The sequence below is a fragment of the Pseudomonas sp. TZ252 genome (genome assembly GCF_056110345.1).
Window position 1 is genome coordinate 2,565,666 of the sequence record NZ_CM148566.1, and the last position, 225,697, is coordinate 2,791,362.

The 225,697-nt window shown below is 67.6% G+C and carries 201 protein-coding genes, 1 tRNA gene and 1 pseudogene (2 of these 203 only partly in view); 119 read left to right on the plus strand and 84 right to left on the minus strand.

Annotation, left to right across the window (positions count from 1 at the left end; translation table 11 throughout):
* A protein-coding gene (locus tag ACYAF3_RS11815; protein ID WP_088003201.1) for a PA0069 family radical SAM protein crosses the window boundary here: on the plus strand, window positions 1-57 show its 3' end. Its footprint begins 1,002 nt before the window's first position; 57 of the gene's 1,059 nt are visible here — the last part of the coding sequence; the start codon falls outside the window, past its left edge; its stop codon occupies window positions 55-57.
* 229 nt (window positions 58-286) lie between these two features.
* Here ACYAF3_RS11815 and tagQ read toward each other — a convergent pair whose 3' ends face one another.
* The 12 genes from tagQ to tagH all read right to left on the minus strand — a co-directional run bounded on the left by tagQ (window position 287) and on the right by tagH (window position 17,621).
* Window positions 287-1,201, minus strand: coding sequence for a type VI secretion system-associated lipoprotein TagQ (tagQ, locus tag ACYAF3_RS11820; protein ID WP_003106614.1), 915 nt, complete (start codon window positions 1,199-1,201; stop codon window positions 287-289).
* Window positions 1,202-1,262: 61 nt separating this feature from the next.
* On the minus strand, window positions 1,263-2,975 hold the full coding sequence (tagR, locus tag ACYAF3_RS11825) for a type VI secretion system-associated regulator TagR (RefSeq protein WP_003106615.1): 1,713 nt from the start codon (window positions 2,973-2,975) through the stop codon (window positions 1,263-1,265).
* Complete coding sequence (tagS, locus tag ACYAF3_RS11830) at window positions 2,968-4,167, minus strand: type IV secretion associated ABC transporter permease TagS (protein ID WP_003083634.1); 1,200 nt, start codon at window positions 4,165-4,167, stop codon at window positions 2,968-2,970. Before tagS ends, tagR begins: the two co-directional genes overlap by 8 nt.
* Window positions 4,167-4,886, minus strand: coding sequence for a type IV secretion associated ABC transporter ATP-binding protein TagT (tagT, locus tag ACYAF3_RS11835; protein ID WP_003114657.1), 720 nt, complete (start codon window positions 4,884-4,886; stop codon window positions 4,167-4,169). The genes tagS and tagT overlap by 1 nt, the downstream gene beginning before the upstream one ends.
* Window positions 4,883-7,981: a serine/threonine protein kinase PpkA gene (gene ppkA, locus ACYAF3_RS11840; RefSeq protein ID WP_016252829.1), complete on the minus strand. Its 3,099-nt coding sequence runs from the start codon at window positions 7,979-7,981 to the stop codon at window positions 4,883-4,885. Before ppkA ends, tagT begins: the two co-directional genes overlap by 4 nt.
* 7 nt (window positions 7,982-7,988) lie before the next feature.
* Window positions 7,989-8,717, minus strand: coding sequence for a serine/threonine phosphatase PppA (pppA, locus tag ACYAF3_RS11845; protein ID WP_003106965.1), 729 nt, complete (start codon window positions 8,715-8,717; stop codon window positions 7,989-7,991).
* A 9-nt stretch (window positions 8,718-8,726) separates the two neighbouring features.
* A complete protein-coding gene (gene tagF / locus ACYAF3_RS11850; RefSeq protein WP_003106966.1) occupies window positions 8,727-9,407 on the minus strand; it encodes a type VI secretion system-associated protein TagF in 681 nt (226 codons plus the stop codon).
* Window positions 9,404-12,934, minus strand: coding sequence for a type VI secretion system membrane subunit TssM (gene tssM, locus ACYAF3_RS11855; protein WP_105579359.1), 3,531 nt, complete (start codon window positions 12,932-12,934; stop codon window positions 9,404-9,406). The genes tagF and tssM overlap by 4 nt, the downstream gene beginning before the upstream one ends.
* Window positions 12,931-14,280: a DotU family type VI secretion system protein gene (locus tag ACYAF3_RS11860; RefSeq protein WP_003118500.1), complete on the minus strand. Its 1,350-nt coding sequence runs from the start codon at window positions 14,278-14,280 to the stop codon at window positions 12,931-12,933. The genes tssM and ACYAF3_RS11860 overlap by 4 nt, the downstream gene beginning before the upstream one ends.
* Window positions 14,281-14,286: 6 nt before the next feature.
* Window positions 14,287-15,621, minus strand: a complete 1,335-nt coding sequence (gene tssK / locus ACYAF3_RS11865) for a type VI secretion system baseplate subunit TssK (RefSeq protein ID WP_003115052.1) — start codon at window positions 15,619-15,621, stop codon at window positions 14,287-14,289.
* Between the two features lie 15 nt (window positions 15,622-15,636).
* The gene (gene tssJ, locus ACYAF3_RS11870) at window positions 15,637-16,101 is read right to left on the minus strand and encodes a type VI secretion system lipoprotein TssJ (protein ID WP_003083660.1); all 465 of its coding nucleotides are present in this window, start codon (window positions 16,099-16,101) and stop codon (window positions 15,637-15,639) included.
* A gap of 44 nt (window positions 16,102-16,145) precedes the next feature.
* On the minus strand, window positions 16,146-17,621 hold the full coding sequence (gene tagH / locus ACYAF3_RS11875; RefSeq protein WP_073668294.1) for a type VI secretion system-associated FHA domain protein TagH: 1,476 nt from the start codon (window positions 17,619-17,621) through the stop codon (window positions 16,146-16,148).
* Window positions 17,622-17,988: 367 nt separating this feature from the next.
* Between tagH and tssA the strand changes: the two genes are divergently transcribed.
* The 10 genes from tssA to vgrG1a all read left to right on the plus strand — a co-directional run bounded on the left by tssA (window position 17,989) and on the right by vgrG1a (window position 30,772).
* Window positions 17,989-19,023: a type VI secretion system protein TssA gene (gene tssA, locus ACYAF3_RS11880; protein WP_003104975.1), complete on the plus strand. Its 1,035-nt coding sequence runs from the start codon at window positions 17,989-17,991 to the stop codon at window positions 19,021-19,023.
* Window positions 19,024-19,111: 88 nt separating this feature from the next.
* Window positions 19,112-19,630: a type VI secretion system contractile sheath small subunit gene (gene tssB / locus ACYAF3_RS11885; RefSeq protein WP_003083666.1), complete on the plus strand. Its 519-nt coding sequence runs from the start codon at window positions 19,112-19,114 to the stop codon at window positions 19,628-19,630.
* Between the two features lie 12 nt (window positions 19,631-19,642).
* Window positions 19,643-21,139, plus strand: coding sequence for a type VI secretion system contractile sheath large subunit (tssC, locus tag ACYAF3_RS11890; protein ID WP_003104973.1), 1,497 nt, complete (start codon window positions 19,643-19,645; stop codon window positions 21,137-21,139).
* Window positions 21,140-21,214: 75 nt separating this feature from the next.
* Window positions 21,215-21,703: a type VI secretion system receptor/chaperone Hcp gene (hcp, locus tag ACYAF3_RS11895; RefSeq protein WP_003083670.1), complete on the plus strand. Its 489-nt coding sequence runs from the start codon at window positions 21,215-21,217 to the stop codon at window positions 21,701-21,703.
* Window positions 21,704-21,870: 167 nt separating this feature from the next.
* Entirely contained in the window at window positions 21,871-22,716 is an 846-nt protein-coding gene (gene tagJ / locus ACYAF3_RS11900) for a type VI secretion system accessory protein TagJ (protein WP_003119488.1), read from the plus strand.
* Window position 22,717: 1 nt separating this feature from the next.
* Window positions 22,718-23,227: a type VI secretion system baseplate subunit TssE gene (gene tssE, locus ACYAF3_RS11905; protein ID WP_003104971.1), complete on the plus strand. Its 510-nt coding sequence runs from the start codon at window positions 22,718-22,720 to the stop codon at window positions 23,225-23,227.
* Window positions 23,224-25,083, plus strand: a complete 1,860-nt coding sequence (gene tssF, locus ACYAF3_RS11910; RefSeq protein ID WP_003083676.1) for a type VI secretion system baseplate subunit TssF — start codon at window positions 23,224-23,226, stop codon at window positions 25,081-25,083. The genes tssE and tssF overlap by 4 nt, the downstream gene beginning before the upstream one ends.
* The gene (tssG, locus tag ACYAF3_RS11915; RefSeq protein ID WP_003104969.1) at window positions 25,047-26,093 is read left to right on the plus strand and encodes a type VI secretion system baseplate subunit TssG; all 1,047 of its coding nucleotides are present in this window, start codon (window positions 25,047-25,049) and stop codon (window positions 26,091-26,093) included. Before tssF ends, tssG begins: the two co-directional genes overlap by 37 nt.
* The gene (tssH, locus tag ACYAF3_RS11920; protein WP_003122585.1) at window positions 26,086-28,794 is read left to right on the plus strand and encodes a type VI secretion system ATPase TssH; all 2,709 of its coding nucleotides are present in this window, start codon (window positions 26,086-26,088) and stop codon (window positions 28,792-28,794) included. The genes tssG and tssH overlap by 8 nt, the downstream gene beginning before the upstream one ends.
* Window positions 28,795-28,840: 46 nt before the next feature.
* Window positions 28,841-30,772: a type VI secretion system spike protein VgrG1a gene (gene vgrG1a, locus ACYAF3_RS11925; protein WP_073653864.1), complete on the plus strand. Its 1,932-nt coding sequence runs from the start codon at window positions 28,841-28,843 to the stop codon at window positions 30,770-30,772.
* Window positions 30,773-30,886: 114 nt separating this feature from the next.
* Here the strand turns inward: vgrG1a and ACYAF3_RS11930 are convergent, their stop codons facing one another.
* The 3 genes from ACYAF3_RS11930 to eagT6 are packed head-to-tail and all read right to left on the minus strand — an operon-like array spanning window position 30,887 to window position 32,910.
* Window positions 30,887-31,171 carry an immunity protein Tsi6 family protein gene (locus tag ACYAF3_RS11930; protein ID WP_003104961.1) on the minus strand — a complete coding sequence of 95 codons (285 nt, stop codon included), beginning with the start codon at window positions 31,169-31,171 and terminating at the stop codon, window positions 30,887-30,889.
* Window positions 31,168-32,460, minus strand: coding sequence for an NAD(P)+ glycohydrolase Tse6 (gene tse6 / locus ACYAF3_RS11935; RefSeq protein ID WP_003104959.1), 1,293 nt, complete (start codon window positions 32,458-32,460; stop codon window positions 31,168-31,170). The genes ACYAF3_RS11930 and tse6 overlap by 4 nt, the downstream gene beginning before the upstream one ends.
* A 15-nt stretch (window positions 32,461-32,475) precedes the next feature.
* On the minus strand, window positions 32,476-32,910 hold the full coding sequence (gene eagT6 / locus ACYAF3_RS11940; protein ID WP_023089786.1) for a type VI secretion system effector EagT6: 435 nt from the start codon (window positions 32,908-32,910) through the stop codon (window positions 32,476-32,478).
* Window positions 32,911-33,163: 253 nt separating this feature from the next.
* Here eagT6 and vgrG1b point away from each other — a divergent pair, with 253 nt between their 5' ends.
* The 9 genes from vgrG1b to ACYAF3_RS11985 all read left to right on the plus strand — a co-directional run bounded on the left by vgrG1b (window position 33,164) and on the right by ACYAF3_RS11985 (window position 44,246).
* Complete coding sequence (vgrG1b, locus tag ACYAF3_RS11945) at window positions 33,164-35,389, plus strand: type VI secretion system spike protein VgrG1b (RefSeq protein ID WP_004346969.1); 2,226 nt, start codon at window positions 33,164-33,166, stop codon at window positions 35,387-35,389.
* Between the two features lie 27 nt (window positions 35,390-35,416).
* Window positions 35,417-35,866 (plus strand): DUF6484 domain-containing protein, encoded by a 450-nt coding sequence (locus ACYAF3_RS11950; protein WP_003101196.1) that lies wholly within the window; start codon window positions 35,417-35,419, stop codon window positions 35,864-35,866.
* Window positions 35,867-35,882: 16 nt separating this feature from the next.
* On the plus strand, window positions 35,883-36,995 hold the full coding sequence (locus ACYAF3_RS11955) for a DUF2169 family type VI secretion system accessory protein (protein WP_221771368.1): 1,113 nt from the start codon (window positions 35,883-35,885) through the stop codon (window positions 36,993-36,995).
* Window positions 36,992-38,029: a 3-oxoacyl-ACP synthase gene (locus ACYAF3_RS11960; RefSeq protein WP_003115088.1), complete on the plus strand. Its 1,038-nt coding sequence runs from the start codon at window positions 36,992-36,994 to the stop codon at window positions 38,027-38,029. The genes ACYAF3_RS11955 and ACYAF3_RS11960 overlap by 4 nt, the downstream gene beginning before the upstream one ends.
* Window positions 38,029-39,189, plus strand: coding sequence for a type VI secretion system effector Dnase Tse7 (tse7, locus tag ACYAF3_RS11965; RefSeq protein ID WP_003083698.1), 1,161 nt, complete (start codon window positions 38,029-38,031; stop codon window positions 39,187-39,189). The genes ACYAF3_RS11960 and tse7 overlap by 1 nt, the downstream gene beginning before the upstream one ends.
* 21 nt (window positions 39,190-39,210) lie before the next feature.
* The gene (tsi7, locus tag ACYAF3_RS11970; RefSeq protein WP_003083699.1) at window positions 39,211-40,131 is read left to right on the plus strand and encodes a type IV secretion system immunity protein Tsi7; all 921 of its coding nucleotides are present in this window, start codon (window positions 39,211-39,213) and stop codon (window positions 40,129-40,131) included.
* On the plus strand, window positions 40,113-41,360 hold the full coding sequence (locus tag ACYAF3_RS11975) for a TIGR02270 family protein (RefSeq protein ID WP_010793584.1): 1,248 nt from the start codon (window positions 40,113-40,115) through the stop codon (window positions 41,358-41,360). Before tsi7 ends, ACYAF3_RS11975 begins: the two co-directional genes overlap by 19 nt.
* 375 nt (window positions 41,361-41,735) lie before the next feature.
* On the plus strand, window positions 41,736-42,464 hold the full coding sequence (locus ACYAF3_RS11980; protein WP_003083701.1) for a carbonic anhydrase: 729 nt from the start codon (window positions 41,736-41,738) through the stop codon (window positions 42,462-42,464).
* Window positions 42,465-42,674: 210 nt separating this feature from the next.
* Complete coding sequence (locus ACYAF3_RS11985) at window positions 42,675-44,246, plus strand: SulP family inorganic anion transporter (protein ID WP_023119578.1); 1,572 nt, start codon at window positions 42,675-42,677, stop codon at window positions 44,244-44,246.
* Here the strand turns inward: ACYAF3_RS11985 and ACYAF3_RS11990 are convergent.
* Window positions 44,233-44,871, minus strand: coding sequence for a hypothetical protein (locus tag ACYAF3_RS11990; protein ID WP_016254346.1), 639 nt, complete (start codon window positions 44,869-44,871; stop codon window positions 44,233-44,235). The genes ACYAF3_RS11985 and ACYAF3_RS11990 overlap by 14 nt on opposite strands.
* A 371-nt stretch (window positions 44,872-45,242) precedes the next feature.
* Here ACYAF3_RS11990 and coxB point away from each other — a divergent pair, with 371 nt between their 5' ends.
* Genes coxB through ACYAF3_RS12010 form a run of 4 tightly spaced genes read left to right on the plus strand, consistent with a single transcriptional unit; the run spans window position 45,243 to window position 49,432 of the window.
* On the plus strand, window positions 45,243-46,367 hold the full coding sequence (gene coxB, locus ACYAF3_RS11995; RefSeq protein WP_003101203.1) for a cytochrome c oxidase subunit II: 1,125 nt from the start codon (window positions 45,243-45,245) through the stop codon (window positions 46,365-46,367).
* 9 nt (window positions 46,368-46,376) lie between these two features.
* Window positions 46,377-47,969: a cytochrome c oxidase subunit I gene (gene ctaD / locus ACYAF3_RS12000; RefSeq protein WP_003083723.1), complete on the plus strand. Its 1,593-nt coding sequence runs from the start codon at window positions 46,377-46,379 to the stop codon at window positions 47,967-47,969.
* Window positions 47,970-47,979: 10 nt separating this feature from the next.
* Entirely contained in the window at window positions 47,980-48,534 is a 555-nt protein-coding gene (locus tag ACYAF3_RS12005; RefSeq protein WP_003083725.1) for a cytochrome c oxidase assembly protein, read from the plus strand.
* A gap of 10 nt (window positions 48,535-48,544) precedes the next feature.
* Window positions 48,545-49,432 carry a cytochrome c oxidase subunit 3 gene (locus ACYAF3_RS12010; protein ID WP_003083728.1) on the plus strand — a complete coding sequence of 296 codons (888 nt, stop codon included), beginning with the start codon at window positions 48,545-48,547 and terminating at the stop codon, window positions 49,430-49,432.
* Window positions 49,433-49,447: 15 nt separating this feature from the next.
* Here the strand turns inward: ACYAF3_RS12010 and ACYAF3_RS12015 are convergent, their stop codons facing one another.
* Window positions 49,448-49,657: a twin transmembrane helix small protein gene (locus tag ACYAF3_RS12015; RefSeq protein WP_003110653.1), complete on the minus strand. Its 210-nt coding sequence runs from the start codon at window positions 49,655-49,657 to the stop codon at window positions 49,448-49,450.
* A 15-nt stretch (window positions 49,658-49,672) separates the two neighbouring features.
* Here ACYAF3_RS12015 and ACYAF3_RS12020 point away from each other — a divergent pair, with 15 nt between their 5' ends.
* The 5 genes from ACYAF3_RS12020 (at window position 49,673) to senC (ending at window position 53,759) form a co-directional block, all read left to right on the plus strand.
* Window positions 49,673-50,467, plus strand: coding sequence for an SURF1 family protein (locus tag ACYAF3_RS12020; protein WP_016852320.1), 795 nt, complete (start codon window positions 49,673-49,675; stop codon window positions 50,465-50,467).
* The gene (locus ACYAF3_RS12025; RefSeq protein WP_016852321.1) at window positions 50,442-51,020 is read left to right on the plus strand and encodes a hypothetical protein; all 579 of its coding nucleotides are present in this window, start codon (window positions 50,442-50,444) and stop codon (window positions 51,018-51,020) included. The genes ACYAF3_RS12020 and ACYAF3_RS12025 overlap by 26 nt, the downstream gene beginning before the upstream one ends.
* Before the next feature lie 64 nt (window positions 51,021-51,084).
* Window positions 51,085-52,158, plus strand: coding sequence for a COX15/CtaA family protein (locus ACYAF3_RS12030; RefSeq protein WP_003121617.1), 1,074 nt, complete (start codon window positions 51,085-51,087; stop codon window positions 52,156-52,158).
* A gap of 25 nt (window positions 52,159-52,183) precedes the next feature.
* Window positions 52,184-53,098, plus strand: coding sequence for a heme o synthase (gene cyoE / locus ACYAF3_RS12035; protein ID WP_003083746.1), 915 nt, complete (start codon window positions 52,184-52,186; stop codon window positions 53,096-53,098).
* A 25-nt stretch (window positions 53,099-53,123) separates the two neighbouring features.
* Window positions 53,124-53,759: a cytochrome c oxidase copper chaperone SenC gene (gene senC, locus ACYAF3_RS12040; RefSeq protein WP_003083748.1), complete on the plus strand. Its 636-nt coding sequence runs from the start codon at window positions 53,124-53,126 to the stop codon at window positions 53,757-53,759.
* Window positions 53,760-53,798: 39 nt separating this feature from the next.
* Here senC and ACYAF3_RS12045 read toward each other — a convergent pair whose 3' ends face one another.
* The gene (locus tag ACYAF3_RS12045) at window positions 53,799-54,251 is read right to left on the minus strand and encodes a GNAT family N-acetyltransferase (protein WP_003083750.1); all 453 of its coding nucleotides are present in this window, start codon (window positions 54,249-54,251) and stop codon (window positions 53,799-53,801) included.
* Window positions 54,252-54,382: 131 nt separating this feature from the next.
* Here ACYAF3_RS12045 and ACYAF3_RS12050 point away from each other — a divergent pair, with 131 nt between their 5' ends.
* From ACYAF3_RS12050 to ACYAF3_RS12080, 7 genes are all read left to right on the plus strand, one after another.
* On the plus strand, window positions 54,383-54,856 hold the full coding sequence (locus ACYAF3_RS12050; protein WP_003083753.1) for a winged helix-turn-helix transcriptional regulator: 474 nt from the start codon (window positions 54,383-54,385) through the stop codon (window positions 54,854-54,856).
* A 256-nt stretch (window positions 54,857-55,112) separates the two neighbouring features.
* Window positions 55,113-55,841, plus strand: a complete 729-nt coding sequence (locus ACYAF3_RS12055; RefSeq protein WP_003083755.1) for an SDR family oxidoreductase — start codon at window positions 55,113-55,115, stop codon at window positions 55,839-55,841.
* A 24-nt stretch (window positions 55,842-55,865) separates the two neighbouring features.
* Entirely contained in the window at window positions 55,866-56,453 is a 588-nt protein-coding gene (locus ACYAF3_RS12060) for a 2-hydroxychromene-2-carboxylate isomerase (protein ID WP_003119512.1), read from the plus strand.
* A 229-nt stretch (window positions 56,454-56,682) separates the two neighbouring features.
* Window positions 56,683-58,032, plus strand: a complete 1,350-nt coding sequence (locus ACYAF3_RS12065) for a C4-dicarboxylate transporter DctA (RefSeq protein WP_003142411.1) — start codon at window positions 56,683-56,685, stop codon at window positions 58,030-58,032.
* Between the two features lie 48 nt (window positions 58,033-58,080).
* On the plus strand, window positions 58,081-58,767 hold the full coding sequence (locus ACYAF3_RS12070) for a FadR/GntR family transcriptional regulator (protein ID WP_003083762.1): 687 nt from the start codon (window positions 58,081-58,083) through the stop codon (window positions 58,765-58,767).
* Window positions 58,768-58,867: 100 nt separating this feature from the next.
* Entirely contained in the window at window positions 58,868-59,602 is a 735-nt protein-coding gene (locus tag ACYAF3_RS12075) for a GntR family transcriptional regulator (RefSeq protein WP_003117208.1), read from the plus strand.
* Between the two features lie 179 nt (window positions 59,603-59,781).
* Window positions 59,782-60,192: an aegerolysin family protein gene (locus tag ACYAF3_RS12080; RefSeq protein ID WP_003101225.1), complete on the plus strand. Its 411-nt coding sequence runs from the start codon at window positions 59,782-59,784 to the stop codon at window positions 60,190-60,192.
* A gap of 31 nt (window positions 60,193-60,223) precedes the next feature.
* On the opposite strand, the gene ACYAF3_RS12085 is transcribed toward ACYAF3_RS12080, so the two are convergent.
* From ACYAF3_RS12085 to ACYAF3_RS12100, 4 genes are all read right to left on the minus strand, one after another.
* Complete coding sequence (locus ACYAF3_RS12085; RefSeq protein WP_003083769.1) at window positions 60,224-61,132, minus strand: LysR family transcriptional regulator; 909 nt, start codon at window positions 61,130-61,132, stop codon at window positions 60,224-60,226.
* 299 nt (window positions 61,133-61,431) lie between these two features.
* A complete protein-coding gene (gene parE / locus ACYAF3_RS12090; RefSeq protein WP_003083773.1) occupies window positions 61,432-61,713 on the minus strand; it encodes a type II toxin-antitoxin system toxin ParE in 282 nt (93 codons plus the stop codon).
* Window positions 61,710-61,937, minus strand: a complete 228-nt coding sequence (locus ACYAF3_RS12095; RefSeq protein WP_003083775.1) for a CopG family ribbon-helix-helix protein — start codon at window positions 61,935-61,937, stop codon at window positions 61,710-61,712. Before ACYAF3_RS12095 ends, parE begins: the two co-directional genes overlap by 4 nt.
* A gap of 175 nt (window positions 61,938-62,112) precedes the next feature.
* Window positions 62,113-62,733, minus strand: coding sequence for a hypothetical protein (locus ACYAF3_RS12100; RefSeq protein WP_023088714.1), 621 nt, complete (start codon window positions 62,731-62,733; stop codon window positions 62,113-62,115).
* 100 nt (window positions 62,734-62,833) lie between these two features.
* Between ACYAF3_RS12100 and ACYAF3_RS12105 the strand changes: the two genes are divergently transcribed.
* Window positions 62,834-63,334 (plus strand): LEA/WHy family protein, encoded by a 501-nt coding sequence (locus ACYAF3_RS12105; RefSeq protein WP_003112629.1) that lies wholly within the window; start codon window positions 62,834-62,836, stop codon window positions 63,332-63,334.
* 72 nt (window positions 63,335-63,406) lie between these two features.
* Window positions 63,407-63,748 carry a zinc ribbon domain-containing protein YjdM gene (locus ACYAF3_RS12110; protein WP_003101229.1) on the plus strand — a complete coding sequence of 114 codons (342 nt, stop codon included), beginning with the start codon at window positions 63,407-63,409 and terminating at the stop codon, window positions 63,746-63,748.
* 76 nt (window positions 63,749-63,824) lie between these two features.
* On the opposite strand, the gene gabP is transcribed toward ACYAF3_RS12110, so the two are convergent.
* The 4 genes from gabP to bauA all read right to left on the minus strand — a co-directional run bounded on the left by gabP (window position 63,825) and on the right by bauA (window position 68,631).
* Window positions 63,825-65,252 (minus strand): GABA permease, encoded by a 1,428-nt coding sequence (gene gabP / locus ACYAF3_RS12115; protein ID WP_003083784.1) that lies wholly within the window; start codon window positions 65,250-65,252, stop codon window positions 63,825-63,827.
* Between the two features lie 168 nt (window positions 65,253-65,420).
* Complete coding sequence (locus tag ACYAF3_RS12120; RefSeq protein ID WP_003083788.1) at window positions 65,421-66,914, minus strand: CoA-acylating methylmalonate-semialdehyde dehydrogenase; 1,494 nt, start codon at window positions 66,912-66,914, stop codon at window positions 65,421-65,423.
* 83 nt (window positions 66,915-66,997) lie between these two features.
* Complete coding sequence (gene bauB, locus ACYAF3_RS12125; RefSeq protein ID WP_003083790.1) at window positions 66,998-67,285, minus strand: beta-alanine degradation protein BauB; 288 nt, start codon at window positions 67,283-67,285, stop codon at window positions 66,998-67,000.
* Window positions 67,285-68,631 carry a beta-alanine--pyruvate aminotransferase gene (bauA, locus tag ACYAF3_RS12130; protein ID WP_003083801.1) on the minus strand — a complete coding sequence of 449 codons (1,347 nt, stop codon included), beginning with the start codon at window positions 68,629-68,631 and terminating at the stop codon, window positions 67,285-67,287. Before bauA ends, bauB begins: the two co-directional genes overlap by 1 nt.
* 134 nt (window positions 68,632-68,765) lie before the next feature.
* On the opposite strand from bauA, the gene bauR reads away from it, so the two are divergent.
* Complete coding sequence (gene bauR, locus ACYAF3_RS12135) at window positions 68,766-69,683, plus strand: HTH-type transcriptional activator BauR (RefSeq protein ID WP_003083805.1); 918 nt, start codon at window positions 68,766-68,768, stop codon at window positions 69,681-69,683.
* Between the two features lie 112 nt (window positions 69,684-69,795).
* On the opposite strand, the gene guaD is transcribed toward bauR, so the two are convergent.
* Window positions 69,796-71,166, minus strand: coding sequence for a guanine deaminase (gene guaD, locus ACYAF3_RS12140; RefSeq protein WP_003121623.1), 1,371 nt, complete (start codon window positions 71,164-71,166; stop codon window positions 69,796-69,798).
* 1,110 nt (window positions 71,167-72,276) lie between these two features.
* Between guaD and ACYAF3_RS12145 the strand changes: the two genes are divergently transcribed.
* The 5 genes from ACYAF3_RS12145 to ahpF all read left to right on the plus strand — a co-directional run bounded on the left by ACYAF3_RS12145 (window position 72,277) and on the right by ahpF (window position 78,331).
* Window positions 72,277-73,848, plus strand: a complete 1,572-nt coding sequence (locus ACYAF3_RS12145; RefSeq protein ID WP_017002051.1) for an ABC transporter ATP-binding protein — start codon at window positions 72,277-72,279, stop codon at window positions 73,846-73,848.
* Complete coding sequence (locus tag ACYAF3_RS12150; protein WP_003107144.1) at window positions 73,848-74,945, plus strand: ABC transporter permease; 1,098 nt, start codon at window positions 73,848-73,850, stop codon at window positions 74,943-74,945. Before ACYAF3_RS12145 ends, ACYAF3_RS12150 begins: the two co-directional genes overlap by 1 nt.
* 21 nt (window positions 74,946-74,966) lie before the next feature.
* On the plus strand, window positions 74,967-75,893 hold the full coding sequence (locus ACYAF3_RS12155; protein WP_003083821.1) for an ABC transporter permease: 927 nt from the start codon (window positions 74,967-74,969) through the stop codon (window positions 75,891-75,893).
* A 164-nt stretch (window positions 75,894-76,057) separates the two neighbouring features.
* Window positions 76,058-76,621, plus strand: a complete 564-nt coding sequence (gene ahpC, locus ACYAF3_RS12160) for an alkyl hydroperoxide reductase subunit C (protein WP_003083828.1) — start codon at window positions 76,058-76,060, stop codon at window positions 76,619-76,621.
* A gap of 144 nt (window positions 76,622-76,765) precedes the next feature.
* Window positions 76,766-78,331: an alkyl hydroperoxide reductase subunit F gene (gene ahpF, locus ACYAF3_RS12165; protein WP_003107146.1), complete on the plus strand. Its 1,566-nt coding sequence runs from the start codon at window positions 76,766-76,768 to the stop codon at window positions 78,329-78,331.
* A gap of 79 nt (window positions 78,332-78,410) precedes the next feature.
* Here ahpF and ppk2 read toward each other — a convergent pair whose 3' ends face one another.
* Entirely contained in the window at window positions 78,411-79,307 is an 897-nt protein-coding gene (gene ppk2, locus ACYAF3_RS12170) for a polyphosphate kinase 2 (protein ID WP_003121626.1), read from the minus strand.
* A 457-nt stretch (window positions 79,308-79,764) separates the two neighbouring features.
* Between ppk2 and ACYAF3_RS12175 the strand changes: the two genes are divergently transcribed.
* Both ACYAF3_RS12175 and ACYAF3_RS12180 read left to right on the plus strand, forming a co-directional pair.
* Window positions 79,765-81,114 carry an 8-oxoguanine deaminase gene (locus ACYAF3_RS12175; RefSeq protein ID WP_004352010.1) on the plus strand — a complete coding sequence of 450 codons (1,350 nt, stop codon included), beginning with the start codon at window positions 79,765-79,767 and terminating at the stop codon, window positions 81,112-81,114.
* Between the two features lie 107 nt (window positions 81,115-81,221).
* Window positions 81,222-82,274 carry a nucleoside hydrolase gene (locus tag ACYAF3_RS12180; RefSeq protein WP_003106723.1) on the plus strand — a complete coding sequence of 351 codons (1,053 nt, stop codon included), beginning with the start codon at window positions 81,222-81,224 and terminating at the stop codon, window positions 82,272-82,274.
* A gap of 27 nt (window positions 82,275-82,301) precedes the next feature.
* On the opposite strand, the gene ACYAF3_RS12185 is transcribed toward ACYAF3_RS12180, so the two are convergent.
* Together ACYAF3_RS12185 and ACYAF3_RS12190 are read right to left on the minus strand one after the other, a co-directional pair.
* Window positions 82,302-82,928, minus strand: coding sequence for a nucleoside 2-deoxyribosyltransferase (locus tag ACYAF3_RS12185; RefSeq protein WP_004346888.1), 627 nt, complete (start codon window positions 82,926-82,928; stop codon window positions 82,302-82,304).
* A 121-nt stretch (window positions 82,929-83,049) separates the two neighbouring features.
* The gene (locus tag ACYAF3_RS12190) at window positions 83,050-83,565 is read right to left on the minus strand and encodes a nucleoside 2-deoxyribosyltransferase (protein ID WP_003106720.1); all 516 of its coding nucleotides are present in this window, start codon (window positions 83,563-83,565) and stop codon (window positions 83,050-83,052) included.
* 238 nt (window positions 83,566-83,803) lie between these two features.
* Between ACYAF3_RS12190 and ACYAF3_RS12195 the strand changes: the two genes are divergently transcribed.
* The 16 genes from ACYAF3_RS12195 to ACYAF3_RS12270 all read left to right on the plus strand — a co-directional run bounded on the left by ACYAF3_RS12195 (window position 83,804) and on the right by ACYAF3_RS12270 (window position 103,754).
* Window positions 83,804-84,901, plus strand: a complete 1,098-nt coding sequence (locus tag ACYAF3_RS12195; protein WP_003118576.1) for a BMP family ABC transporter substrate-binding protein — start codon at window positions 83,804-83,806, stop codon at window positions 84,899-84,901.
* A gap of 72 nt (window positions 84,902-84,973) precedes the next feature.
* Entirely contained in the window at window positions 84,974-85,936 is a 963-nt protein-coding gene (locus tag ACYAF3_RS12200) for an isopenicillin N synthase family dioxygenase (RefSeq protein WP_003112640.1), read from the plus strand.
* Window positions 85,937-86,040: 104 nt separating this feature from the next.
* Window positions 86,041-86,991 (plus strand): adenosine deaminase, encoded by a 951-nt coding sequence (locus tag ACYAF3_RS12205; RefSeq protein WP_003112641.1) that lies wholly within the window; start codon window positions 86,041-86,043, stop codon window positions 86,989-86,991.
* Window positions 86,992-87,187: 196 nt separating this feature from the next.
* Window positions 87,188-87,733 (plus strand): RNA polymerase sigma factor, encoded by a 546-nt coding sequence (locus tag ACYAF3_RS12210; RefSeq protein ID WP_003112642.1) that lies wholly within the window; start codon window positions 87,188-87,190, stop codon window positions 87,731-87,733.
* Window positions 87,730-88,725: a FecR family protein gene (locus ACYAF3_RS12215; RefSeq protein WP_023122917.1), complete on the plus strand. Its 996-nt coding sequence runs from the start codon at window positions 87,730-87,732 to the stop codon at window positions 88,723-88,725. Before ACYAF3_RS12210 ends, ACYAF3_RS12215 begins: the two co-directional genes overlap by 4 nt.
* Window positions 88,726-88,872: 147 nt before the next feature.
* The gene (locus ACYAF3_RS12220; protein WP_003142427.1) at window positions 88,873-91,260 is read left to right on the plus strand and encodes a TonB-dependent siderophore receptor; all 2,388 of its coding nucleotides are present in this window, start codon (window positions 88,873-88,875) and stop codon (window positions 91,258-91,260) included.
* 286 nt (window positions 91,261-91,546) lie between these two features.
* On the plus strand, window positions 91,547-92,464 hold the full coding sequence (pcaQ, locus tag ACYAF3_RS12225) for a pca operon transcription factor PcaQ (protein ID WP_009314968.1): 918 nt from the start codon (window positions 91,547-91,549) through the stop codon (window positions 92,462-92,464).
* Between the two features lie 134 nt (window positions 92,465-92,598).
* Complete coding sequence (gene pcaH, locus ACYAF3_RS12230) at window positions 92,599-93,318, plus strand: protocatechuate 3,4-dioxygenase subunit beta (protein ID WP_105579278.1); 720 nt, start codon at window positions 92,599-92,601, stop codon at window positions 93,316-93,318.
* A 10-nt stretch (window positions 93,319-93,328) separates the two neighbouring features.
* Complete coding sequence (gene pcaG / locus ACYAF3_RS12235) at window positions 93,329-93,934, plus strand: protocatechuate 3,4-dioxygenase subunit alpha (RefSeq protein WP_003102189.1); 606 nt, start codon at window positions 93,329-93,331, stop codon at window positions 93,932-93,934.
* 206 nt (window positions 93,935-94,140) lie between these two features.
* A complete protein-coding gene (locus tag ACYAF3_RS12240; protein ID WP_003083866.1) occupies window positions 94,141-94,980 on the plus strand; it encodes an IclR family transcriptional regulator domain-containing protein in 840 nt (279 codons plus the stop codon).
* A gap of 152 nt (window positions 94,981-95,132) precedes the next feature.
* Entirely contained in the window at window positions 95,133-96,284 is a 1,152-nt protein-coding gene (triA, locus tag ACYAF3_RS12245; RefSeq protein ID WP_024946948.1) for a triclosan efflux RND transporter adaptor protein TriA, read from the plus strand.
* Entirely contained in the window at window positions 96,281-97,351 is a 1,071-nt protein-coding gene (gene triB, locus ACYAF3_RS12250; protein WP_003161029.1) for a triclosan efflux RND transporter adaptor protein TriB, read from the plus strand. Before triA ends, triB begins: the two co-directional genes overlap by 4 nt.
* Window positions 97,348-100,395 (plus strand): triclosan efflux RND transporter permease subunit TriC, encoded by a 3,048-nt coding sequence (gene triC / locus ACYAF3_RS12255; protein WP_003102199.1) that lies wholly within the window; start codon window positions 97,348-97,350, stop codon window positions 100,393-100,395. Before triB ends, triC begins: the two co-directional genes overlap by 4 nt.
* Window positions 100,396-100,593: 198 nt before the next feature.
* Window positions 100,594-101,532 (plus strand): LysR family transcriptional regulator, encoded by a 939-nt coding sequence (locus ACYAF3_RS12260; protein WP_003121631.1) that lies wholly within the window; start codon window positions 100,594-100,596, stop codon window positions 101,530-101,532.
* A 115-nt stretch (window positions 101,533-101,647) separates the two neighbouring features.
* Window positions 101,648-101,833: a hypothetical protein gene (locus ACYAF3_RS12265; RefSeq protein WP_003083879.1), complete on the plus strand. Its 186-nt coding sequence runs from the start codon at window positions 101,648-101,650 to the stop codon at window positions 101,831-101,833.
* 586 nt (window positions 101,834-102,419) lie between these two features.
* Window positions 102,420-103,754: an OprD family porin gene (locus ACYAF3_RS12270; protein WP_003102204.1), complete on the plus strand. Its 1,335-nt coding sequence runs from the start codon at window positions 102,420-102,422 to the stop codon at window positions 103,752-103,754.
* A 28-nt stretch (window positions 103,755-103,782) separates the two neighbouring features.
* Here the strand turns inward: ACYAF3_RS12270 and ACYAF3_RS12275 are convergent, their stop codons facing one another.
* Complete coding sequence (locus ACYAF3_RS12275; protein WP_003083886.1) at window positions 103,783-104,580, minus strand: AraC family transcriptional regulator; 798 nt, start codon at window positions 104,578-104,580, stop codon at window positions 103,783-103,785.
* A gap of 77 nt (window positions 104,581-104,657) precedes the next feature.
* Here ACYAF3_RS12275 and ACYAF3_RS12280 point away from each other — a divergent pair, with 77 nt between their 5' ends.
* The 5 genes from ACYAF3_RS12280 to ACYAF3_RS12300 all read left to right on the plus strand — a co-directional run bounded on the left by ACYAF3_RS12280 (window position 104,658) and on the right by ACYAF3_RS12300 (window position 110,784).
* Entirely contained in the window at window positions 104,658-106,274 is a 1,617-nt protein-coding gene (locus ACYAF3_RS12280) for a gamma-glutamyltransferase family protein (protein ID WP_003102206.1), read from the plus strand.
* Window positions 106,275-106,945: 671 nt separating this feature from the next.
* The gene (locus tag ACYAF3_RS12285) at window positions 106,946-107,782 is read left to right on the plus strand and encodes an outer membrane protein OmpK (protein ID WP_003102209.1); all 837 of its coding nucleotides are present in this window, start codon (window positions 106,946-106,948) and stop codon (window positions 107,780-107,782) included.
* Between the two features lie 241 nt (window positions 107,783-108,023).
* Window positions 108,024-109,430, plus strand: a complete 1,407-nt coding sequence (locus tag ACYAF3_RS12290) for a uracil-xanthine permease family protein (RefSeq protein WP_003102211.1) — start codon at window positions 108,024-108,026, stop codon at window positions 109,428-109,430.
* A gap of 92 nt (window positions 109,431-109,522) precedes the next feature.
* The gene (locus ACYAF3_RS12295) at window positions 109,523-110,188 is read left to right on the plus strand and encodes a TetR/AcrR family transcriptional regulator (RefSeq protein WP_003083903.1); all 666 of its coding nucleotides are present in this window, start codon (window positions 109,523-109,525) and stop codon (window positions 110,186-110,188) included.
* A gap of 5 nt (window positions 110,189-110,193) precedes the next feature.
* The gene (locus ACYAF3_RS12300; RefSeq protein WP_003102213.1) at window positions 110,194-110,784 is read left to right on the plus strand and encodes an IMPACT family protein; all 591 of its coding nucleotides are present in this window, start codon (window positions 110,194-110,196) and stop codon (window positions 110,782-110,784) included.
* A gap of 6 nt (window positions 110,785-110,790) precedes the next feature.
* Here ACYAF3_RS12300 and siaD read toward each other — a convergent pair whose 3' ends face one another.
* The 13 genes from siaD to ACYAF3_RS12365 form a co-directional block, all read right to left on the minus strand.
* A complete protein-coding gene (gene siaD, locus ACYAF3_RS12305) occupies window positions 110,791-111,618 on the minus strand; it encodes a biofilm formation regulator diguanylate cyclase SiaD (RefSeq protein ID WP_003083910.1) in 828 nt (275 codons plus the stop codon).
* Between the two features lie 6 nt (window positions 111,619-111,624).
* Window positions 111,625-112,005 carry a biofilm formation regulator SiaD modulator protein SiaC gene (siaC, locus tag ACYAF3_RS12310; RefSeq protein WP_003102215.1) on the minus strand — a complete coding sequence of 127 codons (381 nt, stop codon included), beginning with the start codon at window positions 112,003-112,005 and terminating at the stop codon, window positions 111,625-111,627.
* 26 nt (window positions 112,006-112,031) lie between these two features.
* A complete protein-coding gene (gene siaB / locus ACYAF3_RS12315; protein ID WP_003083916.1) occupies window positions 112,032-112,574 on the minus strand; it encodes a biofilm formation regulator kinase SiaB in 543 nt (180 codons plus the stop codon).
* Window positions 112,575-112,582: 8 nt separating this feature from the next.
* Window positions 112,583-114,574: a biofilm regulation protein phosphatase SiaA gene (siaA, locus tag ACYAF3_RS12320; RefSeq protein WP_003112649.1), complete on the minus strand. Its 1,992-nt coding sequence runs from the start codon at window positions 114,572-114,574 to the stop codon at window positions 112,583-112,585.
* A 262-nt stretch (window positions 114,575-114,836) separates the two neighbouring features.
* Window positions 114,837-115,886 (minus strand): protein-glutamate methylesterase/protein-glutamine glutaminase, encoded by a 1,050-nt coding sequence (locus ACYAF3_RS12325; RefSeq protein WP_017001811.1) that lies wholly within the window; start codon window positions 115,884-115,886, stop codon window positions 114,837-114,839.
* Between the two features lie 19 nt (window positions 115,887-115,905).
* Entirely contained in the window at window positions 115,906-116,508 is a 603-nt protein-coding gene (cheD, locus tag ACYAF3_RS12330) for a chemoreceptor glutamine deamidase CheD (protein WP_003102220.1), read from the minus strand.
* 5 nt (window positions 116,509-116,513) lie between these two features.
* Window positions 116,514-117,356: a CheR family methyltransferase gene (locus ACYAF3_RS12335; protein ID WP_003102222.1), complete on the minus strand. Its 843-nt coding sequence runs from the start codon at window positions 117,354-117,356 to the stop codon at window positions 116,514-116,516.
* 69 nt (window positions 117,357-117,425) lie between these two features.
* Window positions 117,426-119,465: an aerotaxis transducer Aer2 gene (gene aer2, locus ACYAF3_RS12340; RefSeq protein ID WP_003112650.1), complete on the minus strand. Its 2,040-nt coding sequence runs from the start codon at window positions 119,463-119,465 to the stop codon at window positions 117,426-117,428.
* 35 nt (window positions 119,466-119,500) lie between these two features.
* Window positions 119,501-119,986 (minus strand): chemotaxis protein CheW, encoded by a 486-nt coding sequence (locus tag ACYAF3_RS12345; protein ID WP_003083938.1) that lies wholly within the window; start codon window positions 119,984-119,986, stop codon window positions 119,501-119,503.
* Complete coding sequence (locus tag ACYAF3_RS12350) at window positions 119,973-121,835, minus strand: chemotaxis protein CheA (RefSeq protein WP_128669673.1); 1,863 nt, start codon at window positions 121,833-121,835, stop codon at window positions 119,973-119,975. Before ACYAF3_RS12350 ends, ACYAF3_RS12345 begins: the two co-directional genes overlap by 14 nt.
* A 27-nt stretch (window positions 121,836-121,862) precedes the next feature.
* Entirely contained in the window at window positions 121,863-122,228 is a 366-nt protein-coding gene (locus ACYAF3_RS12355; RefSeq protein ID WP_003083943.1) for a response regulator, read from the minus strand.
* Window positions 122,229-122,425: 197 nt separating this feature from the next.
* A complete protein-coding gene (gene cttP / locus ACYAF3_RS12360) occupies window positions 122,426-123,610 on the minus strand; it encodes a trichloroethylene chemotactic transducer CttP (protein ID WP_009875676.1) in 1,185 nt (394 codons plus the stop codon).
* A gap of 180 nt (window positions 123,611-123,790) precedes the next feature.
* Window positions 123,791-124,723, minus strand: a complete 933-nt coding sequence (locus ACYAF3_RS12365; RefSeq protein WP_003083951.1) for a LysR family transcriptional regulator — start codon at window positions 124,721-124,723, stop codon at window positions 123,791-123,793.
* Between the two features lie 116 nt (window positions 124,724-124,839).
* Between ACYAF3_RS12365 and ACYAF3_RS12370 the strand changes: the two genes are divergently transcribed.
* Entirely contained in the window at window positions 124,840-125,592 is a 753-nt protein-coding gene (locus ACYAF3_RS12370; protein ID WP_003106691.1) for a 3-oxoacyl-ACP reductase family protein, read from the plus strand.
* Between the two features lie 99 nt (window positions 125,593-125,691).
* Here the strand turns inward: ACYAF3_RS12370 and atsA are convergent, their stop codons facing one another.
* The 3 genes from atsA to ACYAF3_RS12385 all read right to left on the minus strand — a co-directional run bounded on the left by atsA (window position 125,692) and on the right by ACYAF3_RS12385 (window position 129,841).
* Window positions 125,692-127,302 carry an arylsulfatase AtsA gene (gene atsA / locus ACYAF3_RS12375; RefSeq protein WP_003106692.1) on the minus strand — a complete coding sequence of 537 codons (1,611 nt, stop codon included), beginning with the start codon at window positions 127,300-127,302 and terminating at the stop codon, window positions 125,692-125,694.
* A gap of 86 nt (window positions 127,303-127,388) precedes the next feature.
* Window positions 127,389-128,228, minus strand: a complete 840-nt coding sequence (locus ACYAF3_RS12380) for an ABC transporter ATP-binding protein (protein WP_003106693.1) — start codon at window positions 128,226-128,228, stop codon at window positions 127,389-127,391.
* The gene (locus tag ACYAF3_RS12385) at window positions 128,225-129,841 is read right to left on the minus strand and encodes an ABC transporter permease (RefSeq protein ID WP_003106694.1); all 1,617 of its coding nucleotides are present in this window, start codon (window positions 129,839-129,841) and stop codon (window positions 128,225-128,227) included. The genes ACYAF3_RS12380 and ACYAF3_RS12385 overlap by 4 nt, the downstream gene beginning before the upstream one ends.
* A gap of 266 nt (window positions 129,842-130,107) precedes the next feature.
* Between ACYAF3_RS12385 and ACYAF3_RS12390 the strand changes: the two genes are divergently transcribed.
* The 3 genes from ACYAF3_RS12390 (at window position 130,108) to ACYAF3_RS12400 (ending at window position 133,280) form a co-directional block, all read left to right on the plus strand.
* Window positions 130,108-131,169: an ABC transporter substrate-binding protein gene (locus ACYAF3_RS12390; protein WP_003107197.1), complete on the plus strand. Its 1,062-nt coding sequence runs from the start codon at window positions 130,108-130,110 to the stop codon at window positions 131,167-131,169.
* Window positions 131,170-131,586: 417 nt separating this feature from the next.
* Window positions 131,587-132,402 (plus strand): TauD/TfdA family dioxygenase, encoded by an 816-nt coding sequence (locus tag ACYAF3_RS12395; protein ID WP_003107194.1) that lies wholly within the window; start codon window positions 131,587-131,589, stop codon window positions 132,400-132,402.
* Window positions 132,399-133,280, plus strand: a complete 882-nt coding sequence (locus ACYAF3_RS12400; RefSeq protein WP_003107192.1) for an AEC family transporter — start codon at window positions 132,399-132,401, stop codon at window positions 133,278-133,280. Before ACYAF3_RS12395 ends, ACYAF3_RS12400 begins: the two co-directional genes overlap by 4 nt.
* Before the next feature lie 37 nt (window positions 133,281-133,317).
* Here ACYAF3_RS12400 and ACYAF3_RS12405 read toward each other — a convergent pair whose 3' ends face one another.
* On the minus strand, window positions 133,318-134,676 hold the full coding sequence (locus ACYAF3_RS12405; RefSeq protein ID WP_003118595.1) for an OprD family porin: 1,359 nt from the start codon (window positions 134,674-134,676) through the stop codon (window positions 133,318-133,320).
* A gap of 247 nt (window positions 134,677-134,923) precedes the next feature.
* Here ACYAF3_RS12405 and ACYAF3_RS12410 point away from each other — a divergent pair, with 247 nt between their 5' ends.
* Window positions 134,924-135,649 (plus strand): acid phosphatase, encoded by a 726-nt coding sequence (locus tag ACYAF3_RS12410; RefSeq protein ID WP_003083962.1) that lies wholly within the window; start codon window positions 134,924-134,926, stop codon window positions 135,647-135,649.
* A 23-nt stretch (window positions 135,650-135,672) separates the two neighbouring features.
* Here the strand turns inward: ACYAF3_RS12410 and ACYAF3_RS12415 are convergent, their stop codons facing one another.
* Entirely contained in the window at window positions 135,673-136,590 is a 918-nt protein-coding gene (locus ACYAF3_RS12415) for a LysR family transcriptional regulator (RefSeq protein WP_003083964.1), read from the minus strand.
* Between the two features lie 349 nt (window positions 136,591-136,939).
* On the opposite strand from ACYAF3_RS12415, the gene ACYAF3_RS12420 reads away from it, so the two are divergent.
* From ACYAF3_RS12420 to ACYAF3_RS12460, 9 genes are all read left to right on the plus strand, one after another.
* The gene (locus ACYAF3_RS12420; protein WP_003158508.1) at window positions 136,940-139,312 is read left to right on the plus strand and encodes a TonB-dependent receptor; all 2,373 of its coding nucleotides are present in this window, start codon (window positions 136,940-136,942) and stop codon (window positions 139,310-139,312) included.
* A 40-nt stretch (window positions 139,313-139,352) separates the two neighbouring features.
* A complete protein-coding gene (locus ACYAF3_RS12425) occupies window positions 139,353-140,255 on the plus strand; it encodes a TauD/TfdA dioxygenase family protein (RefSeq protein ID WP_003112660.1) in 903 nt (300 codons plus the stop codon).
* Between the two features lie 67 nt (window positions 140,256-140,322).
* Window positions 140,323-141,222 carry a TauD/TfdA dioxygenase family protein gene (locus tag ACYAF3_RS12430; protein WP_128669670.1) on the plus strand — a complete coding sequence of 300 codons (900 nt, stop codon included), beginning with the start codon at window positions 140,323-140,325 and terminating at the stop codon, window positions 141,220-141,222.
* 646 nt (window positions 141,223-141,868) lie between these two features.
* Complete coding sequence (locus tag ACYAF3_RS12435; protein WP_003112662.1) at window positions 141,869-142,987, plus strand: Re/Si-specific NAD(P)(+) transhydrogenase subunit alpha; 1,119 nt, start codon at window positions 141,869-141,871, stop codon at window positions 142,985-142,987.
* A 75-nt stretch (window positions 142,988-143,062) separates the two neighbouring features.
* Entirely contained in the window at window positions 143,063-143,371 is a 309-nt protein-coding gene (locus tag ACYAF3_RS12440) for an NAD(P) transhydrogenase subunit alpha part 2 (protein ID WP_003083974.1), read from the plus strand.
* Window positions 143,371-144,807 carry an NAD(P)(+) transhydrogenase (Re/Si-specific) subunit beta gene (locus tag ACYAF3_RS12445; protein ID WP_124138720.1) on the plus strand — a complete coding sequence of 479 codons (1,437 nt, stop codon included), beginning with the start codon at window positions 143,371-143,373 and terminating at the stop codon, window positions 144,805-144,807. Before ACYAF3_RS12440 ends, ACYAF3_RS12445 begins: the two co-directional genes overlap by 1 nt.
* Before the next feature lie 342 nt (window positions 144,808-145,149).
* The gene (locus ACYAF3_RS12450; protein ID WP_003117234.1) at window positions 145,150-145,962 is read left to right on the plus strand and encodes an energy transducer TonB; all 813 of its coding nucleotides are present in this window, start codon (window positions 145,150-145,152) and stop codon (window positions 145,960-145,962) included.
* Window positions 145,963-145,990: 28 nt separating this feature from the next.
* Window positions 145,991-146,710, plus strand: a complete 720-nt coding sequence (locus tag ACYAF3_RS12455) for a MotA/TolQ/ExbB proton channel family protein (RefSeq protein ID WP_003123822.1) — start codon at window positions 145,991-145,993, stop codon at window positions 146,708-146,710.
* A 1-nt stretch (window position 146,711) separates the two neighbouring features.
* The gene (locus tag ACYAF3_RS12460) at window positions 146,712-147,113 is read left to right on the plus strand and encodes an ExbD/TolR family protein (RefSeq protein WP_003106175.1); all 402 of its coding nucleotides are present in this window, start codon (window positions 146,712-146,714) and stop codon (window positions 147,111-147,113) included.
* Between the two features lie 182 nt (window positions 147,114-147,295).
* On the opposite strand, the gene ACYAF3_RS12465 is transcribed toward ACYAF3_RS12460, so the two are convergent.
* On the minus strand, window positions 147,296-147,508 hold the full coding sequence (locus ACYAF3_RS12465; RefSeq protein ID WP_003111981.1) for a DUF3079 domain-containing protein: 213 nt from the start codon (window positions 147,506-147,508) through the stop codon (window positions 147,296-147,298).
* 215 nt (window positions 147,509-147,723) lie between these two features.
* On the opposite strand from ACYAF3_RS12465, the gene ACYAF3_RS12470 reads away from it, so the two are divergent.
* Window positions 147,724-148,305 carry an alpha/beta hydrolase gene (locus ACYAF3_RS12470; RefSeq protein WP_003106176.1) on the plus strand — a complete coding sequence of 194 codons (582 nt, stop codon included), beginning with the start codon at window positions 147,724-147,726 and terminating at the stop codon, window positions 148,303-148,305.
* A 7-nt stretch (window positions 148,306-148,312) separates the two neighbouring features.
* Here ACYAF3_RS12470 and ACYAF3_RS12475 read toward each other — a convergent pair whose 3' ends face one another.
* The 5 genes from ACYAF3_RS12475 to ACYAF3_RS12495 form a co-directional block, all read right to left on the minus strand.
* Window positions 148,313-149,767: an amidase gene (locus tag ACYAF3_RS12475; protein ID WP_128669668.1), complete on the minus strand. Its 1,455-nt coding sequence runs from the start codon at window positions 149,765-149,767 to the stop codon at window positions 148,313-148,315.
* A 65-nt stretch (window positions 149,768-149,832) separates the two neighbouring features.
* Complete coding sequence (locus tag ACYAF3_RS12480) at window positions 149,833-150,867, minus strand: ABC transporter substrate-binding protein (protein WP_003106178.1); 1,035 nt, start codon at window positions 150,865-150,867, stop codon at window positions 149,833-149,835.
* Window positions 150,868-150,889: 22 nt separating this feature from the next.
* A complete protein-coding gene (locus ACYAF3_RS12485) occupies window positions 150,890-151,699 on the minus strand; it encodes an ABC transporter permease (protein WP_003106179.1) in 810 nt (269 codons plus the stop codon).
* Window positions 151,696-152,616 carry an ABC transporter permease gene (locus tag ACYAF3_RS12490; RefSeq protein WP_003106180.1) on the minus strand — a complete coding sequence of 307 codons (921 nt, stop codon included), beginning with the start codon at window positions 152,614-152,616 and terminating at the stop codon, window positions 151,696-151,698. Before ACYAF3_RS12490 ends, ACYAF3_RS12485 begins: the two co-directional genes overlap by 4 nt.
* 25 nt (window positions 152,617-152,641) lie before the next feature.
* Entirely contained in the window at window positions 152,642-153,754 is a 1,113-nt protein-coding gene (locus ACYAF3_RS12495) for an ABC transporter ATP-binding protein (RefSeq protein WP_003106181.1), read from the minus strand.
* Between the two features lie 230 nt (window positions 153,755-153,984).
* Here ACYAF3_RS12495 and ACYAF3_RS12500 point away from each other — a divergent pair, with 230 nt between their 5' ends.
* The 10 genes from ACYAF3_RS12500 to madM all read left to right on the plus strand — a co-directional run bounded on the left by ACYAF3_RS12500 (window position 153,985) and on the right by madM (window position 162,372).
* Window positions 153,985-154,878 (plus strand): LysR substrate-binding domain-containing protein, encoded by an 894-nt coding sequence (locus tag ACYAF3_RS12500; RefSeq protein WP_128669666.1) that lies wholly within the window; start codon window positions 153,985-153,987, stop codon window positions 154,876-154,878.
* Between the two features lie 120 nt (window positions 154,879-154,998).
* A complete protein-coding gene (gene mdcA / locus ACYAF3_RS12505) occupies window positions 154,999-156,663 on the plus strand; it encodes a malonate decarboxylase subunit alpha (RefSeq protein ID WP_128669664.1) in 1,665 nt (554 codons plus the stop codon).
* Window positions 156,663-157,544 (plus strand): triphosphoribosyl-dephospho-CoA synthase, encoded by an 882-nt coding sequence (locus tag ACYAF3_RS12510; RefSeq protein WP_003145068.1) that lies wholly within the window; start codon window positions 156,663-156,665, stop codon window positions 157,542-157,544. Before mdcA ends, ACYAF3_RS12510 begins: the two co-directional genes overlap by 1 nt.
* Window position 157,545: 1 nt before the next feature.
* Entirely contained in the window at window positions 157,546-157,845 is a 300-nt protein-coding gene (locus tag ACYAF3_RS12515; protein ID WP_003084001.1) for a malonate decarboxylase subunit delta, read from the plus strand.
* Window positions 157,838-158,701 (plus strand): biotin-independent malonate decarboxylase subunit beta, encoded by an 864-nt coding sequence (locus ACYAF3_RS12520; RefSeq protein ID WP_057387336.1) that lies wholly within the window; start codon window positions 157,838-157,840, stop codon window positions 158,699-158,701. Before ACYAF3_RS12515 ends, ACYAF3_RS12520 begins: the two co-directional genes overlap by 8 nt.
* Window positions 158,698-159,504: a biotin-independent malonate decarboxylase subunit gamma gene (gene mdcE / locus ACYAF3_RS12525; protein WP_003112668.1), complete on the plus strand. Its 807-nt coding sequence runs from the start codon at window positions 158,698-158,700 to the stop codon at window positions 159,502-159,504. The genes ACYAF3_RS12520 and mdcE overlap by 4 nt, the downstream gene beginning before the upstream one ends.
* A gap of 15 nt (window positions 159,505-159,519) precedes the next feature.
* Window positions 159,520-160,212 (plus strand): malonate decarboxylase holo-ACP synthase, encoded by a 693-nt coding sequence (locus ACYAF3_RS12530; RefSeq protein WP_003118606.1) that lies wholly within the window; start codon window positions 159,520-159,522, stop codon window positions 160,210-160,212.
* A complete protein-coding gene (gene mdcH, locus ACYAF3_RS12535) occupies window positions 160,209-161,141 on the plus strand; it encodes a malonate decarboxylase subunit epsilon (RefSeq protein WP_003161013.1) in 933 nt (310 codons plus the stop codon). The genes ACYAF3_RS12530 and mdcH overlap by 4 nt, the downstream gene beginning before the upstream one ends.
* A gap of 56 nt (window positions 161,142-161,197) precedes the next feature.
* Window positions 161,198-161,602 carry a malonate transporter subunit MadL gene (gene madL, locus ACYAF3_RS12540; protein WP_003161012.1) on the plus strand — a complete coding sequence of 135 codons (405 nt, stop codon included), beginning with the start codon at window positions 161,198-161,200 and terminating at the stop codon, window positions 161,600-161,602.
* Between the two features lie 5 nt (window positions 161,603-161,607).
* Entirely contained in the window at window positions 161,608-162,372 is a 765-nt protein-coding gene (madM, locus tag ACYAF3_RS12545; protein WP_009314997.1) for a malonate transporter subunit MadM, read from the plus strand.
* A gap of 84 nt (window positions 162,373-162,456) precedes the next feature.
* Here the strand turns inward: madM and ACYAF3_RS12550 are convergent, their stop codons facing one another.
* Both ACYAF3_RS12550 and ACYAF3_RS12555 read right to left on the minus strand, forming a co-directional pair.
* Window positions 162,457-163,386, minus strand: a complete 930-nt coding sequence (locus ACYAF3_RS12550) for a LysR family transcriptional regulator (RefSeq protein ID WP_003084019.1) — start codon at window positions 163,384-163,386, stop codon at window positions 162,457-162,459.
* A gap of 346 nt (window positions 163,387-163,732) precedes the next feature.
* Window positions 163,733-164,653, minus strand: coding sequence for a LysR substrate-binding domain-containing protein (locus tag ACYAF3_RS12555; RefSeq protein ID WP_003084035.1), 921 nt, complete (start codon window positions 164,651-164,653; stop codon window positions 163,733-163,735).
* Window positions 164,654-165,003: 350 nt separating this feature from the next.
* Here ACYAF3_RS12555 and ACYAF3_RS12560 point away from each other — a divergent pair, with 350 nt between their 5' ends.
* The 4 genes from ACYAF3_RS12560 to ACYAF3_RS12575 all read left to right on the plus strand — a co-directional run bounded on the left by ACYAF3_RS12560 (window position 165,004) and on the right by ACYAF3_RS12575 (window position 170,620).
* Window positions 165,004-166,494 carry an aldehyde dehydrogenase gene (locus ACYAF3_RS12560; RefSeq protein ID WP_034012181.1) on the plus strand — a complete coding sequence of 497 codons (1,491 nt, stop codon included), beginning with the start codon at window positions 165,004-165,006 and terminating at the stop codon, window positions 166,492-166,494.
* Window positions 166,495-166,551: 57 nt separating this feature from the next.
* Entirely contained in the window at window positions 166,552-167,985 is a 1,434-nt protein-coding gene (locus ACYAF3_RS12565) for an APC family permease (protein ID WP_003084045.1), read from the plus strand.
* A gap of 30 nt (window positions 167,986-168,015) precedes the next feature.
* Window positions 168,016-169,398, plus strand: coding sequence for an aspartate aminotransferase family protein (locus ACYAF3_RS12570; RefSeq protein ID WP_003101901.1), 1,383 nt, complete (start codon window positions 168,016-168,018; stop codon window positions 169,396-169,398).
* Window positions 169,399-169,561: 163 nt separating this feature from the next.
* Window positions 169,562-170,620, plus strand: a complete 1,059-nt coding sequence (locus ACYAF3_RS12575) for an ABC transporter substrate-binding protein (RefSeq protein WP_003101898.1) — start codon at window positions 169,562-169,564, stop codon at window positions 170,618-170,620.
* Window positions 170,621-170,696: 76 nt separating this feature from the next.
* On the opposite strand, the gene ACYAF3_RS12580 is transcribed toward ACYAF3_RS12575, so the two are convergent.
* Both ACYAF3_RS12580 and ACYAF3_RS12585 read right to left on the minus strand, forming a co-directional pair.
* The gene (locus ACYAF3_RS12580) at window positions 170,697-171,578 is read right to left on the minus strand and encodes a dihydrodipicolinate synthase family protein (RefSeq protein WP_003101895.1); all 882 of its coding nucleotides are present in this window, start codon (window positions 171,576-171,578) and stop codon (window positions 170,697-170,699) included.
* 59 nt (window positions 171,579-171,637) lie between these two features.
* Window positions 171,638-172,420: an aldolase gene (locus tag ACYAF3_RS12585; protein WP_003084054.1), complete on the minus strand. Its 783-nt coding sequence runs from the start codon at window positions 172,418-172,420 to the stop codon at window positions 171,638-171,640.
* Window positions 172,421-172,574: 154 nt separating this feature from the next.
* Between ACYAF3_RS12585 and ACYAF3_RS12590 the strand changes: the two genes are divergently transcribed.
* The 10 genes from ACYAF3_RS12590 to ACYAF3_RS12635 all read left to right on the plus strand — a co-directional run bounded on the left by ACYAF3_RS12590 (window position 172,575) and on the right by ACYAF3_RS12635 (window position 182,305).
* Window positions 172,575-173,114 carry a helix-turn-helix domain-containing protein gene (locus tag ACYAF3_RS12590; protein WP_003112674.1) on the plus strand — a complete coding sequence of 180 codons (540 nt, stop codon included), beginning with the start codon at window positions 172,575-172,577 and terminating at the stop codon, window positions 173,112-173,114.
* A gap of 150 nt (window positions 173,115-173,264) precedes the next feature.
* Window positions 173,265-174,116 carry a CoA transferase subunit A gene (locus ACYAF3_RS12595; protein WP_003084060.1) on the plus strand — a complete coding sequence of 284 codons (852 nt, stop codon included), beginning with the start codon at window positions 173,265-173,267 and terminating at the stop codon, window positions 174,114-174,116.
* Window positions 174,113-174,895 (plus strand): CoA-transferase subunit beta, encoded by a 783-nt coding sequence (locus ACYAF3_RS12600; RefSeq protein ID WP_003084062.1) that lies wholly within the window; start codon window positions 174,113-174,115, stop codon window positions 174,893-174,895. Before ACYAF3_RS12595 ends, ACYAF3_RS12600 begins: the two co-directional genes overlap by 4 nt.
* On the plus strand, window positions 174,892-176,097 hold the full coding sequence (pcaF, locus tag ACYAF3_RS12605) for a 3-oxoadipyl-CoA thiolase (RefSeq protein WP_003101891.1): 1,206 nt from the start codon (window positions 174,892-174,894) through the stop codon (window positions 176,095-176,097). The genes ACYAF3_RS12600 and pcaF overlap by 4 nt, the downstream gene beginning before the upstream one ends.
* Before the next feature lie 149 nt (window positions 176,098-176,246).
* Window positions 176,247-177,545, plus strand: coding sequence for an MFS family transporter (locus tag ACYAF3_RS12610; RefSeq protein ID WP_003101889.1), 1,299 nt, complete (start codon window positions 176,247-176,249; stop codon window positions 177,543-177,545).
* Between the two features lie 22 nt (window positions 177,546-177,567).
* Complete coding sequence (locus ACYAF3_RS12615) at window positions 177,568-178,947, plus strand: 3-carboxy-cis,cis-muconate cycloisomerase (protein ID WP_003145060.1); 1,380 nt, start codon at window positions 177,568-177,570, stop codon at window positions 178,945-178,947.
* 14 nt (window positions 178,948-178,961) lie between these two features.
* Entirely contained in the window at window positions 178,962-179,753 is a 792-nt protein-coding gene (pcaD, locus tag ACYAF3_RS12620) for a 3-oxoadipate enol-lactonase (protein WP_003084070.1), read from the plus strand.
* A gap of 10 nt (window positions 179,754-179,763) precedes the next feature.
* Window positions 179,764-180,165, plus strand: coding sequence for a 4-carboxymuconolactone decarboxylase (pcaC, locus tag ACYAF3_RS12625; RefSeq protein WP_003084072.1), 402 nt, complete (start codon window positions 179,764-179,766; stop codon window positions 180,163-180,165).
* Window positions 180,166-180,339: 174 nt separating this feature from the next.
* On the plus strand, window positions 180,340-181,281 hold the full coding sequence (locus ACYAF3_RS12630) for a LysR family transcriptional regulator (protein WP_003084073.1): 942 nt from the start codon (window positions 180,340-180,342) through the stop codon (window positions 181,279-181,281).
* Between the two features lie 190 nt (window positions 181,282-181,471).
* Window positions 181,472-182,305, plus strand: a complete 834-nt coding sequence (locus ACYAF3_RS12635; RefSeq protein ID WP_003101885.1) for a hypothetical protein — start codon at window positions 181,472-181,474, stop codon at window positions 182,303-182,305.
* A 239-nt stretch (window positions 182,306-182,544) separates the two neighbouring features.
* Here the strand turns inward: ACYAF3_RS12635 and pcaK are convergent, their stop codons facing one another.
* Window positions 182,545-183,891, minus strand: coding sequence for a 4-hydroxybenzoate transporter PcaK (gene pcaK / locus ACYAF3_RS12640; RefSeq protein ID WP_003101875.1), 1,347 nt, complete (start codon window positions 183,889-183,891; stop codon window positions 182,545-182,547).
* Window positions 183,892-184,196: 305 nt separating this feature from the next.
* Between pcaK and ACYAF3_RS12645 the strand changes: the two genes are divergently transcribed.
* The 4 genes from ACYAF3_RS12645 (at window position 184,197) to ACYAF3_RS12660 (ending at window position 188,128) form a co-directional block, all read left to right on the plus strand.
* Window positions 184,197-184,976 carry an IclR family transcriptional regulator gene (locus ACYAF3_RS12645; RefSeq protein ID WP_003101874.1) on the plus strand — a complete coding sequence of 260 codons (780 nt, stop codon included), beginning with the start codon at window positions 184,197-184,199 and terminating at the stop codon, window positions 184,974-184,976.
* A gap of 242 nt (window positions 184,977-185,218) precedes the next feature.
* Window positions 185,219-186,262, plus strand: a complete 1,044-nt coding sequence (locus ACYAF3_RS12650; protein WP_003101871.1) for a Gfo/Idh/MocA family protein — start codon at window positions 185,219-185,221, stop codon at window positions 186,260-186,262.
* A 22-nt stretch (window positions 186,263-186,284) separates the two neighbouring features.
* Window positions 186,285-187,100: a sugar phosphate isomerase/epimerase family protein gene (locus tag ACYAF3_RS12655; RefSeq protein WP_003084082.1), complete on the plus strand. Its 816-nt coding sequence runs from the start codon at window positions 186,285-186,287 to the stop codon at window positions 187,098-187,100.
* 149 nt (window positions 187,101-187,249) lie between these two features.
* Entirely contained in the window at window positions 187,250-188,128 is an 879-nt protein-coding gene (locus ACYAF3_RS12660) for a DMT family transporter (RefSeq protein ID WP_003101866.1), read from the plus strand.
* 25 nt (window positions 188,129-188,153) lie between these two features.
* Here ACYAF3_RS12660 and ACYAF3_RS12665 read toward each other — a convergent pair whose 3' ends face one another.
* The gene (locus tag ACYAF3_RS12665) at window positions 188,154-189,419 is read right to left on the minus strand and encodes an OprD family porin (RefSeq protein WP_003101864.1); all 1,266 of its coding nucleotides are present in this window, start codon (window positions 189,417-189,419) and stop codon (window positions 188,154-188,156) included.
* 65 nt (window positions 189,420-189,484) lie between these two features.
* Window positions 189,485-190,810 carry an MFS transporter gene (locus ACYAF3_RS12670; RefSeq protein WP_003101861.1) on the minus strand — a complete coding sequence of 442 codons (1,326 nt, stop codon included), beginning with the start codon at window positions 190,808-190,810 and terminating at the stop codon, window positions 189,485-189,487.
* A 545-nt stretch (window positions 190,811-191,355) separates the two neighbouring features.
* Between ACYAF3_RS12670 and quiC the strand changes: the two genes are divergently transcribed.
* Window positions 191,356-193,260, plus strand: a complete 1,905-nt coding sequence (gene quiC / locus ACYAF3_RS12675; RefSeq protein ID WP_031653071.1) for a 3-dehydroshikimate dehydratase QuiC — start codon at window positions 191,356-191,358, stop codon at window positions 193,258-193,260.
* Between the two features lie 92 nt (window positions 193,261-193,352).
* On the plus strand, window positions 193,353-194,021 hold the full coding sequence (locus ACYAF3_RS12680; protein WP_003101858.1) for a TetR/AcrR family transcriptional regulator: 669 nt from the start codon (window positions 193,353-193,355) through the stop codon (window positions 194,019-194,021).
* Between the two features lie 39 nt (window positions 194,022-194,060).
* Here ACYAF3_RS12680 and ACYAF3_RS12685 read toward each other — a convergent pair whose 3' ends face one another.
* The 4 genes from ACYAF3_RS12685 to pobA all read right to left on the minus strand — a co-directional run bounded on the left by ACYAF3_RS12685 (window position 194,061) and on the right by pobA (window position 198,339).
* Window positions 194,061-194,915: a shikimate dehydrogenase gene (locus ACYAF3_RS12685; RefSeq protein ID WP_004346798.1), complete on the minus strand. Its 855-nt coding sequence runs from the start codon at window positions 194,913-194,915 to the stop codon at window positions 194,061-194,063.
* Window positions 194,912-195,358: a type II 3-dehydroquinate dehydratase gene (gene aroQ / locus ACYAF3_RS12690; protein ID WP_003106162.1), complete on the minus strand. Its 447-nt coding sequence runs from the start codon at window positions 195,356-195,358 to the stop codon at window positions 194,912-194,914. The genes ACYAF3_RS12685 and aroQ overlap by 4 nt, the downstream gene beginning before the upstream one ends.
* 116 nt (window positions 195,359-195,474) lie before the next feature.
* On the minus strand, window positions 195,475-196,980 hold the full coding sequence (locus ACYAF3_RS12695; protein ID WP_003123834.1) for an MDR family MFS transporter: 1,506 nt from the start codon (window positions 196,978-196,980) through the stop codon (window positions 195,475-195,477).
* A gap of 174 nt (window positions 196,981-197,154) precedes the next feature.
* A complete protein-coding gene (gene pobA, locus ACYAF3_RS12700; protein WP_003121662.1) occupies window positions 197,155-198,339 on the minus strand; it encodes a 4-hydroxybenzoate 3-monooxygenase in 1,185 nt (394 codons plus the stop codon).
* A 177-nt stretch (window positions 198,340-198,516) separates the two neighbouring features.
* Here pobA and ACYAF3_RS12705 point away from each other — a divergent pair, with 177 nt between their 5' ends.
* A complete protein-coding gene (locus ACYAF3_RS12705; protein ID WP_003123837.1) occupies window positions 198,517-199,383 on the plus strand; it encodes a helix-turn-helix domain-containing protein in 867 nt (288 codons plus the stop codon).
* Here ACYAF3_RS12705 and ACYAF3_RS12710 read toward each other — a convergent pair.
* From ACYAF3_RS12710 to ACYAF3_RS12780, 15 genes and pseudogenes are all read right to left on the minus strand, one after another.
* Complete coding sequence (locus ACYAF3_RS12710; RefSeq protein WP_016852339.1) at window positions 199,380-199,826, minus strand: GNAT family N-acetyltransferase; 447 nt, start codon at window positions 199,824-199,826, stop codon at window positions 199,380-199,382. The two genes, ACYAF3_RS12705 and ACYAF3_RS12710, sit on opposite strands and share 4 nt — an antisense overlap.
* A 77-nt stretch (window positions 199,827-199,903) precedes the next feature.
* Complete coding sequence (locus tag ACYAF3_RS12715) at window positions 199,904-200,338, minus strand: CBS domain-containing protein (RefSeq protein ID WP_003112686.1); 435 nt, start codon at window positions 200,336-200,338, stop codon at window positions 199,904-199,906.
* Between the two features lie 153 nt (window positions 200,339-200,491).
* Complete coding sequence (locus ACYAF3_RS12720; protein WP_003118118.1) at window positions 200,492-201,133, minus strand: suppressor of fused domain protein; 642 nt, start codon at window positions 201,131-201,133, stop codon at window positions 200,492-200,494.
* A gap of 264 nt (window positions 201,134-201,397) precedes the next feature.
* Window positions 201,398-201,685 carry a hypothetical protein gene (locus ACYAF3_RS12725; protein ID WP_003121664.1) on the minus strand — a complete coding sequence of 96 codons (288 nt, stop codon included), beginning with the start codon at window positions 201,683-201,685 and terminating at the stop codon, window positions 201,398-201,400.
* Between the two features lie 91 nt (window positions 201,686-201,776).
* Window positions 201,777-202,253 carry a MarR family winged helix-turn-helix transcriptional regulator gene (locus tag ACYAF3_RS12730; RefSeq protein WP_016561493.1) on the minus strand — a complete coding sequence of 159 codons (477 nt, stop codon included), beginning with the start codon at window positions 202,251-202,253 and terminating at the stop codon, window positions 201,777-201,779.
* 40 nt (window positions 202,254-202,293) lie between these two features.
* Window positions 202,294-203,784, minus strand: coding sequence for a UbiD family decarboxylase HudA (gene hudA / locus ACYAF3_RS12735; protein ID WP_033999120.1), 1,491 nt, complete (start codon window positions 203,782-203,784; stop codon window positions 202,294-202,296).
* 133 nt (window positions 203,785-203,917) lie between these two features.
* Window positions 203,918-204,604: a YoaK family protein gene (locus tag ACYAF3_RS12740; protein ID WP_003106170.1), complete on the minus strand. Its 687-nt coding sequence runs from the start codon at window positions 204,602-204,604 to the stop codon at window positions 203,918-203,920.
* A gap of 163 nt (window positions 204,605-204,767) precedes the next feature.
* Window positions 204,768-205,700: a hypothetical protein gene (locus ACYAF3_RS12745; protein WP_031755301.1), complete on the minus strand. Its 933-nt coding sequence runs from the start codon at window positions 205,698-205,700 to the stop codon at window positions 204,768-204,770.
* Between the two features lie 262 nt (window positions 205,701-205,962).
* Window positions 205,963-207,107 (minus strand): annotated as a pseudogene (locus ACYAF3_RS12750) (IS3 family transposase); the annotation flags it as partial.
* 41 nt (window positions 207,108-207,148) lie between these two features.
* Entirely contained in the window at window positions 207,149-208,741 is a 1,593-nt protein-coding gene (tla3, locus tag ACYAF3_RS12755) for a type VI lipase adapter protein Tla3 (protein ID WP_277600513.1), read from the minus strand.
* Window positions 208,741-210,891: a type VI lipase effector Tle3 gene (gene tle3, locus ACYAF3_RS12760; RefSeq protein ID WP_023091465.1), complete on the minus strand. Its 2,151-nt coding sequence runs from the start codon at window positions 210,889-210,891 to the stop codon at window positions 208,741-208,743. The genes tla3 and tle3 overlap by 1 nt, the downstream gene beginning before the upstream one ends.
* Complete coding sequence (gene tli3, locus ACYAF3_RS12765) at window positions 210,888-211,385, minus strand: type VI lipase immunity protein Tli3 (RefSeq protein ID WP_023091464.1); 498 nt, start codon at window positions 211,383-211,385, stop codon at window positions 210,888-210,890. The genes tle3 and tli3 overlap by 4 nt, the downstream gene beginning before the upstream one ends.
* A 3-nt stretch (window positions 211,386-211,388) precedes the next feature.
* Window positions 211,389-214,448: a type VI secretion system spike protein VgrG2b gene (gene vgrG2b / locus ACYAF3_RS12770; RefSeq protein ID WP_023104695.1), complete on the minus strand. Its 3,060-nt coding sequence runs from the start codon at window positions 214,446-214,448 to the stop codon at window positions 211,389-211,391.
* A gap of 181 nt (window positions 214,449-214,629) precedes the next feature.
* Complete coding sequence (locus tag ACYAF3_RS12775) at window positions 214,630-215,148, minus strand: Hcp family type VI secretion system effector (protein ID WP_003083317.1); 519 nt, start codon at window positions 215,146-215,148, stop codon at window positions 214,630-214,632.
* Between the two features lie 1,249 nt (window positions 215,149-216,397).
* A tRNA-Arg gene (locus ACYAF3_RS12780) sits at window positions 216,398-216,474 on the minus strand.
* Between the two features lie 629 nt (window positions 216,475-217,103).
* Here ACYAF3_RS12780 and gabD point away from each other — a divergent pair.
* The 3 genes from gabD (at window position 217,104) to ACYAF3_RS12795 (ending at window position 221,605) form a co-directional block, all read left to right on the plus strand.
* The gene (gene gabD / locus ACYAF3_RS12785) at window positions 217,104-218,555 is read left to right on the plus strand and encodes an NADP-dependent succinate-semialdehyde dehydrogenase (protein ID WP_003106269.1); all 1,452 of its coding nucleotides are present in this window, start codon (window positions 217,104-217,106) and stop codon (window positions 218,553-218,555) included.
* Between the two features lie 244 nt (window positions 218,556-218,799).
* A complete protein-coding gene (gene gabT / locus ACYAF3_RS12790; RefSeq protein WP_003106268.1) occupies window positions 218,800-220,080 on the plus strand; it encodes a 4-aminobutyrate--2-oxoglutarate transaminase in 1,281 nt (426 codons plus the stop codon).
* 325 nt (window positions 220,081-220,405) lie between these two features.
* Window positions 220,406-221,605 carry an HDOD domain-containing protein gene (locus tag ACYAF3_RS12795; protein WP_003084206.1) on the plus strand — a complete coding sequence of 400 codons (1,200 nt, stop codon included), beginning with the start codon at window positions 220,406-220,408 and terminating at the stop codon, window positions 221,603-221,605.
* Between the two features lie 153 nt (window positions 221,606-221,758).
* Here ACYAF3_RS12795 and pdxR read toward each other — a convergent pair whose 3' ends face one another.
* Complete coding sequence (gene pdxR / locus ACYAF3_RS12800) at window positions 221,759-223,180, minus strand: MocR-like pyridoxine biosynthesis transcription factor PdxR (RefSeq protein ID WP_003106262.1); 1,422 nt, start codon at window positions 223,178-223,180, stop codon at window positions 221,759-221,761.
* Window positions 223,181-223,306: 126 nt separating this feature from the next.
* Between pdxR and ACYAF3_RS12805 the strand changes: the two genes are divergently transcribed.
* Genes ACYAF3_RS12805 through ACYAF3_RS12815 form a run of 3 tightly spaced genes read left to right on the plus strand, consistent with a single transcriptional unit; the run spans window position 223,307 to window position 224,481 of the window.
* On the plus strand, window positions 223,307-223,744 hold the full coding sequence (locus ACYAF3_RS12805; RefSeq protein ID WP_023121859.1) for a carboxymuconolactone decarboxylase family protein: 438 nt from the start codon (window positions 223,307-223,309) through the stop codon (window positions 223,742-223,744).
* Window positions 223,745-223,755: 11 nt separating this feature from the next.
* Entirely contained in the window at window positions 223,756-224,163 is a 408-nt protein-coding gene (locus ACYAF3_RS12810; protein WP_029610079.1) for a cupin domain-containing protein, read from the plus strand.
* 33 nt (window positions 224,164-224,196) lie between these two features.
* Window positions 224,197-224,481, plus strand: a complete 285-nt coding sequence (locus ACYAF3_RS12815; protein ID WP_003106257.1) for an antibiotic biosynthesis monooxygenase family protein — start codon at window positions 224,197-224,199, stop codon at window positions 224,479-224,481.
* Here the strand turns inward: ACYAF3_RS12815 and ACYAF3_RS12820 are convergent.
* Window positions 224,478-225,410 (minus strand): LysR family transcriptional regulator, encoded by a 933-nt coding sequence (locus ACYAF3_RS12820; RefSeq protein WP_003106255.1) that lies wholly within the window; start codon window positions 225,408-225,410, stop codon window positions 224,478-224,480. The two genes, ACYAF3_RS12815 and ACYAF3_RS12820, sit on opposite strands and share 4 nt — an antisense overlap.
* A gap of 49 nt (window positions 225,411-225,459) precedes the next feature.
* Window positions 225,460-225,697, minus strand: partial view of a CynX/NimT family MFS transporter gene (locus tag ACYAF3_RS12825; protein ID WP_474727909.1) — the end only. The gene runs 977 nt beyond the window's last position; 238 of the gene's 1,215 nt are visible here — the last part of the coding sequence; its start codon lies off the right edge, out of view; its stop codon occupies window positions 225,460-225,462.

The following is a 225,697-nucleotide window of genomic DNA, read 5'->3' on the forward strand; positions in this document are numbered from 1 at the left end:
TTCGGGCTGGATTGCAGCCGGTTCGCCGTTCCGGGGGCGCAGATGGCGTTGTTCTAGCGTTTTCCCCGCGGTGCAGCATTTCGTATAGGGCGGAGTAGCGGCGGAGCGTGCCGGTGGCGATATCCGCCCTGCGGGAAGAACCGCTGCCGCCGGGAAGCCGGAAACGTCGGAAGCAGCCGTCCCGGCGAACGCTCGACCTTCAGGCCGGTCGGGTCAGCGCGCCAGCCCCCTCAACGAAACGGCGACCCGAAGGTCGCCGTCGCGTTCGTGCCGGTAACGAGGCCGATCAGGCCTTGGCGCAGCTCGGCGGCGCCCAGTCGCCCATGTCCGGGCTGTTGCAGACTTCCCGGATCATGCCCTGGCCCTGGGAGGCCACCTTGTTGCCTTCGCTTTGCGCGTCCTGGGCCTTGCGGATGGTCTGCTCGGTGGCGACCGCTTCCTTCGGCACCTTGGGATTGCTGCCGGTCTTGGGCTTGCTGCCGCCTTTCGTAGTGCTGGCGCGGTTCTCGGCCTCGGCGACCTTGGTCACCTCGGCGCGCGGTACGCCGACCTGCTGCAGGTCTTTCTCGTAGGCCTGGGTGTAGTTGCTGATGTTCTCGCCGGCACGGCCGTTGGCGGCGACCAGCAAGGCGTTGGTCTCCTGCAGGCCGCTGACGATCTCGGCCAGGCGCTTGCGCCCTTCGGCTTCGTTGATCGACTTGTTCTTGCGACCGTCGAGCAGAGCCTTGAACTGGCTCTGGTAGCAGCTTTGCGCCGACTTGGCGTAGGCCACGCTACGGTTGATCTCGACGGTGCTGCGGTCGACGTCGGTACCGTAGGAGCCGATGCGCGCGCGGTCATCGCTGATCTGCTTCTGCTTCTCCATGTAGTAGCCCGCCGCGCCGCCGGCCAGGGCGCCGCCTGCGGCAGCGAGGGCGGCATTGCGGCCGCGGTTCTCGTCGCTGGCCAGGCCGCCGGCCAGGCCGCCCAGGAGGCCGCCGGTAATGGCGCCGGTGATGGCCGAATTGCGCACTGCGTTATCGGTGCTGCGCAGGTGCGACACCGGCTCGTAGCAGGACGGGTAGTATTCCGCGCGGGTGGTCTGGGCGACCGAGCCGACGCCGCTGCTGGCGCAGCCGCTGAGCAGCACGCCGCTGGCGGTCAACAGGCAGAGCGCGTAGCGCGCCGAGGTGATCAAACGGTTTTCGCTGGGTTGGCTCATTGCATCTCACTCCTGGTTTGATGAACCGCCCGGCTGCCGAGAGGGGCCGGACGGAACTCCTTCAACGCCCGCTGGACGCGAGCAATTCCTTCAATACCGCCTCCGGCTCGGCCCGGTGCTGCTGGCGATAATCTCCGACGTGTTTGACGAACAGGGTCGCGCGCTTGACCAGGCTCTTGCCCAGAACCGGGTTGCGATTGAGTTCTTCCTGGATGCGCTGGAACTGCGCCTGGATCACCGCGTCGGTGTAACGGGTGCCGGTGGCGAGGTTGTCGATGTAGATGGCCAATGCGCCATCGAGGGCGCTGCGCCCGTTGGCGATGGCGCCGGCATAGAGCTGGGCGGTCGCCTGATCCCTGGCTGCCACGGCTTTCTCCCTGTCCTTCTTGAGGTTGGTCAGGCGTATGTTGTAGTTGTTGATCGTCTCGGCGACCAGTGCCGCCGACTGTATCAGGTTTCCGGCGGCCTCTTCGCGCTGCCGGGCGATCAACGAAACGTTACGCTTGAGCTCCTCGTTTATCTGGGCCAACTGCGCCTGCATCTGCGGGTCGCGGGTGGCGGCAATGATTCCGTCCAATTGCTTGGTGGGATCTTGAGCGTCATCGATGGCATCGGTCAATGCCGCTAGTCGGCCTTCCTTCTGCCATTGGGCGAACAGCTCGGGATAGCGCGAGCGCGGCGCGGACAGCGCGCCGATGGCGACGCGGAAACCGGTGGTCTCGTTGCGCTGTTCGCTGCCGTCGGCGGCGAACAGCGGGTATTCGCGGCGCATCCCGGTGAATAGAGTCATCTCGCCTTCGAGATAGTTCCCGCCCTTCACCACGAAACCGCCATATGTGCCCTGCCGGCGACCGGCGTGGACCAGTTGGAAGGACTCCTGGACCATCTCCGCGGCATTGCCGATCACGTCGAACAGGCCCAGCGGGTTCGGCCGCTTCATCCCTACCGGCAACAGTCGCGCGGCCTGCCCGGTGCCGCCGGCGACCTGGTTGTACACCGCCCAGTCGCCCAGCGGGCCTTCCTGGTCGCTGCCCTCGACCTTGCGCGGGAACAGCCGGCCTTCCAGTTCCTGGCGGCTTACCGCCTGGCCGCCGCGCGCGGCGAACTCCCACTCGACCTCGGTGGGCAGGCGGACGAAGCCGATGCCGCCGTCCTCGGGATTCTTGCCGCGGCCGCTGACCGGCAGCAGTTCCGGGTGGTTCTTCAGCAGCCAGGCGCTGTACACCGCGCCGAAGCGTTCGGCGTCGAAGCGCGAGAGGTTGACCTTGGGCAGCCGCGCGGCCATCCCGTCCGGCACGTCGCAGGCCGGCGCCTCGCCCTGGCCGGAGAGCGCGGCCGCCTGGCTCATCACCGCGGCGTACTGGCGGGCGGTCACCTCGTACTTGCCGATGAAGTACAGCATCGGCTTCAGCGGGGTGCCGGCGGCAGGCTTCGGCAGGCTGGCGGAGAGCTTCTGCTGCCAGGCCGGTGCCAGGTCGGCGAGGCTGAACTGGCCGTTCACGTAGTCGCGCCGGTAGCCGGAGATGAACGACTGCTGGTAGCCCGCCTCGCCTTCGTTGAAGGCGTAGCCGAGGTTGACCTCGCGATCGTCGAGGGCGCCTTCGGCGAGTACGTAGACATGCCGGAAGACCATCTCGCCGCCACACGGCAGCGGCAGGGCGACGTCGTCGGCCAGCGGCTTGGGATTGTCCGGCGAGTCGCCTTCGGCCCAGGCCGGCGCGGCAAATGCCAGGCAGGCGCCGAGGGCGAGCGGAAGAATGGCTTTCTCAAACATCGCGTAATCCCTCTGCGGCTTCGATCCGCGCCGCGCGCCAGCCGCCGCTGGCGGCGGCCAGGACGCTGCACAGCAGCGTGGCGAGCAGCGCCGTCAGGTAGTGGCTGGGCAGCAGGCGGCAGACGAACTCGCCGCTCTGGTTGTCGAACAGGTGGTTCAGCGCGCCGGCCGTGGCGGCGTACAGCAGCCCGGCGAGGAACAGGCCGAAGACGGCGCTGAACAGCGCCAGGAGCATGACGAAGCCGACCAGCGCGGCGGTCGGGAAGCCCAGCAGACGTAGCACCGCCAGGGCGCGGCGCTTGCGTTCGACGGCGGCCAGGCTGCTGGCGGCGATGGCGGCGAAGGCACCGCCGATGGCCAGCGCGGCGACGATCCAGAACACCAGGCCGAGGTTGCGGCTGAGGCTGCGCACCTGGGCGATGGCCTCGGCCTGGGTGGCGACTTCCACGCCACTCGCGACGAAGTGCCGGCGCAGCCCTTCCACCGCATCGAGGTCTCGGGCGTACAGGCGGAAGCCCGGGTAGATGCGTGCGCGCGGGGTCTCGCCGGCCTTCCCCGGCCAGCCGTAGGCGGCCACCGCGCGACCGTCGCGATAGTCCTCGGCGGCTTCCAGCAGGGCCAGCGGGGCGAACAGCGCGTCGCGGGCGAAACGCTCCTGCGGCAGCACCGCGAGCACTTCCAGCTCCAGGCGCTGGCTCTGTGCCTGGCCATCCATGCGCCGGCCGATGCGCGCGACGATGCGCTCGCCAGGCTGGGCGCCGAGTTTTTCCGCGGCGCCGTGGCTGAGCACCACGCGGGTCGGCCGGTCGGGTTGCGGCAGGCCGGCCAGCAGCGGGTCGCCGGCGGCGCTGGGAATCATCTCGACGCTCAGGGCGGTCTCGCCGCCGCCGCTGAGGTCGGCGGTGGCGGCGATCTGCCGGGTGCGCGGCACGGCGAAGGCGACGTCCGCGCGTGCGGCCAGGGCGGCGATGTCCTCGGCACGGTAGCGGGCGCCGCCGACCGGAATGATCTCGCGCACAGAAGGCGCGCGCTCCAGCCGCTCGGTGAGGGTGCTGACCAGGCCGTACTTGAGGCCGAACAGCACCAGCAGCGGGGTGATCACCGCCGCCAGGGCGAAGATCGCGCAGAGCGACAGGCGCGCCTCGCCGCGGTAGTCGGCCCAGGCCAGCGAGAGCAGCAGGCCGGCGCGCATCAGCCAACTTCCTCGAGGCAGGCGCCGACGCTGTCGTCGGCCTCGCGTTGCCAGCGGATGGCCAGGACTTCCAGGCCGGCGGCGCGAGCCAGGCGCTCGTCGTGGGTGGCGACCACGGTGCAGGCGCCGCGCTCGCGGGCCTGCTCCACCAGCAGGCGCATCACCCGTTCGGCGTTCAGCGGGTCGAGCGCCGCGGTCGGCTCGTCGGCCAGCAACAGGCGCGGCGCATGCGCCAGGGCGCGAGCGATGGCGACCCGCTGGCGCTGGCCGACCGACAGCGCCGCCGGTTTCTTGTCCAGCTGGTCGCCGATTTCCAGCCGCTCGGCCAGCGCCTGTACGCGCTCGGCGGACGGGGCGCCGAGCAACGCGCAGGGCAGGCCGATGTTGCGCCGCACATCGAGGAACTCGAGCAACCCGCCGCTTTGCAGCACGTAGCCGCAGTGCTGCCGGCGCAGCGCCGCCAAGCGGTCCTGGCGGCCGTCGCGCCAGAGCGCGGCGATGTCCTGCGGGCGTTCCCCGGCGAGGAATTCGAAGCGCCCGCCCGGGTCCGGCGCCAGGGCCAGCGCCAGCAGGTCGAGCAGGGTGCTCTTGCCGCAGCCGCTGGGGCCGACGATGGCCAGCTGGCGACCCGCGCGCAATTCCAGCGCCGGCACCCGCAGGCGGTAGCGCTGGCGACCGGCGCCGTGGCTGCGGGCGACCTCGTGCAGGCGCAGGATCATGGCAGCGTCGACAGCGGCACGCGGTACAGCGCGTCGCCGGCGTCGGCGTCGCCGAACCGGACCCAGTTGGCGACGTCGTTGTGGAAGGTTTCGTAGAGGCGGATCTTCGACTCCAGTTCGTCGATGAAGTCCTGCTGTTCGGCGACGCTCAGCGACAGCCAGAGGTCCTGGGTCATGTTCAGCGACTTGCTGCGGTACGGCAGGCCTTCCAGGTATTCGCCGAGCACGCCGCTCTGTGCCAGGTTGCTGCCCTTCACCAGTTGCGCCGGGTCGCGGCTCATGTAGGCGCTGGCGCTGGCGATTTCCTGGAAGAAGTCCTTGGGCGAGGTCTGGGTGCGCTTGGCCGCGTCGACGATCAGTTTCAGCGACTGTTGCAGTTCGTTGAGTTGCAGCTTGCTCAGCAGCACGCAGACCTGGAACGCCGGCAGCGCCGGGTTGGTCAGGTCACGGTCGGCGGTCCAGGCGGTGACGACCTGCGGCGCGCGCACCGGGTCGCGGCGACCGAGGAATTCCATCTGCATGGCGTAGCCGATGGCCGCCGACTTGCTCGCCACGCTTGGCGCGGCGTCGAAGCGCGGCGCCTGCGGCTTGCGGTTGCCGGCGTCGTGGACCAGGTCGGCGAACACCGTGCCGATCTCCTTCACCGTGTTGCCGAAGGCGTTCACCTCGCCGCCGGCCACCGGGATGTAGAGGTCGGCGATCTTCGGGTTGGCGTCGGCGGTGAGGCTGCGGTACTGCTGCTCGGCGTAGCCGTGGTTGTTCTTCCCGGCCGGGGTGCGCAGGTGCAGGGCATAGATCTTCACGCCCTTGCGCAGCGCCGCCTGGCGGACCTCGGCCTCGTTCATCTGGGTGCGCCCGAGCGGGTCGTTCTTGCGCAGCGCGCCGGCGTCGGTGACCAGCAGCACCACGCGCCCGGCGTAGGGCGACCAGTCCATTTCGTCGACCGCCTGCATGATCCCGGCGAAGGCGTCTTCGTTGAACGAGTGGCTGGAGACGTCGGTGGCGCGCACCTGGCTGCTCAACTCGGCGAAGCGCTGCGCGTCGTTGCCCGGTTGCAGCGGCACCAGGGTCTTGCTGACGTATTCCAGGCCGGGGGTCTTGTCGGTGTTGTTGCGGAAACCGACCAGGCCGAAGCTGACCTTGTCCAGGTCGCCGCGCTCGCCGATCTGCCGCTGCAGGCCGTCGATCACCTCGCGCACGCGGTCGATGTAGGGCTGCATCGACACCGAGGTGTCCACCACCAGGACGATGCCGGTGCGGAAGGTGTCGCTCGCCGCGCCGCTGGCGCCGCCCTGCCCGGCCTGGCCCGGCGCCTGGGGTGCCGCGGCGCTGCCGCCGGGGTCGATCGAGGCGACCTCCAGCAACTGCGCCGGCTGGCCGTCGGCGTCGAAGCTTTCCTTCGAGTCGAAGATCGGCAGCAGGTAGAACTGGTCCTGGGGGATCGCCCGGTCGTTGGGCTCGACCGCGACCACCTGCGGATCGCCCTTGTGATCCACCGCCTGGGTCAGGGTGTCGCGCGCTGCGCGGGTATCGCCGAGCAGGCGCTCGACCTGCTCGGCGCTGTTGAGGAACATCACCGGCGCGCGGCCGGAGCGTTCGGTGAACTTCAGCACCAGGCTCTGCTTCCAGTCGCTCACCGCGCTGGCCGGCAGCCAGCCGTCGCCCTCGCCGTTGCTGGAGGCGCCGACGCGCAGCCAGGGGCTGCCGCCGACCTGCTTGCGGGCGTACACGTAGAGCACCGAGAAGGCCGGCACCGCGCCGGCCCGGGGCGGGCCGCCAGCCTCGGCGGAGATGGCCGCGCCGGGTTTGGTCAGGACGCGCTGGAACAGGGTCTTCTTGCCTGGCATCAGCAGCGGACGCTCGCCGCCGTCCTGTTCGGCATCGGCCACCGGGGTCTGCTGCTGCGGCTTGTCCGCCGGCGTCTGTCCCAGCGGCGCTGGATCGGCAGCGCTCGGCGCGTCGCCCGAGCCCAGCAGCCACCAGGCGCCGCCGCCGATCGCCAGGAGCACGGCGGCCGCGGCGGCGGCGATCAGCGGCGTGCGGCTGCCGCCGGCACGCGGCTTCGCCGGTGGCAGCGGAGGCGGCGGGGGCGATGGCGGTTTCGCCGCTTGCGATGGCGGAGGCGGGGGCGGCGTGGCGCCGCCGGCGCTGGGCGTGACCGGCGGCAACTGGATCGATACCGGTTGCAGGCCGCCGAGGTCGGCGGGCGGCATGGGCGCGGGTTCGGCCGGCGGCGGGTTGCTCGCTCGCGGCGAGCCCTGCGGCGTCGCCAGCGGACGGATCTGGGTGGCTTCCAGGGCGCTCGGCGCCAGGCGGTCGAGGGCGGCGATCAGCGCGCCGGCGGTTGGGAAGCGCTCGGCCGGGTCCTTGGCCAGCAACTGGCGCAGGATGTCCTGGTAGCGGCCCTGCTCGATCGGCAGTTCCGGCAGCGGCTCGGTGAGGTGGGCCAGGGCGGTGGAGAGCGAATCCTTGCCGTTGTAGGGCAGCTTGCCGGTGAGGATCTCGTAGAGCACCACGCCCAGCGCGTAGAGGTCGGCGCGGCCGTCGATCTCCTGCCCGCGGGCCTGCTCCGGGCTCATGTAGCTGGGGGTGCCGACGGCGAAGCCGACCTGGGTGAACTGGGTATTGTCCTCGATCGACTTGGCGATGCCGAAGTCCGAGAGCACCGCGGTGCCGTCGGCGCGGAACAGGATATTGGCCGGCTTCACGTCTCGATGCACCAGGCCCTGGGAGTGCGCGTAGCCGAGCGCGGCGGCCACCTGCCGTACGTAGACCAGGCCCAGCTCGGGATCGAGGCCCTGCTGGATGCGCTCCTTGAGCGTGCCGTTGGGCAGGTATTCCATGGCCATGTAGTAGCAACTGCCGACGTTGCCGATGTCGTGGATGGTCACCGTGTTCGGGTGCGACAGCCGCGCCAGGGTCCGACCTTCGCGCAGGAAGCGTTCGGCGAAGCTCGGGTCGGCGGCCAGCGCCGCGGCCATCACCTTCAGCGCCACCTTGCGCTGCAGCGAGCGCTGGGTGGCCAGGTAGACCGTGGCCATGGCGCCTTCGCCCAGCTCGCGTTCGATGTCGAATCCCGGAAGTTCTATGTCCATGTCCGTCTCAGAAGGCCCTGACCACCAGGGCCGTGATGTTGTCCGGGGCGCCGCGGGTCAGGCCCAGGTGGACCAGGCTGCGGACCACCGCATAGGGATCGCTGTGGCTGAGCACGTCGCGCAGTTCGCTGTCGTCGGCGGTCTTGTTGAGGCCGTCGCTGCAGAGCAGGAAGCTGTCGCCGGGCAGCACGTGCAGCGCGGCTTCCGACAGTTCCAGTTGCTCGTGCACGCCGACCGCGCGGGTGACCACGTTGGCGCGCGGATGGTGGCGCGCCTCTTCCTCGCTGATCAATGCGTTGTCGAGCAGCTCCTGGACGTAGCTGTGGTCCCGCGAGATGGCTTCCAGCACGCCGCCGCGCAGGCGGTACAGGCGGCTGTCGCCGGCCCACAGGCAGCTCGCCTGGTTGCCGCGCGCGGCGAGCAGTACCAGGGTGCTGCCCATCACGCTGACGCCACGCAGGCCGGCCTCCTGGCGAACCCGCTCGTTGACCTGGGCGAGGCCGGTGCGCAACGCGCCGACATAGGCCGGTAGCGAGGAGGCCGCCGGGATGCGCCGCAGGGTATCGACGATCAGGCTGCTGACGAAGTCGCCGGCGGCGTGGCCGCCCATGCCGTCGGCGACCACCCAGAGTCCCGCCTCGGGGGCGTCGAGACTGGCGTCTTCGTTGACCTTGCGGACCATGCCGACGTGGCTGTAGCTGGCCGACCTGTAGTAGCTGACTGAGTTGGGCACCATCAGTTGTCCTTAACCGGGTATGCCGGGAAAGAGCGGGATCACCTCGCCCTCTCCGGTGAGGAATCGTCCGAACGCCGGCGCCGGCGGCAGGCCCTGGTAGCGCATCAGGCCGGCGGAGATCCGTGCCGAGCCGCGTCCCCACCAGTGGCTGGCGCCGTCGCAGGCGTGCTGGGCCAGCGCGGCGAGGCGCTGCGCCGGGGTCACCGCTTCGCTGCGCAGCAGGTTGCCGCTGATCAGCGATTGTTCGATGCGCGGTCCGCAGGGCGGTGCCGGGAGCTGCGCCACCGCCTGCTCGAAGGCCTCGACCTCGGCCTCCGGTTCGAGGGTGGAGAGCAGCAGGCTCTCGACCTGTTCGAACCAGCCGTCGTCGCCGCCGACCAGCCCGCCGAGGTCGGCGTTCGCCGGTAGCAGGCAGGCGACGGTCAGCGGGAAATAGCGACCGACCCGGTCGATGCTCGGCATCACCACTCCGGTCACCGCTTCGCCGCCGAGCAGGCCGGGGGCGATGGCGAAGCGCCACAGCGGGCTGGTCAGGTAGGCGTCGAGCCAGGCCGCGCCGAGCTCGTCCTGGCTGGCGCGCATGCCGCTGGCCAGCCAGGCGTCCCAGGGTTCGACGAAGGTGTTCGGCAGGCCGCGGCTGACGAAATCGCCGCGGCCGGCCAGCTTGCCGTAGAAACCGACGCTGTTCAAAGGCGCTCCGGGAGGCTGAAGCCGGACACGACCCGGCTCTTGAAGGGGTTGAAGGCGCTGCTGGCGCGCAGCTCGCAGGCGATGCTGGAGCCGTCGATGCGCAGCCGCAGGGTGAAGCGGTCCGGCGAGTTGCCGCGTTCCAGGTCCGACTGGTCGAGCAGGCGGAACCAGGCCCAGGGGCCTTCCAGGGTCAGGCCGGAACGGCCGCTGCTGGGCGGCGGCGTCACCGTCAGGCGGACCACGCCGAGGCCGTTGGCGCTCGGCCACTGCATCGCCACCGGGCGGCTGGGGCCGTGGTCGTAGGTCAGCTGCTGGCCGTCGAGGTCGAGGATGAACTGGCTGATCGCCGCGTCCATGGTCACCGGCTTGAGCTCGAAGCGCACCGTCGGTTGCATGCCGCCGGAGCGGAAGAAGGCGTCGCGGATCGCCGCTGCGCGCTGGAAAGTGTGCAGCACGCCGGGGTTGATGCCGAGCTTCTGCGCCGCGCCGGGCTGCCAGCGCCACGTGCTGGCGGAGGTGTCGACGTAGGGTTGCAGGTACTGGCGGAAGTAGCTGTCCATCACCCCGCCGGCACCGAAGAAGTGGCCGAAGTCTTCCAGGGTGGCGTCGCGCGAACTGCCGGCGGCGATCGGGTAGCGCCCGGCCAGGGATTGCCGGTAGACGCTGACCACGTCGCTGATCCAGGCCGCGTTGAGCTGGTTGCGCACGCTGCCCATCATGCTGCTGGTGGTGGAGTTGACCACGTTCTTCACCAGGCCCTGGACCACCGGCGGCTGGCGCTCGGCGCTGAGGGCCACGCGCGAGGCGGCGGCGGCCACCTGGTTCTTGGCGTCGCCGAGCAGCGAGTCGCCGCTGGCTCCGGCCATGGCGCTGACCTGCACGTAGAGCGCGTTCATGTCTTCCAGCAGGCTGTCGATCGGCGCCGGCTCGTTGCCGCCCTCGCCCTTGCTGACCAGGCTGTTGAGTTCGGCGAAGTGGGCGCTGATCGGGTCGCTGTCGACCTGCCGCGGCTGTTCGCGGGCGCCCTCTTCCTCCTGGCCGACCAGCGAGCCGAGGCGCTGCTTGAGCTTGTCCACGGTGCCGTCGGCGGCCTTCTTCACTTGCGCGGCGACCAGCCGGTCGCCCTTCTGCAGGTCGGTCTCGCGGGCCACCGCCTCGAGCAGCTTGCGGAACGGCGAGGTCGGTCCGGAGAGAATGCGCAGCACGTCGGCGGCCTGGGTGACATTGGTGATCGGCACTACGGTAAGGTCGGCGAGCAGGTCGTCCCACTGCCGCAGGTAGTCCTGGAAGTACAGGCGACGCACGTCGAGGGCCAGGTTGGCGGCATCGCCGGCATCGTTCAGGTCGCGCCCGAGCACCCACTGTTCCTCGGCGATGGTGCCGGCCTGGCTGAGGCTGGCGGTGAGGAACACCTCGCGATAGCCGCGGTAGGTGAAGAAGCCGCTGAGCGGGTCGGTGAGCGGCTTGCCGCTCTTGCGCGCGAACACCAGCGGCGCGTCGCGGCCGGCGGCGTCGCTGATGCGGAAGTCGGGCACGTCCTTGGGCAGCCTCTGCCGCTTGACCCGGTCGTAGATCCGCTGCGCCACCGGCAGTTGCTGCAACTGGCGGCGCAGGTCCTCGACCAGGTCCTGGTCCAGGCGCGCCGACGGCGGCCGTCGTTCGAGCAACGCGTCGAGGTGCGCGTGCAGCGCCTGGCGCTGTTCCGGCGAGAGGTCGCGCGGCAGGTTGCGTTCCCAGTCGAGGCTGATCCAGGCCTTGATGAAGTCGGCGTCGTAATGGTCCGGGCTGCCGAGCATCAGGTAGGCCTTCAGGCCCTCGTAGAGGAAATCGCTGCTGCCGCCGGAGCGCAACTGTTCCTCGATGCGGGTCACCAGGCGCGGGGCGAACACTGCGATCAGCAACTTGCGGTAGACGCTGGCGGACTCCTCGCCGAGCATGTCGCCCTGGTACAGCCCGTAGCCTTCGGCCCAGCTCGGCGCGTCGCCGGCGAGATTCTGCACCGCGTTGAGCTGTGGCAGTACGGCCAGGACGTCGCGCTGGGCCGGGCTCAGCGACTCGATGCCGCGCGCCAGCGGGTCGACGCGCTGGTCGACCGCGGCGATGTAGCTCTGGTTGGCGCGGTAGCTGGCGATCCATACCGCCGTCACCGCCAGCACCACCAGCGCGGTGGCGCTCAGCGCGCCGATGGTCAGCCACTTGCGGCGGCGCTCGACCTTCGGGTTGGTGCCGACCAGGCCGCGTTCGCCGAACGCCACTTCGCGGAACAGCCGCTCGATGAAGTAGCTGCGCCCGGTTCCGGTCTGCCGCGCCAGGTGCTGGCGGTCGAGGTTCATCGACTGCGCCATGCTGCCGATCAGGCGGTCGATCGGACTGCCTTCCTGGGTTCCGCTGGTGAAGTACAGGCCGCGCAACAGCGGGCGTTCCTCGTAGGGGTTGGGCTTGAACACGCCGTTGAGGAACTCGCCGAGGCATTCGCGCAGGGCGGCGAATTGCTGCGGGAAGCCGTAGACCAGGTCGCGCCGCGCCGGGTCGCGCTCCTGCTGCAGGCGTTCCACCAGGCGCGCGGTGAGACGCTGTTCGAGCAGGGCGAATTCGCTGTCGAACACCGCCAGCGGGCCTTCCGCGCTCTTGCCGTCGTCGAGGGCGAAGGTCATCCCCCAGACCTGCGCGCGTTCCTCGCGGTTCAGGCTGTCGAAGAACTCCATGAAGCCCGGCACCAGGTCGAACTTGGTCAGCATCACGTAGATCGGGAAGCGCACCCCGAGCTGCTGGTACAGCTCCTGGATGCGTGCGCGGATCGCCTGGGCATGGGCGGCGCGCTCGGCGTCGCTGCCCAGCAGCAGGTCGGAAAGGCTGATGGCGATGAACGCGCCATCGATGGGGCGGCGCTTGCGCTGGGTCTTGAGCAGGTCGAGGAAGCCCAGCCAGGCGGCCTTGTCCACCTGGGCGTGGCTGTCCTGGGTGGTATAGCGGCCGGCGGTGTCCAGCAGCACCGCTTCGTCGGTGAACCACCAGTCGCAGTTGCGCGTGCCGCCGACCCCGCGGATCGCCCCGGCGCCCATCTGCGCGGCGAGCGGGAAGTCGAGGCCGGAATTCATCAGCGCGGTGGTCTTGCCCGAACCGGGCGGGCCGATGATCACGTACCAGGGCAACTCGTACAGGTTGCGCCGCTCGCTGCCGCCCAACTTGGCTCGCTTGAGCAGGGCCAGGGCCTCGTCCATGCGTTGCTTGAGGGTCGCCAGCTCTTCGGCGGTGGCGACGCTGGCGGCGTCCGGCGCGCTGACCTCGGCGAGACTCTGCATGACCTTCGCCGCGTTGCGCCGGGCCTGCACGATGCGCAGCACGCGGAAGCCGATCCAGACCAGGAACAGCAGGACGATCAGCACCCAGCGGCTGGTCGCCGAGGCCAACGGTTCGTAGTTGCCCAGGCGCAGCAGCGGGCCGAGGAACCAGATGATCAGGCTCAGGGCGAGCAGGCCGAGCACCGGCACCACCCAGCGCGCGAAGAAGTTGAGGAAGCCTTTCATTGCGCGCCCTCCGCGAATACGGTGATTTCCACCCGGCGGTTGCGTGCGCGGCCTTCGGCGCTGGCGTTGCTCGCCACCGGCTCGGTGTCGCTGCGCCCTTCGGCGGTGAAGCGGCCGGCGTCGCCGGTGGTCGCGCCGAGCAGGTCGGCGACCTCCTGGGCGCGGGCCTGGGACAGTTTCCAGTTGGACGGGTAGCGCAGCGTGGCGATCGGCCGGTTGTCGCTATGGCCGGTGACCAGCACCTGGCCCTTGACCTTGCGCAGGGCGTCGGCGATGCGCAGCAGCAGCGGCTGGAACTCGTCGCGCACGCTGGCGCTGGCGCTGGCGAACAGCTCGTCGCCGCGGATGGTCACCACCGAGCGGTCGACGGCGTCCTCCACCGCCACCCGCTGGGCCTTGATGTCGTCGGCGAGGAAGCGCGCCAGGCGTGGCCGCTCGATCACCCGCGGCTGCACCGCCGGGCGGTCGATGGCCTGCACCGGGATCTCGCCGATGGCGTGGATGCGCTTGAACACCGGCTCGGCGTCGGCGGCCAGCTTCATCCGCAGGCCGAACAGCAAGGCCAGCAGCAAGGCCAGGCCGATGGCGATACCGACCCACGGCGGCAGGTATTGCGAAAGGCGGTCGCGCATCACGCTGAGGCCGCGCCAGTGCGGCGACAGTTCGTGCTCGTACTCGCCGCGGGTGCTGCGGATCACCGCCGCGGTGCGCTCGCGCAGCGCCTCCAGTTGGCTGCGGCCGTCGTGCATGACCCGGTAGCGGCCTTCGAAGCCGAGGCTGGTGCACAGGTACAGCAGCTCCAGCAGGTGCAGGCGCTGGTGCGGGTTCTGCAGGCAGTGTTCGAGCAACTGGAAGACCTTCTCGCCGCCCCAGGCCTCGTTGTGCAGGGTGATCAGCAGGCTCTGCTTGCCCCAGTCGCTGGTGCTGCCCCACGGCGTGCTGAGCACCGCTTCGTCGAGGGCGGTGCAGAGCACGTAGCGCGCCAGCATCACTTCGTCCGGCGCCACGCCGGCCTGGCGTGCCTTCTCCTCGAACTGGCGCAGGTAGCCGAGCAGTTGCGCGCGCAGGCTGGCCGGCGCCGGATGGGCGATGGTGTTGCGCAGGCGGGTGAGCATCGCCAGCAGTGGGCCGGCGGCCTGCTCCAGCGGGTTGAGGCCGTCGCCGCGGCCGCTCAGCGGCGCCAGGCTGGCCATCGGCGGCGGCGTGTAGGGATCGCCGCCGCGGGGGCCGCCGGCCGGTTCCGGGGCGCGGCCGCCGGGACGCGGCATGATCATGGTGCGGTCGTCGGGCGGGCTTCCGTTGCCGCCGCCGGCCGGGGTGCCGAAGGGATCGTCGATGGGAGGCATCGTTGCTTATCCTCGAATGGCCCAGAAGGCCAGGTTCAGCCCGGGGAACTGGCCGGCGATGTGGAAGGCGAAGCCGCCGGAGTGCGTCAGCTGCTTCCAATGCGCGCTGCCGCGGTCCAGTTCGAAATAGGTGGAGCCGGCGTGGTAGGGGATCTGCCGCGGCGCCACCGGCATCGGCAGCAGGCCGATACCCGGCAGTTGCAGGTTGACCAGGTCGCGGATGTGCTCCACCGAGCCGACCTTGGCCTGCTGCGGGAAGTGCCCGCGCAGGCTCTCGCCGGGGACGTCGGCGCGCACCACCAGGACGAAGCTGGCGTTGTCGATCAGGCTGCGGTCGCTGAGCATCGCGACGTGCACGCCGTAGGCCTTCTCGACGATCGGGATGGCGATCGCCTTGGCGTCGATCACCGTCGCCAGCGCCTGGCGCAGGGCGAGCATCACCGGGGCGAAGCTGGCGGCCAGGTCGTCGTGGTTGTACACCGGGTACTCCTCGGGACGCCGCTGGCTGGCGGTGAAGGTACAGAACTCGCCGGCCAGGGCCACCAGTTCGCGGTACAGCTCCTGCGGGTGCAGCGGGCGCACGCGGGACAGGTGACCGGTGAGGGCCTCGGCGCGGTTGACCAGTTGCAGCAGCAGGAAGTCGGCGATTTCCGAGGCGCCCCCGGCGCTGGATGCCACCACCCGCCCGGCGAGGGCTTCGCCGCGCTGGTGGAGCAGGCCCAGCAGCTCCTTGGCGAAGGACGCCAGGGGCGGCGCGGCGGCAATGTCGAGCACCGGCGGCAGGTAGTCCTCGTCCAGGCTCAGGGCCTGGTCCGCGCGCTTCTCGCGGACCCGCGCGACGCCCACCGCGGCGTATTCGCCGAGGCCGTCGCGCTCGGTCAGCAGGCGGAACGCCTGGCTGCCCAGGGCCACCGGGGCGCGGCTCTCGAAGGCGGCATTGTCGTCGCGCACTTCCTGCACCTGGCTGACGTAGCGGGCGCCGCCGAGGGCCTCGCCCTCCTCTACCGTGTCGCGGGTGCCGACCCGCTTCAGCGGCAGGCCGAGGTAGACGATGCCATCGCGCAGGCTTTCCTCGACATTCAGCGGCGCCGGCGCCGGATCGTCGGCGGGGATGTTGAACGGCGTACCATCCGGCAGCACGCCGCGGGCGCTGACGATGGCCAGCTTGCCCTGGGTCAGCAGGGCATCGTCCAGCTTCAGCTCGGAAAAGCCCCAGCCGCCCGCCAGGAGCGAGCGGCAGCGGCCATCCACCAGGGTTTCCAGGTAGCGGTCGTGCTGCTGGAAATGTTGTGGCCGCAGGAACATGCCTTCGGACCACACCACGCGGTTATTCCAGGACATAGGGACTCCGAAGGTTCAGGGCGCGGGACGCGCGACGATGCCGATGGCCTGCGCGCCGAGCGTGATGTCGAGATGGCTGGTGCGTTGCCCCGGCACGTCGAGGACCTGGCGCCAGGTGGCGCGGTCGAGGTCGCGGTAGGCGGCGACGAAACCGAGCTGGCGGGTCTGCTCGTCGAGCGTGCGTTCGATGCGCCGTTCCTCGCCCGGACGCAGGAGGAACTCGTCCTGCTCCACCAGGTCGCCACCGAGGGTCGACTGGGCGTTGTCGGTGAGGGCGAAGTAGTCGGCGCGGCCGAACGCGGTGTCTTTCTTCAGCTCGTACAGCCGCAGGCGCAGCGGCGCCGCCTGGCCGGCGGCGGACGGGTTGAGGTTCGGTGCGGCGTGGAGCCAGATCACCACCCGGGTCGGCGGGGTTTCCGGCGGGCTGGACGAACAGGCGGCGAGCAGCAGCCCGAACAGCGCGACGATCAGTTTCTGCATGGTGTCGTCCTCATTGACGTTGTTTCTCCTGGTGTTCGTTGGCGTCAGGAACGCCGTAGTCGAGCGCTGTGTTCCTCGTAGGCGCGGCTGAATTCGCGGCCGAAAAGCTCTTGGAAGTCGTCCTCCGCCTCGCGCAGGATCTTCGCGTACAGCTCGGTGAAACTGTCCCAGTTCTGTGCCTGGCGGGCCCCCGGCAGCAGGCCGGAAAGCCCGGCCGGCTTGCCGAAGCGGGCTTCCAGCGCGGCCGGTTCGAAGCGCGCCAGCAGGTGGCGGATGGCGGCCTGCACGCCGGCCATCACCGCCAGCTGGTGTGCCTTGAGGTCTTCGAAGCTGTCGGCCACCGCGCGATCCGGCGCCATGAACGCCTGGTTGTCGCGGCGCAGCAGGAGCAGCATGGCCTCGTCGACGTTCGGCGCGAACTTCAGCGGGTTGTTCTGCACCGGCTGGATCATGGTCTGCGCCATGCGGAACTCGCCCTTCAGGCTGGCCCGCGCGCGCAGCACGTCCACCAGTCCTTCCACCAGGCCGCGATAGCTGCGGCCGATGGCTTCCATCTGCGCTTCGGCGCCGGCCGGGTCGACCTTCAACTGGGTCATGCCGGCGCCGCGCAGGAACGCTTGCAGCAGGTTGCCGCCGGCCGACGCGGCGGCGCTTGCCGGCGGCGTCGGCGCCGCCACGCTCGCTGGCTGTGGCTGTGGCTGTGGCTGTGGCTGTGGCTGTGGCTGTGGCTGTTGGGTGATCCCTGGGTCGGCGAAGGGCATCGCCAGCGGCGTCGGTTCGGCCGTCGGCAGCGGCTGGGCGACGGGCGTGGCGCTTGGCGCGGGCGTGTTGCCGAGCAGTTCGGCGAACGGGTCCCAGTCGGCCGGAATCAGCGGTGCGCCGCCAGCGGGCGGTGGCGCCGGGGTGGTCGCGGGGGGCGGCGGGATCACCGGTTCCGGCGGGCGGAAGTCGTGCTGTTCGGCCGGTACATGGTCCGGACGCGGCGCCGCGCCGGGCGGCGGCGGGGTGAGGAAGTCGAACAGGTCGGGCTTGGTGTCCAGCGGCGAGCCGCCCTGGAAATGCGCCGTCACCGCGGGGTGCGGGGTGGGCGCCGGTTCGGCGAAGGCAGGCGCCGATCCGGCGGCCTGCCGGCTCATCAGGGCGTCGAAGCTGGTGAACGGATCGGTCTGCGGATTGCCGCTGCCGGGCAGGGCGATGTCATGGCCGAGCTGGACGAGGATGTCGTATTCGCCGAGGCGGACGGTCTCGCCGTCCTGCAGCGGCTCGCTGTTGCCGCGGCGCAGGCGGTGCCCGGCATTGACCAGCAGCACGCCGTTGGTGCTGGTGTCGGTGAGGTAGTACACCCCGTCGCGGTTGAGGATGGTGCAGTGGCGGCTGGAGACCAGGCGCTCCGGGTCCGGCAGGACCCAGTCGTTGTCCGGGCCCCGACCGATGGTCAGCTGTCCCTGGTCCAGTACCTTTTCCGAACACTGACCGGGGGTCAGCTTGTGGTAGCTGGTGATGGTCAATCGCAGCGGCATTGCTACTCCTTGCATTGCCAGCGCCCGGCTCTTCCAGGCGCTCACCCCCGTGCCCGAGGGATTTCGGTTCGCATCCAGGCTGGCCCGACGGCTTTCCGGCGTTTCGTCGCCTCGGGAAGACACATCGGGTGATACCGGATTATAAAAGACTAATCCTACGTCTTTTAAAGATTTGTCCGATCTGCGGTGTCATGCAACTAGTGGCGTTGTGCCTTCCTTGACAAGCCTTGCGGCATGCCACAAGAATTTTGCCAACCTTTCGAGTCATCCGATATTCATCAATGGCTCCTACAAGATCCGACGGAGTGGATCTTACAAGCGAAGGTGAGGGCCGCGCAGCGGCTTCGATGATAGGGAGATCGTCACCGTGCTGGATGTACCCGTTTTGCTGGCTGCCGTATCCCCGGACTCGCCCTGTGGCGACGATCTGGAGTACGACGCCGCGTTCCTCGAACTCGAACGCATCGCCCAGGGCCAACCCGAGCGCCAGATGGGCGATGCCGTGCTGCCCGCCGAGCCGCCGGAGTGGCCGCGCGTACGCGCGCTGGCCAGCGAACTGTTCGGCCGTAGCAAGGACCTGCGGGTAGCCAACCTGCTGCTGCAGAGCAACGTCGCCCTCGACGGCCTGGACGGGCTCGCCGACGGCCTGCTGCTGGTCCGCGAGCTGCTCGGCCAGTACTGGGACGGCGTCTATCCGCTGCTCGACGCCGATGACGACAACGACCCCACCTTCCGTATCAACGCCCTCACCGGCCTGGTCGCCGAACCGCTGCTGCAACTGGTCTGGGCGATCCCGCTGGTGCGCTCGCGGGCGTTCGGCCCGGTCAACCTGCGCGCCGCGCTGAACGCCGCCGGGCTGCAACGCTTCGCCAGCGAGACCCTGAGTCCCGAGCAGATCGCCGGCGCCTTCGCCGATGCCGACGCCGATGCGCTGGCCGCCACCCGGCGCGCCCTGGAAGGCGCCCAGGAACATGCCCTGGCCATCGAGAGCGGCGTCGCCGAACGGGTCGGCTCGGCCCAGGGACTCGACCTCGGTCCCCTTCGTCAACTGCTGCGCCAGGCCCTCCAGGTGTTCGACCTGTACGGCCCGCAGGGCGCCGGCGAGCCCTTGGCGCCGGGTGCCGAAGCGGCCGCCGACGAGCAGGGGGGCGCCGCGCCTGTCGCAGCCGTCGCCGCGCCGGCACCGCGAGCCAGTGGCGAGATCGCCAACCGCGAAGACGTCCTGCGCCAGCTCGACCGCCTGCTCGAGTATTACGTTCGCCACGAGCCGTCGAGCCCGGTGCCGGTGCTGCTCAAGCGCGCCAAGACACTGGTGACGGCCGACTTCGCCGAAATCGTGAGGAATCTCATCCCCGATGGGATTTCCCAGTTCGAAACCCTGCGAGGCCCGGAAAGCGAGTAACGCCTAGCGGCCGTCCGGGCCAACGCTGCAAGCCGCCGGGGCGATTCCGACGGCGCTAACAACCGCCGTCGCGCGAGGGAGAAACAAGATGGGAAGCACTACCAGCAGTCAGAAGTTCATCGCCAGGAACCGGGCGCCACGCGTGCAGATCGAGTACGACGTGGAGTTGTACGGTGCCGAGAAGAAGGTCCAGCTGCCCTTCGTCATGGGCGTCATGGCCGACCTCGCCGGCAAGCCCGCCGAACCCCAGGCGGCGGTCGCCGACCGCAAGTTCCTGGAGATCGACGTGGACAACTTCGATGCCCGGCTGAAGGCGATGAAGCCGCGGGTGGCCTTCAACGTACCGAACGTGCTGACCGGCGAAGGCAACCTGAGCCTGGACATCACCTTCGAGAGCATGGACGACTTCAGCCCCGCCGCGGTGGCGCGCAAGGTCGATTCGCTGAACAAGCTGCTCGAGGCGCGTACCCAGCTGGCCAACCTGCTGACCTACATGGACGGCAAGACCGGCGCCGAGGAAATGATCATGAAGGCGATCAAGGACCCGGCCCTGCTTCAGGCCCTGGCCAGCGCGCCGAAGCCCAAAGACGACGAGCCGCAGGCGTAAGAGGATTCCAGCATGGCCGAATTGAGCACCGAGAACCTGGCCCAGGGCCAGACCACCACCGAGCAGACCAGTGAGTTCGCCAGCCTGCTGCTGCAGGAGTTCAAGCCCAAGACCGAGCGCGCCCGCGAAGCGGTGGAGACCGCCGTGCGGACCCTCGCCGAGCATGCCCTGGAGCAGACCAGCCTGATCTCCAACGACGCGATCAAGTCGATCGAGTCGATCATCGCGGCGATCGACGCCAAGCTCACCGCGCAAGTCAACCTGATCATGCACCACGCCGACTTCCAGCAACTGGAAAGCGCCTGGCGCGGCCTGCACTACCTGGTCAACAACACCGAGACCGACGAGCAACTGAAGATCCGCGTGCTGAACATCTCCAAGCCGGAGCTGCACAAGACCCTGAAGAAATTCAAGGGCACCACCTGGGACCAGAGCCCGATCTTCAAGAAGCTCTACGAAGAGGAATACGGCCAGTTCGGCGGCGAGCCCTATGGCTGCCTGGTCGGCGACTACTACTTCGACCAGTCGCCGCCGGACGTCGAGCTGCTCGGCGAGATGGCGAAGATCTCCGCCGCCATGCACGCGCCGTTCATTTCCGCCGCCTCGCCGACGGTGATGGGCATGGGTTCCTGGCAGGAACTGTCCAACCCGCGCGACCTGACCAAGATCTTCACCACCCCGGAATACGCCGGCTGGCGTTCGCTGCGCGAGTCCGAGGACTCCCGCTACATCGGCCTGACCATGCCGCGCTTCCTGGCGCGCCTGCCCTACGGGGCGAAGACCGATCCGGTGGAAGAGTTCGCCTTCGAGGAAGAAACCGACGGCGCCGACAGCAGCAAGTACGCCTGGGCCAACTCGGCCTACGCGATGGCGGTCAACATTAACCGCTCCTTCAAGCTCTACGGCTGGTGCTCGCGGATCCGCGGCGTCGAGTCCGGCGGCGAGGTGCAGGGCCTGCCGGCGCACACCTTCCCCACCGACGACGGCGGCGTGGACATGAAGTGCCCGACCGAGATCGCCATTTCCGACCGCCGCGAGGCGGAGCTGGCGAAGAACGGCTTCATGCCGCTGCTGCACAAGAAGAACACCGACTTCGCCGCCTTCATCGGCGCGCAGTCGCTGCAGAAACCCGCCGAGTACGACGATCCGGACGCCACCGCCAACGCCAACCTGGCGGCGCGCCTGCCCTACCTGTTCGCCACCTGCCGCTTCGCCCATTACCTGAAGTGCATCGTTCGCGACAAGATCGGTTCCTTCAAGGAGAAGGACGAGATGCAGCGCTGGCTGCAGGACTGGATCCTCAACTACGTCGACGGCGACCCGGCCCACTCCACCGAGACCACCAAGGCCCAGCACCCGCTGGCGGCGGCCGAAGTGGTGGTGGAGGAAGTCGAAGGCAATCCGGGTTACTACAACTCGAAGTTCTTCCTTCGCCCGCACTACCAGCTCGAGGGACTGACGGTATCGCTACGCCTGGTATCCAAGCTGCCTTCGGCCAAAGAGGCCTGAGGCATTCAACGACAGCGCCTGCCATGGTGGCGGGCGCTTGCATAGCGTAGTGGCGCGAGCCACACGGGAGGAAAGATGGCTGTTGATATGTTCATCAAGATCGGCGACGTCAAGGGTGAGTCCAAGGACAAGACTCACGCCGAGGAAATCGACGTGCTGGCATGGAGCTGGGGCATGTCCCAGTCCGGGTCGATGCACATGGGCGGTGGCGGCGGCGCCGGCAAGGTCAACGTGCAGGACCTGTCGTTCACCAAGTACATCGACAAGTCCACGCCCAACCTGATGATGGCCTGCTCCAGCGGCAAGCACTATCCGCAGGCGAAGCTGACCATCCGCAAGGCCGGCGGCGAGAACCAGGTCGAGTACCTGATCATCACCCTGAAGGAAGTCCTGGTGTCCTCGGTGAGCACCGGCGGCAGCGGTGGCGAGGATCGCCTGACCGAGAACGTGACCCTGAACTTCGCCCAGGTCCAGGTCGACTACCAGCCGCAGAAGGCGGATGGCGCGAAGGACGGCGGTCCGGTCAAGTACGGCTGGAACATCCGCCAGAACGTGCAGGCCTGATGAGCCGGCTGCCGGTCATGGCGTGGCCAGGCCATGCCGTGGCCGGTGCGAGCGCCCGCCATGCCGGGTGCCGAAGGCGCGCGCGGCGCGCCGCGGACCTCGTCCGCCCGACCTCCTGCCGGAGGTACTGAATTCCACCGGGTCGTCCGTCGCGTCCGCCGGGCGCCATGGCCGACCCTTCATTCGCATCCGGGCGCCTGGGCTCCCGGCTACAGGGAAGTATCGCGATGATCGCCGAAGAACTGTTGCGCGCCGGGCGCCTGGACGATGCCTTGAAAGCCTTGCAGGAACAGGTGCGCAGCCAGCCGTCGAACGCTACCCTGCGGATCTTCCTGTTCCAGCTGCTGGCCGTGATGGGCCAGTGGGCGCGGGCGCAGAACCAGCTCAAGGTGGTCGGCGAACTGGATGCCTCGGCGCTGCCGATGGTACAGACCTACTCCACCGCCATCGACTGCGAGGCGCTGCGCCGCGAGGTGTTCGCCGGGCGCCTGACGCCGGTGATCCTCGGCCAGCCGGCGGAATGGATCGCGCCGCTGTTGCAGGCCCTGAGCCTGGACGCCGAAGGCCATGGCGAGGCCGCCCAGGCCCTGCGCGAGCAGGCCTTCGACGCCGCGCCGGCGGTGCCCGGGCGGATCGGCGAAGCGCCGTTCGCCTGGCTGGCGGATGCCGACACGCGCCTCGGCCCGGTGCTCGAGGTAATCGTCAACGGTCGCTATGCCTGGTTGCCGATGAGCAACCTGCGCAGCCTCAAGGTCGAGGCGCCGAGCGACCTGCGCGACCTGGTCTGGCTGCCGGCCGAACTGACCCTGGCCAACGGTGGCGCCACCGTCGCGCTGCTGCCGGCGCGCTACGCGGAAACCGTCGAGCACGGCGACGACGCCGCGCGCCTGGGGCGCAAGACCGAATGGCTGGACAGCGGCCTGCCGGTCGGCCAGCGGCTGTTCGTCACCGATGCCGGCGAGACCGCGCTGTTCGACCTGCGTGAACTGGACTTCGAGCCGACGGACGCCTGACATGGCCGAACTGACCCTCCAGGAGCGCCTGCAGCCGTCGCTGCTCGACCGCCTCACCGACGACGAGCCGGGCAACCTCAAGGAAGCCGCGGAGCGCCGGGTGCTGACCCTGAACCAGCTGAAGGCCTCGGTGCTGCGCGACCTGGCGTGGCTGTTCAACACCACTTCGCTGTTCGACCACGGCCCCGCCGCACGGATGCCGGCCGGCAACTCGGTGCTCAACTACGGGCTGCCGGCGCTGGCCGGGCACACCGCGTCGAGCGTCGACGTGCATGCCATCGAGGCGCTGCTCACCGAGACCATCGCCACCTTCGAGCCGCGTATCATCCGTTCTTCGCTGCGGGTGCGCGCGCAACTGCTGCCCGGCGAGATGGACCACAACGCCCTGAGCTTCGAGATCGAGGGTGATCTCTGGGCCGAACCGGCGCCGCTGCGCCTGCTGCTGACCACCAACCTGGACCTGGAGACCGGCCACGTGCGCGTCGCCCAGGGCGAGCGGAGGCGTACATGAACCCGCGCCTGCTCGAGTACTACAACCAGGAATTGCAACACATCCGCGAAAGCGCCGCGGAGTTCGCCGAGGAGTTCCCGAAGATCGCCGGGCGCCTGTCGCTGTCCGGCTTCGAGTGCGCCGACCCCTACGTCGAGCGCCTGCTGGAAGGTTTCGCCTATCTCACCGCGCGGGTCCAGCTGAAGCTCGACGCGGAGTACCCGACCTTCACCCACAACCTGCTGGAAATCGCCTACCCGCACTACCTGGCGCCGACTCCGTCGATGACCGTGGTGCAGCTGCGCCCGGACCCCAACGAAGGCGCCCTGAGCAGCGGCTTCAGCGTCGAGCGCGGGGCCTCCCTGCGCGGCCAGCTCGGCCCCGATGACCAGACCGCCTGCGAATACCGCACCGCCCACCCGGTGACCCTGTGGCCGCTGGAAGTGGCCCAGGCCGACTACTTCGGCAATCCCGCCGCGGTGCTCGGCCGCCTCGCCGCCAGCGAGCCGCGGGCCAAGGCCGGCCTGCGCATCCGCCTGCGCAGCGGCGCCGGCATCCCGTTCGACAGCCTGTCGCTGGACGCCCTGCCGCTCTACCTGCACGGCGCCGACGAACAACCCTACCGCCTCTACGAACAATTGCTCGGCAACGCCTGCGCGGTGTTCGTCCGCGCCCCGGACAATGCCTGGGTCGAACGCCTGCCGACGAGCAGCCTGCGTGCGCGCGGCTTCGACGACGAGGACGCGCTGCTGCCGGTGGTGCCGCGGGCGTTCCAGGGCTACCGCCTGCTGCAGGAATACTTCGCCCTGCCGGCGCGCTTCCTGTTCGTCGAGTTCTCCGGCCTGAACCGCGCCCTGCGTCGATGCCACGGCGAGGAGCTGGAACTGGTCGTGCTGTTCGGCAAGCACGACCAGCGCCTGGAGGGCACGGTGGACGCGGAGCAACTGGTGCCGTTCTGCACCCCGGCGATCAACCTGTTCCCGCGCCGCTGCGACCGCATCCACCTGTCCGACCGGGTCAACGAGCATCACGTGATCGTCGACCGCACCCGTCCGCTGGATTTCGAGGTGCATTCGCTGCAACAGGTGAGCGGCCACGGCAGCGGTCCGGAGCAACCCTTCCAACCGTTCTACGCGGTGCGCGACCCGGCGCGCTACGGCCGCGAGCAGGCCTACTTCAGCGTGCGCCGCGAACCGCGCGTGCTGTCCAGCAAGCAGCGGCGCAAGGGCCCGCGCTCGACCTACGTCGGCAGCGAGACCTTCGTCGCCCTGGTCGACGCCAACCAGGCGCCCTATCGCCACGACCTGCGCCAGCTCGGCATCGCCGCGCTGTGCACCAACCGCGACCTGCCGCTGTTCATGCCGATCGGCGCGCACAAGAGCGACTTCACCCTGGAGGACAGCGCGCCGGTCATGCAGGTGCGCTGCCTCGCCGGACCGAGCCGGCCGCGCGCCAGCCGTGCCCACGATGCCAGCGCCTGGCGGCTGATCAGCCAGCTGTCGCTGAACTACCTGTCGCTGGCCGAGCGCGGCCAGGGCGCCGCCGCCCTGCGCGAGCTGCTGCGGCTCTACGGCGACAGCGGCGATCCGGCGCTGCAATTGCAGATCGAGGGCCTGCGCGAGGTCAGCAGCAAGCCTTGCACGCGGCGCCTGCCGATGCCCGGGCCGATCGTCTTCGGCCGTGGCCTGGAGATCACCCTGGACTTCGACGAGAACGCGTTCCGCGGCACCGGGGTGTTCCTTCTCGGCGCTGTGTTCGAGCGCTTCCTGGCACGCTACGTGTCGATCAACAGCTTTACCGAGACGGTGCTGCGCACCGGCGAACGGGGCGAGGTGATGAGATGGCAGGCGAAGCCGGGCAGCCGTCCGAACCTCTGAACCTGCTCGCCGGGATGGCGGCGGCGCCCTGGGACTATGACTTCTTCCAGGCGCTGCGGCGCATCGAGTGCGAGTCGCCGCAACTGCCGCGCCTCGGTCATTCGGTGCGGCTGGCGGACGACCCGCTGCGTCTCGGGCAGAAGCCCGACTGCACCTTCGCGCCCTCGACCCTGGCCTCGGTGAGCCAGGCCGGCACCGCTGCGGTGCCGCGCCTGGACCAGTTCTTCTTCGGCCTCACCGGCCCCAACGGGCCGCTGCCGCTGCACCTCACCGAATACGCCCGGGAACGCCAGCGCAACGTCAACGACGCGACCTTCAAGCGCTTCATGGACGTCTTCCACCACCGCCTGCTGACCCTGTTCTACCGGGCCTGGGCCGAGGCGCGGCCGGAGATCAGCCACGACCGGATCGACGACGACTACTGGTCGGCGCGCCTCGCCGCGCTCTCCGGGCGCGGCATGCCGAGCCTGCGGGGGCGCGAGCCGCTGGCGGATACCGCACGCTACTACTACACCGGCCACCTCGCCGCGCAGACCCGCTACCCGGACGGCCTGCGGGTGATCCTCGCGGAGTATTTCGAGGTCCCGGTGGCGGTCGAGGAATACGTCGGCCAATGGCTGGAGCTGCCCGAGCGCAGCCGCCTCGGCGTCGACTCGACGAGCCTGGGCATGGACGTCTGCCTGGGCACCCACGTCTGGGACCGCCAGCACAAGTTCCGCCTGCGCCTGGGGCCGCTGGACCTCGATCAATACCAGCGCTTCCTGCCCGACGGCGACCACTTCGTCGAGCTGGCCGCCTGGGTCGCCGAATACCTGGGCGAGGAGCTGGACTGGGACGTCAACCTGGTCCTGCAACGCCACGAAGTACCCCCGCTGGGCCTGCAGGGCGGCGGGCGGCTCGGTTTCAACACCTGGCTGGGCGATCCCGGCCAGGACGCCAGGGATCTACTGCTGGCCCGCCAGTACGCCACTGCGCGGCCGCACGAGCACAAGGAGAAGGAACATGAGTGAGATCAGTCGCGTTGCGCTGTTCGGCAAGCTGAACAGCCTGGCCTACAAGGCCATCGAGGCCGCCACGGTATTCTGCAAGCTGCGCGGCAATCCCTATGTCGAGCTGGTGCACTGGTTCCACCAGATCCTCCAGTTGCCGGACTCGGACCTGCACCAGATCGTCCGCCAGTCCGGGATCGACCCGGCGCGCCTGGCCAAGGACCTGACCGAGGCCCTCGACCGCCTGCCGCGCGGCTCGACCTCGATCACCGACCTGTCCTCCCATGTCGAGGAAGCGGTGGAGCGCGGCTGGGTCTACGGCAGCCTGATGTTCGGCGAGAGCCAGGTGCGCACCGGCTACCTGGTGATCGGCATCCTCAAGACGCCGAGCCTGCGCCATGCCCTCACCGGGCTGTCGGCGGAATTCGCCAAGCTCAAGGTCGAGGCGCTCACCGAGCGCTTCGACGAGTACGTCGGCGCCTCGCCGGAGAACGGCCTGTCGGCCAGCGACGGCTTCAACGCCGGTGCCGCCCCGGGCGAGGCCAGCGGCGCCCTGGCGCCGAGCGCGATGGGCAAGCAGGAGGCGCTCAAGCGCTTTACCGTGGACCTCACCGAGCAGGCCCGTAGCGGCAAGCTCGACCCCATCGTCGGGCGTGACGAGGAGATCCGCCAGTTGGTGGACATCCTCATGCGCCGCCGGCAGAACAACCCGATCCTCACCGGCGAGGCCGGCGTCGGCAAGACCGCGGTGGTGGAAGGCTTCGCCCTGCGCATCGTCGCCGGCGACGTCCCGCCGGCGCTGAAGGACGTCGAACTGCGCGCCCTCGACGTCGGCCTGCTGCAGGCCGGGGCGAGCATGAAGGGCGAGTTCGAGCAGCGCCTGCGCCAGGTGATCGAAGACGTGCAGAGTTCCGAGAAGCCGATCATCCTGTTCATCGACGAAGCCCACACCCTGGTCGGCGCCGGTGGCGCGGCCGGAACCGGCGACGCCGCCAACCTGCTCAAGCCGGCCCTGGCGCGCGGCACCCTGCGCACCGTGGCGGCGACCACCTGGGCCGAGTACAAGAAGCACATCGAGAAGGACCCGGCGCTGACCCGGCGTTTCCAGGTGGTGCAGGTGGACGAGCCGTCCGAGCACAAGGCCATCCTGATGATGCGCGGTGTCGCGTCGACCATGGAGAAGCACCACAAGGTGCAGATCCTCGACGAGGCGCTGGAGGCGGCGGTCCGGCTGTCGCACCGCTACATCCCGGCGCGCCAGCTGCCGGACAAGTCGGTGAGCCTGCTGGATACCGCCTGCGCGCGCACCGCCATCAGCCTGCACGCGGTGCCGGCCGAGGTCGACGATAGCCGCCGGCGCATCGAGGCGCTGGAAACCGAGCTGGCGATCATCCGCCGCGAGAGCGCCATCGGCGTCGCCACCGCCGAACGCCAGCGCAACGCCGAGACCCTGCTGGCCGAGGAGCGCGAGCGCCTGGCCGCCCTGGAGCAGCGCTGGGCCGAGGAAAAACGCCTGGTCGACGAACTGCTGGAGACCCGCGCCCGTCTGCGTGCCGCCGCCGAAGCGGTGGACGCCGGCGGCGTGCCGCTGGGCGAAGGCGAGGCGCGTCTCGACGAGGAACAGCGCCAGGCGCTGCATGCGCGGCTGGCGGAGCTGCAGGCGCAACTGAGCGCGTTGCAGGGCGAAGAGCCGCTGATCCTGCCGACCGTGGACTACCAGGCGGTGGCCTCGGTGGTCGCCGACTGGACCGGCATCCCGGTCGGCCGCATGGCGCGCAACGAGATCGAGACCGTGCTCAACCTCGACCAGCACCTGAAGAAGCGCATCATCGGCCAGGACCACGCGCTGGAGATGATCGCCAAGCGCATCCAGACTTCCCGCGCCGGCCTCGACAACCCGAGCAAGCCGATCGGCGTGTTCATGCTCGCCGGCACCTCCGGGGTGGGCAAGACCGAGACCGCGCTGGCCTTGGCCGAGGCCATGTACGGCGGCGAGCAGAATGTCATCACCATCAACATGAGCGAGTTCCAGGAAGCCCACACCGTCTCCACCCTCAAGGGCGCCCCGCCCGGCTACATCGGCTACGGCGAGGGTGGCGTGCTGACCGAGGCGGTGCGTCGCAAGCCCTACAGCGTGGTGCTGCTGGATGAAGTGGAGAAGGCCCACCCGGATGTCCACGAGATCTTCTTCCAGGTCTTCGACAAGGGCGTGATGGAGGACGGCGAAGGCCGGGTGATCGACTTCAAGAACACCCTGATCCTGCTCACCACCAACGCCGGCACCGAGATGATCGCCAGCCTCTGCGCCGATCCGGAACTGATGCCCGAGCCGGAAGCCATCGCCAAGTCGCTGCGCGAACCGCTGCTGAAGATCTTCCCGCCGGCGCTGCTCGGCCGCCTGGTGACCATCCCCTACTACCCGCTCAGCGACGACATGCTCAAGGCCATTTCGCGCCTGCAACTGGGGCGGATCAAGAAGCGCGTGGAGGCGACCCACAAGGTGCCGTTCGAGTTCGACGAGGGCGTCGTCGACCTGATCGTCTCGCGCTGCACCGAGACCGAGAGCGGCGGCCGGATGATCGACGCGATCCTCACCAACACGCTGTTGCCGGACATGAGCCGCGAGTTCCTCACCCGCATGCTCGAAGGCAAGCCGTTGGCCGGGGTACGTATCAGTAGCCGCGACAACCAGTTCCACTACGACTTCGCCGAGGCCGAGTGACAACCGGCGACACGCAGAGCAGTAGAAGGAACCGTCGATGGGATTGATGCAACTGACCCGCCTGGTCCAGGTGGATTGCCCGCTGGGGCCGGACGTGCTGCTGTTGCAGCGCATGGAGGGACGCGAGGAACTGGGACGGCTGTTCGCCTACGAGCTGCACCTGGTATCGGAAAATCCCAACCTGCCGCTGGAGCAGTTGCTCGGCAAGCCGATGAGCCTGTCGCTGGAGCTGCCCAGCGGCAGCCGGCGCTTCTTTCACGGCATCGTCGCGCGCTGTAGCCAGGTGGCCGGGCACGGCCAGTTCGCCGGCTACCAGGCCACCCTGCGGCCCTGGCCGTGGCTGCTGACGCGCACCTCGGACTGCCGCATCTTCCAGAACCAGAGCGTGCCGGAGATCATCAAGCAGGTGTTCCGCGACCTCGGCTTTTCCGATTTCGAGGATGCCCTCACGCGCCCCTACCGCGAGTGGGAATACTGCGTGCAGTACCGCGAGACCAGCTTCGACTTCATCAGCCGGCTGATGGAACAGGAGGGCATCTACTACTGGTTCCGCCATGAGCAGAAGCGCCACATCCTGGTGCTCTCCGACGCCTACGGCGCGCATCGCAGCCCGGGTGGCTACGCCAGCGTGCCGTACTACCCGCCGACCCTCGGCCATCGCGAGCGCGACCACTTCTTCGACTGGCAGATGGCACGCGAGGTCCAGCCCGGTTCGCTGACCCTCAACGACTACGACTTCCAGCGCCCCGGCGCGCGCCTGGAGGTGCGTTCGAACATCGCCCGGCCGCACGCGGCGGCCGACTACCCGCTGTACGACTATCCCGGCGAATACGTGCAGAGCCAGGACGGCGAGCAGTACGCGCGCAACCGCATCGAGGCGATCCAGGCGCAGCACGAGCGCGTGCGCCTGCGCGGCGTGGTGCGCGGGATCGGCGCCGGGCACCTGTTCCGCCTGAGCGGCTATCCGCGCGATGACCAGAACCGCGAGTACCTGGTGGTCGGCGCCGAATACCGGGTGGTCCAGGAACTCTACGAAACCGGCAGCGGCGGCGCCGGCTCGCAGTTCGAGAGCGAGCTGGACTGCATCGACGCCAGCCAGTCGTTCCGTCTCCTGCCGCAGACTCCGGTACCGGTGGTGCGGGGTCCGCAGACCGCGGTGGTGGTCGGACCCAAGGGCGAGGAGATCTGGACCGACCAGTACGGCCGGGTCAAGGTGCACTTCCACTGGGATCGCCACGACCAGTCGAACGAGAACAGCTCCTGCTGGATTCGCGTGTCCCAGGCCTGGGCCGGGAAGAACTGGGGTTCGATGCAGATCCCGCGGATCGGCCAGGAAGTGATCGTCAGCTTCCTCGAAGGCGACCCGGACCGGCCGATCATCACCGGGCGGGTCTACAACGCCGAGCAGACGGTGCCCTACGAGCTGCCGGCGAACGCCACCCAGAGCGGGATGAAGAGCCGTTCGAGCAAGGGCGGCACGCCGGCCAACTTCAACGAGATCCGCATGGAGGACAAGAAGGGCGCCGAGCAGTTATACATCCACGCCGAGCGCAACCAGGACAACCTGGTCGAGAACGATGCCTCGCTGTCGGTCGGCCACGACCGCAACAAGAGCATCGGCCACGACGAGCTGGCGCGCATCGGCAACAACCGCACCCGCGCGGTGAAGCTCAACGACACCCTGTTGGTGGGCGGGGCGAAGAGCGACAGCGTCACCGGCACCTACCTGATCGAGGCCGGCGCGCAGATCCGCCTGGTCTGCGGCAAGAGCGTGGTGGAGTTCAACGCCGACGGCACCATCAATATCTCCGGCAGCGCCTTCAACCTCTACGCCAGCGGCAACGGCAACATCGACACCGGCGGCCGCCTCGACCTCAATTCCGGCGGCGCCAGCGAGGTCGACGCCAAGGGCAAGGGCGTGCAGGGCACCATCGACGGCCAGGTACAGGCGATGTTTCCGCCGCCGGCGAAGGGCTGAGGCGGCGGCATCCTGGCTGCCCGCCCTTGGGCAGGACGCCGCGGGAGCCTTGACGATTCGCGCATGTCCTCGCCAGGCAGAAGCGGCGGTCGCTCAAGACCGATGGTGTTGCGCTCAGGGCAGATCGACCTTCAGGCCGCGGCCAGTGCGTATACCGACGTAGTAGGCGTCCTTGAGGGCCCTGGAGAGTTCCGGGTCGGTTTCGTCGAATTCCTTCACGGCGATGCTGCCGAGGGTCAACCGGTGCAGTGCGGAACGATCCAGGCTGCGGTCGAGCAGGACGGACCTGATGTACTGCAATTGCTTTTCCGCGGACAGCAGGACCTCGTATCCCGGATAGCGGGCCAGCCGGTCGACGACCAGCGCCAGAGCGCGGTCGATGTATTCGATGGGTGTCATGATCCCTCCCGGGGAAGCAGACCGAAGGAGCCTTTCTCGTTGGAGAACAGTTGTTGCGCGCCGCCTTTGGCGGGATATGACTGTCCCTTTACCGACCAGAAGTCATCGGTCGGCGCAGCGGTGCTGCGCAGGACCTCGACCTTCTGGGTCGTCCTGTAGGAGTTGAGGACCTTGGGTTCGATGGTGTTCGCCGCCCGGTTGGTGCCCATGGGGTTGATTCCCAGCTCCGTGGGCTGCACGCGCGGGCTGAGTGTATACCAGTTGCCCTGCGGCGCTCCGGGGGACTGGTACTGCCACAGGTTCTTGCCGGGCGCGAGGGTTTCCACACGGACCGGATGGTTGAAGTCCAGGCCGTTCATGTACGACTCGGCATCGGCAGGATCGATGTCCTTCGACTTGAAGAACTTGGCGGCGGTTTCACGATTCCCGCGGTAGTTGATGTCGTGGTCGAGGTTGCCGGAACGACCGAACTTGTTGTTCAGGTAGGCGCGTCGTTGCGCGGTTTCGGAGGTCACCGCTGCCGGACGACGACCGGCGAGTTTCGGCCCGAAGCCCAGCAATGCCATCCCCGCCACGCCCTGGAACAGGTCGCGGTAGCCGGGACCGAGGCGGTCGCCGAGGTCGCCGAGCAGGGCCATGCCGCCCATCATCAGCCCGCCGATGGCGACGAAGCCGGCCAGCGCCGCGACCCCGGCCATCGCCGCCAGCAGCAGGCCGCCGGCAAGGGCCGCCAGGCCCAGCGCCTCGAGGCCGGTGTGCAGCCATTCCTCCAGGTCGAGGACGAAGGCCACCCGCTCGGTGGGGCCGCCGATGAAGGTGTCCTGGCTGCCGGTCTTGATGTGCGCGCCGCAGACCATCTTGCTCTGCAGGCGCGCCGCCGGCTTGCCGTTGATGTACACGGTGGCGCTGCCTTCGGCGATCAGCACCGGGAACGGCCACAGCGGATGGTTCAGCGGCAGGCCGCTGCAGGTGGCGGAGACGTCGTCGCCGGCGCGCATCGCGTTGCGACTGTTCACGTAGACGTTGAAGCTGCCGCGTATGAGCACCCCGGTGGTCGGCTCGGGTAGCTCGAAGATGGTGGTCAGGCCCTTGACGATCTGGAACATCGACAGCCCGCCGGCGGCGATCGAGCCGGCCAGGATCACCGCGGCCAGGCCGCCGGTGGCGGCGGTGGCGGCGACCACGGCGGCGCCGATCAGGGCTCCGGCCACGGCTCCGGCGACCATCGCGGCGACACCGAAACCGTGGGCTATCTCATCGCCCAGTCGGGCGGCGGCTTGCGCATCCATGCGTCGGTACTCGGGTCAGCTAGGGGTCGGGCGCGGGACCAGGGTCTGCATCGCCTGCTTCCAGGCCGGCTCGTGGTGCGGCAGGTCAGCCGGGGTGGTGGTCAGGGTGGTGATCAGCACCGCCGGGCGGCGCTCGATGAATACCTGGCGCAGCATCAGGTCGCGGCCCTCGCGCTGCCACTGGTAGTCGAGGAGCACGGCGGCGTGGCCGTGAATGTTGATGTCCCAGCGCTTGTGCAGCTTGAAGCCGAGCAATTGCTTCTCGGCGTTTTCCAGTTGGCGGGCGACATAGTCGGCGAACGGCGCGTCGCCCTGGCTGGCGTCGCGGCTGATGACGAAACTGGCTTCGCGGGCGGGGCCGCTGGCGGGGAGCTTGAAGATGTTGATGCTCTGGTCCTGCCAGGCATCGGGAATCTCGAGATCGGCTTCGTGGAGGCGATAGAGCGTCACTGTGTTAACCCCTTCCCTAGGATTCTGAGTGAGTCATTGCTGGACAAAAGCTTTACGGAATGTTGCTCGCGAATCAAGGCTTTCCTGGCCCGAAGCGGCCTTTCGTGATGGCCTTCTGCCTGTTCGCCGTCGGTCGGGGCGCTCGTCGGAATCTGTGTCACGCATCTCCCCTTTCCACCGCATCCGCGCCTATGCTGCTTGGGTGGCGCCGCTCCAACGGCGCCAGTGATGGACGTGGATCAAGGATGATTTCATGGCACTTGCGCAACAGACCCGCCTGGTCCGGGTCGACAGTCCGCTCGGCGCGGAGGTCCTGCAATTGCAGCGAATGGAGGGTCGCGAAGAGCTCGGCCGGCCGTTCGCCTACGAGCTGGAACTGATCTCGGAAAACCCCGACCTGCCACTCGACGGGCTGCTGGGCAAGCCGGCCAGCCTGGCGCTGGAACTGCACGACGGCAGCCGGCGGCATTTCCACGGCATCGTCGCCGCTTGCAGCCAGGGATCCGGCAACGGCCAGTTCGCCAGCTACCAGGTCACCCTGCGCCCCTGGCTGTGGCTGCTGACGCGCACCTCCGACTGCCGCATCTTCCAGAACCAGAAGGTCCCGGACATCATCAAGCAGGTGTTCCGCGACCTCGGCTTCTCCGACTTCGAGGACGCCCTGAGCCGCTCCTACCGCGAGTGGGAATACTGCGTGCAGTACCGCGAGACCAGTTTCGACTTCGTCAGCCGGCTGATGGAGCAGGAAGGCATCTACTACTGGTTCCGCCACGAGCAGAGCCGCCACATCCTGGTGCTCTCCGACGCCTACGGCGCGCACCAGAGCCCGCCGAACTACGCCAGCGTGCCCTACTACCCGCCGACCCTGGAACAGCGCGAGCGCGACCATTTCTACGACTGGCACATGGCGCGCGAGGTGCAGTCCGGCTCACTGAGCCTCAACGACTACGACTTCCAGCGTCCCGGCGCGCGCCTGGAGGTGCGTTCGAACATCGCCCGCTCGCACGCGGCGGCCGACTACCCGCTGTACGACTACCCCGGCGAATACGTGCAGAGCCAGGACGGCGAGCAGTACGCGCGGACCCGTATCGAAGCCTTGCAGGCGCGCTACGAACGGGTGCGCCTGCGCGGCCGCGCCCGCGGCCTGGGTTCGGGCCACCTGTTCAAGCTCAGCGGCTACCCGCGCGAGGACCAGAACCGCGAGTACCTGGTGGTCGGCGCCGAGTACCGGGTGGTCCAGGAACTCTACGAGACCGGCGGCGGCGGGGTCGGCGCGCAGTTCGAAAGCGAGCTGGACTGCATCGATGCCGGCCAGGCCTACCGCCCCTTGCCGACCACTCCGTTGCCGATCGTCCGTGGCCCGCAGACTGCGGTGGTGGTCGGGCCCAAGGGCGAGGAGATCTGGACCGACCAGTACGGCCGGGTCAAGGTGCATTTCCACTGGGACCGCCACGACCAGTCCAACGAGAACAGCTCCTGCTGGATGCGCGTCTCCCAGGCCTGGGCGGGGAAGAACTGGGGCTCGATCCAGATCCCGCGGATCGGCCAGGAAGTGATCGTCAGCTTCCTCGAAGGCGACCCGGACCGGCCGATCATCACCGGGCGGGTCTACAACGCCGAGCAGACGGTGCCCTACGAGCTGCCGGCGAACGCTACCCAGAGCGGCACCAAGAGCCGTTCGAGCAAGGGCGGCACGCCGGCCAACTTCAACGAGATCCGCATGGAGGACAAGAAGGGCGCCGAGCAGTTGTTCATCCATGCCGAGAGGAACCAGGACATCGAGGTCGAGAACGACGAGACCCACTGGGTCGGCCACGACCGGACCAAGACCATCGACCACGACGAGACCGTGCACGTGAAGCACGATCGCACCGAGACCGTGGACAACAACGAGACCATCACCATCGGCGTCGACCGCACCGAGAAGGTCGGCAACAACGAGAAGATCAGTATCGGCGCGAACCGCACCGAGGACGTCGGCAGCAACGAGACCATCAGCATCGGCGTCGACCGCACCGAGAAGGTCGGCAGCAACGAGAAGATCAGCATCGGTGCCAATCGCACCGAGGACGTCGGCAACGACGAGACCATCAGCATCGGCGCGAACCGTAGCGAGTCGGTGGGCAACAACGAGACGATCAGCATCGGCGCCGACCGCAGCGAGTCGGTGGGCGCCAACGAGACCATCGACATAGGCGGCAACCAGAGCACCAGCATCGGCAAGAACGAGTCGCGCAGCGTCGGCCAGGGCCGCGATACCTCGGTGGGCAAGGACGATAGCCTGGACGTGGGCAAGAGCTTCACGCTCAACGCCGGCGACTCGATCACCCTGGTCACCGGTGCCGCCAGCATCCGCATGAAGAAGGACGGCAGCATCGTCATCAGCGGCAAGAACATCACCATCGACGGATCCGGGGCGATCAACGTCAAGGCCGACAAGAACGTGGTGGTGAAGGGACGCAAGATCCTCCAGAACTGAAGCGGCGCAGAGCCAGGGAGTCAGCGCATGAGTGTCGAGATCCATCTACCCGGGGCCACGACGGCCCTTCCCGCGCGCCTGGACGGCGTGGTCATCGGCGTCCTCCTCGACGTGCCGGACGCCGCCGCTCCGGTGGTCGCCTATCCCGGTTGCCCGAGCGAGCACGGCCTGGCGGCGGCCACCACCACCCAGCTCAGTCGCGCCGACATCGGCGCCCAGGTAGCGCTGATGTTCGTCGCCGGCGATCCGCGCCAGCCGCTGCTGATCGGCCGCATCCAGCGCCTGCCGCAGGAAGCGCTGGCGCAACTGGACGGCGAGCGCCTGGAGTTCAGTGCCGAACGCGAGATCGTCCTGCGTTGTGGCAAGGCCAGCATCACCCTGACCCGCGCCGGCAAGGTGATCATCCGTGGCGCCTATCTTTCCAGCCGCTCCACCGGGGTCAACCGGATCAAGGGCGGTTCGGTGCAGATCAACTGAGCGCGGCGGGCCCGACATGGAACTGTTGAACGCCACCCCGCTGGCCGCCGCCTACAATCAGGGGCTCGACGCCGAAGGCCGGGAGTCGCTGGTGGTGATCGCCAAGGGCAGTTTCGACCTGCCGCTGGACGGTCGCGAGGCGCGCCTGCTGGACGAGCAGCAGACGCTGCTGATGGTCGATGAATTCTATGGCGAGCCGGGGTTTTCCGCGCCGCGCCGGGAGTGCGAGTTCGTTCCCTTCAAGCCGTTCTGCGATGTGCTGGTGCTGGGCAGCGCCCAGGCGCCCGGCGGGCGGCCGGTACAGCAGTTGACCGCGGGCATCCGCGTCGGCCGGGTGAGCAAGGCGCTGGCGGTGCATGGGCCGCGCCAGTGGGAACCGGGATTGCTCGGTGCCGGCGCGGGCGTCGCGCAGCCGTTCCAGCGCCAGGACATTTCCTACGCCAGTGCCTTCGGCGGCAGCCATGCCTCGCCGGACAACCCCGGTTTCATGGATTGCTACATGGCCAATCCGGCCGGATGTGGCTGGTTTCCGCACAGCGCCGACACCGCCGAGATCGTCGGCACGCCGATGCCGGCCACGGAAAAGCTCGGCGAGCCGGTGGACAGCCCCCACGGCCGCTTCACGCCGATGGCGCTCGGCCCGCTCGGCCGCCACTGGCAGGCCCGGGTCGGCTTCGCCGGCCGCTACGACGACGCCTGGTTGGCCGAGCGCTTCCCGTTCCTGCCCGCCGACTTCGACGAGCGCTACTTCCAGTCCGCGCCGGCCGACCAGTGGACCGACCATCTGCGCGGCGGCGAGGAGGTCCTGCTGCTCAACCTCACCGGCGAGGAGCGCGCGGCCTTCCGCGTGCCGCGCAGGGAGGTCCCGGTGACCTTCTTCCTGAAAAAGGGTGGCCACGAAACCGCGCAGGCACGGATCGATACCCTGCTGGTGGACTGCGACGCCCGTCGCGTGGAAGTCACCTGGCGCATTCGCCGACCGTTGAAGCGCAACCTGTTCGAGATCGTCCAGGTGCTGGTCGGCAGCAAGTCCGCCGCCTGGTGGCGCGCCCGCGAGCTGGGCAAGGACTACTACCCCTCGCTTGCCGCGTTGGCACGCAGCCGCCAGGCCGAGGAGGACGAGGCATGAGCCAGGCCCTGAGCATCGTCGCCTCCGGCATGGTCAGCGCGGTCGGTCTCAGCGCGCCGGCCAGCTGCGCGGCGATCCGCTGCGCCCTGGACAACTTCCAGGAAACCCGTTTCATCGACCAGGGCGGCGAATGGTTGCTTGCCGCCAGCGTGCCGCTGGAGCAGCCCTGGCGCGGCCGCGCCAAGCTGCTGAAGATGGCTGCGCGAGCCATCGACGAGGCCTTGCGCGGCCAGCCCGATCTCGATTGCACGGAGCTGCCGCTGCTGCTCTGCGTCGCCGAGGGCGACCGTCCCGGACGCTGCGCGGGGCTCGACGAGTCTTTCCTGCGTGACCTGGAAGGCGAGCTGGGACGACGCTTCCATCCCTCCTCGGCACTCATCGCCCGTGGCCGGGTCGGTGGCGCGGTGGCCCTGCTCAACGCGCGCAAGCTGATCCAGGGCGGCTGCCGGCAGGTCCTGGTGGCCGGCGTCGACTCCTTCGTCAGCGGCCCGACCCTGGCCGCCTACGAGGCCCGCGAGCGGCTGCTGACCAGCCAGAACTCCAACGGCTTCATTCCCGGCGAGGGCGCCGCCGCCGTGCTGGTCGCCGCGCCGCTCCACGAGGAGGCGCCGCAGTTGCTCTGCATCGGCCTCGGCTTCGGCGTCGAGAAGGCCACGGTGGAGAGCGAGGACCTGCCGCTGCGCGCCGACGGCCTGAGCCAGGCCGTGCGCGCCGCCCTCGCCGAGGCTGGCTGCGGCCTGGAGCAGATGGACTACCGGCTCACCGACATTTCCGGCGAGCAGTACTACTTCAAGGAGGCCTCGCTGACCCTGAGTCGCAACCTGCGCGTGCTCAAGCCGAAGTTCGACCTCTGGCACCCCGCCGACTGCATCGGCGAATGCGGCGCCGCCATCGGTCCGGCGTTGCTCGCCGTGGCCCTGGCCGCTTCGCGCAAGGGCTACGGCGACGGGCCGAACGTGTTCTGCCACCTGGGCAACGACGCCGGCGAACGCGCCGCCGCGCTGCTCAGCTATCGACGGGTGAGGGCTGCCTGATGGCCAACGAGGTGTACGCCAACAACATGGAGATCTCCTGCAAGGCGGCGAGCGGCAAGTCCATCGCGGCCTTCCCGGATGTCTGCTTCACCCCGCCGCAGGCGCCGCCGACGCCGTTGGGGGTACCGATCCCCTACCCCAATACCGGCCTGTCCAAGGACACCACCAAAGGCACCCGGACCATTCGCATCACCCGCAAGGAGGTGATGCTGAAGAACAAGAGCTACTACAAGACCAGCTACGGCGACGAGCCGGGGCGGGCGCCGAAGAAGGGCATCGTCACCAGCAAGATCAAGGGCAAGGTGTACTTCACCTCCTGGTCGATGAACGTCAAGTTCGAAAGCAAGAACGTGGTTCGCCACCTCGACCTGACCACCCACAACCACGCGTCCTTTCCTGGCAATACGCCGGTCTGGCCCTACCTCGACCAGGCCACCGTCGATGCTGGTGGTGGACCGTGCAGCAATGAAGTGAAGAAGGAGAAGAAGGATTGCGCTGACTTCAAGCCGCATGGCAGCAAGGATGCCTGCGCTGGCCTTGGCGCGGGCAAGCCTTCCGGCAAGAAGACCAGCAACGAAGCTGACCGACTGGCAGACAAGGTCGCTGCCCGAAAATGCCTGACCGCGCGCCGGTGTGCCCTGCAACCGTACAAGCCGAACAGTTGCTGCCCGCAGCAGACCGCTCACCACCTGATCGAGGCCAGCGCCTTGCACGACAAGGGACGTGGTGGAAAAGGCTCGGTACCCCTCAAGGGGATATCCAACTATTCGGAGAACAAGGCTCCTTGCGTCTGCGCGGAGGGCGTCAATCAGAACGTGGGTACCCACGGCCTCATGCACACGTTCCAGAGCGCCGCTGCCGCGAAGTCGCGCAGTGGAACCCTGCAATTGTCCAATGGCAGCTCCATCTCCGCGAAGAAGACCACCTACGGAACGGCGAAACGTCAATCCATGGCTGCCATGGGCAAGGTCTTTCCGCAGTCGAAATGCTCGAAGGAATGTCTGTCCGCTCAGCTCGACAACTATCACAAGCAGTGCGGAATCAACGCCAGAACACCCATCAAGGCCGTTGAAACCGGCCAGACCGACGTCACGGCTGCGACGCAGGCGATAAAGACCCGCAATGCGCGTCTTGGCGCCACGAGGAGTCGAGTCCGCTAGTGACCGTTACAGGAGATTGAAATGTTGAAGAAACTCTCGCCGATTTTCTCGAACATCACCGGCGTCGTCCGCTATCAGGACCTGGCGTACGTGGCCTCGGTATCCGACGAGATCCAGGAGCAGAACATAGCGCACAGCTATGTCACGGAGTGGGACTGCGGAACCTGGTGTGTTGCTGGCGAGGATGACGACATGCTGCCCTGGGAGATCGTGTCGGCCACGGTAGTGCACGAGCCAGTGGAACAAGCATTGTTTCTGGGCGCTCGGGGCCAGGTATTCTGCATGGGCTCCGGCGACATCCATGAAGAGCAGTTGCCCGACGGCGACGATGCCATCGGTGGCCGGGGCAATATGCGCGGCGTTGCCTGTATCGACGGGGTGGCCTATGCCTGCGGGATGGATCGACAGGTCTACCGGCGCTTCGACGAGAACGACTGGCGTGCCATCGACAGCGGCGCTCGGCCTCCGGCAGGCAGCGAAGCGGTGGTCGGATTCGAGGCCATCGGCGGCTTCGGTGCCAGGGAAATCTATGCCGTCGGCTGGGACGGGGAGATCTGGCAGTACGACGGCAAGCGCTGGCAGCCCCGGGAGAGCCCGACGAACTTGATCCTGACGGCGATCTGCTGCGCGGAAGATGGCTCGGTTTACGCCTGTGGACAGGCGGGAACGCTGCTGCGTGGACGCAACGACCACTGGGAGATCATCGCCCAGGACGATGTCGATGAAGACTTGTGGAGCCTCGCGTGGTTCGACGGCGCACTCTACGTGTCGAGCGCAACGGCGGTCTATACGCTGGTCGGTGGCCATCTCAAGGAGGTGGACTTCGGTGATGAGCAACCCCAACGCTGCTTCCACCTTAGCGCTGCCGACGGCGTGTTGTGGAGCATCGCCGCGAAAGACATCTTCAGCTTCGACGGCCAGCAATGGACGCGCATAGATTGAGCATCGCAGCGATCGTCGACCAGCACGCCGAGGAAGCCGCCTTCCTTGCCCTGCTCCGCGACTACGCCGTGCGTGCGCCCCATTACGACCTGGAGGAGCTCGCCGAGCTCGATCAGCGCATCGAGGCGCACCTGGACGGCTTGGCGATCGCCGGCCAGGCCGGCCATGACGCCCTGCTCGAGCAACTCGACGCGCACGCCCAGGGCGAGGCGTTCGCCCTCGCGGTGCTGGCCATGCAGGCAGGAGACGATGCGTTGATCGGACGGATGCGCGCCTGTCTTGCGGCGTCTCCGGAAGCCCGGCGCGGTTTCGCCGCAGCCCTCGGCTGGCTCGACTGGGACCAGGCGCGGCCCTGGGTGGAGCGCCTGCTGGCCTCGCCCGAGCCGCTGTTCCGCGCCATTGGCCTGGCCGCCTGCGGCATGCACCGGCATGACCCGGGGCCGGCGCTGCTGTCCGCCCTTGGCCACGCCGACCCGGCGGTGCTGGCGCGCGCCGCGCGCACCGCCGGCGAGCTGCGTCGGCGCGACCTGATGGCGAATATTCGCGCCTATCGCGCCCACGATGACCCGAGCCTGCGCTTCTGGGCCAACTGGGCCACCGCGCAGATGGGCGACGAGGAGGCGTTGGGGCCATTGCGTGCGTTCGCCGGGCAGCCCGGCCCGTTCCAGCTGCCGGCGACCATGGTGCTGCTCGCCTGGCAGCCGCGCGACACCAGCATGGCCTGGATTCGCCAACTGATGCAGGCGGCGGACACGCGGCGGATCGGCATCCAGGCCACCGGCCTGTTCGGCGATCCGGTGGCGGTGCCCTGGCTGATCCAGCAGATGCGCGACGAGAGTCTGGCGCGGGTCGCCGGCGAGGCCTTCAGCCTGATCACCGGCGCCGACCTGGCGCTGCTCGACCTGGAGCTGGAGGCCTTGCCCGACTACGATCCTGGCCCCAACGACGATCCCGACGACGAAGACGTCGCCCTCGACGACGATGAGAACCTCACCTGGCCGGACGCGGCACGGGTTACCGCCTGGTGGCGGGACCACGGCGCGCGCTTCGTCGCCGGGCGCGCCTACCTGCTCGGCGAACCTCTGGGCGAGGCGCACTGCCGCCAGGTCCTGCGCGACGGCCAGCAACGCCAGCGAATGGCTGCGGCGTGCCTGCTGGCGCGCTTCGTGCCGAACCTGCCGCTGTTCCCCACCGGTGCGCCGGTGCGCCGCCAACTGGACCTGTTCTGATAGCTGGCTGGCACCGGGCGGCCAGGTCATGGCCGCTGGCGCGGTGCGCCGGGTTTTCCCATTCGACGAATTTCCCTGCACGTAGCCAACCGGTTGACTGAAACCTTTCACCACTTATGCGGGGCGAATGGAAATGCCACTCGTTTGCCATGATAGCCTGTCGACATCCTCTGGAAATATCGTGAAAAAAGCTGACAACGTGCGAGATAGAGGGATTTTTTAATTTATGGTTAAGCTTCGGGCATTAGCGTTGAGCACCAGAAGTGACCGATCGGTCACGTAGGTCGCTCTGCGTTTGTTGTGCCTTTTTCCTATGGGGAAAGCGTCGGCAGACGTGGGAAAATTCAATCGATCCACTCATCGAGGTTCCGAACCATGCCAGACCGTATGCGGGGCGTTAAGTCCGATTCTCCAGAGCAGGAAAGCGCTGACGATGCATTGAAAAGGATTGTCGATGGATTCCAGCATTTCCGCCGGGAGGTCTTTCCCGAGCAGCAGGCGCTGTTCAAGAAGCTCGCCAATAGCCAGCGGCCGCGGGCGATGTTCATCACCTGCGCGGATTCGCGCATCGTTCCCGAGCTGATCACCCAGAGTTCCCCCGGCGACCTGTTCGTCACCCGCAACGTCGGCAACGTGGTGCCGCCCTACGGGCAGATGAACGGTGGCGTCTCCACCGCCATCGAATACGCTGTGCTGGCGCTGGGCGTGCACCACATCATCGTCTGCGGCCACTCCGACTGCGGGGCGATGCGCGCCGTGCTCGACCCGCAGACCCTGGAACGCATGCCGACGGTCAAGGCCTGGCTGCGGCACGCCGAGGTGGCACGCACGGTGGTGGCGGACAACTGCGACTGCGGCGCCAGCCACGACACCCTCGGGGTGCTCACCGAAGAGAACGTGGTGGCCCAGCTCGATCACCTGCGCACCCACCCCTCGGTGGCCTCGCGCCTGGCCAGCGGGCAACTGTTCATCCACGGCTGGGTGTACGACATCGAGAGTGCGCAGATCCGCGCCTACGACGCCAAGCAGGGTCGCTTCCTGCCCCTCGACGGCGAGCATCCGGTGCCGATGGCCACGCCCGCGCCGCGCTACCTGAACTCGTGATAGCGGCGGCCGTGTGGGCCGCCGGATAACAACAGCGTTTTCGCGTCACCTTTCGCCGTTCCTGCCATGGACGACCTCTGGGAAGCCCCGTTCCGGGGCTGAACGGGTCGCTATTACAAGAAAAAACACACTGCGCACACACAACCGGCGCCGGGCCTGGTCCTGGCGTCGCTCCCTCGTCGTGGAAAAAATTCGCAGGAGAACTGTGCCATGCATGTTTCAAAGGTGTTTCCGTCCCTCCGGGACACGTTGCCGCGGGACCTGATGGCCTCCGTGGTGGTGTTCCTCGTCGCCCTGCCGCTGTGCATGGGCATCGCCATCGCCTCCGGGATGCCGCCGGCCAAGGGCCTGCTCACCGGCATCGTCGGTGGCCTGGTGGTCGGCTTCCTGGCCGGCTCGCCGCTACAGGTCAGCGGCCCGGCGGCCGGCCTCGCGGTGCTGGTCTTCGAACTGGTGCGTACCTACGGGGTGGCCATGCTCGGGCCGATCCTGCTGTTCGCCGGCGCCATCCAGCTGCTCGCCGGGCGGCTGCGCCTGGGCTGCTGGTTCCGGGTCACCTCGCCGGCGGTGGTATACGGGATGCTCGCCGGCATCGGCATCCTCATCGTCCTTTCGCAATTGCACGTGATGCTCGACCTGGCGCCCAAGGCGTCCGGCCTCGACAACCTGCTGGCATTCCCCCAGGCGGCGTTCGCCGCGCTCGGTTCGCTGGGCATGGACAGCGGCCTCGACGCGGCGCTGCTCGGGCTGGGCACCATCGCGGTGATGTGGGGCTGGGACAAGCTGCGTCCGCAACGCCTGCGCTTCCTACCCGGTGCGCTGCTCGGCGTGAGCCTGGCGACCCTGGCCAGCCTCTGGCTGGCGCTGGACGTGCGGCGGGTCGAGGTACCGGCCAACCTCGGCGAGGCCATCGACTGGCTACGCCCGGCCGACCTGCTGGCCCTGGCCGATCCCTCCCTGCTGCTGGCGGCGGTGGTGGTGGCCTTCATCGCCAGTGCGGAGACCCTGCTCTCGGCGGCGGCGGTGGATCGCCTGCACGACGGCCCGCGCTCGGACATGGATCGCGAGTTGTCCGCCCAGGGTGTCGGCAACATGCTCTGCGGCCTGCTCGGCGCGCTGCCGATGACCGGGGTGATCGTACGCAGCTCGGCCAACGTCAATGCCGGTGCGCGAACCCGCGCCTCGGCGATCTTTCACGGCCTCTGGTTGCTCGCCTTCGTCCTCCTGCTCGGCAGCCTGCTGCGGCAGATTCCGGTGGCGAGCCTGGCCGGGGTGCTGGTCTATACCGGGGTCAAGCTGGTCGATTTCAAGGCCCTCGGCAACCTCTCTCGCTACGGCCGGATGCCGATGCTGGTGTACGCGGCCACCGCCCTGGCCATCGTCTTCACCGACCTGCTGACCGGCGTGCTGGTGGGCTTCGCCCTGACCCTGCTGAAGCTGGTGCTGAAGGCGGCGCGGCTGAAGATCGCCCTGCGCTACACCGGCGAGCATGAAGCCGAGCTGCGCCTGAGCGGCGCCGCGACTTTCCTCAAGGTGCCGGCGCTGTCGCGGGTGCTCGACGAGGTCAAGCCGGGGACCACCCTGCACGTACCGATGGATAACCTCAGCTATGTCGACCATGCCTGCATGGAGCTGCTCGAGGACTGGGGGCGGATGGCACCGGTGCAGGGCTCGCGCCTGGTGATCGAACCGCGCGCCTTGAAGCGTCGCCTGGAAGGGCGCCTGCGCGGCAGCGTCGGGTTGGGCGGCGCGCGCAATGGCGGGGCGGTCAGCCCAGGCTGAGTTCCACCCCGAGCTGCTTCGACAGGCACGGCCACTGCTGCCAGGCGGCGACCACCCGCGGGTTCTTCAGGTTCTCGCGGTAGGCGCGGGCCGAGTCGGCGTCGAAGGTGGTGGCGTCGAGCATGTTCTCCACCGCATGGTGGACGGCTTCGTCCAGCCGGTTGGCGAACGGCTCGCCGATCAACTGGTGGGCCACCAGGTTGGCCACGGTGGTGTCCAGCGGGATCAGCGCCTGGCCGAAGTGGGCGATGTAGCGGTCGTTCACTTCTTCCACCAGGCGGTGCGCCAGGTAGGCCTCATCGAGCAGGGCGTCGAGGCCGTCGTGGCCGGCGAGCAACGCCGGCGGGGTGAGGAAGAACTGCTCGGCGACCTTCAGCACCGGCTTGATCCGTTCCTCGATGCCGGCTTCGCGGGCCACGCTGTTGGCGGCGTCGAGCAGGTCCGGTACCTGTTCGACGTAGGCGTGGACGAAGCGGGTGAGTATGTCTTCCGTGTTCTCGCCTTGCGGCTGGATGGTGCGATGCAGGCGGGGCAGGCAGCTGGCTATCAGATCAGCCAGGTGACCGTGGCGGGCTTCGCTGAGGTGCGCCTGCTGGATGAGTTCACGGAGGGCAGCGGTGTTCATGGGGTCTCCCATACAACGGGGATGGTGAAGAAGAGGAGAAACATAGCCGGCGGCGCGCGCCGGCTAAGACGCGATTGTCATAATCGCTTCGTGGTTATGCGAGGATGATATATCAGGCGGCCACCATTCGCCTGCAAAGCCACGCCGCTCGCGGCTTTTAGAGAAGAATCGGCACTTTCCAGCGACGTTTTTACGCTGCGTTGTTATGTCGCAGCCGCTGTCTATACTCCCACTCGAATGCTGAACCTGATGAACCCGGCCTGCCTTGCTGTGTGCCGAGGTGCGACGGTCAAAGTTCGTTGTCTTGGCGGTCCACCCCTTGGCCGTTGGCGTCTGCCGGCGGGATAAAAACAACGATAAGGGGAACCCGAATGCTGCGACATCCACGAGTCTGGATGGGCTTCCTTTTGCTCTCGGCGATCAGCCAGGCGAATGCCGCCTGGACGGTCAACATGGCCCCGGGCGCTACCGAGGTGAGCCGGTCCGTCTTCGACCTGCACATGACCATCTTCTGGATCTGCGTGGTGATCGGCGTGCTGGTCTTCGGCGCGATGTTCTGGTCGATGATCGTCCACCGCCGCTCCACCGGCCAGCAGCCGGCGCATTTCCACGAGAGCACCACGGTGGAAATCCTCTGGACGGTGGTGCCGTTCGTGATCCTGGTGGTGATGGCGGTGCCCGCCACCCGCACCCTGATCCACATCTACGACACTTCCGAGCCGGAGCTGGACGTGCAGGTCACCGGCTACCAGTGGAAGTGGCAGTACAAGTACCTGGGCCAGGACGTCGAGTACTTCAGCAACCTGGCCACCCCGCAGGACCAGATCCACAACCGGCAGGCGAAGGACGAGCATTACCTGCTGGAGGTGGACGAGCCGCTGGTGCTGCCGGTGGGCACCAAGGTGCGCTTCCTGATCACCTCCAGCGACGTGATCCATTCCTGGTGGGTGCCGGCCTTCGCGGTCAAGCGCGACGCCATCCCCGGCTTCGTCAACGAGGCCTGGACCAAGGTCGACGAGCCCGGCATCTACCGCGGCCAGTGCGCCGAGCTGTGCGGCAAGGACCACGGCTTCATGCCGATCGTGGTCGACGTCAAGCCCAAGGCCGAGTTCGACCAGTGGCTGGCCAAGCGCAAGGAAGAGGCGGCGAAAGTCAAGGAACTGACCAGCAAGGAGTGGACCAAGGAAGAACTGGTCGCGCGCGGCGACAAGGTCTACCACACCATCTGCGCCGCCTGCCACCAGGCCGAAGGCCAGGGCATGCCGCCGATGTTCCCGGCGCTGAAGGGCTCGAAGATCGTCACCGGGCCCAAGGAGCACCACCTGGAAGTGGTCTTCAACGGCGTGCCCGGCACCGCCATGGCGGCCTTCGGCAAGCAGCTCAACGAGGTCGACCTGGCCGCGGTGATCACCTACGAGCGCAACGCCTGGGGCAACGACGATGGCGACATGGTCACCCCGAAAGACGTCGTCGCCTACAAGCAGAAACAACAATAGGAGACCGCCATGAGTGCTGTGATCGATACGCCCGACCACCATGCCGGCGACCACCACCACGGACCGGCCAAGGGCCTGATGCGCTGGGTGCTGACGACCAACCACAAGGACATCGGCACCCTCTACCTGTGGTTCAGCTTCATGATGTTCCTGCTCGGCGGCTCGATGGCCATGGTGATCCGCGCCGAGCTGTTCCAGCCCGGCCTGCAGATCGTCGAGCCGGCGTTCTTCAACCAGATGACCACCATGCACGGCCTGATCATGGTCTTCGGCGCGGTGATGCCGGCCTTCGTCGGCCTGGCCAACTGGATGATCCCGCTGATGATCGGCGCGCCGGACATGGCCCTGCCGCGGATGAACAACTTCAGCTTCTGGCTGCTGCCGGCGGCCTTCGGCCTGCTGGTCAGCACCCTGTTCATGCCCGGCGGCGGTCCCAACTTCGGCTGGACCTTCTACGCGCCGCTGTCGACCACCTTCGCCCCGCACAGCGTGACCTTCTTCATCTTCGCCATCCACCTGGCCGGGATCAGCTCGATCATGGGCGCGATCAACGTGATCGCCACCATCCTCAACCTGCGCGCCCCGGGCATGACCCTGATGAAGATGCCGCTGTTCGTCTGGACCTGGCTGATCACCGCGTTCCTGTTGATCGCGGTGATGCCGGTGCTGGCCGGCGTGGTGACCATGATGCTGATGGACATCCACTTCGGCACCAGCTTCTTCAGCGCCGCCGGCGGCGGCGACCCGGTGCTGTTCCAGCACGTGTTCTGGTTCTTCGGCCACCCCGAGGTGTACATCATGATCCTGCCCGCCTTCGGTGCGGTCAGTGCGATCATCCCGACCTTCGCGCGCAAGCCGCTGTTCGGCTACACCTCGATGGTCTACGCCACCGCCAGCATCGCCTTCCTCTCCTTCGTGGTCTGGGCGCACCACATGTTCGTGGTCGGCATCCCGGTCACCGGCGAGCTGTTCTTCATGTACGCCACCATGCTGATCGCGGTGCCCACCGGGGTGAAGGTGTTCAACTGGGTGACCACCATGTGGGAGGGTTCGCTGACCTTCGAGACGCCGATGCTGTTCGCCGTGGCCTTCGTCATCCTGTTCACCATCGGCGGCTTCTCCGGACTGATGCTGGCGATCGCCCCGGCGGACTTCCAATACCACGACACCTACTTCGTGGTCGCCCACTTCCACTACGTGCTGGTGCCCGGCGCGATCTTCGGCATCTTCGCCTCGGCCTACTACTGGCTGCCGAAGTGGACCGGCCACATGTACGACGAGACCCTCGGCAAGCTGCACTTCTGGATGAGCTTCATCGGCATGAACCTGGCGTTCTTCCCGATGCACTTCGTCGGCCTCGCCGGCATGCCGCGACGGATCCCCGACTACAACCTGCAGTTCGCCGACTTCAACATGGTTTCGTCGATCGGCGCCTTCATGTTCGGCACCACCCAGCTGCTGTTCCTGTTCATCGTCATCAAGTGCATCCGCGGCGGCAAGCCGGCCCCTGCCAAGCCCTGGGACGGCGCCGAGGGCCTGGAGTGGAGCATCCCTTCGCCGGCGCCCTACCACACCTTCAGCACCCCGCCCGAGGTCAAGTGAGGAGCGCGCCATGAGCGATGCCAAGGTCGATACCCGCCGCCTGGTCGGCCGCCTGCTGCTGGTGACCGTGCTGATGTTCGCCTTCGGCTTCGCCCTGGTGCCGCTCTACGACGTGATGTGCCGCGCCCTGGGGATCAACGGCAAGACCGCCGGCAGCGCCTACAGCGGCGAACAGCAGGTGGATGTCGGGCGCGAGGTGAAGGTGCAGTTCATGACCTCGAACAATATCGACATGGTCTGGGAGTTCCGCTCCGCCGGCGACCAGTTGGTGGTGCATCCCGGCGCGGTGAACCAGATGGTGTTCTACGCGCGCAACCCGAGCGACAAGCCAATGACCGCGCAGGCCATCCCGAGCATCGCCCCGGCCGAGGCCGCCGCCTACTTCCACAAGACCGAATGCTTCTGTTTCACCCAGCAGGTGCTGCAACCCGGCGAGAGCATCGAGATGCCGGTGCGCTTCATCGTCGACCGCGATCTGCCCAAGGATGTGCGGCACGTGACGCTGGCCTACACCCTCTTCGATATCACTGCGCGGAAGCCGCCCGTACCGGTTGCGGGACGATAAGGAGAACAACATGGCAAGCCACGAACACTATTACGTCCCCGCCCAGAGCAAGTGGCCGATCATCGCCAGCATCGGCCTGCTGGTGACGGTGTTCGGCCTGGGTACCTGGTTCAACGACCTCACCGCCGGCCACAAGGAATCCCATGGCCCGTGGATCTTCTTCGTCGGCGGGCTGATCATCGCCTACATGCTGTTCGGCTGGTTCGGCAACGTCATCCGCGAGAGTCGCGCCGGACTCTACAGCGCGCAGATGGACCGCTCGTTCCGCTGGGGCATGAGCTGGTTCATCTTCTCCGAGGTGATGTTCTTCGCCGCCTTCTTCGGCGCGCTGTTCTACGTCCGCCACTTCGCCGGTCCCTGGCTCGGCGGCGAGGGTGCCAAGGGCGTGGCGCACATGCTCTGGCCGAACTTCCAGTACAGCTGGCCGCTGCTGCAGACCCCGGACCCGAAGCTGTTCCCGCCGCCGAGCGCGGTGATCGAGCCGTGGAAGCTGCCGCTGATCAACACCATCCTGCTGGTCACCTCCAGCTTCACCGTGACCTTCGCCCACCACGCCCTGAAGAAGAACAAGCGCGGCCCGCTCAAGGCCTGGCTGGCGTTGACCGTGCTGCTGGGGATCGCCTTCCTGATCCTGCAGGCCGAGGAGTACGTGCACGCCTACAACGAGCTGGGCCTGACCCTCGGCGCCGGTATCTACGGCTCGACCTTCTTCATGCTCACCGGCTTCCACGGCGCCCACGTGACCCTCGGCGCGCTGATCCTCAGCATCATGCTGATCCGCATCCTGCGCGGTCACTTCGATGCCGAGCACCACTTCGGCTTCGAGGCCGCCAGTTGGTACTGGCACTTCGTCGATGTGGTCTGGATCGGCCTGTTCATCTTCGTCTACGTGATCTGACCGCCACCGGGGGAATCAGAAATGCCAGGGCGCGTGGCTGTTCAGCTCGCCGCTGTAGAAGCCCCAGGCGACCAGCGCCAGGGTCGCCGCGGCGAGCACCACGCGGACGGTCAGCGAATTGACCACGCGGGAACCATGGCCCTGGTCCTTGACCAGGAAGAACAGGCCGCTGAACAGGCTCACCAGGGTAGCCAGCAGTAGCAGGACGATCGCCACTTTCAACATGGTGGGACTCCGGCGATGGGGGGATTCATGCAGTATAGCCAGCGCCTCGGGGAGGCCGGACGCAATGACAGACGCAGCATGCGTGGCGCGTTCCGCCCCGGCCTGCTGCCGACCCTGGTGGTCCTCGGCCTGCTGCCGGTGCTGCTCTGGCTGGGCACCTGGCAGTTGCAGCGGGCCGACGAGAAGCGCGCCCTGCTGGCCAGCTACGAGGCCCGGCGCGGCGCCGAGCCGGTGTCGCCCGGACAGCTAGAGGGGCTGCGCGACCCGGCGTACGTCCGCGTGCGCCTGCACGGCCGCTTCGACGAGCGGCATACGCTGCTGCTGGATAACCGGCTGCGCAACGGGCAGGCCGGGGTCGAGGTGCTGCAACCCTTCTACGACCAGGCCAGCGGCCTCTGGCTGCTGGTCAACCGCGGCTGGGTCGCATGGACTGACCGACGCTCGCCGCCGGCGCTGGAAACCCCCGACCGCGTCCTCCTGCTCGATGCCTTGACCTACCTGCCGCCACCCGGCGGCCTGCACCTGGCCGACGCGCCGGCCGGCGGCTGGCCGCGCCTGGTGACCCAGCTCGACATCCCGGCGCTGTGGCAGGCCTTCGGTCGCGCCGGGCTGCCCTGGGAAATCCGCCTGGAACCGGGCGACGCCAGCTTCGACACCGACTGGCCCCTGGTCTCGATGCCGCCGGAGCGGCACACCGGCTACGCCGTGCAGTGGTTCGCCCTGGCGACGGCCCTGCTCGCCCTCTACCTCTACCTCGGTGTGCGCCGCGCACGGGAGAAAAACCATGAGTCTCGCGATTCCGATGCCTGAACGTCCGCGCCGCGCCCGTGGCCGCCTGCAACTGCTGGCGATCATCGGCTTGGTGGTGGGGCCGATGCTGCTCGCCAGCGCCATGTACAAATGGAATTTCTGGGTTCCGCAGGGGCGCAGCTACAGCGGCGCGCTGATCGGCAATGGCCAGACCCCCGCCGACCTCGGCGTGCAGGGACGCAGCCAGGGCGAGCAGTGGCAACTGCTGGTGACCGCGCCGAGTACTTGCGGCGAGGACTGCCAGCAACTGGTCTACCTGGCCCGCCAGGTCAACATCGCCCTCGGCCGCGAAGCCTCGCGCGCCGGCCACGCCCTGGCCGCCAGTGGCGAGCTGCCGGCGGACTTCGCCAACCTGGTGAGGCAGGACTACCCGCGCCTGCAGCGCTACGGCCTGGACCCGGCCCTGTACGACAAGGCCGGCGGCGGCGAGCGGCCGCTGCTGTGGGTGGTCGACCCGCACGGCAACCTGGTGCTGCGCTACGACGCCAAGGCCAACGGCAAGAAGCTGCTGAAGGACGTGCAACTGCTGCTCAAGCTCTCGCATATCGGTTGATCGGCGTGGCCGGCGCGGTTCCCGGCCCGATGAGGACAGAACGACAAGAAAAAGGGGCCCGCGAATGACAGGCGCAACCCGCAAACCCGGTTTCACCGTCGCCGTGCTGGCGACCCTGCTGGCCGCCGTGGTGGTCCTGCTCGGCGCTTATACCCGGCTGACCCACGCCGGCCTCGGCTGTCCGGACTGGCCAGGCTGCTACGGTTTCGTCCACGTGCCGCTGAGCGAGGCGCAACTGGCCCACGCCGAACTGCACTTCCCCGACGCCCCGGTGGAGGCACAGAAGGGCTGGAATGAGATGATCCACCGCTATTTCGCCGGCGCCCTCGGCCTGCTCATCCTTGGCCTGGCGTTGCATGCGCTGGTCCGCCGCGGGCGCGACGGCCAACCGCTGAAGCTGCCGCTGCTGCTGCTCGCGGTGGTGATCGCGCAGGCCGCCTTCGGCATGTGGACGGTGACCCTCAAGCTCTGGCCGCAGGTGGTCACCGCCCATCTGCTCGGCGGCTTCACCACCCTGGCGCTGCTCTTTCTCCTCGCCCTGCGCCTCTCCGGACGCTTCGCGGCGCGGCGCTACCCGGCGGCGACCCGCGGACTGGCGGGGCTGGCCCTGCTCCTGGTGATCGGCCAGATCACCCTCGGCGGCTGGGTCAGCAGCAACTATGCGGCGGTGGCCTGCATCGACCTGCCCACCTGCCATGGCGAGTGGTGGCCGCGGATGGACTTCGCCAACGGCTTCCACCTGACCCAGCACATCGGCCCCAACTACCTCGGCGGCCAGCTCGACAGCGACGCGCGCACGGCGATCCACATGACCCACCGGATCGGAGCGCTGTGCGTGACCCTGGTCCTCCTGCTGCTCGCCTGGCGCCTGCAGCGCAGCGGCCTGGTCTGGCCGACCGCGCTGATGCTGCTCGGCCTGTCGCTGCAGATCGGCCTGGGCATCAGCAACGTGCTGCTGCACCTGCCGCTGCCGGTGGCGGTGGCGCACAACGGCGGTGGCGCCCTGCTGCTGCTCAGCCTGGTGCTGGTCAACTATCGCCTGCGCGCGCCGGCCAGCGTCCGCGCGCCGGCACCGTCGCCGCAGCGCGTGCGCCGCACGCTGCCGCCGGCGCAAGGTTCGCGGCTGAAGGCCGCCTGACAGACAGAAGGATGGAGGTAAGGATATGGCCACCGTCATCGATCGCCACAGCCAGCCGACCTGGCGCGACTTCCTCGAACTGACCAAGCCCAAGGTCGTGGTGCTGATGCTGATCACCTCGCTGATCGGCATGCTGCTCGCCACCAAGGCGCCGCTGGATGGCTTCGTGCCCTGGCAGGTGCTGATCTTCGGCAACCTCGGCATCGGCCTTTGTGCCGGCGCGGCGGCGGCGGTCAACCATGTGGTGGACCGGCGCATCGACTCGATCATGGCGCGGACCCACAAGCGGCCGCTGGCCGAGGGTCGGGTGTCGCCGAGCATGGCGCTGGGCTTCGCGCTGCTCCTGGCGCTGGCCGGGATGGCCGTGCTGCTGGCCTTCACCAACCCGCTGACGGCCTGGCTGACCCTCGCCTCGCTGCTCGGCTACGCGGCGCTCTACACCGGCTTCCTGAAGCGCGCCACGCCGCAGAACATCGTCATCGGCGGGCTCGCCGGGGCGGCGCCGCCGCTGCTCGGCTGGGTCGCCATCACCGGCCACCTGAGCGCCGAGCCGCTGTTGCTGGTATTGATCATCTTCGCCTGGACCCCACCGCACTTCTGGGCGCTATGCATCCACCGCAAGGACGAATACGCCAAGGCCGACATCCCGATGCTGCCGGTGACCCACGGCGAGCGCTACACCAAGCTGCACATCCTGCTCTATACCCTGGTGCTGTTCGCGGTGAGCCTGATGCCGTTCGTCATCCACATGAGTGGGCTGGTCTACCTGCTCTGCGCCCTGGCCCTGGGCGCGCGCTTCCTCGACTGGGCCTGGGCGCTCTACTGTGACAGCCGGCCACATGCGGCGATAAAGACCTTCAAGTACTCTATCGTCTACCTGTTCCTGCTGTTCATGGCGCTGCTGGTGGACCACTATCTGCCGCTGAAGCTGCTTCTCTGATCCCACTCTAGAGCCTTGCCCACCCATGACTCGAGTCAACAAGACCGTCCTCGTCCTCGTCGCCCTGGTCGCCCTGGTCCTCGGCCTCACCGTGCACAAGGTGCTCACCGCCCAGCGCCAGGCCGATCCCACCGTGCTGCTCGACGCCGGCATCGTGATCCTGCCGCAGACGCGCAAGGTGCCGGCGCTGGAGTTCACCAACCAGGACGGCCAGGCGGTCAGCACTGCCAGTCTCAAGGGTCGCTGGCACCTGCTGTTCTTCGGCTACACCTTCTGCCCCGATGTCTGCCCGACCACCCTCGCCCAGCTCCGCGAATTGCAGGGCAAGCTGCCGCAGGAGGTGCGCGACGACCTGCAGGTGGTATTCGTCAGCGTCGATCCGAACCGCGACACGCCGCAGCAGATCAAGCAATACCTGGGCTACTTCAACGCCGGCTTCCAGGGGCTCACCGGCACTCCGGAGAACATCCAGAAGCTGGCCAACGCCATGAGCATCCCCTACATCCCCGCCGACACCAGCAAGCCCAACTACACCGTCGACCACAGCGGCAACCTGGTGATCATCGGCCCGGACGGCGAGCAGCACGGCTTCATCCGCGCGCCGCTGAACAACGCCAAGCTGGAAGCCCAACTGCCCGGCGTGCTCAAGCCGCAGGCCTGATTCCCTTTCCTTCCTCCACCGTCCGCGGCGTTCCGGGCCTCAGGCCCGGCGCATGCCGATGTGCGGGATGTCGTCTTCCAGGTAGACCTCGGTGACCGCGACGAAGCCATAGCGGCCGTAGTAGGCCTGCAGGTGGGCCTGGGCCGAGAGGTACACCGGGGTATCCAGCCAGAGGCGCTCCGCCGCCTGCAGCGCGCGTTCCATCAACTGGTGACCAAGCCCCTGGCCGCGCGCGGCCGAGGAACTGACCACCCGGCCGATCACCACCTGGCCCTCGTGGCGAACCGGGTCCAGCAGGCGCAGGTAGGCGAGCAACTGGCCGTCGCGCCAGGCCATCAGGTGATGGGTATCGCCGACCAGGTCGAGGCCGTCGACTTCCTGGTAGGGGCATTTCTGTTCCACCACGAAGACCTCGGTGCGCAATTGCAGCAGCGCGTAGAGTTCCTTCAGGGTGAGGTCGGCGTGGTGCTTGCAGGTCCAGTCGAGCGACATGGTCGGGATTCCGGGACAGGAGACAGGAACGCGGTTATGCCATGGGCGGCGGGCCGCTGGAAAGGCGTGGCCGGTCGGTTTCGTTTCAGAACCCACGCGACTATCCTTTGCCGAACGGCTGGAGGTGTCTCATGCGTTGGGAAGAACTGAGCGAACAACCCTGTTCGCTGGCGCGGGTGCTGGCGATCCTCGGCGATCGCTGGACCCTGCTGGTATTGCGCGACTGCTTTCTCGGCGTGCGCCGTTTCGACGACTTCGAGCGCAGCCTCGGCGTGACCCGTCACGTCCTCGCCGACCGCCTCAAGCGCCTTGTCGAAGCGGAGATACTGGCCAAGGTGCCCTACCAGGAAAGGCCGCTGCGCGAGGAATACCGGCTTACCGAGAAAGGGATGGAACTGTACCCGGCCATCCTTTCCCTGGTGAACTGGGGCGACCGCCACCTCGCCGGCGTCGAGGGGCCGCCACTCGAGCATGTGCACAAGCATTGCGGCCAGCACATGCATGGCGTGCTGGTCTGTTCCGAATGCGGTGAGCCGCTGCACGCGCGGGACGTGACGGTACGCGAGGGGCTGTTCTGGAAGGGGCGCCTGCTGCGGCGCGGCTGAGCGTTCCAGGCCTGGCCGCCGACGCGAATCGGCGGATAAACGCCGATGGCGTTACGGCAGGAAGGACGCTGTCGTACCAGGCTCCGCCGACCGGTCCCCTCTCTTCAGGGAGAGGACGTGCCGGGCAGGCCGGGACAGGCAGAGTAATTGGTGCGCGGATATCACTCGAGCCCTTGCCAGTTGACAAGTTCCTTTTAAGAACTAACTATCGTCTCTATTGGGTTCTAAAAAAGAACTAACAAGAGAGGCCTCTGCAATGACCCAGCGCAAAGCGGTTCTGGTAATGGGCGCCGGCGACGCCACCGGTGGCGCCATCGCCCGGCGGTTCGCCCGCGAGGGCTACGTGGCGTGCGTCGCCCGGCGCAACGCGGAGAAGCTGGAGCCGCTGGTGCAGGCCATCCGCGACCAAGGCGGCGAGGCCCTGGCCTGCGGCTGCGACGCACGCCAGGAGCAGCAGGTGATCGACCTCTTCGCCCGCATCGAGGGTGAGGTCGGTGCGCTGGAGGCGGTGATCTTCAACGTCGGCGCCAACGTCTGGTTCCCGATCACCGAAACCACCGAACGGGTCTATCGCAAGGTCTGGGAGATGGCCGCCTTCGGCGGCTTCCTCACCGGCCGCGAGGCGGCGCGGGTGATGCTGCCGCGGCAGCGCGGAACGATCATCTTCACTGGCGCCACCGCCTCGTTGCGCGGCCGCGCGCATTTCGCCGCGTTCTCCGGCGCCAAGTTCGCCCTGCGTGCCCTGGCCCAAAGCATGGCGCGCGAGCTGGGGCCGAAGGGCATCCACGTCGCCCACCCGATCATCGACGGCGCCATCGACACCGACTTCATCCGCGAAACCCTGCCCGAGCTGTACAAGCGCAAGGAGCAGGACGGCATCCTCGATCCCGAGCACATCGCCGAGACCTACTGGCAGATCCACTGCCAGCCGCGCGACTGCTGGGTGCACGAACTGGACCTGCGCCCCTGGATGGAAACCTTCTGATCCCCGCCACGGAAAGAGCCACGCATGAGCAAGCAAATCGAGTTCTTCTTCGACTTCGGCAGTCCCACCACCTACCTCGCCTGGACCCAACTGCCGCGCATCGCCGCCGCCCATGGCGCGAGCATCGCCTGGCGGCCGATGCTGCTGGGCGGCGTGTTCAAGGCCACCGGCAACCATTCGCCGATCGAGGTGCCGGCCAAGGGGCGCTACACCCTCCACGACCTGGCGCGCTATGCGAAACGCTACGGCGTGCCGCTGGCCTTCAACCCGGCCTTCCCGATCAACACCCTGACGCTGATGCGCGGCGCCCAGGGCTATCTCGGCGGCGAAGGGTTCCAGCCCTACCTGAAAGCGGTGTTCGAAGCGTTGTGGGTACGACAGCAGAACCTCGGCAAGCCCGAGGTGGTCGCCCAGGTGCTGGCGGAGGCTGGGTTCGATCCGGATGAGTTCCTCCGCCTGGTTGGCGACGAGCAGGTCAAGGAGGGGCTCAAGGCGACCACCGAAGAGGCGGTGCGGCGCGGCGTCTTCGGCGCGCCCAGCTTCTTCGTCGGCGACCAGTTGTTCTTCGGCCAGGATCGCCTCGATTTCGTCGCCGAGGCCCTCGCCGGCTGACCTCCCCTTCCCCGCGGCGAGCCGCTCTGGCCCGCCGCCTTGCGCCATCCGAGCGCCCTCCTCCCGGCTGCGGCCCGCGCGTGCCGTGGTTCCTGGCCATTCGTCGCGCCCGCCGATAGCGGCTTGTCAGGCTGACTTCTTTGCGTATAGGCTGAACTGGTCAGACCGGTAATACCACAATAAAAATGCGTTCATCGCCCGCCTCCGCGAGGCCCGATGGAAGCGCCGAATGGAGACTCCTGCGATGTTCATCAAGCGCTGTTCCCGCTCGATATTCCTGCAAGTCGTGATTGGCCTGGTGATAGGCGTGATCTGCGGGGTCGGCATTCCCGACCTGGCCGTGCAGATGAAGCCGCTGGGCGATGGCTTCATCAAGCTGATCAAGATGCTCATCGCACTGATCGTCTTCTGCGTGGTGGTCAACGGCATCTCCGGCGCCGGCGACCTGAAGAAGGTCGGCCGCATCGGCCTGAAGTCGGTGATCTACTTCGAAATCCTCACCACCATCGCCCTGGTCCTCGGCCTGGTGGTCGCCTACAGCCTGGGCCTGGGCAGCGGCGCCAACATCCATCTCAACGAACTGCCCGCCGGCGACGTCGCCCTGTATACCGGGCGCACCCAGGAGATCCACGGCCCCGTGGCATTCCTCATGGGCCTGATCCCGACCTCTGTGTTCAGCGCCTTCGCCGAGAACGACATCCTCCAGGTCCTGCTGTTCTCCGTGCTGTTCGGCAGCGCCCTGAACCTGGTCGGCGAGCAGGCCAGCGGCGTGGCCCGCCTGATCAACGAATTCAGCCACATCGTGTTCCGCATCATGGGCATGATCGTGCGCCTGGCACCGCTCGGCGTGTTCGGCGCGGTGGCCTTCACCACCGCCCGCTACGGCGTCGACTCGCTCAGCCACCTGGGCGCGCTGGTGCTGGTGTTCTACGCCACCTGCCTGGTCTTCGTCATGGCGGTGCTCGGTAGCGTCCTGCGTCTCTCCGGGGTGCGCATGCTGCCGTTCCTGCGCTACTTCCGCGAAGAGCTGCTGATCGTGATGGGCACCGCCTCCTCCGACGCGGTGCTGCCGCAGGTGATGCGCAAGCTCGAGCACATGGGCATCCGCAGCTCCACGGTAGGCCTGGTGATTCCCACCGGCTACTCGTTCAACCTCGACGGATTCTCGATCTACCTGACCCTGGCGGTGGTGTTCATCGCCCACGTCACCGGCACGCCGCTGGCGATGACCGACCTGATCACCATCCTGCTGGTTTCGCTGGTCACCTCCAAGGGCGCCCACGGCATTCCCGGCTCGGCTCTGGTGATCCTCGCCGCCACCCTCACCGCGGTGCCGGCGATCCCGGTGGCCGGCCTGGTGCTGGTGCTTTCGGTGGACTGGTTCATGGGCATCGGCCGCGCGCTGACCAACCTGATCGGCAACTGCGTGGCCACCGTGACCATCGCCCGCTGGGAAAACGACATCGATATGCCGCGCGCGCAGGCCATACTCGACGGGCGCCTGGAGGCGCCGGCCAAGGCCGACGGCGAGCCGCTCAAGCGCAGCGCGGTGGCCGGGGAAGGCAAGCTGCATGGCTGACGCGCCGAGGCGCGTTGCACGTCCGATTGGCAAGTAAAGGGAGGCGACATGTTTTCTTCGTCCAAGCTGGTCAACGCGGTTGCCCAGCGCCTGCTCGACACCATCGAGCAGGGTCGCTGGGTCGCCGGCCAGATGTTGCCCGGCCAGCGCGAGCTGGCTGAGCAGATGGAAATCAGCCGGCCGAGCCTGCGCGAGGCGATCATGGTCCTGGAGACCCTGGGCGTGGTCCGTTCGCTGCCGGGCAAGGGCGTGATGGTCCTCGAACGCAGCGAACCGCTGCGCGAGGTCGCGGCGCCCGGCGAGGCGACCATGGAAGACGTCCTGCAACTGCGCTATGCGCTGGAGCCGTTCATCGTCGGCATCGTCGCGCAGAGCGCCGGGGCGGCGGAGATCAGCGAACTGCGGCTGTTGCTGCTGGACCTGCGCGAAGCGGTCGAGGATGGCGACCCGCAGGCTCTGGTTGAGGCCTACACGGCCTTCCACCGGCGCCTGGTGAAGCTCACCTCGAACCCGATCTTCCTCAGCGTTTCCGAACAGATCGGCAGCGCCCTGGAACGCAGCGACAACCTGGTGCGCCGCCAGCCGGAATACGCCGAGGAGATCCTCCAGGAACACGACGCCATCCTCCGTGCGATCCGCCAGCACGACAGCGAGCGGGCGAGCCAGGCGATGCGCCAGCACATCCTCAACGAAGGCGCGCGCCTGAACATCGACCTGCGCTTGCCGCAGGTCTGATCGCCCGCGCCAGGGTTCCAACCCGGGACCGTCGCGGCGCCCGGACGGCTTTCGTCCGCCGCCTGCGAAGGCCCACAAGCACGACTCGACAGGTGTGAACATGGTCGGATTCGAAGCACGTACCCAGCAGGGCGCCGCGCTGCGCCCCACCAGCCATTTCGTCTACGAAAGCATCTACACGGCAATCCTGGAAAAGCGCCTGGCGCCGGCCGCCAAGCTGAGCAAGGAAACCCTCGGGCAGATCTTCCGGGTCAGCAACGGCACCATCCAGCGTGCCCTCACCCGTCTCGCCGAGGACGGCGCGGTGGTGATGCCGCCGAAGGAGGTCGCCAGCGTCGCCCGCCCGGACGAGCGCCAGGCGCGGCAGGTGCTGGACGCGCGCCTGCTGGTGGAAAGCGAAGTGGTGCGGCAACTGCCCGCGGGGCTGGATCCCGCCGCCCTTGCCGAGCTACGGGCGCTGGTCGACGAGGAGCAGGCTTGCCTCGCGGCCCGCGACAGCGCCGGGCTGATCCGTCTCGCCGGGCGCTTCCACCTGCGCCTGGCCGAACTGACCGAGAATCCCTTGCTGCAGGGTTTCGTCCGTGGCCTGGTGGCACGCGCCTCGCTGGACATCGCGCTGAACAAGGGGGCGGTCTATACCGCCGAGGCCTGCGCCGCGCAGCGCGCCCTGCTCGATGCCCTGGAGGACGGCGACAGCGCGGCGGCGGCTGCGCTGATGGACGCTTACCTGCGAGGCCTGTTCGCCCGCATGCGCTTCCTGCCGCCACCCACCACCGACCTGCGCGAGGCATTCGGCATGAAGGCCCCTCGCGGGGAAAAACGCCGGAGGGCCTGACCTCCCCGGCCGCCGCCTACCAGATCTGGCAGGCGGTGGTGGCTGGTGGCCAGCCTATAGTGAAGCGGGTCAGGGATGGCGCCGTGCTGGTCGAAGTAGCCAAGGGTCCGTTGTGAGCGCCCGGTCCTGTCCGTGACGTCCTACAGGAAGCTGTGAACGCATGGTTAACGGAGATCGACATGGCATACGCAGAATGGATCGCAGTGAAGGTCGTGGTATCCAAATCCATCGGCACGGTGGGCATCCGCAACGCCACCTTGCAATGGGGCAAGTTCTACCGCTACACCAACAAGGACGACGAGATTTCCACCGAGGAAGTCAGCAGCATGAACGTGCAGGCCGGCAGCCCGCAATGGATCGCCTCCTGCGGACGGGAGAACGCTTCGTCCGGCACCCAGGGCAGCTTCGACTGCTACGACGGCAACACCAAGATGGGCACCTTCAGCTGGGATGACCCGTGGAAATCCGGCGCCACCAACACCTGGAGCTTCACGCCGGCATCGGCGGACTATGCCGGCATCACCAGCGGCGGCAACGCTACGGGCACGGACATCGGCGAGGTCACCCTGACCCTCGGCCGCTTCTCCTGACGGTACCTGGAGCTGGCCGGCAGTCCGTCGGTCAGCTCCAGCGCTCATCCCCGTCCGTGGCGAACGCTCGCCGCAGCGCCTCGATGGCGACCTTCACCTTGGCCGGCTGGGCCTCGCGCCGTGGCGTCACCGCATAGATGCCGAGCCCGGGAATCCTCCACTCCGGCAATAGCTGTTGCAGGCGCCCGTCGTTCAGCGCGTCGCGCACCTCCGGCAGCGGCTGGTAGGACACGCCGAGTCCGTCGAGGGTGAACTGACGCACCGCGAGCATCCCGTTGGCGGCCACCCGTGGCTCCAGGCGCAGTTTGCAGACTTCCCCGCCCGGCCCGCTGAGCGTCAGGTGGTTGAGGTGGTTCGAGGTGTTCAGGGAAATCCAGTCGACCTCGGTCAACTGCTCCGGACGGTTGATGGGCGCCCGTTGGCGCAAATAGGCCGGCGCCGCGCAGAGCACGCTGCTCCAATCGCCGAGGTGGCGCGCCACCAGGCTGGAGTCGGCGAGATTGCCGACGCGTATCGCCAGGTCGATGCGCTCGGCGACCAGATCGATGCGCTCGTCCTGGAAGAACAGCTGCAGGCGCAACTGGCGGTGGTTCTCCAGCAACGGTTTCAGCGCCTGGGTGATCAGCGTGCCGGAGAACCCCACCGGCGCCGCCAGGCGCAACTCACCCACCGGCGCATCGCGCCATTCGCCAAGCCGCCGCTCGGCTTCCTCGGCGATCGCCAGCATCTGCGCGCAACTGCGATAGAACGCCTCGCCGGCCTCGGTCAGGGTCAGCCGGCGGGTGGTGCGATGCAGCAAAGTGACCTGGGCGCGGCTCTCCAGCTTGCGGATCTGCTGGCTGACTGCCGAAGGGGTCATGCCCAGGCTCTGGGCCGCGGCTGCCATCGAGCCCTTGTCCACCACAGTGGCGAAGATCGCCATGCCTTTCAGCGAATCCATGCCGGTTCCTCCTTGCGGGAGACTGCGCCTGGGGAAAAATCACCGGAAAAAGCGCGAGAAAGCATGCCCAGCGGGCGAGGTCGTCGAGTTACGGAAAAATACGGACGCGTATGGGAGCGAAGCATGAGTCACCCAAAGAACTAATCAGGTCGCAGTGGTCGCATGTTGGTCGCTCTCATTGGTCAGGTCGAAAAATGTCCATTTTTTGTGAGTTATGGATGTTTTGTCCGAAGTAAGCTACTCAGTACAAGTCAAGGGAAATATTCATTTTGAAACATCTTGTAACCGTGTGACCACTTTCAGGGGGTAATTTCGACCCTGTCGATGCGCAAAATCTGGATTTCCTTGCCTTTAACCCGAAACGGGGCGCTGAACGGCCAGCGCTCCAGGGTCAGGGTGCGTACGCCTGGCACCTCGCTGGGCCGCCCTGCCCCCTGGTTGGCTACCTGCTGCAGCGGTTTCACCTGCTCGACGATGTCCTGAACGGCTTTCAGAGCTTTTTCCGGGCCGATCAGCACGACGTAATGGTCGTAGATGGCGTCCAGGTCGGCGGCCGCCTTGCGGGTCCACTTCAGGCTCATTGCAGCCCCCAGCGCTTCTCGATCTCGGTGTGTTCCAGCAGGCGACCGGCATTGGCATCGGCCAAGCCTTCATCGATGGCAGCGACCTGCCACTGCTGCCTTTCCAGGTACTGCGCGAGCGCCTGCCGCAGGTGGTAGGGGCGGTCGCGGTGGGTGGCGCGGGCCAGTTCGTCGAGGGCCGCGACCAGGGCGTCATCGGCGCGGAACGAGACTACGGTGCTCATTTTCTGATCAGCTTCGTTTTCGATGTATACGGTGTTTACAGTGAAAACGAATGTATACGAAAGCTTTCGGGCGAGCAATCGCCCGGCTGTTTCGTCCGTCGAAAAAACCTTTATCGATCAGTGGGTTGAATGAGGAGCCCGCCCCGAGCGGGGCGGGCGGAAGGGCGGCGTGGGATTACCAGGCCTGGTTGAAGTGGAAGCCCTGCCTGGGCGAGAAGCGGGTGTTGACGAGCTTGTAGCCTTCCTCGCCGCGTGGCTTGACCAGCGAGACCTGGCCGACCTGCGGTTGGGTGATCTGTTGCAGGGTGGTCAGGCTGGCCAGCTTGAGCACCTCGGGGTTCTTCGCCCAGTCCTTCACTTCGCGTGGCTTGACCTCGACGGTGACCAACCAGCCCTTTTCCACGGCCGGGCCGTAGTCGTCGGGCTTGGCGGGGTCCACCGAACGGACGCTGACGTCGAAGCCGCTGCTGTAGCAGAAGGCCTTCGACTCGGGCTTGTAGTCCTCGCGGCCGGCGGGCGTGAGGTCGTAGGAATCGCCGTCGCGGCGCAGCAGGCCGACGCCGACCAGCGCGTCGTAGACCGCGGCGTTGCCTTTCGCCGGGCCGGGGCCGGAGAAGCTGTCGGAGAGCGTCACCGGGAACGTCTTGAACAGGGTGGAGCTGGCGCAGGCGGGTTTGTCGAAGCCGCGCTCGGCGAGCAGGCGGGCGATCTCCTCGCTGGACGGAGCGGAGTCCGAGCAGGCGGCGAGGAACAGTGGGAGGGCGGCGACGAGGCCGCGCAGAACGCGTGTAGGCATGGGCATGTCCTTTGTCCATTGGCGCAGCCGGATCGGCTGCGCGGCGAATTCTAGCGGCTGTGGCACCATGGGCGCACATTCGACCCAAGGAGGAGAACCCATGCGCCTGCCTGCGAACCTCGGCCGCCTGCTGCCGGCCCTGTGCCTGGGCGTCCTGTTGAGCGCCTGCAGCACCTTCGGCCAGCGCGATCCGTTGCGTATCGACCTGGTCGGCCTGGAACCCCTGCCGGGGCAAGGCATGGAAATGCGCTTCATGGTCAAGCTGCGGGTACAGAACCCCAACGACGAGCCGATCGAATACAACGGCATCGCCCTCGACCTCGACGTCAACGGCCAGCCCCTGGCCAGCGGCGTCAGCGACCAGACCGGCGAGGTGCCGCGCTTCGGCGAGCGGGTGGTGAGCGTGCCGCTGACCGTCTCCGCCTTTTCCGCCTTCCGCCAGGCCTGGGGCCTGAGCAACAACGCTCCGACCCAGGGCATGCCCTACGTGGTGAAGGGCAAGCTCGCCGGAGGCCTGTTCGGCACCGTGCGCTTCAGCGAAAAGGGCACCCTCGACTTCTCCGGGCCGGCCGTCGGCGCGCCGAAGACCAAGGGGCTCTGAGGCGGTTCGGCAGGGGAGCGAGAAACCCTATATAATCTGCGGTTTTCGTCCCCCTGCTGAAGAGAGAATGCCGTGAGCACGCTGCCGCCCTGTCCCCAATGCAACTCCGAATACACCTACGAGGATGGTGCGCTGCTGGTCTGCCCGGAGTGCGCCCATGAATGGTCGCCGAACGAGGCCGCTACGGCGTCCGATGATGGCAAGGTGATCAAGGATTCGGTGGGCAACGTTCTCCAGGACGGCGATACCATCACCGTGATCAAGGACCTGAAAGTGAAAGGCTCCTCGCTGGTGGTGAAGGTCGGCACCAAGGTGAAGAACATCCGCCTGGTGGACGGCGACCACGACATCGATTGCAAGATCGACGGCATTGGCGCGATGAAGCTGAAATCGGAATTCGTCAGGAAGGTCTGACCTTGCCTGAAGAAGCCCGGCCATTGGCCGGGCTTTTCTTTGGAGGGCTGTCTGGGTTATTCCCCCGGTGGTGGACTCAGACCCGCGCCGTCTTCCCGGCGTAGTCCTCGCCGAGGCGCGGCTTGCGTCGCGCGTTGAGCAGCCCGAGGCAGACGGTGAAGATCGTCAGCAGAGCGGTGGCGAACACCTCGTGACGGTGCTCCGGCATGATCAGCATGATGCTCAGCGCGGCGACGATGAACAGGATCACCGCCCAGGTCAGCCAGGGATATAGCCACATGCGGAACTCGATGGGCTGGCCGCTGGCCTGCAATTGCTTGCGCATGCGCAACTGGGCCACGGCGATCACCAGGTACACCAGTAGCGCCACGGCGCCGGAGCTGGCGAGGAGGAAGGTGAAGACCTTCTCCGGTGCGAAGTAGTTGACGATGGTGGTGAGGAAGCCCACCGCGGTGCTGGCCAGCACCGCCGGGCGTGGTACGTGGGCGGTGTTGGTCAGCTTGAGCACGCTCGGGGCGTCGCCGCGCTTGGCCAGGGAGAAGACCATCCGCGACGAGGTGTAGATCGCCGAGTTCAGGCAACTGGCCACGGCGACCAGTACCACCAGGTCGACGATCAGCTTGGCGTGCGGGATGTCCAGCAGCTCCAGGGCGCGCTGGTAGGAGCCGACCTGGATCAGCAGCGGGTCGTTCCACGGCACGATGGAGATCACGATGAAGATCGACACCAGGTAGAACAGGCCGATCCGCCAGATCACCGAGTTGGTGGCGCGGGTGATCTGCTTCGCCGGGTCCTTGGACTCGGCGGCGGCGATGGTGACGATCTCGGTGCCCATGAAGCTGAACATGGTCGTCAGCAGGGCGCCGAGCACCGCGCCGTAGCCGTTCGGCACGAAGCCGCCGTGGCTCGCCATCAGGCTGGACAGGCCGCTGACCTCACGCTCCGGCAGGCCGCCGACGATGGCCACCGCGCCGAGCACGATGAAGGCGATGATGGCGATCACCTTGAGCAGCGCGAACCAGAACTCGAACTCGCCGTAGCGGGCCACGCTGAAGAGGTTGGTGACGGTGAGCAGGAAGGTCACCGCGAGGGCGAAGATCCAGGTGTCGATGGCCGGGAACCAGGCGTTGAGGATGGCCGCGGCGGCGATCGCTTCGAGTGGGATCACCAGCACCCAGAACCACCAGTAGAGCCAGCCGATGGTGAAACCGGCCCAGCGGCCGATGGAGCGGTCGGCGTAGGTGGAGAAGGAACCGGTATCGGGGGAGGCGACCGCCATTTCGCCGAGCATGCGCATGACCAGCACCACCAGGGTGCCGGCGATCAGGTAGGCGAGCAGGGCGGCCGGGCCGGCGGCGGCGATGGCATGGCCGGAGCCGACGAACAGGCCGGCGCCGATCACCCCGGCGATCGACAGCATGGTGACGTGGCGTTGTTTCAGGCCGGGCGCGAGCGAGGCGTTGCGCTTGTTCGGCAGTTGTGAAGCCAGTACGACTTTGGACATCGTTGAGACCCTTTAATTGTTCTTGGGCAAGGTCTGGGCCGCCTTGTGGGCGACGCCATGGGTGCGGCCGTGGGTGAGGTTTCACGGCGGTGGAACGTTGCGGACTCCTGATTGCAGAAAAAGAAAAAAGGCATGGTCGTTACCGACCATGCCTGTCGTCGTCAGCCTTCAGAGGCTGGGGAAGGCGAATTGCGAGGCCTCGTGGCTGGCCCGCTGCGGCCAGCGCTGGGTGATGGCCTTGCGCCGGGTGTAGAAGCGCACGCCGTCCGGGCCGTAGGCGTGGAGGTCGCCGAACAGCGAGCGCTTCCAGCCGCCGAAGCTGTGGTAGGCCACCGGCACCGGCAGCGGGACGTTGACGCCGACCATGCCGACCTCGATCTCGTCGCAGAACAGGCGTGCGGCCTCGCCGTCGCGGGTGAAGATGCAGGTGCCGTTGCCGTATTCGTGGTCGTTGATCAACTGCATGGCCTCTTCCAGGCTGTTGACGCGAACCACGCACAGCACCGGGCCGAAGATCTCTTCCTTGTAGATGGTCATTTCCGGGGTCACCCGGTCGAACAGGCTGCCGCCGAGGAAGAAGCCGTTCTCGTGGCCGGCGACCTGGTAGCCGCGGCCGTCCACCACCAGCTCCGCGCCCTGGGCCACGCCGCTGTCGATGTAGCCGGTGACCTTGGCCTGCGCGGCGGCAGTGACCAGCGGGCCCATGTCGAGGCCGCAGGAAGTGCCGGCGCCGATCTTCAGCGCCTTGATCTGCGGAACCAGCTTGGCGATCAGCGCGTCGGCCACCTGGTCGCCGACGCATACCGCCACCGAGATCGCCATGCAGCGCTCGCCGCAGGAGCCGTAGGCGGCACCCATCAACGCGCTGACGGCGTTGTCGAGGTCGGCGTCGGGCATCAGCACCGCATGGTTCTTCGCGCCGCCCAGGGCCTGCACGCGCTTGCCGCGCTTGGTGCCCTCGGCATAGATGTATTCGGCGATGGGGGTCGAGCCGACGAAGCTGATGGCCTTCACTTCCGGCGCCTGGAGTAGGCCGTCCACGGCTTCCTTGTCGCCGTGCACCACGTTCAGCACGCCCTTCGGCAGGCCGGCTTCGTGGAACAGCTCGGCGATCAGCAGGGTGGAGCTGGGGTCGCGCTCGGAGGGCTTGAGGATGAAGGTGTTGCCGCAGGCGATGGCCAGCGGGTACATCCACAGCGGCACCATCGCCGGGAAGTTGAACGGGGTGATCCCGGCGACCACGCCGATCGGCTGGAAGTCGCTCCAGGCGTCGATGTTCGGGCCGACGTTGCGGCTGTACTCGCCCTTGAGGATTTCCGGGGCGGCGCAGGCGTACTCGACGTTCTCGATGCCGCGCTTGAGTTCGCCGGCGGCGTCTTCCAGGGTCTTGCCGTGCTCTTCGCTGATCAGCTTGGAAATCCGCGCCTCGTTCTGCTCCAGCAGTTGCTTGAAGCGGTACAGCACCTGTGCACGCTTGGCCGGCGGGGTGTTGCGCCAGGCCGGGAAAGCGGCCTTGGCGGCATCGATGGCTTTCTGCAGGGTCTTGCCGTCGGCCAGCGGGACCTTGTGGATGGCTTCGCCGGTGGAGGGGTTGAAGACGTCGGCGCTGCGGCCGTTGTCGGCGACCATTTCGCCGTTGATCAGGTGGTGGAGGGTGCCCATCTTGTCTTGTTCTCTCTTCGCTAGGGGTGACGAAAGGGCCGTGGCCCTTTCCCTTTACCCGCTCCCTGGGGAGCGGGTGCGGATTACTTGATCTCGGTCTCGACGAAGACCACTTCGTGTGCGCTGGCGTTGATCACGTTGTGCTCGACGCCGGCCTTGCGGAAGTAGGCCTGTCCGGCGACCAGCGGCGCGTGGCGGTCGCCCTCGGGGGTTTCCAGCAGCAGCGTGCCGTCGGTCAGCGGTACCACCACATAGTCGTGGCCGTGGCGGTGGCGCCCGGTTTCCGCGCCGGGGGCGAAGCGCCATTCGGTCACGATCACCTCGGCGTTGTCCACCTGCACGGTGGGTACGGCTTGCGGGCGGCCGCTCATCAGGCGATGCCGTTGAGCGCTTCGCCGACCGCGTCGAACAGGCGGTCCAGCTCTTCCGGCCTGGCGTTGAAGGTCGGGCCGAATTGCAGGGTATCGCCGCCGAAGCGCACGTAGAAACCCTGTTGCCAGAGCTTCATGCCGGCCTCGAACGGACGTACGGTCGGATCGCCGTCGCGCGGGGCGATCTGGATCGCGCCGGCCAGGCCGCAGTTGCGGATGTCGATGACGTTCTTCGCGCCTTGCAGGCCGTGCAGGCCCTTCTCGAAGTGCGGCGCCAGCTCGGCGGACTGCTGCACCAGGTTGTCCCTGGCCAGGATGTCCAGCGCGGCGAGGCCGGCGGCGCAGGCGACCGGGTGCGCGGAGTAGGTGTAGCCGTGGCTGAACTCCACCGCGTGCTCGGGCAGCGCCTGGTTCATGAAGGTGTCGTAGATCTCGCTGCTGGCGATCACCGCGCCCATCGGCACGGCGCCGTTGGTGACCTGCTTGGCGACGTTCATCAGGTCCGGGGTGACGCCGAAGTACTCGGCGCCGCTGTAGGTGCCCAGGCGGCCGAAGGCGGTGATCACCTCGTCGAAGATCAGCAGGATGTTGTGCTGGTCGCAGATCTCGCGCAGGCGCTGCAGGTAGCCGACCGGCGGTACCAGTACGCCGGCGGAGCCGGACATCGGCTCGACGATCACCGCGGCGATGTTCGAGGCGTCGTGCAGTTCGATCAGCTTGAGCAGCTCGTTGGCCAGCTCGACGCCGCCGGTCTGGGCCATCCCGCGGGTGAACGCCATGCCCGGTTGAAGGGTGTGCGGCAGATGGTCGACGTCCATCAGCTGGCCGAACATCTTGCGGTTGCCACCGATCCCGCCGAGGCTGGTGCCGGCGACGTTGACCCCGTGGTAGCCGCGGGCGCGGCCGATCAGCTTGGTCTTCTGCGGCTGGCCTTTCAGGCGCCAGTAGGCGCGGGCCATCTTGATCGAGGTGTCGGCGCACTCGGAGCCGGAACCGGTGAAGAACACGTGGTTCAGTTCGCCTGGCAGCAACCCGGCGATCTTCTCGGCCAACTGGAAGGACAGCGGATGGCCGTACTGGAAGCCCGGCGAGTAGTCGAGGGTGCCGAGCTGGCGAGCCACCGCCTCCTGGATTTCCTTGCGCGAGTGGCCGGCGCCGCAGGTCCACAGGCCGGACAGGCTGTCGTAGACCTTGCGGCCCTTGTCGTCGGTCAGCCAGCTGCCTTCGGCGGCGACGATGATCCGCGGGTCCTTCTGGAAGTTGCGGTTGGCGGAGAAGGGCATCCAGTGGGCGCGCAGGTTGAGTTCGCTGGAAACCGGCGGGGCCACGTTGAGCGGCTGGTTCATCGTTCGATCCTCGGGCTTTCTTGTTGGAAGGTTCCGCGCACGCGGCGGCGGAGCGTTGGATCAAGCTTGGCCCTGACGAAAGGTTAGATAAAGCTTATTCTTCTCACGTTTAGTTTCGACTGGGTAAAACAATAATGGCCAAATCCCGCAACCCGTCGCTCGGCCAGGTCAGCGATTTCGATATCCGCCTGCTGCGCATCTTCAAGACCATCGTCGAGTGCGGCAGTTTCTCCGCCGCGGAGAGCACTCTCGGCCTCAGCCGCTCGGCGATCAGCCTGCACATGGGCGACCTGGAGAAGCGCCTGGGCATGCGCCTGTGCCAGCGCGGCCGCGCCGGCTTCGCCCTGACCGACGAGGGCCGCGAGGTCTATCGCGCGACCCAGACCCTGCTGGCGGCGCTGGAGGGGTTCCGCGCCGAGGTCAACGACCTGCACCAGCACCTGCGCGGCGAACTCAACATCGGCATCATCAACAACCTGGTGACCCTGCCGCAGATGCGCATCACCCACGCTCTCAGCGCGCTCAAGGGGCAGGGACCGCAGGTGCGGATCAACATCGGCATGACCACCCCCAACGAGATCGAACTGGGCGTGCTCGACGGCCACCTGCATGTCGGCGTGGTGCCGTTGATCAGTCCGCTGTCGGGGCTCGAGTACCTGCCGCTGTATGACGAGCACGCGCAGCTCTATTGCAGCCGCGGCCACGCACTGTTCGAGCGCGCCGACGGCGATATCGCGGTGGACGAGGTGCTCGCCGCGGACGCCGTGGCGCCCAGCTACCGCCTGCCCGCCGAAGCCCAGGCGCGCCACCAGGAGCTGAACAACAGCGCCAGCGCCTCGGACCGTGAGGGCATGGCATTCCTGATCCTGACCGGCAACTTCATCGGCTACCTGCCGTCGCACTACGCTGCCGACTGGGTCGCCGCCGGGATGCTGCGGCCCCTGCTGCCGGAGCGTTTCCACTATGCCATCGCGCTGACCATCGTGACCCGCAAGGGACGCCGGCCGAACCTGGTGCTGGAGCGCTTCCTGGAGGCGGTGGCGGTGTCGTGAGGGCGCGGATGGAGTAACGCGAGCTTCGGCCGCCCGCCGAACGGCGTCTTTTCTCTACGGCGCGAGGAGGTGGCATGCAGCGACGGGCCGAGCCAACGCGGGAAAGAGACTCTCACCCCTTCGCATGGCGCCGCTCCCCCATCACCCAGGTCTCCGCCACCGCGCGGTCGTCGCCCAGGGTGTTCAGCACGAACAGGGTATCGGCCAGGCCGCGCGCATGCTCCATGCGCTGGGCGATCATCGGCGTGGCGGCCAGGTCGAGGGCGACGAAGTCGGCTTCGCGGCCGGGCAGGAAGTTACCGACCAGGCCGTCCAGGTCGAGCGCCCTGGCGCCGCCGAGGGTGGCCAGGTAGAGCGCCTGGAACGGATCGAGGCTGGTGCCGCGCAATTGCTGGATCTTGTAGGCGTCGGCGAGGTTGGCCAGCAGCGACAGGCTGGTGCCGCCGCCGACGTCGCTACCGATGCCGACGCGGATGCCGTATTGCTGGGCGCGGCCAAGGTCGAACAGGCCGGAGCCGATGAACAGGTTGGAACTGGGACAGTGCGCCAGCGCCGCGTTCTTGTGCGCCAGGCAGCGGCATTCGCGTTCGGAGAGATGGATGCCATGGGCGAACACGCTGCGTTCGCCGACCAGGCCGGCGCGATGATAGACGTCCAGGTAGTCCTGCGCCTGGGGAAACAGCTCGCCGACCCAGGCGACTTCCTTGAGGTTCTCCGAAAGATGGGTGTGCAGGTAGACGCCGGGATACTCGTCCAGCAGGCGCGCCGCCGCGGCCAGTTGCTCGGGCGAGGAGGTCGGCGCGAAGCGCGGGGTGACCGCGTATTGCAGGCGCCCGTTGCCGTGCCAGCGCTCGATCAGCGCGCGGCTCTCGGCGTAGCCACTGGCCGCGGTATCGCACAGCGCCGGCGGCGCGTTGCGGTCCATCAGCACCTTGCCGGCGATCATCCGCAGGCGGCGCTTCTGCGCGGCCTGGAAGAATGCCTCGGCGGATACCGCATGGACCGTGCCGAACACCAGCGCGGTAGTGGTGCCGTGGCGCAGCAGTTCGTCGAGGAACAGCTCGGCCTGGGCGGCGGCGTAGCCGGCATCGGCAAAGCGCTGCTCGGCGGGAAAGGTGTGGGTTTCCAGCCAGTCCAGCAGTTGGGTGCCGTAGGAGGCGATCACTCCGAGTTGCGGGTAATGCACATGGCAATCGACGAAGCCGGGCAGCAGCAGGCGCTGCGGATGCTCCTCCAGCGGCAGGTCGGCGGGCAGTTGCGGCAGCAGGTAGGTTGCGTGATCGAGCGCGCGCACGTGGCCGTGTTCGATCCACAGCAGGCCGTCCTCGAAATACTCCCAGGCCTTGTCGCCGAGTTTCGCCGGGTCGCCGAGGAAATGCAGGATCCGCCCGCGATGGGCCGAACTGCTCATCGCGCTCCCGCCGTGGTCGGAGTGCAGGATAAGTGGGGGGACGAAGTTGCCAGCAGGTACTGCATCGTTCATCTCCTCTGCTGCCGGAATGGCGCTTTCGCCTCTTTAGTCCGGGAAATCGACGGAAATATCCCGTCTTTGGCGCGTGATCTCGCTTCCGCCATTATGCACTGTGCGCATGCTGTGGATAAGTCTGTGTGTAGCGCGTGTGCGGAAAGATTGCACGAGCCATTGCGGGATGTGCCCATCTGGCTTCCGGCAGGCGATCCGCGGAAAGCGTTCCGGCACCTTGAATCCGCCTTGCGAAATGCCCGGTCGGCAACTGGCGCTTCTGTGGGTTTGTCTGTGGAAAAGCTGTTCGCATTCCCCGTTGAAAAAATGCCTTCGGCGGTCGGGGGAAAGGCATTGGACGGAGCCGCAGGATTTCTCCCGGTTGGCGAAAGAGCCAGGGAAAAGGTGCTGTGGAATGCGCCACGACGGTGCATCGCGAAACTGTGGACAGCGGATCCACCCATGGCGCCGCCGAGCATGCTTCCGTCGATCGCCGCGGACTTTCCTGGAAAGCCGGAAAACCCAGTATTCATGGGCATCATGGCGTCTAAAGGGGAAGTCCTGGAGACATTTTCACGGGCATTCCCGTTCCGCGGGTTTCCTGTGGAAAAGCTGTTGGCAAACTGTGCCGGAAGCGGGCCGCCGGGGCTGCCCCAGGGATTCGGCCGACCCGTGGCTTGGCCGGGAGAGATCGTCCTGCCGTGCTCCTCCGAACGGCTGTCGATATCTTGTGGATAAAGCTGTTGGCAAAGTGTTGGAAAAAATGCCTTGCCAGGTCGCGCCCATGGCCTGCCGGGTTGGATGTTTTCTGTCCACCGCCGATGTTGCGAAAATCGCCGGGACGATCGGCGCGGGAGGCTTCCCAAGGTCCCGGATGGGCTCCCGACACGCTGTGGATAACTCTGTGAGCAAGGTGGTGATGACTGTTTTGCGACAAATGCTCACGCGGGTGCGCCGCAGGGTTGCCCGCAAATGTGCCGCGGCGTCCCAGGCGTGCCCCGGCTTGGTGCCGCTCGGCGCGGGAGCCTGGTCCGTGGCTCCCGGTGCAAGCCGCGTTCCAGGGCTTTCCTGACCTCCTGGCCAGGTATTTGCACCGGCCGCCGCATCGTCGAGCAACCGATCGGGTCCGCCATGTCCGCACCTTCCTCCTTCGCGCCGCCGCGCCTCGAACTGCGCGGGATCAGCAAGCGTTATCCGGGTTGCCTGGCCAACGACCGCATCGACCTGTGCATCGACGCCGGCGAGATCCACGCCCTGCTCGGTGAGAACGGCGCCGGCAAGAGCACGCTGATGAAGATCATCTACGGCGTGACCCGTCCCGATGCCGGCGAGGTCCGCTGGCAGGGCGAGCCGGTGCAGGTACGCGACCCGGCTCGCGCCCGGGCGCTGGGGATCGGCATGGTGTTCCAGCATTTCTCCCTGTTCGAGACGCTCAGCGTGGCGGAGAACATCGCGCTCGCCCTCGGCGCCGAGGCGGGCAGCCCGCGCCGGTTGGAGGCGCGTATTCGCGAGGTGTCGCAGCGCTACGGCATGCCGCTGGAGCCTCGCCGGCTGGTCCATGGGCTGTCCATCGGCGAGCGCCAGCGGGTGGAGATCGTGCGCTGCCTGATGCAGGACATCCGCCTGCTGATCCTCGACGAGCCGACTTCGGTGCTGACCCCGCGCGAGGCCGAGGATCTCTTCGTCACCCTGCGCCGTCTTGCGGAGGAGGGCTGCAGTGTCCTCTTCATCAGCCACAAGCTGGCCGAGGTCCGTGCGCTCTGCCAGCGCGCCACGGTGCTGCGCGGCGGACGGGTGGCCGGACAGTGCGTGCCGGCGCAATGTTCCGATCTCGAGCTGGCGCGGCTGATGGTGGGCGACGCCGAGGGCCTGGCGGCGGAGTATCCGAAGGCTACCGGCGGCGCGCCTTTCCTCCAGGTGCGCGACCTGCACTGGCGCAACCCGGACCCCTTCGGCGTGTCCTTCGCCGGCCTCGATCTGGAGGTGCGCAGCGGCGAGATCCTCGGTATCGCCGGGGTCGCCGGCAACGGCCAGGACGAGTTGCTCGCTCTGCTCAGCGGCGAAGTGCGCCTGCCGCGCGCCCAGGCCGAGCGCATCCGCCTAGGCGCCTGCGCCGGCGCGCACCTGGCGCCGGATGCGCGGCGCCGCGCCGGCCAGGCCTTCGTGCCCGCCGAGCGGCTGGGGCACGGCGCGGTACCGGAGATGAGCCTGGCGGACAATGCGCTGCTCACCGCCTTCCAGCAGGGCCTGGTGAAGCGCGGGTTGGTCCGGCGGCGCAAGGTGCTGGCGCTGGCCGAGGAGATCATCCGCCGTTTCGCCGTGAAGGCCCCGGGTGCCGGGGCGCCGGCACGCAGCCTTTCCGGCGGCAACCTGCAGAAGTTCATCCTCGGCCGCGAGATCCTCCAGGCCCCGCGCCTGCTGGTGGCGGCGCATCCCACCTGGGGCGTGGACGTCGGCGCGGCGGCGCTGATCCACCGCGCGCTGATCGCCTTGCGCGATGCCGGTACGGCGATCCTGGTGGTCTCCGAGGACCTCGACGAGCTGTTCCTGCTCAGCGACCGCATCGCCGCGCTGTGTTCGGGTCGGCTGTGCCCGGCGGTCGCCACCGCGAGCGCTTCGCCGCAGCAGGTCGGCGGCTGGATGGCCGGTCAATTCGAGGCGCCGGCGGCAGTCGCCGGCGCCGTTGCCCAAGGGAGCCTGTGATGCTGTTGTCCCTGGAACCGCGCGGCCGACAGTCGCGCTGGATGCTGCTGGCCTCTCCGCTGCTGGCGGGGCTGCTGACCCTGGTCTGCGGTGCGCTACTGTTCGCCTGTCTCGGCCACGATCCGTGGCAGACCCTGCATACCGTGCTGGTACAGCCGCTCAGCGACCTCTATGGGCTCGGCGAGCTGCTGGTCAAGGCCATGCCGATCCTGCTCTGTGCCCTCGGCCTGGCACTGGCCTACCAGGCGCGCGTGTGGAACATCGGCGCGGAGGGCCAGTTGCTGGTCGGCGCCCTGGCCGGCAGCGCGGTGGCGATCCAGTTGCTCGACTGGCAGAGCCGCTGGGCGCTGGCCTGGGTGCTGCTCGCCGGCACCGCTGCCGGGGCGCTCTGGGCCGGGTTCGCCGCCTGGCTGCGAACGCGCTTCAACGCCAACGAGATCCTGACCACCATCATGCTCAACTACATCGCGCTGAACCTGCTGCTGTACGGCGTGCACGGGCCGTTGAAGGACCCGGATGGCTTCAACTTCCCGCAGTCGGCGCTGTTCGGCGAGGCCAGCCGCCTGCCGGCGCTGTTCGAGGACAGCCGGGTGCACCTTGGCGCATTGTTCGGCCTGCTGGCGCTGGCGGCGGTCTGGGTGCTGGCGCAGCGCAGCTTCCTCGGTTTCCAGGTCCGCGTGCTCGGCCTCGACCGCCGCGCCGCCGGTTTCGTCGGTTTCCGCGAGAAGCGCCTGGTCTGGTTCGTGCTGCTGTTCTCCGGCGCGCTGGCAGGCCTGGCCGGCGTCTGCGAGGTCGCCGGGCCGATCGGCCAACTGGTGCCGCAGGTCTCGCCGGGCTACGGCTATGCGGCGATCACCGTGGCCTTCCTTGGCCGTCTCAATCCGTTCGGCATCCTCTGCGCCAGCCTGCTGATGGCGTTGCTCTACCTCGGCGGCGAGGCCGCGCAGATGAGCCTCAACCTGCCGTTGGCGCTGACCGGGCTGTTCCAGGGGATGATGCTGTTCTTCCTCCTCGCCTGTGACGTGCTGATCCTCTACCGCCCACGTTTGCACGGACGCTGGCGCAAGCGCCCGGCGCTGCGCGACGCCCTGGCCTGACCGAACCGCAGAGGAACCACGATGGATATCGATCTGCTCGACAACCTGCTGTTCGCCATGGTCCGCACCGGTACTCCGCTGCTGCTGGTGGCCCTGGGCGAACTGGTCTGCGAGAGAAGCGGGGTGCTCAACCTGGGCCAGGAGGGGATGATGCTGTTCGGCGCGGTGATCGGCTTCATGGTCGCCTTCTCCAGCGGCAGCCTGTGGCTCGGCGTGCTCCTCGCGGTGCTCGCCGGCATGCTGCTGGCGGCGCTGTTCGCCGGGGTCGCCCTGTACCTGAACGCCAACCAGGTGGCCTGCGGGCTGGCGCTGACCATCTTCGGCGTCGGCCTGTCGTCGTTCGTCGGCGCCGCCTGGGTCGGCAAGCCGCTGCAAGGGTTCGCCCCGCTGGCGCTGCCGGTGCTGGGCGAGTTGCCGCTGCTCGGGCGCATGCTGTTCGCCCAGGACGCGCTGGTCTACCTGAGCCTGGCGCTGTTCGCCGCGGTCGCCTGGATGCTCCTGCGCAGCCGCGCCGGGCTGGTTCTCCAGGCGGTCGGCGAGAACCCCGACGCGGCCAGCGCGATGGGCCTGCCGGTGCTGCGCGTGCGCACCCTGGCGGTGCTCTTCGGCGGCGCCATGGCCGGCCTGGCCGGTGCCTACCTATCGCTGGCCTACACGCCGATGTGGGCGGAGAACATGACCGCCGGACGCGGCTGGATCGCCCTGGCGCTGGTGGTCTTCGCCAGTTGGCGGGTGTTCCGCGTGCTGCTCGGTGCCTGGTTGTTCGGCCTGGCCAGCATCCTGCACCTGGTGGCCCAGGGGATCGGGCTGTCGATTCCGGCCAACCTGCTGGCGATGCTGCCCTATGCGGCGACCATCCTGGTGCTGGTCCTGCTCTCCCGCGATGCCCTGCGCACCCGGCTGTATGCCCCGGTTTCCCTGGGCCAGCCGTGGAAGGCCGGGCACTGACGAGGGCAGGTTCTTCGATTAGTTGTTTTAACTATTTATATATTCTTCGATAGATTTAGATAATTTCACTGATGGCCTAAATCAATGGGGCATTTTTGCCGAACCCCGTTAAGATTCTCCCAGTCGATTTGAAACACCCCATTCAACTGAGAGAGGAACGACTGATGTCCCTGATCAACACTCAAGTCCAACCGTTCAAGGTCAACGCTTTCCACAACGGCAAGTTCATCGAGGTGACCGAGGAATCCCTGAAGGGCAAGTGGTCGGTCCTGATCTTCATGCCGGCTGCCTTCACCTTCAACTGCCCGACCGAGATCGAAGACGCCGCCAACAACTACGGCGAGTTCCAGAAAGCCGGTGCCGAGGTCTACATCGTGACCACCGACACCCACTTCTCGCACAAGGTCTGGCACGAAACCTCCCCGGCAGTCGGCAAGGCCCAGTTCCCGCTGATCGGCGACCCGACCCACCAGCTGACCAACGCCTTCGGCGTGCACATCCCGGAAGAAGGCCTGGCCCTGCGCGGTACCTTCGTGATCAACCCGGAAGGCGTGATCAAGACCGTCGAGATCCACTCCAACGAGATCGCCCGTGACGTCGGCGAGACCGTGCGCAAGCTGAAGGCCGCCCAGTACACCGCCGCCCACCCGGGCGAAGTCTGCCCGGCCAAGTGGAAGGAAGGCGAGAAGACCCTCGCTCCGTCCCTGGACCTGGTCGGCAAGATCTAAGACCGCGCCGGCGGCATTCGCCGCCAGCCTCTCCGGCGGACGATCCCTCGCGGATCGTCCGCCCTTCACCCAGCCAACGCGCCGTGCAGGGCGGATGTCCCATCCGCCGGGGATACGTTTGCCCGAATTTCGAGGAGCTGAACCATGTTGGACGCCAATCTTAAAACCCAGTTGAAGGCCTACCTGGAAAAGGTCAGCCAGCCGTTCGAGATCGTCGCGTCCCTCGATGACAGCGACAAATCCCGCGAGCTGCTGGGCCTGCTGCAAGACATCGTCGGCCTGACCGACAAGATCACCCTGAAGACCGACGGCAGCGATGCGCGCAAACCGTCGTTCTCGCTGAACCGCCCCGGTGCGGACATCGGCCTGCGCTTCGCCGGTATCCCCATGGGCCACGAATTCACCTCGCTGGTGCTGGCCCTGCTGCAGGTAGGCGGCCACCCCTCCAAGCTCGACGCGGACGTGATCGAGCAGGTCAAGGGCATCGAGGGCACCTTCGAGTTCGAAACCTACTTCTCGCTGTCCTGCCAGAACTGCCCGGACGTGGTCCAGGCGCTGAACCTGATGGCCGTGCTCAACCCGAACATCCGTCACGTCGCCATCGACGGCGCGCTGTTCCAGGATGAGGTCGAGGCGCGCCAGATCATGTCGGTGCCGAGCATCTACCTCAACGGCGAAGTCTTCGGCCAGGGCCGCATGGGCGTGGAAGAGATCCTCGCCAAGATCGACACCGGCGCCGCCGCCCGCGACGCCGAGAAGCTGACCGCCCGCGACGCCTTCGACGTGCTGGTGGTCGGCGGTGGCCCGGCCGGAGCCGCGGCGGCGATCTACGCCGCGCGCAAGGGCATTCGCACCGGCGTCGCCGCCGAGCGCTTCGGCGGCCAGGTGCTGGACACCATGGCCATCGAGAACTTCATCTCGGTGCAGGAGACCGAAGGGCCGAAGCTGGCACGGGCGCTGGAAGAGCACGTGCGTCACTACGAGGTCGACATCATGAACCTGCAGCGCGCCAGCAAGCTGGTTCCGGCGAAGAACGCCGGCGAGTTGCACGAGGTGCAGTTCGAGAGCGGCGGCAGCCTCAAGGCCAAGACCCTGATCCTCGCCACCGGCGCTCGCTGGCGCGAAATGGGCGTGCCCGGCGAGCAGGAATACAAGGCCAAGGGCGTGTGCTTCTGCCCGCACTGCGATGGCCCGCTGTTCAAGGGCAAGCGCGTGGCGGTGATCGGCGGCGGCAACTCTGGCGTCGAGGCGGCCATCGACCTGGCCGGCATCGTCGCCCACGTGACCCTGCTGGAATTCGACAGCAAGTTGCGCGCCGACGCCGTGCTGCAACGCAAGCTCTACAGCCTGCCGAACGTCGAGGTGATCACCAGTGCCCTGACCAGCGAAGTGAAGGGCGACGGCCAGAAGGTCACCGGCCTGGTGTACAAGGACCGCAACTCCGAGGAGTTCAAGTCGATCGAGCTGGAAGGTATCTTCGTGCAGATCGGCCTGCTGCCCAACACCGAGTGGCTCAAGGGCAGCGTCGAGCTGTCGCCGCGCGGCGAGATCATCGTCGACGCCCGTGGCGAGACCTCGCTGCCCGGCATCTTCGCCGCCGGCGACGTGACCACGGTGCCGTACAAGCAGATCGTGATCGCCGTGGGCGAGGGCGCCAAGGCTTCGCTGAGCGCCTTCGACCACCTGATCCGGACCTCCGCGCCGGAGTGACCCGGCCAGCGACCGTCGAACCAGGGACGCCCGGAGCGCGAAAGCGCCCCGGGCGTTTTCGTTGGCGCGACCGCCCGCCTCAGGCCGGGATATCCAGGTTCGCGTGGCCCGGCGCGGCGGCCGCCTCGGCGTAGACCTTCTCGTCCTCCTCGATCACCCGCGAGGCCGGCCCCACCAGCAACGGGTCGGGCTCATGGGCGATGCGCCGGTCCTTGTCCGGGTAGTCCAGCGAGTGCAGGAAGTGGCGGATGCAGTTGAGTCGCGCGCGCTTCTTGTCGTCGGACTTGATGACCGTCCACGGCGCGTCGGCGGTGTCGGTATGGAAGAACATCGCCTGCTTGGCGGCGGTGTAGTCGTCCCACTTGTCCAGAGACTTGATGTCGATGGGCGACAGCTTCCAGTGCTTGAGCGGATCGTCGCGGCGCGAGATGAAGCGCCGCAGTTGTTCCTCGCGGCTCACCGAGAACCAGTACTTGAACAGCAGGATGCCGCTGTTGGTGAGCATACGCTCCAGCTCCGGCGCCTGGCGCATGAACTCCAGGTATTGCAGCGGCGAACAGAAGCCCATGACCCGCTCGACGCCGGCGCGGTTGTACCAGGAGCGGTCGAAGAAGACCATCTCGCCGGCGGTGGGCAGGTGTTGGATGTAGCGCTGGAAATACCACTGGCCCTGCTCCTGGGAGGACGGTTTCTCCAAGGCTACGATCCGCGCGCCGCGCGGGTTCAGGTGTTCCATGAAGCGCTTGATGGTGCCGCCCTTGCCGGCGGCGTCGCGGCCTTCGAACAGGACCACCACGCGCTGGCCGGTCTCCTTCACCCAGCTCTGCACCTTGAGCAGTTCGATCTGCAGGTCGTGCTTGGCCTTCTCGTACTCGTTGCGGCGCATCCGCGTGTGATAGGGATAGTTCGCCGGCAGGCTCGCCGAGGTGCTGTCCTCGCTGCTGCCGTGGGGCGCACTGGCGACCTGCAGGGCCACCGGCTTCTGGCTGATTGCCTGGATCTCCTCGCGGGCCTTCTGCGCCGGGCTGGCCACTCGCGGGCGGCGGGTCGCCGGCTTGCGCGGGGCGCGGCGGGCGGCTGGCCGGGCCGGCTTGGCCGGCTGCGCGGCGGGTTGCTCGGGGGAGGGGGGACTGACAGTGGGTTCTTCGCTCATGCGGGACTCCTTCCGTTCTACGTTTTCAGCTATGCAGTCCCCCACTCTATGCCCCTGCCGGGAGGCGTCCGTTGACCCCCATCAAACCGCGCCCGGCCGCCACCGGGAGGAAAGCCTTACACCTCTCCAGAAATCCCTTGTAGGATATCGCCACGCGCGTGGCGTCCCGTCGTCGCCCCGCGGACCTGGATCAGCAGACAGGGTGAACACTGAGCTGGCTCTCATCAACCGAGGGCCGGCAGCGTTCGCGCCGGCCCGCCGATCCGACGAAGGTCCGCACATGTCCCGCACCTGGATTCGCAATCCCCTCGCCATCTTCACCGCCAACGGTCTCGACGCCGCCGGCGGCCTGGTCGTCGAAGACGGCCGCATCGTCGAGCTGCTCGGCGCCGGCCAGCAGCCCGCACAACCTTGCGCCAGCCAGTTCGATGCCAGCCGGCACGTGGTGTTGCCGGGGCTGGTCAACACCCATCACCACTTCTACCAGACCCTCACCCGCGCCTGGGCGCCGGTGGTCAACCAGCCGCTGTTCCCCTGGCTGAAGACCCTCTACCCGGTCTGGGCGCGGCTGACCCCGGAGAAACTCGAACTGGCCACCAAGGTGGCGCTGGCCGAGCTGCTGTTGTCCGGGTGTACCACTGCCGCCGACCACCACTACCTGTTTCCCGGCGGCCTCGAACAGGCCATCGACGTGCAGGCCGGGGTGGTCGAGGAACTGGGCATGCGCGCCATGCTCACCCGCGGCTCGATGAGCCTCGGCGAGAAGGACGGCGGCTTGCCGCCGCAGCAGACGGTGCAGGAGGCCGAGACCATCCTCGCCGACAGCGAGCGACTGATCGCCCGCTACCACCAGCGCGGAGATGGTGCCCGGGTGCAGATCGCCCTGGCGCCCTGCTCGCCGTTCTCGGTGACTCCGGAGATCATGCGCGCCAGCGCCGAACTGGCGGCGCGCCACGACGTACGCCTGCACACACACCTGGCGGAGACCCTCGACGAGGAAGACTTCTGCCTGCAGCGCTTCGGCCTGCGCACCGTGGACTACCTGGATAGCGTCGGCTGGCTCGGCCCGCGCACCTGGCTGGCCCACGGCATCCACTTCAACGCCGAGGAGATCCGCCGGCTCGGCGAGGCGGGCACCGGTATCTGCCATTGCCCGAGTTCGAACATGCGCCTGGCCTCGGGCATCTGCCCGACCGTGGAGCTGGAGGCGGCCGGCGCGCCGATCGGCCTGGGAGTCGATGGCTCGGCTTCCAACGACGCCTCGAACATGATCCTCGAGGCGCGCCAGGCCCTGTACCTGCAACGCCTGCGCTACGGCGCCGAGCGGATCACCCCGGAACTCGCCCTGGGCTGGGCAACCCGTGGCTCGGCACGCCTGCTCGGGCGCAGCGACATCGGCGAGCTGGCCCCCGGCAAGCAGGCCGACCTGGCCTTGTTCAAGCTCGACGAGCTGCGCTTCTCGGGTAGCCACGACCCGCTCTCGGCGCTGCTGCTGTGCGCTGCCGACCGTGCCGACCGGGTAATGGTCGGCGGCGCCTGGCGAGTGGTCGACGGTGCCGTGGAAGGGCTCGACCTGGCCGCCCTGATCGCCCGCCACCGCGAGGCGGCGAGCGCCCTGATCGCCGGGTGAGGCGGGCGCCGACAGAGGAGGCGCCAGGCTTCCTCTGTCGGTTCGCATAGGTCGGCGCGTGGCCCGCAACTGGCTAGACTGTGGCATTCCCCACCAGGAGCCGCCCCATGTCACGCGCCGCCCGCCCATGCAATCGCTTTTGCAGCCTTCTGCTAGGACTCGCCCTGCTGATGCCCGCCAGCCTTCCTCTGTCCGCTGCCGAAACGGTGGCGCCGCCATCGCCGCGGACCCTGATCATCGACACCGATCCGGGCGCCGACGATGTGATCGCCCTGCTGTTCGCCATGGCCTCGCCGAAGGAGCTGAAGATCCAGGCGCTGACCACCGTCGCCGGCAACGTGCCGCTGGAAAAGACCGCGCGTAACGCTCGGCTGGCCCGCGAGTGGGGCAAGCGCCCGGATATTCCGGTCTACGCCGGCGCCCCGCGACCGCTGCTGCGCACGCCGATCTACGCCGCCGACGTGCACGGCAGCGAAGGCATCAGCGGCGTCGAGGTGCATGAGCCGAAGCAGCCGCTGGCCGAAGGTAACGCCGTGGACTACCTGATCCGCACCTTGCGTGCGGCGCCGGAGAAGAGCGTGACCCTGGCCATGCTCGGCCCGGAGACCAACCTCGCGCTGGCCCTGACCCAGGCCCCGGACATCGTCAAGGGCATCCGCGAGATCGTGATCATGGGCGGCGCCCACTTCAACGGCGGCAACATCACCCCGGCCGCCGAATTCAATATCTTCGCCGACCCCCACGCGGCGGAAATCGTGCTCAAGAGCGGGGCGCCGATCACCATGCTGCCGCTCGACGTGACCCACAAGATCCTCACCAGCCCCGAGCGCATCGCCAAGCTGCGCAACCTCGGCAACCAGGCCGGCAAGACCGTCGCCGACATCCTCGACGCCTACGTCCAGTACGACATCAAGTACTACGGCCTGAAGGGCGGCCCGGTGCACGACGCCACGGTGGTCGCCTACCTGCTCAAGCCCTCGCTGTTCAAGGGCAAGCGGATCAACGTGCAGGTCGACAGCCGCGAGGGCATCACCTTCGGCCAGACCGTGGCCGACTGGTACGGCGGCCTCAAGCAGCCGGCCAACGTCGAGTGGATCAACGAGGGCGACGCCCAGGGGTTCTTCGACCTGCTCACCGAGCGTATCGCCCGCCTGCCCTGAGTCTCTCGCCGTACGGCCGGCGCCGGGTCAGCCGTGGCGCCGGCTGGCGAGTTGGCGCAGGGCCTGCTCGGCGTCGCCGACGACTAGCGTTGCCGGCACCGCCAGCATCAGGTTGAGCGGCAGGCCGAACTCTTCCAGGGTCATGCCGTCGCGGTCGCGGGTCGGATCCTCGCCGATCAGCTCCGGGGCGTGCCGGCGGATTCGCTCGGCGTAGCTGCCGGCGTCGTCGACGTAGCCATAGACCGGCTTGCCGAGGGCGGTGGCATAGCCGACCTCGAAGGCGGTGCCGCTGTCCGGCTCGGCGCCGCGGAAGAAGTTCAGGTTGGCCAGCACCGCGTCGGCGCGTTCGATCAGGCCGATGTTGGCGCGGTAGATCCAGGCCGCCTGTTCGCGCGGCTCGGCGAGCTGTTTCGGCAGCGCGTTGTCCAGCGGGTAGAGGCCCTCGAAACCGTAGCGTGCGCACAGTGCCTTGAGTGCTTCGCCGTGGGCGACGGCGTCGGCGCGGAACACATCGGGACCGGCCAGATAGAGTTTCCGCGGCCTGGTCGCGGCGCGTACGCCCGGCAGGCTGCCGAGCAGGGCGCCGGCGGGCAGCAGCAGGGCTGCCAGGCGCAGGAAGGTACGACGGCTGCTGGAACCCTTGGATCGGTTCATCGGATGCCTCTTGCAGGCCGGCCTCCCGGATGGGGCCGTTGTTGTCCAGGATTATGGCCGGCAAGCGACGGGCCGGGCGGCGGCTATCTGCCAGCAGCTAGGCGACGGCCTTCCCGCGATGTCAGGCGCGCTCGAGTTCCTCGGCGAGGCGTCGCAGGGCCTCGCGCGGGCCGCCGGCGACCAGCCGCGAAGGCACCGCCAGCATCAGGTTCAATGGCAGGCCGAAACCCTCCAGTTGCCAACCGTCGCGGTCCTCGCCGGGGTGCTCGCCGAGCCATTCCGGGGCCAGCCGGGCGAGGCGCTCGGCGTAGGCGCCGGCATCGCTGAGGTAGGCATATACCGGCTTGCCCAGGGCCAGGGCGTAACCCACTTCGAAGGCGGTGCCGCTGTCCGGCTCGCTGCCGCGGAACGGTTCGAGGTTGGCCAGCACGCAGTCGGCGCGCTCGATCAGGCCGACATTGGCGCGGTAGATCCAGGCGGCCTGTGCGGCTGGCTCGCGGATGTCGGCGGGCAGGGCGTGGTCGAGCGGGTAGAGGCCGACGAAGCCGAACTCGGCGCAGAGCGCCTTGAGGGTTTCGCCATGGGCTTCGGCGTCGGGGCGGAAGACGTCCGGCCCGGCCAGGTAGATTGCGGTCATCGCGTGCGTGCCTTGTTACGGAAAGCCAGCGCCCATGGTAGCGCCATCGTGGCGGCGCCGGCATGCACCAAGCGATGGCGCGCTGCACCGTCCTGCAGCCGCGCCGGCATGACGCGGCGCGCAGAAGCGCGAGCTTGAGCGGAGTTGTCCGGGTGGTCAGGTAATTGCATCGGCGGGCGGGCTGAACGCGAAGCCACGCCCGATGGCCAACCCTGCACTCACCGGAGCACGCCCATCCATGAAACACCGTCGCACGCAATCCCGCATGTCCGTCCTGCGCCGCCTTGCCGCCGTCCTCGGCCTCGGCGCCTGCGCTCTCGCCGCCGAGGCCGCCGAACCACTGAAGATCGGCTTCGTCTATGTCGGCCCGGTCGGCGACCACGGCTGGACCTACCAGCACGAACTGGGCCGCCGCGAACTGGTGGAGCACTTCGGCGACAAGGTGAAGACCAGCTTCGTCGAGAACGTCGCCGAGGGCGCCGACGCCGAGCGGGTCATCCGCAACCTGGCGAAAGACGGCTACGGCCTGGTCTTCACCACATCCTTCGGCTACATGAACCCTACCGCCAAGGTGGCCCGGCAGTTTCCCAAGGTGACCTTCGAGCACGCCACCGGCTACAAGCGCGACAGGAACCTCGGCACCTACCTGTCGCGCTCCTACGAGGGACGCTACGTCGGCGGCTTCCTCGCGGCGAAGATGACCCGCAGCCACAAGATCGGCTACATCGCCTCGTTTCCGATTCCCGAGGTGATCCGCGACATCAACGCGATCCAGCTGGCGCTGGACAAATACGACCCGCAGGCCGAACTCAAGGTGATGTGGGTGAGCACCTGGTTCGATCCGGGCAAGGAGGCCGACGCGGCCAACGCGCTGATCGACCAGGGCGTCGACGTGGTGTTCCAGCACACCGATAGCCCGGCGCCGATCCAGGCCGCCGAGCGTCGCGGGGTGTACGCCGTGGGCTACGCCTCGGACATGCAGCACTTCGGTCCGAAGACCGTGCTCACCTCGATCGTCAACGACTGGGGCCCGCACTATATCCGCTCGGCCCAGGCGGTGATGGACGGCACCTGGAAATCCGAGGACTTCTGGGGTGGCCTGGCCGAGAGTACGGTGGTCCTGCCGCTGAACCAGGAGGTGCTGCCGGCGCCGGTGCGGGAAGAGGCGGGCAGGCTGATCGAGTCGATCCGCAGCGGAGCCTTCCACCCCTTCACCGGGCCGATCCGCGACCAGTCCGGCAAGGAGCGTTTCGCCGCCGGCGTCAGCGCGACCAATGCCGACCTGGCGTCGATGAACTATTACGTGGAAGGCATCAAGGCCGACCTGCCGAAGTGAGCCCTGGCCTTGTATGGAAAAAGTCGCCGAGCGCAGGCACTTTCCGTACAGGACCCATCGAGGAGAGCGCGATTGGACCGTCTACCCATCATCGACATCGCCCCGCTCTACGGCGCCGACCGTGGCGCCTGGAACGACGTGGCGCGGCGGATCGACCAGGCCTGCCGCGAGTGGGGCTTCTTCTACATCGCCGGACACCCGCTGCCGGCCGCGCGCTTCGAAGCCCTGCTGGCGGCGGCGCGGGAGTTCTTCGCGCTGCCCGTCGAAGAGAAGCTGAAGATCGATATCACCCGTAGCCGCAACCATCGCGGCTATGGCGCGATCGCCACCGAGCAGCTCGACCCGGCGTTGCCCAGCGACTTCAAGGAGACCTTCGACATGGCCCTGCACCTGCCGGCGGAGCATCCCGACGTGCGCGCCGGCAAATCCTTCTACGGGCCCAACCGACACCCCGACCTGCCCGGCTGGGAGGCCCTGCTGGAAGGACACTATGCCGACATGCTGGCGCTGGCCCGTACCGTGCTGCGCGCCCTGGCCATCGCCCTGGGGATCGAGGAGGACTTCTTCGATCGCCGCTTCGAGCAGCCGGTCAGCGTGTTCCGCCTGATCCACTATCCGCCGGCCTCGGCCCGGCAGAGCGCCGACCAGCCCGGCGCCGGCGCGCACACCGACTACGGCTGCGTGACCCTGCTCTACCAGGACGCCGCCGGTGGCCTGCAAGTGCAGAACCGCCAGGGCGAATGGATCGACGCGCCGCCCATCGACGGCACCTTCGTGGTCAACATCGGCGACATGATGGCGCGCTGGAGCAACGACCGTTACCGCTCGACCCCGCACCGGGTGATCAGCCCGCGCGGGGTGCACCGCTACTCCATGCCGTTCTTCGCCGAACCGCACATGGACACCGAGATCCGCTGCCTGCCGGGCTGCTTCGACGCGGACAACCCGCCGAAGTATCCGCCGACCACCTGTGGCGATTGGCTGACCTCGCGCTTCGCGCAGACCTATGCCTATCGGCGCGGCGAAACGGCCTGAGCCGCCCGTCGCGCGCGGGAGCGGCTCGTGGGTTTGCCGCGGGCCTGACTCCCGGGACAGGTTAAACTTGCCGGCCAAGACCAGCCTGATCGAGAACCCACCCCATGTACGAATGGCTCAACGCCTTGCCCAAGGCCGAACTGCACCTGCACCTGGAAGGTACCCTGGAGCCGGAGCTGCTGTTCGCCCTCGCCGAGCGCAACCGCATCGCCCTGCCCTGGAACGACGTCGAGACCCTGCGCAAGGCCTACGCCTTCAACAACCTGCAGGAATTCCTCGACCTCTACTACGCCGGTGCCGACGTGCTGCGCACCGAGCAGGACTTCTACGACCTGACCTGGGCCTACCTGCAGAAGTGCAAGGCGCAGAACGTCGTCCACGTCGAGCCGTTCTTCGACCCGCAGACCCACACCGATCGCGGCATTCCCTTCGAGGTGGTGCTCGCCGGCATCCGCGCCGCGCTACGGGACGGCGAGAAGCTGCTGGGCATCCGCCATGGGCTGATCCTCAGCTTCCTCCGCCACCTCAGCGAGGAACAGGCGCAGAAAACCCTCGACCAGGCGCTGCCGTTCCGCGACGCCTTCATCGCCGTCGGCCTCGACAGCTCGGAAGTAGGGCATCCGCCGAGCAAGTTCCAGCGGGTCTTCGACCGGGCCCGCAGCGAAGGCTTCCTCACCGTCGCCCATGCCGGCGAGGAGGGGCCGCCCGAGTACATATGGGAAGCCCTCGACCTGCTCAAGGTCGAGCGCATCGACCACGGCGTACGCGCCTTCGAGGACGAGCGGCTGATGCGGCGGCTGATCGACGAACAGATCCCGCTGACCGTCTGCCCGCTGTCCAACACCAAGCTCTGCGTGTTCGACGACATGAGCCAGCACACCATCCTCGACATGCTCGAACGCGGCGTGAAGGTGACGGTGAACTCCGATGACCCGGCCTACTTCGGCGGCTATGTCACCGAGAACTTCCATGCCTTGCAGCAGAGCCTGGGAATGACCGAGGAGCAGGCCAGGCGCCTGGCGCAGAACAGCCTGGATGCGCGCCTGGTGAAGTGAGGGGCGGCGTGCCGGATAGCCCGGCGCGCGACCCGCAAGGCGTTTCGTCGTCGCTGGCTTCTCGGTATTGATGATAAGCATTATCATTTGAAGGCCTGCTCAGCATTCCCATGGCGCCGCCCCGGCGCCGGCTTTCGTGCAGCCGTCCTCACCGATGCCCGACCGCGACCTACCTCCCGGCCCGCGCCCGGATGCCTTGCCGGCAGACGGCGAGGCGGCGCGCCGCGCGGATCTCCTCAAGGCCTTCCTGGCCCAGCGCCAGCGCATGGAAAGCCTGGTCAGCCGCTGGGTCGGCTGCCGGGCGACCGCCGCCGACCTGGTCCAGGAACTGTTCCTGCGCTTCTGGCGGCGCCCGGCCGCCCCGGTGGAGGAGCTTGGCAGCTACCTCCTGCGCAGCGCGCGCAACCTGGCCATCGACCACTTGCGTGGCGAAGGATCGCGGCAACGGCAACTGGACGACTGGCTGCCGGAGCAGCGCCAGGGCGAGCCGGTCGGTCCCGAGCAGGCGCTCGAGGCCGGCGACCAGTGGCGCCGGGTCGAGGCCGCCTTGCGCGGCCTGCCCGAGCGGACCCGGCGGATTTTCCTGCTCAATCGCATCCACGGCCGCACCTACGCGGAGATCGCCCAGGCCATGCAGCTTTCCCAAAGCGCCGTGGAAAAACATATGATGCGCGCCCTCGACGCCTGCAAGGCGAGCCTGGCCGGCCCGGCCGGCGAGCAGGCAAGGAGCGCCCAGCCATGACCCGAACCGATAGCGACGCCGCGCCCTACGATCCCGTCCTCGAGCAGACCGCCCAGGCCTGGCTGGTGCGCCTGCGCGGTACGCCGGATGCGGCGACCCGGCGGGCCTTCGAGGACTGGCTGGCGCAGCGGCCGGCGCATGCCGAGGCCTATGCCCGCGCCGAGGCGCTCTGGCGCCTGACGGAAATACCGGCGAGCCGCCTGGCCATCGAAGAGGCCGATGCCCTGGAAGCCTACCTGCGGCCGCGCCGAGCGTCGCGCAACCCGCGGCGCTGGGCCTACCCGCTGGCCAGCGTCGCCTGCCTGCTGGCGATGCTCTGGCTGGGCGGCTGGTGGCAGCCCGGCGACTGGCTGCAGGACTGGCGTGCCGACTATGTCGCCGCGCCGGGACAGGTCGCCGAATGGAAGCTGGCCGATGGCTCCTACCTGAGCCTGGACGCCGGCAGCGCGGTGCGCGTGCGTATCGACGGCGGCCAGCGGCGGGTCGAACTGCTGCGCGGCGCCGCCGCGTTGCGGGTGAAGCGCGACGCGCTGCCATTCGTGGTCGAGGCCGGCGAAGGTCGGGCGCGGGTACTGGGCACCGAGTTCGAGGTCCGTCGCGGCGCCGGGGCGACCCGCGTCACCGTGTTGCAAGGGCGGGTCGCGGTGAGCGCCGGCACCGGTGCGGGCGCCGCCGAGGAAGTGCTGGGCGCCGGCCAGCAGGTCGGCTTCGCCGACGGCAAGCTGGGCCGGCCCGTGGCCATCGACGCCGCCGCCGCGCTGGCCTGGCGCCAGGGTTGGCTGAGCTTCTACCGGCGGCCGCTGGCAGAAGTGCTCGACGAACTCGCTCGCTACTACCCCGGACGCATTCTCCTGCTCGACGACGCGCTCGGTCGCCAGCCGGTCAGCGGCAGCTTCCGCAGCGATGATCCCGAAGCCGCGCTGAAGTCGCTGCAGGCGGTGCTCGGCTATCGCCAGCAGATCCTGTTCGGACGCCTGGTGGTGATTCGCTGACGGTGGCCCTGGTCCGTTTGGCCGCAGGAATCTTTCCCGGCGAAGAATTTTTTTGCCCTGCGGGGTGAGGTAAATCCGGCGCCGCTTCGTGTAGTGCTCATGACCGCGATTGATTCGCATTAGAAAAGCGACCGACACGAGCAACCCATGACCCCGTTCCCGCGCTTCGCCCTGCGTACTCTCCCCGCCCTGTTCCTCAGCCTCGGCTGTCTCGCCGCCACCGTGCAGGCCGCCGAGGCGGTTCGCTACCGCTTCAGCCAGGCTGCCGCGCCGCTGGCCCAGGCGCTCAACGCGTTCAGCCGGGCCAGCGGGCAGACGCTGCTCTACACCGCCGAGCTGCCGCCGCAGGCGACCGCTCCGGCATTGCACGGTTCGCTGGACGCGGAGGAGGCGCTGCAACGCCTGCTGCAGGGCAGCGGCCTGCGCGCGCGGCGGATCGACGAGCGCACCCTGACCCTGGAACCGATCCCCGCCAGCGGCGCGCTCGACCTCGATGCCACGACGGTCTCCGCCGCCGCCCCGGCGCAGGGCTACCGGCCGGCGGCCAACGCCTCGATCAGCCGCGGCGATGCGCCGGTACTGGAAATCCCCCAGGCGATCAGCGTGGTCCCGGCACAGGCGCTGCAGGACCAGCGCCCGCGCAACCTTGACGACGCGCTGGGCAACATCAGCGGCATCACCCAGGCCAACACCCTCGGCGGTACCCAGGACGCGGTGATGAAGCGCGGCTTCGGCGACAACCGCGACGGCTCGATCATGCGCGACGGCATGCCCTCGGTGCAGGGCCGCAATTTCACCGCCACCGCCGACCACGTCGAGGTGCTGAAGGGGCCAGCATCCCTGCTCTATGGCATCCAGGACCCGGGCGGGGTGGTCAACGTGGTGAGCAAGAAGCCTCAACTGCAACAAGCCAACGCCCTGACCCTGCGTGGCTCGGCCTACGCCCACGGGCGCAACGGCAGCGGCGGCCAGCTCGACTCCACCGGCCCGCTGGGCGACAGCGGACTGGCCTACCGGATGATCCTCGATCATGAGGACGAGGATTACTGGCGCGACTTCGGCAAGAGTCGCGAGACGCTGGTGGCGCCCTCGCTGGCCTGGTACGGCGAGGACACGACGGTCAACCTGAGCTACGAGCACCGCGAGTTCACCACGCCGTTCGACCGTGGCACGGCCATCGACCCGCGTACCAACCGCCCGCTGGACATCCCGCGCAGCCGGCGCCTGGACGAGCCCTTCAACATCACCGAGGGCCGTTCCGAGCTGGCCCGCCTGGATCTCGAACGGCAGCTCGACGACACCTGGAAGGCCCACTTCGGCTACGGCTACAGTCGCGAGACCTACGACGACAACCAGGCCCGGGTGATGGCCGTGAATGCCGACGGCACCCTGACCCGGCGCATGGACGGCACCCACGGCGCGGTCAGCAGCGACAGCTTCGCCACCCTCGGCCTGAGCGGAACGCTGCAACTGGCCGGGATGCAACATGACCTGCAATTCGGCATGGACCACGAGAAGCGCAAGATCTTCCGCGCCGACCTGCTGCGCGACAGCAAGACCAGCCGCTTCGACTACCTCGACCCGGTCTATGGCCAGGTGGTGCCGTCGACCCGGGTGGTCGCCGGCGACAGCGACCAGACCGACAAGCTGCGCAGCGACTCGCTGTACTTCCAGGACTCGATCCACCTGGACGAACGCTGGATCCTGGTCGGCGGCGCGCGCTACCAGATCTACGACCAGCTCGCCGGGCGCGGCCGGCCGTTCAACGCCAACACCGATATCAACGGGCAGAAATGGGTGCCGCGCGGCGGCCTGGTCTACCGCCTGAGCGACGAGGTTTCGCTGTACGGCAGCTACACGCGCTCGTTCAAGCCGAACTCGACCATCGCCCCGCTGAGCACCGGCGAGACCATCGATTCGGCGATCCTGCCGGAGGAGGCGACCTCCTGGGAGCTGGGCGCCAAGCTGGATGTGCCGGGGCGTCTCAGCGGCACCCTGGCGCTGTTCGACATTCGCAAGAAGAACGTGCTGGTCAACGAACTCGACGGTGCCGGCAACAGCAGCGTGCGCGCCGCCGGCCGGGTCCGCTCGCGCGGCCTGGAGCTGGACCTCACCGGCCAGCTCAGCGAACGCTGGAGCCTGATCGGCAGCTACGCCTGGCTCGCCGCGGAAGTCACCGAGGACCCGACCCTGGAGGGCAAGCGCCTGCAGAACGTGGCGCGCAACACCGCGTCGCTGTCGGCGGTCTACGAACTCGGCCAGCTCTTCGGCGGCGACCGCCTGCGCCTGGGCGGCGGCGCGCGCTACGTCGGCAAGCGCCCGGGCGACCCGGCCAATTCCTTCGACCTGCCGTCCTACACCGTGGCCGATGCCTTCGCCAGCTACGACACCCGCTTCGGCGGGCACGGCGTGAAGTTCCAGCTCAACGTGAAGAACCTGTTCGACCGCACCTACTACCCGTCCAGTGCCAATCGACTGTACGTGGCGATGGGCGAGCCCCGGCAGTTCCAGGTGTCGACGACGGTGGAGTTCTGAGTCGGCGCTCGCTCCAGGTGGGGTTCCCCGGCGTCCTCCTGGACGTGGAGGCCCCCCTGAAGGGCGAAGGGTCGGCGCGATGCTGCCCGACCATGCTCCATCCGGTTCCTTCTTCCCCCAGGGAAGGGATTGCCCGGCGCGTGAGTCGTTCCGCCATCCAGTGCCTTCTCCCTTTGGGGAAAGGAAGGCGGAGAACCGCCTGGCACGACCTCGCCGCACGCCACACCTCGTTCCCAACCCGCCCGTTGGGTACCATGCCCGCACCACTCGCCGCCACGGCCGCCCCATGAACCTCGACAACCGCATCAAGTTCCGCCACCTCGCCTGCTTCCTCGAAGTCGCCCGCCAGCGCAGCTTCGCCAAGGCGGCGGATGCCGTGGCGGTGTCGCAGCCGGCGATCTCCAAGACCCTCAAGGAACTGGAGGAAATCCTCGGCGCGCGGCTGTTCGAACGGAGCAAGGCCGGCGCCGAGCTGACCGAGGCGGGGGTGACCTTCCTGCGCTATGCCGGCCCCTGCGTGCAGGCCCTGCGCGACGGGGTGAACACCCTGCGCGGCCACGAGGCGCAGGTCGAGACGGTGCGGGTCGGCGTGCTGTCGACGGTGGAGAGCCTGGTGGTGCCCGAGGTGATCCGGCGCCTGCACCGGCGCCACGGTGCGCTGGTGGTCAGCGTCGCCACCGGACCCAGCGCCTACCTGCTGGCGCAACTGAAGGTCGGCGAGCTGGACCTGGTGGTCGGGCGGATGACCGATAGCCCGGACATCCAGGGCCTGACCTTCGAGCACCTGTACAGCGAGTCGATGATGCTGGTGGTGCGTCCCGGCCACCCCTTGCTCGCCGCGCCCCTCGGCGACCCGCAGCGGCTGGCCGAATTCCCGCTGGTGCTGCCGCTGGCCGGCACCACCATCCGCCGCCACGCCGACAGCCTGTTCGTGCAATGGGGCATCCCGCTCGCCGGACAGCGCCTGGAAACCCTCTCGCCGACCCTCAGCCGCAGCTATGTGTTGCGCAGCGAGGCGATCTGGGTGGCGCCGCGCGATGCCGTGCGCCTGGACGTCGGCAACGGCGAGCTGGCCGAGCTGGACCTGGGTATCCGCGAACCGGGCGGTTCGGTCGGGCTGTGCCACAACGCGGCCTTGCCGTTGCCGCTGGGGGCGCAATGGTTCAGCGCGGTGTTGCGCGAGGTGGCCGCCGAGTTGCACTGATAAAGCATAACCAAATGGTTATGTATGGGGCCGGATAATTCACTGTCCCCGTCCCGCCTCCTGCGCAAGACTTCGTTTTCCATGCCTGAATCCACAAGCCTGGCGACCGATAACGCGAATAACAGGAGCCCGACATGCACGACGCCGAAAGCCGTCGTTTCGTCATCCGTGACCGAAACTGGCACCCCAAAGCCTTGACCCCCGACTACAAGACCTCCGTGCCGCGCTCGCCGAGCCAGGCGCTGGTGAGCATCCCGCAATCGCTCTCGGAAACCAGCGGGCCGGACTTCTCCCACCTCAGGCTCGGCCGCCACGACAACGACCTGCTGCTCAACTTCGACCACGGCGGCCTGCCCCAGGGCGAGCGCATCATCATGTTCGGCCGGGTCTTCGACCAGTACGGCAAGCCGGTCCCGCACACCCTGGTGGAGATGTGGCAGGCCAACGCCGGCGGGCGCTACCGGCACAAGAACGACCGCTACCTGGCGCCGCTCGACCCGAACTTCGGCGGCGTCGGCCGGACCCTCACCGACAGCGAGGGCCACTATTACTTCCGCACCATCAAGCCCGGGCCCTATCCCTGGCGCAACGGCCCCAACGACTGGCGCCCGGCGCACATCCACGTGTCTGTCAGCGGCCCGGCGATCGCCGCGCGGCTGGTCACCCAGATGTACTTCGAGGGCGACCCGCTGATCCCCAAGTGCCCGATCATCCGCACCCTTGCCGACCTGGAGGCGGCGCAGAGCCTGATCGGCCGGCTCGACATGAGCATGGCCAACCCGATGGATTGCCTGGCCTACCGCTTCGACATCGTCCTGCGCGGGCAGCGCAAGACCTTCTTCGAGAACGCCTGAGGAGCCGACCATGAGCCACGAACTGCTGCGGGAAACCCCTTCCCAGACCGCCGGTCCCTATGTCCACATCGGCCTGGCGCTGGCCGCCGCCGGCAACCCGACCCGTGACCTGGAGATCTGGAACCGCATGGCCCGCGAAGACGCGCCGGGCCAGCACATCCTCCTGCTCGGCCACGTCTACGACGGCAACGGCCACCTGGTGCGCGACTCGTTCCTGGAGTTCTGGCAGGCCGACAGCGAAGGCCGCTACCAGGAGCGCTACGATCCGGAGCGACCGTTCAACAGCTTCGGCCGCACCGCCACCACCTTCGATGCCGGCGAGTGGACCCTGCACACGGTCAAGCCGGGGGTGGTGCGTAACGCCCAGGGCGTGCCGATGGCGCCGCACATCAACGTCTCGCTGTTCGCCCGCGGCATCAACATCCACTTGCAGACCCGGCTGTACTTCGATGACGAGACCGAGGCCAACGCCGCCTGTCCGGTGCTCAACCTGATCGAGCAGGCGCCGCGTCGCGACACCCTGCTCGCGCGGCGCTGCGAAGTGGACGGACAGCTCGCCTACCGTTTCGACATCCGCATCCAGGGCGACAACGAGACGGTGTTCTTTGACTTCTAGGCGCATCGATCGCGCGGGAAGGAAGGGCGCCCTTGCCGGAGCGGCAAGGGCGTACCCAGAACCCGCCGATGGGTACCTGACATTACTCCCGGAGGGCGATGGGTAGCCCCGACAGTACTACAGTCGGAGGCGCTCCGGTCAATTGCGATGATCGAACGAGTGTCCGATAATCGGCGAGCCTTTCCGTGACCCGAGCCCGAACGTCCATGAGCGAACTCCCGGAACACCCCGCCACCCTGGCGCCGCCGACCGTCCTTTCGCCGGCCAAGCGCATCGAGGCCTTCACCGGCGATCCCAACTTCATGACCTCGCTGGCCCGTGGCCTGGCGGTGATCCATGCGTTCCAGGAGCGCAAGCGGCACCTGACCATCGCCCAGATCAGCCACCGCACCGAGATACCCCGCGCCGCCGTGCGTCGCTGCCTGCACACGCTGATGCAGCTTGGCTACGCCACCACCGACGGGCGCACCTACTCGCTGTTGCCGAAGGTGCTCACCCTCGGCCACGCCTACCTGTCGTCGACGCCGCTGGCGATCACTGCGCAGCCGATCCTCGACCGCCTCAGCGAACAGCTCCACGAAGCCTGTTCGATGGCCACCCTGGAGGGCGACGACGTGCTCTACATCGCCCGTTCGGCCACTCCCCAGCGGCTGATTTCGGTGGACCTCAACGTCGGCAGCCGGCTGCCCGCCTATTGCACCTCGATGGGCCGCATCCTCCTCGCCGCGCTGGACGACGACGCGCTGCACGCCTACTTCGGCGGAGTGGAGATGCAGGCCAAGACCAGCCGTACCCTGTATACCCCCGAGACCCTGCTGCCGTGCCTGGTGGAGATTCGTCGCCAGGGCTGGTGCATCGTCGACCAGGAGCTGGAAGTCGGCCTGCGCTCGCTGGCGGTGCCGGTACGCGACTCCGCCGGCCACGTGCTCGCCGCGCTGAACGTCGGCACCCATGCCGGGCGGGTCTCCCGCGCCGAACTGGAAAGCCGTTTCCTGCCGTTGCTGCTGGAGGCCAGCCGCGAGCTGAGCGCGCGCCTGTTCACCTGACGCCGGAGGCGATCCCCTCCACAAGTTTGGAAAAGGAACCCCCGCTTCCATCTGATAGTCGCAATCCTTGGGGACGCGGCTAGAATCCCTGCCAATTCTGGGAGTTTCCGGCCGTATCGGCCGGTATCTGTATGGATCGCGAAGGGGAAGGCATGTCAGACGCCAGAGGCGCTTTTCATTCCAAAGGTCGCTGGTCGCGGATGGCGCTGCCCGCCATCCTGTGCGCCAGCCTGCTTGTCGGTTGCGGCGCTGAGCCGCCCGCCGAGGAACACGTCCGTGTGCTGGCGCAGACGGTGAAGATGGCCGAGTTCGCCTCGGCCACCTCGATCACCGGCGACATCCAGGCACGGGTACAGGCCGACCAGTCGTTCCGTGTCGGCGGCAAGATCGTCGAGCGCCTGGTCGATGTCGGCGACCACGTCGCGGCTGGCCAGGTGCTGGCGCGGCTCGACCCGCAGGACCAGCGCAGCAACGTGGAGAACGCCCAGGCGGCGGTCGCCGCGCAGCAGGCGCAGTCGAAGCTCGCTGACCTCAACTACCAGCGGCAGAAGGCGCTGCTGCCCAAGGGCTACACCAGCCAGAGCGAGTACGACCAGGCGCTGGCCTCGGTGCGCAGCGCGCAGAGTTCGCTGAAGGCCGCCCAGGCGCAGTTGGCCAACGCCCGCGACCTGCTTTCCTATACCGAGCTGCGTGCCTCCGACGCCGGGGTCATCACTGCCCGCCAGGCCGAGGTCGGCCAGGTGGTGCAGGCCACCGTGCCGATCTTCACCCTGGCCCGCGACGGCGAGCGCGACGCGGTGTTCAACGTCTACGAGTCGTTGTTCAGCCACGATGTCGACGGCCAGCGGATCACCGTCAGCCTGCTCGGCAAGCCGGAAGTCACCGCCAGCGGCAAGGTCCGCGAGATCACCCCGACGGTGGACGAGCGCAGCGGTACGCTGAAGGTCAAGGTCGGCCTCGACTCGGTGCCGGCGGAAATGAGCCTCGGCAGCGTGGTCAACGCCAGCGTCGCCGCGCCGGCCGAGCACAGCGTGGTGCTGCCCTGGTCGGCGCTGTCCAAGGTCGGCGAGCAGCCGGCGGTCTGGTTGCTCGACCAGCAAGGCAAGGCGCGTCTGCAACCGGTGCGGGTGGCACGCTACGCCAGCGAGAAGGTGGTCATCGACGGTGGCCTGGAGGCGGGCCAGACGGTGGTCACGGTGGGCGGCCAACTGCTCCATCCGGGCCAGGTGGTCGAGGTGGCCCAGCCGCCGCAGCCGACCCAGAGCACCGCCAGCCGCGACGCCGTGGGCGGAGGCCAGCCATGAAGCCGTTTTCCCTCGCCGGCCTGTTCGGCTTCGCCCTGCTCCTCTCCGGCTGCGGCGACGAGCCGCAGCCGGCACCGCCGCGGCCGGTGCTGACGGTGACCGTGAAGACCCTGAAGAACGACGACCTCGGTCGCTTCGCCGGTAGCATCCAGGCGCGCTACGAGAGCGTGCTCGGCTTCCGCACCAACGGACGGATCGCCTCGCGCCTGTTCGACGTCGGTGACTTCGTCGGCAAGGGCGCGCTGCTGGCGACCCTCGACCCCACCGACCAGCAGAACCAGTTGCGCGCCAGCCAGGGCGACCTGGCCAGCGCCGAGGCACAGTTGATCGACGCCCAGGCCAATGCCCGGCGCCAGGAAGAACTGTTCGCCCGCAGCGTCACTGCCCAGGCGCGCCTGGACGATGCGCGGACCCGCCTGAAGACCAGCCAGGCCAGCTTCGACCAGGCCAAAGCGGCGGTGCAGCAGGCCAGGGACCAGCTTTCCTACACGCGCCTGGTGACCGATTTCGACGGCGTCATCACCACCTGGCACGCCGAGGCCGGGCAAGTGGTCAGCGCCGGCCAGGCGGTGGTCACCCTGGCCCGGCCCGAAGTGCGCGAGGCAGTCTTCGACCTGCCCACCGAGGTCGCCGAGAGCCTGCCGGCCGACGCGCGCTTCCTGGTCAGCGCCCAGCTCGACCCGCAGGCCAGGACCACCGGCAGCATCCGCGAGCTGGGTCCGCAGGCCGACGCCTCGACCCGCACCCGTCGCGTGCGCCTGAGCCTGGCGCAGACGCCGGAGGCGTTTCGCCTCGGTTCGACCATCCAGGTCCAGCTGAGCAGCGCCGGTAGCGTGCGCAGCGTGCTGCCGGCCAGCGTGCTGCTGGAGCGCGACGGCAAGACCCAGGTCTGGGTCGTCGATGGGAAACAGTCCAGCGTGGCCCTGCGCGAGGTACAGGTGCTCAGCCGCGACGAACGCCAGGTGGTGATCGGACAGGGCCTGGCCGACGGCGACCGGGTGGTCCGCGCCGGAGTCAACAGCCTCAAGCCCGGCCAGAAGATCAAACTCGACGAGGATGCGCGATGAAGGGCGGTTTCAACCTGTCGGACTGGGCCCTGCGCCACCAGTCCCTGGTCTGGTACCTGATGGCGGTATCGCTGGTGATGGGCGTGTTCTCCTACCTCAACCTGGGGCGCGAGGAGGATCCCTCGTTCGCCATCAAGACCATGGTCATCCAGACCCGCTGGCCGGGCGCCACGGTGGACGACACCCTGGAGCAGGTCACCGACCGCATCGAGAAGAAGCTCGAGGAGCTGGACTCGCTGGATTACGTGAAGAGCTACACGCGACCCGGCGAATCGACGGTCTTCGTCTACCTCAAGGACACCACCAAGGCCGGCGACATCCCGGATATCTGGTACCAGGTGCGCAAGAAGATATCCGACATCCAGGGCGAATTCCCCCAAGGCATCCAGGGACCGGGTTTCAACGACGAGTTCGGCGACGTGTTCGGCAGCGTCTACGCCTTCACCGCCGATGGCCTGGACTTCCGCCAGCTGCGCGACTACGTGGAGAAGGTGCGCCTGGACATCCGCTCGGTGAAAGACCTGGGCAAGGTGCAGATGATCGGTGCGCAGAACGAGGTCATCTACCTCAACTTCTCTACCCGCAAGCTGGCCGCCCTCGGTCTCGACCAGCGCCAGGTCGTGCAGAGCCTGCAGGCGCAGAACGCGGTGACCCCGTCGGGCGTGGTCGAGGCCGGCCCCGAGCGCATCTCGGTGCGCACCTCCGGCAACTTCCGTTCGGAAAAGGACCTGCAGGCGGTCAACCTGCGGGTCAACGATCGTTTCTACCGGCTGTCCGACCTGGCCAGCATCAGCCGCGATTTCGTCGACCCGCCGACCTCGCTGTTCCGCTACAAGGGCGAGCCGGCCATCGGCCTGGCGGTGGCGATGAAGGAGGGCGGCAATATCCTCGAGTTCGGCGAGGCGCTCAATGCGCGCATGCAGGAGATCACCGGCGAACTGCCGGTTGGCGTCGGCGTGCACCAGGTGTCGAACCAGGCCCAGGTGGTGAAGAAGGCGGTCGGCGGTTTCACCCGGGCGCTGTTCGAGGCGGTGGTGATCGTCCTCATCGTCAGCTTCGTCAGCCTCGGCCTGCGCGCCGGGCTGGTGGTGGCCTGCTCGATCCCGCTGGTGCTGGCGATGGTCTTCGTGTTCATGGAATACACCGACATCACCATGCAGCGGGTTTCCCTCGGCGCGCTGATCATCGCCCTCGGCCTGCTGGTGGACGATGCCATGATCACCGTGGAGATGATGATCACGCGCCTCGAACTGGGCGACTCGCTGCACGACTCGGCGACCTACGCCTACACCTCGACGGCCTTCCCGATGCTCACCGGGACCCTGGTGACGGTGGCCGGCTTCGTGCCCATCGGGCTCAACGCCAGCTCCGCCGGCGAGTACACCTTCACCCTGTTCGCAGTGATCGCCGTGGCGCTGCTGCTGTCGTGGATCGTCGCGGTGCTGTTCGCCCCGGTGATCGCCGTGCACATCCTGCCGAAGACTCTCAAGCACAAGTCGGAGCAGAAGAAGGGCCGCATCGCCGAGCGTTTCGACAGCCTGCTGCACCTGGCGATGCGCCGGCGCTGGACGACCATCTTCCTCACCGCGCTGCTGTTCGGCGTGTCGCTGTTCCTGATGAAGTTCGTCCAGCACCAGTTCTTCCCGTCTTCCGACCGTCCGGAACTGCTGGTCGACCTCAACCTGCCGCAAAACAGCAGCATCCACGAGACCAGGGCGGTGATGGACCGCCTGGAAGCGACGCTGAAGGACGACGAGGACATCGACCACTGGAGCGCCTACGTCGGCGAAGGCGCGATCCGCTTCTACCTGCCGCTGGACCAGCAGTTGCAGAACAACTTCTATGGCCAGCTGGTGATCGTCACCAAGGACCTGGAGGCCCGCGAGCGCGTCGCCGCACGCCTGCGCGATCGCTTGCGCAAGGACTACGTCGGCATCAGCACCTACGTGCAGCCGCTGGAGATGGGGCCGCCGGTGGGACGGCCGATCCAGTACCGGGTCAGCGGACCGCAGATCGACAAGGTCCGCGAGTACGCCATGGGCCTGGCCGGCGTGCTCGACGGCAACCCGAACATCGGCGATATCGTCTACGACTGGAACGAGCCCGGGAAGATGCTCAAGATCGACATCGCCCAGGACAAGGCGCGCCAGCTCGGGCTTTCCTCCGAGGACGTGGCGCAGATCATGAACAGCGTGGTGACCGGCAGCGCGGTGACCCAGGTGCGCGACGACATCTACCTGGTGAACGTCATCGGCCGCGCCGAGGATAGCGAGCGCGGCTCGCTGGAGACCCTGGAGAGCCTGCAGATCGTCACGCCCAGCGGCACCTCGATCCCGCTCAAGGCGTTCGCCAAGGTCAGCTACGAGCTGGAGCAGCCGCTGGTGTGGCGCCGCGACCGCAAGCCGACGATCACGGTGAAGGCGTCGCTGCGCGGCGAGATCCAGCCCACCGACCTGGTCGCCCGGCTGGCGCCGGAGGTCAAGCGCTTCGCCGACGGCCTGCCGGCGAACTACCGGATCGAAGTGGGCGGCACGGTGGAGGAGAGCGGCAAGGCCGAGGGCCCGATCGCCAAGGTGGTGCCGCTGATGCTGTTCCTCATGGCGACCTTCCTGATGATCCAGTTGCAGAGCGTGCAGAAGCTGTTCCTGGTGGCCAGCGTCGCGCCGCTGGGGCTGATCGGGGTGGTCGCGGCGTTGCTGCCGACCGGCACGCCGATGGGCTTCGTGGCGATCCTCGGGATTCTCGCGCTGATCGGCATCATCATCCGCAACTCGGTGATCCTGGTGACCCAGATCGATGCCTTCGAGAAAGACGGCAAGACGCCCTGGGAAGCCGTGCTGGAAGCCACCCACCACCGCACCCGGCCGATCCTGCTGACGGCGGCGGCGGCCAGCCTGGGGATGATCCCCATCGCCCGCGAAGTGTTCTGGGGGCCGATGGCCTATGCGATGATCGGCGGCATCGTCGCCGCCACGCTGCTCACGCTGATCTTCCTGCCGGCGCTGTACGTCGCCTGGTACCGGATTCCGGAACCGGGACGCTGAGCGCGGCGTAAGGGGAAGGGGGCGCCGCCGTAGCAGAGTCTGTGCGGGGGGAAGGAGAGCGGACGGCGGGTGGGCCATCCGCCCCGACGCCGGGCAGGGTATGCCCGGCGTTGCTACGGCGACGGCGGCCAGTATAGGCAGCCCGGCGTCAGGGAAAATCCGACCAATTTACGAATCTGTTTTGCAACCGAGGTAATAGTGGACACATTGCAAGGCATGCGCGTGTTCGCCAGGGTGGTGGACAGCGGCAGCTTCACTTCCGCCGCCCAGGCCCTGGACCTGTCCACCGCGCAGGTATCGCGGCTGATCTCCGACCTGGAGGCGCACCTGCAGACGCGCCTGCTGCACCGCACCACCCGGCGCCTGGCCCTGACCGAAGCCGGCGAGCGTTACCTGGAACGGTGCCGCGGGATCCTCGAGGACATCGAGGTCGCCGAGGCCGAAGCCGCCGGCGCGCACATCCGCCCCTGCGGCCGCTTGCGCGTGCAGTCGCTGATGGGCATGGGCCAGCATCACCTGGTGCCGATGATCGCCCGCTACGGCGCACTGTTCCCCGACGTGGTGATCGAGCTGACCCTGTCCCAGCGCAACCCGGACATGCTCGAGGAAGGCCAGGATGTGCTGATCACCGGCGAGCGCCAGTTGCCCGACTCGGAGTTCGTCGCCCAGCGCCTGGGCAGCATCCACAGCGTGCTCTGCGCCAGTCCCGGCTACCTGCAGCAGCACGGCGTGCCACGCTCGGTGGACGACCTGGAGCGCCACGTCTGCCTGCGCCTGCAGGACCCGGCCTACCCGGAGGGCTGGATCTTCGCCGACGAGCAGGGCGAGCGCACCGTCAGCCCGCAGAACACCTTCATGGTCAATGTCGCCGAGGTCATGGCCCAGGCGGCCAAGGCCGACCTCGGCATCGCCCTGCTGCCCAGCTACGTGGCGGCCGCGGCGCTGCGCAACGGCGAGCTGCTACGGGTGTTGCCCGGCCATGCCATGCACCAGCGGACCATCTATGCGCTGTATCCCTCGCGGCGTTACCTGGACGCGAAGATCCGCACCTGGGTCGATCTGTTGCAACAGGAACTTCCCCAGGCATTCGCCCGCGACGAAACTACCATGCAAAGTTCAAGTTACTGGGCACAGTGAAGGATTGTTGTTATTGAGGTAATACTCTCTCGTCTGTTTGGCTATTTTTCCGAGCATGGCGGTTAACTAATATGGCGCCTGTCCCAAGTGAACAGGGTGTCATCGGAGACCCGCCATGAATCGCCAGATCCTTGCTGCCGCCATACTCAGTTTGTTTTCCCTCGCATTTTCCCAGGCCGGTTTCGCCGAAGAGTCCTCGCTGATGACCAACCGCATGGTCGACGCCAACCAGCAGGCCATCGAGCACCAGCAGGAACTTTCCGCCTCCGCCGCGCAGGCCGGGGCCCGCAGCGACTCCTGATCTAGCGCATGGCGCCAGCCGCGCCATGGCTTCCCCCGGGTACTCGGGAAGCGTGAGCCTGGGTACCCTGTCCTTGCGCCGCATATGATATGCGGCGTTTTTTTTGCCTTCCTGACCGTTCGGACAATTCTTGCAGAATATGTAAAAGACTTTCGTTGGATATCGGGTTTTTCCGATAGTGGCAAAAAAATATAATCGCGCCAGCTCAATGGATAATTGTCGCTGGCTGTCGACGATATTCGTTCTGTCTTCATCGATCTCGCCATGCAAGAGCGGGACGTGGAAAGCCTAAAGCCCGATGAGTCGAAGAGACTTTCAATAGAAGAGTCCGACTGCGTTCCAGCCGGTTTCCAGTGTCCGGAAATACACTGGCAAGACTTCCCGACGCCGAACTTTGATTGCTCCTATTCGACGTCTTCTCAAGGCCGCTGATACCAGCGGCCTTTTTTTTCGGGTTGCGCCCGGCTGGGCGCCCCATGGGAGCGATCGCCCGCGCGACGCCAGCAGAAGCGTCGCCGGGAACGACACCACAACACGCTTTCCGGCCTTGCCGGATTTCACCACGCTGTAAGAAGGAGCAACCGCAATGAGGAATCTGTTCGCCTTGACGCCGATGGCGCTGGCGCTGTGCACCGCGTCCGCCGCCTGGGCCGATGAGGGGGAAGCCAAAGAAGGCTTCATCGAAGGCTCCAGCCTCCAATTGCTGACCCGCAACTACTACTTCAACCATGACCGCCGGCACGCTTCCGGGCACGACAGCAAGGAATGGGCGCAAGGCTTCATCGCCACCTTTCAGTCCGGCTACACGCCCGGCGTGGTCGGCTTCGGCGTCGACGCCTACGGCATGCTCGGGCTGAAGCTCGACGGCGGCGGCGGTACCGGCGGCACCAGCATCCTGCCGATCACCGCGCCGAGCAAGGAAGGCTACGAATCCGGCAAGGCGCCCGATGAGTTCTCCAGTGGCGGGGCGGCGTTGAAGATCCGCGCCTTCGACACCGAGCTGAAGCTGGGCGACCAGTTCCTCAGCAACCCGGTGGTCGCCGGCGGCGAGTCGCGCATGCTGCCGCAGACCTTCCGCGGTGTGAGCCTGACCAACAACAGTTTCGAGGACCTGACCCTCACGGCTGGCCAGGTCAGTTTCACCAAGTACTACAACCAGAGTGGCCACCGTCGCCTCGGCTCGTACTACGGCGAACTGCCGGGCGACCGCGACAGCCATCATCTCAGCTGGCTGGGCGGCACCTGGGGCGGCATCGAGGGCTTCACCAGCAGCCTGTACGCCGCCGAACTGCAGAACGTCTGGAAGCAGTACTACGCCGACGTCGACTACACCTACGAGATCGACGACAACTGGTCGCTGAACCCCGGCGCGCACTACTACAAGACCGTCGACAGCGGCGACTCGTTGCTCGGCCGGATCGACAACAACACCTACAGCCTGCATTTCGCGGTCGGCTACAGGCAGCACACCGTCACCGCGGTGCTGCAGAAGGTCAACGGCAACACGCCGTTCGACTACATCAACCAGGGCGACAGCATCTTCCTCGACAACTCGCAGCAGTATTCCGACTTCAACGGTCCCAACGAGAAGTCCTGGAAGCTGCAATACGACTACGACTTCGTCGCCCTCGGCCTACCCGGCCTGAGCGCCTCGGCCTCGTACTCGCGCGGCAAGCTGGACCTGACCCGGGTCGATCCGGACAGCCCCGGCTACGGCGGCTGGTACAGCGCCGACGGCAAGAACGCCAAGCACTGGGAACGCGACCTCGACCTGCAGTACGTGGTTCAGGGCGGTCCGGCCAAGGACCTCTCGCTGCGCCTGCGCTGGGCCACCCACCGCGGCACCGGCGGCTACAGCGCGGTGGACAACGACATCGACGAATACCGGGTGATCGTCGACTATCCCATCGACGTGTTCTGAGCCGCGCGCGCTGGGCCCTTCGCCGGGCTCAGCGCTGGCGGAACAGTTCGCCGGGAGTGAAGCCGAAGAGTCCCTTGAAGGCGGCGATATAGGCCGAGGTCGAGTCGTAGCCGCTGTCCAGGGCGGCGCCGGTGACGCTGTCGCCGGCCTCCAGCGCGTTGAGCGAGGCGAGCAGGCGCTGGCGTTGGCGCCAGAGCCGGTAGTTCATCCCGGTCTCGCGCTGGAACAGGCGCGACAGGGTCTTTTCCGAGGTGCCCAGGCGCTGCGCCCAGTCGCCCATGGTCAGGCTCTGGGTCGGTTCGTCGATCAGTGCCTGGCACAGCCGCAGCAGGCGCGGCTCGCGCGGCATCGGCAGGGAGAAGGCGACCTCCGGCAGCAGCCGCAACTGGTCCAGCAGCACCTGCACCAGCCGCGATTCGGCGCTGTCGCCCTCCGGGTAGTCCACCGGCAACTCGCAGAAACTCTTGATCAGCTCGCGCGCCAGCGGCGTCACCTCCAGCACCCGGCAACGCGTCGGCGCCCAGGCGCAGGCGTCGCCACGGATGTACAGGCTGCGCATCTCGGCGCGGGTGGAGGTGACCACCTCGTGTTCCAGCTGCGCCGGAATCCAGATCGCCCGCTGCGGCGGGGCGAAGAAGCTGCCCTCGGCGGTATGTACGCCGAGCACGCCGCTGATGGCGTAGGAAAGCTGTACCCAGGCGTGCCGGTGGCGCGAGGTCCAGGAGCCGGCGCGCAGGCTTTCGGCGCGCGCGTAGACCGGCCGTGGCAGGCGGGCGAGGGTGGGAATCGGGCGGTGCAGTTCCGCAGGCTGTCCGTTCATCGTCATGACTTGGCGTCGTGTCGCTAGTCGGCAGAGTCTGGCAGGGCTAACCTGCCGCCTCAAGTTTCCCGGAGCCCACGCCGATGCTCGACTTCTCCGCCCACGCGCTTCCCTACGCCTCGCAACGTTCGCCGGTCCATGCCCGCCGCGGCATGGTCGCCACCTCGCAGCCGCAGGCGGCGCAGGTCGGGCTGGAGATATTGCGCCGTGGCGGCAATGCCATCGACGCGGCGATCGCCACCGCCGCCGCGCTGACGGTGGTCGAGCCGACCGGCTGCGGGATTGGCGGCGATGCCTTCGCCCTGGTCTGGACCCGCGGACGCCTGCACGGCCTGGACGCCAGCGGGCGCGCGCCGGGCCTGCTCGATCGCGAGCGGGTGCGCGCCGCCGGCCACGAGCGGATGCCGCTGTACGGCTGGACGCCGGTCACCGTGCCGGGCTGTCCGGCGGCCTGGGGCGAACTGTCGCGGCGCTTCGGCAAATTGCCGTTCGAACAACTGCTGCGGCCGGCGATCGAGCTGGCTCGCGATGGCTTTCCGGTCTCGCCGGTGATCGCCCGCCTGTGGCAGAGCGGCCTGGACAAGTTCCGCGCGGCGTTGCCGCAGCGGCCCGAGCTACGGGCCTGGTTCGACGAGTTCCTCATCGACGGCCGGGCGCCGCGCGCCGGCGAGGTGTTCCGCCAGCCGGGCCAGGCCGACACCCTGGACGAGCTGGCGCGCAGCCAGTGCGAAAGCTTCTATCGCGGCGAGCTGGCCAGGGCCATCGTCGGCCACGCCGAGCGCAGCGGCGGCTACCTGCGCGCGGAGGACCTGGCCGGCTACCAGGCGAAGTGGGTCGAACCGATCTCACTGAACTACCGTGGCTATGACGTCTGGGAGATTCCGCCGAGCGGCCAGGGCCTGATCGCCCTGATGACCCTGAACATCCTCAAGGGCTTCGAATTCGGCGAGCGCGACTGCGCGCGGACCTGGCATCGCCAACTGGAGGCGATGAAGCTGGCGTACGTCGACGGGCTGCACTACATCAGCCAGCCGCAGTCTATGCGGGTCTCGGTCGAGGAACTGCTGCACGAGGACTACGCCGCCAGCCGCCGTGCGCTGATCGGCGAGCGCGCGCTCGATCCCAGCCCCGGCCAGCCGAGGCCGGGCGGCACGGTGTACCTGGCCTGTGGCGACGAGGAGGGCAACCTGGTCTCGTTCATCCAGAGCAACTACCACGGCTTCGGCTCCGGCGTGGTGGTGCCCGGCACCGGCATCGCCTTGCAGAACCGCGGCGCCGAGTTCAGCCTCGATCCGGACCACGTGAATTGCCTGGAGCCGGGCAAGCAGACCTTCCACACCATCATTCCCGGTTTCCTCAGCAAGGACGGCGTGCCGCTCGGCCCGTTCGGCGTGATGGGCGCCTATATGCAGCCGCAGGGCCACGTGCAGATGGTGATGAACCTGGTGGACTTCGGCCTCAACCCCCAGGCTGCCCTCGACGCGCCGCGCTGGCAGTGGCTGGGCGGGCTGCGCGTCGGCATCGAACATGCCGCGCCGCGCGCGCTGGCGGCGGAGCTGGCGCAGCGTGGGCACCAGGTGGAGATCGCCTACGACTCGACCAGCTACGGGCGCGGCCAGATCGTCCTGCGCGACCCGGCCAGCGGCGTGCTCTGTGGCGGCACCGAGCCGCGCACCGATTCGCAGATCGCGGTGTGGTGAGGGGACCCATGTGGGTGAGGCGGGGAGACCTGTCCGGCGGATAATGCCCAAGGCGTATCCGCCCTGCGGATGACGAAGCAAGAAGACCCGGCAGGCATAGGCTGCCAGGCGACCCGTACTCGAGCGCGCTCCGCTACGCAACATCGAGAGCGCCTTCTGGATGTCATGCCACCGGAGTCTCCCAGGCCCTGGCGAATTTACGTCCGGGCGTCCTGAAACCCGACGAAAAACCCCATTCGGGGATGAATTCCGCCCGCCGTCTCTGGCATCATCCGCGCCGCTTCTCGCCCGAACGCCGGGGCGGTGATGTGTAGAAAGACCACGCACTGTTTTGTGTACAAAAGTCTGCTGATTCTTTTTGTCACAAATCGTTTTTGTGTATCCAGTTTTCTTCGCGCTGCCAACCCAAAGTCGAGCACGCCCCTCCCGACCACGCACCAGTGCAAGGCAAAAACTGTCCTTGGGGTCAGGTTTTTGCCGTCGTAGAGAGGTTGGAGGCATTTCGCCGCCTTTGTCCAAAACACTGAAAAAACAGGCGTTCCCTTCGCCGCAGGAAACCCGGCGAAGCGCCCGCGCCGTCTTGGCTTCGTTCTTGCTATCCATGGCGAGGCCTGACCGCTCGGACAGGTTCGCCCACTAGAAGAAAAGCTATTCACTCCAGGAGCGTTTCAATGAGCCGCACACTCGCCACCGTGATGCTAGCCGGGGGGCTACTGGCCGCAGGCCAGGCTGTCGCCGAAGACCATGACATGACGCCAACCCACGAGACCGACTCGGGGCCGCTGCTCTGGCACAACGAGAGCCTGACCTACCTCTACGGCAAGAACTTCAAGATCAACCCGCCGATCCAGCAGACCTTCACCCTGGAACATGCCAGCGGCTGGACCTGGGGCGACCTGTTCATCTTCTTCGACCAGATCAACTACAACGGCAAGGAAGACGCCAGCAACGGCAAGAACACCTACTACGGCGAGATCACTCCGCGCCTGAGCTTCGGCAAGCTCACCGGAGCGGACCTCTCCTTCGGCCCGGTGAAGGACGTGCTGCTGGCCGGCACCTACGAGTTCGGCGAAGGCGACACCGAGGCCTACCTGCTCGGCCCGGGCTTCGACCTGGCGATCCCCGGCTTCGACTACTTCCAGCTCAACTTCTACTACCGCAAGCCCGACGGCAACCGCGTGCGCGCCGGCGCCTGGCAGATCACCCCGGTGTGGTCCTACACCATTCCGGTGGGCAACTCCGACATCCTCATCGACGGCTACATGGACTGGGTGATCAACAACAAGAGCGCCAGCACCAGCCGCCGCAACCAGAGCGACTATCACGCCAACCTGCACTTCAACCCACAGGTCAAGTACGACCTGGGCAAGGCCCTCGGCTACGAGCCTAAGCACCTGTACGTGGGCCTGGAGTACGACTACTGGTCCGACAAGTACGGTGTGAAGGACTCGCAGTACTTCACCACCGACCAGAACACCGCAAGCTTCCTGGTCAAGTACCACTTCTGAGTCCGTCGCGCGGGGCTACCGGCCGGGCCTCGCCAGCGCGCCCCGTCATTGCGCGCCGTGCATCGGCACGGTGCGCGACGGTCGCCTCCGTGGTCCTTGCGTTTGCCTCCCGTTGTTCGCTCGACCCACGCCGGGCGCGCCCTGCAGCCTGAGCGGCAGGAATAAGCTGATCACCTGGACAGCTTTTTGCAGAAGCCGTGCAACCTCCTCCTGTCCGAGGAGCGCCACTTGAGACGGCCCGATGCATAGCGAAGACCAACGCCCCAACGACCTCATCTACGGCCTCGACGACCGGCCGCGCCCGCTTCCCGCCTTCCTTGCCGCGCTACAGCACGTGCTGGCCAGCTTCGTCGGCATCGTCACTCCGCCGCTGGTGATCGGCTCGCTGCTCGGCCTCGGCGAGCACCTGCCATACCTGATCAGCATGGCGCTGATGGTTTCCGGCGCCGGCACCCTGATCCAGGCGCGCCGGCCGTTCGGCATCGGCGCCGGGATGATCTGCCTGCAAGGCACCAGCTTCGCCTTCCTCGGCGCCGTGCTGGCCGCCGGGATGCTGGTGAAGCAGCGCGGCGGCGGTCCCGAGGAGATCCTCGCGATGATCTTCGGCGTGTGCTTCTTCGGCGCCTTCGTGCAGATCGTCCTCAGTCGTTTCCTCGGCCATCTTCGCCGGGTGATCACGCCGCTGGTCACCGGCATCGTCATCACCCTGATCGGCGTCAGCCTGATCAAGGTCGGCATCACCGACCTCGGCGGCGGAGCCGGGGCCACGGACTTCGGCGCACCGGCCAATCTCGCGCTGGGCGCGCTGGTGCTGCTGAGCATCGTCCTGCTGAACCGCTCGCGCCTGCCCTGGCTGCGCCTGGCCGCCATCGTCATCGGCCTGGCGCTGGGTACCCTGGCGGCCTGGGCGACCGGCCTGTTCGTTCCGCGGGCGTTGCCCGAGCTGCCGCTGGTCAGCCTGCCGCAGCCGTTCCGCTTCGGCTTCGCCTTCGACTGGATGGCCTTCCTGCCGGTGGCGCTGATCTACCTGATCAGCAGCATCGAGACAGTCGGCGATCTGACCGCCAACTGCATGCTCTCGCGGCAGCCCCTGGAGGGACCGGCGTACCTGCAGCGGTTGCGCGGCGGGGTGCTCGGCGACGGCGTCAGTTGCCTGCTGGCAGCCACCTTCAGCGCCTTCCCGAACACCACCTTCGCGCAGAACAACGGGGTGATCCAGCTCACCGGGGTGGCCAGCCGGCACGTCGGGATCTATATCGGCGGCGTGTTGCTGGCGCTCGGCCTGTTCCCCTGGGTCGGCGCGATCCTCCAGCAGATCCCCAAGCCGGTGCTCGGTGGCGCCACCCTGGTGATGTTCGGCAGCGTCGCCGCCGCCGGCATCCGCATTCTCGGCCAGACCGCAATGGACCGCCGCAGCGTGCTGATCATCGCCGCCTCGTTCGGCGTCGGCCTCGGCGTGGCCGCGCAGCCGACCCTGCTCGACCAGATGCCGGCGGTGGTGAAGACCCTGTTCGACTCGGCGATCACCAGCGGCGGCATCACCGCCATCCTGCTCAACCTGCTGCTGCCCGAGGAGCGCGTTGCCGAAGCGGCGCAGGCCAGCGCGAAGGGCGGCGCCCTGGCGCGCTGGCGCAAGCCGCTGGGTTGATACGGGCGTTTGCAAATTTTTCCGCGCCTGGCTTGTGTCCCGCGGCCGGGCTGGGGTATCAACGCGGGGATCACGCCGATGGAAACCTGCGCATGACCCTGACAGTGCCCGCCCACGACCCGGCCGCCCGCGACAAGCCGGCCGGGCGCATCCGCCAGAAGAACGAGGAGGCGATCCTCGCCGCGGCCGAGGAGGAGTTCGCCCGCCACGGCTTCAAGGGCACCAGCATGAACACCATCGCGCAGAACGTCGGCCTGCCCAAGGCCAACCTGCACTACTACTTCGGCAACAAGCTGGGCCTCTACACGGCGGTGCTGAGCAACATCCTCGAACTCTGGGACAGTACCTTCAACACCCTCGGCGTCGACGACGATCCGGCCGAGGCGCTAGCCCGCTACATCCGCGCCAAGATGGAGTTCTCCCGCCGCTACCCGCTGGCCTCGCGGATCTTCGCCATGGAGATCATCAGCGGCGGCGAGTGCCTCACCGCGCATTTCAACCAGGACTACCGCAGCTGGTTCCGCGGCCGCGCCGCGGTATTCGAGGCCTGGATCGCCGCCGGCCGGATGGACCCGGTGGATCCCGTGCACCTGATCTTCCTGCTCTGGGGCAGCACCCAGCACTACGCCGACTTCGCCAGCCAGATTGGCCTGGTCACCGGCCGCAAGCGCATGTCCAGGCAGGACTTCGCCGCCGCCGCCGACAACCTGGTGCGGATCATCCTCAAGGGCTGCGGACTGACCCCGCCGGCGGCCTGAACGCGATGCCGAGCACCCTGCAAGGCCTCGCCGAATACCGCGAGGAAATCCGCAAGAGCCGCTTCCACACCATCGCCGCGCCGGTGGCCGACGAGGACGAGGCGCAGGCGTTCATCGCCGCCCACCGCGACGCTTCCGCCGGACACAACTGCTGGGCCTGGAAGTGCGGCGCGCAGTACCGCTTCAGCGACGACGGCGAACCCGGCGGCAGCGCCGGGCGGCCGATCCTGGCGGCCATCGAGGGACAGGACATGGACTGCGTGGCGGTGCTGGTCAGCCGCTGGTTCGGTGGCATCAAGCTCGGCACCGGCGGCCTCGCCCGCGCCTATGGCGGCGGCGCGGCCAAGTGCCTGCAGCAGGCGCCGCGCAGCGAGCTGGTCGAGCGCTGTCGGGTGCGCTTCGCCTGTGCCTTCGCCGACCACGCGCTGCTCAAGGCGCGCAGCCTGGCGCTGGGCGCCAGCGTGGCGGCCGAAGACTACGGCGCCGACGGCGTCGTCCTGACCCTGGAGTTGCCGGTGGCGCGCTTCGAGGCGCTTCAGGCGCTGCTGGTGGACCTCAGCCGAGGCCAGGTGCGGCCGCAGCGGCTGGACGCCTGAGGAGGCTCAGCGCGCTGGAGCCGGGCGGGAAGGGGCAGGAAGCGGCGGGAGCGCGGCGAACACGCATTTGTCGCGGCCGCTGCGCTTGGCGTCGAGCAGTGCGGCGTCGGCGCGATTGACGGTCTGCGAATAGGTTTCGCCGATGCGGTGTTCGGTAACGCCGACGCTGGCGGTGACGCTCAGCGCCTCGGTGCCGACGCGTACCGCCAGGGTCCGTACGCTGTCGCGCACCCGCTCGAGTACCGGGCCGGCGTCCTGCAGGCGGGTCTGCGGCAGCAGCAGGAGGAATTCCTCGCCGCCCCAGCGGCCGCAGAGGTCGTATTCACGTAGCTCGGACTCCATGGCCCGGGCGATTTCCACCAGCACCCGGTCACCGCTGTCGTGGCCCCAGGTATCGTTGACCTGCTTGAAGAAGTCCACGTCGAGCATTGCCAGCACGTAGCTCTGGCCGTGGCGCTGGGAGCGTTCGTTCTCCTCCCTGAGGCGCTCCAGCAGCATGCGTCGGTTGGGCAGGCCGGTCAGCGGGTCGCGGATCGAGGCTTCCTTCAGCGCCAGGTTGAGGTCGCGCATCATCTGCTGGTAGCGGTCGGAGATCCGCGCCACCTTTTCCAGGCGCCGCAGCTGCTTGTGGTAGCGCTCGGACAGCGACAGGTTCTGCTCCCGCGCCATCGACTGGAAACCGTCGGAGATCCGGGCGATGCGCTCCAGCCGCACCAGTTGCTCCAGCGATTGCTGGCGCAGGCGGGCCAGCGCCTGGTGCAGCGGATGCCCGTGGAACTGCGGATCGGCCAGCAGGCCGTCGATCCAGGCGTCCAGTTCGCGTTCGCGGCTCATCGTCGGCTACTCGTCGTGGGCCTGGATGGCGAAGGGGAAGCTGCAGTCCTCGCGGAACTCCTCGGCCAGCTCGGCGACCCGTTCGTTGCGCCGGTCGTAGTGCCAGCGCAGGCTGACCGGGCGACCGCCCTGGTGGGCCTCTTCGAGCAGGTCGAGGATGTCCATCATGGCCTTGATCGAACTGGTGTTCAGGTACAGCAGGCGCAGGTCCAGTTCCAGCGGCCGCTGCCCGGCGGCGAGGAAGCGCTCGACCCAGTCGATCACCTGGCCGAACAGTTCATAGGAGTTTTCCGGGTAGGAATCGCCTTGCATGGACAGGCGTCCGGCCTGCCAGTCGCCCTGGATGGCGGGCGTGGACTGGGTGCCGGGTATGTGCAGGTCACTCATGATGGTGTTCTTCCTAAAACACGGGGTCAGATCACGGCGCGCAGGCTGAAGAAGGCGCGCCCGTCGGGCTGTTCCTTCAGCGATGCGGCCAGTGGTTCGCTGGACTTGCGGGCGATGTCCAGCAGGCCGAGACCGGCTCCGCTGGCGCAGCCGCTGTCGCGCGGGCGGCGTAGCTGCTCCTTGTAGGCGGCCTTGAGGGCGGCCTTGTCGAGGTTGGCGATGGCCTGGATGCTGCGCACCAGGCTCTGGCCGTCGTCGCGTTCCACCAGGTTGCCGGCGGACACCACGTAGTGGCCGTCCTCGTTGCGGGCGATGGCTACCGTGGCCGCCGCCTCGTGTTCGCCGTAGCCCTTGAGATTGGCGTAGTGGCGGATGTTCTGGGTCATCTCGATGTACACCGCGAAGACGTCCATCGCTTCGCTCGGCTTGGCCTGTTCGGCGTGCAGGTAGTTGCGCAGCGCGTGGCCTATCTCCTCGATCAGGCTGCGCGAGATCGGTCCGTTGAAGCAGAGCAGGATGCGTTGGCGAGTGTAGCTTTCACGCATGGCCAGCAGGTCTAGCGTTTCCATGGGTGCCCCTAGTCGAATCGGAAGGACAGGATGGTGATGTCGTCGCGTTGCGGGTGCTCGCCCTGGTACTCGGCGAGCGTCGCCACGAAGGCCTCGGCCTGCTCGGGGAGCGGCTGCCGCGCGTGGTCGCGGAGCATGTCGGCGAAGCGCCGGCTGCCGAAGCCGAAGCCGTGTTCGCCGCCGGCCTGGTCGAGGAAACCGTCGGTGCTCAGGTAGAAGGTCCAGCCCGGCGCCAGCGGTACCTCGATGTTGCGGTAGTCGCCACGGCGCTTGTCGCCGATCGCCCGGCGCGCGCCCTTGAGTTCCTGGACCTCCTCGCCGTCGCTGGCGTACAGCGAGATCTTCGCCCCGGCGAAGGCCAGCTGGCGGCGCCGGCGGTCGACCCAGACCAGCCCGGCATCCATGTTGGTGGCCAGCGCCTGGGGGATCTGCTCCTGGCTGAGCATGCTGCGCATCGCCTGGTCGGTCTCGCCGAGGATCGCCGCCGGGTCGCGGCTGCCCACCGCCTCGATGGCGTGGTCGATGGCGGCGCGGGCGAGCATGGTCATCAGCGCGCCGGGCACGCCGTGACCGGCGCAGTCGACCACGCCGATCAGGTAGCCGTCGGCCTGCTCGCGGTACACGTAGAAGTCGCCGCCGACCACGTCGCGCGGTTTCCACAGGATGAAGTGATGCTCGCCGAGGGTGGCGCTGAGCTGGCGGTCGGGGAGGATCGCGCGCTGGATCAGGCTGGCATAGTCGAGGCTGTCGCCGATCTTCTTCTGCGCGGCGGCCATCTCGCGGTTGGCTTCCTCCAGCGCCTGGGTGCGCTCCTGGACCTTGTCTTCCAGCTCGGCGGTGTGCCGGCGGACCTGGTCGGCCATGCTGGCGAAGGCCTTCGACAGCGAGCCGATCTCGTCCTGGCGCGCCAGCGGCAGCGGCGTGTCGTAGCGCCCGGCGGCGATCGCCTTGGCCGAGCGCTTGAGGCTGCGCAGGGGGCGCAACAGCAGGCGCTCGACGGCATAGGCGAAGCCCAGCAGCAGGGCCACCAGCAACAGCAGGAACGTGCCCGCCAGCGGCCAAAGCCAGCGGTTGTCGAGGACCTGGGCGGCGTGCAGGTCGACGGCGGTGAGCACGTACCAGCGCAGTTGGGGAATGTAGGCCACGGCGAAGAGTTGCTGGCGGCCGTCGAGGCCGGCCCACAGGCAGTGCACCGAGCCGGCCTTGGCGCGGGCCAGGCGCATGGCCTCGCGCAGGGCGTCGCGCTGTTCCGGCTGGTCGAGCAGGTCGAACACCCGGTGGCGTTCGCTGGCGCCGCCGGCGGCGGAGCTGTAGGCGATCAGGCGGCGGTCCGGGTGGGCCTGGATGGCGCCGTCGTCGCCGACGATCATCGGCGTCACGCCCGGCTCGCGGGCGATGATGAAGTCGTCGAGGAAGCCGCTCAGGTCCAGGCCGCTGCCGGCCAGGCCGATGGGCCGGCCCTGGTCGCGGATCACCAGGTTGAACCAGACCTTGGTCAGGTTCAGCTTGCTGTCGACATTGACGTTGATGTTGTAGGCGGCGCTGTTGCGCAGGGTATTGAAGTACCAGGCGTCTTCCGGGTCGCCGGCCTCCAGGGTGTAGCGCGGCCGTTCGCTGTAGGGTTGGCGGCCGTCGTTGAAGTAGTAGTGGTGGGAGCCGCTGGCGATGATGAAGTAGGCGTGGTCGCGGAAGTCGCCGCGGTAGCCCTCGGCCTCGCGGAAGAACAGCGCGCGGCGCGCCGGGTCGTCTTCCTTCAGCAGCCAGTCGCGGGTCACCACCGATTCGGCGAAACGGCGCGACAACGCCAGTTCGCGGGAGACCGGGGCGAGGATCTTCTGCCGGTGCAGCAGGGTGAAGTTCTTCGCGTAGGCCAGGCCGAAGTGCGTACGGATGTCGTCCATCGCGCGCCAGCCCAGCAGCACCGCCGGGACCAGTGCCAGGGCACAGGCCAGCAACAGCGCCACCACCGATTTGCCGCGCAACCCCCAGTTCGCCGCCATGGCTATCCCTATCAGTTTCTCGCCCGGCCCGCGGCCGAAATCATGGATCGAAAGCGTGTGTCGAACTTTTGGCGAAAGGGCCAATTGTGCAGATGTGCATTATTTCAGGCAACGTAATTTGGTTTTATTTCGCCATTAATTTGACGTCACAATGATGGCGAGCAGGCAAAGGCCCGTGGTTCGGGCCTGTCGTCGGCGGGGTCTCGGCGGGGGAGGTTGCGGGGGGCGGCGAAAAAGCGCAGCGGGCCGGCCAGGATCCCGCTCAGAGGCGGTTGCCGCTGCCGCGCCGGGCGGCTTGCTGGAGCAGCACGGCGGCGATCCGTTCGAGCGGCAGCACGTCTTCCGCGGCGCCCAGTTCCACCGCTTCGCGGGGCATGCCGTAGACCACGCAGGTAGCCTCGTCCTGGGCCAGGGTGTAGCCGCCGGCCTGGCGGATCGCCAGGAGCCCGCGCGCGCCGTCCTTGCCCATGCCGGTGAGCAGGCCGGCGAGCAGGTTGCGCCCGGCGCAGCGAGCCAGCGACTCGAACATCACGTCCACTGCCGGGCGGTGGCCGTTGACCTGCGCCTGGCGGTTCAAACGCACCACGTAGTTGGCGCCGGAGCGCTGCACCTCCATGTGGTGGTCGCCCGGCGCGACCAGGGCGTGGCCGGGCAGTATGCGGTCGCCGTCGCGCGCTTCGCTGACGCTGAGCCGGGTCAGGCGATCCAGGCGCTCGGCGAAGCTGCGGGTGAAGCCGGGAGGCATGTGCTGGGTGATGACCACCCCGGGACTGTGCGCCGGCAGGCCGAGCAGCACTTCCTTGAGCGCCTCGGTGCCGCCGGTGGAGGCGCCGAGGGCGATGATCTTCTCGGTGCTGAGCAGCGGCGCCGCGCTTTCCGGCGGCGCCGGCGCGTCCGCCGCACGGCGGCGCAGGCGGGCGCGGGCGACGGTCTTGAGCTTGGCGCGGATTTCCTCGGCATAGGCCTGCATGCCTTCGGCGATGCCCAGCCGGGGCTTGGCGATGAAGTCCACCGCGCCCAGTTCCAGCGCGCGCAGGGTGGCTTCGGAACCGCGCTCGGTGAGCGAGGAGATCATCAGCACCGGGGTCGGCCGCGCCTTCATCAGCTTGTCGAGGAAGGTCAGGCCGTCCATTCGCGGCATTTCCACGTCGAGGCTGATCACGTCCGGCGCGTGCTGCTTGATCAGGTCGCGGGCGACGAAGGCGTCCGGCGCGCAGCCGACCAGGCGCAGCTCCGGGTCGGCCTGGATGATCTCCTTGAGCAGGCTGCGGATCAGGGCGGAATCGTCGACGACCAGGACACTGATGGGCATGGCGAGCTCTCCCGGAGAGTCAGAACAGGTCGATGGGGCCGCCGTCCGCGTTGCGGTCGATACGGCGGCGGTAGTCGCGTTCACGCTGCAGCACGGTGTCGTTCTTCAGCTCCACCAGGGACTTCACCAGGACCCGGCCATTGCGCGGGAAGAAGTAGATCTTGCGCGGGAAGGCCTCCAGCACGTCGCTGGCGAGCAGCGGGATACGCTCGGTGGCCAAGTAGTCGAGGGTGAACTCGACGTTGCGCTGGCCGATGGCGGCGCTGATCTGGCGCAGTACCGAGCCGCCGCCGAAGACCTTGGCCTGCAGGCGCTCGCGGCTGGCGCCGAGGGCCAGCATGCGGTTGATCAGCAGTTCCATGGCGTGGCTGCCGTAGCGCGCCGACGGCGAGGCCGGGTCGCCGCCGAGGCCGCGCTCGGGGAGCATGAAGTGGTTCATCCCGGCGATGCCGTTGAGCGGGTCGCGCAGGCACACCGAGACGCAGGAGCCGAGCACGGTGACGATCACCAGGTCTTCGCCGCTGGCGAAGTATTCGCCGGGCAACAGCTTCACCGCATCGCAGGCGAAGTACGGATCGTAGTAGCGGTTCAGCGGCGCGCCTTCCCGGGCCTGGAGATTCATCGAGATCAGGCCGGGCTGTAGACGGTCTGGCCGACGGAGCGCACCAGGTGGCTGGCGTGGACGAAGTTCTCCGAATGCCCGGCGAAGAACAGGCCCTCCGGCCGCAGCAGGGCCACCATGCGTTCCAGCAGGCGGGTCTGGGTCGGCTTGTCGAAGTAGATCATCACGTTGCGGCAGAAGATCGCGTCGAGTTCCCCGGCGATCGACCAGTCTGCCTCCAGCAGGTTGATCTGGCGGAACTCCACCAGTTGCCGCAGTTCCTCCACCACCCGCGCCTTGCCGGCGTTGGGCCCGGTGCCGCGGAGGAAGAAGCGTTTCTTCAGCGGCGCCGGCATCTGCTCCAGGCGCTCCAGCGGATAGACGCCCTGGCGGGCGCAGTCGAGCACCCCGGTATCGATGTCCGAGGCGACGATCTTCACCGGCGGATCGAAGCTGCCCAGCGCCTCCACCAGGGTGATGGCGATCGAATAGGGTTCCTCGCCGGTACTCGCCGCCGCCGACCAGATGCGCAGCGGGCGATGCCGCTGCAACTGGCGGCGGGCGAGGTCGGCGAGCAGGGGGAAGTGGTGGCGTTCGCGGAAGAATGCGGTGAGGTTGGTGGTCAGCGCGTTGACGAACAACTGCTGCTCGCCCGGCTCGCGGTCGAGGTGGGTGAAATATTCGGCGAAGCTGCCGAGCCGCAGCAGGCGCAGGCGCCGCGAGAGGCGGCTATAGACCAGTTGCGCCTTGCTCTCGGCCAGGCTGATGCCGGTCAGCCGGTAGAGCCGCTCGCGTACTTGCTGGAAGTCCTCGCGGGTGTAGTGGAACTCCTGGTTGCCGAACACCGGCGAAGGCGTGGAGGTGGGCATTGGCGTCGGGTTTCCCTGGTCGACCCTAAGGGCTTGCCGCCCTCCGCCTGGCGGAGGCGCGGCGTGGTCTCAGAACTCTTCCCAGCCGTCTTCCTTGCGCGCCTTGCTGGCCCGCGCCATGCCGCTGCGGGCCAGCGGCGCCGGCGCGCTGGGGCGTGGCGCGGACGGCCGCGCGCTGGCGAGCTGGACCACGCTCGGCGGAGTGTCCAGCCTGAACACCGCCACCGACTGGTTGAGCAGGCCCGCCTGCTCCTGCATGGCCTCGGCCGCGGCCGCGGCTTCCTCCACCAGCGCGGCGTTCTGCTGGGTCATGTCGTCCATCTGCGAGACCGCGCTGTTCACCTCTTCGATGCCGGTGCTCTGCTCGGCGGAGGCGGCGGCGATCTCCGACATGATGTCGGTGACCCGGCGGATCGCCACCACGATGTCGCTCATGGTCTGTCCGGCCTGGGCCACCAGGGTGTTGCCGTTCTCCACCTTGTCCACCGAGTCGGAGATCAGCGTCTTGATCTCCTTGGCCGCGGCGGCGGAGCGCTGGGCGAGGGTGCGCACTTCCCCGGCGACCACCGCGAAGCCGCGGCCCTGCTCGCCGGCGCGGGCTGCCTCGACCGCGGCGTTGAGGGCGAGGATGTTGGTCTGGAAGGCGATGCCGTCGATCACCCCGATGATGTCGGCGATCTTGCGCGCCGACTCGTTGATCGAGGACATGGTGCTGACCACCTTCTGCACCACGGTGCCGCCCTGGGTCGCCACTTCCGAGGCATTGGCCGCCAGCGAGTTGGCCTGGCGGGCATTCTCGGCGTTGAGCTTCACCGTGCTGGTCAGTTCTTCCATGCTCGAGGCGGTTTCCTCCAGGCTCGACGCCTGCTGCTCGGTGCGCGCCGACAGTTCGGCGTTGCCGCTGGCGATCTCGCTGGCGGCGGTGTTGATGGTGTCGGCGGCCTCGCGAATCTGCCCGAGCATCCGCGACAGGCTTTGTGCGGTGTCGTTGGAGAAATCCTTGAGCTGGCCGAAGGTGCCCTGGTAGTCGGCCTCGATGCGCTGGGTGAGGTCGCCCTGGGCCAGCGCCCCGAGCATCCGCGACACGTCGCGCAAGCCGCGGTCGGCGGTATCCACCAGGCTGTTCAGGTCCTTCGCCAGCCTGAGGAAGAAGCCTTCCTTGCCGGCCTCCTCGACGCGCTTGCTGAAGTCGCCGGCGGCCGCCGCCTGCACCAGTTGCGAGACTTCCTGCTCGGCGCGGTGTTCCTCGGTGCGGTCGGTCCATTGCACGGCGGAGCCGAGGCGTTCGTTGGCGTCGTTGAACACTGGCACCACGTCGAGGGAGAAGCGCCGGCCGCCGAGGTTGAGCTCGGCCTTGTGCACGCCGGTGAGGTTGGCCAGCAGGTGCCGCTGGTGCGCCGGATTCTTGTGGAACACGTCGATGTTGGCGCCCATCAGGCGGCCGGCGTCGAAGTTCGGCAGTTGCTTGCGGATATCCGCTTCGGCGCGACCGAGCATCTCGCTGACGGTGCGGTTCATGTAGATGATGTTGAGATCGTTGTCGGCGATCATCACGTTGGCCGAGACGTTGTCCAGCGCGCTCTTGATCCGCGCGTTGTAGGCCGCCGTGGCCAGTTGCGCCGAGGTCGCCTCGGCGGCCCCGCGCAGGCGTTCGCGAACGCCGTCGATGGCTTCGGTGATCTGCGCCTTCTTGCCCGGCAGGCGGTCCATCAGCGGCTCGAAGTTGCCCTGGCCGTAGGCGGTGACCACGCTGACCACCTTCATCTTCACCGCGATGTGCGCGGCCACCAGTTCGTTGACGCCCTTGGCGATGCGCGCCGCGCGACCTTCCAGGCGTTCGGCGGGAATCGTCTGGTCGATCCAGCCGGCTTCGTGCTGGCGGCTCATCTCCGCCAGCCCCGCCTCCAGGCTTTCCACCTGCTGGAGTTCGGCGCGTTGTTCGCGCAGTTGCCGCTGCAGCGCCCGCAGGCTGTCGTAGAGACGCTCGTAGCCGGGCGCCGGGGCCTCGCCGACGGCGGTGTCGAGCTGGCCGTCGGCGAACGACTGGAGGAGCGTGGCGATCCGGTCGGCGCGTTGCTGCGCCACCGCATGTGCATTGAACAGACCCATTTCGATATCCCCTGCCTATCCCTCGTTGGCGCCGCTCAGGCCGCGGCTTCGTCGACCAGCGCCATTTCGCGGCTGGTCATCAGTCTCTCGATGTCCACCAGGATCAACATGCGCTCGCCCGCGGTGGCCAGGCCGAGCAGGTATTCGGTGTCGAAGCTGGCGCCGAACTCCGGCGGCGGCCTGATCGCGTCGCCGCCCAGTGCGATCACGTCGGATACCGAGTCCACCACCACGCCGACGATGCGCCGGCCGATGTTGAGGATGATCACCACGGTGAACGGGTCGTAGGTGACCTCGGCGAGGTGGAACTTGATGCGCAGGTCGACGATCGGCACGATCGCCCCGCGCAGGTTGATCACGCCCTTGATGAAGGGCGGCGCGTTGGCGATCGCGGTGACCTGGTCGTAGCCGCGGATCTCCTGCACGCGGAGGATGTCGATGGCGTACTCCTCGCGGCCCAGGGTGAAGGTCAGGTATTCCTGCGCCGGGCCGTTCGCCTGGCTTGCCTCAGTGCCGTTCATCGGCGGTGTCCTCCCGCGCCGCCAGGCGTGGCAGCGCATCGACGTCGAGAATCAGGGCGACGCTGCCGTCGCCCATGATGGTGGCGCCGGCGATACCCTCCACGCGGCGGAAATTCTGTTCCAGGCTCTTGATCACCACCTGCTGCTGGCCGACCAGTTCGTCCACCTGCAGGGCGAAGCTGCGCCCCTCGGACTCGAGGATCACCACGATGCCCTGCTCCGGCGCCGGCGCTTCGCCGCCGATGCGCAACAGCTCGTGCAGGCTGAACAGCGGCAGGTACTCGCCGCGTACGCGGATCATCGCGTTGTCTTCGCCGCCGAGGCCGCGCACGTCGTCGCTGCGCGCCTGCAGCGACTCGACGATGTAGGTCAGCGGAATCACGTAGTTGACCGCTTCGACGGCGACGATCAGGCCGTCGAGGATCGCCAGGGTCAGCGGCAGGCGGATGCCGATGCGAGTGCCCATGCCGGGCGCCGAGTCGATGTCGATGCGCCCGCCCATGGCACCGATGTTGCGCTTCACCACGTCCATGCCGACGCCGCGTCCGGACAGCTCGGTGACCGTCTCGGCGGTGGAGAAGCCGGGCATGAACACCAGTTGCCAGACCTCGGCGTCGCTCATCCCGTCATGCACCGGCAGGTTGCGCTCGCGGGCCTTGGCGAGGATACGCGGACGCGACAGGCCGCGACCGTCGTCGGAAACCTCCACCACCACGCTGCCGCCCTGGTGGCTGGCGGCGAGCTTCACCGTGCCGCTCGCCGGCTTGCCGGCGGCGAGGCGTTCGGCGGGCGTTTCGATGCCGTGGTCGATGCTGTTGCGGACGATGTGGGTGAGCGGATCGCTGAGTTTCTCGATCACGCTCTTGTCCAGTTCGGTGTGCTCGCCGTGCAGGTGCAGCTCGACCTGCTTGCCCAGGCGCGTGGCGGTGTCGCGCACCAGCCTGGGGAAGCGGCTGAAGATGAAGTTGATCGGCAGCATGCGGATCGACATCACCGACTCCTGCAGGTCGCGGGTGTTGTGTTCGAGCTGGGCCAGGGCGTGCTGCAGGCGCTCGTGGCGGCTCGGGTCGAGCTGCTCGCCGAGCTGGCCGAGCATGGCCTGGGTGATCACCAGTTCGCCGACCAGGTTGATCAGGCTGTCGATCTTTTCCACGCTGACCCGGATCGAGCCGGACTCGCCGTCGCCACGCACTGGCGCGACTGCGCCCCTGGCCGTCGCGGCGACGGCTTGCGCGGGCGCACTGGGCGCGGCGGGGCTGCCGGGGGCGCCGTCGAACAGGCCGAAGGCGCGTTCCTCCGCCGGTGGGGAACCCGGTGCCTCATCGAAGAGGCCGAACGCTTCGCTCGCGGCCGGTGCGCCGGGCGCCTCGTCGAAGAAGCCGAAGGCATCGTCGTCCGCGGTTTCCCTGGCGGGCGCGTCGTCGAACAGGCCGAAGCCTTCCTCCGCCGCTTCCTGCTCCGGCACCCGCAGCCAGCCGCGCAGCCGCTCGACCGTCTCCAGCAACGGCACCCCGGGGTCGGGACTGCCGCTGCGATGGGCGTCGAGCAGGCGCTGCAACACGTCGCGGGCTTCGAGGAAGGAACTGATCATGTCCGGCCGCAGGTGCATCTGGCCGCAGCGGATGCGGTCGAGCAGGGTCTCCAGTTCGTGGGTGACGGCGGTGATGTCGTCGAAACCGAACATTCCGCTGGAACCCTTGATCGAATGCGCGGCGCGGAAGATGCCGTGCAGCGTCTCGCTGTCCGGCCGGTCCAGGTCGAGACCGATCAGGAGGAGTTCGAGGGTGGCCAGGTGTTCCTCGGTTTCCTCGAAGAACACCTGGAGAAACTGGCTCATATCCTGGGGCATGGGACCTCCCCCGCGGGGGAACGGGAATCAGGGCAGGACCTTGCGCGTCACTTCGAGCAGTTTCGGCGGGTCGAACGGCTTCACCAGCCAGCCGGTGGCGCCGGCGCTACGCCCCTGCTGCTTCATCGCGTCGCTCGATTCGGTGGTCAGCATGAGGATCGGCACGCTGCGGTAGCCGGCCAGGTTACGCAGGCTGCGGATCAGCGACAGGCCGTCCATGTTCGGCATGTTCTGGTCGGTGAACACCAGGCTGTAGCTCTTGCTCTGGGCCTTGCCGAGGCCTTCCTTGCCGTCCGCGGCCTCGTCCACCTCGTAGCCGGCGGACTTCAGGGTGAAGCTCAGCATCTGGCGGATAGACGCCGAGTCGTCGACGATCAGAATCGGTTTGCCCATGGTCTTGCGTCCTCACGGTGTCCCTACCGCAGCGCCAAGTTCGGCGGCGAAGGTGGTGTGTGCCAGGTGGCTGTGACGGAGGGCTCTGATGGCCCTTTGCTAGTTCCAGTAAAGACAATGTCCGGTGGATTTCAATTATTGGCGCCGGTTTCTCGTCGGATAGTTATCCGGTTAGACGGATTGGCTATCGATACCCCTCAGAACAATTCCACTTCGCCCACGTTGACGCTGTTCTGGCTCACCGGGCTGGGCAAGGGCCGGCGCAGTTCCTCGACCTCCCGCGCGACCCGTTCGGGCCATTCCTGGCGCGGCCGCGCCTCCAGCGCGCCGAGGCCGAGAGCGAAAGCGCCAAGACGCGCATGGTGCTTGCGCATCTGGCCGAGCAACTGGCTGCCCATGTCCTGGAATTGCAGGGCGGTGACCGCCGCGTCGACGCCCTGGCCGACTTCCAGCGAGAGCCGGTCCAGTTCGTGGATGACCTTCAGGGTGTGCCGGTTCATCGCCTCCAGGTCATCGAGCATGCCCTGGATCTTGTGCTTGGAATCGAGGGCGAAGGACATGTCCTTGTCGGCCAGTTGCGAGATCGCGCTCTCGGCGTCCTGGATCTCGTGGTGGACCACGTCGACGTGCTTGCGGATGGCGGCGGAAAACTCCGTGGAGCGGGTCGACAGCGCGCGCACTTCATCGGCGACCACGGCGAAGCCGCGGCCGCTCTCGCCGGCTCGGGCGGCCTCGATGGCGGCGTTGAGGGCGAGCAGGTTGGTCTGCTTGGCGATGGCGTCCATGTCCTGGGTCGACTGCAGGATCTCGGTGATCTTCAGGCGCACCTGGTCCATGCGTTCCACCAGTTGCTGCGAGGTCCGGCTGGTTTCCAGGGTAGCCTCGACGAACAGGCTGAGGGTCTGCTGGGTGGTCCTGACGAAGTCCTGGAAGTTGATGCCTTCGTCGACCTGGCCGCGCCCGTCGTAGCGCTCGATCAGCGAATGGGACAGGCCGCGCTGGGTATCGATGCGTTCGGCGAGGCCGTGGAAGCTGTCGCTGAGCTGGCGGATCGCCGAATGCAGCAGTTCGTCGATCTGCCGGGCGTGACCGTCCAGTTGCGCGGTTTCGTCGGCGAGCGCCCGTTGCGCCGCGCTCCAGGCCGGCGAAGCGGCATCCGCCTGCGGGTTGGCATTCGCTACCGCTTGCCGAGGGGCGCGCAGGAGGAGGACGAGCATGGCCAGGCTGGCGAACCAACCGAGCGCCAGGACCAGCCAGACGCCGAGGCCGACGGCATGCAGCCCGGCGCACAACGCCCAGGGTAGGGAAAGCAGGCCCAGCTTCAGCAGCAGGGGCCGGGATGGTAACGAAACACCGAGGGACTCGCGCATGCTGCACTCCATGTGCCGGATCGGAGCAGGGCTTCCAGGCGGTCCCTCGGGACCGTGCGGAAGACGCCTTCCAAGCTCGTCGGCGGCGTTTTCTAAAACTAGAGTCCCAATCGGTAATGTCAAACTGCCGTTTTTCCGGCGAGGCCGGTGCCAGGGCCTTTTCCCGTTTGCCGAGGCGACGGATGGCTGGCGCTAGCCGGTTGGGAAGGCGGAGAAGCGCCGGGCCAGGTCCTGGCGGCGGAAGTAGTCGACGACGAAGTCGACGAAGACCCGGGTCTTGGCCGGTAGCAGCTTGTTCGCCGCGTAGTAGAGGCTGGTGTTGCCGGCGTCGACGTACCAGTCCGGCAGGACCCGCACCAGGGCGCCGGACTCCAGGTAGGCATAGGCGTGCTGCATGCATACCAGGGTGATGCCCAGGCCCATGGCGGCGACCTCGCAGGTGGCTTCCGGGTCGCTCATGGTCATGCGTTCGCGCAGCTCGATCGGCGCCTCCTCGCCGTTGCGCCGGCGCAGCGGCCAGGAGCGCACGCGGCCGGTCTGCGGCGAGCGGATGCGGATCCCGTCGAAGCCGCCCAGGTCGCCTGGATGGCGGATTGGCGGCTTGTCGCGGAGGTAGGCGGGCGAGGCGAGGAGGATCAGGTGGCCCGGCGTCAGGTTGCGCGCCACCACCCCGGGCGGCAGTTCGAAACCACCGCCGATGGCGGCGTCGAAGCCTTCGCCGATGAGGTCCACCTGGCGATTGTCGAAATGCCAGTCGGGCACGATGTCGGGATAGCGTTCGAGGAACTCGCCGAGCAGCGGCAGGATGTAGTCGCGGCCGAAGGCCAGCCCCATGCTGACCTTCAACGTGCCGCTGGGTTGGTTGCCGACGCTGGAGACGTTGGCGAGAGCGGTCTGGATGCCCTCCAGGCTGCCGCCGACCTCTTGCAGGAAACGCTCCCCGGCTTCGGTCAGGGTCAGGCGCCGGGTGCTGCGCTGGAACAGGCGCACGCCGAGGTTGCTTTCCAGGCGGGCGACGTTCTTGCCCACCCCGGCCGGCGTCAGGCCCAGGCGCCTGGCGGCCTCGGCGAAGCTACCGGCCTCGGCGCTGCGGACGAAGCACTGGATGTTGCTGAGGGTTTCCATGGGAAAGGGCCCGCATAAACCATTGGTATCGGCTGAATATAGCGATTACCCGCTACCAGGTCTGCAATGGACGACGGAAACTCGGGGCCTGTCTATCCACTCCGATGGAGATTTCCATGTCCGTATCCTCTGCATCCCTCGCCGGCAAAGTCGCCTTCGTCCAGGGCGGTTCCCGCGGCATCGGCGCCGCCATCGTTCGCCGGCTGGCCGCCGAAGGCGCCAGCGTCGCCTTCACCTACGTCAGCTCGGCGGACAAGTCCCGGGCCCTGGCGGCCGAACTCGAAGGCGCCGGAGCCAGCATCCTGGCCCTGCATGCCGATAGCGCCGACGCGGCGGCGCTCGTCGCCGCCGTCGACGAAGCGGCGGCTCGCTTCGGACGCATCGACATCCTGGTCAACAATGCCGCCGTCCTCGCCCTCGGTTCGGTGGAAGAGCTGCCGCTGGCCGACTTCGAGCGGACCCTGGCGATCAACGTGCGCAGCGTCTTCGTCGCCACCCAGGCGGCGGTCAAGCACATGGGCGACGGCGGGCGGGTGATCAGCATCGGCAGCACCAATGCCGAACGCATGCCGTTCGCCGGCGGCGCCACCTACGCGATGAGCAAGTCGGCGCTGGTCGGCCTGACCAAGGGCCTGGCCCGCGACCTCGGCCCGCGCGGGATCACGGTGAACAACGTGCAGCCGGGTCCGGTGGATACCGACATGAACCCGGACGACGGCGACTTCGCCGAGGCCCTCAAGGGCCTGATGGCGCTGCCGCGCTACGCCCGCAGCGAGGAAATCGCCAGCTTCGTCGCCTACCTGGCCGGGCCGGAAGCGGCCTACATCACCGGGGCCAGCCTGACCATCGATGGCGGTTTCTCGGCCTGACCCGGGTCGCCTCGTTCCACCCGGCGAAGTAGCCCCTCTCCCCGACCTTCTGGCCAGACGTTCCCTCCTGAAGGGAGAGGGCGAGGGGAGAGGTTCCGCTTATCGCACCAGGAAAGGCGAAGCCCCCTCTACGACACCGGTCTCGCTGACGTATCGCTTCCAATGCTCGATCAGCTCCGCCAGCTTGCCCGGCTGGCTGTCAGCGAGGTCGTGGATCTCGCCCGGGTCGCGGGCCAGGTCGTAGAGCTGCCAGGTGGCCGGGCCCACCGGGGCCGGCAGGTACACCGCCTTCCAGTCGCCCTGGCGGATCGCACGCATGCCGAACAGCTCCCAGCCGGTCACGGTGTTCTCGTCGTGGGCCGCCTCGGTCTCGCCGGAAAGCCAACCCAGCCAAGACCTGCCGCGCGGCTCGGCGATCTCGCGGCCGCGCCAGCGCTTGCCTGGGTGGCGGACACCGGCGAGGTCGAGGAGGGTCGGGGTGACGTCCATCACCGTGGCGAAGGCATGGCTGATCGCACCCTGCCGGCTTAGCCGCGGGTAGCGCACCAGCGCTGGCACGCGAATCCCGCCCTGGGTGGTGAATGCCTTGTACAGGCGCGATGGTGCGGTGGCCGCCTGGGCCCAGCGCGGGCCATACCAGACGTAGGAATTGGCGCGGCCGATGTTTTCCAGGCTGTTGTCGTAGTGCCGGTCGAGAAAGCCCAGCAGGTCCGGGCCGAATTTCGGGAACGCCTCCAGCAGGGCGCCTTCGGCGCCGTTGTCGGACATGAACAGGACGAAGGTGTTGTCCAGCTCGCCCTGCCGGCGCAGGTAGTCCACGACCCTGCCGATGTTCCAGTCCATGCGCTCGACCATCGCCGCATAGACCTCCATCGCCCGCGCCGACTTAGCCCGTTCCTCGTCCTCCAGGGCCTCCCACTCGCGGGTCAGGGCGAGCACCGGATGGGCTTCGACGTCCGCTTCCACCAGGCCCAGCTCCTTGAGCCGGGCCAGGCGTTCCTGGCGCAGCGCTTCTGGACCGGCGTCGTAGCGACCGCGGTACTTCTCGACGATCTCCCGCGGCGCTTGCAGCGGCCAGTGCGGCGCGGAGAACGGCAGGTAGGCGAAGAACGGCCGGCTCTGGTCGCGCTCCTTGAGGTATTGCAGCAGCTTGTCGCCGAAGGCGTCGGAGGAATAGAAGCCCTCCGGCAGTGTGTCGAGGTAGCGCTCGTCTTCCACGTAGAGCGCTGGCGTACCCTTGAGGATGCGCGGAGTGCTTTCGTCGTAGGGCGGCTCGAAACCATAGTGGTTGGCGGCGCCCGGCAGCAGCGAGAAGGAACGCTCGAAACCGCGTGCATGGGGCGTCTGTTCCGGCTTCAGACCGAGGTGCCACTTGCCGGCCATGAGGGTCTGGTAGCCGGCCTCGCGGAGCAGCTCCGGCAGCGCCACCACGCGCTCGTTGAGATGCCCTTCGTAACCCGGCTTGCCTTCCAGTTCCGGGGTCAGCGCCTCGGCCATGGTGCCGATCCCGGCGATGTGGTGGTCGGTGCCGGTGAGCAGCATCGAGCGGGTCGGCGAGCAGGTCGAGGCGGTGTGGAAGTCGGTCAGGCGCAGGCCGGCGATGGCCAGGGCGTCGAGGTTCGGCGTGGCGATCTCGCCGCCGAAGGCGCCGATATCGGAGAAGCCCAGGTCGTCGGCGACGATCACCAGGAAGTTGGGGCGTTTGCTCATGCGCGGGTCTCGTCTGGATGGGAGGAGAAGGTGGGGCCCTCGCCCCCGCCCTTCCCGCAGGGGAAAGGGCCAGGGCAAGGGGCTTTTCAGCAAGCGATGAATTCGAAGGGCAGGTTTTCCACCCGTCGCGGCGGCGGCGCGACGTACTCGCCGTCGGCGGTCAGTTCGTGCAGCAGCGCTTCGCGCTGGCGCAGGAAGTCGAAGCCACCGCGCTCGCGCGGATGCGCCAGGCCCACCTCGACCACCCGCCTGATCCGCCCCGGACGCGGCTCCATCACCACCACCCGGTCGGCCAGGTAGAGCGCCTCCTCGACGTCGTGGGTGACCAGCAGGGTGGTGATACGGGTGCGCCGGCGGATCGCCAGCAACTCTTCCTGCAACTGCTGGCGGGTCAGTGCGTCGAGGGCGCTGAACGGCTCGTCGAGCAGCAGCAGGCGCGGGCTGGCCACCAGGCCACGGGCGATCGCCACGCGCTGGGCCATGCCGCCGGACAACTGGTGCGGGTAGGCACGCTCGAAGCCGTGCAGGCCGACCAGGCGGATGTATTCGTCGATCCGCGCCGCCTTGTCGGTTTCGCCAAGGGCTTCGTTGACCAGGCCGAGGGCGACGTTCTGCTGCACCGTCAGCCAGGGGAACAGGCGGTGCTCCTGGAACACGATGCCGCGTTCGCCGCCGATGCCGGCGATTGGCCGGCCGTCGACGCGGATCTCGCCGTCGTAGTCGCGGTCCAGGCCGATCAGCAGGCGCAGCAGGGTCGACTTGCCGCAGCCACTGGCGCCGACGATGGCGATGAACTCGCCCTCGCCGATCTCCAGGTCGAACTGCTGGATCGCTTCCAGTCGCCGGCCGTCCACGGCGAAGTGCTTGCGCACCTGGCGGAAGCTGACCAGCGGGGTGCCCGTGGCGGGCGCGGCGAATGCGTTCATGCGTGTCTCCAGCGCGTGGCGCGCGCTTCGATGCGTTGGCCGAGGGCATTGAGCAGGGCGCCGGTGAGGCCGACCAGGAGCATGCCGGCGCCGATCAGGTCCATGCGGAACAATTGCTGGGCGCCGATCATCAGGCTGCCGATGCCGCCGTCGGAGGGCATGAAGTACTCGGCGCCGATGGTTCCCAGCCAGGCGTAGATCAGCGCCAGGCGCAGGCCGGCGAACACCGACGGGGCGGCACCCGGCAGGACCAGCCGGAGCAGCCGTCGCCAGGGACCCAGGCGCAGCACCCGGGCCGCCTCGCCGAGGCTCGGCGGCAGGCTGGCGATGCCGCGCTGGGTGGCCAGCAGCAGCGGGAAGAAGGCGGCGATTGCGACGAACGTCAGCTTGGCCGGTTCGCCCAGGCCGAACCAGGCGGTGAGCAGCGGTACCCAGGCGAAGATCGCCACCTGCCGCAGTGCCGCGAAAGTGGGGCCGAAGAAGCGTTCCGCCGGGCGCCACAGGCCGAGCAGCAGGCCGCCGAGGAAACCCAGGCCGCCGCCCAGCAGGAGCCCGCCGAGCGTGCGCTTCAGGCTGTCGAACAGGGCGCCTGGGAGGCTGCCGTCGAGCGCTCCGCTCCAGGTCGCCCGCGCCACTTCCAGAGGGCTGGCGAGGATCGCCGGATCGACCCATTCGGCGCTGCTCGCCGACTGCCACAGGAGCAGCAGCGCCAGCGGCGGCAGCCACACCTGCAGGCGCTGCCAGCCGCGTCCCGGCGGGCGCCGGCGGAATTCGCCGGTGGCGGCTTGCGGCCAGTGCAGCAGGCGGCGGTCGAGCCACTGGATGGCGCGGTCCATGCCCACCCCGACCAGGCCGATGATGAGGATGCAGACGAACACGATGTCGAGCATGAACAGTTGCCGGCCCTGCACCATCAGGTAGCCGATACCCTCGCTGGAAGCCAGCAACTCGACCGCCAGCAGCGAGGTCCAGCCCTGCGCCAGGGCCAGGCGCAGCCCGGTGAGGAAGGCCGGCAGCGCCGCCGGCAGGATCAGCCGCCAGACCAGCAGGCGTGGCGGCAGGCGCAGTACTGCGGCGGCTTCGCGCAGCTTGGGCTGGGCGTCGCGCACGCCGACCAGGGTATGGATGGTCACCGGCACCACGACCGCTTTCACCAGCACCACCAGCTTGAGCAGTTCGCCGATGCCGAAGAACAGCATGAACAGCGGGATCCAGGCCAGCGTGGGGATTTGCGCGAGGGCGCTGAAGGTGGGGAAGACCAGGCGCTCGGCACGCGGACTGAAGCCTAGCCAGGCGCCTAGCGCGGCGCCGCTGGCGACCCCGGCGAGCAGGCCCCAGGCCAGGCGCCGCAGGCTGATCGCCAATTCGCTCCAGAGTTCGCCGGCGAGCAACTCGCGGGCGCTCTGCCAGACCAGCTCGGGAGTTGGCAGCACCTGGGCCGACATCCAGTGGCGATGGCTGGCGACCCACCACAGCAGCGCCAGCCCGAGCGGCAGCAACCAGGGCAGCAGGCCGTCCCCCAGGCGCCGGGCGAAAGCCGCGGAGGGCGGCGGCGCCAGGCGCGGCAGGGGCCGGCTCCAGGCGGGCGAAAGGGTTTTATCGATATTCTTCATGGGAATATAAATCGCCGAATAAATGCATTTTTTCGCTAAGAAGGGCCATTTAAAGAAAGGCCCCAGGCAGCGGCAAATGCATTTGGAGAATATTTTCCATGCTCTGGCTGCATATGACGCGGAGAGGCCCGTGCGGCCTGTCATACTGCTTGTGGTTATAAAAAAATGAATTTTTATTATTTATTTTCGAGGCGCCGCTGTGCATAGCTAGCCGCACACCCGCTCCCGGCGGGAATCCCTCTCTTCCCGTTCCAAGGAGCCGCCCCATGAAAGCGCTTACGTCTTCCCTGCTCGGTCTGTTCGCCGCGCCTGTGCTCGCCGGCCTGCTCGGTGCCTACGTGCCGCTGGCGAGCGCCGCTCCGCCGAAGGAAATCCGCATCGCGGTGCCGGACGTCAGCGCCGGCAGTTCGCACTCGGGCGGCGGCGTGGTCGACGTGCTCTACACCCGCCAGTTGCTGGAGAAGGAGTTCGCCAACGACGGCATCACGGTGAAATGGAGCTTCTTCAAGGGCGCCGGCCCGGTGGTCAACGAAGCGTTCGCCAACGGCCAGGTGGACTTCGCCTACCTCGGCGACCTGGCGGCGATCATCGGCAAGTCCGGAGGCCTGGACAGCCGCCTGCTGGCCGCTACCGCGCGAGGGGTCAACCACTATCTCGGCGTGCAGCCGGGCTCCGGGATCAAGACCCTGGAGGATCTCAAGGGCAAGCGCGTAGGCATCTTCCGTGGCACCGCCAGCCAGTTGTCGTTCGACAATGCCCTGGCCAGCGTCGGTCTCAGCGAGAAGGACCTGAAGGTGATCAACCTCGATTTCAGCGCCGCCCTGTCCGCCCTCGCAGCCAGGCAGATCGACGCCACCTGGGGCCTGGCCGGGCTGTTCGCCCTGCGCGACCGCGGCCTCGCGGAAATTCCGCTGAGCACCCGCGACCTGGACGGCGCCGGCACCCTGCAGGCGCTGCTGGTCGGCTCCGGAGCCTTCGTCGATGCCCATCCGGACATCACCGAGCGGCTGCTCAAGGTGCAGTTGCAGGCCCAGGACTGGCTGGCCCGCGAGGAGAACCGCGACGCCTACATCGAACTGGTGTCGAAGCAGGCCAGCTACCCGGTGGTGATCCTGCAGAGCGAGTACCGTGGCCGCAAGCTGGGCGACGCCCTGTCGCCGCGCCTGGACGCCGACTTCCTTGGCCGGCTGGATGCTTCGATCCAGGCGGCCAAGCGTTTCGGCCTGATCCGTCGCGAATTCAGCGCCGAGCAGTGGGCCGCGCCGGAACTGCTGGAAGCGGCCGGCAAGCTGGCGAAGGCCAAGGCCGTGGCGCAAGCGGCGGAGTGACGCCGAGCCGGGGACGGCCGAGGCGGCGCCGTTTCGTAGCAATTTGTAATATGTTTCGAGATTCTTGCACCGACCCAACCAATGACTGGATCGAGCGAAGTATCCAGCCGTTGGTCGGGGATTCTGCGTATATCGCGTCATGAAAGTTTCACGCGGGTAATCCGCAGGTTATTCCGCGATCATTTCGTTCGTTAATCGCCCCATATATTCAGATACAAAATCGGCACTGCCAATTCTTCCAGTTTTCCCTTCCGACAATTCTCCCGACCCTCCCCGGAAACAACTCCAAGTATCTCGCGGCGAACCGCCGCGTCCCGCATCTAGCCTGCCCATCACTACGACAGCGCGGCGCCAGCGCCGGGCCTCGCCCTGCGCGTCGGCGGCATTCCTGATTTTCTTCCGGAGGAGAGCGGTCATATGAATCTCGATAGCAAATTGTTCGACGCGACACTCGATCTCGAACGCGTGAAAGTTTCGGTGAGAACGCTGGTGAAGTTATCCCGCCAGGAACAATCGGCGATCATCCGGACCCTCAACGAGTTTGGTTTCCTGCTGTTGCGCAGCGAACAGGGCGAAGACAGGCAGGAACTTCTCGCGCTCAAGGAGTTGTTCGGCCGCGCCGCCCCCCACCCGCGCGCCGACGCCGACGGCATCGTGCCGATCAGCAATGCGCGGTATGTCAGCGGCTACCTCGGCTCCACGCCGCTGGAGCACAAGCTGCACACCGACGGCGCTTTCCTCGACACCCCGGAGCAATTGTGCAGCCTGCAATGCGTGCGCAACGCCCGGGAGGGCGGGGAGACCCTGCTGGCCAGCGCCGGACTGGCCTTCGAGCGCCTGCGCCGGCGCATGCCGACCAAGCATCTCGGCCTGCTGCGCGGCGACGCCCTGACCATCGTGCGCAAGCACCAGAGCAGCACCCAGCCGGTGTTCCGCCTGAACGGCGAGGCGCTGGGCATCAAGTTCCGGCAGAACGACGGGGCGGCCGAGGTGGTCGAGCACCCTGTGGCGGTGGAGGCCTTCGCCGAACTGGTGGCGGCGCTCGAGGATCCGGCCTGCCAACTGCGGATCAAGCTCGAACCGGGGGAAATCCTGGTGCTCGACAACACCGCGGTGTTGCACGGGCGCACCGCCTTCTGCGCCAACGAACTGCGCGAGATGCGCCGGCTCAACTTCGACGGCCACGGCCGCCTGCGGGCGGAGCTGGAACTGGGCTTCAAGGTGGGGTTGTGATCGCACAGTTCGTCGCGGTGGTGCTGCCGATCCTGATCTGCACCGGGATCGGTTTCGCCTGGAGCCGTTCCGCCGGGCCGGTGGATACCCGCGCGCTGGTGTTCCTGGTGGCCAACGTCGGCTTTCCCTGCCTGCTGCTGTCGTCGCTGGACCGCCCCGGCCTGTCCATTGGCATGGTGGCCGGGGTGTTCCTCGCCACCGCGCTGGCGGTGCTGGCGTTCGCCCTGCTGGGCCTGGTCGCTCTGCGCCTGCTGCGGATGCCAGTGCGGCGCTACCTGCCGTCGATCATGCTGCCGAACTCCGGGAACATGGGCATCCCCATCGCCTACCTGGCCTTCGGCGAGGAGGCGCTGGTGTATGCGGTGGCGTTCTCCACCCTGATCCAGGTGGGCCACGCGACGCTCGGCGTCTGGTTCGCTTCGGGCGATATCACCCCGGCGAGCATCCTGCGCAACCCGATGATCTATGCCCTGGCCGTGGCGCTGGGCCTGATCGCCCTGGGCTGGAGCCTGCCGCCGCCGTTGCGCGATGTGACCCGCCTGCTGGGCGGGATTACCGTGCCGCTGATGCTGGTGATGCTCGGCCTGTCGCTGGCCGGTCTGCGCCTGCACGAGACCTGGCGGCCGTTGCTGCTGTCTCTGGTGCGGGTCTGGGGCGGTTTCGCGGTCGGCTATGGGATCGCTGCCGGCCTGGGCATGGAGGCGGTGGCGGCGGGTACCTTCGCCATCCAGTGCGGGATGCCGACCGCGGTGCTCACCTACCTGTTGGCCAAGCGTTACGACGGACCGGTGAACGAAGTGGCAGGCATGGTGCTGATCACCACGCTGCTGGTGCTGCTCTCCACGCCTTTGTTCATCCAGTTGCTGCCGCGCGCGTGAAGACGATCCGGGCCGCCCCGCGGGGCGGCCCGGGGCGTCACCAGATCGAGCGGGAGTAATCGACGACCAGCCGGGTTTCGTCGATGTCGCCGTCGAGATAGCTCGCGTTGCCCCGGTGCCAGGCCTGCGAGGCGCGCAGCGCGAGGCCGGCGAGGGGGCCCGCCTTGACCCGATAGGCGAAGCCGAGGTCGTTTTCCCGGTGCCGCCCGTCACGCCCGTAGAGTCCGGCGTAGATGCTCTCGGCGGCACTGCTGGCGCTGGCCCCGGCACGGCCGCGGGCATGCAGCGCATGCAGGCTGAGCCCAGGCAGGCCGAGCGCGCCGAGGTCCAGGTCATAGCGTAATTGCCAGGAACGCTCGCCCGGTCCGTTGAAGTCGGAGTAGCCCACCGAGTTGGCCAGTACCATGGACGCGCTGGAGCGCCCGTCGCCGAAGGCCATGTAGTCGAACGGCTGCTCGCCATGGACACGCTGGTAGGCCAGGGTGATGCGCTGCGGCCCCTGTTCGTAGCCCAGGGCCAGGGAGCTGGCCAGGGTGTCGATGCGGCCGAAGCGGCTCTGGCCGCTGTCGCGGGTGCGGTAGGCGTCGAGGTCGACCCGCAGCGCGCGCTCCCCGCCCAGCGGCTGGCGATGGCTGGCGCCGAAATAGGCCTGCTGCCAGATGTCGTCGAAGCGCGAGGCGTAGAGCGACAGTTGCAGCCGCTCCGTGGCCTGCCATTGACCGCCGAGGAAGCCGACCGCGTCGAGGCGCACCGGATAGGCGCCGAGGCGTCCGTAGACGGTGCTGATGTCGCCGCGGACCTTGGATTCGCCGGGGCCGGAGGCGGCGGTGAAGCGCCCACCCTCGAGCAGCAGCCCGTCGAACGAGCGGTCCTCCAGCAGCAGGCCGTAGGCCATGCCGGCCAGCGTGCGGTTGCTGCTGGCGGCGAACACCGGCGCGCTGGTGGTGGTCTGGCCGTACTTCAGGCGGGTTTCGCCGTGGCGTAGCCTGAGGGCGCCACCGACCTTGCCGTAGCGATGGTCGGGATGGCCGTCGGCGCCGACCGGCAGGTTGCCGGTGCCGGTGCGGCCGCCGCCGCTGTCCAGTTGCAGGCCGAGCATGGCATGGGCGTCGAGGCCGAAGCCGAGGCTGCCCGGCGTGTAGCCGGAGGCGAACTGGAGGCGCAGGCCCTGGGTGGCTTCCTCGCGGTAGCCGTTGCGCTCGCTCCTGGGCTTGAAGCGGTTGCGCCCGGCGTTGTTCGGGCTGTCGCGGTAGTCGCGGTTGAAGTAGTAGGTGCGAGCGAGGAACTGCAGTTCGCTGTCCTCGACGAAGCCCCCATCCCCGGCCGTCGCGGCCGCCCCTTCGGAAAGCGTGCCGGCGACCAGGCCGGCGAATACAGCGCGTCTGAGATTTTGCATTTATTGTTTTCTCCCACCTGAGTGCCAGGTGGGCGCAGTCTCGGAAGTCGCTCCGCAGGCCGCTTGTGTTTCCCTGCCTCGGCTTTTGACGGGGCCTGCCATTGGCAGGGACTGGCATGTGCAACGGCAGGCCGGGTCAAGCATTTCGGAAGTCACCGACGGAGAGTGTGGCGTCGGCCGTCATCCGCAACGGCCGTGGGTGGGAGCCTCGGCTCCCGATGCAACCTCGCCTCAGGGAATACGCTTCATGAACAACAAGACCCTATGCCCTTCGCTCTTGCTCTGCCTTTCGCTGCTCGCGCCGCTGTCTTGTCTCGGGGAGACCGCCGCCGCGCCCTATCCGCTGGCCCACCCACCGCGCCTGGCCGACTACCTTCCGCCGCCGCCGGCGGCGGACTCGGCTGCGGCCGTCGCCGATCTCGGCGCGGTGCTGGAGGCGCAACGCCTGCGCACGCCCGAACAGGTACGCCGGGTACGCGCCCACGACCAGTGGGAGGACAACGTCTTCCCCTTCGCCGGCGACCTGCTGGGCGCCTCGTTCGACAAGGAACGCCTGCCGCTGACCCGGAGCTTCTTCAACCGCGCCCAGGAAAACCTGGTCGAGGTGCTGATGCCGGCGAAGAAGCACTTCGCCCGCCCGCGTCCCTACGAAGTGACACCGAAGGTGAAGCCGGTGCTGCCGCCGCCGGAGGGGGAGTCCTATCCCAGCGGCCACACCATGGACAGCTACTTCAAGGCCTCGCTGCTGAGCATGCTGGTGCCGGAGCATCACGATGCGTTCTTCGCCCGCGCCGAGGAGCATGCGCAGAGCCGGGTGCTGGCCGGCGTGCACTTCCCCAGCGACCTGGAAGGCGGGCAGACCGCCGCCGCGGCGCTGGTGGCGAGCCTGCTGGCCGATCCGGCGGTGGCCGCCGACTTCGCCGCGGTGCGCGAGGAGCTGCGCGGCGCGCTGGGGTTGCCGAAACTCCAGTAGAGGAAGGGAAAGCGCGCGGCGGCTCAGGCCGCCGCGTGTTGCGCCTGGTCCAGTTCCACCAGCGTCTCGATCATCGCCTTCGCCGCTGCCGAAAGCCGGTAGCCGCTGCGGCTGATGATGCCGCAGCGGGCGCTGAGGCTATCCAGGTTCTGCGGCAGGTTGCGCCACTGTAGCGGTTGCAGTTCGCCGCGCTGCAGGTAGGGGCGCAGGGTCTCGTCGCTGGCGATGCCGATGGCGTCGGTCTGGCGGACGATACGGATCAGCGCGTGCATGTTCTCGCAGCGGATGTTGGCGGCGAAGTCGATCTTGCCGCTGAGGTTCGCCAGCAGCTTGCGGATGCCCGGGGGAATCAGGGTCGAGGCCAGCGGGTAGTTGAACAGGTCGTTGGTGGACAGGCTGTCCTTGCCCAGCAGCGGATGTTGCGGACGGCAGAAGAACTGGCCGCGGCGCGGGGTCAGCGGGCGCGTCTGGAAGTTCGGGTCGGCCTCGAAGTCGCGGATGTCGGCGACGAAGAATTCGATCTCTTCGCGGAGCAGGGCGCGGCTGAGCTTTTCCCAGTTGTCCACGTCCAGGCTGATCTGCACCCGCGGGTGGCGGTTGATGAAGTCGGCCACCGCGTCCGGCACCAGTTGCTGGGCCGGCGCCGGCCCGCTGCCGAAGCGCAGCTCGCCGGCATCCAGCTTGTTCAACTGGGCGATCTCGTGGATCAGGTTGGCCGACCCCTGCACCAGGCTCAGCGCGTGTTGCAGCACCACCTGGCCTTCCGGCGTCGGGCGCAGGTCCTTGCTGCCACGGTCCACCAACTGACAGCCAAGCTCCTGCTCCAGGCCCTGGATGCTGCGGCTGAAGGCCGGCTGGGTGATGCCCATGGCGTCCGCCGCGCGGACGAAACTGCGGTGTTCGGCGAGGGCGATGAAGTAACGCAGTTGGCGCAGATCCATGATGCTTTACCGGCATTGGAAATATTGGACAAAGGCATTTGCCGTTCGGGATGTGCTGGTTTTAAATGCAAGCTCTTATTCCGTCAACAAAGAACAAATTAGAAAAATATGCGATTTAGTAATAAGCATAGATAGACCCCAGGAGCTGAACATGGTCCACCGTGCCTTTGCCGCCCCACCTCCGCCGTTCCGAATGCCCTTCCGCGTCGCCGGCGGCTGTCGCCCCTGACAGTCGCCCGGGGCTGAGCCGTCCGCCGGCCCCCTTCGAACCTTTCGCCAGATCGCTGCCTTGCGCGGCATGGCCGCCTGCTGCCTGCGTCCGGCTGCGCCGGAACCGAGGACATTCACGATGAAGCACCACTACCGCTTGCCGCTCCGCCGAACGCCGCCCGGCGGCTCCGACTACGCCCTGGCCCTGCTGCTCGCCCTCGGCGGTGCGTTGCCGGCCAGTGCCGCCGATGCTCCCGCGCCCGCCGAGGAAGCGCCGCCGCTGGCCAGCAGCGTCCCGGACAAGGCCGATACGGCCCTGGGTAAGGTCACTGTCACCGCGCGTCGCCGCGAGGAGGATTCGCAGAAGGTACCGACGCCGATCACCGTGCTCGGCGGCGAGACTCTCGAGGCCCAGCGCATCTCCCGGGTGCAGGACCTGCAGCAGGTGCTGCCCAGCGTCAATGTCGCCTACATCCATGCGCGGCAGTCGAGCGTCGCCGTGCGCGGCATCGGCAACAACCCCGCCAGCGACGGCCTGGAAGGCAGCGCCGGGATCTACCTCGACAACGTCTACCTGGGACGTCCGGGAATGGCCGTGTTCGACCTGCTGGACATCGAGCAACTGGAGCTGCTGCGCGGTCCGCAGGGCACCCTGTTCGGCAAGAACACCACCGCCGGGGTGCTGAACATCAGCACCCGCGCGCCGACCTTCACTGCCGAGCGTACCGTCGAGGTCTCCGGCGGGCAGGATGGCTACTTCCAGGGCCGCGGCACGGTTTCCGGGCCGCTCGGCGAAACCCTCGCCGGACGCCTCTCGGCCTATCGCACCCGCGACGACGGCTACATCAAGAACATCCACGACGACAACTATCTCAACGGCGGCGAGCGCCAGGGCGCGCGCGGGCAATTGCTGTTCGAGCCGAACGAGGACTTCAGCCTGCGCTGGATCGCCGACTACAACGAGGAGGATTCGAGCAACGGCAGCATGGTGGTCTACGGCGGCGCCGAGCGTTTCTGGCAGCGCGCCGCGCTGGTCGGCGCTTCGCCGTTGCGCGATCCGCAGCGCAGGAAGGTCAACATCAACGGCCGCCAGCACGTCAGCGTGCACCAGGGCGGCAGCTCGCTGGAGGCCAACTGGAACCTCGCCGGCGGCTACCGCCTGACCTCCATCAGCGCCTACCGCTACTGGCACTTCACCCCGGCCAACGACGAGCAACTGAACGTCTCGGCGATCAACGACACCGGGGTGGAAGTGCACGACCGGCAGTTCTCCCAGGAGATCCGCCTGGCCTCGCCCACCGGCGGTGCCTTCGACTACGTGGTGGGCGCCTACGCGTTCAGGCAGAACCTCGGCAACAAGACCTTCACCTCCTACGGACCGTTGGCCGACCTGTACCTGCTCGGCGCCAATCTCGGCGCGCTGAACGACACCTACTCGAAGGCCAACGGCAAGATCGAGACCGACAGCTTCGCGCTGTTCGCCCAGGGCACCTGGCACCTCACCGAACGCCTGGACTTCACCGCCGGCCTGCGTGGTACCTACGAGGAGAAGAACGCCAAGGTCGAGCGCTTCGCTCCGCTGGGCGGCGCGGCGGTCGGCGGGGTCGGCGCGGCGGTGCGCAACGGCCAGCTCGGCGCCTACGATTCCGGCGATCTCAGCCAGTACAACTTCGCCCCTTCGGCGTTGCTCAGCCTCAGCTACCAGTTCAGCGACGACCTGCTCGGCTACGCCAGCCTGTCCCACGGCGAGAAGTCCGGCGGGGTCAACCTGGCGGTGGGCAGCGCACCGAGCGCCGGCGCCGATTCGCTGCTGGTCGGACCGGAGCGCGCCAACGACGCCGAGCTGGGCCTGAAGAGCACGCTCTTCGACCGGCGCCTGCTGCTCAACGCCAACCTGTTCTGGACCGGCATCCACGGCTACCAGGCCACCACCCTGTACCAGGCGCCGGGCTCGACCCAGTTGGTGCAGGTGCTGGCCAACGCCGGCAGCGTGCGCTCGCGTGGTCTGGAGTTCGAGGCCACCGCGCTGCCGTTGCGCGGCCTGACCCTGAACTTCAACGGCTCCTATAACGACGTCACCTACCTGTCGTTCAAGGATGCCCCGTGCCCTGCGGAAGTCAGCACCCGGCCCGGCGCGCCGAGCAGTTGCGACCTCACCGGGCAGCGCGTGGTCGGCGCCTCGAAATGGATCGCCAATCTCAATGGCGAATACCAGTGGCGCCTCGACGACCGCTTCCAACCCTACGTCAGCGCCAGCTACGCCTACCGCTCCGCCGCCGAGGGCACGCTGGACAACTCCGACCTTTCGAAGATCGACGGCTACGCCCTGGTGAACCTCGCCGCCGGTCTGCGCAGCGATCTCGGCGACGGCCAACTGGACACCTCGGTATGGCTGAAGAACGCCTTCGACAAGGACTACTACCTGAGCGCCTTCGCCAGCATCAACGGCTCCTACACCGCATCGGTGGGGCAGCCGCGCACGCTCGGCGTATCGCTGCGCTACGACTTCTGAGCCTTCACCCACGCAGTACCCCACGCATGAGGAACATGACATGAGCAATGCAGCACAAGCCCTCGCCACGCCGGTACGGCTCGACATCCGGCCGGTCGCCGGACGGATCGGCGCGGAGATTCGCGGCGTGACCCTGTCCGGCGAACTGGACGCCGCCACCGTCGAGGCGATCCAGGCCGCCCTGGTACGCCACAAGGTGATCTTCTTCCGGGACCAGAGCCATCTCGACGACCAGACCCAGGAGGCCTTCGCCCACTTGCTCGGCGAACCGGTCGCCCACCCCACCGTGCCGTCCCGCGAAGGCACCCGCTTCCTCCTCGAGCTGGATGGCGCCGAAGGCCGCCGGGCCAATTCCTGGCATACCGACGTGACCTTCGTCGAGGCCTACCCGAAGGCCTCGATCCTGCGCAGCGTGGTGGCCCCGGAGTCCGGCGGCGACACCGTCTGGGCCAACACGGCGAGCGCCTACGCCGACCTGCCGGCGGAGCTGCGCGAGCTGGCCGACCGGCTCTGGGCGGTGCACAGCAACGAGTACGACTACGCCGGGGTCAAGCCCAGCGCCTCGGTGGAGCAGTTGGAGAACTACCGCAAGGTGTTCACCTCGACCGTCTACGAGACCGAGCACCCGGTGGTCCGCGTGCATCCGCAAAGCGGCGAGCGGACGCTGCTCCTCGGCCACTTCGTGAAACGCCTGAAGGGTCTTTCGCAGCATGACTCGGCGCACCTCTTCGCGGTGCTGCAGGGGCACGTCACGCGCCTGGAGAACACCGTGCGCTGGCGCTGGCAGGCCGGCGACGTGGCGATCTGGGACAATCGCGCGACCCAGCACTACGCGATCGACGACTACGGCGACCAGCCGCGCGTGGTGCGCCGGGTGACCCTCGGCGGCGACGTGCCGGTAGGCATCGACGGGCAACGCAGCCGGACGATCCGGAAGGCATGACGGACCCGGCCCTCTCCTCGCCGGGGAGGGCGACCACAGGAAGAACGAACCCGCGAGGACCCCTTACATGAGCCAATCCGCCACCGCCCGGCAACCCGAACCCGAGGTCGCCGAGGCATTCCGCATCACCCCCCTGGAGGCGCCGCTGGGCGCCGAAGTCCGTGGCCTCGACGCGCGCCAGCCGCTGGCGCCGGAGCAGGTCCTGGCGCTCAAGCAGGCGCTGCGCGAGCACCACATCCTGGTGTTCCGCCAGCAGCACCTCGACGATGAGCAGTACTTGCGCTTCGCCACCCTGTTCGGCTCGGTGTTCCAGCCGCCGGCGGACATCCCGGTGCTGTCCTCGGGTGGCGACGGCAAGGTGCCGGACATCGTCAAGGTGGCCAACACCGGCGACGGCGAACTGGGCAACTTCGCCCTGCCGGCACACATCGACCACCAATGGACGCCGGTGCCGTCCTCCGGCTCGTTCCTCTACGCACTGGAGGTGCCGTCCAGTGGCGGCGAGACGCGCTTCACCAACCTGGCGCGCGCCTACGAGAGCCTCGACGAGGCGACCCGGCGCGAGATCGATGGCCTGCGCCTGATCAACTACAACCCCTTCATCCGCCTGCGCGAGGGCGGCTACGGCGGCGGTTTCGCCACCTACCGCACGCCGGACATCGAACCGATCCAGGGCAGCGAGCACCCGCTGGTACGCACCCACCCGGAAAGCGGCCGGCGCGTACTGTTCCTCAGCGCCCACACCGAGGTGGAGATTCCCGGCTACGACCCCGCGCGGGGCCAGGCGCTGATCGGTCGCCTGCGCGAACATCTGGCGCGCCCGGAACTGAGCTACAGCCACGCCTGGTCGGTGGGCGACATCGTCTGGTGGGACAACCAGGCCGTGCTGCATGCGCGCAACGCCTTCCCGGCCAGCGAGCGGCGGCGCCTGAAGCGCATCAGCCTGGCGGGCAGCCGTCCGTTCTGAGCCGGCATCCCCCAGCGTGCGCCGGCTCCTCCGTTGCCGACCGGCGTAGGTCGCTGCGCGCCGCTCTGGCGAGCCCCTTCCGTTCCGGCGAATAGCTAGCAGAACTGCGACATGCTGTCGCAGTTCTGCCATTTCTCCGCGTCTATCCTGCCCATAGGGCAATTCGCCTTTGGTCTAACGAGCTGGCCTGCAGCGCCCATGGAAAGGCGATTCTGACTTTGTAGTCAAAGTTTTGCTTTGCTACTTTGGCCAGGCATCAGGGATTGCTGATACAGCGTATTAAAAACATTAATTACCCCGGCATTCCGCGGCGCTGGCAGGATATTTTCCCGTCGAAGCCGTAGCGGCTTGACCTGATAGCCGGTCATTCACGGCAGGGATGTCATATTCTCGCGCGGGCTTCCCCGGATAGGCTGCACGCCAGTCAGGACGCGCCCGGCGGCGATGGGCGGGAATTGTTGGTCGGTTTATGACTTGTAGTTTCTCTGTCGTATGCCTTCAGAACTTGTTGAAGGCTTTTCGGCTCGATTGCACAATGCCGCGCCAAGGTTCGTTCGCGAATCGCGGTATGTGAGCTAGACCTCCGCAGCCGGTGCGCCATCCGCAGTGCCCCGGACTACTCGACAATCACGCAGGAGATTCGTGAGTGCAGATCGGTGTCCCCCTCGAGACCCATGCCGGTGAGACGCGGGTTTCCGCCACCCCGGAAACCGTCAAGAAGCTGATCGGCCAAGGCCACCAGGTGATCGTCCAGAGCGGCGCCGGCGTCAGCGCCAGCCAGCCGGACAGTGCCTATGAAGCCGCCGGCGCGACGATCGGCAGCGCCGCCGAGGCCTTCGGCGCCGACCTGGTGCTGAAGGTGGTCGCGCCCAGCGCCGCCGAGCTGGCCCAGATGAAAAGCGGCGCCGTGCTGGTCGGCATGCTCAACCCCTTCGACAACGAGAACATCGCCCGCATGGCCGAGCGCGGCATCACCGCCTTCGCCCTCGAGGCCGCGCCGCGTACCTCGCGGGCGCAGAGCCTGGACGTGCTCTCCTCGCAGGCCAACATCGCCGGCTACAAGGCGGTGATGCTCGCCGCCAACCACTACCCGCGCTTCATGCCGATGCTGATGACCGCCGCCGGTACCGTGAAGGCCGCCCGCGTGCTGATCCTCGGCGCCGGCGTCGCCGGCCTGCAGGCGATCGCCACGGCCAAGCGCCTGGGCGCGGTGATCGAGGCTTCCGACGTGCGTCCGGCGGTGAAGGAGCAGATCGAGTCGCTCGGCGCCAAGTTCGTCGACGTGCCCTACGAGACCGACGAAGAGCGCGAGTGCGCCGAAGGCGTCGGCGGCTACGCGCGGCCGATGCCGGCCTCGTGGATGGAGCGCCAGGCCAAGGCCGTGCACGAGCGCGCCAAGCAGTCGGACATCGTCATCACCACCGCGCTGATCCCCGGCCGCAAGGCGCCGACGCTGCTGCACGAGGCGACCGTGGCGGAGATGAAGCCGGGCTCGGTGGTCATCGACCTGGCCGCCGCCCAGGGCGGCAACTGCCCGCTGACCGAGGCCGACCAGGTCGTGGTCCGGCACGGCGTGACCATCGTCGGCCACAGCAACCTGGCCGCGCTGGTACCGGCGGACGCCTCGGCGCTATACGCGCGCAACATCCTCGATTTCCTCAAGCTCACCCTGAACGCCGAAGGCTTCAGCGTGAACCTCGAGGACGACATCGTCGCCGCCTGCCTGATGTGCCGCGACGGCCAGGCGGTGCGCAAGAACGGCTGAGCCGCTGCGTCGGGAAGCTTCGATAACGATAAATGCGCACGCCTCGCGCCTGCGCCCTGAAGACCGGTGAAAACGATGGATATCATTTCTGACGGGATCTACAACCTGATCATCTTCGTGCTGGCCGTGTACGTCGGCTACCACGTGGTATGGAACGTCACCCCTGCCTTGCACACCCCGCTGATGGCGGTGACCAACGCGATTTCCGCGATCGTCATCGTCGGCGCCATGCTCGCCGCCGCCCTGACCGTGACCCCGCTGGGCAAGGCCATGGGCACCCTCGCCGTGGCCCTGGCCGCGGTCAATGTGTTCGGTGGCTTCCTGGTCACCCGGCGCATGCTGGAAATGTTCAAGAAGAAAGCGCCGAAGGCGGGGGGCCACTGATGAGCATGAACCTGGTCACCCTCCTGTACCTCATCGCCTCGGTCTGCTTCATCCAGGCCCTGAAAGGCCTGTCGCACCCGACCACCTCGCGCCGCGGCAACCTCTTCGGCATGGTCGGCATGGCCATCGCCGTGGCCACCACCGTCGGCCTGGTGTTCAAGCTGGGCGCGGAGATCGCCACCACCGGCGTCGGCTACATCGTCGTCGGCCTGCTGGTCGGCGGTACCGCCGGCTCGATCATGGCCAAGCGCGTCGAGATGACCAAGATGCCCGAGCTGGTCGCCTTCATGCACAGCATGATCGGCCTGGCCGCGGTGTTCATCGCCATCGCCGCGGTGGTCGAGCCGCAGTCGCTGGGGATCGTCGCGCACCTGGGCGACACCATTCCCACCGGCAACCGCCTGGAGCTGTTCCTCGGCGCGGCCATCGGCGCCATCACCTTCTCCGGTTCGGTGATCGCCTTCGGCAAGCTCTCCGGCAAGTACAAGTTCCGCCTGTTCCAGGGCACCCCGGTGCAGTTCTCCGGGCAGCACCTGCTGAACCTGGTGCTCGGCCTGGCAACCCTAGGCCTGGGCCTGGTGTTCATGTTCACCGGCAACCTCACCGCCTTCGCCGCGATGCTGGCGCTGGCCTTCGTCCTCGGCGTGCTGATCATCATCCCCATCGGCGGCGCCGACATGCCGGTGGTGGTGTCGATGCTCAACTCCTATTCCGGCTGGGCCGCGGCGGGTATCGGCTTCTCGCTGAACAACTCGATGCTGATCATCGCCGGCTCGCTGGTCGGCTCTTCGGGCGCGATCCTCTCCTACATCATGTGCAAGGCGATGAACCGCTCGTTCTTCAACGTCATCCTCGGCGGCTTCGGCGCCGAAGCCGACGCCGGCGGCCCGGCGGGCTCCAAGGAGCAGCGTCCGGTGAAGTCCGGTTCGGCCGACGATGCCTCGTTCCTGCTGACCAACGCCGACAGCGTGATCATCGTCCCCGGCTACGGCCTGGCGGTGGCCCGTGCCCAGCACGCGCTGATGGAACTGGCGGAGAAGCTGACCCATCGCGGGGTCACCGTGAAGTTCGCCATCCACCCGGTCGCCGGGCGCATGCCGGGGCACATGAACGTGCTGCTGGCCGAGGCCGAGGTGCCCTACGAGCAGGTGTTCGAGATGGAGGACATCAACTCCGAGTTCGGCCAGACCGACGTGGTCCTGGTGCTCGGTGCCAACGACGTGGTCAACCCGGCGGCGAAGAACGATCCGAAGTCGCCCATCGCCGGCATGCCGATCCTCGAGGCCTACAAGGCCAAGACCGTGATCGTCAACAAGCGCTCCATGGCCAGCGGCTACGCCGGCCTGGACAACGAGCTGTTCTACCTGGACAAGACCATGATGGTGTTCGGCGACGCCAAGAAAGTCATCGAAGACATGGTCAAGGCGGTGGAGTGATTCCCCGCTGAGTCCACCAGAACCCCGGCCCAGGCCGGGGTTTTTCGTTTTCGCGGGTTGTCCGCGCAGCGTTCTCCGCCGCTTCCAACGGCGAAAACACCAGCCTTTCAGGAATATTTTTCATGCCCGCAAGGCATGGGTTTTTCGTCGGATCGCTGTAGCCCGCCAACCACGCGGCCTGTGGCGATAGGGGCAAAACCCATAGCTCCAGAAGTTATTTCCATAACAAAAATAATTACTTCAGGCGCTAAGCCTCCTTGCCAATCATGCAACTCCCTGCGCCGCTAGGACTCCAGCACGGACCTGAGCGGCCATCGAGTTCGTCAGTGCAAGGAGCTTTTCATGGCAACACCCCAGCCCGTCGATGCCCGCACGCAGCCCTGGCGCGAGACGCCCGGCGGCGACCTGGTGGCGCTCGGTCGGCCGGTTCGCCAGGCGTTGCACCTGGTTCGCCACAACCCGGCACAGGGTCGGGTGCTCAGCCGGCGCGAGACGATCCTGCTGGTCCTGTTCGCCCTGACCCTGCACGGAGCGGTGATCCATTGGCTGAGCCAGCAGAGAACCCCGGCGCTGCCCGAGGTGCCGCCACAGGTGCCGCCGATGACCATCGAGTTCACCGCCCCGGCGCCGCCGGTGGTGGAACCGCCGCCGCCCGAGCCGTTGCCGCCGGTGGTCGAGGAACCGCCACCACCGGTGGTCGACGAGAACGCGGTGAAGCCGCCGCCGCCGAAGCCGGTGCCCAAGCCGAAACCCAAGCCCAAGCCGCAACCCCGGCCCAAGCCGGCGCCGAAGGCCGTCGAGCCGGCTCCGCCCGCGCCGCCGCAACCCGCCGCGCCACCCGCCCCGCCGGCGCCGGCCGCCGCCCCGGCGCCGCTGACGCCGCCGTCGGCGAACGCCGGCTACCTGCACAACCCGGCGCCGGAATACCCCGCCCTGGCCATGCGCCGCGGCTGGGAGGGCACCGTGCTGTTGCGGGTGCATGTCCTCGCCAGCGGCAGCCCGAGCGAGATCCAGGTGCAGAAGTCGAGCGGACGCGAAGCCCTCGACCAGGCCGCGGTGAAAGCGGTCAAGCGCTGGTCCTTCGTTCCCGCCAAGCGCGGCGACAAGGCCGAGGACGGCTGGGTCAGCGTACCGATCGATTTCAAGTTGAACTGAATCTGCAGCGTCACAAGGAGCATCCGTCATGAGTCTGTTAACCACCCCGCTCGAATCCGTCGAAGGCGCCGTCATCTGGCTGCTGGTCGGCTTTTCCGTGGTCACCTGGGGCCTGGCCCTGGTCAAGGGCGTGCAGTTCGCCCGGCAGAAGCGCCAGGACCGCCAGTTCCAGAAGCAGTTCTGGAGCGCCACCAGCCTCGACTCCGCCGGCGAGCAGGCGCAGGACAAGCAGGGCGCCGGCGCCCGCGTGGCCCAGGCCGGCTTCGCCGCGATCCAGGTGCAGGACAACGGCCAGCCCGACCTGGCCCAGTCGATCAACCACCAGGACCGTCTCGAACGCGCCCTGCGCCAGCAGATCCAGCGCGAGCGGCGTTCCCTGGAGTCGGGCCTGGCGGTGCTCGCCTCGATCGGCTCGACCTCGCCCTTCATCGGTCTGTTCGGCACCGTCTGGGGCATCATGGAGGCGCTCAAGGGGATCAGCGCGGCCGGCTCGGCGAGCCTGGAGACCGTGGCCGGGCCGATCGGCAGCGCGCTGATCGCCACCGGCGTGGGAATCGCCGTCGCGGTGCCGGCGGTGCTGGTCTACAACTACTTCCTGCGGCGCCTGAAGCTGACCGCCGCCGACCTCGACGACTTCGCCCACGACTTCTACAGCCTGGCGCAGAAGAGCGCGTTCCGCGTCATCGTCCATCCCACCGCCGCGCGCCAGGCCGGCAACCCCTCGCGCAACGTGAAGGAGGCGTCCTGACATGGCCTTCTCGACCCAGGACAGCGACGAAGTCCTTTCCGAAATCAACGTCACCCCGCTGGTCGACGTGATGCTGGTGCTGCTGGTGGTGTTCATCGTCACCGCGCCGCTGCTGACCAACTCGATCCCGATCAACCTGCCGAAGACCGAATCGGTGGCCCCGCCGGAGCAGAAGGATCCCCTGGTGGTGAGCATCGATGGCGCCGGCAAGCTGTTCGTCAACAAGGACGAGATCCAGCCGGAGCTGCTGGAGAGCAACCTGGCCGCGGCCAAGGCGAAGGACGCCGAGGTCCGCGTGCAGTTGCAGGCCGACGAAGGGGTGAACTACGGCCAGGTGGCGAAGGCCATGGCTTCCATCGAGCGCGCCGGGATCACCAGGCTGGCGGTGATCACCGCACGCTGAAGCGAATCCACGCTGTCCGGCGCAGGCCGGGCGGGCAACGGTTTCGACCGCTCCGATCCGGGCAGGGGAGAGCGGTCTTTTTTTTATTCCGGATGGACGCTCCTCGGGCGTATCCGCCGAGGCCGGGCTCGCGAATGCGTCGCGCACCCTGTCCGGCGCTCGCACGTCCCACGCCTGGGCGCTCAGGCCTGGCGTGCCGGCGCCTCCTGCTCCTTGGCGTCCTCCGTTCCTTCGACTTCCCATTCACCGGCCCAGTCCTCGCCGAACAGTTCGCTGGGATGCTGGGTGCGGCTGGCGCCGTTGCCGCAGCCCATAGATTCCGCCGAGCAATAGCGGTCGCAACCCCAGCAGATGCGCTCCGGATGGCTGGGATGGAGAGGAAATTTCTTGGCCATGATCCTGTCCCGATACCTGATGCCTGCGCTCAGGTATACCGCCGATGGCTTGCGCCGCCCAGGCGTTGCCGCGGAAAAGTGGCTTCGGCTTGCGCTGGATCAACTCGATTGGCATATATGTATTAATAGAATATTAAAATTGCTTTTTATTCCTTAGAGAAAAAAGGCTGCGCCCTTACACTTCCCTGGTGATGAATTTTTCTGGAGGGTTCTCCATGCACAGCGAACGCGTCCGTTATGTGTTGGTGCCCGGTTGGTACGGCTCGGAAGACGCCCATTGGCAAAGTCACTGGCAGCGCGCGCTGCCCAATGCCTCACGGGTCGAGCAACAGGACTGGATCACCCCGCTGCGCGCCGACTGGATCGCCGAGCTGGACGCCGAGATCCGCCGCCAGCCCGGGCCGGTGGTGCTGATCGCGCACAGCCTGGGTTGTGTGACAGTGGCGCTGTGGGCGGCCCAGGCCGAGCGCCGGGTGCGCGACCAGGTACGCGGCGCCCTGCTGGTGGCGCCGGCCGACGTCGAGCGCGAGAGCTGCGCCGAGGCGCTGCGCAACTTCGCGCCGATCAGCCGCGAGCCGTTGCCGTTCCCCAGCGTGCTGGTGGGTTCCGACAACGACCAGGCCTGCAGCCCGCAGCGCGCCATGCACCTGGCCCGCGCCTGGGGCGCGGAGACGGTGATCCTGCCCGAGGCCGGGCACATCAACGTGAAGTCCGGCCACGGCGCCTGGGAGGCCGGCTACCGACACCTGTTCCGCTTGCAGTACCTGATCGACAGCCAGGCTCGCCGCCGCGCCTGAGACCACTTCAGTTCGCCAGCAGCGGCGACGGCTGGCGCTCGAACCAGCGGCTGGCCCGCTCGTAGGCGTGGGCCAGTTGCAGTACCGCGAAGTCGGCCTGGTGCGGACCGATGATTTGCAGGCCCATCGGCAGTCCCTCGGCATTGAAGCCCGCCTGCACATTGGCCACCGGGCAGCCGGACAGGCTGCCGGGAACCACCACTTCCATCCAGCGGTAGGTGTCCATTGCCACGCCTTCGATGCTGCGCGGCCAGGGGGTTTCCTTGGCGAAGGGAAATACCTGCGCGCTGGGCAGCAACAGGTAGTCGTAGCGCTCGAACAGCCGGCCGATGGCGCGATACCAGTCGCTGCGGATGACCGACGCGCGAAAGACCGCGTCGGCGCCCAGGCGCAGCCCGTTCTCCACCTCCCAGAGCGCTTCCGGCTTCAGCAGGGCACGCTTCGCCGGATCGGCATGCACGCCGCCGAGCGAGCCGGCCACCAGCCAGTGGCGCAAGGTGCGCCAGCATTCCCAGAGGCGCTCCGGGGCGAAGCCGAGGTTCGCTTCTTCGATCTCGCAGCCGAGGCTGCGGAAATCGCCTAGCGCGCGCTGGCACAGTTGGAGGATGCCGTCCTGCATAGGCAGGTAGCCATCGAGGTCGCCCAGCCAGCCCAGCCGGATGCCTTCGAAATCGCGCTCCAGCGGAGCGGCGAACCGCGCGCCGGGTTCGGCGATGGATAGCGGCGCGCGGCGATCGGCGCCAGCCTGCACCGAGAGCAGCAGGGCGGTGTCGCGCACGCTGCGGCCCATCGGGCCTTCGTAGCCGAGCTGGTCGAAGAACAGGTCGGCGCTGTCGTCGAACGGTACGCGGCCTTGGGAAGGGCGGAAGCCGATGACGTTGTTGAAGGCCGCCGGGTTGCGCAGCGAGCCCATCATGTCGCTGCCGTCGGCCACCGGTACCAGGTGCAGCGCGAGGGCAGCGGCGGCTCCGCCGCTGCTGCCGCCGGCGCTGAGGCGTTCGTCGTAGGCGCAGGCGGTGGCGCCGAACAGCGGGTTGTAGGTCTGCGAGCCGAGGCCGAACTCGGGGGTATTGGTCTTGCCGATGAGAATCGCGCCGGCGGCCCTGATCCGCTCCACCATGATCCCGTCGCGCTCGGGAATGTAGTCGCGGTACAGCGGCGAGCCGAGGGTGGTGCGGATGCCACGGGTCAGCGACAGGTCCTTGATGGCATGTGGCAGACCGTGCATCCAGCCACGCCATTCGCCACGGGCGAGTTCGCCGTCGCGCGCGTCCGCCTCTTCCAGCAGGCGTTCCGCCGGCAGCAGGCTGACCAGGGCGTTGACCCGTGGGTTGAAGCGCTCGATATGCGCCAGGTAGGCCTGCATCACCTCGCGGCAGGACACCTGGCGCAGGCGGATGCGTTCGGCAAGCTGGTGGGCCTGGAGCAGGACCAGCTCGTTGATCGGAGGGTTGGGCTTCATCGGGGTCGGGCCTTGGCAGTCGAGAAGGGGCGCCCCTGTGCCAGGGGCGCGAAACGGCGCTGCGCTCAGCGCATCAGGTTGGTCCACAGGCGGTCGGCGAGGCGGATCGCGTCTTCGCCGCAGGTCTGGCTGAACACCACGCGGGTACCGGCGGGGACGTGCAGCTCCGGGGCGTCCTTGAGACTGGCGTCGAGGTAGGGCTCGACGCCCTTCACCGGGCTCTGGTGCTTGAGGAAGTTCTGGGTCAGCGCGGCGTTCTCCGGCTGGGCGAGGAAGGCGATGAAGCGCCGCGCGTTGTCCGGGTTGCGGCTGCCGCGCGGGATCACCAGGTTGTCCACCCAGGCCAGCACGCCTTCCTTCGGATACAGGTACTTCAGGCTCGGCTTGAGTTCGCGCGCACGCATCGACGAGCCGCCCCAGAACATCGACATGTCCACCTCGCCCGCGGCGAGGTTCTCGCGGATCGAGCCGGCCTTGGAGCTGTAGGTCTTGACGAAGGGTTTCTGCGCCTTGAGCAGTTCGAGGACGCGCTGCATCTGCTTCGGGTCCGCGCTACAGAGCGGGATGCCCAGGTACAGGCTGGCCATGTCGACCACCTCGCTCACCGAGTCGAACATGTTGATCCGCCCGCGCAGCTCTTCCGGCGGCTGGTAGAGCACCGCGTAGCTGTCGGCCGGGCCGGCGTAGCGCGCGCCATCCAGCACCACGCTGGTGGTGCCCCAGATGAAGGGCACGCTGTAGGCGCCCTCCGGGTCCCAGGCGGGCTTCTTCAGGTTGTCGAGCAGGTTGGCGTAGTACGGCTCGGCGGCCGGGTCGAAGCGCTCGAGCAATGCTTCCTTGACCAGGATCGGAACGAACTGCTGCGAAGGAATCGCCACGTCGTAGCCGGCGCCGCCCTGCTTGAGCTTGGCCAGCAGGGTTTCGTTGGAGTCATAGGAGTCCACCGTGACGCGGATGCCGCTTTCCTTCTCGAATTTCTCCAGCAACTGCGGCGAGAAGTAGCCGCTCCAGCTGACTACGTTGAGTTGCCCGGCGGCCTGGGCGCTGCCGCCCAGGGCCAGGGTGAGGCCGAGGCCGATGCTTGCGATCCGTTGATGCATGGGGATTTCTCCGACGTAGGGCTCAGGCGCGTGGCTTGCCGAGCAGGTAGGAAAGGCTGACGAAGATCACGGAGACGCCGAGGATCAACGTCGACACGGCGTTGACGTCGGGCGTGACGCCCATCCGCAGCAGTCCGAAGATGAAGATCGGCAGGGTGGTGGTGCCGGCCTGCGAGACCATCATCGAGATCACGAAGTTGTCCAGCGAGACGATGAAGGCGAGCATCAGGCCGGAGAAGATGCCCGGCGCCAGCAGCGGCAGCGTCACCTTGCGCAGGGTCCGCCACGGACCGGCGTAGAGGTCGGCGGCGGCCTGCTCCAGGGAAAGGTCCATGTCATCCAGGCGGGCACGGATCGGCAGGTAGGCGAACGGGATGCAGAACACCGTGTGGGCGATGATCAGGTTGCCGTAGCCGAGAGACAGCCCGACGGTGGAAAACAGCGCCAGGGTGGCGACCCCGACCACGATTTCCGGCAGCACCAGGGGCAGCATGATCGCTCCCATCGACAGGCGCAGGCCCCTGAACTTCGCCCCACGCGAGGTGCCGAGGGCGGCCAGGGTGGCGATCGCGGTGGCCGCGGCGCTGGCGCACACGGCGATCAGCAGGCTGTTGCCGGCGGCCTGGCGCAGCGCCTGGTTGGCGAAGGCGGCGCGGTACCAGTCGAGGCTGAAGCCGGTCCAGACGGTGGCCGACTGGTTGGCGTTGAAGGAGTACACCACCAGCACCAGGATCGGCGCGTACAGGTACAGGTAGAACAACAAGCTGAAGGCACCGAAGCCGGGGAAGTCCTGGACGTTATGGCGGCTGCCTTTCCACAGGCGCGCGATCATCGGCCCATCCCCCGTGCGAGACGTTCGGCGCGCCAGGCGTAGACGGTCAGGATCAGCATCACCGCGGCCATCAGCACCAGCGACAGGGCGGCGCCGAACGGCCAGTTCCGGGCGTCGGCGAACTGCCGGAAAATCAGGTTGCCAAGCATCATGCGGGTGCCGCCGCCAAGCAGTTCTGGGGCGATCATCGCGCCCAGGCAGGGCACGAAGGTCAGGATGGCGCCGGCCAGGATGCCCGGCCGGGCGGTCGGCAGGACCACCTTGCGTAGCGTGCGCAGGCGGCCGGCGTAGAGGTCCTGGGCGGCTTCCAGCAGGCGCATGTCCATTTTCTCCAGGGTCGCGTAGATCGGCAGTACCACGAAGGGCGCGTAGGTGTAGACCAGGCCGAGCAGCACCGCGCCGTCGCTGTAGAGCAGCGGCAACGGGTGGTCGACCAGGCCGAGGCCGAGCAGGCCGTTGTTGATCACTCCGCTGCCGCGCAGCAGGAGAATCCAGGCGTAGGTGCGGATCAGCAGGTTGGCCCAGAACGGCACGGTGATCAGGAAGATCAGCAGGCCGCGCCGACGCGGCGGCTGCATGGCCAGCCAGACCGCCACCGGGAAGCCGAGCGACAGGGTGATGAGGGTGGTCAGCGCGGCGATGCCGAGCGAGCGCAGGGCGATTGTCAGGTAGGAGTCGGCGAAGGCCAGGCTGTCGTCCATCTGCCGTTCGAAGAGCAGGGATACGTACGCCTCGCCGCTGAAGGCCCGGTCGACCCCGCCATAGGGGTTGGCCTCCATCAGCGAATAGGCGGCGACGATGAGGATGGGCAACACCAGGAACAGGCCGATGGCGACCAGCGCCGGCGTGACGCCGAGGAAGCTGCGCAGGGCCTGGCGACGCTGCAAGGCTGCGCCGGGGGAAGGGATCGGATGCATGGCTGGGGTCCGTTGCCGAAGGGGATCAATCCAGCAGGACGCTGGCGCTGTCTTTGGCCACGGCCAGGCAGGCAGCTTCGCCGGTGGCGAAGCGCCGTGCCGTGCCGTTCGGTGTGCGCACCGTCAGCAGGCTGCCGTCGGCCAGGCGCACCCGGTATTGCAGGTCGGTGCCGAGGTAGACCTGGCTTTCCACCGTGCAGGGCAGGCCGCCGCCGGTGTTGGCCGCCAGCAGGTCCAGGCGTTCCGGGCGGATCGACAGGCAGACCCGGGCTCCGGCTGCCAGGCCGTCGCGCGCGGCGGCCTCGAACGCTTCACCGCCGGGACCGCGGTACAGCGCCAGCGGGCCGTCGCGCTGGAGCAGCTCGGCTTCGATGAAATTGGTCTCGCCAATGAAGTCGGCGACAAAGCGGTTGCCGGGGCGCTCGTAGATCTCTTCCGGCGGTCCGACCTGTTGCACCTGGCCCTCGGAGAGCACGGCGATGCGATCGGACATGGTCAGCGCCTCCTCCTGGTCGTGGGTGACGAAAATGAAGGTGATTCCGGTCTTCGCTTGGATCGCCTTGAGTTCCTCGCGCATCGCCTGGCGCAGCTTCAGGTCGAGGGCCGAGAGCGGTTCGTCGAGCAGCAGCACCCGCGGTTGCGGCGCCAGCGCACGGGCCAGTGCCACGCGTTGCTGCTGGCCTCCTGAAAGCTGCCCGGGACGGCGATCGGCGAAACGTTCCATCTGCACCAGGGCGAGCATCTCGCGGACCCGCTCGGCGATCTCCGCCTTGCCCAGGCTGCGTCCCAGTGGGCGCGATTCGAGGCCGAAGGCGAGGTTCTCGGCGATGCTCATGTGCGGGAACAGCGCATAGTGCTGGAACACGGTGTTCACCGGGCGCTCGAAGGGCGGTCGCGCGGCGATGTTCTCGCCGTAGAGGAGGATCTCGCCCTCCGTGGGAAACTCGAAGCCGGCGATCATCCGCAGCAGGGTGGTCTTGCCGCAGCCAGACGGGCCGAGGAGGGTGAAGAACTCATTGTCGCGGATATCCAGGTCGACGCGCTTCAGTGCCACCGGGCCGCTCTCGGGATCGCCGTACACCTTGCGTACCGCGCGGATGGACACTGCATGGGTACGCAGCGAATGCAGGGCACTCATGGACTTACCTCCGATTCCCCTTCGTGCGTGCCGCAATGCGGCGCGACGATGGTTGTTGTTCTTATGGCAGGGCTGGAAAGTAGGCTTCCGCGAGGTGGCGGAAGGGTAGCGCCGGCTTGTGGTCGCCGATGGCTGGAGCGGATGATGCGGAAAAGGGGCGGCTGTCGAAAGCTCAATTTTTTTATATAAGGTGTTAAAAAAATTAACATCTAGCGAGGTTCGCAAGGCCCATGTCGATCCCCCGTTTGCCCCCGTTGAACGCTGTGCGCGCCTTCGAGGCCGCCGCCCGCCTGGGTAGCTACGTGGCGGCGGCGAAAGCCCTGCACGTAACCCAGCCGGCGGTCGGCCGGCATGTCCGGCTGCTGGAAGACTGGCTCGGCGCGCGTCTGTTCGAACGTACTTCGCGTGGCGTGCTGTTGACCCCGGCCGGGCGGCAGTACTACGCCGCGGTGTCCACCGCGTTGCAGCAGATCGCCGAGGCCGGCGGCCAGCTCAGTGGCGCGCGCTGGCTGCGGATCATGGCGGTGCCGGCGTTCTCCCGGCGCTCGCTGACGTCGCGCCTGGAAACCCTCTGCGCACAGCGGCCGGGGCTGAAGATCGCCCTCGAACCCAATCCCACCTTCGACCACGTGGAGGAGCGCAGCGCCGACCTCGGTATCGTCTATGGCCTGCCGGGCCAGTACGCCAACCCGCGCGCGCTGCTGATCCGGCCCAAGGTGTTCCCGGTGTGTTCGCCGGCCTACCTGGCCGCCGCCGGGCCGCTGGAGTCGGCGGAGCAACTGGTCGCGCACAAGCTCATCCATGTCGACGACGGCGAGTGGTGGAACCTCTGGTTCTCCGCCATCGGGGTCGACGTCGAGGTCCGTCCGGCGGTGCTCTACCTGAGCAACGACCATGCCCTGGCGCGGGCCGAGGAGGGTCTCGGCATCGCCCTGGCCAACGAGGTGCTGGTCCGCCAGGAACTGCGCAGCGGCGCTCTGGTGCGGCCCCTGGCCGCCGAGGCGGCACTGGAGTGCTACCAGGTGCTGACCCCGCCCGGCACGCCCTCGGCGGACGTCGAGTGGTTCATCGGCTGGCTGGGCGAGGCCCTGCGCGAAGAGTTTCCGGACGCCGTGACGTCCTGAACGCAGCGCCAGCGCTGCATCGTTAACCCAAGCGTAACGATCATGGCGGCTGCTTGATTGAACAGGCCTGGCGGCCTGCCTAACGTGGCTCCTCACGACAGCGTGAAACCTGGAGCCGACATGACGACACCGATCTCTCCCCCGCCGCAGTGGTCGCGGCGCCGCCAGGAAAAGCAGCGGCGCCTCGAGCGCGTGCGCGGCCTGGCTGACGGCGCGGTGCTGCCGCGCAAACGCCTGGTCGCCGCGCTGGAGGCGCTGATCGCGCCGGGCGATCGGGTGGTGCTGGAAGGCAACAACCAGAAGCAGGCGGATTTCCTCTCCCGTTCGCTGGCGCGGGTCGATCCCGGCAAGCTGCACGACCTGCACATGATCATGCCCAGCGTCGGCCGCCCGGAGCATCTCGACCTGTTCGAACTGGGCATCGCGCGCAAGCTCGACTTCTCCTTCTCCGGCCCGCAGAGCTTGCGCATCGGCCAGTTGCTCGAAGACGGCCTGCTGGAGATCGGCGCGATCCACACCTACATCGAGCTGTACGCGCGGCTGGTGGTCGACCTGATCCCCAACGTGGCGCTGGTCGCCGGTTTCGTCGCCGACCGCGAAGGCAACGTGTACACCGGGCCGAGCACGGAAGACACCCCGGCGCTGGTGGAGCCCACCGCGTTCAGCGACGGCATCGTCATCGTCCAGGTCAACCGTATCGTCGACGACCCGCGCGACCTGCCGCGAGTGGATATCCCGGCGTCCTGGGTGGACTTCGTGGTCGAGGCCGACCAGCCGTTCTACATCGAGCCGCTGTTCACCCGCGACCCGCGCCACATCAAGCCGGTCCACGTGCTGATGGCGATGATGGCGATCCGCGGCATCTACCAGCGGCACAACGTGCAGTCGCTGAACCACGGCATCGGCTTCAACACCGCGGCCATCGAGCTGATCCTGCCGACCTACGGCGAGTCCCTCGGCCTGAAGGGCAAGATCTGCCGACACTGGACCCTCAACCCGCACCCGACCCTTATCCCCGCCATCGAGAGCGGCTGGGTCGAGAGCGTGCACTGCTTCGGCACCGAGCTGGGCATGGAGGGCTACATCGCCCAGCGTCCCGACGTGTTCTTCACCGGTCGCGACGGCTCGCTGCGTTCCAATCGGATGTTCTGCCAACTGGCAGGACAATACGCCGTCGACCTGTTCATCGGCGCTACCCTCCAGGTCGACGGCGACGGCCATTCCTCCACCGTCACCCGCGGACGCCTGGCCGGTTTCGGCGGCGCCCCGAACATGGGCCACGACCCGCGCGGCCGGCGCCACTCGACGCCGGCCTGGCTGGACATGCGGGGCGAACCCGAGGCCTTGCTGGAGCGCGGCAGGAAGCTGGTGGTGCAGATGGTCGAGACCTTCCAGGACGGCGGCAAGCCGACCTTCGTCGAGCGTCTCGACGCGCTGGAGGTGGCGCGCCAGACCGGCATGCCGCTGGCGCCGGTGATGATCTATGGCGACGACGTCACCCATGTGCTCACCGAGGAAGGCATCGCCTACCTGTACAAGGCGCGCTCCCTGGAGGAACGCCAGGCGATGATCGCGGCGGTGGCGGGGATCAGTCCGATCGGCCTGCGCCACGATCCGCGCGAGACCCAGCGGATGCGCCGCGAAGGGCTGATCGCGCTGCCCGAGGACCTCGGCATCCGCCGCACCGACGCCTCGCGCGAGCTGCTGGCGGCGAAGAGCATCGCCGAGCTGGTCGAGTGGTCCGGCGGGCTGTACCAGCCGCCGGCGCGTTTCAGGAGCTGGTGATGAACGCCATCGCGAACCTCGCGGCGACGCCGTGTGCCGACCTCGGCGAATGCCTGGCTGACCTGGCGGTGGACGCCCTCATCGACGAAGCCGAACTGTCGCCCAAGCCGGCCCTGGTGGACCGCCGCGGCAATGGCGCGCATGCCGACCTGCACCTGGGCCTGATGCAGGCCTCGGCGCTGAGCCTGTGGCCGTGTTTCAAGGAAATGGCCGACGCCGCCCAGCGGCATGGGCGCATCGATGCGCGCCTGCGCGGCGTCCTTGGCCAACTGGGGCGCGACGGCGAGGCGGCGATGCTGCGTACCACCGAAGGCGTGAACACCCATCGCGGAGCGATCTGGGCGCTCGGCCTGCTGGTCGCGGCCGCCGCTCTCGAACCGCGCCGCACGCAGGCCGGCGAAGTGGCCGCGCGCGCAGGACGCATCGCCCTGCTCGACGATCCGGCGGCCGCCATCGGCGACAGCCACGGCGAGCGCGTCCGTCGGCGCTACGGCGTCGGCGGCGCCCGCGAGGAGGCGCGTCTCGGCTTCCCCCGCGCAGTGCGCCACGGCCTGCCGCAGCTATGGCGCAGCCGCGAAGGCGGCGCTGGCGAGCAGAACGCCAGGCTCGATGCGCTGCTGGCGATCATGAGCATCCTCGACGATACCTGCGTGCTGCACCGCGCCGGCCGCGTCGGCCTCGCCGCGATGCAGGATGGCGCCCGCGCGGTGCTCGCCGCCGGCGGCAGCGCCAGTCTCGCCGGTCGTCGCCGCCTGTGCGAGCTGGACCGCCGCCTGCTGGCGCTGAACGCTTCGCCCGGCGGCGCCGCCGACCTGCTGGCCGCCTGTCTTTTCCTCGATCGCCTGCCCGCCGTGTCCGGTGGGTGGGCTGGGAGTCTCTGAGATGGAAACCCTGACCTTCGAATTTCCCGCCGGCGCTCCGGCGCGCGGTCGCGCCCTGGCCGGCTGTGTCGGCTCCGGCGACCTGGAGGTGCTGCTCGAGCCGGCCGCCGGAGGCGCGCTGAGCATCCAGGTGGTGACCTCGGTAAACGGCAGCGGCCCGCGCTGGCAACAACTCTTCGCGCGGGTCTTCGCGGCGTCCACGGCGCCGGCCGCGTCGATCCGCATCCACGATTTCGGCGCCACTCCCGGGGTGGTCCGCCTGCGCCTGGAGCAGGCACTGGAGGAGGCTGGCCATGACTGACGTCGCCCGCCTGCTGGCGCTGCGCAGCTTCACCGAACTGGGAGCGCGCCAACGCGCCCGGGCCCTGCTTGACGCGGGCAGCTTCCGCGAGTTGCTCGATCCCTTCGCCGGCGTGCAGTCGCCCTGGCTGGAACGACAGGGCATCGTGCCCCAGGCCGACGATGGGGTAGTGGTCGCCCGTGGCCTCCTCGACGGCCAGCCGGCGGTGCTCGCCGCCATCGAAGGTGCTTTCCAGGGCGGCAGCCTTGGCGAAGTCAGCGGAGCGAAGATCGCCGGCGCGCTGGAGCTGGCCGCCGAGGACAATCGCAACGGCGTTCCGACCCGGGCCCTGCTGTTGCTGGAAACCGGTGGCGTGCGCCTGCAGGAAGCCAACCTCGGACTGGCGGCGATCGCCGAGATCCAGGCGGCCATCGTCGATCTGCAGCGCTACCAGGCGGTGGTGGCGGTGATTGCCGGGCCGGTCGGCTGCTTCGGCGGCATGTCCATCGCCGCCGGGCTGTGCAGCTACGTGCTGGTGACCCGCGAGGCGCGCCTCGGCTTGAACGGTCCGCAGGTGATCGAACAGGAGGCCGGCATCGCTGAATACGACTCGCGCGACCGGCCGTTCATCTGGAGCCTCACCGGCGGCGAGCAGCGCTTCGCCAGCGGTCTCGCCGACGCCTACCTGGCCGACGACCTCGATGAGGTACGCACCTCGGTACTCGCGTATTTCGCCAAGGGCCTGCCGGCACGGCCGCGCTGCCGCCGCGCCGAGGATTACCTGCGGCGGCTGGGCGACCTCGATACCGCCGAGCAACCGGATGCCGCCGGCGTGCGCCGGCTGTACCAGGGGCTGGGCCAAGGAGATGCAACATGAGCCAACCGTTCGCTTCCCGTGGCCTGGCCTGGTTCCAGGCGCTGGCCGGTAGCCTCGCGCCGCGTCCCGGCGATCCTGCTTCGTTGCGCGTCGCCGATGCCGAGCTGGACGGCTACCCGGTGCGTTTCCTGGCCGTCGTGCCCGATCCCGACAATCCGTTCCCGCGCGCTCGCCAGGGCGAGGTCGGGCTGCTCGAGGGCTGGGGCCTGGCCGCCGCCGTCGACGAGGCGCTGGAGGCCGACCGCGAGGCGCCACGCAAGCGCGCGCTGCTGGCCATCGTCGACGTGCCGAGCCAGGCCTACGGCCGCCGCGAGGAGGCCCTGGGTATCCACCAGGCGCTGGCCGGGGCGGTGGATGCCTACGCCCGCGCCCGACTCGCCGGGCATCCGCTGATCGGCCTGCTGGTGGGCAAGGCGATGTCCGGCGCGTTCCTCGCCCACGGCTACCAGGCCAACCGCCTGATCGCCTTGCACGATCCGGGGGTGATGGTCCACGCCATGGGCAAGGCCGCCGCCGCGCGGATCACCCTGCGCAGCGTCGAGGAACTGGAGGCGTTGGCGGCGAAGGTGCCGCCGATGGCCTACGACATCGACAGCTACGCGTCGCTCGGCCTGCTCTGGAGGACCCTTCCGGTGGAGACCGTCGAGGTGCCGTCGACGGCGGACCTGGTGCGGGTCCGCACCTGCCTGGGCGAGGCCCTGGCCGATATCCTCGGCGGCCCGCGCGACCTCGGCGGCCGCCTCGGCGCGGCCAACCGCGAGGCGTCGGCGCGGGTGCGCCGGCTGCTGCGCGAGCAGTGGTGAATTCAGGAGCGAGCCGTGGTCATCGCGAACAGCTCACAGCGGGGCTCCAGCCGGCGACGGCTCGCTCCTGATCCGATGCGTCGCAGGGCAGGGCCGGAACCCCATGACTTGCTCCTGGGCATGGCGCCGGCGCATTTGCCGGAGAATGCTCCGGCCTGGGTCTGCGCGGCACTGAAGGCCGGCTGGCCGGTGGTGGTGCGCCGTGCGCCGGCAGATCCTGCGCGGGTGGCCATCGGCGTGCGCGGCCTGGCGCGGGAGCAGCGCTGGGCCGGCTGGATGCCGTTGGCGGCAATCACCCGGCGCTTGCGCCCGGAAGCGCTGGGCCAGCGCGAGCCGGCGATGCTGCGCGATCTGCCGGCCTGGCGTGCCTTGCGCGACCTGCGTGCGCCGCTGAACGCGCTGGGACTGGCCTGGGGCGTGACCGGCGGCGCCGGTTTCGAGCTGGCCAGCGGGGTCGCCGTGCTGCATCCGGACAGCGACCTCGACCTGCTGCTGCGCACCCCGCGCCCGTTCCCGCGCGATGACGCGCTGCGCCTGCTGCAGTGCTTCGAGCAGTGTCCCTGCCGGATCGACCTGCAACTGCAGACCCCGGCGGGCGGCGTGGCCCTGCGCGAATGGGCCGAGGGTCGGCCCCGGGTGCTGGCGAAAGGCAGCGAGGCGCCGCTGTTGCTGGAAGACCCCTGGCGGATCGCGGAGGTCGAGGCATGAGCGTGCTGTTCGCCTATCCCGGCCAGGGCGCCCAACGTCCCGGCATGCTCGCGGCCTTGCCCGACGAACCGCCGGTGCGCGCCTGCCTGGAGCAGGCGGCGGACTGTCTCGGCCAGGCGCCGGCCGAACTGGAGAGCGCCGAGGCCTTGCACGGCACCCGCGCGGTGCAGTTGTGCCTGCTGATCGCCGGGGTCGCCGCCAGCCGCCTGCTGGAGACGCGCGGGCATCGGCCGGGGCTGGTCGCCGGGCTGTCCATCGGCGCCTATCCGGCGGCGGTGGTAGCCGGCGCGCTGGACTTCGACGACGCGCTGCGTCTGGTGGCGCTGCGTGGCGAACTGATGCAGGCCGCCTGGCCCGAGGGCTACGGGATGAGCGCCATCCTCGGTCTCGAACAGGCGCAACTGGAAGCGCTGATCCTGGCGGTGCGGCGCGAGCACCCGCCGCTCTACCTGGCCAACGTCAACGCCGAGCGGCAACTGGTGGTGGCCGGCAGCGAAGCGGCTCTGGCCGCCCTCGCCGAACGCGCCCGTGCCGCCGGCGCCAGCGCGGCGAAGCGCCTGGCGGTGAGCGTACCGTCGCACTGTGCGCTGCTCGACGAACCGGCCGCGCGCCTGGCCGAAGCCTTCGCCGGCATCCGCCTGCATCGGCCGCGCGTGCCCTACCTGAGCAGCAGCCGGGCGCGCCTGGTCGCCGAACCGGCCGCGCTGGCCGACGATCTCGCCGGCAACATGGCGCGCCGCGTCGAGTGGCTGGCGACATTGCGCAGCGCCTACGAGCGCGGTGCCCGCCTGCATCTCGAGCTGCCGCCGGGACGGGTCCTCAGCGGTCTGGCGCGGCCTCTGTTCGGCTGCGCCACGCCGGCCTTCGAAGGCTCCCGGGCGGATACCCTGGACGCGCTGTTGCGCGAGGAGGAAAAGAGAACCCGATAAGCGTTCGTTCGAGGCATAAAAACAACAACATCGATCCGCAACCGAGGACAACAATAATGATTATCTACGGTGTCGCACTGCTGTCTCTGTGTACCCTCGCCGGGCTGTTCATCGGCGAGATCCTTGGCGTGATGCTCGGCGTGCCGGCCAACGTCGGTGGCGTCGGCATCGCCATGCTGCTGCTGATCTTCGTCGGCAGCTACCTGGGCAAGCGTGGCCTGCTCTCGGCGAAGACCGAGCAGGGCGTGGAGTTCTGGAGCGCGGTCTACATTCCCATCGTGGTCGCCATGGCCGCCCAGCAGAATGTCCTCGGCGCGCTGAGCGGCGGGCCGGCCGCTATCCTCGCCGGCATCGCCGCGGTCGCCGTGGCCTTCGCCCTGGTCCCGCTGCTCGACCGCTTCGGCCGGAAGAAAGCCGAAGGCGCCCCGCCATTGAAACCGCGCACCAGCGTGCAGGGGTGAGCGCCATGTTCGAGTCCCTGAACAAAGTCATCAATGGCTACGGCCTGATCAGCGGCTTCGCCATCATCGGCGTGACCATGGCGGTGTCCTACTGGTTGTCGGCGCGCCTCACCCGCGGGCGCCTGCACGGCTCGGCGATCGCGATCTTCCTCGGCCTGGTGCTGTCCTACGTCGGCGGCGTCGCCACCGGCGGGCAGAAAGGATTGGTGGACGTGCCCCTGATGTCCGGTATCGGCCTGCTGGGCGGCGCCATGCTGCGCGACTTCGCCATCGTCGCCACGGCCTTCGGGGTGAATGTCGAGGAACTGCGTCGGGCAGGGGTTTCCGGGGTGGTGGCGCTGTTCCTCGGGGTCGGTTCGTCGTTCGTCGCCGGGGTCGCGGTGGCCATGGCGTTCGGCTACACCGATGCGGTCAGCCTGACCACCATCGGCGCCGGCGCGGTCACCTACATCGTCGGACCGGTGACCGGCGCCGCCCTGGGGGCCAGTTCCGAGGTGATGGCGCTGAGCATCGCCGCCGGGTTGGTGAAGGCGATCCTGGTGATGGTCCTGACGCCTTTCGTCGCGCCCTACATCGGCCTGAACAATCCACGTACGGCGGTGATCTTCGGTGGTCTCATGGGCACCTCCAGCGGTGTCGCCGGCGGCCTTGCCGCCACCGACCCGAAGCTGGTGCCCTACGGTTGCCTGACCGCGGCGTTCTACACCGCCATCGGTTGCCTGCTGGGTCCGTCGCTGCTGTATTTCAGCGTGCGCGGCCTGGTTGGGTGAGCGGGCTGGTCCGGGCCCCCTCTCCCTGAAGGGCGAGGGTTGGGGAGAGGTCAGCGGGCCAGCGGCAATGTGGACTTCCGTCCGCTATCCCGCCGCCTCCTGCTCCAGGCGCAGGCTGTACATCCGGCACTCCGCGAGCAACGCCAGCAGGTTCGGGTCGCGCTCCTTGGCCTTGAGGAACACCACGCCGATGTGCTGCTGCAGGCGATAGCGCGGTTGCAGCGGGATCAGCCGCACGCGGTTCTCGTAGACCGCCTCGATGCGTTTGGGCAGCAGCGCATGGCCGACCCCCGAGCTGACCATGCTGAGGAGGGTGAAGATGTCGTTCACCTGCATCGCGATCTGCGGTTCGAAGCCGGCCTGCTGGAACACCCGGGTGCCGTCCTGATGGGTGGCGAAGCCCTGGGTGAGCGTGACGAAGGGCGTGTCGCGCAGGGTGCTGAGATCGATCTCGGCGAGCCTGGCGTAGGGCGAGTCCACCGGCACGGCGAGGAAAATGTCATCGGAGAACAGCGGCAGGTGCTCGCAGTCGGGATCGCTGACGCTGTCGTTGAGCGACACCAGGATGGCGTCCAGCTCCATGTTCTTCAGCTGGTAGAACAGGTCGACGTTGGAGCCGAGGATCAGGTCGATATTCAGCGCGCTGCGTCGCAGCTTGAGGCCCATGATCAGTTGCGGCACGGTCTTCACCGTCAGCGAATAGAGCGCGCCGAGCTTGAAGCGCTCGGCGGAGAAGCCGGCCGCCTCGCGGGTCAGGCGCACCGTGTCGAGTACCTCCTGGACCAGCTTCTGCGCGCGCTCCTCGAGCACGTAGGCGCTTTCCAGCGGGGTCAGGTTGCGTCCCTCGTGCTTGAACAGCGGGCAGCGCAGGGCGCTTTCCAGCGAGTGGATGGCGCGGTGCACGCTGACGTTGCTGGTGCCCAGTTCCGCCGCCGCGCGCGCCAGGTTGCCGGTGCGCATGAAGGCGAGGAAGGTTTCCAGCTTCTTGAGGGTGATTTCTTCGTCGATCAGCATCCGCGTTCCCCTGGCCGGTGGCGTCGGGGGATTGTGCCTGAGGCGGCGCGGGAGGGGTAAAAAGGGCCGTCATGTCCTAGCGCGTGGCGGAGCATGACGGCCTGGAAACGCCTTGGGGAAGGCGGAGTTGCACTGACCGGATGGAATCCCGCTTCGGCAGCCTGAGCCGCCGATAGGCTAACGGAACTCAGCGGATGGAGCGGATGGTGCCCTTGCTGCCGGTGACCTGCCGGACCGGGGTGGTCCGGAGCGCCGGCCACCCTAGCAACGGAGGCTTTTTGCCACAGTCATCGGATTCGTCTTTGTCAGAAAGAAAGTTCCTCTTGGAATGTCGGAAAGCTGAGGGTCAGTGCCGGCGCTCGGCAAGCTTGCCCAGTTGCTCCCGGCAGTAGTCGACGAACAATCGTGCCGGCTTGGTCAGTTGCGCGCGTTTCAGCCAGGCGGCGGCGAGCCCGGAGGTGGACACCGGCTCGGCGAGGTCGACCATGACCACCTTCTTGCCGTCGTAGGTGCATTCCGAATGCGGGCGGGTGACCAGCAGGGAGAAGCCGAAGCCCTGGCCGACCATGCCGCGCACCATCTCGATGGACGGCGAGCTGAAGGCGATGTTCGGCGTCAGGCCGAGTTCCTCGAACAGGCTGACGAAATAGGTGCGGCTGGGCTGCACGTCGAGCAGGATCATCGGTTCCAGGCACAGGTCGCGCAGCGACACTTGCGCCTGCCCGGCGAAGCGGTGCCCTTCGGGGAGCAGCGCGTGGGGTCGTTGCGGCGGCATCAGCGGCTCGGTCTCGATGGTCGAGTCGAGGTCGTGCTCGTAGAGGAAGGCCAGGTCGAAGCGCCCGGAGGTGAGGCCTTGCACCAGTTCCTGCTGCTCGCCGTCGCGTATGCGGATCTCCACCCCCGGATAGGCCTGGCGAAAGCCGGCGATCAGGCCCGGCAGGTAGAGCGGGGCGACCGTCTCGAAGCAGCCGATGTCGATCTGCCCGGCGATCACGTCGTTATCGGCCAGGGCGTTCTGCTCGAACTCGTGGGCCATCCGCAGCAGTTCCTGGGCCTTGCGGTAGAAGCGCGCGCCGGCGGGGGTCAGCGACACGCCCTGGGCGTGGTGGCGGATGAACAGCTGCACGCCGAAGCTTTCCTCCAGACCCTTCACCGCCGTGGAGATCGACGGCTGGGCGATGTACAGCTTGCGCGAGGCCTCGGCCACGCTGCCGCATTCCACGGTGGTCACGAAATACTTGAGTTGCCGCAAGGTATAGGACGCCACTGCAAGACCTCATCGGCGCATCATCCTCCCCGGGCCGGGCGTGCGCGCCTCGATTGTTGTGTCCGCCGCGCTGCAAGCAAGTTGCAGGCCGCTGCCGAGCGTCGCGGCGCTGGCCGCGACGACGATTGCCCGCCTGCACGATAACCCAGCACGACGCACTTTGCCGGGGCACGCCTGGCCAGCTTTTTCTTATGTCCCGAGGACATTTTTAATAATTTTCCTTCGCCGCGGCTTGCGCGACCATCCTTCCCCATCGACCCCATGGACAGCGGTCCGCCTCCCGGCGGTCCGGGCCATGCGTGCAGAACCACGACCGGCGCAGACCGGCGAGATAACAAGGAGAAGGTGGGGTGTTCGAACTCAGCGATTGGCAACGGCGCGCCGCGACACAGCGCTTCATCGACCAGGCCCTGATCGGCGGCCGCCAGCGTCCAGCCGCCAGCGGCGCTACCTTCGACGCCATCGATCCGGCGAGCAATCGCCTGCTGGCGCGGGTCGCGGCCTGCGATGCGGCCGACGTCGACGCGGCAGTGGCCGCCGCCCGCCGCGCCTTCGACGAAGGCCCCTGGGCGCGTCTCGCCCCGGTCGAGCGCAAGCGCGTGCTGCTGCGCCTGGCCGAGCTGATGCTGGCCCATCGCGAAGAGCTGGCGCTGCTCGACTCGCTGAACATGGGCAAGCCGGTGATGGACGCCTGGAACATCGATGTACCCGGCGCCGCCCACGTCTTCGCCTGGTATGCGGAAAGCCTCGACAAGCTCTACGACCAGGTCGCGCCGACCGCCCAGCAGACCCTGGCCACCATTACCCGCGTGCCGCTGGGGGTGATCGGCGCGGTGGTGCCGTGGAACTTCCCGCTCGACATGGCCGCCTGGAAGCTCGCCCCGGCCCTGGCCGCCGGCAACTCGGTGGTGCTCAAGCCGGCCGAGCAGTCGCCGTTCTCCGCCCTGCGCCTGGCCGAGCTGGCCCTGGAGGCGGGGATGCCGGAAGGCGTGCTGAACGTGGTGCCGGGCCTCGGCGAGCAGGCCGGCAAGGCCCTCGGCTTGCACCCGGAGGTGGACGCACTGGTGTTCACCGGCTCCACCGAGGTCGGCAAGTACTTCATGCAGTATTCCGCGCAATCCAACCTCAAGCAGGTCTGGCTGGAGTGCGGCGGCAAGAGTCCGAACCTGGTGTTCGCCGATTGCCGCGATCTTGACCTGGCGGCGGAAAAGGCCGCCTTCGGCATTTTCTTCAACCAGGGCGAGGTCTGTTCGGCGAACTCGCGCTTGCTGGTGGAGCGTTCGATCCACGACGAGTTCGTCGAGCGCCTGCTGGCCAAGGCCCGCGACTGGCAGCCGGGCGATCCGCTGGACCCGGCCAGCCGCGCCGGCGCCATCGTCGACCGCCGGCAGACCGCCGGGATTCTCGCCGCCATCGAGCGGGCGCAAGGCGAGGGCGCGACCCTGCTCGGCGGTGGCCGCCAGTTGACGATCAACGGTTCGGACAACTTCATCGAACCGACCCTGTTCGGCGGAGTACGCCCGGACATGCAGCTGGCCCGCGAGGAAATCTTCGGTCCGGTGCTGGCGATCAGCGCCTTCGACTCCGAGGACGAGGCCATACGCCTGGCCAACGACAGCCGCTACGGCCTCGCCGCCTCGCTGTGGAGCGACGACCTGCACCGTGCGCACCGGGTGGCGCGGCGCTTGAATGCCGGAACGGTGTCGGTGAATACCGTGGACGCGCTGGACGTCGCGGTGCCTTTCGGCGGCGGCAAGCAGTCCGGCTTCGGTCGCGACCTGTCGCTGCATTCCTTCGACAAGTACACCCAGTTGAAGACGACCTGGTTCCAGTTGCGCTGAAGACGCGACGGACGCGACACGACTCGATGCCGATAACGACAACAAGAGGACGATCGAATGAACGACACGCCGAACGTGCGTGAGCCGGCCCTGCGCCGCGTGCTCGGGCTGGGACCGCTGCTGGCGGTGGCCATCGGCCTGGTGGTTTCCCAGGGCGTGATGGTACTGATGCTGCAAGGCGCCGGGACGGCCGGCCTGGGCTTCATCGTGCCGCTGGGAGTGGCCTACCTGCTGGCGCTGAGCTACGCCTTTTCCTTTTCCGAGCTGGCCCTGATGATTCCCCGCGCCGGTAGCCTGAGCAGCTACACCGAGGTGGCCATCGGGCATTTCCCGGCGATCCTGGCGACCTTTTCCGGCTACGTGGTGGTGGCGATGTTCGCCCTCTCGGCGGAACTGCTGCTGCTCGACCTGATCATCGGCAAGGTCTACCCCGGCGCGCTGCCGCCGATGCTGGTGGCCTACGGCGTGCTCGGTCTGTTCACCCTGCTCAACCTGCTCGGCATCGACATCTTCGCGCGCCTGCAGAGCGCGCTGGCGCTGCTGATGATGATCGTCCTGCTGGTGCTCGGCCTGGGTGCGGTGAGCAGCGACCACGCTTCCGCGCAGACCGCCCTGGCGAGCGGCTGGAACCCGCTCGGGGTAAGCGCCCTGGCGCTCACCGCGATGGCCGTGTGGGGCTTCGTCGGCGCCGAGTTCGTCTGCCCGCTGGTGGAGGAGACGCGGCGTCCGGAGCGCAACATCCCGCGTTCGATGATCCTCGGCCTGAGCATCATCTTCCTGACCATCGCCCTCTACTGCTTCGGTGCGCTGCTGTGCATCCCGCAGGCGGAACTGGCCGGCGACCCGCTGCCACACTTCCTCTTCGCCAACCGTGTGTTCGGCGAGTACGGCCAGCTGTTCCTGGTGATCGCCGCGATCACCGCCACCTGCAGCACCCTCAACTCGTCGCTGGCGGCGATCCCGCGGATGCTCTACGGGATGGCGCAGAACGGCCAGGCCTTCCCGCAATTCAAGCAGCTCAGCCGGCGGGCGCGCACGCCCTGGGTGGCGGTGCTGTTCGTCGCCGCGATCACCGGCCTGCCGATCCTGATCCTCGGCCAGGACCCGGACTCGATCAACCTGCTGCTGCTCGCCGCCGCGCTGGCCTGGCTGCTGGCCTACATCATCGCCCACGTCGACGTGCTGGCCCTGCGCCGTCGCTATCCGCACATCGCCCGTCCGTTCCGCACGCCGTTCTACCCGCTGCCGCAACTGTTCGGCATCGCCGGGATGATCTACGCGGTGGTCCACGTCTCGCCGACCCCGGAAATGACCGGACGGATCTTCGCCAGCGCCGGCGTGGTGCTCGGCGTGGTCTCGCTGGTGGCGGTGGTGTGGATCAAGGGCGTGATGCGCAAGCCCCTCTTCGTACCCGAACCGCTCGAGACGGCCGGTGAGACTGCCCAGGGCAAGTCCGTCGCCCTCGATCCCCTGCAATCCCCTTCGGCCTGACGCGCCAAGGGAACAAGGAGAACACAGACGATGACCGCTCAGCTCAACCCGCAGCGCGACACCCGCGACTACCAGCAACTGGACGCCGCGCACCACATCCACGCCTTCCTCGACCAGAAGGCGCTGAACCGCGAAGGCCCGCGGGTGATGGTCCGCGGCGATGGCCTGCAGCTCTGGGACAACGACGGCAAGCGCTACCTGGACGGCATGTCCGGCCTCTGGTGCACCAACCTCGGCTACGGCCGCCAGGACCTCGCCGCCGCCGCCAGCCGCCAGCTGGAACAACTGCCGTACTACAACATGTTCTTCCACACCACCCACCCGGCGGTGGTGGAGCTTTCCGAGATGCTCTTCAGCCTGCTGCCGGACCACTACAGCCACGCGATCTACACCAACTCCGGCTCCGAGGCCAACGAGGTGCTGATCCGTACCGTGCGGCGCTACTGGCAGATCCTCGGCAAGCCGCAGAAGAAGATCATGATCGGCCGCTGGAACGGCTACCACGGCTCGACCCTGGGCAGCACCGCGCTCGGCGGGATGAAGTTCATGCACGAGATGGGCGGCATGCTGCCGGACTTCGCCCACATCGACGAACCCTACTGGTACGCCAACGGCGGCGAGCTGAGCCCGGCCGAGTTCGGTCGCCGCGCGGCGCTGCAACTGGAGGAGAAGATCCTCGAACTGGGCGCGGAGAACGTCGCCGCCTTCGTCGCCGAGCCCTTCCAGGGCGCCGGCGGCATGATCTTCCCGCCGCAAAGCTATTGGCCGGAGATCCAGCGCATCTGCCGGCAGTACGACGTGCTGCTGTGCGCCGACGAAGTGATCGGCGGCTTCGGCCGCACCGGCGAATGGTTCGCCCACGAACACTTCGGCTTCCAGCCGGACACCCTGTCCATCGCCAAGGGCCTGACGTCCGGCTACATCCCCATGGGCGGCCTGGTACTCGGCAAGCGCATCGCCGAGGTGCTGGTGGAGCAGGGCGGGGTGTTCGCCCACGGCCTGACCTATTCCGGCCACCCGGTGGCGGCGGCGGTGGCCATCGCCAACCTCAAGGCGCTGCGCGACGAGGGCGTGGTCACGCGGGTCAGGGAGGAGACCGGACCCTACCTGCAACGCTGCCTGCGCGAGGTCTTCGGCGACCATCCGCTGGTCGGCGAGGTCCAGGGCGCCGGCTTCGTCGCCGCGCTGCAGTTCGCCGAGGACAAGGCGACCCGCAAGCGCTTCGCCAACGAGAACGATCTGGCCTGGCGCTGCCGCACCATCGGCTTCGAGGAGGGCGTGATCATCCGCTCCACCCTCGGCCGCATGATCATGGCCCCGGCGCTGGTGGCCGGGCGTGCCGAGATCGACGAACTGATCGACAAGACCCGTATCGCGGTGGATCGCACCGCGCGCGAGATCGGCGTGCTCTGACGCGCCCCGGCGGCCCGGCCTCGGCCGGGTCGCCTGCGACACGGAGCGTCCCCCCATAACGACGATGCGGCGCCTGGCGACCGCGCGCGGAACCGTTTCGGCCTCTGGCCGGCAACTGCCTCAGCAACATCACAACAATGCCAATCGGCTGTGGGAGTGTTCCATGTTCAAGTCCTTGCACCAGTACGCACACGTGTTTTCCCGGTTGTCCCTGTTCGGCCTGGCGTTCGCCGCGGCGGCCCAGGCGCAGAGCCAGAGCCTGACGGTGATCTCCTTCGGCGGCGCGACCAAGGCCGCCCAGGAACAGGCCTATTTCAAGCCATTCGAGCGAAGCGGCGGCGGGCAGGTGGTCGCCGGCGAATACAACGGCGAAATGGCCAAGGTGAAGGCCATGGTCGACGTCGGCAAGGTCAGCTGGGACGTGGTCGAGGTGGAGAGCCCCGAACTGCTCCGCGGCTGCGACGAGGGGCTGTTCGAACGCCTCGACCCGGCGCGTTTCGGCGACCCTGCGCAGTTCGTCCCCGGCACTTTCAGCGAGTGCGGGGTGGCCACCTACGTCTGGTCGATGGTGATGGCCTACGACTCGACGAAGCTGGCCAGGGCGCCGCAGTCCTGGGCGGATTTCTGGAACGTCCGCGAGTTCCCCGGCAAGCGTGGCCTGCGCAAGGGCGCCAAGTACACCCTGGAAGTGGCGTTGCTGGCCGACGGGGTGAAGGCGGAGGACCTCTACAAGGTACTCGCCACCCCGGAGGGGGTCAGCCGCGCCTTCGCCAAGCTCGACCAGCTCAAGCCGAACATCCAGTGGTGGGAGGCCGGCGCCCAGCCGCCGCAATGGCTGGCGGCCGGCGACGTGGTGATGAGCGCGGCCTACAACGGGCGCATCGCCGCTGCGCAGAAGGAGGGGGTGAAACTGGCCATCGTCTGGCCCGGCAGTCTCTACGATCCGGAGTACTGGGCGGTGGTGAAGGGCACGCCGAACAAGGCGCTGGCGGAGAAATTCATCGCCTTCGCCAGCCAGCCGCAGACGCAGAAGGTGTTCTCCGAGCAGATCCCCTACGGGCCGGTACACAAGGGCACCCTGGCGTTGCTGCCGAAGACGGTGCAGGAGGCGCTGCCGACCGCGCCGGCCAACCTCGAAGGCGCGCGGGCGGTGGATGCCGAGTTCTGGGTGGACCACGGCGAGGAGCTGGAACAGCGTTTCAATGCCTGGGCGGCGCGCTGAGCGCGCTGCGCGTCGGCAAAAAAACGACGGGCCCCAAGTCGTCCGGGCCCGTCGGGTCAAAGCGCTGACGGGGTGATCAGCGCAGCTCTTCCAACAACCCCTGCAGATACCGACAGCCCTCGGTATCCAGCGCCTGCACCGGAAGGCGCGGCGCCCCCACCTCCAGGCCGGAGAGGCCCAGGCCGGCCTTGATGGTGGTCGGCAGGCCCCGGCGGAGGATGAAGTCGAGCAGCGGCAACTGCCGGTAGAACAGCGCGCGGGCCTTCTCCAGGTCGCCGTCGAGCACCGCCTGGTAGAGCTGGCCGTTGAGCGTCGGGATCAGGTTCGGCGCGGCGCTGCACCAGCCTTTCGCGCCGGCCACGAAGGCCTCCAGCGCCAGCGGGTTGCAGCCGTTGTAGAAGGGCACCCGGCCTTCGCCGAGCAGGCGCAGCTTGTGCATGCGCTGGATGTCGCCGGTGCTCTCCTTGACCATGGTCACGTTGTCCACTTCGCGGACGATGCGCAGGATCAGTTCCACCGACATGTCGATGCCGCTGGTGCCCGGGTTGTTGTAGAGCATCACCGGCACGCCGATGGCTTCGCCCACCGCGCGGTAGTGCTGGAACACTTCCGCCTCGTTGAGCTTCCAGTAGGAGATCGGCAGGACCATCACCGCCTCGGCGCCGAGGGATTCGGCGAACTGCGCGCGGCGCACGGTCTTGGCGGTGGTCAGGTCGGAGACGCTGACGATGGTCGGCACGCGATGGGCGACGGTCTTCAGGGTGAAGTCGACCACCTCGTCCCATTCCGGGTCGCTCAGGTAGGCGCCTTCGCCGGTGCTGCCGAGCGGGGCGATGGCGTGCACGCCGCCGTCGATCAGGCGCTCGATGGAGCGGCCGAGGGCCGGCAGGTCGAGACCGCCGTCGGCGGCGAAGGGGGTGATGGTGTAGCCGATGATGCCGTGGATGGATGCGGACATTGGATGTACCTGTGACATTGAGTGGGAAATGCCAGGACGGACCTGGTGGGAAAGGTCGTTCAGCTCAGGCAGTCGCTGTTGCGCGGCAGGCAGCGCCGGGCGTAGTAGTTGAATGCGGCGCCGTGGCGCTTCGGGGTGGAGATCCAGTCGTGGGCCTCGCGCGCCAGGGCCGGCGGGATCGGCTTGATCTCCCCGGCGGCCATCGCCAGCAACTGCATCTTCGCCGCGCGCTCGAGCAGCACCGCGATCACGCAGGCCTCCTCGATGCTTGCACCGGTGGCCAGCAGGCCGTGATGGGAGAGCAGGATGGCGCGCTTGTCGCCGAGGGCGGCGGAGATGATCTCGCCTTCCTCGTTGCCTACCGGCACGCCCGGCCAGTCCTTGAGGAAGGCGCAGTCGTCGTATAGCGGGCAAAGGTCCATGTGCGAGACCTGCAGCGGTACTTCCAGGGTCGACAGCGCGGCGATGTGCAGCGGGTGGGTGTGGATGATGCAGTTGACGTCCGGGCGGGCGCGATAGACCCAGCTGTGGAAGCGATTGGCCGGATTCGCCATGCCGTGCCCGTGGAGGACGTTGAGGTCTTCGTCGACCAGCAGCAGGTTGCCGGCGCTGATCTCGTCGAAGCCCAGGCCCAGTTGCTGGGTGTAGTAGGTCCCCGCCTCCGGGCCGCGCGAGGTGATCTGCCCGGCGAGCCCGGAGTCGTGGCCGGCCTCGAAGAGAATCCGGCAGGTCAGGGCCAGCTTTTGCCGGTCAGTCCACGTATTATCGCCGAGGCTGCTTTTCATCTGCTTCAGCGCGTGCTGGATCAGTTGATCCTTGGGTAATTCCAGTGTCGTAGCCATGCGAGGTTCCTTTGACGGAGCGAGTCGGGGGAAACGCCAGGCAGTTGCGCGCCACGCAACGACCCGGCTGTAAATGACACGGATCAAGTTATATGACACAAAGTGTCATTAGCAAGAGAAAAGTTTCATCGCCATCGGGAGAAGGCTGTCCTCAATGTCCATGCGCTTGAAATTGCTGAGAAAAAAACTCGGGGTCACGCTGGAGACCCTGGCCGAGAAGACCGGCCTGACCAAGAGCTACCTGTCCAAGGTCGAGCGCGGGCTGAACACGCCGTCCATTGCCGCCGCGCTGAAGCTGGCGAAGGCGTTGAACGTGCAGGTGGAGGAGCTGTTCTCCGAGGAAAGCGACGGTGTCGACGGCTACAGCATCGTTCGTCGCGACCAGCGCAAGTCGCTGTCCAGCGGCGACGACGGCCCGGCCTACGCCTCCCTCGCGCAGCAGATCGGCGCCCGCGCGCTGTTGCCGTTCATCGTCCACCCCCCGCGCGATTTCAGTCACTCGACGTTCAAGGAGCACCTCGGCGAAGAGTTCATCTTCGTCCATGAGGGCCAGGTCGAGGTCGACTTCATGAACCAGCGGATCATCCTCGAGCGCGGCGACGCCCTGCATTTCAACGCACAGAAGCCGCACCGCATCCGCTCCCTGGGGGAGACCCAGGCGGAATTGCTGGTGGTGATCCACAGCGACGAATGAGGCGGCGGCTTCGGTCGATCGGATGCTTGCTAACGTTCTGTTCGATTATCGAACTGTTAATCGATTATCGGATTGTGAGCCCTCGGACCCCGGCGTAAGGTTCTCGTCACGTGCCGTCCAGGCAGCGCACAACAAGACGAGACCCGACCGATGGCTGAAATCCTCTCCCTGCGCGAAGCGGTGCGACGCTTCGTCCACGATGGCGACAGCGTCGCCCTCGAAGGCTTCACTCACCTGATCCCGACGGCCGCCGGCCACGAGCTGATCCGTCAGGGCAGGAAAGACCTGACGCTGATCCGCATGACTCCCGACCTGGTCTACGACCTGCTGATCGGTGCAGGCTGCGCGAAGAAGCTGGTGTTCTCCTGGGGCGGCAACCCCGGGGTCGGTTCGCTGCACCGCCTGCGCGACGCGGTGGAGAAGGGCTGGCCGCAACCGCTGGAGATCGAGGAACACAGCCACGCCGACCTCGCCAACGCCTATGTCGCCGGCGCCTCCGGGCTGCCCTTCGCGGTGCTGCGCGCCTACGCCGGCTCCGACCTGCCGAAGGTCAACCCGCTGATCCGCAGCGTCACCTGCCCGTTCACCGGCGAAGTGCTGGCGGCGGTGCCCTCGGTGCGTCCGGACGTCAGCGTGATCCACGCGCAGAAGGCCGACCGCAAGGGCAACGTGCTGCTCTGGGGCATCCTCGGCGTGCAGAAGGAAGCGGCCCTGGCGGCGAAGCGCTGCATCGTCACCGTTGAGGAGATCGTCGACGAACTGGACGCCCCGATGAACGCCTGCGTCCTGCCGAGCTGGGCGCTCAGCGCCGTGTGCCTGGTGCCCGGCGGCGCGCATCCGTCCTATGCCCACGGCTACTACGAGCGCGACAACCGCTTCTACCAGGACTGGGACCCGATCGCCCGCGACCGCGAAAGCTTCACCGCGTGGATCGACGAATACATCCGGGGGACCGAGGATTTCGGGGCCTTCCAGGCCAAGCTCGCGGAGGGCAAGCGATGAGCAGCTACAGCACCAACGAGATGATGACCGTGGCCGCCGCCCGCCGCCTGCACAACGGCGCGGTGTGCTTCGTCGGCATCGGCCTGCCGTCGAAGGCCGCCAACCTGGCGCGCCTGACTTCCTCGCCGGACGTCGTGCTGATCTACGAGTCCGGGCCGATCGGCGCCAAGCCCAGCGTCCTGCCGCTGTCCATCGGCGACGGCGAGTTGGCCGAGACCGCCGATACCGTGGTCCCCACCGGCGAGATCTTCCGCTACTGGCTGCAGGGCGGACGGATCGACGTCGGCTTCCTCGGCGCGGCCCAGGTCGACCGCTTCGGCAACATCAACACCACCGTGATTGGCGACTACCGCCAGCCCAAGGTGCGCCTGCCGGGAGCCGGCGGCGCGCCGGAAATCGCCGGCAGCGCCAAGGAAGTGCTGATCATCCTCAAGCAGTCGCACCGCACCTTCGTCGACAAGCTGGCCTTCGTCACCTCGGTCGGCCATGGCGAGGGCGGCGACTCGCGCCAGCGCCTGGGCCTGCCGGGCAAGGGGCCGGTGGCGATCATCACCGACCTGTGCATCATGGAGCCGGAAGCCGGCAGCAACGAGTTCGTGGTCACTTCGCTGCATCCGGGCGTGACCCGCGAGCAGGTGGTCGAGGCCACCGGCTGGGCGATCCGCTTCGCCGAGCGGGTCGCCGAGACGCCCGCGCCGAGCGAGGTCGAACTCGCCGCGCTGCGCGACCTCGAGGCGCGCACCGCGGCCGCCCATGGACAGAAGGGGAGCGACGAATGAGCCGCGAGGTATTCATCTGCGATGCCGTGCGCACGCCGATCGGCCGTTTCGGCGGCAGTCTTTCCGCGGTGCGCGCCGACGACCTCGCGGCGGTGCCGCTGAAGGCCCTGGTCGAGCGCAACCCGGGGGTCGACTGGTCGGCGTTGGACGAGGTGTTCCTCGGCTGCGCCAACCAGGCCGGCGAGGACAACCGTAACGTGGCGCGCATGGCGCTGCTGCTGGCCGGTTTGCCGGAGAGCGTGCCCGGCGTCACCCTCAACCGCCTCTGCGCCTCGGGGATGGACGCCATCGGCACGGCGTTCCGCGCCATCGCCTGCGGCGAGATGGAGCTGGCCATCGCCGGCGGCGTCGAGTCGATGTCGCGCGCGCCGTACGTGATGGGCAAGGCCGATAGCGCCTTCGGGCGCGGCCAGAAGATCGAGGACACCACCATCGGCTGGCGCTTCGTCAATCCGCTGATGAAGGAGCAGTACGGCATCGACCCGATGCCGCAGACCGCCGACAACGTCGCCGACGACTATCGCGTGTCGCGTGCCGACCAGGATGCCTTCGCCCTGCGCAGCCAGCAGCGCGCCGGCAGGGCGCAGGAGGCCGGTTTCTTCGCCGAGGAAATCGTCCCGGTGACGATTCGCGGGCGCAAGGGCGACACCCTGGTCGAGCACGACGAGCATCCGCGTCCCGACACCACCCTGGAGGCGCTGGCCCGGCTCAAGCCGGTCAACGGGCCGGAGAAGACCGTCACCGCCGGCAACGCGTCCGGGGTCAACGACGGCGCCGCCGCGCTGGTCCTGGCCTCCGCCGAGGCAGTGGAGAAGCACGGCCTGACTCCGCGCGCGCGGGTGCTGGGCATGGCCAGCGCCGGCGTCGCCCCACGGATCATGGGCATCGGCCCGGTGCCGGCGGTGCGCAAGCTGCTGCGGCGCCTGGACCTGGCGATCGACGCCTTCGACGTGATCGAACTCAACGAAGCCTTCGCCAGCCAGGGCCTGGCCTGCCTGCGCGAACTGGGCGTGGCCGACGACAGTGAGAAGGTCAACCCGAACGGCGGTGCCATCGCCCTCGGCCACCCGCTGGGGATGAGCGGTGCGCGGCTGGTCCTCACCGCGCTCCATCAACTTGAGAAGAGCGGCGGCCGGCGCGGCCTGGCGACCATGTGCGTAGGCGTCGGCCAAGGCCTGGCGCTGGCCATCGAGCGGGTCTGACTGGCACAACCGGGTCGCCTGCCCGGTATCAAGAGCGCGCGTCGCGCGGCGCTGCCCATGTTTCGGCGGCGGCGCGGCGCGTGTGCAGCGGAACAGGACGCTCCGTCGCACGGTCAGGATGAAACGGACCCTGTCGAGAGAACAACAGCATGACTGCCCCTGTTCACCAGTACAGCAACGAAGAACGCCGCAAGCGCATCTTCGCCATCGTCGGCGCCTCCTCCGGCAACCTTGTGGAATGGTTCGACTTCTACGTCTACGCCTTCTGCGCGATCTACTTCGCACCGGCCTTCTTCCCCTCCGACAACCCCACGGTGCAGTTGCTGAACACCGCCGGGGTCTTCGCCGCCGGCTTCCTCATGCGCCCCATCGGCGGCTGGATGTTCGGCCGCATCGCCGACAAGCACGGGCGCAAGACCGCCATGCTGATCTCGGTGGTGATGATGTGCGCCGGCTCCCTGGCGATCGCCTGCATGCCCACCTACGCCAGCATCGGCACCCTGGCGCCGGCGCTGCTGTTGCTGGCGCGGATGTTCCAGGGCCTGTCGGTGGGCGGCGAGTACGGCACCAGTGCGACCTACATGAGCGAGGTGGCGCTCAAGGGCCAGCGCGGCTTCTTCGCCTCGTTCCAGTACGTCACCCTGATCGGCGGACAGTTGCTGGCGGTGCTGGTGGTGGTGATCCTGCAGCAGTTGCTGAGCGAAGACGAACTGCGCGCCTGGGGCTGGCGGATTCCCTTCGTGATCGGCGCGATCACCGCGGTGATCGCCCTCTGGCTGCGGCGCTCGCTGAACGAGACCGCTTCGAAGTCGACCCTGGAGCGCAAGGAATCCGGCACCTTCGCCGAGCTGTTCAAGCACAAGCGGGCCTTCTTCACCGTGCTCGGCTTCACCGCCGGCGGCTCGCTGATCTTCTACACCTTCACCACTTACATGCAGAAGTACCTGGTCAACACCGCCGGGATGAGCGCCAAGACCGCCAGCGCGGTGATGACCTTCGCCCTGCTGGCGTACATGCTGATGCAACCGCTGTTCGGCATGCTTTCCGATCGCATCGGGCGCAAGACCTCGATGCTCTGGTTCGGCACCCTGGGCACGCTCTGCACCCTGCCGATCCTGCTCGCGCTGAAGACCGTGAGCAGTCCCTACATGGCCTTCTTCCTGATCATCCTGGCGCTGGCCATCGTCAGCCTGTACACCTCCATCAGCGGCCTGATCAAGGCCGAGATGTTCCCGCCGGAGGTGCGCGCCCTCGGCGTCGGAGTGTCCTACGCGGTGGGCAACGCGATCTTCGGCGGCTCGGCCGAGTACGTCGCCCTGGGGCTGAAGTCGGTAGGGATGGAGAACGTCTTCTACTGGTATGTTTCAGCCATGTGCCTGCTGGCGCTGCTGGTCTGCGTGAGCCTGCCGGACCTGCGCAAGGTCAGCTACCTGAACGACGAGCCCTGACGGGCCGGGAAAAGGAAAACCGATGAGCGACGTACCCGCCAACCAGTTGTTCGATGCCTATTTCACGGCGGCGCCGATGCGCGCGGTGTTCTCCGACCGCGGCCGCCTGCAAGGCATGCTCGACTTCGAGGCCGCCCTGGCCCGCGCCGAGGCGCGCACCGGGGTGGTTCCCGCGACGGCGGTGGCGCCGATCGAGGCGGCCTGCCGCGCCGAACTGTACGACCCGCTGGCGCTGGCCGAGGCGGTCGCCACTGCCGGCAACTCGGCGATCCCGCTGGTCAAGGCGCTGGGCCGCCAGGTGGCGGCTGGCGACGCCGAGGCCGAGCGCTACGTGCATCTCGGCGCCACCAGCCAGGACGCCATGGACAGCGGCCTGGTGCTGCAACTGCGCCGTGCGCTGGCCTTGCTCGAGCAGGATCTGCAACGTCTTGCCGAGGTCCTGGCGGACCAGGCCGAACGGCATGCCGACACGCCGCTGGCCGGGCGCACCTGGTTGCAGCACGCCACCCCGGTGACCCTGGGCATGAAGCTCGCCGGCCTGCTCGGTGCCTTGACCCGGCACCGCCAGCGCCTGCGCGAGTTGCGCCCGCGCCTGCTGGTGCTGCAATTCGGCGGCGCCTCGGGGACGCTCGCCGCGCTCGGCGAACAGGCCCTGCCGGTGGCCGCGGCGCTGGCCGAGGAGCTGGGCCTGGCTCTGCCCGAACAACCCTGGCACACCCAGCGCGACCGCCTGGTGGAATTCGCCAGCGTGCTCGGCCTGGTGGCCGGTAGCCTCGGCAAGTTCGGTCGCGATGTCAGCCTGCTGATGCAGACCGAGGCCGGCGAGGTCTTCGAGCCGGCCGGCGCCGGGCGCGGCGGTTCCTCGACCATGCCGCACAAGCGCAACCCGGTGAGCAGCGCGGTGCTGATCGCCGCCGCCACCCGTGCGCCGGGGCTGGTCTCGACCCTGTTCGCGGCGATGCCGCAGGAACACGAGCGCAGCCTCGGTCTCTGGCACGCCGAGTGGGAAACCCTGCCGGAACTCTGTTGCCTGGTTGCCGGCGCGCTGCAACAGGCGATCGGCCTGCTCGAAGGCCTGGAGGTGGACGCCCAGCGGATGCGCCGCAACCTTGGCCTGACCCACGGCCTGGTGCTCGCCGAGGCGGTGAGCATCGCCCTGGCCCGCCGTATCGGCCGCGAAGCCGCGCACCATCTGGTGGAACAGTGCTGCCGCCGCGCCGTCGAGCAGCGCCGCGAGTTGCGCGCGGTGCTCGGCGAAGAGGCGCGGGTGAGCGCCGAGTTGTCCGGCGACGAACTGGACCGCCTGCTCGATCCCGCCCATTACCTCGGCCAGGCCCGCGCCTGGGTCGAGCGCGCGCTCGCCGAACACCATGCCCTGGGCTTCGAACCCCATCCCGCCTGACTGGAGATCCCTTCGTGCCAACCGTACGCCTCGCCGACGGCGACCTGAACTACTCCCTGGAAGGACCGGCCGGCGCGCCGGTCCTGCTGTTGTCAAACTCGCTGGGCACCGACCTGGGCATGTGGGACACGCAGATCCCCGCACTCACCGCCCATTTCCGCGTGCTGCGCTACGACACCCGCGGCCACGGCGCCTCGCTGGTCACCCCCGGACCGTACGCCATCGGCCAGCTCGGCGCCGACGTGCTTGCCCTGCTCGATGCCCTCGAGCTGCCGCGCGTGCATTTCTGCGGGCTGTCCATGGGCGGCCTGATCGGCCAGTGGCTGGGCATCCACGCCGGCGAGCGGCTCGGCCGGCTGGTGCTGTGCAACACCGCGGCGAAGATTGCCAGCGACGAGGTCTGGAACACCCGCATCGATACCGTCCTGAAAGGCGGCGAGCAGGCCATGCGTGACCTGCGCGACGCCTCGGTGGCGCGCTGGTTCACCGCGGGCTTCGCCGAGCGCGAGCCGGCGCAGGTCGAGCGCATCGTCGCGATGCTCGCGGCCACCTCGCCGCAGGGCTACGCGGCCAACTGCGCTGCGGTACGCGACGCCGATTTCCGCGAGCAGCTCGGGCTGGTCCAGGCGCCGACGCTGATCGTCGCCGGCAGCCACGATGCCGTGACCACTCCGGACAACGCCCGCTTCATGCAGGCGCGCATCGCCGACGCGCAGTTGGTCGAGTTCGCCGCCGCGCACCTGTCCAACGTCGAAGCGGGCGACGCCTTCAGCCGCCGCCTGGTCGATTTCCTGCTGTCCGCCTGAGGAGCCGCCGATGGACGAGAAACAACGCTACGAAGCCGGCATGCAAGTGCGCCGCGCGGTGCTCGGCGACGCCCATGTCGAGCGCAGCCTGGCCAACCTGACGCCGTTCAACGAAGAGTTCCAGGAGATGATCACCCGCCACGCCTGGGGCGACATCTGGACCCGTCCGGGGCTGCCGCGACACACCCGCAGCCTGGTCACCATCGCCATGCTGATCGGCATGAACCGCAACGAGGAACTCAAGCTGCATCTGCGCGCGGCGAAGAACAACGGGGTGAGCCGCGACGAGATCAAGGAAGTGATCATGCAGAGCGCCATCTACTGCGGTATTCCCGCGGCCAACGCGACCTTCCACCTGGCCGAATCGGTGTGGGACGAGCTTGGCGTGGAGTCGCAGCAGGCGTCCCGGTAGGTCGCCGGCGGCGCTAGCGGTAGGGCGAATGGCGTCGCAGGCGTTATCCGCCGATACCCCGAGGGCCAACGGCGGTTATCCGTCCTGCGCGTGGGCCGGCGAGGCGGCGCTTCCCCTTGCCATTCGCCGGCGTTTCCCGGAAGGTCGACAGCTCCGTCATCCCTTCGGTCCGCCATGAGCCGCAAGCTGCATATCCACGCGCCCGCGATCCACTACTTCGACATGGTTCGCCGCTGCCATTCGATCCGCGAAGCCGCGCGGCGCCTGAACGTCGCCTCGTCGGCGGTGAACCGGCAGATCCTCAAGCTGGAGGACGAGATCGGCGCGCCGCTGTTCGACCGCCTGCCCGGCGGCCTGCGCCTGACCGGAGCCGGGGAGATCTTCGCGCGCCACGTCACCGTGGTCCTGCAGGACATGGAGCGCGTGCGTTCCGAACTGGACGCGCTGCAAGGCCTGCGCACCGGCCATGTGGAGATCGCCACCATCGAAGCGGTGACCAGCGACCTGCTGCCCTGCGTGCTCAAGGCGATGCGCGAACGCTACCCGGACATCACCGTCGGCGTCACCCTGCTCGGTTCCCAGGCGATACCCGAGGCGGTGAGCAGCGGCGCGGTCGACCTCGGCCTGGCCTTCGCCCTGCCGCGCAGCGCCGACCTGCAACAGGTCAGCGTCGGCCATTTCCGCCTCGGTGCCATCGTCTCCCCGCAGCACCCGTTGGCGCGACACCAGGCCATCGCCTTCGCCGATTGCGTCGAACATGGCCTGATCATGGCCAAGAGCGAGCTGTCCATCCATCACCTGCTGGCGCCGCTCCAGCGCCGTTTGCGCGAACCGCGCCGGGCGGTGCTGGAGAGCAGCTCCCTGGAGCTGTCGCGACAACTGGCGCGGCGCGGGCTCGGCGTCGCCTTCCAGACCCGCCTGGGGATCGAGGCCGACATCGCCCAGGGCGAGCTGCGCTTCCTGCCGCTGAAAGACAATGGCGGCATCCACAGCGACCTCGGCCTCTACGTGCGCACCGGCCGCTACCTGCCGGTGGCGGTGGACGCCCTGGCCCGGCAGATCGCCGAGGAAGTGCGCCTGCGCGAGCGCGAGGAAGCGCGCCTGAACGAGGCCTGAGCGGCGCTCGCGCCGATGCCAGATGGCTTGCCCGAGCTTGCTCGTTCGCTGATGCCGTTTCGGCATCGGTATGTTCGATATTCTGTTCTTTGGTCAGCGCGGCGAAGTGCCGATACTGCCCCGCGACCCCGGCGCGAAACCGGGGGCTGAGTCGCCACAAGAACAACAAGCAACCAGCAGGACACACAGCATGAAGAAGATGATGCAGGGCGCCGCCGCCCTGATCGCGCTCGTCGGCGCCGGGGAGAGCATGGCGCTGGAATGGATGAGCAACAGCGTCGGTTTCCGTTACGGCCAGCAATTCACCAACCCGAACAACCCGGACAAGTTCGCCAAGCGCATCTACAGCTTCACCCACGCCGACGGCTATCGCTACGGCAGCAATTTCTTCAATCTCGATGTGTTCCTTTCCGACAACCGCGACCCGCGCAAGGGCACCGACCATGGTGGCAGCGAAGTCTATGCGGTCTACCGCCACCAGCTCTACGCTTCGCGGGTGTTCGACCGGCCGCTGGGCACCGGCCTGGTCAAGGACTACGCCTTCACCCTGGGCTTCGACGCCAGCCGCAACAACAACCTGGCTTCGGCCAAGAAGCGCGCCCTGGTGTTCGGCCCGACCCTCAAGTTCAACGGTCCCGGCGTGCTCGACCTGAGCCTGCTCTACTACCGCGAGAAGAACCACTTCGGCGTGCCCGGCGCGCGCCATCCCGACCACACCTTCGACACCACCTACATGCTTAACCTGACCTGGATGCGGCCGTTCAAGGTCGGCAACCATGCGGCGAAGTTCCAGGGCTTCGTCAACTACGTGGGAGAGAAGGGCGAGGACTACAACGACAAGGACACCGCGGCGGAAACCCTGGTCCGCACCGCCCTGATGGTCGCCGCCCTGCCAGGCGACAAGCGCCAGCCGAACCTGTGGCTCGGCGTCGGCTACGAGTATTGGCACAACAAGTTCGGCGTCGACGGTGGCACCGGCAGCCGCACCTCGACGCCGACGTTGAATATGGAATTCACCTTCTGAAGCGAAGCGCCGTCGCCCTACGCGATGCCGCCAACCCTGGGGTGGGGCGGATAACGCCACCGGCGTTATCCGCCGATACACCGAAGCCCGACGGCGGATAACCGCAAGCGGTTATTCGCCCTACGCGATGCCGACCCCTGGGGTGGGGCGGATAACGCCACCGGCGTTATCCGCCGATACACCGAAGCCCGGCGGCGGATAACCGCAAGCGGTTATGCGTCCTACGCGATGGGGCAGTTTCACCCCGCATCCGCGTGACTGACCAACCCCTTCAGCAGCACCGCGGCGGTGGCCAGTGCAGCCGGCAGCACCAGGGCGGTCAGCACCTGTTCGAAGTTCCAGCCCAGGCCCAGCAGGGTGGCGCCGATCCAGGCGCCGAGGATGGCGCCGAAGCGGCCGATACCGAGCATCCAGGAGACCCCCGTGGCCCGCCCCTGGGTCGGATAGAAGCGCGCCGCCAGCGACGGCATCGCCGACTGCGCGCCGTTGATGCACATGCCGGCCAGCAGCACCAGGGTCGCCAGCAGGGTGACCTGGCCGAGACTCTGGCCGACGCACCAGGCGAACACCCCCGCCAGCAGGTAGAACAGGCCGATCACCTTGTGCGGGTTGAAGCGATCCATCGCCCAGCCCACCGCTACGGCGCTGAGCACCCCGCCGAACTGGAACAGCGCGCCGATGAACGCCGCCTGCTCCAGGCTCGCGCCGCTATCGCGCATCAGGGTCGGCAGCCAGCTGGTGAGCAGGTAGACGATCACCAGGCCCATGAAGTAGGTCAGCCAGAGCAGCAGGGTGCCGGCGCTGTAGGTACCGGAAAAGATCACCGCGAACACGTTGCGGGCCTGCACCGTCTGCTGCTCGGGGACGTGGAAACTCCGTGCCAGCGCCACCTGCGCCGGGGCGATGGGGGCCAGCACCTGGCGTACCCGCTCGCTGCCGCGGTTGCGCACCACCAAGTAGCGCGCCGATTCCGGCAGGCGGAACAGCAGGACTACCGCCAGGACCAGCGGTAGCAGGCCGCCGAGCAGCAGCAGGCTGTGCCAGCCGAACAGCGGGATCAGCTTCGCCGAGACGAATCCGCCGCAGGCCATGCCCAGGTTGAAGCCACAGAACATGCTGGTCACCAGCAGCGACTTGAGGCGCTCGGGGGTGTATTCGGAAAGCAGGGTGGTGGCGTTGGGCATCGCCGCGCCGAGGCCGAGGCCGGTGAGGAAGCGCAGCGCCAGCAGTTGCTCGACGTTGGTGCTGTAGGCCGAGGCCAGGCTGAACAGGCCGAAGAGGAAGACCGCCGCGACCAATACCAGCTTGCGTCCGTAGCGGTCGGCCAGCGGTCCGGAGCCGAGGGCGCCGAAGACCATGCCGATCAGCGCGGCGCTCATCACCGGCCCGAGGCTGGCGCGGTCGATGCCCCAGTCCTGGGTCAGCGCCGGAGCGATGAAGCCCATCGCGGCGGTGTCGAGGCCATCGAGGAAGACGATCAGGAAGCACAGCAGGACGATCCGCCATTGGTACGGCGAAAGCGGCTGGGCATTGATGAAGGCTTGCACGTCGAGTCGTTCGACGGCGGGCAGGCTGGGGCTGTTCATGGGACGGGTTCCGCGGCGAGAGTGAGGGCGTGGGACGAGGGTCGGACGCGTGGCTCAGGTGCAGGCGGCGGAAGGCAAGGCGTGCTGCGGCATGTCGGGATTCCCCTGTTGTTTTTGTAGCGGAGGCGCTCGGCCTGCCGGGGTGCAGACACATTACGGAGGGCCATGGGGAGTGGCAATCCGATAATCGTTTATCGGTTCGCTGATCGAACGAAACCCTGTGAAATCTCGACCTTCGCCAGGCTGTGAAAATCCGGAACCAGATTCTAGAATCCTGCCTTTCCTCGACTCAGGAACGCCCCTCCATGGCCGGTAGCCTCATCGAACGCGCCCTCGGCTTGCTCGAACTCCTCGCCAGCGATGCCCGTGGCCTGCCCCTGCAACAACTGGCGGACCGCCTGGATATCCCCAAGAGCGCCGCGCACCGCATGCTCGCCGAGCTGATCCGGCTCGGCTACGTGCGCCAGGACGACGACACCAGCCGCTACCGCCTCAGCACCCGCCTGGCCGCGCTGGGCTTCCGCTTCCTCGCTTCCAGCGGGGTGGTCGACTTGGTCCAGCCGGTGCTCGACGGGCTCGCCCGGGAGACCGGCGAACTGGTGCGCCTGGGGGTGATCGAAGGCGATCGCCAGACCTGGATCGCCAAGTCCCAGGGTGCCACCTCCGGGCTACGCTACGACCCCGACATGGGGCGCGAGGCGCCGCTGTTCTACACCGCATCCGGGCACGCCTGGCTGGCCAGCCTGAGCGACAAGGCGGCGCTGGCGCTGGTGGAGCGCCAGGGCGTAGGGGCGGCGCGGGACTTCGGTCCCAACGCGCCGCGCTCCAGGAGCGAGCTGCTGCGCTACCTGAAGCGCGCCCGCGAGCACGGCTATGCCTGGCAGATCGAATGCTCGGCGCCGGGCATGGCGGCGATGGCCGCACTGGTGCGCCACCCCGAGGACGGACGGGCTCTCGGCGTGCTCAGCGTGGCCGGGCCGAGCGCACGCTTCGGCGAGGCGCGCATGCACGAACTGGCGCCCCTGCTCCTGGCCGCGGCGCAGGACCTGTCCCACGCCAGCCAGGCGTCCGAGCTGTTCCGCTGAGCCATCCGGCCCGGCCCCAGTCCTTTCCCGACATCAGCGTTCGAATAGCGAACGCTTTCTTGCCTGTCACGAGCCCGCATGCGGCGGGCCTTTCCGCACTTCCATGGATGCGCCGGCGGTAGTGCCGTCTCGAAGCGCTCTTGCGCGGGGCCAGCCATTCGTTCAAATAATCTCCCTCGCTAAATCTGGAACGACGTTCTGGAATCATGAAGCGAACAAGAAAACAACGATTGGGGACCGCCTTGGACGCACCGCTTCGCATCGCCCTCATCGGCGCCGGCAATATGGGCCGCCAGCATTACCACCGCTTGCAGCGAATCGCCGGTGCGCGCCTGTGTGCGGTGGCCGATCCCCAGGGCCAGGCGTTCGCCGCGGATGCCGGCGTGCCCTGGTTCGGCGATCATCGGAGGTTGCTGGAAGAAGCCCGGCCGCAAGCGGCGATCGTCGCCAATCCGAACAACCTGCATGTCGCCACCGCCCTCGACTGCCTCGCCGCCGGGGTGCCGCTGCTGCTGGAAAAACCGGTCGGCGTGCAGCTCGACGAAGTGAGCGAGCTGGTGGCCGTCGCCCGGCGATCTGGCGTTCCGCTGCTGGTCGGTCACCATCGTCGGCACAATCCGCTGGTCGTGCGGGCGCGCCAATTGATCGCCGAGGGCGCGCTCGGTCGGTTGCTGTCGGTCACCGCGCTCTGGCAGTTGAAGAAGCCCGACAGTTATTTCGAGGTGGCCTGGCGTCGCGAGCCCGGTGCGGGAATGTTGCTGACCAACCTGATCCATGACCTCGACCTGCTCCGCCACCTGTGCGGGGAAGTGCGGGAGGTGCAGGCGCTGGCCGGCAACGCTATCCGTGGCCTGCCCAACGAAGACAACATCGCGCTGCTCCTGCGCTTCGCCAATGGCGCCCTGGGCAGCCTGACCGGTTGCGACGCTGCGGCGGCGCCCTGGAGCTGGGAGCTGGCAGCCGGGGAGAACCCGGTCTATCCGCGCCAGGCCGAGCAACCCTGCTACCTGCTGGCCGGCACCGAGGGTGCCCTGAGCCTTCCCCAGCTCCGCCGCTGGCGCTACGCCGAGGCCCGGCAGGGCTGGCACGACCCGCTGGCGGCCAGCGTGGAGGCCGTGGCGACAGGCGATCCCCTGCAACGCCAGCTAGAGCACTTCGTCCGGGTCGCGCGGGGCGAGGAAGCGCCATTGATGGATGCCACCGACGCCGCTCGCACCCTGGCGCTGGTCGAGGCGGTTCGCGAGGCCGCGCGCAGTGGCCGGGCCTGCGCGCCGGCCAGTTTCTGAACCGCTGACGATGAGGTAGTGCATGGAATCGAGGATTCTTTCCCTGGCGGCGCTCACCGTGCTCGAGCTGTCGCCCCCGGACATGGTCGAGGCTGCCGCCCGCGCCGGCTACAGTCATGTCGGCCTGCGCCTGGTGCCGGCCACCGTGGAAGAGCACCACTATCCGCTGCTGGCCGATGCCGGCCTGCGCCGGCGGACCCTGGCGCGGCTGCGCGACAGCGGAGTGCGCACGCTGGACGTGGAGATCCTGCGCCTGCGTCCGGACACCCGCGTCGGCGAGTTCGCCGCGGTGCTGGAGGTCGGCGCCGAGTTCGGCGCGCGCTATGTGCTGGTGGCCGGCAACGATGACGACGAACGGCGCAGCGCGGACAATTTCGCCGCGTTGTGCGACCTGGCGCGGCCGCTCGGCCTCGACCCGCACCTGGAGTTCATGCCCTGGACCGGGATCCGCGACCTGCGGCAGGCCGCGCGGGTGGTCGAGGCGGCGGCGCGGGATAACGCCGGCCTGTTGCTGGACGCCTTCCATTTCGACCGCTCGGCCAGCAGCCTGGAAGACCTGCGGGCGATCCCGCCTGCGCGCCTGGGCTACGCGCAACTCTGCGATGTCGTCGGGCCGCGTCCGACGTCGATGGACGAAATCCTTCGCCAGGCCCGCGAGGAACGGCGCTTCCCTGGCGATGGCGGGCTCGATCTGCTGGCGCTGCTGCGCGCCTTGCCGGAGAACCTGCCGCTGAGCCTGGAGGTGCCCGCGCTGGATCTGCTCGCGCGCGGCGTGGATGGCGCGGAGCGGGCGCGGCTGGCGATCGAGCGGACCCGGGCGCTGCTCGCCCGCCTGTAGCGCCACCGCGCAGGCAGGTTGCCCGTTTGCATAATGGAACGGGGTTCTATAGTTTCCAAACGTTGAAGCCGATCGTTTCTTTCCTCGATGGCGGGTACCGTCAGAATAAATAGCCTGCTATCGATTTGCCCTGGTGCCCGGACCCTCCGATGAACGCATCCACCTCCCCGCTGCCCGCCAGCGACCAGACCCTGCGCGGCATCCTGCTGATCTGTGCCGCGGTGTTCCTGTTCGCCAGCCACGACGGGTTGTCCAAGTTCCTTTCCGGTTTCTACCCGATCGTCATGGTGGTCTGGGCCCGCTACCTGGTGCACACCCTGTTGATGGTCGCCGTGTTCGTGCCGCGCAACGGCCTCGCGGTGATCCGCAGCCGCCGTCCGCTCATGCAGTTGGCGCGGGCGCTGTGCCTGATCGGCACCAGCCTGTTCTTCACCACCGGCCTGCGCTACCTGCCCTTGGCCGAGGCGACCGCGGTGAACTTCCTGGCACCGCTGCTGGTGACCGCGTTATCCGTGCCGCTGCTGAAGGAGAAGGTCAGCCTCGGCCAATGGCTGGCGGTGCTCACCGGCTTCATCGGCGTGCTCTTCATCGTGCGTCCCGGTGGCGCGCTGTTCACCCCGGCGGCGTTGTTCCCGCTCGGCTCGGCGCTGTGCTTCGGGCTCTACCAACTGCTCACGCGGATGCTCGCCAACAGCGACAGCCCGACCACCAGCAACTTCCTTGCCGGCATCTTCAACACGCTCATCATGAGCCTGCTGGTGCCGTTCTTCTGGCAGACTCCAAGTCTTCTCCACGGCCTGATGATGATCGCCCTGGGCGGTTGCGGCATGGGCGGCCACCTGCTGCTGACCCAGGCCTTCCGCCATGCGCCGCCGGCGACCCTGGCGCCGTTCAGCTATGGCCAGATCATCTTCGCCGGCCTGCTCGGCCTGCTGGTGTTCGGCCACGTGCCGGATGCCTGGGCGCTGCTCGGCATCCTCGTCATCTGCGCCAGCGGCCTGGTGGTCGCCTGGCGCCGTGGCCGCTGAACGCAACGGGGTCGGCGCGTAGGCTTCACAACAGGCTCAGCGGATAGCTGACGATCAGCCGGTTCTCGTCGAAGCGGGTATTGCTGCCCCAGTCGCGGCGCTGGCTGGAGTTGCGCCAGCGGACGTTGAGACGCTTGAAGGCGCCGCTCTGCAGCGTGTAGCCCAGCTCGCTCTCGCGTCCCCATTCGCTGCCGTCGTCGGTGACTCCGGCCAGGCGCACATGGTCGCCATGCAGGTAGCGGGTCATGAAGGTCAGGCCGGGTAGGCCGAGGCCAACGAAGTCGAAGTCGTAGCGCAGTTGCCAGGAGCGCTCGCCGGGATTGTCGTAGCTGGCGTTGTAGCTGTCGTTGGCCAGGGTTCCGCCGCTGGTGCCGTTGACCCGCATCCAGCCGTCGTCGCCACTGACCTTCTGCAGGCCGAGATAGAGGGTATGCAGCCCGTAGCGCGCGGAGAACAGCGCGGAAACGGTGCGGTTATCGAGCTTGCCGGCGCGCGCGCTGCCAGCGTCGCGGCCACGGAATCCGCCGAGGTTGGCGCCCAGCAGCCAGTCGCCGAGCGGCTGGCTGTGTTGCAGTTGCAGGTACTGTTGGCGGTAGATGTCCTTCAGCTCGGCGTTCCACAGGCCGAGCAGGCTGCGTTCGCCATTGAAGCGATATTCGCCGCCGGCGAAATCGAAGCGGTCGGAAGTGGCGGCTGGCCGGCCGAACAGCGACATGTCCTGCATGCTTGCGTCGTTGCGCGGGCTGTTGCCGCGGAACTGGCCGGCGTAGAGGGTCAGGCCGGCGATCTCGTTGGCGCTGAGCTGGCCGCCGCGGAAGGTCTGCGGCAGCGAGCGGCCATCGTCGGAGCGGAGGATCGGCAGCACCGGCATCCATTCGCCGATCTTCAGTTCGCTGTTCGAGACGCGCAGCTTGCCGGCCACCGCCAGGCGTCCGAAGTCGTCGGCCGGGCGGCCGTCGTCGTGGATCGGCAGCAGTTGGGTGCCGGCCGTTCCCTTGCCGCCATCCAGCTTCAGGCTGTAGAGACCAAGGACATCGAGGCCGAAGCCGACGCTGCCCTGGGTGAAGCCGGAGCGGGCGTCGAGGATGAAGCTCTGCGTCCACTCCTCGGCCTTGCCCTGGCTGGCATCGCCGACGAAGTTGCGGTGCAGGTGGAAATTGCGCGCGGTGAGGCTGGCCTTGGCGTCTTCGAGGAAACCTTGCCCGGCGTGGACGTGCCCGGCATGGACTGGCAGGCCGGCGCCCAGGCAGAGGGAAGCGCAGAGCGCGCGGACGTGGCTCGGGTGCGACATGGGTGTGTCCCTTCGTTCTTGTTCTCTAGGCAGGGAGGTGCCCGGCGAGCGCCGGGCGCTTGGACTCAGGCTTCGATCCGGCGCGGAGCCATGAAGTACAGCCAGGTCAGGGCGATGAAGTACATCGCCGGGATCATGGTGAAGAGCACCGCGTAGTTGTTGTTCGTCGCGGTCAGTACGCCGCCGACGATCTGGGTCATGAACATCCCGCCCAGCGCCGCGCACATGCCGCCGAAGCCGAACACCGTGCTCATCAGGTGCTTGGGCGTGTAGTCCATCACCAGGCTCCAGATGTTCGCCGTCCACGCCTGGTGCGCGCCGACCGCCAGGGCGATGGCCAGCACGGCGATCCACAGGCCGCTGGCGTTGGCGGCGAACACCACGCCGACGATGGTGCAGGCGAACAGCAGCATCGATAGCAGGCGCGCGCGGATCGCCGGCATGCCGCGGCCGATCAGCCAGGACGAAAGGATGCCGCCGCCGACGCTGCCGAAGTCGGCGGTCAACCAGATCAGGATCAGCGGGATGCCCATCTGCGTCACGCTGATGCCCAGGCCGTACTGCTGGTTGAGGAACGGCGGCAGCCAGTAGAGGTAGAACCAGAACACCGGCGCGGTGATCGAGTAGGCCAGGGCGAAGGCCCAGGTGCCGCGGCGGCGGAGAATCTGCGAGAAGGGCACGCGGGTGGCGGGCGGCTCCTCCTGCTGCTGGATGTATTCCAGCTCGCTCTGCTTCACCCGCGGATGCTCCTCGGGGTTGTAGTAGTTGCGCCACCAGAACACCAGCCAGACCAGGCCCAGCGCCGACATGCAGAGGAACGCCGCCTGCCAGCCCCAGACGCCGAGGATCAGCGGCAACAGGGCCGGGGTGACCATCGCGCCGACATTGGTGCCGGCGTTGAAGATGCCGGTGGCCACCGCCCGTTCCCCGGCGGGGAACCACAGGCGGGTGGTCTTCACGCAGGCCGGGTAGTTGGCCGCCTCGGTCAGGCCGAGGATGAAGCGACAGACCATGAAGCCCGCCGCCGAGGTCGCCAGGCCGTGGGCGCCGGTGGCCAGGCTCCAGAGCAACACGGCGAGGAAGAACGCGCGCTTGACCCCGACCTTGTCGATGAAGCGGCCCTGGAGGATGAAGCCGATGGCGTAGCCGACCTGGAACCAGAAGTTGATGTTGGCGTAGTCCATTGCCGTCCAGCTCATCTTCTCGGCAAGGATCGGCTGCATCACGCCGAGGGCGGCGCGATCGATGTAGTTCAGGGTGGTGGCGAAGAACACCAGGGCGAGCATGCCCCAGCGCGTCCGGCCGACGGCGAAGGCGTTGCGGATCCTGCCGCCGCGGGATTCCCGCGGGGCGTCGGCGGCGAGCAGTCGAGAGCTGGAAGAGTGGATCATTGACGGGGCCATCCTTTCGGCGGCCGGTGCCTGGGCGCCCGGCCTGGATTTGTCGTTCTGGGTTGCACGCGGGCGGGCCAGGGGCCGCGCCGGTGTCAGCGGGCCAGGGGCGGTCGGGCCGGACGAGCGGCCAGCGGACGGGATGGAGGGCGGACGGAGAGGTCGGCGATGGACATGAGCGGGTACCCGATTCTTGAAATTGTTATGTCGCGTGGGTTGCGCAGGTGCCCGGAAAGAAGCGCGGAGCGCTTCCGGCAGATCGGGACGGCCTGCACGGGTGGCAGCGATGGTGCGCGATTGGTCGAAAAAGCGTCAATTCGATAATCGTGCTTCCGTTCGATATTCGAACGGAATACTAACCAGTTCGTACATTTTGCGTTGCCCGGCAGTTGGCGCAAACCAATAATCGGCTTGCCGGGCGAGCGGTCTCAGCGACCCGAAGTGGCTTCCCGGCGCATCCCGCGCGGGCTATCCGCGCCTCCGCCGTTCCGCCGCCGGCCCTCGCGCGGCGCCAGGCGCCGTAGGGCGCATTGAGGAGTCGAAGCATGCAGCGTTCGATCGCCACCGTATCCCTGAGCGGCACCCTGCCGGAAAAGCTCGAGGCCATCGCCGCCGCCGGTTTCGACGGGGTGGAAATCTTCGAGAACGACCTGCTTCATTACGACGGCAGCCCGCGCGACGTACGCCGGCTGTGTGCCGACCTGGGCCTGGAGATCCTGCTGTTCCAGCCGTTCCGCGACTTCGAGGGCTGCCGCCGGGAACGCCTGGGGCGAAATCTGGAGCGCGCCGAACGCAAGTTCGACCTGATGCAGGAACTCGGCACCGACCTGGTGCTGGTGTGCAGCAACGTCGCTGCCGATGCCCTCGGCGAACCGGCGCTGCTGGCCGATGACCTCCGGCAGCTGGCCGAGCGCGCCGCCGTCCGCGGCCTGCGCATCGGCTACGAGGCGCTGGCCTGGGGGCGCCAGGTGAACACCTGGGAGCAGGCCTGGGACCTGGTGCGGCGGGCCGACCAGGCGAACCTCGGGCTGATCCTCGACAGCTTCCACACCCTCTCGCTGGACGGCGATCCCCGCGGCATCGCCGATCTTCCGGGGGAAAAGATCTTCTTCGTGCAGATGGCCGACGCGCCCTTGCTGGCAATGGACGTGCTGGAATGGAGCCGGCACTTCCGCTGCTTCCCGGGTCAGGGCGGCTTCGACCTGGCAGGCTTCCTCGCGCCGGTCGTCGCGTCCGGCTATCGCGGTCCGCTGTCGCTGGAGGTCTTCAACGACGGCTTCCGCGCCGCGCCGACCCGCGCCAACGCCGTCGACGGCCTGCGCTCGCTGCTCTACCTCGAGGAGAAGACCCGCGAGCACCTGCAACGCCAGACGCCGCACGTGGCGGTGGACGAGCTGTTCGCGCCGCCGCCGGCGAGCCTCTGCGACGGCATCGAGTTCCTCGAGTTCGCCGTCGACGAGACGCTCAGCGCGCGCCTTGGCCAGTGGTTGCAGCGACTGGGCTTCGCCAGGGCCGGCGAGCACCGTTCGAAGAATGTCAGCCTGTTGCGCCAGGGCGACATCAACCTGGTACTGAACGCCGAGCCCTATTCCTTCGCCCACGGTTTCTTCGAGGCCCACGGACCGTCCTTGTGCGCCACCGCGCTGCGCGTGCGTGACGCCGGCCAGGCGCTGGAGCGCGCTCGTGCGTACGGAGGCCAGCCGTACCGCGGACTGCTCGGCCCCAACGAGCGGGAAATCCCGGCGGTGCGCGCCCTCGACGGCAGCCTGCTGTATCTGGTCGAGCGGCACACCGAGGGCCGCAGCATCTACGACAGCGACTTCGTGACGAACGACGCCGACACCTCCGGCCTCGGCCTGCGGCGCGTCGATCACGTGGCCCTGGCGCTGCCCGCCGAAGGCCTGGACAGCTGGGTGCTGTTCTACAAGAGCCTGTTCGACTTCGGCGCCGATGACGAGGTGGTGCTGCCCGACCCCTATGGCCTGGTCACCAGTCGCGCCGTGCGTAGCCCCTGCGGCAGCGTGCGCCTGCCGCTGAACATTTCCGAGGACCGCAACACCGCCATCGCCCGTTCGCTGTCCAGCTATCGCGGTTCCGGCGTGCACCACATCGCCTTCGATTGCGCCGACATCTTCGCCGCCGTGGCCCAGGCCAAGGAGGCCGGGGTCGCACTGCTGGAAATCCCGCTGAACTATTACGACGACCTCGCCGCGCGCTTCGACTTCGACGACGAGTTCCTCAGCGAACTGGCCTACTACAACGTCCTCTACGACCGCGACGCCCAGGGCGGCGAGCTGTTCCATGTGTTCACCGAGCCGTTCGAGGAGCGCTTCTTCTTCGAGATCCTCCAGCGCCGCCACGGCTACGCCGGCTACGGCGCGGCCAACGTGCCGGTGCGCCTGGCGGCGATGGCGCAAGCGCGGCGGGGTGTGCGCCGGGTCAAGCTGTGAGAATTGTCGGGGCTCCGGCAGGTGCTCTTCCTACAGCCGGGCGGGCCCCGCATAATCGGCCGCAATTCCCGCCGGCCACGAGTGAGTCACCGATGTCCAAGCCTGATCCCGCCGTCGTGGAGGAATCCGCTCCGCGCGGCAAGGGACGCAAGAACAATCCCGAGAAGACCCGCCAGGACATCCTCCGCGCCGCCATCGACGAGTTCGTCGCCCAGGGCCTCTCGGGTGCGCGGGTGGACGCCATCGCCGAGCGCACGCATACCTCGAAGCGGATGATCTATTACTACTTCGGCAGCAAGGAGCAGCTCTACCAGGCCGTGCTGGAGAAGCTCTACAGCGACATCCGCGGTATCGAGGGCACCCTGCGGCTGGGCGCGCTGCCGCCGGCCAAGGCGATGGAGAAGCTGGTGGAGTTCAGCTTCGACTACCACGACCGGCACGTGGATTTCGTGCGCATCATCAGCATCGAGAACATCCACAAGGGCGAGCACATCGCCAGCAGCGAACTGGTGCAGAGCGTCAACAGCTCGATCGTCCAGAGCATCGCCGAGATTCTCCGCCGCGGCGAAGCGGAAGGGGTGTTCCGCGCCGGGCTGGAGGCGCTCGACGTGCACATGCTGATCAGTTCGTTCTGCTTCTACCGGGTGTCCAATCGCTACACCGTGTCGCGGATCTTTCGCACCGACCTGCACGACGCCGAGGTTCGCCAGCGGCACCGGCGGATGATTGGCGAGGCGGTATTGCGCTACATCCGTGCTTGACTCCGGTCCCCTCTCCCCTTGGCGGGAGAGGGGCGCCATTCAGTCGCCCAGGCTGGCGAAGTGCGCCTGCATGCGCGCGGCGTCGGCCGCCACCCCGCTGAACAGTTCGAATGCCTTCACCGCCTGGAACACCGCCATGGTGCCGCCGTCCAGTGTGCGGCAGCCGAGGGCGCGGGCCTGGCGCAGCAGCTCGGTTTCCAGCGGAAAGTAGATCACCTCGGCGACCCACAGGTCGGCGCGCAACAGTTCCGCCGGCACCGGCATGCCGGGTAGCTTGGCCATGCCCACCGGGGTGGTGTTGACCAATCCCTGGGCGTCGCCCAGGGCGCCGGCCAGGTCGCTGCCGGCGAGCGCTCGTGGCGCGCCGAAGTGCTGGTTGAGGTTGTCCGCGAGGGCCTGGGCCCGCGCCGGGTCGACGTCGAACAGGACCAGCCGCTCGACGCCCTCGGCGAGCAGCGCATGGGCCACTGCCGCGCCGGCGCCGCCCGCGCCCATCTGCACCACGCGCTGGCGCGGCGCGCCGGCCAGGCCGCGCCGAAAGCCCTCGGCGAAGCCCAGGCAGTCGGTGTTGTGGCCGATGCGCCGGCCATCGCGCAGCACCACGGTGTTCACCGCGCCGATGCCGCGTGCCTCGGCGGAGAGGTCGTCGAGCAGGGGGATGATCGCCTGCTTGCAGGGGAAGGTGACGTTCAGCCCGGTGAAGCCGAGGTCGCTGGCGGCGGCGAGCAGGAACTCCAGGTCGTCCGCCGACTTGCCCAGCGGGTCGAGATCGATCAGCCGGTACAGATAGCGGATGCCCTGGGCGTCGCCCTCGCGCTCGTGCAGGGCAGGGGTCCGCGACGCCTGGATGCCGGCACCGATCAGGCCGGCGAGAACCGATCGCGGCGCGCTCATGCGGCCGCCTCGAAACGCTCGGCGAAATGTTCCAGGGCCAGGCGGTAGCCGAGGCTGCCGAATCCGCAGATCACCCCCAGCGCCACCGGCGAGACGTAGGAGTGGTGGCGGAACGCTTCGCGCTGGTGGACGTTGGACAGGTGCACTTCGACCACCGGCAGTTCCACCGCGGCCAGGGCGTCGCGCAGCGCCACCGAGGTGTGGGTCCAGGCGGCGGGGTTGATGACGATGCCGGCGACCCGGCCGCGGGCCTGGTGGATCCAGTCGAGCAGTTGGCCTTCCTGGTTGGTCTGGCGGAAGTCTACGGCGAAGCCGCGCGTTTCGGCGAAGGCCGCGCATTCGTCGGCGATTTCGCCCAGGGTCCGCCGGCCGTAGGTCTGCGGCTCGCGGGTGCCGAGCAGATTCAGGTTGGGGCCGTTCAGGACCAATACCGTGCGCGTCATGGCGCAGCCTCCACAGCAATGATGTCATCGATGCCGGGAAAATGTACCGAACGGTTACTTTTGTAAACCGGACGCCGTCGCCAACGGGACGAAAGCGTTCGATTATCGGCGTCCGCTCACTCGCCTGCCGTCGGTTGCGTCGCGCCGCGGCCGCGCAGGGTCATGTCGGGCAGTGCCGAGGCCACCGCCAGGCCGAGCAGCGCCACCGCCGCGTTGACCAGGAAGAGTACCTTGAAGGCATCCGCGAGGACATGCTGGAGGATCACCCGGGCCGGCCCGCTGGCGGCGTCCAGGCTGCTCAGCAGGGCGCTCTCGGAAAAGCCCTGGTCGAGCCCGCCGCCGATCCGCAGGTGCTTGAGCAGGGCCAGCAGGATCGCCGACATCAGCGCCACCCCGACCGCCCCGCCGAGGGAGCGGAACAACGTCGCGTTGCTGGTGGCGACGCCGATGTGGCGTTGCTCCACGGCGTTCTGCGCGGCCACCAGGCTGGTCGGGAACTGGGTACCGATGGCGATCCCGGTGAGCAGCATGCACAGCCCGGACAGCCAGTGGTCGCCGACCGGGACCAGGGCCAGGCCGGCGATGCCGCAGGGCAACAGGACGGCGCCGAGCAGGATCAGCGGCTTGTAGCGTCCCAGGCTGGCGGTCAGCCGCCCGCAGCAGTACGCGCCCAGCGGCAGGCCCATGACCAGCGGCAGCAGATGCAGCGCGGCGCTGTCGGCACCGGCGCCGGTAACGCTCTGGTAGCGCAGCGGTACCAGCACGGTCAGCGAGATGGCCTGGAAGCTGGCGAAGAACGCAACCAGCCAACTGAGGGTGGCGGCGCGGACGGCGAACAGTTGCATCGGCACCAGCGGTTCGCGGAAGCGCCGCTCCTGGGCGACGAACAGCAGCAGGGCGAGCGCCGCCAGGGCGAACAGGCCGAGCAGCGCAGGGTCGCTCCAGGCTGCGCCCTGGCCGATCTGGGTGATGGCCAGGAGCAGCGCGGTGAGGCCCACCACCATCAGCACGATGCCCAGGTAGTCGATCACCGGTTGCCGGCGCGGCACCGGCAGGCCGACCAGGGTTCGCCGCGAGATGGCCAGCGCGAGAAGGCCGATCGGCAGGTTGATCCAGAATACCCAGCGCCACGACAGGTACTCGGTGAGCAGGCCCCCGAGCACCGGGCCGGCGACGCTGGCGATGGCGTACATGCTGCTGAAGTAACCCTGGTAGCGGCCGCGCTCGCGCGGCGGGACGATGTCGCCGATGATCGCCTGGCTCACCGCCATCAGCCCGCCCGCGCCGATCCCCTGCAGCACTCGCGCCAGCACCAGTTGGCCCATGCTCTGCGCGAGCCCGCAAAGCAGCGAGGCGGCGGTGAACACGACGATGGCGAAGAGCATCAGACGGCGGCGGCCGTAGAGGTCGCCGAGCTTGCCGTAGATCGGCATCGATACGGTCATCGCCACCATGTAGGCCGAGATCACCCAGGCCAGCAGGTCGAGGTCGGCGAAGTCGGCCGAGATCGCCGGCAGGGAGACGGCGACGATGGTCTGGTCGAGGGCGCTGAGGAAGATCGACAGCATCAGGCCGGCGAGGACGGTACGGACGGCGGGCGGGTTCTGGGCGAGATCGGACAAGACGGCACCTGGGGCGGACGGAACGCGAAGGCAGCGGGCATCATACTGCGCCTGGGGTAGGACAGGTGCCGGGGAGAATCGATCCGTGGGCCGTCTTTCGTCGATATCCGCCTGCGCCAACGTTGCGTCCCGCCTTGGGAAAGGTGCCCCGGCGTTGCGCCGGGGTGGCGCGGCCTACTCGATTTCCTCGTAGGGCAGGCCGACATAGTTCTCGGCGATGGTCGCCAGGCCCGCCTCGGAGCCCAGGTAGTACTCCAGTTCGGTCTGCTGGATGCGCTGGCTGAACGCGTCGGTGTCGGGGAAGCGATGCAGCACCGAAGTCATCCACCAGGAGAAGCGTTCGGCCTTCCAGATCCGCCGCAGGCAGATTGCCGAGTAGCGTTCCAGCAGTTCGCCGCGCCCTTCGCGGTAGGCCTTCAGCAGCAGCCGGTAGAGCGTGCTGACGTCGCTGGCCGCCAGGTTCAGTCCCTTGGCGCCGGTGGGCGGCACGATGTGCGCGGCGTCGCCGGCGAGGAACAGCCGGCCATGCTGCATCGGCTCGACCACGAAGCTGCGCAGCGGCGCGATGCTCTTCTCCAGCGAAGGTCCGGTCACCAGTTTCTCCGCCACCTCGGACGGGAGTCGCGCCTTCAGTTCCGTCCAGAAGCGCTCGTCGGACCAGTCCTCGACCTTCTCCGACAATGGCACCTGCACGTAGTAGCGGCTGCGGGTGGCCGAACGCTGGCTGCACAGGGCGAAGCCGCGCGGATGGTTGGCGTAGATCAGTTCGTGGCTGACCGGCGGGGTGTCGGCGAGCAGGCCGAGCCAGCCGAACGGATAGACCCGCTCGAAGACCTTCAGCCGCTCCGCCGGGATCGATTGCCGCGAGATGCCGTGGAAGCCATCGCAGCCGGCGATGTAGTCGCAATCCAGGCGCAGCCGTTCGCCGTCGCGTTCGAAGGTCACGTAGGGGCGCTCACCTTGCAGGTCGTGCAGGCGCACCTCGGCGGCCTGGTAGACGGTAGTGGCGCCGCAGGCTTCGCGGGCCTCCATGAGGTCGCGGGTGACCTCGGTCTGGCCGTAGACCATCACCGTCTTGCCGCCGCTCAGGCGCTTCAGGTCGATGCGCCGGCGCTGCCCGGCGAAGGCGATTTCCACGCCTTCGTGGACCAGCCCGTCGCGCGCCATGCGCCGGTCGACGCCGGCCTCGCGCAGCAGGTCGACCATACCCTGTTCCAGCACGCCGGCGCGGATGCGGCCGAGCACATAGTCCGGGGTCTGGCGTTCGAGGATCACGTTGTCGATGCCGGCCTTGTGCAGCAACTGGCCGAGCAGAAGGCCGGACGGACCGGCGCCGATGATGGCGACTTGAGTCTTCATTGCGGATAGCCCTCTCGCTGTTATGGCTGGCCGGCGGCGCATGCGCCGGCGCTGATCTTGTCTGGAGGTGGCTGTATTTTTGTTTGCCATGGAGTGCTATAGAAGGCAAATTGCCGATCTATTTCTGGACTTTTATAAAGTCTGTTCGGCAATCGGCCATTTCGCTCGGAGGGCTCGATGACGGATTCCATCCGCGACGTCCCGGTGTTCAAGCTCTACGGCGCTCCCCTCGAATGGCCGACCCCGGACCTGCTGCACTGCGAGTCGATCCCCGCCCGCAGTCGTCTGCACGACTGGGAGATCAAGCCGCACCGGCACGCCGATCTCGCTCAGTTGCTCTACGTGCGCAAGGGCTGGGCGCAGCTCCAGGTCGAGGGCGAGCCGACTCGCGTCGAGCAGCCTTCCATCCAGTTCGTACCGCCGTTGTGCATCCATGGCTTCCAGTTCTCCGAGCGCATCGACGGCTACGTGCTGACGCTTGCCGCACCGTTGCTGGCGCGCCTGCAGGCGCACCTCGGCGCGCAGCGCCAGGCGCTGGAGGCGCCGGGGTTGTACCCGGTGGGCGCGGACCGGCGCTATATCGACACGCTGTTCGACGCCATAGACGGCGAGTACGCCGGCGCTGCGCCGGCGCGCGAGCTGTTGTTGCAGTCGCTGATCGGCGTGCTGGCGGTGTGGCTGGGGCGGCAGGTGATGGTCCGGCGGGCGGAGGCACGGCCGGGTCGTGGTCAGGAATACCTATCGGCCTTTTCGCAACTGGTCGAGCGGCATTTCCGCGAGCACCTGGGAATCGACGAGTACGCGCGTCGCCTGGGCATCTCCCCGGCACACCTGAACAGCGTGGCGCGCCGCCTCAGCGGGCAGACCGCACTGGGCATCGTGCACCAGCGCCTGCTGCTGGAGGCCAAGCGCGACCTGGTCTACACGGCGATGACGGTGAACGAGATCGCCGACCGCCTCGGCTTCAGCGAGCCGGCCTACTTCACCCGTTTCTTCAAGCGCCTGAGCGGCGTCTCGCCGAGCGCTTTCCGCAAGGGCGACTAGTGTTCGCGGCGCAACTGGACGATCTCCAGCGCGCGTCCCTCGTCATCACGCGGGCGTCGGCCGCTCTCGACGAAGCCGCAGCGCGCGTAGAACCCCAGCGCCTCGCGGTTGGCGGCGTAGACCTCGACTTCCAGCGCGCCCTTCAGGGTTGCCGCGTGCTCCACCAGTTGCCGGCCGATCCCGCGCCCGTGGGCCGCCGGAGCGACGAAAAGGCCGCCGATGAAGGCATCGAGCAGGCCGATGAAGCCCAGCGGCGTATCGCCGTCCAGCGCCAGCCAGGTTTCCGAGGCATCCAGATAATGATCGCGAACCAGTGCCTTCTGCTTCTGCAACTCGGCTTCGCCGAGGAAACCGTGGCCGACGCGCGAGGCCTCCAGCCAGATGGCCAGGGTGGCATCGCGGTCGGCGGGAATGTAGCGGCGGATCTTCGGCGGAGAGGACATGGCGGCGGCTCGCAACGGGAACAGCCGCGGATTATCGCGTGAGCCGGCGGGAAAAGGGCAGGGCCGGCATGTACGCTTCAGTCGCCGCGGATGTACTGTTCCAGTTGCTGGATCAGCTCGGCCTGCTCGGCGATCGCCGCCTTGACCAGGTCGCCGATGGACAGCAGGCCGAGCAACTGGCCGTCTTCCACGACCGGCAGGTGGCGCAGGTGGCGATCGGTCATCAGGTTCATGCAGGTGTCGACGCTCTGCTTCGAGTCCACGCTGACCACCGGCGCGCTCATGATCGCGCTGATCGGCGTACCGATGGACGAACGGCCCTTGAGGACCATCTTGCGCGCATAGTCGCGCTCGCTGACCACCCCTACCACCTCGCCATGGTTCACCACCAGCAGCGCGCCGATGTTCTTTTCCGCCATCAGGCGCAGGGCGTCGAGCACCATCTCGTCCGCTCCGATGGTGTACACCTGCTGGTTCTGCTTGGCGTTCAACAGTTGTGCCACGGTTTTCATACGCGCCCCTCCGGAGCCGTTCTCACGTCCAGCAAGAATCGTAGACGGCGAGCGGATCGGCAAGCGGGGAAAACGGCATCGAACCGATTGAAAACGTCATCATCGCTTTCCCGACGAAGGTAGGGCCCGCGCTATTAGTCTTTCCCTGCGGGGCTAGTGCAGCACCCGTGCGAGCCCTTCCGGCGACTGGCCGGTGACGTAGCAATGGCGGTGCCGGTCGAGGCTGAGCGGGTGGCCGGCGTCGGTCAGCAGCCTGGCGATGCCCTCGAGGTGTTCCTTGACGTTCACCTGGTATTCCTGCTCGGTCAACGGCACGACCCACAGCAGGTCGACCGGATGCGCCGACAGGGCGAAGCCGTCGAACAGGGAGGCATCCTCCTCCAGCGGCGCCGGGAGGAGAAGGAAGTGCCGCAGCAGGCTCTGCTCGTAGAGCGGGAAGCCGAACGCCACCGCATGTCCATGTCCCAGGGCGAGGCGCTCGTGGAATGGCAGGCCGGCGAGCCATTGCAGGTGGCGCAGGTCATCGCCGCCCAGTTCGTCGAGATAGCAGATCAGCTCGGCGGACCAGCGCGCCTTGCCCATGTAGGGCGCGAAATGCATCGGTGCCTGGCTCATCCCGGCGGTGATCACCACATGGTGCGGCCGCCGGGTGCTTTCCAGGCGATAAGCGAAGACCGCCATTTCCGGCGCCGCTACGCAGTGTCTCCAGAAGTCCCGGCAATCCAGGGTCATGGCGGGCGCACAACCGAAATGGGCGTCGTATTTCTCGCGCAGCCGGGCGATGTAGTCGTTCATCTTCGGTCCTCTGGACTTAGCGGGTGGGGCCGGACATGGGGCGCCGGGGGCGCGGCCGGTTCCATGCGAGGGCAGACCAGTGATGGCTGATCCTGGTTGCCGTTGGGTGACCAATGGAATGCGAACGGCGACTGCCGAGAAATCGGCTCGTTCCGAGAGAGGCGAGAGGCTTTCCTTCTTGGTGCGTAGGAAAGCGCTGAGGGCAGTTGAGGGTATCTGTCGGGAACGGAAAAAAGCCCGTCGGGAACGGGCGAAGAGGGAAGCTTACCAGGGCAGCGGGAAGTGGCCTTCCGCGCGCAGGTAGTCAGGATCGGGGGTGAACGGGTCGATCTTCTGCCGCTCGCTGCAACCCTGGCGTTCGCAGTCCCGCAGGCGCTGCAACGGCGAGCGGTCGTCGCGCTGGATGCGGATGCCCGTGGCCGGCGCGCCGTCGGAAAGGCTGTAGCTGCGGCCGCTCTCGCAACCGGGCAGGGTCAGGCAAAGGCAGAGGAGCAGGGTGGTGTGCGGGTGTCGTGGCATTGCGGGTCGAATGGGCTTGCGAAGGCCGCTCATGCTATCAATCGGCCAGCAAATAGGGGGCCGGATGGACAGTCCATGACCGGGATGAGAGTTGCTTCGCAAACCCGGAGATGCCCTCGAAAGGCTATTGCGTCACGCGGGAAAGCCCGTCGAAGGCCCGCAGCAACTTGCCCAGGACGAGGGTCAGCGCCTCTTCTTCCGGGCCGGCGCCGAGACCCGCCAGCAGCCTTTCGTCGAGCCCTGCGACCTGTGCCAGGGCCTGCTCGAACACCGCCTGTGCCGCGGGGCTGCGGCGCACCAGCACGGCGCGCCCGTCGTCCGGATCCGGCAGGCGGCTGACCCAGCCGCGCCGCACCAGCCGTTCGATGGTCCGGCCCAGCGCGGTGCGGTCGGTCTGTGAGTGCTCGATGAGCACGCTCATCGGCACGTCACCGTCGAAGGCGTGGATGATCCGCAACGCACGCCATTCATGCAGCCCCAGTTCGAGAGGGGCAAGCAGGGCGGTGAGTTGCCGTTCGCGCTGGCGGACGATCTCCGTCATCAGGTACAGCGGGCCTTGGGGCAGCCCCAGTGCGTTCGTCTCGGTCATTGGCCTGGTCACCTTCCTCGATCCTCTTTCGCCAGGGCGGGGATTGTAGCGCTCAGGCGTCGCCGAATCCGTAGTCGCTCCAGCGTTCTTCGACTCGCCTGCGCAGCGCCGTCGGATAGGCGTGGCGGAACGACGCCGTAGCGGCACGCATTTGCCCGGCGAACTGTTCCGGGTACAGGCAGTTGATCACCAGCCGACCGCCGCTGCCTCGTGCCTTGTCCTCGGCATCGAGGTAGGGAACCATCGGGAAGTCACGGATCTGCGGGAAGGCGAAATGGTCGTGCAGCGGATGCGCGCGGGTCGCCAGCGCCCATACCACCTGGTCGATCTCGGTGACGTCGATGTCGTTGCCGACCAGGATCAGCTTCGGCACCAGGTGCCCGGCATGCGAGCCGAAGACGGTCTCGGCGACCCGTGCGGCGAAGGCCGCGGCGTCGGTGCCCAGGGCCGCCAGGCGCTGCACGTCGATCGACAGCACGGCCCAGCAGGTCGCCGCCTCGTAGGAGCACCAGACCATGTCCACCGGCAGTCCGGCGTTCTGCGCCACGTCCAGCAGTTGCGCGGAAATCATGGTGCCCCAGATGGTGTGGTTTTCCTCCGGTGGCGTGCCGGCGACGCAGATCGGCAGGATCGGCTGGTCGCGGAAGCTCAGCGCATGGACGTGGAACAGCGGCTGCGGCTTGCCGGTGGGGAAGGAATAGCCGTGGTATTCGCCCATCGGGCCTTCCAGCGCGGTTTCGTCGAGGCTGATCTCGCCCTCCAGGACGATCTCGGCATTGGCCGGAACCCACAGGCCGTTGGTCTGCGTGCGCACCACCTCCACCGGCTCGCCGACCAGGGCGCCTAGGTAGCCGGCTTCGCTGACCCCCTCCGGCAACGGCATGCCGGCCGCCGCGAGTGCCGCCGGCGGTGCGCCGAGGGCCATCGCCCAGGGCGTCGGCTTGCCCAGGCGGCGCCATTGCTCGCGGATGATGCCGATGTGCTGGGTGGCAATGGTCGGGCCCGCCAGGGTGTTGCGGTCCACCAGCATCAGCCGGCCCACCGACCAGCTGTCCCAACTGCCGTCCGGCGTCTGTACCACGTGGAAACCGTAGGTGCCGAAATAGCGGCCGCCGTCCTGCTCATGGAGCAAGGGGACCGGGAAGCGGGTCAGGTCCACCTGCTCGCCGAGCCAGACGTTTTCCTGCACCGGCCCGCGCTCCAGCCGGCGCGGCGCGATCGGTTCCGCGCGCATCGCGGCGCGCAGCATGGCCACGATGTCCCGCGGCCCGCTGTGTTCCGGCAGGCCGAAATGCAGCGCCAGGCGCGAATGGGCGCGGGCCCTGTCGGCGCGCAGGCCGGCCGGCGCGCCCAGTACCCGCGCGCCGGGCAGGCTGTCGCGGATGTTGTGGAACAGCGGGGCGGGTGCGCGGCGTTCGTAGACCCGGCGGGTGATGGCGCCGATCTCCAGGTTGGCGTCGACCTCGGTGTGCACGTCCACCAGGTCACCCTGGCGACGCAGGTGGTCGACGAAGTGGCGGAAATCCAGGGCGCTGCGGTTCATCGGCTCGCCATTCCATATAAGTGCGTGTGCACGCATCCTATTGAATGGTTCCAGGCGAGGTCAAGAAGTGCTGCGCTCCGTTCCGGGGATTCGTCGGGCCGTCGTGGCACGCGGCAAACCCCGCAGTGGCCGCTCAACGCACCATATAGTCCATCTGCCATGGCCGCGGAATCACCAGTGCCAGCAACGCGAGAAGAGCCGCCAGCGCTGCGCTCGCCGCCATCGCCGCGAGGCCCAGTTGCTGTTCCAGCAGGGCGCCGAGCACCGCGCCGACGCACATACCGCTCCAAGGCACCAGTTGCACCCGCCAGCCGTTGCGCCGCTCGCCCAGCAGCCAGCGGCCGAGGCCGCGGCCGAAGCGGGAGAGGGCGCCGGTGACGTAGGTCAGGCCGATGGGCAGGCCGTTGACCTGCTCGACCACGGCGTTGAGCATGCCCATGGCGAGGATCGCGGCGACCAGCGCCGGCACGTTCCAGTCGAATGGCCAGACCGCCGACAACGCCAGCAGCATCGCGCAGCAGACCAGGATCGGCGCCGCCCGGCGCCCGCTGAAGCGCGCCAGTATCACTCCCAGCGCGTTGCCGACGACGAAACTGGCCAGGGCGACGCTCAGCCGCACCAGCCCGCCGAAGTCGCCCTCGCCCAGCGATACCGCCAGGCGCGTGGTGTTGCCGCTCATGAAGGAAACGAAGTCGCCGGTGGCGAGGAAACCGATGGCGTCGGTCATGCCTGCCAGTACCGACAGCCCGGCCACCAGGCCGAGCCCGACACGCCCGCGCGTCCGCCGCAAACGAAGGCGCCGCGCGCTGCTACCCACCATGCTGTCTGGAAGCATCCGGAGAAACCACCCGCAGGAAGAGAAGGTCCGCCCCAGTGCGGACTCCCGATCTTAAGGCTCTCCCCAGGGAAAAGGCCAGGGGCGAGGCGGAGCGTCTGGGGCCGAAGATCCTGGTCAATCGGCAATGACAGTGCGGGGCGGGGCCTCAGATATCGAATACCGGTACCTGGTTTCCACCCAGTACCTCGATCTTGTCGGTCCGGTAGACCACCATCGCCTTGCTGCAGGTCACCGTGGAACGACCCTCTTTGCTGGCATTGAGATACACCGTGCCCTTGCCGGCGTAGACCGCTCTCGCGTTGGCGGCGATGCGCAGCTCGAGGGCCGCCGCTTCTCCGTCCTCGTCCCCGGCGAAGTCGCACCCGTAGAGGGCGATGGCCAGTTCCTTGCCGAACAGTTCGAGAAGGGTCGCACCAAAGGCCTGGGGCTCGACGAACTGCTTGCCCTGGACACGCCGGGCCATGACGTCCGCGGTGCTCTCGCCGTGGGGGTTGCCCAGCCAGAGTTGGCCAGCCGTGCCGTGGGTGGCGATGAGGATCGTATCGATGAAGTACTGTTCGCCGCTCTCCGCGGCAACCTTGCCTAGATCCCGAACCAACTGGGCGTAGTTGGTATCTGCCTTGATCGCGAAGGCCGGCTTGTAGAGCTTGTTCCGCGCATAGGCGACGACCGCCTCCGCGAAGGCGCTGCCGGAGTCGCCTCTCCGGATCTCCTGCTGGAAGTCGTGGTAGATGACCAGGACCGCCCCTTTCCTGACCGGGCCGCTGAGCCCTCCCTTGACGATGTCGAGGGCGAAACGGAAATTGGCGCTGAGCACCTGGGACGCATGGGTAGGAAAGGTATCCGTATCGGTCAGCAGTTCTACTTCGGTACCGACCAGCACCTCCTTTCGTTCGTCGCCCTCCGCCCAGGGCGTGTCGTCCACATCCGTTCCGTAGATCCTTGCGTCCAGGTCGATCTCGACGAGCGTACTCACTGTGAAGGGCACCAGAAGCTCTTCCGGGCCGAGTCGATTCTTGACCACGGCGCCCTTGCCTTGCTTGGCGATTTTCGTGACTACGCCATGCCATGAGCGCATCCTGTTGCTCCTGTGGGAGTCCTGGTAGGAACGGCATCCGAGCATGCAGAACTATAGACGTGAAACGGCCAGCCCCGAGGAACTATCCGCCGATCGACCCTTCATCTGGCCCCGGCCTTGAGTGCCATTCCCGGCCGGACAGGATCGGTTGCTCTGGTCTCGCGGCGAGGGACAGGCGCTGCTCGGCGGAGCGGGTGGCGGTGAGGCAGGTCTTGTCTAGTCCTGAAATAGGTTTACACCTGCTCAGGTAGGCCGATAGGCCTCAAAACGCCCGATGCACCGCATCGGGCGTTTTGTTTTTCAGGGCCATGTGAGGCCGCTCTGTGTTGTAGATCTGCACGGCTTCAGCAACCATCTTCCTTGCCTGCTCCAGATTTTCAGGGCTACTCAGCAGCAGCTCTGTTTTGAGGATCCCGTAGATGCGCTCAGCTAGCGCGTTCTGGTAGCAGTCATATCCGTCAGTCATCGAGCACTGGACGCCATGCCGTGCATGCAGTGACTGATACAGCGCCGAGAAATATTGAATACCGCGATCCGAGTGGTGGACCAGTGACTGGCGACGCTGCCGTTTGCGTAAGGCCTGCCTAAAGGCTTGTGCAACTGACTTGGCATGCAGGCTTTCATGCACATGGTGGCCAACAATTTTTCTGGAATACGCATCCGTTACCAGGCTTAGGTACAGCGGGCCGCTACTGGCTGGCAGGTAAGTAATGTCCGCCGCCCAAACGTGCTCCGGTCCTGACGGGACAACCTGGTTCGGGCCTGACTTGGGTAGGTTCGGATGGCGGTAGAAGCGGTGAAAGCTTTGTGTTGTCTTGTGATACGCCCGCTTGGGCAACACCAGCAAACGGCGCTTTCCCAGGACCTGAAATAGTCGGTCTCGGCCAATTTGGAGCCGCCTATCAGGCTGGCAATGCAGCAGATAGTGCAGCTTTCGTGTGCCTAGTCGTGGCTGACGTATCCGGATTTGTTGAACAAATTCGACAACCCGATCTGCCTGGCGTGCTTTGCTATCAGCAACTCGATTGCGCTTGTAGTAAGCCTGTCGGCTCATGCCAAGAAACTGACAAGCCCTGGCAATGCTCAGTCCTGCGACTTGACCTTGCGAGAGGACTTGCCGGATCGCTTTTTTACGACCGATACACCGTAATCATTTTTCAGGACATCGACGACGGTCTCGAAGAACTGAGCCTTCTGGCTCATCAACTCAAGCTGCTGCTCAAGCTCTTTGATCCGCTGCTCTGGAGTGAGCGTTTTGGGGTCAGACATCGCGCAACTCCTCTCGGCCCGAATCGACGCCCTTTGGCTCCAATCCTGCCGACCATGCTTGCGCAACCATACCAGAACCGTCGACCGGCCCTGGATGCCATACCGCACCTGGGCCTGCTTGTAGGTCACCGGTCCTTGTCATCTGACGAAAACTCCATCTGGCGCGGGACACCATCGACCTACAAATCGTCCTGCCAGTCGGTGCTGGGTTTGAGGCTGCTCAGGAACTCTTCCAGGGCATAGTCTTCGCCGGGCGGCAACCGGGTCGTGAGCCGACTGGCGGGCGCCACCGGGTCGGCCGATGGCGGCGGACCGTCGCCGCTGGCGGTCTGCGGCAGCAGGTCGACGCCGAACGGGTCGTGAGCGGGCTTCTTCCCAGGCGTCGGCGAGCTGATGCCGATCAGGGTCGCCTGGTCCTTGCGCCGCAACGGCATCACCATGCTGCTGTCGCCGTTGAGGTAGCTGGCCATGGTCGCCAGGGCGATGCCAACGAAGGGCGAGGCCGCGCCGGTGTCGCCCAGGCGCTGGGTCAGGTCGTAGCTTTCCCGCGAGTCCAGCAAGTCCAGCGAACTCTGCGCGGCGCCCAGCGCCGGGGTGAGTTCGGCCAGCGGCGTGGCGTTCAAACCGCCGTCGTAGAACAGCCGGGCGGGCGCCGGCCTGAGCCCGGCACTGGCCGTCTTCCAGGCAGCGGCCAGTTGTGCGGTGAGAGCTTCGCGCTTGAGCCGTTCGCCGGTATCCGGGCGGGTCAGCGGCACACTCACCGGCCGATGCAGCCTGGCCAGCACCGGCAACGCATCCCACTGCTCCAGAGCCCGCTCGGTCCAGGGCTGGGGAATGAACGGCGTGGGGCGGAACTCCACCGGCGGCTTGCGCCAGCCCCAGCCACGGAACTCGGGGTCGATCCGGTTTTCGTTGACCTTGGTGTAGGGGGCGAACTGGCGTAGCCAGTCGACCCGCTCGGGGCGGCCGACGATCAGGGCGACCATTGCATCCGTAAGCGTTCCAGGTATCCGAGGGCCTGACACAGCGCCTAGTGACTTGAATGTTACATCTCTACTGGAAAGCGCCCCCGCCATACTGATGCCTTCATTCGCATACACCAACACTGCTGGCAAGTCAGGGTTGCGTTCGAATAAACTGAACAACGCCTCCAGTACTCCTTCAGGCGTATCGTTACAGATAATGCCATCCTGCAAATTGGCAATCCGATGCCAATGCAGTCCAGCCGGAACACGGAGATCATTGACTTTTACTGACAGGCTTTCCCGCGTCTCCTCCGGAGTGAAGCGTAGGTTAGGAGTGCTCGGATCCCAACCACGCACCACCGTCACCGTCGGTATCGGCCATTTCTCCAGGAAGTTTTTCAGCCCTAGTTCCAAGGCGTCCGCTTGGCGCTTTTCATACGCCATATCCTTGTCATCCGCAGACGTCGGATACTTCTTCGGGTCCATCGGCAGGATGCTGCCGACATGCAACGCCTCGGCCTGTGCGGCATTCTGCTCCTGCAAGGCCTTCCACACTTGCCCCTGGCGAAACACATCCAGGCTCATGCCTATGCTGAGCACGTCCAGGGTTTCCAGGCGCGGCGAAGTTGTCGGTGGGTGATAAGCATCAGCGGACATGGTGGCCTCCTTGGCCGGGGCGTAGGCGGTAACGGACGTGGCCGGACTGGCAAAGCAGCGCATCGAGGATAGCGGCGACTCGGCCGCCTGCCCCACAGGGCAGTTCAAAAGGACGCCAACGAGAGAGAAAGCTGAGAGCATCAAGCGCATTAGATTGTCCCCCCAAAGCGCACCGCCTGCTCGTGGTAACGATCTAGGATGGTTTGTGTCCCGACTAGGGAAGGCAGTCTATTTCCTACTACCACAGGGAACTCGCCACTCTTGCGGTAAGCTACGGTGGCGTCTATTAACTGGCTGTTTTTAGATTCTTCCGCACGGTACAAAGCACGCACCTCTTCATCCGGCAGATCAACAGACGCATCACCTTGACTAAATATTCCTTTGTCCGAAGCCTTCCAATCCAACCGCCAATCCGCCACCCGACACAGATACTGATAGAAAACCACATCATCCACGCTGTCCCCGGCCCCGATGGCCAGGTCATAGGCCAGTACCCGCCGGTTATGCTCCGGGTTGTTGGGTATGGCCGAGTGGAACGACAAGGGCTCCAGATGGCCCTCCGCCGTCTGCAGGCGCAGCCGGGCCTCGTAGGGAGTTTCCGCGCGGGTGACCAGAACCATGCCGGTGCCCAGTTCACGAGCGGAAAACACATGGGTCTGCTGGGCCAATTCCTTGCCTTCGTTCAACGCCCTCTCCACGCTGCGCGCGTCGCGTCCGTAGCGGTACGCCAGCGCGGCGTCCACCTGTTGCGCGACGGCGTGCCCGCTGTCCTTTTCCTTCCAGCCGCCGTTGCTTACGCCGATGGCGGCGTCGATCGGATCGAGGGTATCGCGCACCTGATAGACGCCGCTGGCGGAGTTCTCTCCCGGCGCCGTGACGGCTCCGTCGAAATCGAATCGCGCTTCCGTCGGCAACGGCAGACGCGGCGCGGTCAGCAGCACGCTGTCGCCCTGGTCGAAGTTCGCCCGGCCGAATCTGTCCTTGCCGCCCAGCCCGGTGTCTTCCCAGGTCTTCTCGCCGGCCAGCAGAAGAGGATAGACATGGGGAGGGGCGTGCCCGCCGATCTTTTCCTTCTCGCCATTGCGCTTGCGTACGGTGAAGATGCGCTGGTGAAAACCCTGCGGCAGCCCGGTCCTTCCCGGGAGCCCCTTGACCTGCTCAGCAATGCCGCGCCAGCCGATACCCTGGACGTTGGCAAGTCCCACCGTCTGGTCCTGGGGCGTGAAATACAGGTAGACACTGCCGCGATTGTCGCGCTCATCGAAGCTGAGCCGTTCCCCGTCGATGGTCGTCTGGCAGCCCTGGCCACCCACCCAGCCGGGGCCGCCTATCGCGCCGTAGCCTTGGCAGTTGCGCAACGCGACGCTGCTCAGCGCGGGGACCGGATGGCGTCGGCCGCAGATGAACTCGAGGATACCTTTGAGCGTGGCCAGCCGCGCCTCTCTGGTCTGCTGGCTGCTCCAGCCCTGGAGCTTCTCGTTGAGGGGTTCGAACAGGCCGTAGGGTGAGTTGAGCATGATCACCCCGTCCGCCGGCGCCACGCCGTCATCCTTGAGGAAGGCATGTGCCAGCAGGGTCAACAGGGTGCCCTGGCTGTGCCCGACGACATTGATGGTGTCGTCGGGGTAACGCTTGCGGATGATCTTGATCAACATGGCCAGGCGCATGGCCGCAAGGACCATGTACTTGCGCCCTGCCGCCGAAAACAGCGGATGGGTCATGGTGCCGCCGAACCAGTCCAGCGAGATGAAACCGAACAGCTTGCCGTTGAAACCCTGGCCCCACATGTCCGGCAGGTTGGTGGTGGCATTGACGAACTGCCCGCCTTCCTTGGTGCCGGACTTGTCCAGCCGGTTGCCGTTGCGGTCCAGCCATTCGCCGTGGGCCGCGGTCTTGTTGATGTATTGCTCTTCCTCGCGGAAGCCCCAGTAGAAAGGTACGACTACGCTGCGTACGGCGGCCCCGCCGGCGCCACTGGCGAACTTGCGCCGGTAGTAGACGACGTCGGGGTTCTCTGCCTTGCCTTCGTCGTCCGCCGGCAGGCTGTAGCCCGCCGGCGTCAGGTAGCCGGGATTGGCCTGCCCGCCGGGCAAGGTCGGCGGCATGTCCAGGCGTTCGTTGAGCCCCTGGCAGAGCCCTCGCTCGATCCGTTCGTAGCAACCCGCGAGATCGTTGACGCCATGCACCACGATGGTCACGCAAGGCTTGGGCGGAGGCGGCACCAGCTGCACGTCGCCGCCCTTGGGCAAGGTGATGGACTGGGCAGAGACGATCGTCCTCGACCGAACCCTATCGTTCATGGCTTCTCTCCTTGCCGCTCCTCGGCGTTGCGTCGTGCCAGGCAGGTCGCTTCGTCGAGCAGCATCCAGTTGCCAGGTTCGCCGACCAGGCAGAATTCGACGGCAATGCTGGAAACCGTTTGCCGGTGCCGACGGCTACGCTCGTTGAAATGAATGAATGCGTTGTAGCTCCCATCTGGCTGCAAGCGCTCCGGCCGGCGCAGGAGCACGCTGGAGCCGGGATAGTCGCCGAAGACCTCGATCTCCCCGGCACGCCACCCGGGCGGGAGCTCGATCCGCCACAGCGTTTCCTGGCAATGGCTGCCGACCCGCCGACATACCGAAACACGGGTGATCTCGACGTCGTTGGTTTCCGCCAGCAAGGGGCGTAGATCCAGTGTCACGCGCCCGGAGCCGGCGTGCACCGGGATCTGCGGTGGCAGTTTGGAAACGGCCAGGGCCTGGGCGCTTCCCAGGCCGAACAGGCAGGCAATGAGCAAGGTCTTGCATTTCATTGGTCAGTATCCCGTTGGGAAGTTTTTCAGTACGCCAGCGAACCTGCTGTTCGCAGAGGCTTCCCCGAACTCGTTCTTCTCGAGGAAATAATCTCGAACGATGTCTCCCTGCTGTTCGATGTTGTAGTCCTTCAACGTCTTTCCCGGCTCCAACCGGTAGGCGTACTGGTCGCCTAGGAGAAACTGCCTGGCTTGCTGGTAGGCCCCCACCAGAAGGACGTTGACGCCATGCTGGTGCTGCCAGACATGGGTCATTTCGTGAATGAACAGACCCTGGCGCTGCAGGCTCTCCAGGCTCCAGTCCGCCACGCCGCGCAACTCCTCGCCGAAGTAGATGTGGCCGTTCGGCGCCATCACGTAGTCCTTGCCCTGCCAGGGGACATAGTCCTCGTCGCGCAGGCGGACCGTGGAATAGTCGATGGAATCGCCGAATACGCCTTTCGCCAGGCTGATTTCCCCTTCGCTGAGAGCACGTCCGGCCTCGGCGTCGGGGCCACTCAGGAGCTTGCCGACTGCAACCGCCGCGCCAACCGCCGCTGCTATCCCGGCAACTGCGGAGGCGGGCGATTTCGTGTGTTTCATATCGACCTTGGCGATGTTCATCGCATCCTTCTGCAGCAGCTGGGTAGCGCCTTCGGCGTCGGTGACGCCCTCGATGACCTCGCCGTTGGCCATGGTGATGGTATAGGGCACGTTGGGCATGGCCGTCTGCCCGTCCAGTTGCTTGAGGACGAACCGCCGCTGCGTCTCGCCCACCTCGAACTGCGGCAGCTCGGCTTCCAGGCTGGCCGCGCCGACATGACTGTGCTTCGCCGCCTTGACCACGAAGTTGCCGGGCATGCCCAGCTCGATGTTGCCGCCCTTGAGGGTCAGGTAGGCGCCGCCGCACATCAGGGTGATGTGCTCCTTCGCGGTGACCAGCACGTGCTGCTGGCTGGCGCTGACCTCCACGCTCTGCTCGGCCTCCAGGCGGATGTCGTTCTTCTGCGCCTGCAGCAGCATCGGCCCCTGGTGGGTGATCTGGCGCAGCTCGCCGCCCTGGGCGAACAGGCCGATGTCGCTGCCGGCGTTGATCACCACCTTCTGCCCGGCGGTCACCTGCTGGTTCTGCCGGGCCACGCTGTCGACGTGCTCGCCGGCGGCCAGGGTCAGGCTCGCCGGCGTCGCCGCGGCGATCCCTGCCGGACCGCTCAAGGCGATCGCCGGCTTGCCTCCGTTGCTCTTGCCGGACTCGTCGTTGGCACCGTGGCCGAGGTCGCGCACGGCTTCCTGGAGGGTTTGCTGCGGCGCCGCGTCGTGCCCCACGCCCTGGTGTTCCCCGGCGTAGTCGCCCAGCTCGCGGGCCAGCTCCAGCGCCGCCTCCAGCACCTGCACCACGACGCCTCGGTCGAGATGGCCGGCGCCGGCCCTGAGCTGCTCCTCGGTGCTCAGCAGCAGCCCCTTGGCCGCACGCACCGCGCCATGTTCGTCGGTGCGCAGTTCGAAGCCCTCGCCGCGCGGCTTGCCGCCTTCGGGCCGGGGATGGGTCAGGTAGCCCAGGTGCAGCGCGCTGGCACCGTGGTCGCTCATCAGCGCCGCACTGATCTGCGCCGTGGTGTCGTCGATGCGCAGCTCGTTGGCCCGACTGCCCTTGTACTCCTTGCTCTTGATGGTGCTGAGGATCTTGTGGTCGGGCAGCGCGTAGGGCGGTCGGTTGGTCGCCCGGTAGGTGCGCCCGGTGACGATCGGCTGGTCGCAGTCGCCGTCCAGGTAATCGACGATCACCTCCTGGCCAATCCGCGGGATCGCCATGTGCCCCCAGTCGGCACCTGCCCAGTTCTGCGCGACCCGTATCCAGCAGGTACTGAATTCATCGTGACGTCCCTCGCGATCCCAGGGGAACTGGACTTTCACCCGTCCCCACTCGTCGCAATGGATCTCTTCCCCTGCCGGGCCGACTACCGTCGCGATCTGCGGACCATCGATACGCGGCCGAGGCAGCGGTGCGGGACGCCATTCGACGTCCTCGGGTACCAGTTCGGCGCGCAGGTCGTAGCTCACCCCCAGAGGGGCGTCGGCGGATTCTTCCTCCTGGCCGGCATACTGGGTGCCGCGATGGACCACCCGCACCGGCCGCCACCAGGCGTTGAAGTCGGCACGCGGATGACCTTCCAGGGCAAAGGCGTGGCCCGGGATCAGCCGCGGGTCGTCGCCGCTGACCGATGCCACCCGCGCATCGCGCCGGTGCCCTCTGAGGCGGCTTTCGCTGAAAGGCCGGCCCGCGCCGCTCCGCTTGTAGCGACCGGGGTAGTCGTAGCGCTCGTAGGACGAGTCCTGATGCTCGAGCGCCTCGCCAGCGAGATGATGCTCCTGGTCGTAGGTCGGGCGCTTGAAGCTGTAGTCCCGCTGGGTCTGTCGAGCCGTACGAACATTTTCGCTGTAGCGGAAAGAATGAAGCACCGGCTGCGGGTTGTCGCCCTCCGGCTGGGCGCTGAACAGCACCGGGCCGCCGGCGATACGCTCCTGGACGTAGAGCCGGTCGCTGCAGACCAGGGTGTGGCGGTGTTCGTCGAAGCGGAAGTAGTAGACCAGGCCTTCCTCGAAGGCCAGCCGGTCGTGCAGGTAGTGATCGCTGTCGCCGGCCTGCACGCAGTATTCGCGCGGCAGGTGCTCATGGTAGATGCGCTGTTCGTAGTCGAGCACCCGGTGCTCCTTGAGCAGCGCCTGGAGAATCTCCGGAACACTCTTCTCCTGGAAGATTCGCCAGTTGCAGCACAGCTCCAGGCGCGCCAACTGCGGTTCCAGCAGCAGTTCGTAGCGGGTCCGGCGAAAACCCGAGCTGCCCTGGGTGAAGTGGCTGACGATGCCATGGACGTAGCGGGCCGGACGGCCGTCCTGCCAGAGGGTGAAGGTGCCCGGCTGGTCGAGTACCTGCCTGAAATCGATGGCGTTCTTGTCGCTGGCCAGCTTCAGGTTCAGGCGGAAAGGCTCGCAGAGCGCTTCTTCCAGTTCGAACTCGACGACATCGAACGCGAGTTTCCCTTCGCCGACGACGAAGGTGAATTTCAGGTCCCTTTGACGCATGGATCGTTCCTTGTTCCTGGCGGGCGGTTCCTCCCCCATCCGTTGGAGAAGCGAGCCCCACGTTACTCTTGCTCAGCCGCTGCCGAAAGTCTTGGCTCGGTGTCTATTTCGCGAAGTAGCGGACATTTTCGGCTCGACGGAGAACCGGCCGTACAGGTGTACGACCGGTGTGCCTGTCAACTCACCCTGCCACCGGCGAGCGCCAGTCGTCGGAGCCGGAGGTGCCAGAGACTTCGTGGGTCCAGGTGATCTTGCGGTAGGTGAAGTGCACGTCTTCCAGGTGGGTGAAGTGGGCGTTGCCCGGGTCCTGGCAGTTGTGCATGTAGTCCTTGATGTCGACGATGATCGCGTCTTCCAGGACGGTGGTGTAGTAGTGCTCCTGGGTGCCGGCGGCGGAGGTGCGGTACCACTGGATCTCGACCTTGGTCAGGCGCTCGCCGGAGGTCAGGGCGGCCAGCAGCAGGGGCGAGGCCTTGTCGAAGACCTTGGTGATGACCACCGGCTTGTGCACGCGCTGGCCGGTCGGCTGGCCGGACTGCGGGTCGCGCGGGATGATCACTTCGTGGTTGAAGCCCTGGACCATCACCTGGTCCTCGTGGCCTTCCTGGTAGGTGTTGCCGACCGAATCCTCGGTGAAGGCGCCGGCGGTGATCAGGCCCTGCTTGGTGCCGGTGATGGACATGTAGGCGGGGGTTGCCATGGATACGTTCCTTGTCGTTGAAAGTGCCCAGGCGATATGCCGGGGGCATCGGTGCTAGACAAGAACCGTGCCACTAGTCTTGAAACTCTTTTCCATCAAGGCGTTATTGGGGGAAGCCAAAAATTCGCTGGCGATTCTCATGGGAAGAACACTGAAAATTGCGCAACTTTTTGCGCACCGCTTGCAAAAAGTTGCGCACTCTCTCGGAGCCCTTTGGGTATTTGCTCCCTAGCGTTCTATCCACAGCTTTATCCACCAAAAAGTTGCACAATGGCTTTTGGATTGTGAGGCTGAATGGTCGGAGTATTTTCTGCCCCTATCCAAACAACGCTTCAGCACGGGTAGTCTGATTGTCCAAACGTTCACCAAGCCCAGCCGGTACAAGCTCACCTTTCCACCGTATGCGTGACCTCTCCCTCAGCCGGTATTCCCCCAATGGGGGCGAACCGCCGTTCAAATGCGGGCGGCCGGCTTGAAGTCGGATAGTCTGACCTCAAAACCGGCAAATCGCCGGTTTTGGATCTCCTGCATTGCAGGCAAAGGCTCGCTGCGTTCAAGCGCAAATACGGGAATATCCCGCATTTGAAAACCCGGCTTGAAAAGTACGCAAAACGTCCTTTTGACTGCGGACGAAATTCGTCGTCAGTCGGTGTTTTGTGCGTCCGAATTTCGGACGCACAAAATCCCCCAGATTCGGGGTATTACGAGAGTCTCGTAAAACTCTCACTCCAGCCACCGGCTGAAGCCGCCACTACAAAATATTCGTAGTGAACATGCCCTGATTTTTCAGGAGATGATCGCGCGACCGTGGCCGCAATTTTGTGGAGATGGCGACCCCGCTGAGTTACGGCCTCGGGCATTAACGTTGGAGCAACGTTGGCTAACGGTGGACTAACGTTGATCGCGTTACCGGGAAGGGGGCGCATTTCAAGTGCGCCCCTTGGCGCGACCAGCGATGGCTCCGAACTGAGCCATGGGCTAACGCGGCGCTATCTCACAACCACCAATGGGGGAAGTGAGGAGAATCCCACCTTGCCTGACCAATCGCCAGGGGATCGAACTTACCGGGAGCGACGCAGGCCACCCGGTTGCCCTGCTGGAACTGACGACAGACATTTGAGCTGGCCGGCATAAAAAAGCCCCGCCTGAGCGATTCAGGACGGGGCTTTCCTTTAGGCTTACTGCACCCACCATGCACCCATGAGAGGTGGCTTGTGGCTAATGACTTTTGGTAAGTGCTTGATTTGTATGGCGCATCCGGCGGGATTCGAACCCACGACCCCTGCCTTCGGAGGGCAGTACTCTATCCAGCTGAGCTACGGATGCAGCGCCGCGGCTCGCGCGGCAGGCCGCAATCATACGCATCTCGTCGGCGGGAGTCCATTCCATGTGCGTACGTTCGTGATTTCGAACGAAAACGACCGTCCGTCGAGGATGTGCTCAGAAAAGCAGCAGAATTTTCCGACTTTCGTTGATTTTATCGAACGGGGTATTGCCCTTTGTCAGTGGTGGCCCTAGGATTCGTTTGAGATTTCAAACGCCCCCAAAGCCACAACAACAGGAGACCGGGGAATTGGCATCAGTTCAGCCGGCCGCGTGCCCCTGGAATGACCTCTTTCTGACCTGCCCGTCGCTCGTCCGGCCTTTCGCGCTGCCGGGCCGCCGTGGTGCCGGCGTGGCGTTTCGTCCGCGTTCCCTTTCCCGCACGAGCCTTTCGTATCCTCCCCGACGCCTGTCGGCGGTCGCGTTCGTCCGCGTCCGCCCGTTGCGCACGGTGGCCGGCCGGTAACGGCGACGCCGCTGGCACAGGGCGCAGGAAATGGAACACCGGGGCGCTGGCCCTTTCGAATAACCAGCAGGCAACACTTTCCGGTTACAACCGAACCAGACAACCAGGCACGCGGGGTAGTCGAGGTAGACCCGCTGCTCACGGCATTCCTCGAAGGAGACAGGTCATGCAACTCAAAGATGCCAAGCTGTTCCGTCAACAAGCCTACGTCGATGGCGCCTGGGTGGATGCCGACAACGGCCAGACCATCAAGGTGAACAACCCGGCCACCGGCGAGATCATCGGCAGCGTGCCGAAGATGGGCGCCGCCGAGACCCGCCGCGCCATCGAGGCTGCCGACAAGGCCCTGCCGGCCTGGCGTGCGCTGACCGCCAAGGAGCGCGCCAACAAGCTGCGCCGCTGGTTCGACCTGATGATCGAGAACCAGGACGACCTGGCCCGCCTGATGACCATCGAGCAGGGCAAGCCGCTGGCCGAGGCCAAGGGCGAGATCGCCTACGCCGCCTCCTTCCTCGAATGGTTCGGCGAAGAAGCCAAGCGCATCTACGGCGACACCATTCCCGGCCACCAGCCGGACAAGCGCATCATCGTGATCAAGCAGCCAATCGGCGTGACCGCGGCCATCACGCCGTGGAACTTCCCCTCGGCGATGATCACCCGCAAGGCGGGCCCGGCCCTGGCCGCCGGCTGCACCATGGTGCTCAAGCCTGCTTCGCAGACCCCGTATTCCGCGCTGGCCCTGGCCGAACTGGCAGAGCGCGCCGGCATTCCGAAGGGCGTGTTCAGCGTGGTCACCGGTAGCGCCGGCGAAGTCGGCGGCGAGCTGACCAGCAACCCGATCGTGCGCAAGCTGACCTTCACCGGTTCCACCGAAATCGGCCGCCAACTGATGGCCGAGTGCGCCCAGGACATCAAGAAGGTGTCCCTGGAGCTGGGCGGCAACGCGCCGTTCATCGTGTTCGACGACGCCGACCTGGACGCCGCCGTCGAGGGCGCGCTGATTTCCAAGTACCGCAATAACGGCCAGACCTGCGTCTGCGCCAACCGCCTGTACGTGCAGGACGGCGTGTACGACGCCTTCGTCGACAAGCTGAAGGCCGCCGTGGCCAAGCTGAACATCGGCAACGGCCTGGAAGCCGGCGTGACCACCGGTCCGCTGATCGACGCCAAGGCCGTGGCCAAGGTCGAGGAACACATCGCCGACGCGGTCTCCAAGGGCGCCAAGGTGGTTTCCGGCGGCAAGCCGCACGCCCTCGGCGGCACCTTCTTCGAGCCGACCATCCTGGTCGACGTGCCGAAGAACGCCCTGGTGTCCAAGGACGAGACCTTCGGCCCGCTGGCGCCGGTGTTCCGCTTCAAGGACGAGGCCGAGGTCATCGCCATGTCCAACGACACCGAGTTCGGCCTGGCGTCCTACTTCTACGCCCGCGACCTGGCCCGCGTGTTCCGCGTCGCCGAGCAACTGGAGTACGGCATGGTCGGCATCAACACCGGCCTGATCTCCAACGAAGTGGCGCCGTTCGGCGGCATCAAGGCCTCGGGCCTGGGCCGCGAAGGTTCCAAGTACGGGATCGAGGACTACCTCGAGATCAAGTACCTCTGCCTGGGCGGTATCTGAGCCCGGCGAGGAACGCATCCGGAGGGGCCGGACGGCAGGCAAGAGCTGCGCCGTCCGGTGTCGACGTTGCCGGTGGTGGCACCGGACGAACCGGGAGACGCGGTCGCCGATCGCGAAGCGGCTCCGAGCCCTGGCGGGCCTGCAAGTCCCGAGGCAGTCGATCATCGCATGCTGCCTTGGGGAGCTTCCTTCCCGCCTTCATCCTTTGACCCGGCCGACCCGATGAGCGGCCACTGAGGAAGCCATGAGCAAGACCAACGAATCCCTGCTGAAGCGTCGCCAGGCCGCGGTACCCCGCGGCGTGGGTCAGATCCACCCGGTCGTCGCCGAGCGCGCCGAGAACTCCACCGTCTGGGACGTGGAAGGCCGCGAGTACATCGACTTCGCCGGCGGCATCGCCGTGCTGAACACCGGCCACCTGCATCCGAAGGTGATCGCCGCGGTCCAGGAGCAACTGGGCAAGCTGTCCCACACCTGCTTCCAGGTGCTGGCCTACGAACCCTACATCGAGCTGGCCGAGGAAATCGCCAAGCGCGTGCCGGGCGACTTCCCGAAGAAGACCCTGCTGGTCACCTCCGGCTCCGAAGCCGTGGAGAACGCCGTCAAGATCGCCCGCGCCGCCACCGGCCGCGCTGGCGTGATCGCCTTCACCGGCGCGTACCACGGCCGCACCATGATGACCCTGGGCCTGACCGGCAAGGTGGTCCCGTACTCCGCCGGCATGGGCCTGATGCCGGGCGGCATCTTCCGCGCCCTGGCGCCCTGCGAGCTGCACGGCGTGAGCGAGGACGACTCCATCGCCAGCATCGAGCGCATCTTCAAGAACGATGCCCAGCCCCAGGACATCGCCGCGATCATCATCGAGCCGGTGCAGGGCGAGGGTGGCTTCTACGTCAACTCCAAGTCCTTCATGCAGCGCCTGCGCGCCCTGTGCGACCAGCACGGCATCCTGCTGATCGCCGACGAAGTGCAGACCGGCGCCGGCCGTACCGGCACCTTCTTCGCTACCGAGCAACTGGGCATCGTTCCTGACCTGACCACCTTCGCCAAGTCGGTCGGCGGCGGCTTCCCGATCTCCGGCGTGGCCGGCAAGGCCGAGATCATGGACGCCATCGCGCCCGGCGGCCTGGGCGGCACCTATGCCGGCAGCCCGATCGCCTGCGCCGCGGCACTGGCCGTGCTGAAGGTGTTCGAGGAAGAGAAGCTGCTGGAACGTTCGCAAGCCGTCGGCGAGCGCCTCAAGGCCGGCCTGCGCGAGATCCAGGCCAAGCACAAGGTGATCGGCGACGTTCGTGGCCTGGGTTCGATGGTGGCCATCGAGCTGTTCGAGGGCGGCGATACCCACAAGCCGGCCGCCGAGCTGGTCAGCAAGATCGTCGTCCGTGCGCGCGAGAAGGGCCTGATCCTGCTCTCCTGCGGCACCTACTACAACGTCATCCGCTTCCTCATGCCCGTCACCATCCCCGACGCGCAACTGGAGAAGGGCCTGGCCATCCTGGCCGAGTGCTTCGACGAACTCGCTTAAGCTTCACCGGCAAAGCGATACCCCCGAGGCCCGCGCGTCCGCGCGGGCCTTTCTTTCAGAGGCTTCACGGAAACGGAAGCCTCTTTTTTCTGCCAGGGTTTTCCGCGAAACGCCCGACGAACAGTTTTCGCCTGTTACCCTTGGGCGCCTGGCGCATACGAATCCTCCCGCATTCCTCCGGTCGTTCCGTTCGTGGCGATTAGGACAGGTCCTAGAGGCGCACCGTGTTCGTCCGTCATACCCTTGTGTGCCCGCGGGCCGTGTCGTGCCCGCCTGTCATGCCTGGTGCGTCCCGCTCGGTTCGCCAGGTTCGAAGAGGAACGCCATGAGTGCCGCGAAAAAGGCCCCCGTCATCCTGATTGCCGACCCGGACCCCTGGAGTCGCGACTTGCTTGGCCAACTGGTCCTCGGCGTGCGTTGCGATGCCCGGCTGGTCCTCTGCGGCGATGGCGGAGAAGCGCTGGCGCATTGCCGGCGCCGGCGCTTCGCGTTGATCCTGGCCGAGCTGAACCTGCCGCAGGTGGATGGCTTCGAGCTGCTGCGCGAAGCGCGCCTGCGCCGCTCGGTCGCCGAGCAGCCGTTCATCCTGATCAGCGACCGCGCCGACCAGGCCAGCGTGCGCGCCGCCGTGGCACTGGCGCCGACCGCCTACCTGGTGAAGCCGTTCCAGGCCGAGAACCTGATGCAACGCCTGCGAGGGTTGTTGCTGAAGGGCGACGAAGTGGTCGCCTGTCCGCTGCCGGAGCGGGACGCGGGCGAGAACCTGGAGGCTTTCCTCGAACGCGCGCGCGACTCCGCGGAGGGGGCGCCGTTGCTGGCCGACGTGCGTGCCGCCAGCGATCGTTGCCTGAGCGCCGAGGAGCATCCGCTGCGCGTGCTGGAGGATGAGTTCGGCCGCGATCCGCAGATCACCGCTGGCCTGATCGCCGCCGCCAACAGCGCCGCCCGGCACGTCGGTCCGGCCTGCCAGACCCTGGGCCAGGCCCTGCGGCGGCTGGGACTCGGGCACAGCCTGAACCTGGTGCTCGGTTTCAGCCTGCAGCGGGCCATCCAGCTCGGCGAGCCGCTACTGGCCGAGCGCGCCATGCACTTCTGGGATCTTTCGCAACGTTGCGCGGACATCGCTTGGGAACTGGCCGACGCCCTCGGCGCGGACGTCGAGCGCTGCTATACCGCAGGGCTGCTGCATCGCCTGGGCGACCTGGCGCTGCTGCGGACATTGCAGGATTGGTGCGATGGCGGCGGCGCGCTGGACGAGGCGCGCCTCGACGAGCTGCTGGGGCGTTTCGGCGCCAGCTTCGGCTCGGCCCTGCGGGCGCGTTGGCGGCTGCCGCTGGAGCTGCGCCGGCTGATCGCTGCGGCGTACCAGTTCGGTGGCGTGCTTTCCCGCGAAGAGCTGATCCTCAGCCTGGCGACCCAGGCCGCCAGCCTGCCCGAGGACGACGCGGAGCAACTGGCCGAGAGCAAGGCTGCCCGCATGCTCGGGCTGGACGGCGAACGACTGGCGAAACTGCTGCAGCCCTGAGCCGTCCTCGCCGGGCCTTTGTCCCATAGGGCGGATAACGCGGCGCGTCATGCGCCGCTGGGCATGGGCGCGGTTGCAATCGAGCCTCTTGCCGGGGAGATCGGCTCCTACGCACGCCGCCGAGTTGCCGGCCGTGGATGGGCGGGAGCGAGCCTAGCGCCGCAGCTCGGCGCGCAACAGGTCCAGCGCCGGGTCGATGTCGTCCCGTTCGATGCAGCCGAAGCCGAAGAGGAAGCCGGCCTGTGCCGGGGTTTCCGCGTAGAAGGGCGGCAGGGTGCCGACCTCCAGGCCTTGCTGGCGCAAATGACGGGCGATGCGCAGCACATCCAGCGGTTCGCGACAGCGCGCCGCGAGGTGGATCCCGGCCACCGCCGGCAGCGCTTCGAGCCAGGGGCTCAGGTCGCCGTGCAGGCGTTCCAGCAGGCGTCCGCGACGCTGGGCGTATTCGCGTTGCAGGCGGCGCGTATGGCGGGCGAAGTCGCCGCGCTGGATGAACAGCGCGAGGGCGCGTTGCTGCAAGGTCTCGCTGTGCCGGTCGACCAGCTTGCGCGCCGCCAGCACCGCTTCGCGCAGGCTTGCCGGCGGCAGCAGGTAGCCGAGGCGCAGCTCGGGGAAGAGGGTCTTGGAAAAGGTCCCGAGGTAGGCCACCTGGCCGTTCCGGTCGAGGCTGCGCAGCGACTCCAGCGAACGCCCGTCGAAGCGGTACTCGCTGTCGTAGTCGTCCTCGATGATCAGCGCCCGGTGGCGCTGCGCCCAGTCCAGCAACTGCAGGCGCCGCTCCAGGCTCATCGGCATGCCCAGCGGGAACTGGTGCGACGGGGTGACGTAGACCAGCTTGGCGTTGTCCGGCAGCAGGTCGACGCGCAGCCCCTCGGCGTCCACCGGCACTCCGCGCACCTCGGCGCCGGTGGCCAGCAGGCTGGCGCGGGCCGGCGGATAACCGGGTTCCTCGACCACCGCCAGGTCGCCGGGGTCGAGCATCACCCGGGCCAGCAGGTCGAGTCCCTGCTGGGCGCCCTGGGTGACCATCAGGGCGTTCCAGTCGCACTGCACGGCGCGGTTGATCGCCAGGTAGCGGGAGATCGCCAGGCGCAGCTCGGGGTCGCCTTCGGTTTCCTTGTAGAACGCCGGCGAGCGCTGTTGCAGGCGTAGCGCCTGGAGCACGCAGGTACGCCAGGTATCGAAGGGAAAGCGGCGCTTGTCGGTCGTGCCGCCGGCGAAGCTGTAGCGGAGCGGTGCTCGCTGGTCCATCAGACCGGACTGCGGTTCGATGCGTGCCCAGCGCGCGGCCGGCCGCAACGGACCGTCGGCGCGCTGCGGCGGCGCTTCCCCGGCGGGCCCGCGGGCGACGAAGGTGCCGCTGCCGACCCGGCCTTCGAGGAAGCCCTCGCTGGCGAGGCGCTCGTAGGCTTCGCTGACGGTCTTGCGCGACACTTCCAGGCGTTCGGCGAGGTAGCGCGTGGCTGGCAGGCGATCGCCGGTGGCCAGGCGACCATGGAGGATCGCGTCGCGCAGCTGGCGATAGAGCTGGCCGACCAGGTCGTGGCGGCCGTCGAGGATCAGTTGCAGTTCCATGGCGAAATTGGCTACCTGGTATTTCTGGTAATTGGCTCTTCGTGGAAGCCAAAGGCAGGCTTAGTGTTACCCCATGCCGCGCCGCTTTCCACTCTCGCGGCTGCCAATCAGCCAAGGAGATTCGCCATGACCATCCGCCTCGAATGGGCCAAAGCCTCCCCCGACGCCTATGCCGCCATGCTCGGCCTGGAAAAGGCCCTGGCCAAGGCCGGCCTGGAGCGCCCGTTGATCGAACTGGTCTACCTGCGCACTTCGCAGATCAACGGTTGCGCCTACTGCGTGAACATGCATGCCAACGACGCGCGCAAGGCCGGCGAGACCGAGCAGCGTCTGCAAGCGCTCTGCGTCTGGCAGGAAACCCCCTACTTCACCCCGCGCGAGCGCGCCGCCCTGGCCTGGACCGAGCAACTCGCCCGCCTCAGCCAGGGGGCGTTGCCGCACGGCCTGCTCGACGAACTGCGCGAGCACTTCGACGACAAGGAGATCGCCGAACTGACCCTGGCGGTCTCGGCCATCAACGCCTGGAACCGCTTCGGCGTCGGCATGGGCATGCAACCGGAATGAGGTGGACGGCGATGAAGGCCAATCGATCGATCGCCTGCCTGCTGCTCGCCGCGCTGCCGACGCTGGCCAGCGCCCATGCTGCGGAGAAGGTGGAAACCCTGCACGACCAGGCCCTGGCCGAGTTTCCCGGCCATCGTGGGTTGATGCTGACGGTGTCGTTCAAGCCCGGCCAGGTCTCCGCGCCCCATGTGCATCCCGGCTCGGTGTTCGTCTACGTGCTCGAAGGCACCGTGCAGACGCAACTGGAAGGCGGCCCGGTGGAGACCTACACGGTGGGCCAGAGCTGGTACGAGCCGGCGAACGTGCCGCACCTGCTGGCACGCAATCCCGATCCGATGAAGCCGGCCAAGTTGCTGGTCTGGGAGTTGCTCAAGGAGGGCGACCCGATCCTCAAGCCACTGGAGCGCGGCGCCCACTGAGGCGTCGCTCGTTCGCCCGGAGGAGCGTCCGTCATGAGCGCCAGCCAGGTCATCCGTATTCGCGCGCGCAATGGTCAGTCGGAACGGCTTGGCCTGCGCCTGCAACAACTGGTCGAACCGGGGCTGGAGGCGCCGGGTTGCCTGGAGTACCAGGTGCGCAGGGACGCCCTCGAGCCGGATCTCTGGCTGGTGTGCAGCCAGTGGCGGGAAGCGCAGCAGATGTTCGACTACCTGGCCGGCGGCATCCAGCAGGTATTCGCCGAAGTGCTCTGGCGCTCCCTGGCGGCGAGCCTCGAAGTGCAGGATGACGCAGGCTAGAGCAAACCCAGCTCGGCGCAGACGATCAGTACCTGCTCGCGCAGCCAGAGGTTCGCCGGGTCCTGGTCGGCGGCGCGGCTCCATGACAGGTGCAGGGCGAACGGCGGCAGCCCGGGCGGTGCGAGGCAGGCGTGATGGCGGCCATCGTCGAGCAGTGCATGGATACGCCGTGGCAGCATCAGCACGAAGTCGCTGCCCGACAGCAGTTGTAGGGCGGCGACGTAGCTGTTGGCGCGCGCGGCGACCTCGCGGCTGCGGCCCTGGCGTCGCAGCCACGTGTCCACCAGGTTGGCGTTGCTGGCGTCGAGCGGGGTCGGGAAGACGAAGCGGCGCCTGCAGAACTCGTCCAGTTCCAGGCGCTCGTGGCGCGGCTGGGCACGATCCTGTACGCAGAGCAGCTCGTCGCTGAACAGGGCGAGCGCCTGTAGCTCCGGTGCCGGTCGGTGGTACTCGGGACCGAAGTCGAAGACCAGGTCGACCTGGCCGTCGAGCAATGCTTCGGTGGGCAGTTCGGGACCCAGGCGGCGGATGTCCAGGCCGATCCTCGGGCCGTTGGCGGCGAGCCGTCGCAGGAGTGCCGGAAGGATCAGCAGCTCGACGTATTCCGGCGCGCAGAGGGTAAAGGTCCGCGGCTCGCCACGCGGGTCGAAGCTACCCTGGGCGGCGTGACAGGCGTTGATGCGGGCGAGCATTTCCTCCACGTGGGGCAGCATGGCGCGACTCTTGTGGGTCGGCTGCATGCCGCCGCGGGTGGCGATGAACAGCTCGTCGTCGAAGGCCTGGCGCAGTTTCTTCAGGCAGTAGCTGACCGTCGACGGACTGAGGTTCAGGTGTTCGGCGACCTCGACGAGGTTCTGTCGTTGGTGGACCTGTAGGAAGACCAGCAGGTCCTGCATGTCGACCTTGCGCAGGCCGTTGGCGATCAGCATCGGGGCGTCCTGACGGCGTCGGGAGCGCCATCAGAACCCGTCCCTTTCCTCAGCGCAAGCTTTCGGCGCCGACGCCTTGCGGCTGTCGCTCGACGAACAGTGCCGCATAGCGCCGCGGGTCGAAGCGCAGGCCCAGCCCCAGTAGCAGCGCCGCCACCGTGGCCAGCCCGAGCCAGGCGCCGGTGAAGCTGCCGAGGCTGTCGCGCAGCAGCCCGGCGATCCATGGTGAGACCCCGGCGATCAGGTAGCCGGCGCCTTGTACCAGGGCAGCCAGTTGACCGGCGCGT

Bases quoted from the DNA above. Each gene is read 5' to 3' on its own strand.
- triA (WP_024946948.1), top strand. From the start codon at position 95,133: ATGTCAGACGCCAGAGGCGCTTTTCATTCCAAAGGTCGCTGGTCGCGG.
- ACYAF3_RS11980 (WP_003083701.1), top strand. From the start codon at position 41,736: ATGCCAGACCGTATGCGGGGCGTTAAGTCCGATTCTCCAGAGCAGGAA.
- ACYAF3_RS12085 (WP_003083769.1), bottom strand. From the start codon at position 61,132: ATGGATTCGCTGAAAGGCATGGCGATCTTCGCCACTGTGGTGGACAAG.
- ACYAF3_RS12190 (WP_003106720.1), bottom strand. From the start codon at position 83,565: ATGACCGCAATCTACCTGGCCGGGCCGGACGTCTTCCGCCCCGACGCC.
- parE (WP_003083773.1), bottom strand. From the start codon at position 61,713: ATGAGCCTGAAGTGGACCCGCAAGGCGGCCGCCGACCTGGACGCCATC.
- pcaC (WP_003084072.1), top strand. From the start codon at position 179,764: ATGGACGAGAAACAACGCTACGAAGCCGGCATGCAAGTGCGCCGCGCG.
- ACYAF3_RS12705 (WP_003123837.1), top strand. From the start codon at position 198,517: ATGACGGATTCCATCCGCGACGTCCCGGTGTTCAAGCTCTACGGCGCT.
- ACYAF3_RS12290 (WP_003102211.1), top strand. From the start codon at position 108,024: ATGCATAGCGAAGACCAACGCCCCAACGACCTCATCTACGGCCTCGAC.
- vgrG2b (WP_023104695.1), bottom strand. From the start codon at position 214,448: ATGCGTCAAAGGGACCTGAAATTCACCTTCGTCGTCGGCGAAGGGAAA.
- ACYAF3_RS12220 (WP_003142427.1), top strand. From the start codon at position 88,873: ATGACCCCGTTCCCGCGCTTCGCCCTGCGTACTCTCCCCGCCCTGTTC.
- gabD (WP_003106269.1), top strand. From the start codon at position 217,104: ATGCAACTCAAAGATGCCAAGCTGTTCCGTCAACAAGCCTACGTCGAT.
- tli3 (WP_023091464.1), bottom strand. From the start codon at position 211,385: ATGAAATGCAAGACCTTGCTCATTGCCTGCCTGTTCGGCCTGGGAAGC.
- tagH (WP_073668294.1), bottom strand. From the start codon at position 17,621: ATGCCGCTGCGATTGACCATCACCAGCTACCACAAGCTGACCCCCGGT.
- ACYAF3_RS12635 (WP_003101885.1), top strand. From the start codon at position 181,472: ATGAAGAAGATGATGCAGGGCGCCGCCGCCCTGATCGCGCTCGTCGGC.
- tagR (WP_003106615.1), bottom strand. From the start codon at position 2,975: ATGTTTGAGAAAGCCATTCTTCCGCTCGCCCTCGGCGCCTGCCTGGCA.
- tssJ (WP_003083660.1), bottom strand. From the start codon at position 16,101: ATGCAGAAACTGATCGTCGCGCTGTTCGGGCTGCTGCTCGCCGCCTGT.
- triC (WP_003102199.1), top strand. From the start codon at position 97,348: ATGAAGGGCGGTTTCAACCTGTCGGACTGGGCCCTGCGCCACCAGTCC.
- ACYAF3_RS12185 (WP_004346888.1), bottom strand. From the start codon at position 82,928: ATGAACCGATCCAAGGGTTCCAGCAGCCGTCGTACCTTCCTGCGCCTG.
- ACYAF3_RS12350 (WP_128669673.1), bottom strand. From the start codon at position 121,835: ATGCCCCAGGATATGAGCCAGTTTCTCCAGGTGTTCTTCGAGGAAACC.
- cyoE (WP_003083746.1), top strand. From the start codon at position 52,184: ATGGCCACCGTCATCGATCGCCACAGCCAGCCGACCTGGCGCGACTTC.
- aroQ (WP_003106162.1), bottom strand. From the start codon at position 195,358: ATGACGCGCACGGTATTGGTCCTGAACGGCCCCAACCTGAATCTGCTC.
- triB (WP_003161029.1), top strand. From the start codon at position 96,281: ATGAAGCCGTTTTCCCTCGCCGGCCTGTTCGGCTTCGCCCTGCTCCTC.
- ACYAF3_RS12395 (WP_003107194.1), top strand. From the start codon at position 131,587: ATGAATCTCGATAGCAAATTGTTCGACGCGACACTCGATCTCGAACGC.
- ahpC (WP_003083828.1), top strand. From the start codon at position 76,058: ATGTCCCTGATCAACACTCAAGTCCAACCGTTCAAGGTCAACGCTTTC.
- ACYAF3_RS12585 (WP_003084054.1), bottom strand. From the start codon at position 172,420: ATGGCTACGACACTGGAATTACCCAAGGATCAACTGATCCAGCACGCG.
- ACYAF3_RS12015 (WP_003110653.1), bottom strand. From the start codon at position 49,657: ATGTTGAAAGTGGCGATCGTCCTGCTACTGCTGGCTACCCTGGTGAGC.
- ACYAF3_RS12075 (WP_003117208.1), top strand. From the start codon at position 58,868: ATGGTCGGATTCGAAGCACGTACCCAGCAGGGCGCCGCGCTGCGCCCC.
- ACYAF3_RS12355 (WP_003083943.1), bottom strand. From the start codon at position 122,228: ATGGGCAAACCGATTCTGATCGTCGACGACTCGGCGTCTATCCGCCAG.
- guaD (WP_003121623.1), bottom strand. From the start codon at position 71,166: ATGAACGATGCAGTACCTGCTGGCAACTTCGTCCCCCCACTTATCCTG.
- ACYAF3_RS12470 (WP_003106176.1), top strand. From the start codon at position 147,724: ATGCACAGCGAACGCGTCCGTTATGTGTTGGTGCCCGGTTGGTACGGC.
- ACYAF3_RS12050 (WP_003083753.1), top strand. From the start codon at position 54,383: ATGCGTTGGGAAGAACTGAGCGAACAACCCTGTTCGCTGGCGCGGGTG.
- tssE (WP_003104971.1), top strand. From the start codon at position 22,718: ATGGCCGAACTGACCCTCCAGGAGCGCCTGCAGCCGTCGCTGCTCGAC.
- senC (WP_003083748.1), top strand. From the start codon at position 53,124: ATGACTCGAGTCAACAAGACCGTCCTCGTCCTCGTCGCCCTGGTCGCC.
- tssM (WP_105579359.1), bottom strand. From the start codon at position 12,934: ATGAAAGGCTTCCTCAACTTCTTCGCGCGCTGGGTGGTGCCGGTGCTC.
- ACYAF3_RS12380 (WP_003106693.1), bottom strand. From the start codon at position 128,228: ATGAACGCATTCGCCGCGCCCGCCACGGGCACCCCGCTGGTCAGCTTC.
- ACYAF3_RS12280 (WP_003102206.1), top strand. From the start codon at position 104,658: ATGCTCGACTTCTCCGCCCACGCGCTTCCCTACGCCTCGCAACGTTCG.
- gabT (WP_003106268.1), top strand. From the start codon at position 218,800: ATGAGCAAGACCAACGAATCCCTGCTGAAGCGTCGCCAGGCCGCGGTA.
- ACYAF3_RS12715 (WP_003112686.1), bottom strand. From the start codon at position 200,338: ATGAAAACCGTGGCACAACTGTTGAACGCCAAGCAGAACCAGCAGGTG.
- tagS (WP_003083634.1), bottom strand. From the start codon at position 4,167: ATGCGCGCCGGCCTGCTGCTCTCGCTGGCCTGGGCCGACTACCGCGGC.
- ACYAF3_RS12520 (WP_057387336.1), top strand. From the start codon at position 157,838: ATGACTGACGTCGCCCGCCTGCTGGCGCTGCGCAGCTTCACCGAACTG.
- ACYAF3_RS12775 (WP_003083317.1), bottom strand. From the start codon at position 215,148: ATGGCAACCCCCGCCTACATGTCCATCACCGGCACCAAGCAGGGCCTG.
- ACYAF3_RS12745 (WP_031755301.1), bottom strand. From the start codon at position 205,700: ATGCGCTCATGGCATGGCGTAGTCACGAAAATCGCCAAGCAAGGCAAG.
- pppA (WP_003106965.1), bottom strand. From the start codon at position 8,717: ATGGTGCCCAACTCAGTCAGCTACTACAGGTCGGCCAGCTACAGCCAC.
- ACYAF3_RS12155 (WP_003083821.1), top strand. From the start codon at position 74,967: ATGGATATCGATCTGCTCGACAACCTGCTGTTCGCCATGGTCCGCACC.
- ACYAF3_RS12145 (WP_017002051.1), top strand. From the start codon at position 72,277: ATGTCCGCACCTTCCTCCTTCGCGCCGCCGCGCCTCGAACTGCGCGGG.
- ACYAF3_RS12070 (WP_003083762.1), top strand. From the start codon at position 58,081: ATGTTTTCTTCGTCCAAGCTGGTCAACGCGGTTGCCCAGCGCCTGCTC.
- ACYAF3_RS12030 (WP_003121617.1), top strand. From the start codon at position 51,085: ATGACAGGCGCAACCCGCAAACCCGGTTTCACCGTCGCCGTGCTGGCG.
- coxB (WP_003101203.1), top strand. From the start codon at position 45,243: ATGCTGCGACATCCACGAGTCTGGATGGGCTTCCTTTTGCTCTCGGCG.
- madM (WP_009314997.1), top strand. From the start codon at position 161,608: ATGTTCGAGTCCCTGAACAAAGTCATCAATGGCTACGGCCTGATCAGC.
- vgrG1b (WP_004346969.1), top strand. From the start codon at position 33,164: ATGGCACTTGCGCAACAGACCCGCCTGGTCCGGGTCGACAGTCCGCTC.
- ACYAF3_RS12345 (WP_003083938.1), bottom strand. From the start codon at position 119,986: ATGAACGGCACTGAGGCAAGCCAGGCGAACGGCCCGGCGCAGGAATAC.
- tssF (WP_003083676.1), top strand. From the start codon at position 23,224: ATGAACCCGCGCCTGCTCGAGTACTACAACCAGGAATTGCAACACATC.
- hudA (WP_033999120.1), bottom strand. From the start codon at position 203,784: ATGAACCGCAGCGCCCTGGATTTCCGCCACTTCGTCGACCACCTGCGT.
- tagJ (WP_003119488.1), top strand. From the start codon at position 21,871: ATGGCCGACCCTTCATTCGCATCCGGGCGCCTGGGCTCCCGGCTACAG.
- ppkA (WP_016252829.1), bottom strand. From the start codon at position 7,981: ATGGACATAGAACTTCCGGGATTCGACATCGAACGCGAGCTGGGCGAA.
- pcaH (WP_105579278.1), top strand. From the start codon at position 92,599: ATGCACGACGCCGAAAGCCGTCGTTTCGTCATCCGTGACCGAAACTGG.
- pcaK (WP_003101875.1), bottom strand. From the start codon at position 183,891: ATGAACAGCCCCAGCCTGCCCGCCGTCGAACGACTCGACGTGCAAGCC.
- vgrG1a (WP_073653864.1), top strand. From the start codon at position 28,841: ATGCAACTGACCCGCCTGGTCCAGGTGGATTGCCCGCTGGGGCCGGAC.
- ACYAF3_RS12105 (WP_003112629.1), top strand. From the start codon at position 62,834: ATGCGCCTGCCTGCGAACCTCGGCCGCCTGCTGCCGGCCCTGTGCCTG.
- ACYAF3_RS12795 (WP_003084206.1), top strand. From the start codon at position 220,406: ATGAGTGCCGCGAAAAAGGCCCCCGTCATCCTGATTGCCGACCCGGAC.
- ACYAF3_RS12680 (WP_003101858.1), top strand. From the start codon at position 193,353: ATGTCCAAGCCTGATCCCGCCGTCGTGGAGGAATCCGCTCCGCGCGGC.
- cheD (WP_003102220.1), bottom strand. From the start codon at position 116,508: ATGAATCTCCAGGCCCGGGAAGGCGCGCCGCTGAACCGCTACTACGAT.
- atsA (WP_003106692.1), bottom strand. From the start codon at position 127,302: ATGAGCAAACGCCCCAACTTCCTGGTGATCGTCGCCGACGACCTGGGC.
- ACYAF3_RS12335 (WP_003102222.1), bottom strand. From the start codon at position 117,356: ATGCCCACCTCCACGCCTTCGCCGGTGTTCGGCAACCAGGAGTTCCAC.
- gabP (WP_003083784.1), bottom strand. From the start codon at position 65,252: ATGTCCAAAGTCGTACTGGCTTCACAACTGCCGAACAAGCGCAACGCC.
- hcp (WP_003083670.1), top strand. From the start codon at position 21,215: ATGGCTGTTGATATGTTCATCAAGATCGGCGACGTCAAGGGTGAGTCC.
- aer2 (WP_003112650.1), bottom strand. From the start codon at position 119,465: ATGGGTCTGTTCAATGCACATGCGGTGGCGCAGCAACGCGCCGACCGG.
- ACYAF3_RS12590 (WP_003112674.1), top strand. From the start codon at position 172,575: ATGTCCATGCGCTTGAAATTGCTGAGAAAAAAACTCGGGGTCACGCTG.
- ACYAF3_RS12495 (WP_003106181.1), bottom strand. From the start codon at position 153,754: ATGAGTGCCCTGCATTCGCTGCGTACCCATGCAGTGTCCATCCGCGCG.
- tssH (WP_003122585.1), top strand. From the start codon at position 26,086: ATGAGTGAGATCAGTCGCGTTGCGCTGTTCGGCAAGCTGAACAGCCTG.
- ACYAF3_RS11975 (WP_010793584.1), top strand. From the start codon at position 40,113: ATGGACGCGCATAGATTGAGCATCGCAGCGATCGTCGACCAGCACGCC.
- ACYAF3_RS12270 (WP_003102204.1), top strand. From the start codon at position 102,420: ATGAGGAATCTGTTCGCCTTGACGCCGATGGCGCTGGCGCTGTGCACC.
- ACYAF3_RS12325 (WP_017001811.1), bottom strand. From the start codon at position 115,886: ATGCCCATCAGTGTCCTGGTCGTCGACGATTCCGCCCTGATCCGCAGC.
- ACYAF3_RS12150 (WP_003107144.1), top strand. From the start codon at position 73,848: ATGCTGTTGTCCCTGGAACCGCGCGGCCGACAGTCGCGCTGGATGCTG.
- ACYAF3_RS12480 (WP_003106178.1), bottom strand. From the start codon at position 150,867: ATGCATCAACGGATCGCAAGCATCGGCCTCGGCCTCACCCTGGCCCTG.
- ACYAF3_RS11955 (WP_221771368.1), top strand. From the start codon at position 35,883: ATGGAACTGTTGAACGCCACCCCGCTGGCCGCCGCCTACAATCAGGGG.
- ACYAF3_RS12600 (WP_003084062.1), top strand. From the start codon at position 174,113: ATGAGCAGCTACAGCACCAACGAGATGATGACCGTGGCCGCCGCCCGC.
- ACYAF3_RS12080 (WP_003101225.1), top strand. From the start codon at position 59,782: ATGGCATACGCAGAATGGATCGCAGTGAAGGTCGTGGTATCCAAATCC.
- siaC (WP_003102215.1), bottom strand. From the start codon at position 112,005: ATGAGTGACCTGCACATACCCGGCACCCAGTCCACGCCCGCCATCCAG.
- ACYAF3_RS12565 (WP_003084045.1), top strand. From the start codon at position 166,552: ATGAACGACACGCCGAACGTGCGTGAGCCGGCCCTGCGCCGCGTGCTC.
- cttP (WP_009875676.1), bottom strand. From the start codon at position 123,610: ATGGAGTGCAGCATGCGCGAGTCCCTCGGTGTTTCGTTACCATCCCGG.
- ACYAF3_RS12665 (WP_003101864.1), bottom strand. From the start codon at position 189,419: ATGTCGCACCCGAGCCACGTCCGCGCGCTCTGCGCTTCCCTCTGCCTG.
- ACYAF3_RS12710 (WP_016852339.1), bottom strand. From the start codon at position 199,826: ATGTCCTCTCCGCCGAAGATCCGCCGCTACATTCCCGCCGACCGCGAT.
- ACYAF3_RS11985 (WP_023119578.1), top strand. From the start codon at position 42,675: ATGCATGTTTCAAAGGTGTTTCCGTCCCTCCGGGACACGTTGCCGCGG.
- tssK (WP_003115052.1), bottom strand. From the start codon at position 15,621: ATGTCCTGGAATAACCGCGTGGTGTGGTCCGAAGGCATGTTCCTGCGG.
- tssC (WP_003104973.1), top strand. From the start codon at position 19,643: ATGGCCGAATTGAGCACCGAGAACCTGGCCCAGGGCCAGACCACCACC.
- ACYAF3_RS12725 (WP_003121664.1), bottom strand. From the start codon at position 201,685: ATGAGCGGCCTTCGCAAGCCCATTCGACCCGCAATGCCACGACACCCG.
- ACYAF3_RS12575 (WP_003101898.1), top strand. From the start codon at position 169,562: ATGTTCAAGTCCTTGCACCAGTACGCACACGTGTTTTCCCGGTTGTCC.
- ACYAF3_RS12810 (WP_029610079.1), top strand. From the start codon at position 223,756: ATGAAGGCCAATCGATCGATCGCCTGCCTGCTGCTCGCCGCGCTGCCG.
- ACYAF3_RS12805 (WP_023121859.1), top strand. From the start codon at position 223,307: ATGACCATCCGCCTCGAATGGGCCAAAGCCTCCCCCGACGCCTATGCC.
- bauR (WP_003083805.1), top strand. From the start codon at position 68,766: ATGGCCAAATCCCGCAACCCGTCGCTCGGCCAGGTCAGCGATTTCGAT.
- tse7 (WP_003083698.1), top strand. From the start codon at position 38,029: ATGGCCAACGAGGTGTACGCCAACAACATGGAGATCTCCTGCAAGGCG.
- ACYAF3_RS12365 (WP_003083951.1), bottom strand. From the start codon at position 124,723: ATGGAAACCCTCAGCAACATCCAGTGCTTCGTCCGCAGCGCCGAGGCC.
- tse6 (WP_003104959.1), bottom strand. From the start codon at position 32,460: ATGGATGCGCAAGCCGCCGCCCGACTGGGCGATGAGATAGCCCACGGT.
- ACYAF3_RS12005 (WP_003083725.1), top strand. From the start codon at position 47,980: ATGAGCGATGCCAAGGTCGATACCCGCCGCCTGGTCGGCCGCCTGCTG.
- ACYAF3_RS12295 (WP_003083903.1), top strand. From the start codon at position 109,523: ATGACCCTGACAGTGCCCGCCCACGACCCGGCCGCCCGCGACAAGCCG.
- ACYAF3_RS12460 (WP_003106175.1), top strand. From the start codon at position 146,712: ATGGCCTTCTCGACCCAGGACAGCGACGAAGTCCTTTCCGAAATCAAC.
- bauA (WP_003083801.1), bottom strand. From the start codon at position 68,631: ATGAACCAGCCGCTCAACGTGGCCCCGCCGGTTTCCAGCGAACTCAAC.
- pcaQ (WP_009314968.1), top strand. From the start codon at position 91,547: ATGAACCTCGACAACCGCATCAAGTTCCGCCACCTCGCCTGCTTCCTC.
- ACYAF3_RS12570 (WP_003101901.1), top strand. From the start codon at position 168,016: ATGACCGCTCAGCTCAACCCGCAGCGCGACACCCGCGACTACCAGCAA.
- ACYAF3_RS12300 (WP_003102213.1), top strand. From the start codon at position 110,194: ATGCCGAGCACCCTGCAAGGCCTCGCCGAATACCGCGAGGAAATCCGC.
- ACYAF3_RS12385 (WP_003106694.1), bottom strand. From the start codon at position 129,841: ATGAAGAATATCGATAAAACCCTTTCGCCCGCCTGGAGCCGGCCCCTG.
- ACYAF3_RS12615 (WP_003145060.1), top strand. From the start codon at position 177,568: ATGAGCGACGTACCCGCCAACCAGTTGTTCGATGCCTATTTCACGGCG.
- ACYAF3_RS11960 (WP_003115088.1), top strand. From the start codon at position 36,992: ATGAGCCAGGCCCTGAGCATCGTCGCCTCCGGCATGGTCAGCGCGGTC.
- ACYAF3_RS12645 (WP_003101874.1), top strand. From the start codon at position 184,197: ATGGCCGGTAGCCTCATCGAACGCGCCCTCGGCTTGCTCGAACTCCTC.
- ACYAF3_RS12610 (WP_003101889.1), top strand. From the start codon at position 176,247: ATGACTGCCCCTGTTCACCAGTACAGCAACGAAGAACGCCGCAAGCGC.
- ACYAF3_RS12265 (WP_003083879.1), top strand. From the start codon at position 101,648: ATGAATCGCCAGATCCTTGCTGCCGCCATACTCAGTTTGTTTTCCCTC.
- ACYAF3_RS12205 (WP_003112641.1), top strand. From the start codon at position 86,041: ATGTACGAATGGCTCAACGCCTTGCCCAAGGCCGAACTGCACCTGCAC.
- mdcE (WP_003112668.1), top strand. From the start codon at position 158,698: ATGAGCCAACCGTTCGCTTCCCGTGGCCTGGCCTGGTTCCAGGCGCTG.
- ACYAF3_RS12415 (WP_003083964.1), bottom strand. From the start codon at position 136,590: ATGGATCTGCGCCAACTGCGTTACTTCATCGCCCTCGCCGAACACCGC.
- ACYAF3_RS11950 (WP_003101196.1), top strand. From the start codon at position 35,417: ATGAGTGTCGAGATCCATCTACCCGGGGCCACGACGGCCCTTCCCGCG.
- quiC (WP_031653071.1), top strand. From the start codon at position 191,356: ATGCAGCGTTCGATCGCCACCGTATCCCTGAGCGGCACCCTGCCGGAA.
- ACYAF3_RS11930 (WP_003104961.1), bottom strand. From the start codon at position 31,171: ATGACACCCATCGAATACATCGACCGCGCTCTGGCGCTGGTCGTCGAC.
- ctaD (WP_003083723.1), top strand. From the start codon at position 46,377: ATGAGTGCTGTGATCGATACGCCCGACCACCATGCCGGCGACCACCAC.
- siaB (WP_003083916.1), bottom strand. From the start codon at position 112,574: ATGGAAACGCTAGACCTGCTGGCCATGCGTGAAAGCTACACTCGCCAA.
- ACYAF3_RS12020 (WP_016852320.1), top strand. From the start codon at position 49,673: ATGGGGGGATTCATGCAGTATAGCCAGCGCCTCGGGGAGGCCGGACGC.
- mdcH (WP_003161013.1), top strand. From the start codon at position 160,209: ATGAGCGTGCTGTTCGCCTATCCCGGCCAGGGCGCCCAACGTCCCGGC.
- ACYAF3_RS12060 (WP_003119512.1), top strand. From the start codon at position 55,866: ATGAGCAAGCAAATCGAGTTCTTCTTCGACTTCGGCAGTCCCACCACC.
- ACYAF3_RS12815 (WP_003106257.1), top strand. From the start codon at position 224,197: ATGAGCGCCAGCCAGGTCATCCGTATTCGCGCGCGCAATGGTCAGTCG.
- ACYAF3_RS12180 (WP_003106723.1), top strand. From the start codon at position 81,222: ATGTCACGCGCCGCCCGCCCATGCAATCGCTTTTGCAGCCTTCTGCTA.
- tagT (WP_003114657.1), bottom strand. From the start codon at position 4,886: ATGATCCTGCGCCTGCACGAGGTCGCCCGCAGCCACGGCGCCGGTCGC.
- ACYAF3_RS12100 (WP_023088714.1), bottom strand. From the start codon at position 62,733: ATGCCTACACGCGTTCTGCGCGGCCTCGTCGCCGCCCTCCCACTGTTC.
- ACYAF3_RS12390 (WP_003107197.1), top strand. From the start codon at position 130,108: ATGAAAGCGCTTACGTCTTCCCTGCTCGGTCTGTTCGCCGCGCCTGTG.
- ACYAF3_RS12175 (WP_004352010.1), top strand. From the start codon at position 79,765: ATGTCCCGCACCTGGATTCGCAATCCCCTCGCCATCTTCACCGCCAAC.
- ACYAF3_RS12550 (WP_003084019.1), bottom strand. From the start codon at position 163,386: ATGCTGATCGACGAAGAAATCACCCTCAAGAAGCTGGAAACCTTCCTC.
- ACYAF3_RS11860 (WP_003118500.1), bottom strand. From the start codon at position 14,280: ATGCCTCCCATCGACGATCCCTTCGGCACCCCGGCCGGCGGCGGCAAC.
- ACYAF3_RS11990 (WP_016254346.1), bottom strand. From the start codon at position 44,871: ATGAACACCGCTGCCCTCCGTGAACTCATCCAGCAGGCGCACCTCAGC.
- ACYAF3_RS12370 (WP_003106691.1), top strand. From the start codon at position 124,840: ATGTCCGTATCCTCTGCATCCCTCGCCGGCAAAGTCGCCTTCGTCCAG.
- ACYAF3_RS12515 (WP_003084001.1), top strand. From the start codon at position 157,546: ATGGAAACCCTGACCTTCGAATTTCCCGCCGGCGCTCCGGCGCGCGGT.
- ACYAF3_RS12485 (WP_003106179.1), bottom strand. From the start codon at position 151,699: ATGATCGCGCGCCTGTGGAAAGGCAGCCGCCATAACGTCCAGGACTTC.
- ACYAF3_RS12095 (WP_003083775.1), bottom strand. From the start codon at position 61,937: ATGAGCACCGTAGTCTCGTTCCGCGCCGATGACGCCCTGGTCGCGGCC.
- ACYAF3_RS12065 (WP_003142411.1), top strand. From the start codon at position 56,683: ATGGAGACTCCTGCGATGTTCATCAAGCGCTGTTCCCGCTCGATATTC.
- ACYAF3_RS12655 (WP_003084082.1), top strand. From the start codon at position 186,285: ATGGAATCGAGGATTCTTTCCCTGGCGGCGCTCACCGTGCTCGAGCTG.
- ACYAF3_RS12425 (WP_003112660.1), top strand. From the start codon at position 139,353: ATGAGCAATGCAGCACAAGCCCTCGCCACGCCGGTACGGCTCGACATC.
- pcaF (WP_003101891.1), top strand. From the start codon at position 174,892: ATGAGCCGCGAGGTATTCATCTGCGATGCCGTGCGCACGCCGATCGGC.
- pdxR (WP_003106262.1), bottom strand. From the start codon at position 223,180: ATGGAACTGCAACTGATCCTCGACGGCCGCCACGACCTGGTCGGCCAG.
- ACYAF3_RS12055 (WP_003083755.1), top strand. From the start codon at position 55,113: ATGACCCAGCGCAAAGCGGTTCTGGTAATGGGCGCCGGCGACGCCACC.
- mdcA (WP_128669664.1), top strand. From the start codon at position 154,999: ATGACGACACCGATCTCTCCCCCGCCGCAGTGGTCGCGGCGCCGCCAG.
- ACYAF3_RS12430 (WP_128669670.1), top strand. From the start codon at position 140,323: ATGAGCCAATCCGCCACCGCCCGGCAACCCGAACCCGAGGTCGCCGAG.
- ACYAF3_RS12820 (WP_003106255.1), bottom strand. From the start codon at position 225,410: ATGCTGATCGCCAACGGCCTGCGCAAGGTCGACATGCAGGACCTGCTG.
- ACYAF3_RS12500 (WP_128669666.1), top strand. From the start codon at position 153,985: ATGTCGATCCCCCGTTTGCCCCCGTTGAACGCTGTGCGCGCCTTCGAG.
- tla3 (WP_277600513.1), bottom strand. From the start codon at position 208,741: ATGCGCTTGATGCTCTCAGCTTTCTCTCTCGTTGGCGTCCTTTTGAAC.
- ACYAF3_RS12195 (WP_003118576.1), top strand. From the start codon at position 83,804: ATGAAACACCGTCGCACGCAATCCCGCATGTCCGTCCTGCGCCGCCTT.
- ACYAF3_RS12045 (WP_003083750.1), bottom strand. From the start codon at position 54,251: ATGTCGCTCGACTGGACCTGCAAGCACCACGCCGACCTCACCCTGAAG.
- ACYAF3_RS12440 (WP_003083974.1), top strand. From the start codon at position 143,063: ATGGATATCATTTCTGACGGGATCTACAACCTGATCATCTTCGTGCTG.
- ACYAF3_RS12120 (WP_003083788.1), bottom strand. From the start codon at position 66,914: ATGGGCACCCTCCACCACCTGATCAACGGCGAAATGGTCGCCGACAAC.
- siaA (WP_003112649.1), bottom strand. From the start codon at position 114,574: ATGGCGGCGAACTGGGGGTTGCGCGGCAAATCGGTGGTGGCGCTGTTG.
- ACYAF3_RS12410 (WP_003083962.1), top strand. From the start codon at position 134,924: ATGAACAACAAGACCCTATGCCCTTCGCTCTTGCTCTGCCTTTCGCTG.
- siaD (WP_003083910.1), bottom strand. From the start codon at position 111,618: ATGAGCCGCGAACGCGAACTGGACGCCTGGATCGACGGCCTGCTGGCC.
- ACYAF3_RS12630 (WP_003084073.1), top strand. From the start codon at position 180,340: ATGAGCCGCAAGCTGCATATCCACGCGCCCGCGATCCACTACTTCGAC.
- ACYAF3_RS12275 (WP_003083886.1), bottom strand. From the start codon at position 104,580: ATGACGATGAACGGACAGCCTGCGGAACTGCACCGCCCGATTCCCACC.
- tagQ (WP_003106614.1), bottom strand. From the start codon at position 1,201: ATGAGCCAACCCAGCGAAAACCGTTTGATCACCTCGGCGCGCTACGCG.
- pobA (WP_003121662.1), bottom strand. From the start codon at position 198,339: ATGAAGACTCAAGTCGCCATCATCGGCGCCGGTCCGTCCGGCCTTCTG.
- ACYAF3_RS12010 (WP_003083728.1), top strand. From the start codon at position 48,545: ATGGCAAGCCACGAACACTATTACGTCCCCGCCCAGAGCAAGTGGCCG.
- tsi7 (WP_003083699.1), top strand. From the start codon at position 39,211: ATGTTGAAGAAACTCTCGCCGATTTTCTCGAACATCACCGGCGTCGTC.
- madL (WP_003161012.1), top strand. From the start codon at position 161,198: ATGATTATCTACGGTGTCGCACTGCTGTCTCTGTGTACCCTCGCCGGG.
- ACYAF3_RS12450 (WP_003117234.1), top strand. From the start codon at position 145,150: ATGGCAACACCCCAGCCCGTCGATGCCCGCACGCAGCCCTGGCGCGAG.
- ahpF (WP_003107146.1), top strand. From the start codon at position 76,766: ATGTTGGACGCCAATCTTAAAACCCAGTTGAAGGCCTACCTGGAAAAG.
- ACYAF3_RS12025 (WP_016852321.1), top strand. From the start codon at position 50,442: ATGAGTCTCGCGATTCCGATGCCTGAACGTCCGCGCCGCGCCCGTGGC.
- ACYAF3_RS12740 (WP_003106170.1), bottom strand. From the start codon at position 204,604: ATGGTGGGTAGCAGCGCGCGGCGCCTTCGTTTGCGGCGGACGCGCGGG.
- bauB (WP_003083790.1), bottom strand. From the start codon at position 67,285: ATGAGCGGCCGCCCGCAAGCCGTACCCACCGTGCAGGTGGACAACGCC.
- tle3 (WP_023091465.1), bottom strand. From the start codon at position 210,891: ATGAACGATAGGGTTCGGTCGAGGACGATCGTCTCTGCCCAGTCCATC.
- ACYAF3_RS12240 (WP_003083866.1), top strand. From the start codon at position 94,141: ATGAGCGAACTCCCGGAACACCCCGCCACCCTGGCGCCGCCGACCGTC.
- ACYAF3_RS12285 (WP_003102209.1), top strand. From the start codon at position 106,946: ATGAGCCGCACACTCGCCACCGTGATGCTAGCCGGGGGGCTACTGGCC.
- ACYAF3_RS12445 (WP_124138720.1), top strand. From the start codon at position 143,371: ATGAGCATGAACCTGGTCACCCTCCTGTACCTCATCGCCTCGGTCTGC.
- ACYAF3_RS12455 (WP_003123822.1), top strand. From the start codon at position 145,991: ATGAGTCTGTTAACCACCCCGCTCGAATCCGTCGAAGGCGCCGTCATC.
- ACYAF3_RS12490 (WP_003106180.1), bottom strand. From the start codon at position 152,616: ATGCATCCGATCCCTTCCCCCGGCGCAGCCTTGCAGCGTCGCCAGGCC.
- ACYAF3_RS12580 (WP_003101895.1), bottom strand. From the start codon at position 171,578: ATGTCCGCATCCATCCACGGCATCATCGGCTACACCATCACCCCCTTC.
- ACYAF3_RS12475 (WP_128669668.1), bottom strand. From the start codon at position 149,767: ATGAAGCCCAACCCTCCGATCAACGAGCTGGTCCTGCTCCAGGCCCAC.
- ACYAF3_RS12670 (WP_003101861.1), bottom strand. From the start codon at position 190,810: ATGATCCACTCTTCCAGCTCTCGACTGCTCGCCGCCGACGCCCCGCGG.
- tssB (WP_003083666.1), top strand. From the start codon at position 19,112: ATGGGAAGCACTACCAGCAGTCAGAAGTTCATCGCCAGGAACCGGGCG.
- ACYAF3_RS12595 (WP_003084060.1), top strand. From the start codon at position 173,265: ATGGCTGAAATCCTCTCCCTGCGCGAAGCGGTGCGACGCTTCGTCCAC.
- ACYAF3_RS12510 (WP_003145068.1), top strand. From the start codon at position 156,663: ATGAACGCCATCGCGAACCTCGCGGCGACGCCGTGTGCCGACCTCGGC.
- tssG (WP_003104969.1), top strand. From the start codon at position 25,047: ATGGCAGGCGAAGCCGGGCAGCCGTCCGAACCTCTGAACCTGCTCGCC.
- ACYAF3_RS12660 (WP_003101866.1), top strand. From the start codon at position 187,250: ATGAACGCATCCACCTCCCCGCTGCCCGCCAGCGACCAGACCCTGCGC.
- ACYAF3_RS12215 (WP_023122917.1), top strand. From the start codon at position 87,730: ATGACCCGAACCGATAGCGACGCCGCGCCCTACGATCCCGTCCTCGAG.
- ACYAF3_RS12685 (WP_004346798.1), bottom strand. From the start codon at position 194,915: ATGAGCGCGCCGCGATCGGTTCTCGCCGGCCTGATCGGTGCCGGCATC.
- ACYAF3_RS12465 (WP_003111981.1), bottom strand. From the start codon at position 147,508: ATGGCCAAGAAATTTCCTCTCCATCCCAGCCATCCGGAGCGCATCTGC.
- pcaG (WP_003102189.1), top strand. From the start codon at position 93,329: ATGAGCCACGAACTGCTGCGGGAAACCCCTTCCCAGACCGCCGGTCCC.
- ACYAF3_RS12405 (WP_003118595.1), bottom strand. From the start codon at position 134,676: ATGCAAAATCTCAGACGCGCTGTATTCGCCGGCCTGGTCGCCGGCACG.
- ACYAF3_RS12420 (WP_003158508.1), top strand. From the start codon at position 136,940: ATGAAGCACCACTACCGCTTGCCGCTCCGCCGAACGCCGCCCGGCGGC.
- ACYAF3_RS12720 (WP_003118118.1), bottom strand. From the start codon at position 201,133: ATGAACGACTACATCGCCCGGCTGCGCGAGAAATACGACGCCCATTTC.